The sequence below is a fragment of the Kocuria sp. WN036 genome (genome assembly GCF_002287015.1).
Taxonomy (GTDB): Bacteria; Actinomycetota; Actinomycetes; order Actinomycetales; family Micrococcaceae; genus Kocuria; species Kocuria rosea.
This window is the reverse complement of record NZ_NSKF01000002.1, coordinates 55,779-281,772: the sequence shown is the minus strand read 5'-3', so window position 1 is coordinate 281,772 and position 225,994 is coordinate 55,779. Positions and strand designations below refer to the sequence as shown.

Below are 225,994 nucleotides of genomic sequence, written 5' to 3'. Positions count from 1 at the left end.
CGATCAGGGCGCCGCACAAAGGTCTTGTGGTGCTTTCCCGAAAAACTGTCCCGGAATAGCAGGGGCGTTGCCACCGGACATCACGTTCCGGGGCGTGGGTGCGCTCGTCCATCGGCATGACCTGGACGGAGCCCCAGGTCATGACCCCTTTTGTCTCGAGTCGAGCCTCGGCGGGGGTCTGCAACAGCGACCCTCACCGACCAACTGCGTCAGGGGGAGGAGATCCCTTGCCGGGTCGACCCAAGAGCCGAGACACGCCCGTGATCAAAGCGAGACTTTTTCGTTATCTCTCGGTTAGTGTTCTCTCCGTGCCGGTCGCCTCACCGATCGGCATCCCCGTGCACATCGCCGAATTCTGCCGGTGCCCGGGGCCCCCAGAAAACATCGCTCGGCAGAAGCGGGGGAACCATGAACGGTCCCTCCCCCGGGACCTAGGGGTTAAGTCGTCAGGGCCCCCATCCTGACGACCGGGTGTCTCCCACCCGCATCCGACAGCTCACCTCGCAGGCAAGAGGGAGGACATCACTCATGCCCATTTTCCAGTCCCGCATGCCCCGCCACCGCGCCCAGAGCTCGTTCCGCCTCGGACGCACCGCGATCCTGACGGTCGCCGGCGGCGCCCTGGCGCTCAGCAGCGTAGCCCCGGCCCAGGCCGCCCCCGCCGCAGCCCCCCAACAGCTCATCAGCATCCAGTCCCAGTCCGGCAAGGCCGCGAGCATCGCCGCCGCGGCCAAGAGCCAGCTGGGCGTGGGCCAGGACTGCACCGCCCTGGTCACCAAGTCCCTGCGCGCCGCCGGGATCAACCACCACGGGTGGCCGGCCTCCTATCTGAAGCTCGGCACCCGGGTCTCCGCCGCCCAGGCCCAGCCCGGTGACCTGGTCTACTACGCCAACGGCGGCATGGGCTTCGCCCACATCGCGGTGTACATCGGCGGCGGAAAGGCCGTCCACGGCGGCTGGAACGGCAACCAGACGGTCATCCAGACCGTCAACGTCGGCTCCGGCCCCGTCTACCTCCGCGTGCGCTGACCCCCCGCACCTGAGCGGGGAGTACGGTTCCCGGCCACCCCGAGGCAACCGCACTCCCCGCATCCACCAGAGGCGACCTCCGGATGCGGGGAACATCGCGGCAAGGTCCACCGCGAGAATCCATCCGGGGACCACTCTTCCCAGTCTGATATATGAGTCGTATGCTCGACCCGGATCCGCCAGCGGACCGATCACCAACTCGACGAGGAGTGGAACGGCATGCGACAACTCGCGCACCGGCTCGACCGGCTGGGCACCGAGACCGCCTTCAGCGTCGCGCAAGCCGCGGCCGCCTGGACGGCGAAGGGGAACCGCGTGTACCCCTTCCACCTCGGCGACATCAACATCCCGACGGCCCCGCACATCATCGAGGCGATGGACCGGGCCATCGCCGACGGTCACACGGGCTACTGCCCCGGCCCCGGCATCCCGCAGCTGCGCGAGGCCCTCGCCGAGGACATCGGCTCGCGCCGCGGCATCGGCCTCAGCCCCGAGAACGTTGTGGTGATGACGGGCGGCAAGCCCGTCATCACGAAGTTCCTGCAGGCGGTCATGAACCCCGGCGACGAGGTGCTCTATCCGAATCCCGGCTTCCCGATCTACGAGTCGCAGATCGAGTACCTCGGCGGCACGGCCGTGCCGTACCGCTACCTCCCCACGGAGGACGGCTTCGCCATCGACCTCGACCAGGTGCGCGCCGCGATCACCCCGAGCACGGTCGCCATCGTCTACAACGATCTGCAGAACCCCATCTCGGCCGAGTCGACGGCGGCCGAGCGCGAGGCCGTCGCGCAGCTCGCCCAGGAGCACGACCTCTGGGTGCTCTCCGACGAGGCCTACTTCGAGACGCGCTACGAGGGGGTCTCGAGCTCGATCGCGTCGCTCCCCGGCATGGCCGAGCGCACCGTCATCCTCTACACGTTCAGCAAGAAATTCGCGATGACCGGCTCACGCCTCGGCTGCGCCGTCGCGCCCCCGGAGATCGCCACGGTGCTCAGCACGCTCAACACCAACGACGAGTCCTGCACCACGCACTACGTGCAGTGGGCCGGCATCGCAGCACTCCGCGGCCCCCAGGAACCCGTGCAGCAGACGCTCGACATCCTGCGCGAGCGCCGCGACGCCGCATGCGAGCTCGTGAACGCCATCCCCGGCATGCACGTGGCCGTACCGCAGTCCACGTTCTACCTGTTCCCCGACGTCACCGCCGCCATGGAGCGCATGGGCTGCACCGCGGTCGGCAACTTCGCCACGGCAGCGCTGCACCAGACCGGCGTCTCCTTCTGCACGCGGGAGCACTTCGGCCGGCGCCAGCCCGGCGAGGACCGGCAGTACATCCGGCTCGCCTACTCGGGCATCGACGTCCCCGACATCCGCGAGGGCCTCGGCCGCCTGCGCGAGTGGATCGAGACGGCATGAGCCGGGTGGTCGTCACGGGACCGATTCCCGACGCCGCGATCGAGAAGCTCCGCGCCGCCCACGAGGTCGAGATGTGGCCGGATCCGGAGCCGATCGGCCGCGAGGAGCTCATGCGCCGGGTGGCCGGGGCAGATGCCGTGGTGAGTCTGCTCACCGAGCGCATCGACGCCGAGCTGCTCGATGCAGCCGGACCGCAGCTGAAAGTGGTCGCGAACGTCGCCGTCGGCTACGACAACATCGACGTGCCCGCCTGCAGCGAACGCGACGTCGTGGCCACCAACACACCCGGCGTGCTCACGGACGCCACCGCCGACATCGCCTTCGGTCTGATCCTCATGGCGACCCGCCGGCTCGGCGAGGGGGAACGGCTCATCCGCTCCGGCCAGGACTGGAAGTGGGGCATGTTCTTCCTGCTCGGCAGCGGCCTGCAGGGCAAGACCCTCGGCGTGGTGGGCATGGGCGGCATCGGCCAGGCGACCGCGCGCCGCGCCAAGGCCTTCGGCATGGAGGTCGTCTACCAGTCGCGCAGCGAGATCGATCCCGGGATCGCCGCCGCGCTGGGCGCCCGGCGGGTCGAGCTCGACGAGCTGCTGGCCGTCTCCGACGTCGTGTCGGTGCACTGCCCCTATGGGCCCGCCACGCACCACCTGATCGGTGCCGAGCAGCTGGCGGCGATGAAGGACTCCGCGTACCTCGTCAACACCGCGCGCGGGCCGATCGTCGACGAGGCGGCGCTCGCGGCCGCGCTGCGCGAGAACCGGATCGCGGGCGCCGGACTGGACGTCTACGAGCACGAGCCCCAGGTGCATCCCGAGCTGCTGGAGCTCGACAACGTGGTGCTGGTACCGCATCTGGGCTCCGCCACCGTGGAGACGCGCACCGCGATGGCGGTGCTCGCCGCCGACAACGTGCTCGCCGTGCTCGGCGGGCAACGGCCACCGACACCGATCAAGTAGCAGCTGGACCGCCGGTTCCACCTCGAGCGGCGTGGGATTCCGGGGCCACGTCCCCGGCAGGACGGCCGCGGCGGTGACGCCGGCGACCACCCCTCACGAGGTGCCGCGGAGCCAGTCCTCGAACCGGGTCGGGGCGGTCGTGAAGTCCGCACGGGGCAGCAGGCCACCGTTGCCGAGAGCGGTGAACGGCACCGGCACCCGGAGGACCTTCCGGCGTCCTCCACGGTGCTGGTCGATCGCACGGGCCAGCTCCGCCATGTCGCGAACCTCGGGCCCCGCGATGACGGCGTCGTCGGAGGTCGCGGAGCCGCCGGGCTCCAGGGCCCGGTCGGCGACGAACGCGGCGGCTTCATCGGCGGCCAGCGGCCGGGAGCGCATCCCGGGCACCGCGGAGAGCGGGCCGACGCGCAGCTGCGACAGCAGGGTCTCGGCCAGCTCGTACCACTGCGCCGAGGCCACGAACGTGACCGGGACCGGGCCGGCACGGTAGGCCTGCTCCTGGGCGGCCTTGCCCGCGTAGTAGCCCATCCACCGGTGCACCTCGGGCTCCCGGGCGTTGAGGATGGTGACGCACACGATCCGGGACACCCCTGCCCGCTGTGCCGCCGCCTGCACGTTGCGGGCGGTGGTGGTGAAGAAGTCGACGGCGCGCTTGCGGGACAGCGTCGCCAGGTGAAGGCAGTCCACCACGGTGGAGACCCCCTCGAACGCGGCGTCGAGGCCTTCACCGGAACAGACGTCGACGCCCTGCCCGCGCGAGACCTCGACGACGTCGACGCCGCGCTCCCGCAGCTGTGTCACCACCCGCGCGCCCAGCTGCCCGGTAGCCCCCAGGACCGCCACCCTCCGGTGCTCGCCCTCACCCGTGCTCTCCATGGCCCACCGTCCCCTTCCCGCCGTCCGTGCCTCGGTGCTGCTGGCACCGATTCTCCTCGTGTGCTCGTTCTGGCGCGACTGACACTTTTTGTGCTGTCGTCGACTTCCTGCCGCAACGCTGGGAGCATGGACCCATGATCAGCAACGTGGCCGTCATCGTGTTCGACGAAGTCTCCCCCTTCGAGCTCGGGGTGGCCTGCGAGGCCTGGGCGATCGACCGCTCGGGCGACGGCCTGCCCGTCATGGACTTCGCCGTGTGCAGCCCCGACGGACGGCCGGTCCGCACGATCGCCGGCTTCGACGTGGCGGTCCAGCACGGCCTCGACCGGGTGGCTGCGGCGGATCTCGTGGTCCTCCCGGCCATGTCCCGGGACATCCCGGTCCCGGCAGAGGTGATCCACGCGCTGCGCGCGGCCCACGACCGTGGCGCCCGGCTCCTGTCCATCTGCTCGGGCGCCTTCGTCCTGGGTGTCGCCGGCCTGCTCGACGGCCGCCGCTGCACCACCCACTGGATGCACACCGCGGAGCTGGCCGAGCGCTTCCCCGACGCGCAGGTGGTGCCCGAGGTCCTCTACGTGGAGGACGGCAGCGTCCTCACCAGCGCCGGCACCGCCGCGGGCCTCGACGCCTGCCTCCACCTGTGGCGCCAGGAGTTCGGCTCGGCGGCCGCCAACACCGTGGCGCGGCGGATGGTGGTGCCGCCGCAGCGCCAGGGCGGGCAGGCCCAGTTCATCAAGGACCCGGTCCCCGAGCGCCGGGCCGAGACGCTGGACCCGCTGCTCACCTGGATCGTGGGGCACCTCGACGAGCCGCTCGACGTCGACGCCCTGGCCCGGCGCGCCGCCATGTCCCCACGCACCTTCGCCCGCCGCTTCCGCGACGAGACCGGCACCACCCCGCACGCCTGGATCACCGCGCGGCGCCTGCACCGGGCCGAGCAGCTCCTCGAGGAGACCGATCTGCCCGTCGAGCGCATCGCCGCGGACGTGGGCTTCGGCAACGCGGCCACGCTGCGCCATCACTTCACCCGGATCCGCCGGCTCAGCCCGCAGCAGTACCGCCGCCGCTTCGCGACCACCTCCTGAGCACCGCCATGTGAGCACCGGCTCGGCCGCGAGAGCGAAGCCGAGGTGCTCTGTCATGGCCGCGGTCTCGAGCGAGCGTTCCGCCCATCCGCGACTCCGCGACAAGGCGCCGACAGACTTGGCAGAAAACGACCGCAGATAGTCATTTCTGCCACTCGTGCCACAGGTTCCAGGCGACGAGGCTTGTCAGCGTGAGAGTGAGCCGGATCGACCGGCACACCGCAGACAAGGAGCTCATCATGATCTCGTTCGTGTTCCTGGTGCTGGCCGCAGCCGCTGTGCTGTCGGTGTACACAGTGATCGGCCGTCTGGCCGTTCCCCCGGAGGACCGGGTGCCGTGGCGCGACCTCGGGTGGGACGGCTGGATTCACACGCTGCGGCGCAGCCTGGCCTTCCTGGGCGACCCGGTCGCCACGCAGGATGATCCGCACTCGGCGACGCCGTCGGGCATCGGAGCCCGATGAGCGGTCAGCCCGGCCGCGCCGCTCATCAACCCGCCGTGCTTTTGGTCTGAACCAATCCATTGACGGACAAATTGGTCTAGTCCAAGATGAACGAGTGGCATAGATCACTTGTCCGGAGCCCGAAAAGGACCCTCGTGATGCTCACACCGGGAAGCCCCGGCATGCCGCCGCCCTGTCCATCGCCCCCTGAGATGGCGCCGCCCCACCACGAGGAGAACTCACCATGTTGAAGAAACTGCTGACCACGGGTTCCGTTGCAGCCCTGATCACCGGCAGCACCCTGCTCGGCGCCGGACCGGCCCTCGCCGCCCCCTCGAAGGCCGGCGAGAAGAGCACCGAGGTGACCGTGATGTCCTTCAACATCCACTACGGCGCGGACGGTGACAACCAGTTCGACCTCGAGCGCACAGCGTCGGTGATCGAGGATTCCGGCGCCGAGATCATCGGCCTGCAGGAGGTGGACAACCACTGGGGCTCACGCAGTGAGTTCCTGGACGAGGCGGAGTGGCTCGCCGAGCGGCTCGACATGCACGTCGTATACGGCGCCAATCTGGACGAACCACCGCTGCCCGGCGATGTGGACAACCGCCAGTACGGCAACGCCATCCTCAGCGAATACCCGATCATCTCCTCGGAGAACCACCTCCTGACGAACATCGACTACGAGGAGCGGCCCACCGAGCAGCGAGGTCTGCTCGAAGCCGTGGTGAACGTCCGCGGCAATCACGTCGCCTTCTACAGCACGCACCTGGACTTCCAGCGCGAGGAACAGCGCGCACTGCAGGTCGAGGAGATTCTCGACATCACCGGTGCCAGCGAGCGACCGGCGGTCATCGTGGGAGACCTCAATGCCGAACCGGACGCCCCGGAACTGCAGCCCCTGTTCTCGGTGTTCACCGACACCTTCGCCGCCCTCGGACAGGGCGACGACTACACCTTCGGCCCCGACCTCGAAGGCCTCCCCGGCAGCGGCTCCGTGGAGAACCCCAGCCTGCGCATCGACTACATCCTGACCGCGCGGGGAGCCACCGCCACCTCGGCGGAGGTCATCCGGACCACGGCGTCCGACCACCTGCCCATCGTGGCCGAACTGTCGATCACGAAGACTCCCAACGGCAAGGTCAAGTAGCGGCCATGGGTCATCTGCCTGGTTCGCGCCTCGGTGCTGGTCGGAGTCCTGACAGCCGATAGCGCCGAGGCAACAATCACGGGTGCCGGGGTCCTGAGGAGATCAGGACCCCGGCATCAGCTCGAAAGAGAAGAGTCCGGTGCCTCAGGGGGTCCAGCCGAGGACCGCTTCCCCGAACGTCATGACGCCGAACCACGTCGCGACGGCCACCAGGGGAACCAGGAGCACCAGGTAGGACCGGCGCTGCACCAGCCGCACCCCGATGTAGGTGAGCAGCACCCACCAGACGCCCAGGAGCACGATGGCCCACAGCGGAGCCATCAGACCGCTGGCCATGTAGAAGAACCCCACCACCAGCTGGGCCAGGGCCGCGATCACCACAGCCACCACGAACAACGGCGTCGTCGTTCTCATAGGAGAACTGTGCGCCTCGGGACAGCCACCGGCAAGAGGGCACCCGACTCTTCGCCAAGTCGCCGAGGCATGACGGCGGTGGGACCCGGTCGAGAGGATGGCCCACGGCCCTGCCGCCCGTACGAAGGTCGGAAGGACGCTCCTTCGACCGCGCTGTGCTGCTCCCCTGACCGCAGTCCTTCCGCCCCTCAGGAGAGTCCTACGTTGAGCAGTGCCGCCAAGAGGTCCGAGCCGTAGCTGACGGCGGCTGCACCACCCCCGACGATCAACCCGAGGCCCCACAGCCCGCGGCGGCGTCGCGCGCTCCGCACGGTGTGCCGCAGCTCCGCGAAGCGCTCCTGCAGCGCGACCGGGTCCTCGGGCGGCGCGGGATGGTGGTGCCAGGTCCCCGGAACCACGGCTGCGGCAGCGATCCGGGCAATCCGCTCGGGAGCCAGGACGGGACGACGACGCTTCAGCCAGCGCAGCAGCTCACGATCGGTGACAACTCTGACGTCGGCGGGACGCTGTTTGATCGTCAGCTTTCCCGGCTCGATCAGCACCAGCACCGGGGTGACCGACACAGACTCCCCCACCGCCGCGCTCAGCCGCCTCGCCGCTCGGGCCGCCTCGTGCCGGGCGTGGGGCAGGTAGTGCTGCTTGTGCCCGTCGACCAGGATCGCGCGCTCGCCGATCCAGACATTTCTGCCCGCGTGGTTCTTCGTGTTGAGCGTGAACACGCCTGCCGGGCCGATCAGCACGTGGTCGATGTCCGAGACCCCGGCGCCGACCGGAACGGCGTGGAACACCGTCCACTCCGGACCCAGGCGGCCGAGGATCTGCCCGACCGCGATCTCTCCGAGCGCCCCTTGGAACCAGGGCAGGCTGTCGGCGCTGAGCGGGCTGGATCCGACCAGACGTCGCCACCACGACCGGGGCGGATCTCCGTCATGGATCCGCAGCGTCTCGGCCATCACCGCCTGGCCTGCTCGTCGGTTCGCCAGACTCGACTCCGGCATCGGGGCTCGGGCCTCCGCCGGCGGCCCGAGCAGCCCGAAGGCGGCGAATCCCGCGGTGCGGATGGGCGCAGGAGGTGGCAGCGCAGGGTCGACGGAGGGCGTCATGATGGTCAACTTTCGAACGGGACGAAAAGGTCTCCCTGCATCTCATGTCTTTGCTTTAGTACACGGCAAGTGGCAGCGCCTTCGTTCCGTTGTGTGACGCCATCAGCGCCAGCAGCGCGACCCCCTGCTCCGCAGCACTTCGGCGCAGGCCAGCATGTTCCGACCGACGAGACACGTCCGCGTCGTACTGCCCCCTCCTTTCGGATGATGTCGATTGCAAACACAGTGGATAGCGTCAGCGTCATCCACGACGGTCACAGGGTCGTCCCGGCGCAAGGAGTGGTCCATGAGGCTCAGAAGCATCACCACAGGAACGATCGCCACCGTCCTGGTGGTGGGTCTGCTGGGCACTCCCGCAGCCGCCACCAGGATCGAGACCCCGATTCCTGCACCGGAGATCGGCGAGGAGTTCGCCGAGGTGTCGTTCGCCGTGGTCGGCGACATGGACGTGGTGGTCGGCGAGACCGTGGAGGCCACTGACCTGGAAAAGGTCGGCGTGGAGGATGGTGTCGCCGAGGCGGTGCTCGAGGAGCCGGAGACGGTGCCCGAACTGCTGCTGCCGGAGGAGGCCGCTCTGCCATCGGATCAGCCCGTTCTGCAGTCTCAGCAGCAGTTCGTGGCCTCGACAGTCGCGGCTCCCCGGGTGATGGTGGCCGCCGCCAACGCGCCCGTGCTCTACAGCTGGCTGGATCGTGACAGCAGGACCGTGACGTTGCGCAGCAACATCAACACCAAGATCGTGAACACCCACAACGTCAACTACCGGGTCGCGCGAGCTACGACGAAGTATCCCCAGTACAAGTGGTTCGTCTCCGGCTCCAAGTACAACTACAGCACCCCGGTGAACGAAGTCAGGTGCTCCGGCATCCTGTGGTGGCGCACGTGCAAGGTGGTGCGAACGGTCACGGTGATGGCGGGGGTGGATTTCCGCACCAACACCAGTGACGGCCGCCCCTTCGGAGTGACGACGACGTACTGTCAGGGATACGCAGGAGCGTGCCCTGACTTCGTGAAGAACGCTCTGAACATCTGAGGGGTTGATGGACGTGACCGTGACCGGCGGAACCTTCCTGCACGAGCTGTCCATGGTCGAACGCGCCCAACACCACAGCCTCATCACCGGCGTCACGCTGGCCCAGGAGACCGCCGACGTGCAGTGCGTGACGGGACCGTCGGTGACCGTGCCGCTGACGGCCGGGCGGATTCGCATCGCACAGCTGCTGAGCGCGGTTGCCGGACCCATCACCCCGCCGGCCGCGCAGGATCCCGACATCTACCCGGACACCCCCGCCCCCCAGCAACTGTGGAGCGAACTCCTGGACGACCTAGGTGCTTACCTCCCCGACCTTTCCCACGCCGACCCCGATCTGCGGCTGGTCTCCGTGCACCGGGACGGGGCGACCGCGCGGATCCAGGTCGCCAACAACACTCGGCAGTTCACCCATGGAGTGCCCCTGGACAGCGGGGAGACACCGGCCGCGGTGACGGTCGACATCGCCGCCGCGTTCGCCGCGGCACCGTAGCCGCTGCGCTGAGACCTGGCCTCATTGCCGGTGTCGGCCATGCTCCCGGCCGGCCACGGCACCGGCCAGGTCGTGCCGGGGACCATCCGAGATGCAGGAGGCCGCGCGGTGGGAATGACGACGTTCCTCAACATCCGCCGGGATCACTGACTCCCCGGGCACCGTCGAGGACCGCGCCGACGACGGCAGCCCCGTCCCCACGGCCCCTCCTGCTACCGCGCCTGAGCCTGCTGCCGCAGAACTGGGGACACCGGCCTCCCGGGTGATTGCAGATGCATCCATAGGCTGAAGGGGAACTGACGCTTTCCTGACAGGACTCCCGTGGCCCCCTCTCCCGCTTCTCTCCGCCTGAGCGCCTCCGCGCTCGTCCTTCTGCTCCTGACCGGCTGCGGCGGGTCGGCGGTCTCCAGCGACACGACGTCGTCGTCGAACGCCACCTCCACCGAGACCTCCGCCACCCCGGAACTGCGCGGCGAGCGTGCCGTGGTGGAGCGGGTGATCGACGGCGACACCGTCGACGTCCAGCTCGGGGGTGAGGTGGTGCGGGTGCGGCTGCTCAACATCGACACCCCGGAGACCAAGGACCCGAACGAGATCGTCGAGTGCCTCGGCCCGGAGGCCACCGCGCTGCTGGAGGAGCTCCTGCCGCCGGGCACCGTGGTGGGCCTGGAGTACGACCAGGAGCGCACCGACCGCTACGACCGCACCCTGGCCGGGGTCTTCCTGGAGGACGGCACGCTGGTCAACGCGGAGATCGCCCGCCAGGGCCTGGGCACACCGCTCTACATCGCTCCGAACGGCCGGTTCCTGCCGCCCGTCGAGGAGGCCTTCGCCGAGGCCGAGCAGCAGCAGACCGGCCTTCTTGACCCGGCCCAGGGCTGCACCATTCCCGCACAGCTCCAGCAGGCGACGAGCGCGCTCGCCGACGCCGCGCCGGCGGATCTCGCCGATGCGGCCGGTGAGGTCGCGGCCGCCGTCGCGTTCCTGGCGGCCCTCGACGCGGTCGACGGCGACGCGCACCCGCACATCCGCCACCTGGTCGGACTGCCGTCGCTCACGAGCGGGATCTCGGGCGTCCGCCAGGACGTCGCGGCTCTCCAGGAGCGTGCCGCGGAGCAACGCCGCGCGGCGGAGGCGAAAGCGGCGGAGCGCAGGGCCGCCGAGGACCAGCGCCGGGAGGCGGAGGCCGACGCGGCACGTCAGGCCGAGCTCGACCGGCAGGCGGAAGCGGCGCGACAGGCAGCGGCCGACGCCGCGCGTCGGGCGGTCGTGCCCGCACCTGCGCCGGCGCCCGCACCGAATCCGGCACCCGCGCCAAGGCCCGCGCCCGCCCCTGCACCGGCACCGGCACCGGCACCGAAGCCCGTTCCGAACCTGGGCGCCAACATCGTCAATCAGGCCCCGCCCGGCTACTACGCGGACATCCCCGGCTACACCGGGCCGCGCTGCTACGCCCCGGGCGGGAAGTTCTTCAAGCCCTGCTGAGCGCCGTCTCGGACCGTGAGGTCCCGCGGCGAGCGCTCCGGACGCGGACCGACCCGGCAGCCCACATCACGATGCGTGCTGCCGGGTCGGCGCGCCCGGATCACTGGAGCCGGAGGGCCGGCCCCGGCGGAGATCAGGAGAAGTTGATGCCTCCGTCGATCAGGACCGTCTGCCCGGTCATGTGGTCGGAGTCGGATCCGGAGAGGTAGGACACGAGCTTGGCCACGTCGGCCGGCTCAGACACCCGGCCCGCCAGGATGTTGTCCACCTGGGCCTGGAGGGCGCTGCCGCGCGGGGTGCCGTCGCGGGTGGTGAGCCGCTCGTCGATCAGGTCCCACATCGCGGTCCCCACCACCCCGGGGGCGTAGGCGTTGACGGTGATCCCGTGCCGGGCGAACTCCATCGCCGCCGCCTGGGTCAGACCGCGCACGGCCCACTTGGTGGCCGAGTAGGAGGCCAGCACGGGGAAGGGCCGGAAGGCCACGATCGAGGCGGCCCCGATGATCTTGCCGCCGGTGCCCTGTTCGATGAACTGCCGGGCCGCGGCCTGGTAGCTGTAGTAGACGCCCTTGATGTTGACGTCCAGCATGCGGTCGAGCGCCTCCGGTTCCACGTCCAGGATCTCGTCGACCTGGGCGATGCCGGCGTTGGCCACGAAGACGTCCAGCTGCCCGAGGGCGTCCACCCCTTCCTGCACCATGCGTGCGACGTCCTCGTGGTTGGACACGTCCCCGGCCACTCCGACGGCCTTGCGCCCTCGCTCCTCCACGGCGGAGACCACCGCGTCGATGTTGTCCTGGGCATCGGGGACGTCGGCCACGACGATGTCGAGCCCGTCGTCGGCGAGCCGCTCGGCGATGGCGCGGCCGATGCCCCGCCCGGCTCCGGTGATCAGTGCGACACGAGAAGTGGTGTCCGGCATGGTGTCTCCTGTGGTCGTGGCACCGGTCCTGCGCTCCGCCGGCTCCGTCGCCGGCGCTGGTGCCCGTGCCCATGAGTCTGCGGGGGTCACCCAGCTCACGGAACACGCGCTATCGCCCAGCGATAACCCTTGGGACACCAGTTGCATGCACGTCGAGTCCGTCGAAGGCGGACGTGCATCACCCTGCGATCGCCGCTCCGTACGCCACCAGAGGCGTCAGCAGCACCGGCACGTGCCACCCCAGCGGTCATAGGCGAGGCGCGCCAAGTCTCACTGGGCATTGCGGTCCCGGTCCCGGGCGACCAGGCCCGCGTAGGTGATGGCGGCGACGGCGGCCAGCGCCCATCCAGCGGTCGACCGCCGGGACGAGGGCGGGGCCTTGATGCCCAGCGCCATGCCGAGCAGGATGGCCAGCACATGGAGGGGCCGGCCCTCGGGAATGATTTCCATGGGGGTGCTCCTGACGTGGGTCAATGAATGTCGGAATTATCATCGTCCCATGTCAGAGGCATGTTTCTCGCAGAATGCGCTCGGCCGAGCGTCCCCTCATACGTGGACAGAGGCTCAGCCCGGAGCGACCGGGAGAGGGTGCCGACCGTCAGGAGCCGGACCGGTCCCGGCGTCAGCACCATCCACCGTACGGCCGTGGCCGCGCACTGCAGAACATGGTCTTCCCGCCTCTTGTACAACGTTATTCAGACAAAGTTGGCTAAGACGACGTGGTGACCAACATTCCGGCCAGACCTCAGTCCTCGGGCGGTCACCGCGGCCGTCGAGGACGCCCTCGCGGAGATCACCGAGTTCGACGCCGAGCTCGCCACCGCCCTGGACGACTTCGCCGCACGCCCCGGACGCCGCGCCTGAGCCGTCGATGACAGGCCGGCGTCGTCGTCGTCGCCCAGGATCCGAGCGGAGTCCGCACCGCGGCGGCCCAGGGCGTGGACCGATACGCACCCGCGCCCCGCGCTGCCGTGTCGGACCGGCCGAGGACCCTGGAGCCTGAGACGATCGACGTCCCAGCGACCCCGAGGAGCCCATCGTGGAAAAGACAGGTCAGCCGGTCGAGGAGTACCTCACCGGGGTCACGCCGGCGAAGCGGCGGGCGGACGCCGAGCGCCTCCTCCCCCTGTTCACCCGGGTCACCGGGCAGCCGGCGGAGATGTGGGGCACCATCGTGGGCTTCGGCCAGTACCACTACAAGTACGCGAGCGGGCACGAGGGCGACGCCCCCGCGGCGGGCTTCGCCGCCCGGAAGGCGGCGACGACGGTCTACGTGTACGACGGCGTCGACGCCCACCGGGAGAGCCTGGCGCGCCTGGGCCCGCACACCACCGGCGTGGGCTGCATCTACCTCAAGGATCTCGGCGCGGTGGACCTGGACGTCCTCGAGCAGATCGTCGCCGCCTCGTACGCGAAGCTCGGCGACGGCCCGTGGACGGACCGCGCCCGGGACGGCGCCCCGGCCTGAGCGGACGCCGCCTCCACCGACACGGAGGCGACATGAGTCACGGGCCGGCGACGATCCGGGTGATCCCCTGGAGTGCGCCCGTGTGGGGGCCTACGGTCAGCACACGCCTGATCGGAACCGGCCGGACGGACACCACCACACGAGGGGACGAGACGATGCCGCTCTACCTGTCCAAGTTCAGCTACACACCCGAGACCTGGGCGCGGTTGATCGCCCACCCGGAGGACCGTCGCCAGGCCGCCCAGGACTATATCGAATCCGTCGGCGGCAAGCTGCACGGCTTCTGGTACGCGTTCGGCGAGCACGACGGCTACAACCTGTGGGAGGCGCCCGACAACGTGTCCATGGCCGCGGTCGTCCTGGCCATCAGCGGTGGTGGCGCCCTGAGCTCCCGGGAGACCACGGTGCTCATGAGCGTCGAGGACACACTGGAGGCCCTGCGCCGGGCCGAGCAGATCAAGTACCGGTCTCCCGGGACCTGATCCCGTCTGCCAGGGGATCCCCAGAAGCAGACCGACCGCTGGATCGCTCAGCGAGACGGGGGCGGTCCGCCCGACCCTCCCGCCATGCCTCCGCCGGTGGGCGTGGTGGTCGTGTCCACCCCGGCGGTCAGGGTGACGGTGTACCCCTGCGCGACACTGCCGGTGACGGCACCCAGCTGGCTGGCCCCGCTGTCGTCGCCGAAGACGTTGTCGCTCGCCAGGGTGAGCTGGGCCAGGTTGCTGACGGAGGACTCGTAGCCGGTGGTGGCGTAGACGGCGTCGCACGCGTTCTTCGGCAGGGCGACCTGCGAGGTGGCGATCGCGGTGGTGGAGTCGGTGATGGACGCCTGGTCCGGGTAGACCTCGAAGTGGATGTGCGGCCACCGGCCCGTGTAGCAGGCCGGGAAGATGCTGGTGAAGCGGACCTTCCCGTCGTCGTCGGCGATCTGCACCCCGCGCAGGTAGTTCTCCTCCGTGACGCCCTCGCTGTACATGGAGTAGCGGCCCTCCCGGTCGCAGTGCCAGACGTAGACGGCCACTCCCGCGAACGGCACCCCGCCGTTGGCGAGATCGGCGATGGCCAGCTCCAGCGTCAAGGGCACGCCCTCGGCGGTCCCGCCGGCGTCCCCGAAACTGGAGCGCAGGTCGCTGCGCACGATTCCGCTCTGCTCGAGCACGTCGGGGCCGTTGGAGCCGTCCCCAGGGTAGGGCCCGGCGGTCTCGTCCGGGATCTCGTCCACCGCCAGGGCCGTGGCCGAGGGCGAGGGCGATGTGGAGGCCGACGACGACGCACTCGCGCCGCTGCCGCCCGCCCCGGCCCCGCAGGCCGCGAGTCCGAAGGCCGAGGCGCCGAGACCGAAGACCGTCAGCACCTTCCGCCGGTTCATCAGGGTGCCGATGTCGAAGCCCAGCCCCTGGTCCACCACCTCCTCCTCGGGGCGCGGCAGCCGGCGGCCCTCGTAGCTGAGCGCCGTCTCGTGCGGGGTGCTGCGGTCCATGGATCCTCCATCGGTTCGGGTCGTTGTCGGCCTCCACGCTAGGAACGGGTGCTGTGCCGCGGCTGAGCCGGGACACAGCACCGCTTGTGCGAATTCATGGACCGGTGCCGGCGCCCGGTCAGCGGGACGCGCGCCGGCCGCACTCCGCCGGCGACACGCAGCCGCGGCGAGCAACGATCCGGTCTCACCCGGACGGACCCGGCGCACCGGGGTCCTACCGTGGGAGCACCCGGCCCGCCGCTCCCCCCGGGGTGCCCAGGCCCCGTCACTCGGACACCGCACGGAGGACCACCATGCAGACACTGGGCCGCGCCGAGGACTCCATCCACGTCGAGGCGCCGCCGCGGACGGTCTACGACCTCGTCGCCGACGTCACCCGCACCCCCGAGTACAGTCCCGAGGTCGACGAGGTCGTCTGGCTCGACGACGGCGGACCCCGCGTCGGCGCACGCTTCCGGGCCCGCAACCGGGTGCCGCCCGACTCCCGGTTCCCGTGGCACAACACGCCGATCGTCATGGCCGCCGAGCCCGGCCGGGAGTTCGCCTTCGCCCGCACCGAGCGCTTCGCCGGCACCCTCGTGTGGCGCTACCGGTTCGAGCCGGAGGGCACCGGCACCCGAGTGACGGAGTCCTACGAGATCGCCCGCCCGGTCGGCCGCATCGGCTGGTTCATCATCGGCACCCTGGGCCGGGACCGGGACCGGATGACCACGATGCGCCAGGGTCTGCGGGAGAGCCTGCAGCGGCTCAAGCGCGTGGCCGAGGCCGACGCCGCGTCGTCGTCCTCCGCACCGTGACGGACGGGGTCGGGACCAGCGCCTGACCCGGTCAGCTCAGGCGGGCCGCCGCGGCGACCACGGCGTTGCGCACGGCCAGCCCGTGCCGCGCCGTGCCCACGCGGTTCGCCAGACGGGCCAGACGCACCGTGCGGACGGTAGGCCGGCGGCGTACGGCGCCGTACCGGTGCAGGGCGCCGGGCACGTCGGAGGCCGCGCTCAGCGCCTCGACGAGCGCCGTCGCGTCGAGGAGGGCCTCGCAGGCGCCCCGGCCGAGATTGGGGGCCATGCCGTGGGCGGCGTCGCCGAGGAGCACGGTGTGCCCCCGGACATAGGACGGCAGCGGGGGCACGTCGAGCAGCGTGCGCCGGTCGATCGGGGTGTTCCCGAGGGCGGCCAGGACGCGCCGCACGTCCGGGTGCCAGTCGCCGTAGAGGCGTTGGAGGGCCTGGGCGTCGTCGCGCCCGGACGCGGCGGCGGCGAGCACGTCGGCGCGGACGCTCGCGAACCAGTTGGTGCGCTCGGCGTCGTGCGGGGTGATCCCGAAGAGCCGCGCCGGCCCCCAGGTCTCCGTGGCGCCGTCCGCCGGCCCCGGGACGGTGCCCCGAAGGGCGACCGTCCCCAGCGGCCGCGGGGCGACGCCGAAGAGCGCGGCGCGGACGGGGCTGTGCACGCCGTCCGCGGCGACGACGACGTCGGCCGCGGGCAGGGCACCGCGATCCGTCACTGGGGCGTTCCACGCGATGACGTCCGGGGGCAGGCCCTGGGCCAGCGCCGCCAGGAGCGCCGGCCGGGGGACCAGCCGGGCCGTGCGCCCGGGGCCGAGATGGGCGATCTCGGTGCCGTCCGGCCGGAGGAGCCGCGCACCCCGCTGCTCCACGGACGCGGCCCGGACCTGCTCGCCCACCCCCAGCCGGTCCAGGGCCCGCATCGCCTCGGGCCACATGCCCAGCGCCGTGCCGGTGCCCGGCAGGCCCGAAGACCGCTCGAGCACCCGGACGGACCAGCCCGCGCCGAGCAGGCCGCGGGCCGTGGCCAGGCCGGCGATGCCCGCACCGATGACGACGGCCGATCCGCGCACGGCTCCTCCTGTGGTCGGCGGTCCCGGTCCCGGGACGCGCCCCGGTCGGTCGGGCTGCAGGCGGCCGGGCTACAGGCGGTCCAGGAAGTTCCCGATGTTCTCCCACGTCCAGGACTCGCAGCGCGCCGGGCCCATCTCGGCCGGCTTCTTCCGCGCCTCCGGCTCCACCCACAGGCCCAGCAGCGGCTTGTCCTCAGCCACCGCGCACCGGATCTGCCACCGCGCCGCGTCCGAGTCCGGTGTGCCGCCGCCGATCAGCGCGATCACGCCGTCGCTGCGGCGGATCCGGTCCCGCACGTCCTGCTTCCACGCGTCCGCGCTCGCCCCGTTCCCGGGCGGCTCCACGAACCGCGCCTGGTCCCCGGCCCGGTCCCACTGCGCGGTGAAAAGGTTCCGGAACAGCTCGTCCTGCTCCGCGAACGCCAGAAATACAGTCTTCGGCGCCATTGCCGTCAACTCCCTGCCACATCGAAAGTTTGTCCTAGTGCAAGGCACCATATGCGGTCGGCGCCGTCCGGCGGGCGGGGCCGAGCAACATCCCTTCATGAAGACCTCTGATGTCCCGATGTGCAGTGCGCGGCCCGAACGCCCTCCGTGCGCTCTGGTCTGCTCGCGGGCGGGGTGGGAAAATGGTGCTGCACAGGTCCAGCACTGGGGAGTTCCGATGAGACACCACGGCCACGACCACCACCACACCGGGCCCGGCGGCGGCCACGACGAGGGGACCGATGCCGCCGCGTCCTCGCCGACCGACCCCACGTTCTACCGCTCCCCGGCCGAGGCCATCGCCGCCCCGCGGGAGAAGCTGGCGTACGTGGTCGCCTTCGACCGCGCCGCAGAGCGCCCCGACGCCCTGACCGTCGTCGACCTCGACCCGGACTCGTCCTCCTACGGCACGGTGGTCGGGTGGGAGGACATGCCCACCACCGGGGACGAGCTGCACCACTTCGGCTGGAACGCCTGCAGCAGCGCTTTCATGCACGAAGGGCACGACATGACCGGTCTGTCCCGCCGGTACCTGCTGATGCCTGGGCTGCGGTCCTCCAACGTGCACGTCGCCGATACCCACCCCGACCCCCGCGCCCCGCAGGTGATCAAGACCATCACGGCGCAGGAGCTGGCCGAGAAGGCCGGATACTCCCGCCCGCACACTCTGCACTGCGGCCCGGACGGGGTCTACCTCTCCTGCCTGGGGGCTGCGTCCGGGGACGGCGGGCCGGGCGGGATCGCCGTGCTCGACCACGACACCTTCGACGTGGTCGGGCGGTGGGAGACCGACCGCGGCCCCCAGCACCTGGCCTACGACGCCTGGTGGCACCTGATGCACAACACGCTGGTCACCAGCGAGTGGGGCACCCCGGCGATGGTGGAGAACGGCGTGGTCGCCGAGCAGCTGCTGAACCAGGAGTACGGCCACGCCCTGCACTTCTGGGACCTGGCCGCCGGCAAGCACCTGCAGCGCGTGGAGCTGGGGCCCGAGCACCAGATGGCCCTCGAGCTGCGTCCGGCCCACGATCCGGAGGCGACCTGGGGGCTGGTGGACACGGCCATCTCCACACAGGATCTCTCGGCCTCGATCTTCCACTGGCACCGCACCGGCACCGGGGAGTGGACGGCGGAGAAGGTCGTCTCCATCCCGGCTGAACCCCTCGACGCGGACAGGTTGCCGGAGTTGCTGCGCCCGTTCGGGGCGGTGCCTCCGCTGGTCACCGACATCTCCCTGTCCGTGGACGACCGCTGGCTCTACGTCTCCTGCTGGGGCACCGGGGAGCTCAAGCAGTACGACGTCTCCGATCCGGCCCACCCGCGCGAGACCGGATCGGTCCGTCTGGGCGGGATCGGGGACCGCGCCGCCCACCCCTCCGCCCCGGGCACGTGGCTCGGCGGGGGCCCGCAGATGGTGGAGACCAGTCGCGACGGCAGGCGGGTCTACGTGACCAACTCCCTCTACGGGGCCTGGGACGACCAGTTCTACCCCCACGGGATCGGGGCCTGGATGGCCAAGATCGACGCCGACACCGACACCGGCGGCCTGTCGGTCGACGAGGACTTCTTCCTCTCCCAGAAGGACTTCCGCGGACTGCGCGTCCACCAGATCCGGCTGCAGGGCGGGGACGCGTCCTCCGACTCCTACTGCTACCGCACCTGACCCGCGCGCTCGGCACCAGCACCGCCGCACGCAAGGAGCCCGCGCCCGACGGATCCGGAGGAGGACGGAGGACGGAGGACTGGCATGGACGAGCTGGAGCGCATCGCCGCGGCGTTCCCCGGGCTGACGTGGTCGAGGGCGCGGCGGATCACCGAGGGCTGGGACCACGTCGTCGTCGTCCTGGACGAGGCCCTGGTGTTCCGCTTCCCGCAGGAGGCGCCCTACGCGCAGGCGCTCGGCCGGGAGATCGCGGTGCTGGACCACCTCGCCCCGCGGCTGCCGGTGCGGATCCCGCGCTACGACCGCGTGGCGCCGGACGGCTCGTTCGCCGGGTACCCGCTCCTGCCCGGCCGCACGCTCCAGCCGGAGGTGCTGGCCTCCCTGGACGGGACGGCGCGCGACGCGCTCGTGGACCAGCTGGCCGGCTTCCTCTCGGCCCTGCACACCGCACCCGTCCCCGGCACGCCGCTGGAGCAGGTGCCGGCGTCCTTACTGGCCGAGGACCAGGACGACGTCCGCAGCGCGGCCGCCGTGCACCTGCCCGCCGTGCTGACCCCGGCCGAGCTGGACGAGGTGGCGCGGATCCTGGCCGACGTCGACGCGCTCCTCGCCGCCGACCTCCCCGAGGTGGTCGTCCACAACGACGTCTACAGCCGGCACCTGCTCTGGGACGACGACGACGCCCGGCTCGGCGTGATCGACTTCAGCGACATGTGTGTCGGTGACCCGGCCGTGGACTTCGCGGAGCTGCACGAGTACGGCGAGGACTTCGTCCGCGCGGTGCACGAGCGCTACACCGGGCCGAGGGACCCCGGGCTCCTCGACCGCGCCTGGACGTACCAGCGCTGGATCGGGGTGTACATGCTCACCGACCACTTCGACGTCGGCAAGACCACGTGGGAGGTCGCCCGGGAGACCTTCGACCGCGTCCGGCGCGGTCGGTGAAGCGGACCCCGGAGCGGACCCTCGGCGGCGGCCGCGCGGCACCGCGCCCGTCGTCGTCCGGGACTCCCGTGACGTCGCTCCTCGGACCGGTCGAGAATGGGAGCATGCGACGACTGACCTACTTCATCGGCGTCTCGATCGACGGCCGGATCGCCGGCCCGCACGACGAGACCGACTTCTTCCCGCTCTCCGACGCCTACGGCGCCTGGCTGGGCGAGGAGTACCCCGAGACCCTCCCGACCCACGTCCGCACCCACCTCGGCATTGACGACGCGCCACACCGGCACTTCGACACCGTGGTCATGGGCCGGCGCACCTACGAACCGGCCCTGGCGATCGGTGTGGTCAGTCCGTACGCGCACCTGCGCCAGTACGTCGTGTCGACCACGCAGCAGGAGCTCACCCCGCAGGTGACGGTCGTGCGCGAGGACCCGGTCGGGCTCGTGCGCTCGCTCAAGGCCGAGGACTCGCCGTTCGACGTCTGTCTCGTCGGCGGTGCGTCGCTGGCCGCGGCGGTGCTCCCGGAGATCGACCGGGTGGTCGTCAAGCTCTACCCGGTGCTCGCCGGGGCCGGGCGGCCGGCCTTCGACGCCGGGGAGTTCTCGCCCGCCCGGTTCGACCTGACGGACGTCAGCACGTTCGAGGGCGGCCACGTGGTCCTGACCTGGGACCGCCGCCCGGTCGCCTCGTCCTGACCCGGCGGGCACCGCTCCGGGGTCGGCGGGCCGGCTCAGGCCGCGAGCGCGGGCCGGAGGACGGCGTGGGCCCAGGCGCCCAGTGCAGTGGGCGTCGTGGTGAGCGGCTCCCGCGGGTTCTCCGGGGTGAATCCCCGCTGCCCCCGGGACATCCCCAGCACCCCCTCGACCTGCGCGTCGGTGAGGCCGGCCGAGCGCAGGACCCCGGCGACCTCGGCCTCGGCCACCTGGACGGCGGTCAGCGGGCGCCCGAGCGCCTCCCCCACGATCCGGGCGGCCTCGGCGAAGGAGAGGTCTTCGGGCCCGTGCACGCCCTGCGTGTGCCGGCCGGTCCAGTCGGTGGCCAGCAGCCGGACGGCGGCGACGTCCCCGATGTCCCGCGGGTCCACCCAGGGCATCCGGTGGTCGACCGGCAGGGTGGTGCTCAGCACCCCGGACCGCACCGACTCGAGATCCAGCAGCAGGTTGGTGAAGAAGTATCCGCAGCGCAGATGGGTGACGTGCGCGCCCGTGGCGTCGAGCAGCTCCTCGGTGCGGGCCAGCCCGTCGATCTCCCCGAACCCGTGCCGGGCCTCGGCGCCGACGCTGCTCTGGAAGACCACCCGCGGCACGGCGTTCCCGGCCACCGCAGCGGCGGCGACCTCGCCCATCCGGGCGTAGCCGGCGACGGGGTCGTCGTCGTCCGTCGGCGGGTTCACCCAGTACAGGGCGTCGGCCCCGGCGGTGGCCCGGGTCACGGCGGCGAGATCGCCCTGGTCCCCCTCGACCACCTCGCACCGGGCCCGCAGGTCCGGGTCCAGGCGGGACGCGCGGCGCACGAGCACCGTGGGCCGCAGCCCGGCCTGCACGAGCAGCCGCACGACGCGGGAGCCCACGTGTCCTGTGGGCGTGGTGACGACGATCCTCATGACGGGTCCCCTCTGCCTCGAGCCGTCCGGTGCACCCACCACGCTACGACTCCGGCCGCCCCGGCGCACCGGGTCCCGCCGCCGTCCACACCCGCCGGAGGGCGGTCCGCCCGTAGGGTGGTCCGGACGGCGGGCTCCCCCGAGGGTGAGGAGCACGGCCGGCGCCACTCCGCCCAGCAGCGAGGAACGACCATGACTTCCACCGCGTTCACGATCCGACCGGCGACCAGCGAGAGGTTCGACGACGTCGCCACCGTCCTGGGCCCCCGCAACCCCGACTCCGCGGTCTGCTGGTGCCTCACCTACCGGCTCCCCTCCAAGGAGAACCGCGCGCTGACCGGGCGGGAACGGGCGCAGAGGGTCCAGGAGCTGTGCGCCCGGCCGATCCCGCCGGGCGTCCTCGCCTACGACGGCGGGACGGTGGTCGGCTGGTGCGGCGTGGCCCCGCGGGCCGAGCTGCACTCCTTCGCCCACAGCAGGCGCATCCCGCACGTCGACGACCTCCCGGTCTGGGCCGTGTGGTGCTTCCGGGTGCGCGGCGGCCAGCGGGGCCGGGGTGTGGCCCAGGCCCTGCTCGAGGGCGCCGTGGAGCACGCCCGCGGCCACGGCGCGCCGGCCGTCGAGGGCTACCCGGTGGACAACGGGGACCGGAAGGTCGACACCACGATGGCCTATGTCGGCACCCGAGCCATGTTCGAGCGCGCCGGCTTCACCAAGACCGCCGACACCACCTCGGTCCTCAACGGGTTCCCCCGCATCCTCATGCGGCTGCCGCTGCGGTGAGCGGGGCCTGAGCGGGGCCCGCACCGGGCACGCGGTCAGGGCGCGGGCGCGGCCCGGGGCGGGCGGCTGAAGCGGGCCCGGTAGTCGGTGGGCGAGATCGCGTACCGGCCCACGAAGCTCTGCCGCAGGGCCTCGGCGGAGCCGAACCCGCACCGCTGGGCGATCGCGGCCGCCGGCAACGAGCTGGACTCCAGCAGCCGGGCGGCGGCGTCGGTCCTGGCCTCCCGCACGAACCGGGCCGGCGGCAGGCCCAGGTGCGCGTCGAAGAGGCGGGTGAGGTGGCGGGGGCTGACCCCGACGTGGTCGGCGACGGCCGCGGTGGACAGGTCCGCGTCCAGGTGGGTGGTGATGAACCCGATCGCCTGCTGCACCACGTCGTTGCCTCCTCCGGAGACGCCGGTGAACAGGCTCATCTGGGCCTGGTTGCCCGGCCGCTGCAGGTAGGTCACGAGGTTGCGGGCCACCTGGCGGGCCAGCGGCACGCCGTGGTCGTCCTCGATGAAGGACAGGGTCAGGTCCAGGGCGCTGGTGACCCCGGCGGCGGTGGCGATCCGCCCGTCGCGGATGTAGATCGGGTCGGGGTCGACCTCGACCTGCGGATAGCGGCGGGCGAGGTCGGCGGCGAAGCGCCAGTGCGTGGTGGCGCGCCGCCCGTCGAGCAGCCCGGCGGCGGCCAGGACGCTGGCGCCGGTGCACACGGAGGCCACCCGCCGGCTCGTGGCCGCGAGGCGCCGCACGTGCCGCAGGAGGGGCTCGGCGTCGGCGGCGCGGTGGTGGCCGAGGCCGCCGGTCACGATCATCGTGTCGACCGGTCCGAGCACGTGCTCGAGGGCGCCGTCCGCCTGCAGGGTCAGACCGGTCTCGCAGCGGATCGGGACCCCGCGCAGGCTCAGCACCTGCACCCGGTAGGGGTCGCGCGGCCGGCCGATCATGTTGGCCAGGGCCAGGGGCGTGGTGATGCAGGCGATGTCGAGCAGCTCCGCCCCGTCGTAGGCGATCACCGCCGTGGCACGATCAGCCATCAGGTTCCCCTGTCACCCGGTGTGGGACGAGTATCCCAGGATTCCGGACGCAGCCGAGGATGCGCCCGAAGAGTGACGTCCGGCCGCTCCTACCCTCGTGGCATGAACCATCGGTCTCCGTCCGCAACCCTCTCCGCTCCGGCGCCGACACCGTCGGCGCCCCGACCCGTCCGGGCGATCGCACGGCGGTGGCCCGCGATCCTCGGCCTGGCGTTCGCCGCGTTCAACCTCGCCACCGACGACCCGCGCAGCGTCACAGCCGTGCTCCTGGTGCTGGTGCTGGCGACGACGGGGTACGTGGTGATCGCCGTGCTCATCCGTCCCCGCTGGTCCTGGCCGGTGCTCGCCGTCCTGGTCGTCCTCGTGGTCACCGCCCGGCTCGCCGGGGCGGGGACGGTCGCCGAGCTGGCCGCCATGACCGCGGTCGTGCTGGGCGCCGTCGTCGTCGGCGCGGTCCGGGGCACCTTCTCGCGGCCCGGGGCCTATCGCTGGCAGCCGTTCGCCGCCGTCGGGTTCATGGCGCTCGGACTCGGTGCGCTCTGGCTCTCCCCGGAGGCCGGGCGCGTGCTGGTCGCTGCCGGCCTGATCGGCCACGCCGTGTGGGACCTGGTGCACTGGCACCGCCACGAGGTGGTCTCGCGGTCGCTGGCCGAGTGGTGCGGTGCCCTCGATCTCGCCCTCGGGGTCGGCGTCCTCGCTCTCGCCCTCGCCGGATGAGCCCGGTGGCTGTCTTCGCCCTGGTCCACGCCGCGGCGGTGGACGCCTGGTACTGGCACCTGCTGAGCGCCGAGCTCAGGGCCCGTGGTCATGACGTGGTCGCGGCCGATCTGCCGGTCGAGGACGACGCCGCCGGGCTGTCCGAGTACACGGCGACCGTGGTCGAGGCGCTGGGCACCCGCCGGGACGCCGTGGTGGTCGGGCACTCGTTCGGCGGGTTCACGGCGCCGCTCGTGGCGGAACGGGTCTCGGCCGCTCTGCTGGTCATGCTCCAGGCGCAGATCCCGGCTCCCGGCGAGGCCCCCGGGGACTGGTGGGGGAACACCGGCCACGCCCAGGCCCGGCAGCGGCAGGACGCGCTCGACGGGCGGGACCCCGCCGCGCCGGTGGATCCGCTGGACCTCATGCTCCACGACACACCGGCCGGGCTCGCCCAGGAGCTCCTCCGCCACCAGCGCGAGCAGTCGGCCACCCCGTTCGAGGCGCCCTGGCCGCTGGCCTCCTGGCCGGCGGTTCCCACCCGGGTGCTGCTGAGCCGCGGCGACCGGTTCCTGCCGCTGGAGTTCATGCGTCGCGTCACCCGGGACCGTCTGCGCCTCGAACCGGACGTGATGCCCGGCGACCACTGCCCGATGCTCGGGCACCCCGCGGAACTGGCCGACCGGCTGGTCGCCTACCACCGGTCCCTCGGGGCCACGACACCCGGTGCGCGCACGTCACACCGCGAACCGCCGCCTCCCCGCAGGAGTCCCGATGACGACACTCATCACCCCTGACCTCGTCCTGATGGAGCACCGGGACCGTCTCGCCGCGGCCGAGCGCGCCCGGCGGACCCGTCCCGGTCCGGACCGGGACGGGGCGGCCGTCAGCGGCCCCGACGCTCGTGGAACTGCAGCCGGTGCCCGTCCGGCGCGTCGACGGTGGCGTAGGTCCCCCACGGCTCGCTGACCGGATCGGACACCGTGGCACCTCTGGAGCGCAGCTCCGCCACGGTCGCCGCGACGTCGTCGGCGGTGAAGGTCAGGTGGGCGCCCTCGCCGGGGTCCTTGCCGGAGGCCGAGGCCGCCGACAGGACGATCGACGTCTGCGCGCCGTGGGGCCGGACCTCGATCCAGCGAGCGCCCCCGCCCATGTCGGCGTCCGTCACGAGGTCGAACCCCAGGATGTCCCGGTAGAACGCCAGGGCCTCGTCCTGGTCGCCGACGTACAGCACCGCCGCCGCCACGTTCGTGATCATGAGTTCCTCCTGTGTCAGCTCTTCCCCATGGACAGGTGAGGTCGACCGGCCTCACGTCCCCATCATGACGGGACGCTCACGCCCGTGTGCCGTAGACGAGCGCGACGGTCCCGAGGTCCGTTCTGGCGACCGATCTCAGCGCGAGCCGGCGCGGGACCGGCAGCTCGCCGAACAGCCGCTTGCCGGATCCGAGCAGCAGTGGGTGGACGAACAGCCGGATCTCGTCGACCAGGTCCTCCGCGAGCAGCTCCCGGCAGAGCACGCCGCTGCCCAGCACTGCGATGTCCCCGTCCTCGCCCGCTCTCAGCCCCCGCACGGCGTCGACGACGTCCGTCGAGAGGATCCGTGTCCCCGGCCACGCGGCCTCGGTCAGGGTCCGGGAGGCCACGTACTTGGGGGTGGCGTTCAGATGCGCGGCCACGGGGTCGTCGGCCGGCTGGTGGGGCCAGAACGCGGCCATCTTCTCGTAGGTCCGGCGCCCGAAGAGGTAGCTCGAGGTCCTCGCGAACCCCGCGGATGCGGTGACCTGGTGGACGCTCCCGGCGTAGGGGGCGCCCCAGCCGCCGTGCACGAACCCGCCCTCCGGGTCCTCCCCGGGTGACCCCAGCCCTTGCATGACTCCGTCGACCGTCAGAAACTCGATCATGACCAGCGCGCCCATCGTGGGGTCCTCTCCTCGTCCTCCTCCGACGGTAGGACTCCGGGGCCGATGGTGTCTTGAAGAAAGCGGCACGGCACAGAGGGCAGACGTGAGCGGGTCCGCGCCGACGGTCCTCCGGCACGCCGTGCCGCCTCGGCTGCGGGGGCTGGTGGCGGGGATCGTGGGCCATGACGAACTCGCTCCGCCGGGAGGGCGGTCCCGGGTGCAGCCGGCCGGCAGCTTCCTGGTGCTGGAGATCTCCTTCACCTCACCGCTGCACGTCCGGGCGCTTCCCGCGGGAGCGGAGACGGCCCACGGTGCTTTCCTCGCCGGGCTGATGCCCGGTCCGGTGCGCACGGTCTTCTTCGACCGGCACGCGTCCGTGCAGATCTACCTGACCCCACCGGGCGCCTGCCGGCTGCTGGGCATGTCGGGCCGGGAGACCGCCGGGCACGTCCTGCCCTTGGCGGACCTGGTGCCGCGGTGGGGCCACGACCTGCCCGACCGGCTCGCCGAGGCGCCGGGCTGGCCCCAGCGCTTCGCGATCGTGGTCGACGAACTGGTGCGGCTCGCCGGGGCCGGGGCACCGGCCGATGCCCTGGTGGAGTGGACATGGTCGGAGCTGCAGCGGACGGGCGGACAGGCGCGGATCGCGGAGCTGGCACGGCGCTCGGGCTGGAGCGTGCGGCACGTGCGGGCGCGCTTCGACGAGGTGGCCGGCGTCCCGCCCAAGGTCGCAGCACAGATCATCCGGTTCGAGCGCCTGCACGCGGAGCTGGGGAGCCGGAGTCTCGGGGCGCTCGCCGCCCGGCACGGCCTCTCGGATCAGAGCCACCTCACCCGGGAGGTGCGGCGCTTCGCGGGCGAGGCGCCCCTCGCCCTCGCGCGGGCACGGCGGCCCACCGCGTTCACCCTGCTCGGGACACACCCTCTTCCCTCTTCGACCCCGCAGACGGTGTGACGAGTCCTGCCCCGACCGCGGGGCGTCACACTCGGCCCTCCCCTTCCCTGGGTTGACCGAGCGGCCTATATTTTGACCATGCGGTCAAACGAGGCGTCGGGTGACTCCCCGACCTTCACGGAGACGGCCCGCCGGGCCCAGATCCTGGCGTGCGCGATCGGGGCCATCGCCGAGTCCGGGTACGGGCAGGCCTCCCTGGCCGAGATCGCCCGGCGCGCCGGCGTGAGCAAGGGCGTGGTCTCCTACTACTTCACGTCCAAGGACGAGCTGCTGGCCCAGGTGGTGGTCGACGTCTACCGCCGCGCCGGGGCCGCCATCGCGGCCCGGACCGACGCCGAGACCGACCCCTCGGCGGTGCTGACCGCCTACGTGGAGGCGAACCTCGCCTTCCTGGGCCGGCATCCGGCGGACATCCGGGCGGTCACCGAGATCGTGATGAACCTGCGTGCCCCGGACGGCGCCCCCCGGTTCACCCCGTCCGGGGCCGACCCGGTGCTGGCCCACCTGGAGCGCCTGCTGCGCGACGGGCAGGAGACCGGGGCCTTCCGGGACTTCGACGCCCATGCCCTGGCGATCCTCGTCCGCGGGGCGATCGACACCGCCTCCGGGCGGCTGGTCACCGACCCGGACTTCGACCTGGGCACCTACACCCGCGAGCTCGTCTCCGTGATCGGGCTCGCGACCCGGAAGAGACCCTGAGGAGAGCGCTGTGAGCGTCCCGGACCCCACCCCGCGGCCGACCGTTCCCCCTGCCGGGACACCGCCGGACCGGATCCCCGCGCCGTCGCCGGCCCCGGACGGCGGTGCGGTCCCGAGCGGCGGTGCGGTCCCGGGCGGGACGCCGGCGAGCTGTCGGCGTCATCCGCTGGTGGGACTGCTGGGCGCGGGCCTGGTCCTGCCCTTCGCCCTGTACTACGGACTGCGACTGGCCGGGGCGGAGCCCTGGGTGGCGCTGGTGCTCGGCGGGCTCGCCCCGCTGCTGCGCGTGCTGGGCGCCGCGGCCCGCACCCGCCGGCTGGACCGGCTCGGGGCCTTCACCCTGTCCGTGCTGGCCCTCAACACCGCCGTGGGGCTGATCACGGCCGACGCCCGGCTGCTGATGGCCCTGGGCGGCTGGCTCACCGCGCTGCTGGGCGCGTGGCTGCTGACGAGTCTCGCCGGCGGCCGGTCCGCGCTCTTCGACGCCACCGTGGCCCTGATGCCCGCCGAGGCCGCCGCCCGGTGGAGGCACGACTGGGAGCAGGACCCGGTGTTCCGCCGGATCTTCCGGGCGATGACCGCGGGCTGGGGAGCCGCCTTCCTGATCGGGACCGGCGCCCGAGCGGTCATGGCCTACACCCTGCCCGTCGACGCGGTCCCGGTCGCCGCCGCGGCCCTGCTGCTGGTGCTGCTGGTCGCCGTCGTCCAGGCCGGCAAGGCGTACGGGCGGCGGCACCTGGGCCGGGCCGCCGCGCCGGCCACGGCGGCCGGGTCACCCCCGGTGCCCGGCGGTCCGGGCGCCCGGAGCGGACCGGACGGTGACCTGGGCCTTTGACGCCACGTTGCGCCCCCAGGGGACCGCGAGGTGTGAGAGTTCCCACTCGGCCTGTGCTTTCCCAGGTCAGTCCGGATAATGGGGAAGGCTGGCCCGAGCATCGTCGCGGGGATCAGCACCCCCTTCCCCGCAACCGAAGCAGGACAGCATGACTCTGGAAAGACCACGCACCGAGGCCCCCGCGGCCGAGGACCATCCGCAGGCACCGGCCGAGGAGCAGTCCGAGAAGAAGAGCCCGGCCCTGAACATCCCGGGCCTGCTCGCCGGCGCCGCCACCGCCGCGACCATGTCCGTGATCGGCGGCCACCTCAGCGTCGTCGGCACCGTCCTCGGCGCCGCACTGACCAGCATCGTCTCCGGCATCGCCATCGTCATCTACTCGACCTCGCTCGAGAAGAGCCGCCGCGGCCTGAAGAAGGTGAAGACCACCGTGGCCCAGCGCGTGCTTGCCCGCCCCGGCCTGGACGCCTCCGAGTCGGACGGCAGCACCGCCGTGGCCGCCGGCAGCCGCTGGAGCGCCCTGCGCCCGCGCCTGAAGCCCATCCTGGTCTCCACCGGCGCCGTCCTCGGCCTCGCGGTCGCGGCGATCTTCGGCATCCAGGCGCTCACCGGCACCGAGCTCTCCGGGGGCACGGGCACGATCCAGCGCACCGTGACCGGCAGCGAGTCGGTCTCCGTGCGCAGCGACGTTGCCCCCGCCCCGGTCGAGGACCCGGCCGCCGGCACCGGCGAGGTGGCCCCCGCCGACGGGACCGTCCCCGACGCGGAGGTCACCGTGGCCCCGGGTGGAGTCGTTCCGGGCGAGGTCGCCCCCGCGGACGGGGCAGTGACCGAGGACGACACCACGACCGGCGGCACCCTCCCGGACACGAGCGCCCAGGAGTCGGAGAGCGGGCAGACCGACACCGTCCAGCCGGGCGCCGGCGCGGCCGCCGAGCAGGCCGTGCCCGGTGCTGACGCCGGTGCGGCGCCCGCGGCGCCGTAGGCGGCAGCACACCGGAAGGACCGGGGCGGGGACGTGGATACCACGTCCCCGCCCCTTCCCGTGCCGGCGCCTGTTCCTGGACCCAGGCCGCGCCATCTTTCGTCATGTTCGCCTGTTGCCCCTGACCAGGCCCGATGTTGGCGCGGCTCCCACGAGGTCTGGACTTAAGTCGACTGACATATGTCCCGAAAGGCACCTAACTTGGCCTCATCCCGGCTGCGGTCGCAGGCGGGAGGCGATCGACGAAGGGGATGACAGTGGCAGGGGTTCGAGAGGTTCGCGGAAATCAGGTGGCGCAGTGGCTGACGGTCGCGGCCGTCATGCTGTTCGTCGCCAACGGCGCCGTCCTGGCCCTGGGGTCCCAGGCCTACGGCTGGGCCACGCTGCTGTTCGCGGCGGCCGCGTACTTCGCGGTGTCCACCGGGATCGTGGGACGCCCCCTGCGACAGCACTGACCCGCCGGCACTGACCCACCGGCACCGAGGTGCCGGTCCTGACCCACCGACGGAGCGGCGGCCCGGCACACCGGCCGTGCCGGGCCGCCGCTCCGTCGTCGTCCTCGGCGGCGGTTCCGGGGCGCGGGTGCCGTTGCCCGGGAGCGGCGCCGCCGGAGGCCCGGAGGGGCGGGGTCCGGCTGGTATCGTCCCTGAGGTCCACCCCATGTGCACCCAGCGAGGACCACCATGTCGCGCTCCCCTGCCCCGCGGACGATCTCCGCCGACGCAGAACCCGTTTCCTCCCCGGCGACCACGCCGACCACCACGCACCCCGCCCCGGACCGCTCGGCCACGGCACCCGGTGCCCGGAGCCGGCCCTCCGCGGTCGACACCGGCTGGATGCTCGGCCTGTTCGGCACCGCCATCGGCGCGGGCATCCTCTTCCTCCCGATCAACGCGGGGGCCGGCGGTCTGTGGCCGCTGCTCGTGGTGACCGTCCTCATCGGGCCGATGACCTACCTGTCCCACCGGGCCCTCTCGCGCTTCGTCTGCGCCTCGCCGCGCAAGGGCGAGGACATCACGGTCGTGGCCCGCGACTACTTCGGGGAGGGCGCCGGGCGGGTGATCACCGCCCTGTACTTCCTCGCGATCTACCCCATCGTCCTGATCTACGGGGTGGGCATCACCAACACGGTCGAGAGCCTGCTGGTCAACCAGCTGGGCCTGCCGCCGGTGCCCCGCGTGCTGCTCTCCGGGGTGCTGATCGCCCTGATGATGCTGGTCATGGTCGCCGGTCAGCGCCTCATGCTCGCGGTGACCCAGTGGCTGGTCTACCCGCTGATCCTCGCCCTGCTGGGGGTGACGATCTACCTCGTCCCCACCTGGCAGGTGGGCGACCTCGCCGTGGTGCCGTCCGCCGGCGAGTTCACGCTGTCGGTGTGGCTGATCATCCCGGTGCTGGTGTTCGCGTTCAACCACTCCCCCGCGATCTCGCAGTTCTCCCTGGCGATGCAGCGCGAGCACGGGCCGGACGCGCCCGCGGCGGCGTCCCGCGTGCTGCGCCGCACCACGGTCCTGCTGGTGCTGTTCACCATGGGCTTCGTCTGGTCCTGCGTCCTGTCCCTGGGCGCCACCGGGCTGCAGGAGGCCCGGGAGGCCAACCTCCCGGTGCTCTCCCACCTGGCCAACGTGCAGGACAACCCCTGGATCGGCTACCTCGGCCCCGCCGTGGCGATCGTGGCGATCGTCTCCTCGTTCTTCGGCCACTACCTGGGCGCCAGCGAGGGCGCGGCGGGCATCGTGCGCAGCATGCTCCCCGCCCGGATCCGGCAGCCGCAGGACCGGACGCTGCGCCGGGGGATCGCGGTCTTCATCTTCCTCACCACGTGGGCGGCCGCGGTGCTCAACCCGAGCATCCTGTCCCTCATCGAGTCCCTGGCCGGGCCCGTCATCGCCGTGATCCTGTACCTCATGCCGATGTACGCCGTGCGCCGGATCCCGGCGCTGGCGCCCTACCGGGGGCAGCTCTCCAACGTGTTCGTGACCGTCGCCGGGCTCGTGGCCATCAGCGGCATCCTCTTCACCCTCGTCCGCTGAGCCCCCGGCCCCGGGCGGGGCGTCCCCGATAGACTGGGGGCCGCACACCGACCCGGTTCGAGACCGGTGCTACCGCCGGAGGAACATGGCCCGCAACCCCACTGCCGCCGATGTCGCGCGCGAGGCCGGGGTCTCCCGGAGCGCGGTCTCGATGGTCCTCAACAACAACGCCGACGGCAACGTCTCGCCCACCGCCCAGCAGCGGATCCGGGAGGCCGTGCAGCGGCTGGGCTACGTGCCGAACGCAGTGGCGGTCGCCCTGCAGAGCCAGCGCACCAACACCATCGGCGTGATCACCGACGAGATCGTGACCAGTCCCTTCGCCGGCCGGATCATCAGCGGCGCCGGCTCCGTCGCCCGCCCGGCGGGCTACGTGCTGACCGTGGCCGACACGGAAGGGGTGCCGGGGCGCGACCTCGAGCTCGCCGAGGCCCTGATCCACCGGCACGTCGACGGGCTGGTCTACGCCACGGGCGGCCTCGTGGAGCTGGACCCGCCCGAGCCGCTGCTGCACCGCCCCGCCGTGCTCGCCAACTGCTACGACCCGCAGGAGCGGCTCGCCGCGGTGATCCCGGACGAGGTGACCGGGATGCGCCGTGCCACCGAGCACGTGCTCGGCCTGGGGCACCGCCGGATCGCCCTGCTGACCGGCACGTCCGACTCGCCGGCCACGCCGCTGCGCCGGCAGGGCTTCGAAGCGGCCTGCGCGGAGTTCGGCCGCGAGGGCCTGCGGCTCACGGTCGAGCCGACCGGCTGGGAGATCCAGGACGGCTACCGGGCGGCGCAGCGGCTGCTCGCCCTGCCCGAGCCGCCGACGGCGGTCCTCGCGTCCAACGACCGCACCGCCACGGGCGTGCTGCTCTGCGCGGCGGCGTCCGGCCTGCGGATCCCGGAGGACCTCTCCCTCGTGGGGGTCGACGACCAGCAGAGCGTGGCCGATCAGCTCGTCCCCGCGCTGACGACCGTCGCCCTGCCGCATTTGCGGATCGGGGCGCGCGCCGTGGAGCTGCTCCTGGAGCAGCTCCACGGCCTCGAGGTCCCGCCCGCGGTGGAGCGCATCGACTGCCCGCTGATCGTCAGGGCGTCGACGGGCCCAGCGCCCACCCGGTGACCGCGCCCGGCTCGACCGCCGCGCACCAGATCTCGCCGTCCTGCGGATAGGCCCGGAGGGTGTGGGAGGGCCCGTCCTGCGCGTAGACCTCCACCAGGGAGCCGTCGACCACGACCGTCCCCGCGCGCCCCGACCAGACCTCGCGCTCGCCGGCGGGACCGCGCAGCAGCAGGCGCACGGCGGCGTCCGGGCCCGTGGCGCGGAGCTCGGCGGCGTCCGGCAGCTCGACCGTCCCGTCCGCGGACGCCGGCTCGAGGGGCTCGCGCCGGTGCCCCGCGCACTCGGCTGCGGGGGCCGCGACGAGGACGTCGCCGTCCAGGCGGAGCTCGCGCGGCCAGGTGAGCAGACCGGCCCACCCCTCCTCGTCGCTGACCTCCTCCGGCCGCGTCTCCCACGACCAGCCCCACAGGAGGGTGCGGTCCTCCAGGGCCAGCACCTGGGGCGCGTAGAAGGCCGGCCCCGTGTCCACGGCGCCACAGGCCTCGGGGGTGAAGCGGGGGGCGGCTCCCCGGGCCCGGGCCCCGTCGTCGTCGTTGTCGTTGTCGTTATCGGGGTCCGCGTCCATGTGCCCGACGATGTAGCGCACGTCCTGCAGCCGGCCCGACCCGTCCTCCTGGCGCATCCACCGGGAGACGATCAGCACCCAGCGGGACACCTCGCCCTCGACCACCTCGAAGATCTGGGGGCACTCCCAGATCGAGGCGTCGAGGTCAGCGCTGAGCACGGGGTGGTCCGAGGTCAGCCACACGCCCAGGTAGGTCCAGTGCGCCAGGTCGGCGGCGTCGTAGAGCAGGATCGCCGCCCGGCCGTCGGCCAGCCCCGCGCCCTGGAGGGCGTACCGCCGCCCCGCCCAGCGGAAGAGGAACGGATCGCGCACCGCGACGACGTCGGGGTCCTCGGGCATCCCCGCCGCCGTGACGCCCTCCTGCCGCCAGGACCGCAGGTCCTCCGAGCCGGTGGCCAGCGTCACGCGGGACCGGTTGTCGCCGGCCTCGACACCGCTGTAGACCGCCACCGGGCGCCCGTCGTCGACGGTGAGCACCCCGGACCAGCAGCCGAACGCGTCGGGGCCGTGCTGCTGCGGGCGCAGGGCCACCGGCTCCTCCTGCCACGTCACCAGGTCCGGTGAGGACAGGTGCCCCCACTGGATGGCGTCGTGGCGTGCGGAGCCGGGGTTGTACTGGAAGAACACGTGCCAGGTGCCGTCGACCCGGCACAGCCCGTTGGGGTCGTTGAGCCAGCCCCGGGCCGGCCGGGGGTGGGTGCGGGGGAAGGCCCGGCTCATGGGCAGGACGGCGGAGGCGGTGCTGGGAGAGAGGGTCATTTGCTGCTTCCTGCGGTGAGGCCTTCGCGCAGGTAGCGCTGCCCGAAGACGAAGACGATGAGTGCGGGGATCATGGAGATCACGACGCCGGCCAGGACCACGGAGATGGAGCCCGTGCCCAGGTTCCCCTGCAGGGACACGAGGCCCAGGGGGAGGGTGAAGTTCTGCTCCGAGATGGTCAGGATGAGGGGCCGGAAGAACTCGTTCCAGTGGTAGTTGAAGGCCAGGATGCCCACGATGGCCATGCCCGGCAGGGACAGCGGGGCGTAGATGGAGAAGAAGGTCCGCCAGGGGCTCGCGCCGTCCAGGGCGGCGGCCTCCGCGAAGTCGTTCGGCAGCCCCATGAAGTACTGGCGCATCAGGAACGTGCCGAACGCGGTGGGGATGGCCGGGATGATCAGCGCCAGGAGGGTGTCGGCCAGGCCCATGCCGCGGACCAGCATGAACACGGGCACGATCGTCACCTGGACCGGGACCATCATGGTGGCCAGGACCACGCCGAACATCAGCCCGGAGCCCCGGAAGCGCATGCGGGCGAAGACGTACCCGGCCATGGCCGCCGTCAGCATCTGCCCGGCGGCGATGAGGGCGGTGACCAGCGCGCTGTTGAGGACGAGCCGCACCAGGTCGATCTGCCGGGCGACCTCGGCGTAGGCCGTGGTGTCCGGGTCGGTCGGGAAGAACTTGGGCGGGAGGTCGAACGCCTCGCTGGGGCTTCGCAGCGACGTCGACAGGGTCCACATGACGGGTCCCAGGACCGCGACGGCGGCGACGATCAGGAAGAGGAAGCCGGCGACGCGTCCCGGGGTGGGCAGCCCCCGGCGCCGACGACGGCGGGGCGCGGAGCCGGCCGCTCGGGACGGGGTGTGAGCAGGTGCAGACATGAGGTGGTCCTTCGTCGGTCGGGAGAGCTCACTGGTAGTGGACGTAGCGCCGGGAGAGGCGGAACTGCGCCAGGGTGACGAGCATGATGAGCACCATGAGCACCAGGCCGATGGCGGACGCCTTGCCGAACTCCAGCTGCTGGAACGCCGTCTGGTAGACGACCATCACGGCGGAGCGGGTCGAGTCCCCGGGGCCGCCCCGGGTGAGCACGTAGGGCTGGTCGAAGACCTGCAGCGCCGTGATGATCGCCGTCACGGACGCCACCAGGAGGGTCGGGCTGACGAGGGGCAGGGTCACGTTGCGGAACTTGGACCAGCCCTTGGCGCCGTCGAGGTCCGCCGCCTCGTAGAGCTCCTTGGGGATGGACGCGATCCCGCCCAGCAGGATCAGGAACGTGAAGCCGAAGTTCTGCCACACGTAGACGAGCACCACCACGAGCGAGGCCCCGGTCGTGGTGGTCAGCCAGGGCACCGCGGGCAGGCCGACATTGGTGAGGAGCCAGTTCACGACGCCGAACTGCTCGTTGAACATGTAGCGCATGAAGATCGAGACGCTCGCCGCGGAGAGGATGAGCGGGAAGAAGAACGTGGAGCGGAAGAACAGCCGCAACCAGCTCGGCATCTTCCCCTGCACCAGCACCGCGAGGGTCATCGCGAGGGACAGCTGCAGAGCCACCGCGACCACCACGAACACGATCGTGTTGAGGAAGGAGACCCGCACGGTCCGGTCCGTGACGAGCTCGGTGAAGTTGCGCAGCCCCACGAACTCGGGCGCGGAGATGATGTCCCACTGGAAGAAGGCCAGCACCACGGAGGCCAGGATGGGCAGCACCGTGAAGACGCCCATCCCGATGACGGTGGGGGCCAGGAAGACGACGGTCATCCACCTCTCGGCCCGGGAGCGGGTCCGCCGCGGCGGCGGCGCCGGTGCGGGGACCGTGGTCCGGGCGACGTCCGGTGCCGGTGCGATGGTGGTCATGAGTCCTCCCCGAGGATGAGAGCGAGTTCGGTGTCGAGCCGGTCGAGGGCCGAGGTCATCTGGCCGGCGCCGCCGCCCATGGCGACCGCCACGTTCTTCATGAGCGCGGACTCGACGGCGGCCTGCTGCGGCGGGGCGGGAATGGGACCGGTGCTGGGGAAGCGGTCCAGCGTGTCGTAGAAGACCTGCCAGTGCTCGGGACCGGCCCCGCGGTAGAAGTCCGCGGTGACCATGGAGCGCCGGCTCGGCGTGGTGTTCGGGTGGGGGGTGGCCAGCTGCATCGACTCCTTGCGGGCCGTGAACTTGATCCACTCCCACGCCTGGTCCTTGCGCTCCGAGGTCTTCATCAGCGCGTAGCCGGCGCCGCCGAACTGGTGCCGCTGCGTGCGCCAGCGCGGGAAGAACTGCACGTCGAAGGCCTCCGGCCCCATCCCGGCCTCGTTCAGCCCCTGCGCCCAGTAGCCGCCGGCCGGGGTGGCGCCCACGCGGTTGGAGGCGAACAGTCCGATCAGGGCGTTGCCGCCGCCCTCCTCGGGGCGCACGCCGAGGCCCTCCTGCACGAGCTCCCGCAGGTAGTCGAACGTCTCCGTGACCCGCTCGTCCCGGACGTTGGAGCCCGTCCACAGGTAGCCGCCGCTGCGGTCGGCACCCGCCGGGTGGTCCCCGTAGAAGCCGTTCCACAGCCATCCGCCGCCCGGCGCCTTCTCCTCGGTGAGGAAGCTGGTGCCGTTGGCGTAGAGCCAGGGGACCACGCCGCCGAACAGGCGGTTGGTCCAGTAGTAGGGGCGGAAGGAGCCCTCGTTGGAGCGCTGCATGGCGCGCATGAGCCCCGTGAAGTCGTCCTTGGTCCAGTCGTCGGCGGGCCGCTCCGCCCCGGCCCGGCGCAGCGCCGCCGTGTTGAGGTACATGTTGGCCGCGTTGAACTCCAGCGGCAGCTGGTACAGGTTCCCCTTGTACATGAAGGCCTCGACGAGGCTGGGGTGCACGTCGCGGAAGTACTCGCCCATCGTGGCGGCGTCCCGCTGGACGAAGCTGTCGAGGGGCACCGCGAGCCGGTCGGCGAACAGCTGGGTGCCCTCCGTGGCCACGTACACCAGGTCCGGCGCCTGGCCGGCCGCGACCATGGTGAGGATCTTGGAGAAGAAGTCCCCCCAGTCCGCGCTCTGGACGGCCTGGATCCGCACCGGGATGTCCGGGTGCTCGGCCCGGAACTCGTCCACCAGCTGCTGGCGCTTCGCGGCGTCCTGGGACGTGCCCTGGATCGCCACCGTCAGGACGTCATCCCCGCGACCGGGGATATCGGAGGCGGTCAGGCGCGGCCACGCCCCGACGGTGGCCCCGGCCAGTGCGACGCCCCCGACCCCCAGTAGCGCGCGACGGGTCATGCTGCTCGCTGCAGTCATCCGCGTGTCCTCACTCTGCTGAACTAACACGTGTCAGGTTCCTGACACGTGTTAGGAGAGTAGGGACATCCGGGGCGAGGTGTCAAGGATCACAGTGCGGGGCCGTCACAAGACTGCATCGGGGGCCGTCCGGAACGGCGAGCACTCAGGAGACGAGTGCCGCCGCTCCGGGGCCGGTGAGCTCCTCCGGGCCGACCGGGCGCCCGGACACCGCCAGCAGCAGCGCGAGGACGCCGCCGCGCACCTCCGGGCCGGTCCCGGCGTCGAGGTCGGCGTCGGTGGCCACGAGCCGCAGGCCCGCCGCCCGCTCCTTCCCGCCGCCGAGCTTCGTGCTGGTCCGCAGCTGGTGGCGCAGGGCCTCGGCGACCGGTCCGGCCGGGCGGTCCCGGGTGAGCGAGAGCGGGCGCCGGATGTCCTCCCCGTGCACGAACGCCTCCACCAGCCGGGTGGCCGGCGCCGCCGGCGCGCTCGTGGTGCGGCCGCTCACCGCGCGGAACGCGGCCAGGGTGTCCCGCGGGTCGGCACGCCGCTCCCGCGCGACGCCGCGGGCGTTGCAGCGGTCGAAGTCGAAGCGGGCGGCCGCGAGGCGGCGGAGGAAGCCCAGGCGCGTGGTCCGCGCGTCGTCGACGAGGTGGGCCAGGATGTCGTGGACATCCCAGCCCGGGCACAGCGAGGGGGTCTCCCACTGCTGCGCCGGGAGGTCCTCCAGGTCCCGGATCAGCGCCCGGCGCTCGGCGTGGACCACGGGCCAGATCTCGGTCATGGGGACTCCTCGGTGCTCGGGCGTCCGGCGTGCTCGGGGCGGTGGGGTCAGGGGCGGACCCGCACCCGGGCCAGCTCCCGGGTCAGGCGCAGGTCCCACCCGGTGCCGAGGACGACGACGAGCAGTGCCGCGGTGAGGGGCTCCGGCTGCTGCAGCACCACCGCCAGGGCGACCAGTGCCGCGGTGAGCACGGCGGTCGCGGTGCGCGTCATGGTCCGGGTGGTCGTCTGCGTCATCGGTTCTCCCTGGGTGGTCTCGGGCGTGCTCAGGGGCCGAGCCTGGCACGGCAGGCTGTGCCGGAGCTGTCACCGCGACCGGCGGTGCCTGGGCGTCGGCCCGGGTCCGAGCGGTGGTGCCCAGCGGGACCGCCGTCGTCGTCGGCTACCGGACGTGCTCCCGCAGGAAGGCGACCGCGCGCTCCCAGGCCGCGGCCGCGGCGTCGGGACGGTGGTTCTCCCGGTTCCGGTCGTTGTGGAAGGCGTGCGGGGCGTCGTAGTAGTGGAACTCGACCACGGGTGCGGAGGACTCGCGGCGGAGCTGCTCCTCGAGCGCCTGGGCCTTCTCGACCGGGTAGGACGAGTCCTCCCGGCCGTAGTGGCCCTGCACCGCCGCGCGCACCCCGTGGCAGGCGTCCGGCACGCCCTGGCCGACGCCGTAGAACGGCACCGCGGCGCCGATCCGCTCGCCCTGGTCGGCGGCGAGGGCCAGGACGAACCCGCCGCCCATGCAGAAGCCGATCGCCCCCGCCGTGGAGCTGGTGACCGCCTCGTGGCCGAGCAGGAAGTCGACGGAGCCGGCGAGCAGCCGCACACCCTCCTCCTCGGGCAGCCGGGACATCATCTCGGCGGCCTCCTCGCCCTCGTGGGTGATGGACCCGCCGTAGAGGTCGGGGGCCAGGGCCACGAAGCCCTCGGCGGCGAGCCGGTCCGCGACGTCCCGGATGTGGTCGGTGAGCCCCCACCACTCCTGGATCACGAGCACGCCGGGACCGCGGCCGGCGTCCGGCAGCGCCAGGTAGCCGTGGGCCCGGCCCCCGGCCGAGGGGAAGGTGACGTTCTGGTGCGGGGTGGTCTCCACTGCGGTGCTCCTTCGGGTCGGGGCTGCGTCGGGCCAGTGTAGGCAGGAGTGTGGACAGGCGATTGCCCGTCACGGGCCGGTGCGGGATCCCCCGCCGTGTTTGCTTTCGTACACTTCAGTGTGGGCCGCGTGACGGCCCGATCCAGCACAGAAGCCAGGAACCATGCACCAGCCCGGTGGCGCCACGCCGCAGCGGGGAGCGTCGCCCCGGACCCGCGACGAGCACGCCGCCGCCGCGCGCCTCCCGCGGTCCCCGAGCGGACGGACGCCGCAGTGGGTGCTCGAGGAGGCGCTGGAGCAGCAGCGCGAGGCCTTGCTGGGCCCGGGCGCGCGCCGGCGCCGGGACCGGCGCGCCGCCCGGGCGGCCAGGGCATCCGCCCGCCGCTGGGCGAGGGCGCCGCGCAGGCGCAGCCCGGCGTGGCGGGGGACCCCGGCCGTGGGCGTCGTGGTGCTGCTGATGCTCTGGTTCACGCCCGGGCTCTTCCAGGACTACGCGCTGCCGGTCATCCGCCCCTACCTGCCGAACGCGTCGGCGCCCCCGCCCGGGGTCGGGGCCGCACCGGCGCCGCTGGGGGCGCCCCCGGCGGTCGAGGACGTCGGCGGCCACCGCTTCATGGACTCCCCGGACCCCGCCCAGCCGATGGTCGCCTACGACCCGTGCCGTCCGGTGCACTACGTCGTGCGCCCGGACGGCGCCCCGCCGGGCGGCCGGCAGCTCGTCGAGGAGGCGGTCGCCGAGATCTCCGCGGCCACCGGTCTGCGGTTCGTCCCCGTGGGGACGACGACGGAGGCGCCCGCCGAGCAGCGCGCGCCCTATCAGCCGGACCGGTACGGCCGGCAGTGGGCGCCCGTGCTCATCGCGTGGTCCGACGAGGCCGAGGTGCCGGGGCTGGCCGGCAACGTGGTGGGCCTCGGCGGCAGCACGGCCCGGCAGGCGCCCGGAGGGCCGTTCGCCTACGTCACCGGTCAGGTCGCCCTCGACGCCCCCGGTCTGGCGCCGGTGCTGGAGCACCCGGACGGGGCGGCCCACGTCCGCGCGACCATCATCCACGAGCTGGCGCACGTGGTGGGGCTCGCCCACGTCGACGACCCCACCCAGATGATGCACCCGGCGGGCGGGGCCACGGTGCTCTCGGCCGGGGACCGGGCCGGCCTGGCGAAGCTGGGCGCCGGGCCGTGCGTGCCGCGGCTCTGACCCGGACAGCGCCCGGGCGGCCCCTGCCCGGCCGGGCCCGTCACCGGCGGCGCTCGGCCCCGTCGTCGTCGGCGGGAGCCCTGGTGCGGAGCCGGGAGAACCCGACGAGGACCGAGGCCGTCGCCGTGATCGCCACCGCGAGCACCGCGATCCAGACCGCCACGGACCCGTAGCCGCCGGCGGACCCGTGCGGGTCCAGGAACGGATAGGGGTACCACCACGGGTTGCCGGTGCCCTCGTCCAGCACGAACGGCGCCCGCACCAGCGTGTAGCCGGCCCACAGCACCGGATAGACCACGATCCCGGCGACCGCCCGCCACCGGACCGGGCTCCGGCCCGGAGCGAGCAGCCAGTCCAGCAGCGCGTAGACCGGGACGATCGTGTGCAGCACCTCGTTGGCCCACGGCTGCTCCAGGGCCGCCTCCTGCGGCAGAGCGCGCAGCAGCGCGTTGTAGACCACCCCGGTGGTGACGGTGTACGTCGTGGCCGCGGCGCGCAGGGCCCCGAACCACGGCGGGTCGGCGCCCCGCCGTGCGAGCAGCGACCACGCGCCGAACCCGAACACCACGGCGTGGAACAGCGACGTCTGGATGGTGAAGTAGCTGAAGAAGTTGGCGACGTCGACCGCGATGGCCCGGTCCCCGCGCTCGATCCAGAACCGCAGGTACGCCTGCAGCCGCCCTGCCACGGCCACGACCAGGGCCAGGCCCATCAGCACGCGGGCCGCGGCGAAGCACCGTCTCATGTCTGCTTTCCTCCGGTGCCGCAATCTACCCCGAACGGCTGACCTGCGAGAATAGGGGTCCCGACACCACCGGCCGGAGCGGAGGGAACACCGTGCGCAGGTTCGAGCCACCACAGACCCGTCCCCGGCGGACGGTGCTCGTCCCGCTCGCGGTCGCCCTGGGCGTCCTGACCGGCTGCACGCCGCAGGCCGTGGAGGCCACCTCCCCCGCCGCCCGGGCGCTCGCGGCCCTGCCGGTCGAGAACGCCGGCGGCGGGGAGGACTACGACCGGCTCGCCCAGTTCGGGGACTGGGCCGATCCCGACGGCAACGGCTGCGACGCCCGCAACGACGTCCTGGCCCGGGACCTCACCGGTGACGTCCTCCACGACGACGGGTGCAGGGTCCTCTCCGGGACCCTCGAGGACCCCTACACCGGGCGGACGATCGAGTTCGTCCGCGGACCACTGACCTCCGCCGACGTGCAGATCGACCACGTGGTGGCGCTGAAGAACGCGTGGATCTCCGGGGCCGACCGGCTCACCCAGGAGGAGCGCACGGCCCTCGCCAACGATCCGCTCAACCTGCGGGCCGTGGACGGGCCGACCAACGGGGAGAAGTCCGCCTCCGACGCCGCCGGGTGGCTGCCGCCGAACGAGTCCTTCCGGTGCGAGTACGTGGCCACCCAGATCGCGGTCAAGACCCGCTACGAGCTGTTCGTGACGAATCCCGAGCGGGACGCCATGGCGGACGTGCTGGCCGGATGCCCGGACCAGGACGTGCCCACCGACGTCCCACCGGCCGGGAACACCGCCGCGAGCCCGTCACCGGCGGAGGAGGTCTACTACGCCGACTGCGCCGCGGTCCGCGCCGCGGGTGCGGCGCCCCTGCGCTCGGACCAGCCCGGCTACCGCCCGGAGCTGGACCGTGGCGGGGCCGAGGGCCTGGCCTGCGAGTGACGGTGGACGCCGCGGCACCAGGGCATCCCGGAGCACATTCGCGGCCGGGACGAGGTGGCGACGAGGCCCACAGGGCCTGACACCTGCTGGCTCAGCCACGACTGACGGTCCGCTCTCGTGGCCTTCCCCACCGCCTTCGTGGTCGTCGGGGCTCACTGTACAAGTGCACAATGACACCGGCTGAACTGGTTGTTGGGAACTAGTGCCTGCACCCCGCTGTCCTGCGACGATTGTGGAAACCATCAATCCAGCGCAAGGACGGACAGTCATGCTCAACGGTGCCGTGCCCGAACCCGATCCCACCCAGTTCACCGGACCCGACGCCGCCTTCCTGGAGGACTTCGCCACCCTGTGCACCTTCGGTGCTACACCCGGCGGCGGAGTGGACCGGCAGGCCGGGTCCCCCGCAGACGGCGAGCAGCGTGCCTGGCTGACTCGGACACTGCAGGACAAGGGCTTCGACGTCCAGTTCGACCAGGTCGGGAACCAGTTCGGCATGCTGGAACTGCACTCTGGTGCGCCTTATGTGCTGGTGGGCTCCCACCTCGATTCCCAACCGACAGCTGGACGATATGACGGCGCGTACGGCGTCCTCGCCGCCGCCCACGCTGCATTCCGCCTCGCAGCGGAGTGGCGGGCCGATGGGACGGCTCCCCGCTACAACCTGGCGGTCGTGAACTGGTTCAACGAGGAAGGCGCTCGCTTCAAGCCGTCGATGATGGGCAGCTCCGTCTACACCGGAAAGATGCGGCCCGAGGACGTTCTGGCCACCACAGATCCGGCGGGCATCACCGTCCGAGAGTCGTTGGAGGCCACCAATGCTCTGGGGCAGGGCGACGGACCGACCACCGTCTACGCCGCGGAGATCCACATCGAGCAGGGCCGCAGCCTGGAACGCGACGGCATCGCCATCGGAGTCGTCGACTCCAACTGGGCGGCCAACAAGTACGAGTTCGAGGTCCGCGGTGAGCAGTCGCACACGGGGTCGACAGTCATCGCTGACCGGCGCGATGCGCTGCTCGGCGCGTCGATGCTCGTCGTCGCCGCCCGGGAGATCGCGGATCACTTCCCTGACGGAGCCGTTCACACTTCGGTCGGCCAGCTCGACGTCTATCCCAACTCGCCCGTGGTCGTGCCCTCGCTGGTCACTCTGCTCCTGGACCTGAGGTCCGCCGACGAGCAGCTCCTCGCCGAGGCAGATCAGCTGTTGCATGAGCGCATCGAACGGATCGAGCACGCGGCCCGGGTCGGGATCAGCAGGACGGGGTCCCACTGCTGGCCGGTCACTCCCTACCAGTCCGAAGGTGTGGAGCTGGCAGAGAAGACCGCCGCCAACCGAGGCCTCACGTACACGCGGGTCAAGACGTTGGCCGGACACGACTCCACCAATCTGAAGGACATCGTTCCCACAGTGATGCTGTTCGTTCCGTCGGTGGAGGGCATCTCGCACAACGAGCACGAGTACACCACCGACCGGGACGCCGTCACCGGGCTGCACGTGCTCACCGACGTTGTCCGAAACCTCTGCCTCGGGGAACTCGACCCCCGATAGTCGCGACAACGCGGAAGGCGCCCGGCCAACGGCAGGGCGCCTTCCGCGTTTCCGGCGTTGCTACGTCGGCTCGGTCACGCCGCACCAGTCGGCGATGAACAGAGCGATAGTCTTCGTCACCTTGCGCACGGACTCGAGGTGCACGCGCTCATCGAAACCGTGGATCGACTCGGACACTGGCCCGTAGACCAGCGCCGGTATCCCGGCGTACAAGGCGAAGACCCGGCCGTCCAGGTATCCCGGGGTGGTGAAGCTCTGCAGCGCCGACCCGAAGGTTTTCTCATGCGCAGCCGCCAGAACCGCCTCGGCGTCCGAGCCCTCTTCCAGGACATAGCCCTCGGAGAAGAACCCCGTCCGCTCCGCGGATACTGCAGCCCCGGAATCCGTGGTCCGGAGGCACTCCTGGATCTCTTCCCATGCGTCAGCGGCTGAGATGCCGGGATAAAGTGCCACGCGCACGTCGAACTCGCACCAGGAGGGCACGCTCGAGGGCCAGTCGCCGCCGGAGATCATGCCGATGTTGAGGTTGATCGGACGATCAACGTCTTCGAAGTACCGGTGGTTGCCTCGGTCGGAGTTCCACTTCGTCTCCAATTCCCGCAGTGCGCCCATGACCGTGTAGGCCGCGTCGATGGCGTTGAACCCCGAGGCCATCTCCCGCACGTGGGTGGGTTTGCCGGACACACGGACCCGGAACCAGATCACTCCGACGTTCGCCCGCACCAGCATGTTCTCCTCAGGTTCGGGGATGACGACGGCATCTGCGGTGTAGCCGCGCTGCAGCGCGGCCAGTGATCCGTTGCCAGTGCACTCCTCCTCCACGACCGACTGGAGGTGGATGGTCGCCGCCGGCGTGAATCCGGCAGCCAGGACAGCGTCGAAGGCGAAGAGATTCGCGGCCAGGCCGGCCTTCATGTCGCCAACCCCTCGCCCGTACATCCACCCGTCCTCGACCACGGCATCCCAGGGGTGGTGCTCCCAGGTCTCCTCAGGTCCGGTGGGGACGACATCGATGTGCCCATTGAGGATGAGTGAACGTCCCCGCTGCTCCGAGGCGGTGTAGGTGCCCACAACGTTGGTGAGGTCCTCGAAGGCAACAGTGGTGGGGCCGTATCCCACATGCGCACTCAGGGCTTCGCCGTCGAGCGTCCACCGATCCACGGCGAGGCCGCGTTCCCGGAACTGGGCGGCCATGAGGTCCTGGGCGCTGGCCTCAGCGGCCCTCAACGAGGGGTGGCGAACCAGCTCCGCTGTGAACTGGAGCTGCCGGTCGAAAGCAGCGTCTACCGCGTCGGTGATCCGGCGCGCTGTATCGGGATCCAGCATGGTTCCTCCTTATCGAACGATCGACTTGTCCTTGACGCGAAGACGTTCGCCGAAGAATCCACCGGCAGCAGTGATCAGGGACACGGCAATCAGCAGCAGGGCTGGGGCCCAGGAGGCACCTCCGGAGAATCCCAGCAGGGCCACGGCGATCAGAGGCAGGAATCCGCTCAGCGCACCGGCCAGGTTGTAGCCGAGCGCGACACCGCTGTACCGCAGATGCGGTGGGAACAGTTCGGTCAACAGACCGCCCGTGACCGCGTAGGCCAAGGAGAGCAGGGCGATACCGACAGTTACCGCCAGGATGATGGCCGCCGGACTGCGGGAGTCGATCAGCCAGAAAAGCGGGAACGCGGCCACCGCGGTGGCGATGCCGCCGAACACGGTCATGCGCCCGGGCCCCATCCGTTCGCTGACACGGCCCACGAGCACGATGACGCCGATCTGGACGACAGCGGCGATCAGGGTGGCGTTGACCATGAGTCCACGGTCCATGCCGAGCGTTTCAGTACCGTAGCTGATGACGAAGGTGGTCATGATGTAAAAGCCACCGACGCCCAGAAAGGCGGCCATGATGGCAACGATCAACCGGCCCCAGGCTTGGCGGAAAACGTCGACTGCCGGGATCTTGGCGCGCTCCTCCAGCTTGACCAGTTCACGGAAGATCGGTGATTCCTCGACCTGCAACCGGATGTACAGCGCGATGAGCAGCAGCGGGAAGGCCGCCAGGAACGGCAGGCGCCAACCCCACGAATCAAAAGCGTCAGAGGGCAGGAGCAGCACCAGGGCGAAGGCGCCGGAGGACATCAGGGTGCCGACCGGCGAACCGACCTGCACCAGCGCCGCATACCGACCGCGCTTCTCGAGCGGGGCGTGCTCCACCGCGATGGTCATGGCACCGCCCCATTCACCGCCCACCGCAAGACCCTGCACCAGACGCAGGACTGCCAGCATGATGGGTGCGGCGAGGCCGATGCTGCCGAAGTCGGGCAACAGGCCGATCAGTCCGGTAGCCACGCCGATCGACACGATGGTAATCAGCAGCGCTGGTCGACGGCCTACTCGGTCACCGATGTACCCGAACAGGACGGCGCCGAGCGGTCGGGCAGCGAAGCCGACACCGAACGTGGCGAACGCTGCCAGCGTCGCGGCCGTCGGATCGAGTGTTGTGAAGAACAGTCGGTTGAACACGATGGCGGCAGCAGTGCCGAAAAGGAAATAGTCGTACCACTCAAGAGCCGTGCCGACGAAGGCCGCGCGGGCGATCTTCCCGGCATCGGCTCCGCTGACAACGGGCACCGCCGTGTCCACTTCCGGCGTTGTCTCATGTGATTCCATGTTCAGTCTCTCGATCCTTCGATGTGGGACGGGGTTTGGGCGGTGTGGTCAGTCGTCTGCAGTTCATCGACATAGTCCTGCCCAAAAATGCAGACGCCGTCGAGCAAGGTGGCCAGCACAGTGATTCGGCTGATGTCTTCGGGTGGCACTTCTGCCGGATGCGCCGAGAGGAAGACCAGATCGGCGAGCTTTCCGCGTTCCAGGGTTCCCCGCTGGTCTTCTTCTCCTGCGGCCCACGCCGCGTCGACCGTATAGGCACGCAGGGCCGTTTCGGCGTCAACGCGTTCCTGGGGACTCATCGTTGCTCCACAGGAGGTGCGGCGCAGCACCATGGACTGCATGCCCAGCAACGGCGCCCCGGCTGCCACCGGCCGGTCCGAGCTGCCAGGTACTCGCACCCCGAGATCGAGGAAGGACCGGTGACGGTACACCCACGGTTCCCGCTCCGCGCCGACAGCGTCGGCCATCGTGTCACCCACCTCGTACAGGAAGTGCGGTTGCGGAACCGGGGTGACCCCCAAGGAGGCGAACCGGTGCAGCTGGTCCGGCCGCACCATGCCGGCGTGCTCGATGCGGTGTCGTGCCTCAGATCTTGGCAGCTCCTGTTGGGCAGCCGCGAAGGCGTCCAGGGCGACATCGACGGCGGAGTCCCCGATCGCGTGTGCTGCGATGTTCCAGCCCGAGCAGTGCGCGTCCACGATTCGTTGGGTCAGTTCCTCGATGGAGAGCTGAAAACTGCCGGTGCCGTGGTCGTGGTCGCAGAACGGCTCCGTCACGGCAGCCGTGCGACCGATCAGGGAACCGTCGATGAAGATCTTCATGGCGCCGAGCCGGACACGATCGTCACCGAATCCTGATGCGATACCGAGGTCCAAGCCGAAGGTCCTCCGGTCCGCGGCATGGCAATGCAGCGGGTGCAGGGCATCACTGGAGGCCATCAGCTGGACCCGAGTTCTCAGCAGACCCTGGCGCCGGGCTTCCACGTAGGCGGCAAGTTCCACGGCGCTGCGTCCGATCCACCCCGCACCGATGCCCGCCTCCACCACATGCGTCAAACCCTCCGAGGCATAGACCGAGCTGGCCGCTCCGATCGCCTCGACCAGGTCCGCCACCGGGTAGGGCACCATCAGCGCGGTGACCAGCTTCTGGGCCTGTTCCTCGAGCAGACCCGTTGGCCCTTCGGAATCTCGGACCACGGTGCCGCCTTCGGGGGTGGGCGCCGAACCGTCCAGCACGCCCGTGCGTTCGAGCGCCTCGGTGTTGACGGTGCACATGTGTCCCGACCGATGCTTGAGCCAGACCGGACGGCCATTCGAGCACCGGTCGAGATCGCTCCGGTGCGGATGTCCACCCATGACCGTGTCGTCATAGCCAGACCCCACCACCCACGCGTCTTCAGCGAGGCCGGACGCGAATCCGGTGACAGCGTCGTACAGCTCGTCCAACGTCCGGCAGCCGGACAGGTCCAGCTCGGCGAGAGATTGTCCGAACCAGGCCATGTGATTGTGTGAATCGCCAAAACCGGGGACCACGACGGCGCCCTCGCAATCGAATGTGCGCCGTGCGGGGAGCTGGAGGACGTCCTCATCAAGACCGATGATTCGTCCGTGCAGCACGCCCAGGGCGTGCGCCACGGGAGCCCCGTCGATCATCGTGAAGATACGGGCATTGACAAGTTTTAGATCCAGCATGATCCTCCAGGGATCTCTTCCACAGTTTGATGACCAGATAGGCGTATCCCTTCCCATCGTGGCCCGGATCACGACTCCAGACAATGGATGAAGACAGCGCACTATGGCCCTAGAATGGGCAAATGCCCAATGAGGAAGCGGTGTACGCGGGAGACCCTGCCGAGGGGCCGGACTCCCGGTCGGTCGTGGCGGATGTAGTGGCCGGCTGCCTGGCCGACATCGACCAGATCGCGCAGGACTTCCTGCTGGAAGTCGAGCAGATCGAGGGTTACTCGAGCTCCGCCGTAGTAGCCCAGGACCTGCAGGAGACCGCGGTGGCCTCGATGGAGTTGCTGCTGCGGCTAGTGGGGGATCTCCCGATACCCGACCGGCTGGCAGGGATGTCTGAGGCTCTGGGCCACCGCCGCGCACAACAGGGAATTCCGCTCGAGTCCCTGCTGCGCGCGGTGCGCATGGACTTCCGCATCCTGTGGACCGCGATGCTGAAGAAGGTCCCCGTTGCGTCCCTGCCGAAATTCACCGAGGACGCGGTCCGGGTGTGGGAAGCAGTGGAGTTCCACACCATCCGAGTGCACGCGGGCTATCTCGATGAGCTGGCCACCATGGCCCAGGAGAAGGAAGCGCAGCGCGCATTCCTCCTGTCACGGCTTCTGAACTCGGATGGCAAGGACTCGCAGTTGCTGGGCCAGGCCGCCCGTGCGCTGGGCGTGAATCCGGAGAGCAGCTTCGTCGTCGCCGTCGCGGCTGAACACGCGCAGAAATCCTTCAGGACCGGGGTTCATCGCGCCGGCGCCGACCAATTTCTGCACGAGCGCGACGGCGCGCTGATTCTCATTCTCGAGGACACTCCGGCCCGGCCCGGACAGGAGCCAGCAGAGGGGCGCCCCTGGCTCGCCCCACTCGACTGTTTCGTGGCACCCCGCGCGCAGTCCTTGGCCGAGGTGCCTCTCATGCTCCGGATCGCGTTGGAGTCGCTGCCGGCAATCACGCCCGAGACACCAGGCCAGCGGACCGTGGGGCACACATGGGGACATGTGGCGGCCACCCGGCTGGGAGAGTACGGAACGGTTCTGGCGAACTCGGTACTCGGGCCCCTCACCACCATCTCGGCGCATGAAAAGGAGCGGCTGATCGAAACGGTCCAGGCGTATCTCCGTTCGGGGTCGGTGTCCGACGTTGCTGGAGAGCTGTATTGCCACCGGAACACGGTGCTGAACCGGCTTGCCCGCTTCGCGAAGCTCACCGGATACGATCCGGCCAGTCCGCAGGACGCCGCGACGGTCATCGCCGCACTTCACACCAAGCGGCTACTGGACAACTGATCGGAGCAGTTGAGAAACCAGGCGCGAGAACTCCCGTGGGTCAGTGTCCCGAAACCGGCCATGTGTGAAGCGGAAGGGCGTTGGGGCAGGATCAGTTGGCACCGGGTGGCGCGGCGATCCCCCGGATCTTCCCATCGCACGGCAGGACGGAGAAGAATCTGGTGATGGACCTCCCCCGCATCTTCACCATCCGCGAGAGCACCCACCGGATCCACAACCCGCTGACCGCGGGCAAGCTCGCGGCCCTGGGCGAGGCGCTCCACCTCGCCCCCGGGACACGGATGCTCGACCTGGCCAGCGGTTCGGGCGAGATGCTGTGCACCTGGGCGCGTGACCTGGGCTTCACGGGCACCGGGGTGGACATCAGTACGGTCTTCACCGAGCAGGCCCGGGCCCGCGCCGTCGAACTCGGCGTCGCGGACCGGGTCGAGTTCGTCCACGGTGACGCGGCCGGCCATGTCGCGGACCAGCCGGTCGACCTCGCCGCCTGTATCGGCGCCACGTGGATCGGCAACGGCGTCGCCGGAACCGCCGAGCTGCTCGAGCGCAGCCTCCGCCCCGGAGGACTGATGCTGATCGGCGAGCCCTACTGGCGGCGGACCCCTCCGGACGAGGAGACCGCCCAGGCATGCCACGCCACCGGCCTCGCCGACTTCCTGCTCCTCCCGGAACTGATCGAGCAGTTCCAGCAGCTCGGATACGACGTCGTGGAGATGATGCTGGCCGACCAGGACAGCTGGGACCGCTACGCCGCCGCCCAGTGGCTCAACCTGCGCCGCTGGCTCGACCAGAACCCGGACGACGATCTGGCCACCGGGGTGCGCGAAGAACTCACCACGGAGCCCGCCCGCTACGCGCGCTCCACGCGTGAGCACCTCGGCTGGGGAGTCTTCGCCCTCATGGAACGCTGATCTCCCGGAGCAGGTTCCCGAGGCAACGGGCGTACGGCCCGGCGGGACCGAGGAGGTCGAGGCCGGGGCGCAGCACGAAAAGACCGGTCCGGGAGTACCAGGAGCGCCTTCAGGAATGCGTGAGAGGCGGCTACAGACCGATCTCGTCCAGGTCGGCCCCGACGATCAGCCGACCGCTGTACCCCTGCTGCGCCGCCTGCCACTTCTCGAGCGGCCAGCTGCCCGGCACGAAGTGGTTGAGCACGAGCGTCGGAACGCCGGTCTTCTCCGCGATGGCACCCACCTCTTCGACAGGGGTGTGGGACTTGATGAGGTGCTGGAAAGCCGCCTCGTCCTCGGGGCTGCGAGGTTCCGGATAGCGCTGGGCCGCCCATTCGGTGGCGATCACCTCGTGCACCAGCACATCCGCGCCCCGTGCCATCCGGACGAGGTTCTCGCTGGGTCCGGTGTCGCCGGAGAAGACGACGCTGCCGTCCTCGGTGTCGAAGCGGAAGGCGAAGGAGGGGAAGACCGGAGCATGCTGGACCAGGGTCGCGGAGACCTTCACCCGGTCGTCCTCGTAGAAGACCACCGGCTTCATCCGCGGGTGCGGATCGCCGTTCGGGTCGTCGAGGAGACGCTCCGGCAGCGGGATGTCGTGACCGGCGAACATGTCCTGCGGAGCGGGCATGCCGCCGTCGATGGCGCGATCGTTGAAGTCCGTGGCGAAGGCACGCACGAGCAGCCCGACCATCTCCGCGGTGCCCGGGGTGGGGTTGTCGGGGGCGGTGATGGGCGGCATCGGATGGGTGCCGGTCTTCGGCGGCAGGATCCCGCGGTTGCCGGGGCCCCACACCGGGACAGGTCGGTCCGCGGCCACCAGACCGTTGTAGGCGCCCAGGCTGAGGATGTTCGACAGGTCGTTGATGTGGTCCGAGTGCAGGTGGGTGAGGAAGATTGCGCGCAGATCGCTCAGCGCGGCCCTGGCCTGCCAGTTCCCGAGCTCGGCGTCCATGAGCCGGAATCCGACGCCCTCGCCGGTGTCCACGAGGTAGTAGCGGTCACCGACGACCAGCGCGCTGGCGATGCCCGTGCGCGGCGGCTCGGTGGCGCCCCAGCCCGGGCCGCCGCTGGTGCCCAGGAGGACGATCTTGGTCCGTGCATCGGAACGCAACGGCGTGCCGGCCGCCGCCGCAGCCACGGGGGCCGGCGCGAGCAGGGGAACAGCACCGGCAGCGGCGAGACCGCCGAGCACCGTACGACGCGACACGGGACGTTCTCGAGAGGACATCAGGACTCCTGGGCAGGCTGCAACGAGACGCACATCACACTAGTCCGCAGACCGTCTGTTCAACAGGCGGTCGAGCACCGGCCCCTCACCCGCACCACGAGCGCACTGACCGACTGTGGCCCCTACGCCGGCGGGCCGGCCCCAGGCCCGTCCTGGTCCGTAGCGCGCAGGTGCTCCCGGGCGACCCGGCGGACGCACTCGGTGATGCGGTGCAGCCGCTCGGAGTCCAGCGCCCAGCTCTGCCAGTAGAGGGCGACGTCGTGGTGCGCGTGGTCCTCGAGCAGGGCCAGGGACCCGTCGGCGAGGTCCGTGCCCAGCTGCAGCTCCGGGAGCATGCCCCAGCCCAGGCCGGCCCGGACGGCGGCGAGGAAGCCCTCGGCGGACGGGACGGTGTGGGTGGGCGGGGACCGGTCGACGCCGCGGGCGCGCAGCGCGCGCAGCTGCAGGTCGTCCTTGGCGTTGAACCGGAGCACCGGCATGTCCGCCCAGTCGACGCCGGCCTCGGTGGTGAACCGCCGGCGCAGGGCGGGGGTGGCGACCGGGACGTAGCGCATGAAGCCCAGCCGCTCGAGCCGGCACCCGCTCACGGGGGCGGGGTCGCCGGTGACGGCGCCGATGACGTCCCCCTGGCGCAGGAGCCGGCTGCTGTGGTCCTGGTCCTCCACGTGCAGGTCCAGGGTGGTGTCCGACCAATCGGCGGCCTCCTGCAGGACGGGCACGAACCAGGTGGCCAGGGAGTCGGCGTTGACGGCCACCGGGGTCACCGTCCGGGAGGAGATCCCGTGGCCGAGGGAGTGCAGGGCCTCCGCCTCGAGCACCTGCACCTGGCGTGCGGTGCGCAGCAGCACGGCCCCGGCCTCGGTGGGAGTGCAGGGCGCGCCGCGGCGCACCACGACCTGGCCCACGGAGGCCTCCAGGGCCTTGATCCGCTGGCTGACGGCCGACGGGGTGATCCCCAGGGCGTCCGCGGCGGCCTCGAAGGTGCCCTCGTCGACGATCGCGGTCAGGGCGCGCAGATGCTCGAAGTTCATGAAGCAAAACTAACGCACCCATCAATTCTTTCGTTTGTCTGTATCTCAGGAGCTGGCTACCGTCGAGGCCATGTGGAGCATCTGGGGTACCGGGCTGATGAGCGGACTGGCGCTGATCGTCGCCCTCGGCGCGCAGAACGCGTTCGTGCTGCGGCAGGGCATCCGCCGCGAGCACGTGGGCGTGGTGGTGGCGCTGTGCGCGGTCAGCGACGCGGTGCTGATCCTCGGCGGCACGGCCGGGATCGGGGCGCTGGTCTCCCGGTTCCCGGAGGCCCTGGACGTGCTGCGGTGGGGCGGGGCCGCCTACCTGACGTGGTGGGCCGTGCGGTCCTTCGCCTCGGCCCTGAAGCCGTCCTCCTTGACCGCCGAGGCCCCGCGCTCCCGCAGATCGGTCATCGCCACCACCCTGGCCCTGACCTACCTGAACCCCCACGTCTACCTCGACACCGTGGTGCTGCTGGGCAGCCTCGCCAACCAGCACGGAACCGACGCCCGGTGGATCTTCGCCGGCGGCGCCGTGGTGGGCAGCGTGGTGTGGTTCTCCGCCCTGGGCTACGGCGCCCGGGCGCTGTCCGGGGTGCTCAGCAGCCCGCGCACCTGGCGGGTGGTGGACCTGGTGATCGGCGTGGTGATGCTCACCCTGGCCGTCAACCTGGTGCGGGGCTGATCCCGCAGCCTCAGCCCGCGGCCGGCTCCTCGGTGACCGACTCCTCGGCGGCAGGCCCCCCGGTAAGCGGCGGCTCCTGGGTCAACGGCCCCTCGGTCGTGGGCTCCTCGGCGGCCGGCTCCTCGGTCATCGTCTCCGCCGACGCCGCCTCGGTCCAGGAGGCGCCGGGCTCCCGGGGCGTCCCGGCGGCGAAGGCCTGCCGGACGGCCTCGGCCTGCTCCTCGGGACCGGCGTGCTCGGCGGCGGCGATCACCGTGGCGAACGCCTTCGTGTCGTGGACGAGCTCGGTGATCGTCTCGGGCGAGTCGACGCACCAGGCGTAGGCCGTCGCGTAGTCCACGGGGCGCCCGTTGGCGGTCACGGTCCCGCGCTCGTCGATCTCCACGCTCATGCGTCCTCCTCGGTCGGGGCTCCGGCCCCCGGGGCGGGCCGGCCGTACGGCGAGAGTACCTCCGGGCGGCACGTCAGAGCCGGAGGAGACCCTCTGCCGGCCGGATCCGCGGCGCCCGGGCGGGCACACCTCGTCCCGGAGTGACACCCTGTCGTCAGCGGTTGTCAGGCCCGCTCCCTAGACTGGACGGGTGCAGGCCTGGCTGGAGTCCCTCCCCCTCGGGGCCGCGATTCTGTTCTTCTGGGCCGGGGCCGTCGTGCGGACCACCACCATCTTCGCCCTGGGCCGCGCCGCCGCCACCGGCGGGAGCCGGCGCTCCGACCGCGTCCGCGAGCTCATGGACACCGCCGTCTACCGGCGGGCCCAGCGGCTCGTGCACCGCTGGGGCGTCCTGGCCGTCCCGGCCTGCTTCCTCACCGTGGGTCTGCAGACCGCCGTCATCCTCACCACGGCCGTCACGGACATGCCCCTGCGCCGCTGGATCCCCGCGATGCTCGTGGGCACCCTCATCTGGGGCGTCATCTACGGCACCGTGGGCATGGCGGTCGTCTGGGCGTGGCTGGAGCAGCCGTGGGTGGTCGCGCCGGTCGTCGTCGCTGTGCTCCTCCTGCTGCTCGGCCACAGGATCCGCGCGCGATGCCGGGCCCGCCGCGAGCGCCGCGACGAGAGGGCGCCGCTCTCCCGCTGACGACCCCGCGATGACGATCCCGGTCCGGCGGACGCCGTCCGGTCGTTGTCGTGCGAGGCAGGTCACAGTACGGTGGCCCCAGCATCCGGCGTTCCGGACCGTGTCCAGCGGCCGTGCGCCGGGCGACCCCCTGATCGTGAGGATCTCCCGTGAGCCTGAGCTGGAACATCGAAGAAGCCACCATCGACACCGTCCAGTCGGCCTACCGGGAGGGCAAGTCAACGGTCCGGGAGGTGGTGCAGGCCTACCTCGACCGGATCGCCGCTCTCGACGTGGACGGACCGGCACTGAACTCCGTGATCACTGTCTCGACGACGGCCCTCGACGAGGCCGACGCCCTCGACCTGGCGTACGCGGCCCGCGGTGAGCTGTCGGGACCGCTGCACGGTGTGCCGATCCTGGTCAAGGACCAGGTCGCGACCGCCGGACTGCGGACCACCTACGGCAGCCGGGCCACGGCCGGGCACGTCCCGGAGCGGGATGCCACGGCGGTCGCCAGGCTGAGGGAGGCGGGGGCGGTCATCCTGGGCAAGACCACGATGCCCGACTTCGCGACCTCCTGGTTCTCGACCTCGTCCGTGTCCGGGGTGACGAAGAATCCCTACGACCTCTCCCGGGACCCGGGGGGATCCAGCAGCGGAACGGCCGCGGCGATCGCCGCGAACCTGGCGCTGGTCGGCATCGGCGAGGACACGGGAGGTTCCATCCGCCTCCCGGCGTCCTTCTGCAACCTGGTGGGCGTGCGCGTCACACCGGGTCTGATCAGCCGGGACGGCATGTCCCCGCTGGTGGTCCCCCAGGACACGGCCGGGCCGATGACCCGGACGGTGGAGGACGCCGCGAAGGTCCTCGACGTCCTGGTGGGCTTCGACCCGGCGGACGCCTACACGGTCGCGGTCCGGCAGCGCCGTCGGAGCGCATCCTTCACCGAGGCGGTCGCCGGTGGATCGGTGCAGGGCCGGCGCCTCGGCGTCCTGCGCGGGGCGTTCGGCGATCCGGCCGACCCGGAGACTGCGGCCGTCGTCCGCGTGGTCGAGGACGCGCTGGCACGGCTCGCCGGGGCCGGGGCGGAACTGGTCGACGTGGAGATCCCCGGTCTGATGGACTTCGTGGGCTTCACCTCGCTGTACTTCACTCGTTCCCGGCAGGACATGAACGCCTTCTTCGCCGCCCATCCGGAGACGGGCATCGGCGGTGTGGACGAGGTCCGCGCGAACGGCACCTACGACCCGCACCTGGACCTCTTCGAGGGCATCACCGACGGCCCCGAGGACCCGCGCACCGACCCCCAGTATCTGGACCGGGTGCTGACCCGCGAGGACTTCGTGCGCGCCGTGCAGGCGCAGTTCGTGGAGCTGGGCCTGGACGCCATGGTCTTTCCCGACGTCCAGCTCGCGGCCCCCACCCACGAGGACGTGCTCGGGGGCCGGTGGACGTGCCTCACCTACCCGACCAACACGGTGATCGCCTCGCAGCTGCACTTCCCGGCGGCCACTGTGCCGGCCGGATTCACCGAGGACCGTCTGCCCGTGGGCCTGGAGATCATGACGTCCAGCTTCGAGGAGACCGACCTGCTCGCGGTGGCTCGGGGTGTGGAGGCCGCGCTCGACGCCCGCAGGGCACCGCGGCTGGAAGCCGTGGTCGATCCGCTGAGCAGCTGATCCTGCGGGTGCGCGCAGAGGCCGGTGCCGAGCCACCTCGTCACGCCGCGCCGTGCGACCAGGGCCGGTGCGACCGGCCCGCCGTCCGGTCTCAGCGGATTCTTATGGACCGGGGGTAGTGTTCCGGCAGTGATGTCACCGATGCAGTCTCCCGTTCCCCACATGTTCGCCGCGCCCGTCTACGCCGCCGAGCGGCTGCTCGTCGAGGCCATCCACGACGAGCACGTCAGCGTCGACGCCGTCGTCGTCCTCGACGCCCTGGCCGAGCACGTCACGGCCGCTGAGGCCCCCGCCCTCGAGGTCGTCGCCGAGGACGCCCAGCTCACCTGCGCGGAGCTCACGGCCGCCCTGGGCGACCTGGACGACCTGGGCTACCTCCAGGAGCTGGCCGAGCACGCCCCGCCCCTGTCCGCTCTCCGCGCCTCGCTCTTCGGAACGGCCGCCTGAGCCCAGCTGGACGGGCTCAGTCCTGCTCCTCGGACTCCTCGTTCTTGGCGTCCCCGTGCTCGTGCGGGACCGGGGTCATCTCGGTGGTCATGTCGGCGTCGTCGTTGGAGGCGGCGTCCTCGATGGGGTCGGGGCTGGAGGTGGGGTGCTCGCTCACGGGGTGCTCCTTCGTCGGGAGGATCGTCTGGTGCCCTCAGCCTACGGCCCCGGCCGGAGCCGCGGACAGCAGCCGCACGGCCTCACGGGCGGCCGCCCGCCCAGCGCGGGTGGCGCCGAGGGTCGAGGCCGAGGCGCCGTAGCCCACCAGCAGCACCCGCGGATCCCGGAGCACGCGCACCCCGTCCATCCGGATGCCGCCGCCGGGTTCGCGCAGCCCCAGGGGTGCCAGGTGGTCCAGGGCGGGCCGGAAGCCGGTGGCCCACAGGATCGCGTCCGCCCGCACCTCCCGGCCGTCGGCGAGCCGGACGCCCTCGGGCGTCACCGCCCCCAGCGGCCCGGCCGAGACGAGGATCCCGGCTTCGATCCCGGCCCGGTACTGCGCGGTCAGGGGCAGCCCGGTGGCCGAGACCACGCTGGCCGTCGGCAGGCCCGCGCGGGTCCGCTCGTCGACCCGGCGCTCGACGTCCCGCCCCCAGTCCGGGTCGAACTCCCGGTCCGTGAAGCGCGGGGGCCGGCGGGTGACCCACGTGGTCGTGGCGCCCGCCGCGGCGAGCTGGAGCAGGAACTGCACGGCCGAGGTGCCGCCGCCCACGACCACCACGTGCCGGCCGCGGAACTCCTCCGCGGAGCGGAAGTCGTGGGTGTGCAGCTGCCGCCCGCGGAAGGACTCCCGCCCGGGGTAGTACGGCCAGTGGGGGCGGTCCCAGGTGCCGGTGCCGTTGATCACCAGCTCCGTCCGCCAGGTGCCGGTGTCCGTGACCACCTCGAGCGGCCCGTCGTCGGACGCCGCCTCGACGCGACGCACCGCGACGGGACGGTGGACCGGCAGCGCGAAGCGGCGCTCGTACTCGCCGTAGTAGCGGGCGACGACGGCGGAGGCCGGCTCGGCCGGGTCCGGCACCCCGAGGGGCAGCCCGGGCAGGTCGTGGATCCCGTGGGCGCCGCCGAAGGTGAGCGAGGGCCAGCGGTGCCGCCACGCTCCCCCGGGGCCGGGATTGGCGTCGAGGACCACGAAGTCCTCCTCGGGGACCAGTCCCCGGCGCCGCAGGTGGTGGGCCGCCGACAGCCCGGCCTGTCCCGCCCCGATGACCACGACCTTCATGCCCACTCCCCTTTTTGGTTGATGTATCACCAATTAGGGAACGGCCGGGGGTGCCGGGCTATTCCTGGGCCCCTCCCGCCGCCGGGGCGGGCTCCTCGAGCAGGGAGCGCACGTGCCGGACCGCCCGGCGGGCCTCCGGCGTCCACCAGGCGCCCACGTAGACGTGGAAGGCGCCGGGCTCGTAGATCAGCTTCCCCGGGTTGCCCGCCCGCGCCAGGTCCCGCGCGAAGGCCAGGACGTCGGCGGCCAGGATGTCCTTGCCGCCCTGGACCACGTGCACCGGCGGCAGCCCGGCCACGTCCCCGTAGAGCGGGCTGACCAGCGGGTCGGTGAGCTCGCGGTCCCGCGCCCAGGCCGCGGCCATGGGCACCACCCGGTCGGTGCTCAGCATGGGGTCGTGCGGGTCGATCTCCCGCACGGCCGGGTGCGTGGCGGAGACGTCCACCGCCGGGGAGAAGCCCACCACGTGGTCGGGCATCCGCTGCCCGGCGTCCCGCAGGCGCATGGCCAGCCCGATCGCCAGGCACCCGCCGGCCGAGTCCCCCGCCACCACGATCCGGTCCGCGGCGGGCCGGGTCACGAGGTCCGCCCAGGCCGCGGCGAGGAAGTCGTAGCCCTCGTCCACGTGGCCCTCCGGGGCCAGCCGGTACAGCGGGACCGTGACCGTGGTCCCGGTGTCCTTCACGAGCTCGCGGACGATCCACCAGTGCGCCGGCAGCAGCGGGTTCACGAACGCCCCGCCGTGCAGGTAGATCAGGTGGGACCCGTCCGCCCCGGCGCGCGGGGTCAGGCGCAGCAGCGGGCGCCCGGCCACCTCGGTGCGTTCCACGGCGTGCGAGCGCCGCAGGTCGGCGGGGATCCTGGCCGGCTCCGGGTACCGGCGCCCGTGCAGCTGCTCCACCGGGGTCCACGGCTGCAGGCGCGCCCGCAGCCGGACCGCCTGGGCGGTCAGGGCCATGCTGATGCTCATCCGGTCACCCTTCCTTCGCGCCGGGCTCAGGCCAGCTGGAGGGCGGTGAGGCAGGTCGGGCTGTCCGGGGAGGTCTCGAACTCCTGGACCGCCCGACCCCGCTCCGAGCTGATCTCGAGCGTGCCGGTGATGTCCTTGGGCAGCCAGAAGCCCACGAACCCGTTCTCGTAGCTGGTCACGCTCTCGTCCACGAGCACGGACCCGGAGCCGTCGGTGATCCGCACGTCGAAGTCCTCACCCACGAGCTCGCCCTGGCACCCGGAGAGGCTGTGGAAGAAGCACTCGTGGGTCGTGGTGGCATACGGGGCGACCGCCAGGTAGAAGCGGTCCTCCGGCATGGGCAGGATCGTCTCGGCGGTGCCGTCGTCGAGGACCACCTCGTCGTAGGTCACGGAGCCGGCGAGCCCGGCGTCGCGGTCCTCGTGCGTGCGGTCGAGCTGCTCGACAACCTCCTGCGTGCTCGCGCCCTCGAGCCCGTGCGCCCGGAGCAGGTCGTCCTGCTCGGAGCCCTCGCCGGCGCAGCCGGAGACGAGGAGCAGGACGGCGGCGGACACGGACAGCACGGCGGATCGCATGGGTCCAGGATATCGGGGCGGCCCCTGCCACCGGCTCCCCCGCAACCACCCCGGGATGCCGGGAGTTTCCTGTGGGACCGGTCACAGATCCTGCCCCGGCGGCTAGAGTGGATGTCCAGTGGTGTGAGGGGTTCGGGAGGATCCGCCGTGCAGAACACCGAGAACAACGAGGTCTCCGGGATCGTGCTCCTGATTGCCGGGGCGGTGGTCTCGTTCGTCCTCGTCAACCTGGGCACGATCCTTCTCCTCCTGCTGGCCGGAGCAGCCCTGTGGCTGCTCGGCGTGCTCCTGCGGACGCTCGTCCGCTCCCTGGTGGTGCGCGCGCGGGAGCGGCTGCACGGCACGCCGCGGAGCAGCTCCGGGACCGGCGCCAGGTCCGGTGCGCGGACGGACGGAAGGGCCGCCGCGAGGAACCCGGACAAGAGCCCCCGGAAGAACAGCGGGAAGTCGATCGCCAGGACCGCCGAGCAGGCCCGGCTGGCCGCCGCGGAGGACATGCGCACCGCGTGGATCCGGTGGCAGCTCGGCGTCCTGCCGCCGCAGCAGCGGCACGGGGACGCGAGCTTCGTCGCCGTCCGGCTGGCCGAGGTCCCGCACGCGGACTGGGACGCGACCCGGCTGCGGCGGCACGGCCAGGCCCTGTGGTCCGTCCGGGACGCCGCCGCCAGGACGCCCCTGCACGGGGAGGTCGAGGCCCGCCTGGACCGGGTGGCCGCCATGCTCTCGGAGCTGATTGACGAGGAGTTCGACACCCACCGCGGCCAGGTCGACGACCGCTACCTGTACCACCCGGACCGGGAGGTCCGGGCCGCCTACCTGGCGGGCGGTTCGCAGGGCGTCGAGGCCATCATGGGCACCATCACCGCCGTCCGCGCCCAGGTCCGCGAGGACGCGGCCGCCCGGGCCGCCGCGGACTCCCTGGCGCGCGAGCGCAACGCCGCGCTCCGGGCGCTGCGGGAGACCCGCCGGCCGGCCCGGCCCCGGGACGCCCACGCCGCGTGGGAGGCGCAGGCCGAGCAGATCGGCAGGTGAGCCACCGGGACCGGGGCGGGCCCTACGCCAGGTGCTCCTCCGGCTCGCCCTGGAACTCGCGCACCTCCACCGGGAGCGTGGTCGCCTGCGCCAGCTTGCGGCCCCACTCGATGGCGGCGTCGTAGTCCGGGGCGGCCACGATGCAGATGCCCCCGGCGTGCTCGTCCTCGCGCTCGTACGGACCGTCCGTGGTCACCACGTCCTCGCCGTGGAAGCGCACGACGACGGACGCCTCCGCCCGGTCCAGGCCCCCGGCGAAGACCCACGCCCCGGCCGCCCTGAGCTCCTCGTTGAACGCGGCGACGTCCCGCATCACGGGCTCGAGGACCTCCGGGGCCGCCGGTCCGCCGTCGGGCTGTTCGATGCTGAGCAGGTAGTGCTTCATGGCGAGCCTCCTGGGCGTCGGATGGTCCTCGGAGTCTACGGTCGCGGCGGCCCGCCGAAATAGACCTGGGCGTCCACCACCTGCCCGTCGCGCACGGTGATCGCCTCCATGTTCCGGAAGGTCCCCCCGGTCCGGAGCTCGTACTCGTACCGGACGAGCACCAGGCCTGGTTCCGCCTCGACCACCTGGAGCAGGTCCTGCCGGGAGACCCGCTGCGCCGTGGGGAAGCACCGCTCGAAGTACGCGGCCCGGTCGATGTGGTCGTCCTGCGGGGACGTGAACCGGAACCCGTCCCCGACGAGCCCGCGGGCCGCCGTCTCGTCCTGCGCGAGGTAGGCGGCGAAGAGCCGCCGGACGACGTCCGTGCTGCTGCTGGTCATGCCCGCAAGCTACTCCCGGGCGGGGTGCGGGACAAGCACCGGGCCCGGTCCGCCGGCCGGGGCTCAGCCGTTCTGCGGGACCTGGGCCACCAGCTCGTCGTCGCCGGGCTCCGCCACGGGCGGCAGGGCCCGGGCCTGCTCCGCGACGGGGCGCACCGCGCGGTCCGCGGGCTCCAGGCGCACGGTCCGGCCCGTCTCGAGGGAGGCGAGCACCGCCTCGTGCACCCGGATGTCCATCAGCCCCTCCTCCCCGCCGGCCTCGGGATCGGTGCCGGTGAGGATGCAGTCCGAGAAGTACTCGGTCTGGCCCGCGAACTGCTCCACCGGGTCGTGGGCACGGGTCTCGCTGCGCCCGTCACGGGTCACGGTCCAGCTGATGCCCACCTCGGGGCCGAAGCCGAAGCACGGCTGCGCTGCGACCACGCCCCCGGTGCCCACCACCGTGAACTGCTCGGTGGCCTCGCCCGCGTAGCTGATGGTGAACTGCGCCACCCGCTGCCCGGGGAAGCGCAGCGTCACCGCCACGGTGTCGTCGAAGTCGAAGCCGCGCCCCGGGGTCCGCACCCCCATCGCGTGGACCTCGAGGGGCTCGGCCGCGAACAGGTGGCGCACCGCGTTGAGGGGGTAGCTGCCCATGTCCGGGATGGGCCCGCCCCAGTACCCGGAGTGCCCGCGGTGGTTGGCCTCGTCGATGTCCTGGGTGAAGACGGCGGTGAACAGCCGGGGGTCGCCCACCAGCCCCTCGTCCCGGACCCGGGTGATCAGCTCGAGCGTGCCGGGCTCGTGGTGCAGCCGGTACGCGACCATCAGCCGGGCCCCGCCGCGCGCGGCGGCGTCGATCATCGCCCGGCAGTCCTCCACGGACGTCTCCATCGGCTTCTCCACCAGCACGTGGAGGCCCGCCTCGAGCGCCGGCTCGGCGAACTCGCGGTGCCGGAACACGGGCGTGGCCACGTAGACCGCGTCCACGTCCCCGGAGGCCAGCAGCGCGGGATAGTCCTCGTAGGAGTACGCGGGCACGCCGTACTCGGCCGCGAGCTCCCGGGCCTTGTCCGGGGTGCCGGTGACCAGCGCCGCCAGCACGGAGCTGCCGGCCCGGGCCATGGCGGGCAGGAACGCCTGCTGGGAGATCTGGCCGAGCCCGACCACCGCGTAGCGCACGGGGCCGTTCGTCGAGGGGGCGGTCCGGGGAGAGGTCATGGGGCATCCTTCGCGGTCGGGACGGACGGACGGTCCCGGCCAGACTAGCCCCGCGGGGCCCCGGGAGGGCGGAGCGGGCCCGGCGTCCCCGGATCCCGCCGGATGCGCGATCATGGGAGGTCCGAGGGACCGCGCACGCGCCCGTCCCCGCCCGTCAGGAGGATCCGTGCCCAAGAGCAAGCCCCGCAAGAAGGCCGCCGCCAAGAAGAAGCAGCAGCGGCGGGAGTTCCACGCCGCGGCCGGCGCCCGCACCGTCGACATCGAGGGCGCCGCCCAGGGCACCTGGGACGACGACGCCCACGAGCTGCTCGTCGCCCGCGGCTGGGTGGCCTACCGGGACCTGGAGATGGACCAGCTCGGCGACGGCTGGGAGTGGCTGCCGTCCCAGCTGCCCCTCGACGCCGGCGTGGGCGGGGAGCCCGGGCCCACCACCGTGTTCGCCGCGGCCGAGGGCGGCTACGACGTCGAGCTGGCCAACCCGAACGGCTCCGTGGACCCGGACCGCGCGGGCCACTACGACACCCTCGAGGACCTCGCGGCGGACCTGGACAGCCTCGAGGCCTGGCGCGTGCCGGCCGACGAGTACGTCCTGCCGGACGCCCCCGCCTTCTCCGCGGACACCCCGTGGGCGATCTGCCAGCTCTGGGCCGGCGGGATGATCGACCACTGGGAGCTCGCGGCGGACCTCATCCACTTCCCGTACGAGGAGACCGAGGAGGGCTTCGCCGCGGTCGAGCGCGCCCACCGGACCGGGCTGATCCCCGCCCAGCTCTACGCCGCGATCCGCGCCGGCCGGGCCGCGTAGCGGGATCCTCTTGTCGGGGCTCCGGGCCCGGCGTAGCGTGAGCCGGGACCATCACCCTGCTGAGCGCACGAGGAGCGGCATGAGCGAGACGACCCCGGACCCGGCCCGGAACAAGCCCTCTCAGGCCGAGGGGGACGTGCCGGAGGACCAGAGCGTGCAGTCGGCCGTCGACCCGGACGACAACAAGCCCTCCCAGGCCGAGGGGGACGCCCCCGAGGACGCGCCGGGCGACGACTGAGTCCCGGCACGGACGGTCCCGGGCGCCCCGCCGAGGGCGGCAGCGCCCGGGATCAGTGCCGGGTCAGCCCTCGGTCGTCCCGGGCGGAAGCGTTCTTCGGCGCCCACGCGGACAGGCCGAGGAGGTCGGCCACCTCGCGGTAGTGGCTGGTGGAGAGGATCCCGAAGCCGGCCTCGACCGCGCGGCGGTAGTAGTGCACGTCCAGGGCGTCGGCGGACAGGTTCTCGTCGTAGCGGTGCAGCTCGAGGCGCATGGGCACGTTCCAGCTCCGCATCCGCAGGCTCTCCTCCATGTCCGGGACGTAGTGGCCGGCGAAGCCGATCACCCGGCGGAGGTCGGGCACCTCCCGCCGGACGTCGTCGACCGTGGGCAGGCCGTCCGGGTGGGTCGGGACGAAGTAGACGAGGTCGGGGGCGATCCTGCGGTAGACGGCCAGCTCCGTCATCCCGTGCACGCTCACCACCACCTGGCCCTCGGCCCGGTGCGTGCGGACGAGCTCGACGACGGCCTCCGGGGTCACGTTCTTGACGTCGAGCCACAGCACCGCCCCGGCCAGCACCGCCCAGGTGAGGAACTCGCCGGCCTCCCGGATGGGGAACCGGGTGACCTCGCCGTAGTTGTCCACCAGGTGCTGGCTGAGCACGTAGTCGGCCGACTGCTCGCTCACCGGGCCGGCGCCGGTGCTCCCGTGCCCCATGACGGCCTCGTGCAGGACCACGCACCGGCCGTCGACCGTGGTGCGCAGCTCGATCTCGATCATGGTGCGCGCCCGGGTGGCCAGGACGTTCTGGGCGGACTCGAGCGCCGAGCAGGGCCAGGACCCGTCGGGGTGGAACCCGGCGCGGCGGGCGAGCAGGAGGGGCCCGTCGGCGGACAGGCGGTCGTGGCGGGTGTAGGCGGCCAGTTCGGCCGGCGAGTCGAAGACGATCGAGTGCCCTGCTGCGCGCGCCGGCACGTCGGCTGCGACGTGGTCCGGCGAGTCCGGGCGGCGGTAGTTCTTCGGCATGGGAACTCCTGGGGGGATGGGAGCGCGGACAGCGGCCGTGGGGGGACGGCCGGCGGACGGGAAGCGGGGGAACCGCCCGTCCACGTGCTCAGGGGCCCTCGGCCACCCGTGCACGCTCCAACTCTTCCACGTCCGAGGCCGAATACGTGGCTGCGATCTGCATGTCGTTGCCTCCGCGCAGGACATTGCGGGTGCTGAGACCCCGGAAGAGCGTCCTGGGGATGGGCCGGTAGGCGGTGCGGCCGTCCCGGACGGGCCGGACGCCGGTCCCGTGGCGCAGGGCGACGGCGTGCAGCCACACGTCGTCGGCCATCGGCGCGCACGCGGTGAACGCGGTGCCGAGCTCGCGCAGGGCGTCGAGCAGGTGCGGCGGGTAGAGCACGCCGGAGGTGCCCGTGGCGAAGGTGCGGACGGACGCTCCCGCCGGGGCGCCGGGGCTCCACGTCGCGTAGGGCAGGATCCGTCCTCCGCCGAGGCGGATCCGGTGGGTGCGGTGGGCGACCACGTCGTGCGGGTGCCGCGCGTGGACCGCGAGCAGCTCCTCGAGCCACGCCGGGCCGTAGAGCACGTCGTCGTCCGCGATGACCAGCGGCAGCTCGTGCCGCGCCCGGGACCGGACGTAGGGGTAGTACTTCTGGTGGGGGCCCCAGTCCTCGGTGCACCTCAGCTCGAGGCCCCGGCGCACCAGCCGGGCCAGCGGCGCGGGCGGGTCCGCCACGACGTCGGCCTCGCGCAGCCACAGGATCAGCCGCTGCGGGCGCACGGTGCCGTGCACCATCGACTCGACGGCCAGGTGCACCGCCCGGATCCGGCTCCCGTAGGACGTGAGGCTCACGACCACGGGCGCGTCCCCCCGCACGGGCGCGTCCGAGAAGCGGTTCCGGAGCCGGAAGTGCAGGGCGCTGCGGCTGGTGCGGAACGAGCGCAGCCAGTCGAGGACCAGCTCCCGGGACAGCACCCACCGCAGGGGGTGCCGGCGCCTCCCGCCCGGCCGGGGCCTCACGACGGGCGTGCCGGGGCCGCCCGGGCCGCGCCGCCGCCGGAAGGTTCTGCCTCGGTCATGAACTCATTCTGGCAGGAGCCGCGCTCAGATCTCCGCGGCGGCCAGCACCGGCAGGGTGGGCGTCTCGGAGCCGCCGGCGGGCTCCACGGTCATGGCCACCGCCCCGGCCCGGTCGATGTCGCCGTCCAGCCAGACCTGCACCTGTCCGCCGCCGAAGCGCACGTCCGGCACCGGGGTCTCGTCCTGCACGAGCCACAGCTGGTACTCCCGGCCCTCCCCCGGTCCGGCGAGGTCGGAGGCGACGAACAGCGCCGCGTCCGCCTGCGCGGAGACCACCAGGGTGGCCGGGCGGCCGTCCACGTCGAGCTGGCGGGTGGTGACGTCCGGGGCGCTCAGCAGCCGGTTCTGCCGGTCCTGCTCCTGGGCCACGAGCTGCTGCTCCCGCTGCTCGGCCTGCGTGCCCACGGCCCAGCCGCCCAGGGCCGCACCGGGCAGGAGCACGGCGGCCGCGGCGGCGGCCAGCCAGCGGCGCCGGGGCGGGCGCCGCTGGGCCAGGGACACGGGCGCGTCCCCGGCCCGGTCCTCGGCCCGTTCCTCCGGCCGCCGCTCCTGGGGCGTCCCGCGCACGGCCGCGAGGACGTCCCTGCGCAGCGCCGCCGGCGGCGGCTCGGCCACGGCGGCGGCGAGGTGCGCCCCGACCTCCCCGAACGCGGCCACCTCCTCCCGGCAGGCGGCGCAGCCGCGCAGATGGAGCTCGTACGCGGCGCGCTCGCCGGGCTCGAGGGCGTCCACGGCGTAGAGCGCCGCGTCGGCGTGGACATCGCCGGCCCGGTCGTCCCCCTGGATGTCCTTCACTGCCGCACCCCCAGTGCCGATCTCAGATTGGTGAGTCCGTCGCGGATCCTGGCCTTCGCCGTGCCCAGCGGGACGTCCAGGTGCTCCGCGACCTGTCGGTGACTGTACCCCCGGTAGTAGACCAGGCAGACGGCCTCCCGCTGGAGCGGGCTGAGCCCGCCGAGCTCGGCCCGCACCTCCTCGGAGTCCAGGGACTGCTCCACCTCGCTCCAGGTGGAGTCGGAGGGCGTCTCGGCCCGCCGGACCTCGTACTGCTGGTCCCGGTCCCGCTCCCGCTGGCTCTGCCGGATCCGGTCCACCGCGCGGCGGTGGGCCATGGTGCACAACCACGCCAGGACCGTGCCGCGGCCGGCGTCGAAGCGCTCCGCCTGCTGCCAGGCCATCAGGTAGACCTCCTGGACCACCTCCGCGGCGAGCTCGGGGGAGCGGAGCAGCCGCAGCACCAGGCCGTGGACCGTGGACGACGTCGCGTCGTACAGCTCGGCGAAGGCGTCCTCGTCACCGCCCGCCACGCGGCGCAGCAGCTCGACCTGTTGTTCGGTCCGCCCGGGAGCGGGGACCGGTGCCCCGGCTCTCCCGCTCCGGCCGGTCGGTCCTGTGCTCACGCGGTCTCGCTGTTCCCTCGGAGAGCGGCACCCCGCCCGGGGTCCGGGCGGGAGCAGTGTCGCATTGCACCTTGCCACACCGGGTCGATGTGATGCCATCGACACACTCGTCGTCTCCATGACCGTTGTTCGTCGCGGGGCCGGCACCGGACGGGTCCGCGCGCCGTTCCGGCGCGCCGGAAACTTTTCTGCCCCCGCACCCGTCCGGACCCGTTCCGGCGCCGAACTGTCCGTGCGCACACCGAAAGTGCGCACACGGCACGACCCCCCGGTACGACACAGGAGAGAATCTGATGCGCAAGTCCATGCTCCTCACAGTCCCCACCCTGGCCCTCGGCGCGCTCACCATGGCCGCCGCGCCCGCCGCCGCCCACGACTCCGACATGTGGTCCGCCCAGGCGGCGCTGAGCACCCTGAACAACTCCGGCACCACCGGTGACGTCATGGTCGACGTCCACGGCACCGAGGCCACCGTCACGATGAACGTGAGCGGCGCGGCCGAGACGTTCATGGACGGCCCGTTCCCGCACGCCCAGCACATCCACATCCACGGCCAGGGAACCTGCCCGGGCCCGGAGGCGGACGCGGACGGCGACGGCGTGGTCAACACCACCGAGGGCCACCCGTTCTACGGCATGATCGGCACCTCGCTGACCACCGAGGGCGACACCAGCCCCGACTCCGGCCTGGCCGTGGAGCGCTTCCCGGGCGGCTCCGCGTACACCTACGAGCGGACCCTGCAGCTGGACGAGGCCACCGCCGAGTCCCTGCAGAACGGCACCGCGGTCGTCGTGGTCCACGGCGTGGACCCGGCGAAGATGCCCGCCGCGGCCGCCGAGAAGATGAGCGACCTCGACCCGGCGCTGCCCGCGGCCGCGACCCTCCCGGCCGCGTGCGGCACGCTGACCGCCTCGCAGATGGGCGCGATGCCGGAGGGCGGCGCCGACACCGGCGTGGCCCAGGAGACGGGGTCCACCGCCCAGACCGCGGCTCTCGGCGGCGGCGTCCTGGCCGCCGCGGCCGGCGCCGCGTGGGCCCTGCGCCGTCGCGCCGCGCGCGGCTGATCCGACGGGACGGTTCCTGCTGTGACGGGATCGACCACCGGTCGTCGCGGAGGCCTGCTGGCCTCCGCGGCGACCGCCGTCCTGCTCGCCACCGGCTGCGCCGCGTCCGACGACGGCGCCGCGCCGGCTGCCGGCAGCACCCCGCCGGCGGCCTCGAGCGCCGCCTCGCCGTCGAGCACCTCGGCGCCCTCGGGCGCGGGATCGGCCCCGTCCGCGGCGGGGCGGCCGACCGCCCCGGCGGACGGACCCGCGGACGGCCCCGCGGTCCTGGGCGCGTCGGAGCCGGTCTCCCTGTCCGTCCCGGCCACCGGCACCGAGTCCGAGCTGCTGCGCCTGGGCCTGCGCGAGGACGGCTCGCTCGAGGTCCCGCCCGAGGGGCCCGGCTCCCCTGCGAGCTGGTACACCGGGTCCCCCACCCCCGGCGAGCGTGGCCCGGCCGTGCTGCTGGGCCACGTCAACGCCACGGGCGGCGGCCCCGGGGTCTTCGCCGGGCTGCGCGCCCTGGAACCCGGCGACACGATCGAGGTGGCCCGGGAGGACGGGTCCACGGCGGTCTTCGCCGTCGACCGCGGGGAGCAGTACGGCAAGGACGACTTCCCCACCCTCGAGGTCTACGGCAACACGGAGGGGTCCGAGCTGCGGCTGATCACCTGCGACGGCTTCGACCCGGCCACCGGGGAGTTCGACGACAACTACGTGGTCTACGCGTCCCTGGTGCCCTGAGCGGCGCAGCCCTGGGAACGAGCGCTGGTGCGCACCGCCCCGGCCTCGCGCGGAGAACGACCCTTCCCTAGGCTTCTGCGCAGGGAACGGCCGTTCTCTGCATCTGTCGCACCAGCGAGAGGTCGCACCAGCGAGAGGAAGAGCCTCCATGGGTCACATCACCGTCGGCACCGAGAACAGCACCGACATCGAGCTGTACTACGAGGACCACGGCAGCGGTCAGCCCGTCGTCCTCATCCACGGGTACCCCCTGGACGGCTCGTCCTGGGAGAAGCAGACCGCCGCCCTGCTCGGGGCCGGCTATCGCGTGATCACCTACGACCGCCGCGGCTTCGGCCGCTCGAGCCGGCCGACGACGGGTTACGACTACGACACCTTCGCCGCCGACCTCGACACCGTCCTGAGCACCCTCGACCTGAACGACGTGGTCCTGGTGGGCTTCTCCATGGGGACCGGGGAGGTGGGGCGCTACCTCGGGACCTACGGATCCTCGCGGGTGGCCAAGGCGGCCTTCCTGGGCTCGCTCGAGCCGTACCTGCTGCAGACCGAGGACAACCCCACGGGCGTGCCCCAGGACGTCTTCGACGGCCTGGCCGCGGCCGTGACCGCCGACCGCTACGCGTTCTTCGCCGAGTTCTTCGGCAACTTCTTCAACACGGACACGTTCCTGGGCACGGACCGGCTGAGCCAGGAGGTCGTGGACGCCTGCCGGAACATCGCCGCCCGCTCCGGGGCCGTGGCGTCGGTGGCCGCCCAGCCCGCCTGGCTGACCGACTTCCGGGCCGACATCCCCAAGATCGACGTGCCGGCCCTGATCGTGCACGGCACCGCGGACAACATCCTGCCCATCGACGCCACCGGCCGGCAGTTCCACCAGGCCCTCCCGCAGGCGGAGTACGTCGAGATCGAGGGCGCCCCGCACGGGCTGCTCTGGACCCACGGCGCGGAGGTCAACGAGGCGCTGCTGGACTTCCTCGCCCGGTAGCCGCACCCGCCCCCGGCGGGACGGCCCTCCGCCGGACGACGACGGACCCCGCCCGCCGTGCGCTCGAGGCGCGGCGGGCGGGGTCCGCTCCGTTCCCGGGACCCGGGAACCGTCAGTGGCGGGGGCCCTCGTGGCCGGGCACGTCACCGGGGCGATCGGTCCCGGCCGGTCCCCCCGGCTGCCCGTCCGGGCGCTCGCCGGCGGCGGGGCCGCCCGTGGTCGGGCCGCCGGTCGCCGGGCCGCCGGAGGTCCGGTCGCCGGGGGCGCGGCCCCCGCCGAGGAACTGGCGGGCCTTCTGCTGGACCGTGTCCACGTGGCGCTCGTACTTGCGCCCGGTGCGCTTGTCCACGAAGCTGCCGGCCTGGTCGAGGACCTTGTCGACCTTGTCCGGGTTGCGCTGGGCGAGCTGCTTGGCCTTGGCCGTGAGCCCCTTGAAGTTCACCATCACGTCTCCTTCCGAGAGTGGTCACCGCGCGCGGGAGCGCCGCGGTGCTGCCGCCAGTCCATCACGCGGAGCTGTCCGCCGGCTGGCCGAGGCCGGGAGGCCGGCGCTCCTGGCCGACCACGTGCTGGAAGCGCAGCAGGTTGTCCGGGTCGTAGAGCGCCTTGGCCCGGACCAGACGGGCGTATACCTCCTCGGACCACGCCCGGGCGTGCTCGGTCTCCCCGCCCGGAACCCCGTGCATGTTCACGAAGGCCCGGCCCGTGGACCACGGGGCCATGGCCTGCAGGATCTCGGCCAGCGCCGGGGGCGTCGCCGCGGCCACGTGGGGCGCGAGCCAGCCGATGAGCTCCAGGAAGAACGCCGCGTCCCGCCCCGAGACCGCGTCCTCGACGCCGTCGGTCCGGGCGAAGGCTCCGCCCATCAGCCGGATCCCCACCTCCGGCAGCGGGCACCGGCTGCCGGGCCCGGCGCTCTGCAGCAGCGTCATGACCGCGGCGGCGTCGAACTCCCGCAGGAACTCCCCGGTGAGCACGTAGAGGCCCGGCTCGGTGGCGTCCATGTGCACCTGGTCGATGTCCCGGTAGTCCATGGGCCCCACCAGGTCCAGGACCGGCCGGGAGACCGCCCGCATCGGCGCGAGGACCCGGGCGCCCTCCTCCTCCGGGCCGGCCCAGCAGAAGCGCAGGTGCACGAGCATCCGCTTGTGCAGCTGCTCGGGGACGGTCGGGTCGTGCGGCATCCAGCGCAGGGCCACGGACGTCGAGGCGCGCTCCGGCAGGGTGGGCGCCCACCGGCTGAACGCGCTCAGCACCTCCTGGGCGTCGGTGCCGGGGTAGAAGATCCCGCCGCCGTAGAGCTCCTCCAGGGGGACGAGGCCCATGGTCATCGCGGTGACGAGGCCCAGGTTGCCCTTGCCCCCGCGCAGCAGGGCGAACAGCTCCGGCTCGTGCCGGGCGTCCACGTGGCGCAGCCGCCCGTCGGGGGTCACCACCTCGAGGCCCAGCAGGTGGTCGGCGGCGAAGCCGAAGATCCGCCCGAGCACCGGCAGCCCGCCGCCCAGGGTGTAGCCGACCGCCCCGGCGTCGCTGGCCGAACCGGTGAGGACCGCGAGGCCGTGGGGCGCGACCGCGTCGATCACGCGGCGCCACCGCACGCCGGCGCCGATCCGCGCGGTCCGGCGGCGGGGGTCGACCTCGATCTCCTGCATCCGGTGGGTCGTGACGAGCACTCCGCCCTCCATGGGCTGGTCCGCGCCGTGGCCCGTGGACTGCACCCCCACGGGCTCGTGGTGGGCGGCGGCCCACCGCATCACGGCCACCACGTCGGCGGCGTCGGTCACGCCCGCCACCGCGTCCGGGTGGTGGACGGCGGCCAGGTTGAAGCCGGCGACCTCCTGCGCGAAGCCGGCCTCGTCCGGCAGCAGGACCGGGCCACGGACCTGCCGGTGGAGTTCTTCCACGTCCGTTCTCGAGATCATCGCGGGCCCCCTCGGCACCGGCGATCCGCGGTGCGGGGCCGCTCGGGCCCGCAGGCGCCGCAGAACAGGTCCATTCTCCCACGCGGGCCCGCCGGTGCGCCCTCCGGAGCGTGCACGGAATCGTCACGGGGCGCCGGCGGGCACGGCCCGGTCGACACGGCCGGGTCGGAGCCGCCGGGAGGGTCAGTCGCGCTCGAGCGGCAGGGCGGGCGCCAGCCGGCGCAGGGACGTGAAGGTGGGCACGAGGGCCTCGTAGAGCTGCTCGAACACCGGCTGCAGGGACGCGTGGACCGCGGCGTCGGCGGGGTCCGGGCGCACCACGGACTCGACCTCCACCAGGTCCGCGGCCACGTCGACGGACTCGATCAGCCCGAGCGCCTGCATCCCGAGCAGCGCGGCGCCGAACCCGGAGCCCTCGTGGCCCGAGGCGAAGGAGATGTCCGTGCCGAGGACGTCGGCGAGCAGCTGCCGCCACAGCGGGCTGCGGGCGAAGCCGCCGGTGGCGCGGATCTGCTCCACGGCCAGACCGGCCGAGCGCATCGACTGCAGGACCAGGCCGAGCTGCTGGCACACCCCCTCCAGGGCCGCGCGCACCAGGTGTGCGCGGCGGTGGGCGCGGGTCAGCCCCACGTAGGCGCCCTTGGGCAGGGAGCTCCAGTGCGGGGCGCGCTCGCTCAGCAGGTAGGGCAGCATGAGCAGCCCCCCGGACCCGGCCGGGACGCTCCCCGCGAGCGCGAGCAGCTCCTCCTCCGGCTCCTCCCCCAGGTCGGGGGCGAGGGCGTCCCCGGCCCAGCCCAGGACCACGCCGCCGTTGTTGATCGCCCCGCCGACCACCCAGCGCCCCGGGGTCAGGGCGTAGCAGAAGACCCGTCCCAGCGGGTCCACCACGGGACGGTCGACGACGACGCGCAGCGCGCCGCTCGTGCCGATCGAGCAGGCCGCCACCCCAGGCCGGACCGCGCCCAGGCCGAGGTTGGCCAGCGGGCCGTCGCTGGCCCCCACCACCACAGGCACGGTGGCGGGCAGCCCCGTGGCCCGGGCGCCCTCGTCCGTGAGCCCGGGCAGGACGTGGGTGGTGGGCACCAGCTCGGGCAGCTGCTCGGGCAGGATCCCGGCGTGGGCGAGGGCCTCGCCGTCCCAGGCCAGCTCGTGGATGTTCATCAGACCGGTGGCCGAGGCCACCGAGTGGTCCACCACGAGCGCGTCGCACAGCCGCAGCAGCACGAACTCCTTGATGCCGGCCCAGAAGGCGACGCGCTCGCACAGCTTGGGCTCCTGGTCGTGGAACCACACGAGCTTGGGCAGCGGCGACATGGGGTGCACCGGGGTGCCCGTGCGCCGGTGCAGGGCGAGGCCGCCCGCGCTCGCGCGCAACCGTTCCGCCTGGACGCTGGCCCGGGTGTCCGCCCAGGTGACGAGCGGGGTGAGGGGCTCGCCCTCGGGCGAGAGCCCGAGCAGGCTGTGCATCGCGGCGCTGAAGGACAGACCCGCCACGCGCTCCGCCCCGACCTCCCCGACCACCGCGCGGACGGTGTCCAGCACCGCCTGCAGGATCAGCTCGGGGTCCTGCACGGCGTGGCCAGGGTGCGGCTCTTCCAGGGGGTAGCCTGCCGAGGCGGCGGCGAGCTGCTCACCGCCCACGGCGAAGGTCACGGCCTTGGTGCTCGTGGTGCCGATGTCGACGCCCACCACCACGGGATCCGGGTGCCCGGTGCCGGCCGGCCCCGGCATCAGCGTGGCTCCCCGGGGGCCAGGGACACCAGGACCTTGCCGGAGACCGCGGAGTCGCGGGCCGTGGCGAAGGCCTCCACGGCGCGGTCGGCGGGGAACTCGTGCGTGACCACGTCCTCGATCCCGGGACGGTCGGCGAGCAGCCCGATCGCCTCGTCGATCTCGTCGTCGAACCGGAAGGACCCGCGCAGCTGGAGCTCCTTGGAGACCAGCGGGGCCAGGTTCACGGGCCGCGCCTCGTCCGGCACCATCCCCACCTGGACGACGACGCCGCCGCGGCGGGCGCCCACCAGCGCGGGGCTCACGGCCGCGGGCACGCCGGAGCACTCGAGCACCACGTCGAACGCCCCGGACGGGATCTGCTCGGCCCCCACCCGGACGGTGCCGTGCACGCCGAGCGCCCGGGCCCGCTCGAGCGGGCCCTCGAGGACGTCGGTGGCCACGACCTCGGCCGCGCCCCGGGCCAGGGCCGCCGCGGCCGTGAGCAGGCCGATCGGCCCGGACCCGGAGACGAGCACGCGCCGGCCGGTCACGTCCCCGGCCACGGTGAGCCCGTGAAGGGCCACGGCCAGCGGCTCGGCGAGCGCGGCCCGGCGCAGCGGCAGGCCGGCCGGGAGCACCCGGACCATGTCCCGGCGGACCAGCAGGTACTCGCTCATCCCGCCCTGGGTGTGCGGCCGGGTGGAGGCGCTGCCCAGGTAGGCCCCGCCGGGCCACAGGTGGCGCCGGTCCTCGATCCCGGGCTGGGGCGTGCCGAACGTGGCCGGGTGGACCGTCACCGGGGTGCCGGGGGCGAGCTCGCCGGCGGGGTCCAGGTCCACCGTCCCGGAGACCTCGTGCCCGGGCACGAGGGGCTCCCGGACCACGTACTCGCCGTTGGCGCCCTCGGCCCAGTAGTGCAGGTCCGACCCGCACACCCCGCCGTAGGCGATCCGGAGCCGGACCTGCCCCTCGGTGGGCTCCGGGGTGGGCACCTCCTCGACGCGCAGGTCGTCCTTGCCGTGGATCACGATGGCCTTCATGAGCTCTCTTCCTGGTGCGTCCCCGGGCGCCGCGGTGCGGCGCGTGCCGGGTGGGACTGCGGGTGGTGCGGCGGACCCGGGTCAGAGGACGGAGGTCATGCCGCCGTCGACCAGGACGTTGTGCCCCGAGACGAAGCTGGAGGCGTCCGAGCACAGGTAGACCAGCGTGCCCACGAGCTCCTCGACCTGCCCCCAGCGCCGGGCCGGGGTGCGCTCGACCACCCAGTGGTTGAACGCCTCGTCCTCGATCAGCGCCTGGTTCATCTCGGTGGCGAAGTACCCGGGCGAGATCGCGTTGACCTGGATGTTGTGCCGGGCGAGGTCCGCGGCCATGCCCTTGGTGAGCATGACCACCCCGCCCTTGGTGGCCGAGTACGGGGCGATGGTCTGCCGGGCGAGCACCGACTGCACGGAGCCGATGTTGACGATCTTGCCCGAGCCGCGCTCCTGCATGCCGGGGACCACGGCCCGGGACACGTGGAACACGCTCGAGAGGTTCGCCGCGACGATGTCCTCCCAGTCCTGGGCCGCGAACTCGGCGAACGGGGCGCGGCGCTGGATCCCGGCGTTGTTCACCAGGATGTCCGGGACGCCGTGCTCGGCGAGGACCGCGTCGATCCCCGTCCGGACGGCCTCGGCGTCGGTGAGGTCGAAGGCCGCCGTGACCGGGGCGGTGCCCGTGCCGGCGGCGATCTCGTCGCGCACCCGGGCGAGGGCGTCGGCGTCGCGCCCGTGCAGGACCACGCGGGCCCCCGCCTCGGCGAGGCCCGTGGCCAGGGCCCGCCCCAGCCCCCGGGAGGAGCCGGTGACGAGGGCGAGCCGGCCGGTGATGTCGAAGACGTTGCGCATCCGGGGCCTCAGGCGATATAGAAGATGACGAGGACGACGGCGAAGCCGAGGACGGACTCGAGGGCCTGCTGGACCGTCCAGGTCTTCAGCGTGGTCTTGACGTCCATGCCCATGAGCCGGCCCACGAGCCAGAAGCCGGAGTCGTTGACGTGCCCGGCGAAGACCGAGCCGGCGGCGGTGGCCAGGACCACGGCCGCGACCTCCACGGAGTTGAAGTTGCCCGCGGCCACGGCCGGTGCCATGAGCCCGGCGGCGGTGACAAGGGCCACGGTGGCCGAGCCCTGGGCCAGGCGCAGGACCACGGCGATGATGTAGGCCGCGAAGATGACGGGCAGCCCGATGCCGTCCAGCGAGGACGCCAGCGCGTCACCGATGCCGGAGGCGCGCAGGATGCCGCCGAACATGCCGCCGGCGCCGGTGATGAGGATGACAGAGGCGACCGGGCCCAGGGAGGAGTCGATGACCTTCTCCAGGGCGGTGCCGTGCTCGCCGCGGCGGGTGCCGAGGACGAACAGGGCCACGAGGACCGAGATCAGCAGGGCGACCGGGGACTCGCCGAGGGCGGAGAGCACCTGGAACCACTCGGCGTCCTCGGAGACGGCGCCGGCGGCGCGCAGGAAGTCCAGGCCGGTGTTCATGAAGATGAGCACCAGGGGCAGCAGCAGCAGGGCGATGATGGTGCCGACCCGCGGCGGGTTGGCGGGCTGGTCGTCGTCGACGTCGCCGAAGAAGCCCGGGACGGGGAGGACGTACTTGGTGCCCACGCGCTTGCCCCAGAGGTACGCGGAGACGTACCAGAGCGGGAACGCCAGCAGCAGGCCGATGAGCAGGACCATGCCGAGGTCGGCGCCGTAGAGCTCCGTGGCGGCCACGGGACCGGGGTGCGGCGGCACGAAGACGTGCATGACCGAGAACGCACCGGCGGCGGGGATGCCGTACAGGAGCACGTTGTTGCCGCTCACCCGGCGGGCGACGGCGAAGATGATCGGCAGCATGACCACGAGGCCGGCGTCGAAGAAGATCGGGAAGCCCATGATCAGGGAGGCGATGCCGAGACCGAAGGGCGCGCGCTTCTCGCCGAAGATGTCCACGAGCTTGTCCGCGAGCACCCGGGCGCCGCCGCTGTGCTCCACGAGCTTGCCGAGCATGGCGCCGAGGCCGATGAGCAGGGCCACCGAGCCGAGCGTGCCGCCGAAGGCGGTGACCGCGGTGTCCACGATCATCCCCGTGGGGATGCCCGTGGCGAATGCCGTCAGCAGCGCCACCAGGATCAAGGTGAGGAAGGCGTGCAGCTTGAACTTGATCACCAGGACCAGGATCAGTGCGATGGCGGCTGCCGCGATTGCCAGCAGCGGCGCGGTGCCGAGGGTCTGTGTCCAGTCTTCCACTGAGTTTCTCCGTTGATCTCGTGCCTGCGGGCAGGCCCTGGGGTCTCGTCGTGAGCCACGACACACGCTAGGCTGACAGAAAGATCATACTTTTGGCAACAGGGTGGGCGCGACCGCGCCGCACATGACGGACGGAGCGTCCATGCACGGGGTGGAGCAGCACAGCGGGGTGCTGGACCGGCTCGGCGAGAGCATCGCCTCCGGGGCGCGGGCGCCGGGAACGGTCCTGACGCTCGCGGCCCTCGAGGAGGAGTTCGGGGTCTCCCGCACGCTCGTGCGGGAGGTGGTGCGCGTGCTCGAGTCCATGGGGATGGTGGAGTCCCGGCGGCGGGTGGGCGTCACCGTCCGCCCGCCGCGGGACTGGAACCCGTTCGACCCCCGGCTGATCCGGTGGCGGCTCGGCGGCCCGGGGCGCGACGAGCAGCTGCGGAGCCTGACCGAGCTGCGGACCGCCATCGAGCCCGTGGCCGCCCGGCTGGCCGCGGTCCGGGCCGACGGGCCCACCCGGCGGCGCCTGGTGGAGCTCGCCGCCCGGCTGCGGGAGCTCGGCGAGGCACGCCGCGGCACCGACCCCGAGTACCTGGAGGTGGACACCGCCTACCACGCGCTGCTGCTGGAGGCGAGCGGCAACCCGATGCTGGCCGCCCTGCAGGACGTGGTGGCCGAGGTGCTCTCCGGCCGCACGGCGCTCGGGCTCATGCCCCGCTCCCCGGACCCCGGCGCGCTCGAGGACCACGAGGCCACGGCCGCCGCCGTCGCCTCCGGAAACGCGGCCGAGGCCGAGGCGCGGGCGCGCGCCGTGGTGGTGGAGGTGCTCGAGGGGGTCGTCGACGTGACGGAGAACACCGCCTGATCTGGCCGATGGTCTGCTGGACCCGGGCCGCGCCGTTCCTAGGCTGAGCGCATGGCCACACCCGTCACCGGCTACCTGTCCCGGGTCTCGGGGCCCCGCCGGAGCCCCCGTTACGACCTCCACCTGGCCTGCCTGCTGATCCTCGTGGCCGGCATGCTCAACTCTGCGGGCTTCGTGGCCGTGGCGCTCTACACCTCCCACATGACCGGCCTGACCGCGACCATGGCCGACCACCTCGTGGACGGGGACGTGGAGCTGCTGTCCCTCGGCGCGGTGGGACTGGGCGCGTTCGTGCTCGGCGGCATCTGGTGCTCGCTGCTCTTCACCTGGGGCCGGCGGCGCGGGCTCGGGTGCCGGTTCGCGAACGTGCTCGCCTTCGAGGGCGCGCTGATCCTGGTGTTCAGCCTGACCGCCGAGGCCGTCGAGGACGACCACCGCGGCCTCGTGCCCGTCGCCGTCCTGTGCTTCACCATGGGGATGCAGAACGCGCTCCTCAGCAAGGTCGCCGACATCCCCGTGCGCACCACCCACGTCACCGGGATGGTCACCGACATCGCGATCGAGCTCGGCAGGATGCTCTACCCCCACCGCACACCGGGTCCGGAACCGGTCCGGGCGGACCGCAGGAAGCTGCGGGTCCTGACCACCCTCGTGGGCCTGTTCTTCCTGGGCGGCGTGACCGGGACGGTCGGCTACCTGGCCGCGGGGTTCTCCTTCCTGGTGCCGGTCGCCCTGCTGCTGCTGGTCCTGGCCTACCGTCCGGTGGCCCGGGACCTCTCCCGCAGGCGCCCGCCCGCCCGCGCGTTCCTGTGAGCCTGCGCCCCCGCCCGTAGGCTGGGCCCATGGGCATCTCGGAGACCGACCGCGGACACCTGCGACGCTGCGTGGAGCTGGCCCGCGAGGCCCTCGACGCCGGGGACGAGCCGTTCGGCTCGGTGCTGGTCTCGGCGCGGGGGGAGGTCCTGTTCGAGGACCGCAACCGGGTGGCCGGCGGTGACGCGACCCGCCACCCCGAGTTCGAGATCGCCCGGTGGGCGGCCGCCCACCTGACCCCGGAGCAACGCTCCGCAGCCACGGTCTACACCTCGGGCGAGCACTGCCCCATGTGCTCGGCGGCCCACGCCTGGGTGGGGCTGGGCCGCATCGTCCACGCCTCCTCCTCGGCGCAGCTCGGCCGGTGGCTGGACGAGCTCGGCGCCCCGCCCGCCCCCGTCGCGGCGCTGCCGATCACCCAGGTGGCCCCGGGGGTGCCCGTGGACGGCCCCTGCCCCGAACTGGCGCCGGCGGTGCGTGACCTGCACCGCCGGCTGCACCTGATCCGGACCGGGACCGGGACCGACCCGCGAGGTCGCAGCTGACGGCCACCGCGCCCGGCTGCGTCGCCGCCAGCCGCAATCTCGGCGCGGGGTGGCCAGGGGCCCCGTCCGGGGACCAGGATGGAGGGGTACCTCCGGTGGGCGGCGCCCGCCGGAACCGTTCGACGAGAGGAACGATCATGGTGGACATGGGAGGATTCGCGGACAAGGCGAAGGACCTTGCGGACCAGCACCCGGACAAGGTGCAGCAGGGCATCGACCGGGGCGGCGACGCCGTCGACGAGCGCACCGGCAACAAGTACGAGGGCCAGGTGGACCAGGCCCAGGAGAAGGCCGGCGGCTTCCTCGGCGCCGACGAGAAGGACCAGCGGCAGAACTGATCCGTGGCCGCTGACCTCGGCCCCGCCCGCCTCCCGGCGCGCGGGGCCGCGGCCTGTCAGGCCAGCGCTGCGGCCAGGTAGGGCGCCGTGCGGCTGGCCGGGCACGCGGCGACCTCGGCCGGGGTGCCGGCGCACACGATCCGCCCGCCGGCCTCGCCGCCCGACGGGCCCATGTCGATCACCCAGTCCGAGGACGCCACCACGTCCATGGCGTGCTCCACCACCACCACGGTGTTGCCGGCGTCCACCAGGCGGTTGAGCTGGCGCAGCAGCAGCTGCACGTCCTGCGGGTGCAGGCCGGTGGTGGGCTCGTCCAGGAGGTACAGGGTGTGGCCGCGGCGGGCCCGCTGCAGCTCGGTGGCCAGCTTGATCCGCTGCGCCTCGCCCCCGGAGAGCTCGGTGGCCGGCTGGCCGAGCCGCAGGTAGCCGAGCCCCACGTCGAGCAGGGTGCGCAGGCTGCGCGCGGCGGCCGGGACGTCCGCGAGGAACTCCGCGGCGGTCTCCACGCGCATGCCCAGGACGTCGGCGATGCTCCGGCCCCGGTGGGTCACCTCGAGGGTCTCGGGGTTGTAGCGGGCGCCCTGGCAGTCGGGGCAGGGCCCGTAGGTGCCGGGCAGGAACAGCAGCTCGACGGCCAGGAAGCCCTCCCCCTGGCACGTCTCGCACCGGCCGCCGGTCACGTTGAAGGAGAACCGCCCGGCCCCGTAGCCGCGGGCCCGCGCCTCGTCGGTGGCGGCGTAGAGCTTGCGGACCGCGTCGAACAGCCCCGTGTAGGTCGCCAGGTTGGAGCGCGGGGTCCGGCCGATGGGCCGCTGGTCCACCCGGATCAGCCGGTCCAGGTGCTCCAGGCCCTCGACGGCACCCACCCGTGCCCCGGCGGCGGGCGCGGCGTCGTCCTCGGCGTCGGCGGGCGCCGCCCCGCCGTGCACGTGCCGGCCGACCGTCTCGGCCAGGACCTGGCTGACCAGCGTGGACTTGCCCGAGCCGGAGACCCCGGTGACGGCGGTGAGCACGCCCAGGGGGATCTCCGCGTCGAGGTCCACCAGGTTGTGGCGCGTGACGCCGCGCAGCCGCAGCCGCCGCTCGACCGGGCGCGGCGTGCGCTCCGCCGTCGTGCCGCCCGGAGGGTCGTCGGGCGAGCCGTCGGAAGAGCCGTGCGGGGGGCCGTCCGGGAACAGGAAGGGGCGCGTGGCGGACTCCGCCACGTCGGCCAGGCCGGGCACGGGGCCGCTGTACAGCACCGCGCCGCCGCGGTCCCCGGCCTGGGGCCCCACGTCCACGACCCAGTCGGAGCGCCGCACCACGGCCATGTCGTGCTCCACCACGAACACCGAGTTCCCGGAGGCCTTCAGCTCCTCGAGCACGGCCAGCAGCGGCTCGGCGTCGGCCGGGTGCAGGCCGGCCGAGGGCTCGTCGAGCACGTAGACCACGCCGAAGAGCCCGGAGCGCAGCTGGGTGGCGATCCGCAGCCGCTGCATCTCCCCCGGGGAGAGCGTGGGCGTGGAACGGTCCAGGCTCAGGTAGCCCAGCCCCAGATCCAGGAGCACCTGCAGCCGGGCGAGCAGGTCCTTGGCGATGGTCACCGCGGCCTCGCTGCGCTCCCCCGAGGACACCGCCCGGGAGGCGGTCCCGGCGTGCTCCAGGGCGGCGGTGGGCCGGACCACCTCGGCCAGCTCGCCGAGGGACGCCCGGTTGAGCTCGGCGATGCTCCGGCCCGCGAAGGTCACGGCGAGCGCCTCGGGGCGCAGGCCGCTGCCGGCGCACGCGGGGCAGGGTCCGGTCACCACGTACTGCAGGACGCGCTCGCGCATCTGCTGGCTCGCGGAGTCCGCCAGGGTGTGCAGGACGTAGCTCTTGGCGCTCCAGAACCGGCCCTTGTACGGCTTCGCCACCCGGTCCCGCTGCGGGGTGATCTCCACGACCGGCTGCTCCTCGGTGAACAGGATCCAGTCGCGCTCCTCCCGCGGCAGCTCGCGCCAGGGGACGTCGACGTCGTGGCCCAGGTGGCTCAGGATGTCGCGCAGGTTCTTGCCCTGCCACGCGCCGGGCCACGCCGCGACGGCCCCGTCCCGGATGCTGAGCCCCGGGTCCGGGACCAGGGAGGGCTCGGTGACGTCGTGCACGGTGCCCAGGCCCGAGCACCGGGGGCACGCGCCGGCGGCGGTGTTGGGCGAGAAGGCGTCCGAGTCCAGGCTGCCCGCGGCGGAGTCCGGGTAGGTGCCCGCCCGGGAGAAGAGCATGCGCATCGAGTTGGACAGCGTGGTGAGGGTGCCCACGGTGGAGCGCGAGCTGGGCGCGCCGCGCCGCTGCTGCAGGGCCACGGCGGGCGGCAGCCCGGTGATCTCCTCGACCGCGGGGTTGTGCCCCTGCTGGATCAGGCGCCGCGCGTACGGTGCCACGGACTCGAGGTAGCGCCGCTGCGCCTCGGCGTAGATGGTGCCGAAGGCCAGGGAGGACTTCCCGGACCCGGAGACGCCGGTGAAGGCGACGATCGCGTCGCGGGGGATGTCCACGTCCACGTGGCGCAGGTTGTTCTCGGAGGCTCCCCGGACCCGGACCATGCCGGTGCGGGTGGTGGCGGAGGCGGCGGTCGGGGCGGTGTCGGGGTGGGTGCTCACCGCCTCCACCCTAGCCACCGGCGGGGCCGCGGGCGGACTCAGCGGGCCAGGTGGTGCTCCCGGCCGACCGACCAGGCCGTGTCCGCGGGGACGGGATCGACGCCCCAGGCGGACCACTCGTCCAGGCCGGCGAACCAGCGGGCCCCGCCCCGGCCGGCGACCACGAGGGCCGTGGCCAGCACGCCGGCGAGCCGTGCGTCCGGGCCGGCGACCGTCGCGGACCGGGCGCCCGAGGCGGGCCGTCCCGTGCGCGGGTCCACGACGTGCGCCGGGCGCTCGGCGGTGCTCGAGGTCGACACCGCGCCGTTGCCGGGCAGCACGGTCCAGGTCACCGCGCCGGCGTCGTCGGGGTGGCGGATGCCCACGGTCCAGGGCCTCCCGGGTCCGGCGGACCCGCGGGTCACGACGTCCCCGCCGGCCTCCACGCAGACGTTCGCGCACCCGGCGCGGACGAGGTCGTCGGCGATCCGCTCCGCGGCCCACGCCGTGACGTAGCCGGAGGGGTCGAAGCCGCCGCGCACGGCCCACGGGTCGAAGCAGCCGTCGGTCAGCTCCCGGGCCTCCCGGCAACGCCGGAGCACGTCCAGGAGGGCGCCCTGGGCGGCGTCCCACCGGCTGAGCCGGCGCTCGTCGAGCAGGCCGGAGCGGAGCGCCGTCACGAGCGAGTCGGGGCGGTAGGTGGAGAAGACGGCGTCGACCCACCGCATGTTGGCCACGGCCGTGTCCAGGGCGTGCTGCACAGCGGGCTCGGGGGGCAGGCCCTCCTCGCCGGCGCGGACGTCGACGGTCACGGTAGTGCCCCAGACGGGCTCCCGGTGGCGGTGCCACCGGCCCTCGGGGCGCCGCAGCTCGACGGCGGGGGCGCTCACAGCCCGGCCCGCTCGAGGAGCTCCCGGCAGACCGTGCGGTAGCCCTTCACGGCAGGGGCGGCGCCGCTCACGACGTCGACGCGCGCCGGCCGCCTCGTGAGGATCTCCTCCTGGAGGACGGGTACGGCGGGGGCGTCGAGCCGCTGCGGGGGGCGTGGGGGGAGAGATGTGCGGTCGATGACTTCGACTATAGGACCGGGGGTGGTGCCGGTCACTGGACTTTCGGGCAGAGTTCCGCGGCCGGGGACGCGGGACGGGCCCGTTCCGGCGCCGGCGCCGGGACGGACCCGTCCACCGTTCCTGCTAGTCGGCGATCTCGATGACCTGCAGCGGCAGGTTCGTGCCGGTCCCGCAGAACTCCGCCTGGCACTCCTGGATGAACCCGGAGAGCACGGCCGGTCCCTCGTCGAAGGCCATGTTGAAGGCCACGGCCTGGTAGTCCAGCTCGACCTCGCCGCCCTCGCAGACCCACTGCTGGAAGTAGCTGCCGTTGGCGATCCGCCCCTCGGAGACCCGCTGGGTCACGCTGAGGGAGACGAAGATGTTGCTCCCCGCCGTGCACGAGACCTTGTAGGTGCCCTCGACGGCCGCCCCCTCGGCGATCCGCGTGGCGTCGCTGATCTCGTAGATCTCCATCGCCTGCGCCGGTGCGGCGGCGACGAGACCGATTCCTGCCGCGAAGGCGGCGGCCGTGACTGCCCTGGTGGTTCTTCTCATGGTTCTGTCCCATCCGGTGGAGAAGCGAGAAGCGCTTCGCGACTGGTGCCGGCCCGCGGCGCATTCCCCCGAACGCCCCCGGGCCCCGTGTCTGGTACGACGTCACCAACGTAGGCGCAGGTCAGGGTGCATCGGCCACCGTGCGTGAAGATGACGGACACGATTCGGACACGGTGCCGGTGCCACTGCGGCCACCGGACACCGGGCCGGACCGGGAGGCGCCGGACGGGGCGCCGCTCAGAACGCGTCGTCGATGGGGACGGGGCGGCCGTGCCGGTCGTAGTAGTAGACCCCCTGCGTCTCCGGTGTCCCGTCGGCGGGGTCCTCCGGCGGCTCCGCCGGGAGGGCGCCGCCACCGCCCCGGGCGCCGAGCGCGAGCGCACCGACGGACACGAGCAGCAGGAGCACCACCGTGAGCAGCGGCCCCAGAGGCACGGCGCGGACGAGGACGGCCAGGACCACGGTCAGCGCGAGGAGCAGGAGCAGGGCGCCCGTGGCCGCGGGCTCGAACGCGCGACCGGGGCGGGCGGCCCCCGGCTCGGTCGAGGACCGGCCGGAGAAGTCCGGCAGCTGGGGCAGCTCGGGAACGAGCGGAGTGGTCACGGCGGGCCTTTCGCGTGCGGCTCCCCCGGTGGAACGGTCCCGGCGGTGAGCGGCTCCGGGAGCGACCTCGACCGGAGTCCCCCCGGTCGCTCCTGCGGGAGTTGGTTCCATCCTGGACCTCCCGCGCGCTCCGGGCCTGCCCACTCTTGTGGGGCTGTCGGGCGCCGGGCGGCACGATCCGGGGGACGGAGTCCCCGGACGGCCGCGGACGGTGCGCGGGCAGGTGCGGTCCGGCGGACGGTGCCGGGCCGGCGGATCAGGAGCCGTGCACCGTCCGGGGCCGCCCGATCCGGGTCCGGACGCCCGGTGAGAACAGCACGGACTCGGGCGGCCCGTCGACGTCGAGACCGGCCGCGGCCAGCAGGCCGTCCTCGAGGTGCGCGACCGCCGCGGGGTGCAGCGGCCACGGCTCGTGCGAGACGGGGACGTGCACCGTGCGGCCGGCGAACCGGCTGTGCAGACCGAACCGCGCGGTGAGCTCCAGCGACAGCTCGTCGTCGGCGCGGGCAGCGCGGTCCGGGTGCACGGCGAAGGAGGACGTCGTCCGTCCGCGGCGCCGGACGACGTCGTACCCGTAAGAGGGATCCGCCCCGTCGGGGGCGGCGGCCCGGCACTGCGACCACACGTAGGGCAGGCCGGCGGCGCGGGCGCCGAGGACGACCGCGAGCCGTGGCGCGTCGAGGGACAGGAACACCACGGCGCGCGTGCCGTCCGGCTCGCGGGAGTAGAGGCGCACGTTGATCTCGGGAAAGCTTCCCCACCACGGCAGGGGCACCGCGGCGCCGAGCCTGATCCGCTCCATCCGGAAGCCGACGAGGCCCGCCCAGGCGGAGCCGTCGACCACGTCCGCCCGGACGCCCGGCGGCATCTGCGCCGCCGCGGCGGACACGGGGATCCGCCAGTGCAGGAAGACGGCGTCCTCCCAGCGCTGGTCCATCAGGTGGGGGCGCGGCAGCCCCGGTGCCGCGGGCCAGGGAGCCGCCGGATCAGCCGTCGTCCTGCTCGTCATCCTGTTCCATGGGCCCCTCGCCCTCCGTGGGGCTGATGGGCCCGGTCGTGTTCTCCTCCTCGGTGGCGTCCGTGGCCTCGTCCTCGGCGGTCTCCTCGCCTCCGGCGGGGGCCTCCTGCTCCGTGCCCTCCTCGCCGCCGGACCCGGGGTCGTCGCACCCCGCGAGTCCCAGGGCGGCGACGGACAGGAACCCGATCGCCAGCGTCCTGCGCCACCAGCTCTCGCCCGCAGCTGCTGTCATGACCCCTCCTCCGTGGTTCTGCATGAGCATCAAAGGTAAGCACGCTTTCCAAACCGGTGCAACAGAGGGGACAGGATTGACGGAAGATGCTCAGCGGAAATCCAGGACGGCGCCGGTACGGTCGGGAACGGGACCGGCGCCTGCCGCCGGGGCGAACCGCCCGCGTCCCCGTCCGTCCGGGAACGAAAGGCGCACCGTGCGCACGAGCTGTCGAGGGGCCCGATTCGGCCGCGCCGCGGCGCTGGGCCTCGCCCTCGCCCTCCTCCTCGGCGCCTGCGGCGGGGACGGGGACGGGGCCGTACCGGTCGCCGCCCCGACGGCCGAGGCCGCCGCGGGCCTGGCGGCGGACCTGGAGGAGCTCGCCGCAGGGGTGCCCGGGGAGCTCGGGGTCGTGCTCCTCGACCCGGAGGGCGGGGAGGTCGTGGCCCGCAACGCGGACCGTCCGTTCACGAGCGCGAGCCTCTACAAGCTCTTCCTGGCCCATGCGGTCCTCGACCGGGCCGACCGGGGCGCTCTCGCCCTCTCGGACGTCGTTCCGGGACTGGGCCTCACGGTCGAGCAGGCCCTCGACGTGATGATCAGCTGGTCGGACAACGCCTCCGGTGCGGCGCTGGGCCAGTGGCTCGGGTGGGAGCAGGTCGAGGCCTTCGCCCACGGGCAGGGCTTCACGGCCACGACCTTCGACCCCGACACCGGCTCGCAGGACGTCGTCGCGATGACCACCACTCCCGCGGACGTCGCCGCCCTCCTGGAGCGCCTGCGCCGCGGCGAGCTGCTCTCCGGCCCCTCCACCGTCCTGCTCATGGGGTTCCTCGAGGAGCAGCACCTCGACTACGCCCTCTCTTCGGGCTTCTCCCCGGACGTCGGCTTCGCGCACAAGACCGGCCTGCTGGTGGACGTCTCGCACGACGCCGGGATCGTCGAGCTCGGCGGGCACGACTACGTCGTCGCCGTCCTGACCGACGGGTGGTCCGACTACGAGGAGTCGGCGCCCTGGTTCGGGGACGCCGGGCGGGAGATCGAGGCGTACGTGCGGGAGGACACCGGCACCTCCCTCCGCCCGGCCGTGGCACCGTAGGCGGCGGGTCCGGGCGATCAGTCCGTCCCGGACCGCACCCGGAGCACCCGGCCCCGCCAGCGCCGCCGGACCCACCGGTCGTGCGTGGCCAGCACCACCGTGCCCGGGAAGTCCTCCAGGGCCCGTTCGAGCTCCTCGGCCAGGGCCAGCGACAGGTGGTTGGTGGGCTCGTCCAGGAGCAGCAGCGGAGCGGGCTCCGCGACCAGGGCCGCGAGCGCCACCCGCCGGCGCTGCCCGGGGGAGAGCTCCCCGAGGGGGCGGCAGGCGTCGCCGGCGCGCAGGAGACCGAGCTCCTCCAGCGTCGGGGCGCCGCTGCCGTCCCGCAGCCGGGAGCGGAAGGCCGCCTCGGCCGGGCACGCCAGGTCCGGCCAGGAGTCGTCCTGGGCCAGGCGGCCGACGACGACGGGGCCCTGCCGCTCCACGGTCCCGCCGTCGGCGCCCAGCTCCCCCGCCAGCACGGCGAGCAGCGTCGACTTCCCGGTGCCGTTCGGGCCCTCGACCAGCAGCCGGTCCCCGGCGCGCAGCTCGAGATCGGTCGGCGCCAGTCGCCCGTCCACATGTGCCCCGGTGAGCCGGACCAGCGGGACGTCGGCGTCGGCCCCGGTGTCCGCGCCCCGGTGGAAGCCCGCGAAGCGCAGGGGTGCCGGCGGGGCGCCGACCGCGGTGCGCTCGAGCTCGGCCAGCCGGTGGCGGGCCGAGCGCACCCGGCCGCCGATGGTCTTGGCGGCGCGGTCGCTGTAGAACTTCCGGGTGATCCGGCCCTCGGACTTCGGGGCCGTGGTGTGGAAGATCTCCCGGCCGGAGACCTCGGCGATCTCCCGCAGCCGCTCCCGCTCCTGCCCCTGGGCGGCGAAGCGCTCGGCCCAGCGGCGGCGGGCGAGCTCCCGCTGCCGGAGGTAGGAGCTGTAGCCGCCCGTGGACGCCGTGCCCTGCCGGGGCGGGCCGCCGGCGGACTCGTCGGGGCCCAGGGCTGGGTCGAGGTCGACCACCCCGGTGGCCACCTCGTCCAGGAACCACCGGTCGTGGCTGGCCAGGAGCACCGGGCCACGCCAGCCGGCCAGCTCGGCCGCGAGGAAGTCGACGGCGTCGTCGTCGAGGTGGTTCGTCGGCTCGTCGAGCAGCAGCGCCGTGGGCCGGGCGAGCAGCAGCGCCGCGAGCGCGAGGCGGCGCCGCTGCCCGCCGGACAGCTCCCCGACCGCCCGGCTCCTCGGCAGCCGGGCCAGTCCGAGTCCGCTCAGGACCGTCTCGATGCGGGCCTCGAGGGCCCACAGCCCGTGGCGCTCGGCGTCCCGGAGCACGGTGTCGTAGGCGTCCGCCGTCGCGGGGTCGTCGGGCGCCGCGGCGATGCCGGCGGCGAGCGCTGCCAGCCGGTGCTCCAGGGCGCGGACCTCCCGGACGGCTCGCTCGACGACCTGCTCCAGGGTGGTGGCGGCGGGGAGGTCGAGCTCCTGGTGCAGCAGTCCGGTGCGCTCCGGCCGGTGCACGGTGCCCGTGCCCGGCACCAGGAGCCCGGCCGCCACGTGCAGCAGGGTGGTCTTGCCGGCGCCGTTCTCCCCGATCAGGCCGGTGCGCTCACCGGCGGCGACGGTCAGGGACACGTCGGTGAGGACCCGGCGGCCGGGGTGGCTGACACCGATGCCGTCCAGGCGCAGGTGGGCGGGGCGGTGCGGGGCGGCGGTCGCCGCCGAGGGGGCGGTGGTGGTCACGGTGCGGTCCTGTCGATGCTGGGGGTCGGGCCCGCCGGGCGAGTGCGGCACCGGATGCGCGGAGCCCTCTGGGCTCGGATCGACGGTGCCGGCCGCGGACGCGGGCCGGGGCATCAGGACAGGAACATGCCCACCAAGGTACGCCCGGGCGGGCGCCGCGGGCAAGGGTCCCGGCGGACCGCCGGCGGTCCGCGGTCGACTCCCTCGGCGGTCGGGCGTAGCCTGCGGACCATGGACTCCCAGGTGCAGCGGGCCGTGTTCAGCACCCGCGACCCGGCCGAGGGCATCGCAGTGCTCGACGAGGTCTTCGCCATCCGGGGCGTGCGCCGCTCCCCGGACGGCAGTTTCGACATGACCCTGGCCTCGACCGGGATCGACTTCGTCGCCTACGAGCGCGTCCGGCTGAAGGGCTCCTCGTGCACCGGCCGCACGGACGGCGCCGGCGTGCTGCGGGTGTGCCACGTGACGGCGGGCGTGCTGAGCGCCACCAGCGCCGGCGACCGCTTCCCCCGCACCGGGCCCTTCCTGTTCCCGCAGCGCACCTTCACCAGCGGGTGGGACGACCTCGAGGCGACCACCGTGTCCCTGGACCCTGCCGCGGTGGAGGACCACGCCCGGCGGCTGCTGGGGAACGAGGGCTTCCGGCTGGAGTTCACGGGGACCCGCCCGGTGTCGCCGGCCATGACCCAGTACTGGCGCGGGACGGTCTCCCACTTCGCCCGCGACCTCCTGCCCGACTCCCGGGCGATGAGCAGCCCCCTGATCCGCTCCGAGGCCGCCCGCTCCCTCGCCACCGTCCTGCTGCACACCTTTCCCGGGAGCTTCCTGGACCGCAGCGGGACGGCCACCGGGCAGACCCGCCCGGCTCCGGCCGGAGTGCGGCGGGCGGTGGCCTTCATCGAGGAGCACGTGGCCGCGGACGTCGGACCGGCCGACATCGCCGCCGCCGCCCGGATGAGCGTGCGCGGTCTCCAGGCGGCCTTCCGCCGGGAGCTGGACACCACCCCGATGGCCTACCTGCGCGACGCCCGGCTCGACGCCGTCCACCGGGAGCTGCTGGCCGCCGACCCCACGACCGGCTCGACCGTGGAGGCGGTGGCCGCGCGCTGGGGCTTCGGCCACCGCGGCCGCTTCGCCGCCGCCTACCGGGACCGGCACGGCCAGGCCCCCGCCACCACCCTGCGGAGCTGACCGGGATGCCCCAGGAGACGGAGCGGGCGCCGGGGACGCCGATCCGCCTGCACATGGCGACCACCGACCCGGAGGTGGCGAACGAGGCGCTGCAGCAGATCTACACCAGTGCGCGCATGGGCACGATCACCGACGAGTCGTCCTTCCTGTACCGCCAGGACGTGCTGGGCGACGCCGACCTCCAACTGGGCCGGCTCACCTTCCGCGGCAGCATCGCCGGCCGGATGGTGCTCGACGACATGTTCTCGGTCGTCGTGCCCCGCGCCGGGGGCGTCGACTGGAGCATCGACGGCCGGCGGGGCAGCGGGCTCGGGGTGTTCCTGCTGCAGCCGGGCCAGGAGTACTGCGGCGAGGTGGACCAGCTGCTGGTCGACTCGGTCACCATCGACCGGTCCACGCTGCGGGAGACCGCCCGGACGGTCCACGGGGACGAGACCCTCGAGGTCGCCTTCCACGGACCGCGCCCGCACTCCCCCGCCCGGGAGAGGCACTGGAGGAGCACCTTCGCGTTCGCGCAGCAGGTCCTGGCCGACCCCGAGGTCGCCTCCCTCCCCCTGCTGCGCGCGGATCTGCGGCGGCGGATGTCGGTGGCGACCCTGGAGGCGTTCGCCTTCGCCGGGGAGCCCGTGGCCCGGCGCGCGTCGGCCGCCGGGCAGCAGGCGGCCTACCGGGACGCGGTCGAGTTCCTGCACGCCGCCGCGTCCTCGCCGATCACGGTCGAGGACGTCGCCCACCACGCGGGGGTGAGCACCGTGGAGCTCGTCCGGGCCTTCCGCTCCCACGCCGGGACCACGCCGGGGGCCTATCTGCGCGAGCTGCGGCTGGTGGCCGCCCACGACGACCTGGTGCAGGGCGACCCGGCCCGGGGTGACACCGTGCGCGGCATCGCCCGGCGCTGGGGCATGAACCACCCCGGCGACTTCGCGCGCCGCCACCGGCAGGCCTACGGCGAGAACCCGGCCGCCACCCTGCGCCGTTAGAGCAGCGGCCAGGGGATCCGGCGGCCGGTGACGTCGACCGGCAGGACCGCCTCGTCGAGGAGCCGGCGCACCCGCCGCCGCAGCGCGGCCACCTCCTCGGCGTCGAGGAGCTCGGCGAGCTCGGCGGGGACGTCGTCGGCCAGCGGGGCGATGTCCCGGAGCAGGTCCTGGGGCACGGGCTCGCCGGAGAAGTCCCAGACGACGGTCCGCAGCTTGAACGCCGCCGCGAAGCACAGACCGTGGTCGATCCCCCAGATCCGGCCGTCGGCGCCCCGCAGCACGTGGCCGCCCTTGCGGTCGGCGTTGTTGGCCACGAGGTCGAACAGCGCGATCCGGCGCAGGGCGTCGTGGGTGTCGGGGGCGGTGTCGTAGAGGGTGAAGTAGTGCTGCCGGGGGTCGTGCTCCACGAACCGCTGCAGGGACCCCGTGCCGAACGGGCCGTCCTGGCGCAGGACGGTGGGCGGGACGATGCCCCAGCCGAGGAACTCGCTCAGCACGTACGCGGCGCGCTCCCGCCGGTGCAGGCCGGGGCGGAAGTCGAGCAGCGGCCGCTCGCCCTCGAGCGGCTTGTAGATCCCCCAGGCCGTCTCCTCCTCGAGCGTGACCTCGACGAGCAGCGCCGAGTTGCTGCTCTCCCGGATCAGTCCGAGGAGCTCCAACCGGCCCTCCGTCAGGAGCACGAGCTCGCCCATCAGCGTCCGCTCACGACACCCTCAGGCCGGCCAGCGGCTGGTCCGTGGAGTTCACGGTGAGCACGGCCGGCGCCTGCCCCGGCGCGTACGAGATCGCCGAGACGGAGCACGGGCTGACCACGATCCGCTGGAACAGGTCCAGGTGCGTGCCCAGGGCGTGGGCGAGGGCCGCCTTGATGGGGTCGGCGTGCGAGAAGCAGACCACCACCCCGCCCTCGTGGGCGGCGCGCACCCGGTCCACGGCGCCCACGGTGCGCGCCTGCATCTCGGGGAAGCTCTCGCCGCCGGGGAAGCGGAAGGTCGAGGGCGCCCGCTGGACGGTCGACCACGCCTTGAGCCGGGAGAGGCGGGAGAGCTCCTCGCCCGTCCACTCCCCGAAGTCGCACTCGAGCAGTCCCGGCTCCACGACGGCCTCCCGGCCGGTCCGGGCCGCGGTCGGCGCCGCGGTCTCGCGCGTGCGCTCGAGCGGTGAGGTGTACACGGCGTCGACGCGCACGCCCGCGAGCCGCTCCGCCACCCGGTCCGCCTGGGCCCGGCCGCGCTCGGAGAGGTGCAGGCCGGGGGCCCGCCCCGGCAGGACCTTGCCCGTGGTGGGGGTCTCCCCGTGCCGCACGAGCAGGACGAGGGTGCTCCGTGGTGCCTTGCGAGTGACCATGATGCACCAGCGTACTGGCGGGGGCCCCGGGGCCACAGGGGCCCCGCGCCCGTCGTCGTCGGGCGCCGCCTGCGACGACGCCGGCCCCGGCCCGGGGGCGCCCTCTTGACGCCGGGGTTAGGTTGGCGCTGTGACTGATCGCACCGATCACCCTGACATTCGCACGCTCGGCGAGCTGCGCGCCGCCGGCGTGACCCACCGGACGCTGCGCGAGGAGATCCGCGAGAACCTCCTGCGCACGCTGGCCGAGGGCGGTGACCCCTGGCCGGGCCTGCACGGGCTCGGGCGCACGGTCCTGCCGCAGCTCGAGCGGGCCCTGCTCGCCGGCCACGACGTGGTGCTGCTGGGCGAGCGCGGCCAGGGCAAGACCCGCCTGCTGCGCACCCTCGCCGGCCTGCTCGACGAGTGGTCCCCCGCCATCGAGGGGTCGGAGCTCAACGAGCACCCCCTGGAGCCGCTGACCGAGGCGTCGCGGCGCCGGATCCTGCTCGAGGGCGACGAGCTGCCCGTGGTCTGGCGGCACCGGTCGGAGCGCTACGTCGAGAAGCTCGCCACCCCGGACACGTCCGTGGCGGACCTCATCGGGGACGTGGACCCGATGCGCGTGGCCGAGGGCCGGCGGCTCGGGGACCCGGAGACCATCCACTACGGGCTCGTGCCCCGCTCGCACCGCGGGATCGTGGCGATCAACGAACTGCCCGACCTCGCCGAGCGCATCCAGGTGGCCATGCTCAACGTGATGGAGGAGCGGGACATCCAGATCCGCGGCTACGTCCTGCGGCTGCCGCTGGACGTCCTCGTGGTGGCCACGGCCAACCCCGAGGACTACACGAACCGAGGCCGGATCATCACGCCGCTCAAGGACCGGTTCGGCGCCGAGATCCGCACCCACTACCCGCTCGAGCTGGAGGACGAGATCGCCGTGATCCGCCAGGAGGCCGAGCTGATCGCCGAGGTCCCGGACACGATCCTGGAGACCCTGGCCCGGTTCACCCGCCTGCTGCGGGAGTCCTCCGCGGTGGACCAGCGCTCGGGGGTGTCGGCGCGCTTCGCCATCGCCGGCGCGGAGACGGTCGCGGCCGCGGCGCTGCGCCGCGCCACGATCCGCGGCGAGGCGGAGGCGGTCGCGCGGATGGTGGACATGGAGACGGCCACCGACGTCCTGGCCGGCAAGATCGAGTTCGAGTCCGGCGAGGAGGGCCGCGAGCGCGCGATCCTCGACCACCTGCTCCGCCGGGCCACCGCCGAGACCGTCCGCGGCCGCTTCCGCGGTCTCGACCTCGGCCCGGTCGTGGAGGCCTTCGACGGCCGCACGACCGTGTCCACCGGCGACGACGTCTCCGCCCAGGACTTCCTCGCCGGGCTGCCCGAGCTGACGGCCTCCGACGACGACGGGGCCGCGACCGCCTACGACGAGATCGCCGCACGCCTCGGCGCGAGCACGCCGGGCCAGCGCGCCAGCGCGATCGAGCTGGCGCTGGAGGGGCTCTACCTCGCCCAGAAGATCTCCAAGGACGCCGACGAGGCCGGCACCGTCTACGGCTGACCGCACGGCCGGCACCAGGACCCGCACCGGGTTCCGCACCGGGACACAGAGAAGACACAGAGGGGGCGTCATGCCCGCACACCACCGGTCCTCGAGGTACGGCCGGTACACCGGAGGACCCGATCCGCTGGCCCCGCCGGTGGACCTCTCCGAGGCGCTCGAGGCCGTCTCCGAGGACGTCATGGCCGGGTACTCGCCGGAGCACGCGCTGCGCGAGTTCCTCCGGCGGGGCGGCCGCGGCCGCGACGGCCTGGACGACCTGTCCCGGCGCCTGCAGCAGCGCCGGCGCGAGCTGCTGAAGCGCCACGGCCTGGGCGGCACGCTCGAGGAGGCGAAGAAGCTGCTGGACAAGGCGCTGCGTCTGGAGCGCGAGCAGTTCCTGCGGGACGCCCGGATGGACCCGATGGACCGCTCCTTCCGGGAGATGCAGCTCGACGGCCTGCCGAGCTCCACGGCCGCCGCCGTCAGCGAGCTCGCGTCCTACGACTGGCAGTCCGAGTCCGCCCGGGAGGCCTACGAGCAGATCAAGGACCTCCTCGGCCGCGAGCTGCTGGACCAGCGCTTCGCCGGGATGAAGCAGGCCCTGGAGAACGCCACGGACGCCGACCGGGAGGCCGTGGCCGAGATGCTCCGGGACCTCAACGAGCTGCTCGAGAAGCACGGGCGGGGCGAGGACACCGAGGAGGACTTCCAGGACTTCATGGCGAAGCACGGGGAGCACTTCCCCGAGAACCCGCAGTCGGTCGACGAGCTGATCGACGCCCTGGCCCAGCGCGCGGCGGCGGCCCAGCGGATGCTGAACTCCATGTCCCCCGAGCAGCGCCAGGAGCTGATGCAGCTCTCCGCCCAGGCGTTCGGCTCCCCCGAGCTGATGGACCAGCTCGGCCGGCTCGACGCCAACCTGCAGGGGCTGCGCCCCGGCGAGGACTGGGGCGGGTCGGAGGGCTTCGAGGGCCAGGACGGCCTGGGCCTCGGCGACGGGACGGGCGTGCTCCAGGACATCGCCGAGCTCGACTCCCTCGCCGAGCAGCTGGCGCAGCACCACCGGGGCGCCAACCTGGACGACATGGACCTCGACGCGCTCGCACGGCAGCTGGGCGAGGACGCCGCGGTCTCGGCCCGGACCCTGGCCGAGCTGGAGCGGGCGATGCGGGACAGCGGCTACCTGCAGCGCGGCGCCGACGGGGACCTGCGGCTCTCGCCCCGCGCCGTGCGCCGGATCGGGAAGGCGCTGATGCGGGACGCCGCGCAGAACCTGTCCTCCCGGACCGGTCAGCGCGACACCCGCCTCGCCGGTGCGGCCGGCGAGCCCTCCGGCGCCACCCGGGAGTGGCAGTTCGGGGACGCCGAGCCGTGGGACACCACCCGCACCATCACCAACGCGATCCGGCGCACCGCCGCCGAGGGCGGCGACGTCCGGCGCGGGCTGCGCCTCGACGTCCGCGACATCGAGGTCGCCGAGACCGAGGCGCGCACGCAGGCCGCCGTCGTCCTCCTCGTGGACACCTCGTTCTCCATGGCCGCCGAGGGGCGCTGGGTGCCCATGAAGCGCACGGCGCTCGCGCTCCACCACCTCGTCTCCACCCGGTTCCGGGGGGACCAGCTGCAGATCGTCGCGTTCGGCCGCTACGCCCGCGCCCTGCCGGTCGACGAGCTCACGGGGCTGCCGCCGGTGCGGGAGCAGGGCACCAACCTGCACCACGCCCTGCTGCTCGCCACGCGGTTCTTCCGCAAGCACCCCTCGATGCAGCCCGTCCTGCTCGTGGTCACCGACGGGGAGCCCACGGCGCACCTGCTGCCCGACGGCGAGAGCTGGTTCTCCTGGCCCACGGAGCCGGAGACCCTGCGCGCCACGGTCGAGGAGCTCGACCGGCTGGGACGCATGGGGGCCCAGGCGACGTTCTTCCGGCTCGGCGACGACCCGGGGCTGGAGCGGTTCCTGCGGCGGATGGCCGAGCGGATCGACGGGCGCGTGGTGGCGCCGGACCCGGGGGATCTGGGCTCCGCCGTCCTGGACGAGTACCTCAACGCCCGCGCCGGGGACCCCGACGATCTCTGAGCGGACTCCCGGCGAGCCCGGTCAGCGGGCCGCGGTGGAGCCCCCGTCGGCCGGCGGGGTGGGGTCGGACGGGCCGGACGGTCCCGCGCCCTCCTCCCCCGAGGACGCCGCCGCGGAGGACGCCGCTGAGGAGTGCTTCCCGTGGTGCTCGTCCTGCGCCTCGTGGGCGCCGTGGGCGGCGTGCTCGGCCTCGTGCTCGCCCTTGCCGAAGGGCAGCAGCTCCCAGACCAGCACCAGGACGGCACCCCAGGCCAGGCCCAGGACGGCGGAGAAGAAGGTGTTCGTGAGCCAGGCGAGCGCCGCGCCGAGACCGCCGGGGACGGCGTCGTGCACGAGCACCTCCACGTGGTGGACGGCCTCGTACGGGGCGTGCCAGCCCAGGTCGTCGAGGCCGACGAGGACGATGTGCCCGCCCACCCAGATCATGGCGGCGGTGCCCACGACCGAGATGACCGTGAGCAGCCCGGGCATGCCCTTGACCAGGCCGTGGCCGATCTTCTGCGTGGTCGGGGAGGACCGTCCGGCCAGGTGCAGGCCGAAGTCGTCCATCCGGATGATCAGCGCCACCACCCCGTAGACCAGGACGGTGATGCCGATGGCCACGACCACCAGGATGGCCGCCCGCGAGAGCAGGGGCTCGCCGGCCACCTCGTTGAGGGAGATGACCATGATCTCGGCCGAGAGGATCAGGTCGGTGCGCACCGCGCCCCCGACCATCGTGTCCTCCGCGTCCTTGCCCTTCTCGACCACGGGGGTCTTGGTCTTGGCCCCGTGGCCCGAGATCTTCGACCAGATCTTCTCGGCCCCCTCGAAGCACAGGTAGCTGCCGCCGAGCATGAGGATCGGGGTGAGCAGCCACGGCGCGAACTGGCTCAGCAGCAGGATGACCGGGAGGATGAAGATGAGCTTGTTGCGCAGCGAGCCCTTGGTGATGCGCCAGATGATGGGCAGCTCGCGGGCCGGGGAGACGTCCTGGACGTACTGCGGGGTCACGGCGGTGTCGTCGACGACGACGCCGGCGGCCTTCATGCTCGCCCGGCCCGCCGCCGCGCCGATGTCGTCCACGGAGGCGGCGGTGACGCGGGCCAGGGCGGCGACGTCGTCCAGCAGGGCCATCAGACCGCCGCTCATCGGAGGGCCTCCGGCGCGGTCTCAACAGGGGCGGGCGGAGCCGCGGTGGTGATCAGCATGATGACAGAGTAGGGCCTCGGACGCCCGGATGCTCCCGCGCGGGACGAACGGGCACCGATGTCCTGCCGTTCCGCGGAGCCGGTGCTGTGCACCCGGCGCCGGACCGTCCACCCCCGACCAGGTAGCACCGACCAGGAGGCACCCCGCATGGACCCCGTTCACCCTGCCGCCGGACCGGCGGGGGCGCGACCGCCCGCGCCGTCGCCCGCTCCGCACGTCGTCGTACTCCCCGGCGGCGGGTACGCCCGGCACGCGGACCACGAGGGCGAGCCCGTGGCCGAGTGGCTCCGCGGCCTCGGCCTCTCCGCCGGCGTCCTCCGCTATCCCGTGCACGCCAGGCACCCCGCCCCCGTGGACGCGGTGCGCGCCGAGGTGCGCCGGGTCAGGGCGGCCGGGGCCGGGCGGGTCGTCCTGCTGGGCTTCTCCGCCGGCGGACACCTGGCCGGGCACGCCGCGCTCACCGCGCCGGTCTCGGGCCCCGAGCGGGTCGACGCCGTGGTCCTGGGCTACCCGGTGGTGTCCATGCAGCTCGACACGCACCGGGGGTCGCAGGAGGAGCTCCTGGGCCCGGGGCCCGCCGCCGAGGTGCGGGCGGCCACGTCCCTCGACCGGCTGGTGACCCGGGACGCGCCGCCCTTCTTCGTGTGGCACACCGCCGACGACGCGTCCGTGCCGGTGCAGCACTCCTACCTGCTGGCCCAGGCGCTGGCGCGCCGGGGCGTGCCCCACGCCCTCCACGTCTTTCCCCGCGGACCGCACGGTCTCGGGCTGGCCGGCGGCACCGGTGCGCCCGCGGCCTGGCCGGCGCTGTGCGCCGCGTGGCTGGCCGGCCTGGTGGAGGACGTCACGCCGCCCGCCGCCCGGTGAGGCCTGTCGGCCGCCGACGCACCCTCGAGCAGGCCCGCCCGCCCGGGGTCCGGCCGCCGCCCCTCCGGTCCGCGCCGCGGCGCGGCGCTCCGCGGCGCGGACCGGAAGACGGACCGGCTCACGCGGCCAGCACGCGCGACCTGGGGACGCGGCGCCGCCCGGACCCGGCCTGCTCCACGAACGCGGAGAACAGCCGCCTCCGGTCCGCAGCCGAGCCGTGGGAGTCCTCCGGGTGCCACTGCACCCCGACGGCCCAGGTGCGGTCCAGGTGCTCCGTCGCCTCGACCACGCCGTCCTCGGCCACGGCGGTGACGCGCAGCTCGGGGGCCACGACCCCCATGGCCTGGTGGTGGTCCGACCGGACGGTGAGCCGCCGGGCGCCGAAGACGGCGGCCAGCCTGCTCCCGGGCTCCAGGGCGACCTCCTCCTCGGGGCACACCGGGTCCCCCGGCGCACCGCGGTGTCCGTGGCCGGTGCCGAGATCGGGGACGAGAGTTCCCCCGCAGGCCAGGTTGAGCAGCTGGGCCCCCCGTCCGATCGCCAGCAGCGGGGCGTCGCGGTCGAGGCTCTGCACGAGGAGGTCCACGGTGTAGAGATCGGCGCGCCGGTCGACCCCGTACCCGTTCGGCACGGGCCCGCCCGCCCCGTAGAGGGCAGGGTCGACGTCCCCTCCTCCGAGCACCAGCACCGCGTCCGCGGAGGCGGTGACGGCGGGGTCGGGCAGCTCCCGGGCACTGGAGTCGACCAGGATCGGCCGGGCGCCGGTGTTGACCAGGCACTGCAGCGCGGTACGGGTGCGGCGGCGCATCAGGTCCCGGGTCTGCGGGGTGAGGCCCGGGAAGTTCAGCGACACCACGGTCGCCACGGTGGGCGCTTTGGCACGGAGGCTCCACAGTCCTACGGGAGTCACCTCGTGCGCATTCAGATGAACGGCCTGTCGGTTCATGCTGTCATCTCCTGTTCGATCATGAGGTCCTCGCTCCGAGCCGGGTGGCGGGCGCACGCGGCGCCGGCGGGCCGGCCGGAGGGAGGAGTTCAGGCCCGAAGCGTTTTCGGGGGCACCTGGTGAGTTGTTGCGGAGCTGGACGGTGGCGGTGGAGCCGACCGGGATGGGAGCGGCGGACACCGGGGTGAACGGCGGTCGCCCTTCACACGATGCACCGGGGAAGTTCGCGTCCCCCGAGTGGTGCAGATCACTCTGCCCGAGGCGGAAGGGGGTGCACCCCTCTTTTCCGGAAGAACATTGCCGATTCTTCACGATCCACGAAAATCGGCTGTCGGGATGCGGGGGCGGGGCCCGGGCAGCGGCGGGCGGTCCCCGGCGCCGGGGTCGGTCCGCTCGCGCCCGTGCGCCCCGGGATCCGCGCCGGGGCGTTCCCTCGGGCCGGGCGGGACGCCCGCACGCCGCCTCCGAGCGGGTCTACAGCGCGGGATCGATCATCGTCATGCCGGCGACCGTCGCGGTGTCGAACACCGGCAGCAGCGCCGCCGCCTCGTCGAGCCCGATGGTGCGCTCGATGAGCTTCTGGAGATGCAGTGCGCCCTGCTCGATGAGCGCCATCATGGCCGGATAGTCGGCCGCGGCCATGCCGTGGCTGCCGAGCAGGTCCAGCTCCCAGCCGATGACCCGCGCCATCGGCACGCGCGGATGGCCCTCGACCGGCGGCAGCAGGCCGATCTGGACGTGCCGGCCCCGCCGGCGCAGGCTGAGGACCGCGTCGGCGCAGGTCTGCTCGCTGCCCACGGCGTCGACGGCGACGTGGCCGCCCCCGCCGGTGAGGGCGGCGACCGCCGCGGGGACGTCGCGCCCGTCCGCGCGCAGCGTGTGCTCCGCGCCGAGCTCACGGGCGAGGGCGAGCGCCTCCGGGTTGCGGTCGACCGCGATCACGCGTCCGCCCAGTGCCCGGGCGATCATCACCGCGCTGAGCCCCACCCCGCCGACTCCGACCACGGTGACCCACTCCCCCTCGGCGAGGCGCGCCCGGTCGGCCAGGGCCCGGTACGCCGTGGCGAACCGGCACCCCAGCGCGGCCGCGGTGGCGAGGTCGACGTGCTCGGGGACGGCCACGAGGTTCGTGTCGGCCCCGTGCAGGGCGACATACTCGGCGAAGGACCCCCAGTGGGTGAACCCCGGCTGCTGCTGATCGGGGCAGACCTGCGCGTTGCCGGAACGGCACCACTCGCACCGGCCGCAGCCGCAGACGAAAGGGACGGTCACCCGGTCCCCGGTGCTCCAGCGGCGCACGCCCGCCCCCACCGCGACGACCACCCCGGCCAGCTCGTGCCCGGGGACGTGGGGCAGCGCGATCTCGTCGTGCCCGGCCCAGGCGTGCCAGTCGCTGCGGCACAGGCCCGTGGCCTCCACGCGGACGACCACCCCGTCGGGCGGTGCCGTGGGCTCGGCGACGTCACGGACCTCCGGCCGGCCCCGGACAGCATCGATCACCACTGCGCGCATGCCCCCACTCTCCCACGCCCGTGCGGCACCGGTCGGCGGTCAGCGGTCAGCGGTCCAGGGTGCGGCTCGGTGTCGTCCCGTAGACCTGCCGGTAGTACTGCGCGAAGCGTCCCGCATGGGGGAAGCCCCACCGGGCGGCGATCCCCTTCACGGTGTCCCCGCGAGCCGGGTCGCCGTCCTGCAGGTCCCGGTGGGCGGCGTCCATCCGCGTCCGGCGCAGGTACTGGGCCGGGGTCAGTCCCAGGGGATGGTTGGCCCGGAACGCCCGCACCAGGACCTTCGTGGTCGTCCGGGCGGCGCGGGCGGCGTCCTCCACGGTGATCGGGTCCGAGGCGTGGTCGTCGAAGAACTGTGCCGCGATCCGGTAGCGGCGGGACTGGGCCTCCATGGACAGGTACCGCGCCTCCCGGTCCCCGAGCAGCGGGAAGCACTCCAGCAGGCCCACGGCCAGGTGGCGGGTCAGATCGGCGCGCACCATGGGCTCCTCGAAGAACGTCGACCCCAGCATGTCGGCACCACGGCGCACGAGGCCCGCCCAGTACTCGCCGAGCCGGGCGCTGACCGGGGCGGACGAGCTGAAGTCCACCGGGGTCTCGTGGCCGTAGACGGTGTCGGCCGTGGCCTGCACCAGGTCCACCGGCAGGTGCGCCATGGTCACGTCGACGTCCTGCGCCACCACCAGGGACGGGTGTTCGGGGCGGAACAGCACCGATGAGCCCGCAGCCGCGGCGCCGATCTCCGCACGGATCTGCCAGTCGTACCGGACCCCTCGCACGTGGGCCACCGTGAAGACCTCGGTGTCCCCCCACAGGGACATCGTTCCGCCCACGTGCACCGTCGACAGGGCGACCTGGCCGTCCCCGGCCCTCGACAACCGGTAGGAGAACCCCGGATCGGTGGAGCTGTAGCCGAAGCGCATGCCGGTCCGCTCGCCGAGCGCGGGCAGCACCTCGGGATCCAGGATCGTGAGCTCGTGGCGGAACATCTCACCCATGAGTCAGCACCGCCTCCCGCCCAGGGCCCACCCCACGGGGGCTCTGCTCCGAAGGACCATTCTCCAGATCTGCCGGAGGGCCCGCACCATTGTGACCCGACACTTCGACGACCCGCTCGCCCATGCCGCCCAGTTCGCCCCGGACGGCGACGAGGAGCCGGCCTCCGGGATGCCTGCTTCTCGCGTCAGCGCGCTGCGGCCAGGAAGCGGTGGAGCACCTCGTTGTAGGGCGCCCCGGTGCGCTGAACGCTGTGGCCGGCACCGGGCACAACGGCCCGCTGGGCCTCGAGCTCGCGCTCGAGGACGTCGCAGACGGCGTCGAAGACCGGGCTGTGACCGCCGGAGACGACCAGCTTCGGAAAGGCGACTCCCGCAGGGCGCCCAGCGGGATCCGGGCCTCGTCGGTGAGGCGTTCGTGCCGGAGGATCTGCGCGTTCTGCAGCAGCGCGGGCGGCAGCGGGTTCGGCGGGGTGACGGCGCTGCCGACGTAGCCGATGAACGCGTGCAGGAACGCGGTGGGGTCGGCCGGGCCCTGGTCCCACAGCTCCCGCAGCCCCCGGGCGTAGTCGCGCACGATCGGGTCATCGGGCAGCAGGCCAAAGGCCGGCGGTTCGTTGACGGTCAGGGACCGGACCATCCCGGGGCGCTGAGCCGCCGCCAGCAGGGCCACGACGCCGCCGTAGGAGTGCCCGACCAGGTGCATGGGCTCGGTGAGCAGCTCGGCGACGTCCCCGGCGTCGACCTCGAAGTCCTCGACCTCGGCCGGCGGGTTGGGGAAGTAGCCGCGCCGGTCCACCACGATCAGATGCCAGTGCTGGGCCAGGGGGCGCTGGGCGTCCCAGGTCATCGCCCCGCCGGTGACACTGCCGTGGACCAGCAGCACGGGCGGACCGGCGCCCCAGTGCTCGACGTGGATGCTCGGCATGGCAGGCTCCTCGTCTCCGAGATCCGACACCACTATGGTCCCCCCAGCCGGCAGCCCCGACAACGTCCGTTGGGCGATCGTTGGGGACCGATCCCGCGGAGCAGCACGGCCGCGCCGCTCCGCGGGCACCCCGAGGCGAGCAGCCGGGAGCACTCCTCGGCCTGTGTGCGGGTCAGAGCCCCTCGTGCGCCATGTTCGCGAACCGGGAGTAGTGGCCCTGGAACGCCACCACGATCGTCTTGGTGGGACCGTTGCGGTGCTTCGCCACGATCACGTCGGCCTCACCGGCACGCGGCGACTCCTTGTCGTAGACGTCGTCGCGGTGCAGCAGGATCACCATGTCCGCGTCCTGCTCGATGGATCCACTTTCACGAAGATCAGACACCATCGGCTTCTTGTCCTGGCGCTGCTCGGAGCCACGGTTCAGCTGCGACAGCGCGATGACCGGGACCTCGAGCTCCTTGGCCAGCAGCTTCAGAGCACGGGAGAACTCTGAGACCTCCTGCTGGCGGGATTCGACCTTCTTGCCGGAGCTCATGAGCTGGAGGTAGTCGAGCACCACGAGCTTGAGATCGTGCTTCTGCTTGAGCCGGCGGCACTTCGCCCGGATCTCCATGAGGGACATGTTCGGGGAGTCGTCGATGAACAGCGGAGCGGAGTCCATCTTGCCCATCGTGGTGGCGATCTTGGCCCACTGCTCGTCCTGCAGCCGGCCCTTGCGCAGGTCCTGCATGTTCAGCGTGGCCTCGGCGGAGAGCAGGCGCATGGCGATCTCGTTGCGGCTCATCTCGAGGGAGAAGATCACCGTGGTCTGGTTGTGCTTGATCGCCGCGGACCGCGCGACGTCGAGGGCCAGCGTCGAGTTGTGCGTGGGGATGAACGTCCGGCCGGCCAGATACAGGTGCGAGGGATGGTCGATCTCGATGCACCGCACCGGCACGGAGTCGATCGGCTCGACCGAGGTGATGAAGCGCTGAGAGCGTTTCGGCGTAGCCCGCGCGTCTCGCTCCTTGTGCATGATTTGTTTACGACTCAGGCCGAACACCTGATCGGACGTCGAGAACGTCAGAAGATAGGCGGTGGATGAGGCCTCGCTTCGCCCATTGACTCTCTTCTCGGCCCAACCTGATCGGTACCCCAGTGAATGGACCAGTTCACGCACGTCCTGTGCCAGCCGTCGGTTTGTCACCGCGAACTGTACGCATCCTGCATTGGTCACGGTCCCGTCGGTGTCCAACAATCCAGCAAGCAGTTCTCGGCGCTGAGTTTCACTGGCTCGCAGGTACGACATGGGGATGTGCTTGTCGCCGAGCACGCCCAGAGCACGCAGGCGGCCTTGGAAAGATGCCTTTTCCTGGTGACAGACCATGCACCGCAGACCTCCGGTACAGGTACCACCGCAGTCAATGCACGTGGCTCGCACCTTGGTCGCCAGCTCGCCCCTGAGCTTGCCGCCGCAAGTCTTGGAGCACGTTCGGACGTTCCTGTCCGTGTGAGTGAAGGGCTGATCGCAGATTTCGCACCGACCATGCAGAACCCGCTCTTCCGGAGGAAGGCCGATGGCATGAGTTATCCCTGCAACAGGATGAAGCTCGTACCCCTCCGCAGAGACACGCATGAGGATCTCCTCATCGGCGCTGGTGATACGTGCCGCCCTCGAGTGACCGTCACCGAGCCACGCGCCGAGCGTGTACGGCCCAACAGCCAACTCCTGTGGAGCCAACTGCAATGCCGTGACGTTCCTTACGCTGTGGTTGAGCCTGGCTTCCTTGGTGGTGCATCGCAATGTCGAACGAATGTCAGCCGTCGTCCGGATCGCGGCAAAGGTCTGCTGGTTCTTCGCCCGGCCGTAATTGGCGATTGCGGCCTGGGCCGATCTCCGGGACGAGCGTGTATCGGTCAGCCACTGGTGCTGCTCGTCGGCGACGATCTCGGAGCCGTCGTCGAAGCTCACGCGGTAGCAGGGACGTTCGGTCATGACCTCGGTGGCCGCGACCACACGGGACGGCGTGCCGTCCGCGGCGATAACTTCGTCCCCCACCTGGACCTCGCCCATGGTGGTCCACCCCGTGGGAGTGGGAATCGCAGTGTCCAGCGCGAGCGCCTTGCCCATGGCCGGCCTCGCCGCGATGACGATCATCTGACCGCCCTGGAAGCCCTGGGTCAGCTCGTCGAGCTCGATGAAGCCGGTGGGCACGCCGCGCATGCCCTCGCCCCGGGAGCCGGCGGCCTCGATCTCGTCGACCGTGGACTCGATGACCTCCTTGAGCACCGTGTAGTCCTCGGAGGAGCGGCGCTCGGCCACCTGGTAGATCTCGGCCTGGGCGGCGTTGACGATGTCGTCGACCTCGCCGTCGGAGCTGTAGCCGAGCTGCACGATCTTGGTGCCGGCCTCCACGAGCCGGCGCAGCACGCCGCGCTCGCGCACGATCTCGGCGTAGAAGCCCGCGTTGGCCGCGGTGGGCACGGAGGAGATGAGGGTGTGCAGGTACGCGGGACCGCCGACGCGCTCGATCTCGCCGCGCTTGGTCAGCTCGTCCGCCACGGTGATGGCGTCCGCGGGCTCGCCGCGCCCGTACAGGGAGATCACGGCCTCGTAGATGGACTCGTGGGCGGGCTTGTAGAAGTCGACGCCGCGCAGGACCTCCACCACGTCCGCGATCGCGTCCTTGGACAGCATCATCCCGCCGAGCACGGACTGCTCCGCGACGTTGTCCTGCGGCGGGGTCCGGCCGTACTCCCGGTCGCTCCCGGACGAGCGCTCCGACACCATCGACACCTGGTCCACCTCTCCCCGCGCACCCCGCGGACAGCGGAGCGCGCACACGACGACGCCGCCCCGATCTTCCGGGCAGCCCCTCCATTCTCGCACCGACCGCGGACACCGCTTGCCGCCCGGGCCCGTCCGTGGACACCATGGATCATGACGCTCACCACAGACCTCAGCGGCCCCTGTTCGTGGGACATCAGAACGACCCGGGCGGAGCTGGCCGCGGGCCGGATCAGCCACGTGGAGCACCTCGACGCCCTGCTGGAGCGCCTGCCCACGGCGCAGCGGCTGGGCGCGGTGATCAGCGCGGACCCGGAGCTGGCCCGGGCCTTCGCCCACGCGCTGGACCGCCGGGAGACGCGGGGCCCGCTGACGGGGATCCCGCTGGCGGTCAAGGACATCGTGGACGTCGCGGGGTTCCCCACCACCGGCGGGACCCGGTCGCTCGAGCACGACGTGGTGGCGCGGGACGCCCCCGCGGTGGCCCGCCTGCGCGAGGCCGGGGCCCTTTTCGCCCTGAAGACCAACCTGCACGAGCTGTCCTTCGGCATCACCTCCAACAACGGCGCGTACGGGCCGGTGCGCCACCCCGCCGACCCGGCGCTCAGCCCCGGCGGCAGCAGCGGGGGCTCGGCGGTGGCCGTGGCGGTGGGCCTGGTCCCGGCCGCGGTCGCCGCGGACACCGGGGGCTCGGCCCGCATCCCCGCCGCCCTGTGCGGGATCGTGGGCTTCCGGCCCACACTGGGCCGCTACCCGTCGTCGGGCGTCCTCCCGATCGCCCACTCGCGGGACACGATCGGCCCCATGGCCCGGACCGTGGACGACATCGTGCTGCTGGACGCCCTGCTCGCAGGCGAGCACCCGCTGGGCGCACCCGGCGCGCGGCACCTGGAGTTCGACGACGAGGGCCCCGGCCCGCTCCACGGCGTCCGGCTCGGCGTGCCCGAGCTGTTCCTCGAGGACCTGGAGCCGGGCGTGGACACGGTCTTCGGCGCGGGCCTGCGAGCGCTGGAGGCGGCCGGCGCGGAGCTCGTGCCGGTCGACGTCCGCCCCGCCCGGGAGCTGGCCGCCACGGCCGGCATGACGATCGCCCTCCACGAGTTCCTGCCCGACCTCCAGGCCTATCTGGAGGCGCGCGGCACGGGGCGCTCCCTCGACGAGGTGCGGGACGGGATCGGCAGCCCGGACGTGCGGCGGATCTGGGAGCTGGCGCAGGTGTTCCGCGCCGCCGACGACGACTACCGCGCGGCCCAGGAGGACCGCCGGCTCGCCCTGCGGCTGTACACGGGGGCGATGCAGGCCCAGGGGGTGACGGCCCTGGTGCAGCCGACGTGCCCGCTGACGGCCCGGCCGATCGGCGACGACGAGACCGTCGAGCTCAACGGCCGGCGCGTGCCCACCTTCGACACCTTCACCCGCCACTCCGACCTCGCCGGCATCATCGGCACCCCGGGGATCAGCCTCCCCGCCGGGCGCACCGCGGAGGGCCTGCCGGTGGGCCTGGAGCTCGCGGCGGGACCGGGGGCGGACGCCGTGCTGCTGGACCTCGCCCGCACCGTGGAGGCGCTGCTGCGCGACCAGTGAGCCGCCGTGGTGCTTTTCGGGGACAACGCAACGATTCAGAGCGACAACCGTTGACGAATCCAACGGTCGCCCTCTACCGTGAGGTCACCGATGTGCGTGATGCATCTCACAGTGGCTTCGCCGGTGCCGGGCGCCGGCAGGACCGACCCGAGGAAGAGGACCCCCATGAAGCACCCGTTCGCCAGAGCAGCCGCCGTCGGAACCGTCCTGACGTTCGCCCTGACCGCCTGCGGCGGCGGGGGGACCACCGGCGGCGGAGGGGGCGGCGAGGAGCTGCAGCCGCTCACCATCGGCGTCATCCCCATCGCACCCTCCGCGCCCGTGCAGCTCGCCCTCGACGAGGGCATCTTCGAGAAGCACGGCCTGGACGTCACGATCGAGACCGCCCAGGGCGGCGCCGCCATGCTCCCGGCAGTCTCAGGCGGCTCCATGGACATCGGCGTGGGCAACCCGCTCTCGGTCATCCTCGCCAAGGACCAGGGCCTCGACATGAAGATCCTCAGCGGCTACAGCAGCTCCATGGCCGAGGGCGAGGACATCACCGGCGTGGCCGCCAACCAGGACGCCGGCATCGCGTCCTGGTCCGACCTGGCCGGCAAGCGGGTCGCGGTGAACACGATCAACGGCCAGGGCGACCTCACCATCAAGGAGGCCGTGAGCAAGGCCGGCGGCGATCCCGACGCCGTGAACTTCGTGGAGATGCCCTTCCAGGACATGCCGGCCCAGCTGGAGCGCGGGGAGATCGACGCCGCCTGGGTCCCGGAGCCCTTCCTGACCCAGCTGATCAACGGCGAGCAGACCGCCCTGGTCGGCTACAACTACCAGGACACCGTCCCGGGCCTGGACACCATGGTCACCTTCAGCAGCACGGCGTTCACCGAGGAGAACCCGGAGGTCCTCGAGGACTACAACGCCGCGATCGACGAGGCGCTCCAGTTCGCCCAGGAGAACCCCGACCGGGTGCGCGAGACCATCGTGAGCTTCCTCAACATGCCGGAGGAGGTCGCCACCGACCTGCGGCTGGAGGAGTTCGACGCGGAGGTGGACCGCGACGAGCTCGAGACGCTCGCCGAGCTGATGCTCAAGTACGACGTGATCGAGACCGAGGCGAACCTGGACGAGATCGTCCAGGCCGACTAGGACCGCGGCCGCGCCGGCGGGAACTCGTCGGCACGGTCGATGGCCTCCTCGGTCATCCGCCGGCCGAGCTCGATGAGCTCCCCGGCGCGGTGGAAGTCCAGCAGCCGCCCGGCGCTCTTCGGCACGGTGATGAGCAGGTCGGGCGGGTAGCCGGCCAGCCGGTAGCGCAGCACCATGGACTGCAGCACCTCGAGGGAGAGCTGCATGACGTCGAGCGTGCGCAGCCCCGCCGGCAGGGCGCCGAAGCCGTCCTGGGCGAGCTCCTCCGCGGTCTCCTCGGCGGCGTCCACGAGCGCGTCCCGGACGGCGTCCTGGACGAGGGCCTCGGCGGCGTCCACCGGGGCCGACCCGGCGGGACGCAGGAACCGGGACGGGGTGCTGCGGCCGCGCGTCTCCGCGAAGCGCTCCAGGACGCTGCGCGTCAGCTCGCGGTCCAGGACGTGGGAGGCGCTGCGCCGGAACCGCTCCGCCCACTCCTCGGACGGCCGCACAGCGGACGTCTCGTGGGCCGGGACTCTGCCCTCCCCGGACTGCTGCCCCCCGGACAGGGAGACCGCCACTGTCACGTCCGCGCGGGTGGCGACGGTCGCGGCGATGGGCACGGGGTTCATGATCCCCCCGTCGGCGAGCAGCCGGCCGTTGAGCATGACGGGGGTGATGATGCTCGGCAGGGCGATCGACGCGCGGACGGCCACGTCCACCGGGCCCTCCTGGAACCAGACCTCCTTGCGGGCGAGCAGGTCCGTGGCCACCGCCGTGAAGGGGATGGGCAGGTCCTCGATGAGCCGGCCGGCGAGCAGCTCGCGCACCTTCGCCATGATCTTCTCCGCGCGGATCACCCCGGGCGCCGAGGGGGACGGGTCCAGCAGCCGCAGCACGTCCCGCTGGCTCAGACCCAGCACCCACTGCGCGTACGCCTCCAGCTGCCCGGCGGCGTGGAGGCCGCCCACGAGCGCCCCCATCGAGCTCCCTGCCACGGTCACGATGTCGTAGCCGCGCTCCTCGAGCACCTCGATCACGCCGATGTGGGCGTAGCCGCGGGCACCGCCGCTGCCCAGCGCCAGGGCCACGCGCGTGCGTGGGGACATCCGCCGCTCCTCTCCCGCCGGGGACCGGCCACTGGACCGGCCGGGTGCCCCGAGCCTAGCCCGCCGGCCACGGAGGGCGACTCCCCGACCGGGTGCCGGACCAGCTCGGGAAGGACGGAAGACCCTATCAGCCGACGGGGTTTTCCACCCTGTGGACAACCGGTGGAAAACGCCGTGGACGGCTGTGCACAGGTTGGGGAGAACCCTGTGGAAAGTTATGCACAGGGTTCCACAAATCCCGGTCCGACCAGGAGTGATGGTGATGCACACCCTGTGCAGGGCGGACCCGGACAGCACCGGTGCCGTCCACAGCACCATGTTCTCCGACTCGTGTTCCGGCCCACGTCGGAGGCCGGTCCGTCAGGAGCACCGCACACCCCGGACCGCCCCGAGCACCACGTGGGCGCGGCGGACCGGCACGCCCTGTTCCTGGAGCCGGAGGAGGCCTCCGCCCGCCCTCAGGACACCGAGGCGAGCAGCGCCAGCCACAGCAGCGGGTGGCAGAGCACCGACAGCCCCAGCAGCACCAGGAACCGGACCCGGTCGGACGCGAACCCGATGGCCCCCGCGAGGGCCACCACCGCCGTCACGGTGGCCCCCACCGCCGCCGCGACGAAGCCGATCACGAAGAACGCCATGGAGGTCTCGGGCCCTGCGGAGTTCCCGCCCAGGAACGCCACGACAAAAGCCAGTACGGTGAAGAGCAGGCACCCCACGCCGAACCAGTACAGGGCGGACGGCGAGACACGGGAGATCAGGGACGGCATGCACCCATTGTCCCCCGGGGAACCCGACAGCACCGCCGCACCGGCCCGCGGGTGCCCGAACGCCCGGCCGACGCACCCGACCCCTCCAGGAGATCCCCGTGGACGACAACCAGCGCATGTGGGAGGACCGGTACGCCTCCGGGGGGTCCTCCCCCGACGGCGCCCAGCCGCACCCCGAGGTGGCCGCCCTCCTGGACCGGCCGGCCCGGGAGCGCGCGGGCGGCCCGCCGACCGCCCTCGACCTCGGCGCGGGCACCGGCCGCCACACCCTGGCCCTGGCGGCGGCCGGCTACGACCCCACCGCCGTGGACTTCTCCCCCAGTGCCGTGCGGACGATCACCGGGGCGCTGGCGGAGCGCGGCCTGCCGGGCCGCGCCCTGGTCGCCGACCTGCGGACCTGGACGCCCGAGCAGGAGCAGCGCTCCGGGCCCGATGCCGTGCCCCCGCAGTTCGACCTGATCGTCGCCGCGTACTTCCAGCACGACCTGGCACTGCTGCGCCGCGCCGCCGAGTGGCTCGTCCCCGGCGGCCGGCTGCTGTGGATCACCCACGCCCCCGGCAGCGTCGAGGGCCCGCCCCCGACCGTGCCCCGGCCGACCCTCCAGGAGACCGTCGCCGTGCTCGAGGGCAAGGGACTGGACCTGCTGCGCGCCGAGCAGGTGCGCACCACCGACACCGCGCTCGACGTCGTCGTCGAGGCCCTCCGGCCCCGCTGAACGATCCGGCCGGCCGATCCCGCTGAAGACGCCGGACATGCGGAAAGGGCCCCCGCGGCGCACCGCGGGGGCCCTTTCCGTGCTTGCACGGACCGGAGGAACCGGTCAGGCGGGGACGACCTCGAACTCGACGTTCGCGTTGACGTCCTCGTGCAGACGCACGGAGGCCTGGTACACACCGGTGGTCTTGATGTGCTGGTTGAGCTCGACCTTGCGCTTGTCCACGGAGCCGAGGCCGGCGGCCTCGACGGCCTTGGCCACGTCCTCGGCCTTGACGGTGCCGAAGAGGCGACCCTCGGAGCCGGCCTTGACCGGGATGGTCACGGTGGCCGAGGTCAGCTTCTGCGCCAGGACCTGGGCGTCCTCGAGCGAGGCGACCTCGCGCGCGGCGCGGGCGGCCTTGATGCTCTCGATCTGCTTCTGTCCGCCGCGCGACCACGGGGTCGCGAAGCCGCGCGGGAAGAGGTAGTTGCGGGCGTACCCGTTCTTGACCTCGACCACGTCACCGGCAGCGCCGAGACCCGTGACCTCGGTCGTCAGGATGATCTTTGCCATGAGTGTCTGTCCTCTCTGATCAGCGGCCGGCGCCGGAGTAGGGCAGCAGCGCGACCTCGCGGGCGTTCTTGATCGCCAGGGCGATCTTGCGCTGCTCCTGCACGGTCACACCGGTGACGCGGCGGGCGCGGATCTTGCCGCGATCGGAGATGAACTTGCGCAGCAGCGCAACGTCCTTGTAGTCGATCTCAGTGACTTTGGCAGCCTTGAGCGGGTTCTGCTTTGGTTTGGGCTTACGGAGTTCAGCCTTGGCCATCGTGGTGCTCCTTGTTCTTCGAGTGGAGCCCGCGGCTTGTCACCGCGGGATGGGGTGGATGGGAAAAGTGCGGAAGGTCTAGAACGGCGGTTCGTCGTCCTGGCCGCTGCCCCAGTCGTAGTTCCCGCCGGAGGACTGGCTCCAGGGGTCGCTCTGGGGTGCGGCCTGCGGAGCGGGCTGGCGTCCGCCGCCGGAGCGGCCGCCCTGGCCGAAGCCGGAGCCGCCGCCCTGCTGGCCGCCGCCACCGCCGCCGAACCCGGAGTCGCCCCCGAATCCGCCGCCGGCCGGGGCGCCGGCACCGAAGCCGCCGCCCTGCTGACCGCCGCCCTGCTGGCCGCCGAAGCCGCCGCCCTGCCCGCCGGAGCGGGCGTTGCGGTTGACCTTCGCGGAGGCGTAGCGCAGGGAAGGACCGACCTCGTCGACGTCGAGCTCGGTGACGGTGCGCCGCTCGCCTTCCTTGGTGTCGTAGGACCGCGACTTGAGCCGACCCTGGACGATGACGCGCATGCCCTTCTGCAGCGACTCCGCCACGTTCTCGGCCGCCTCGCGCCACACGGAGCAGCGGAGGAACAGGGTCTCCCCGTCCTTCCACTCGTTGGACTGGCGGTCGAAGGTGCGGGGCGTGGACGCAACGGTGAAGTTGGCCACCGCCGCACCCGACGGGGTGAAGCGCAGCTCGGGGTCAGCGGTCAGGTTGCCGATTACGGTGATGACGGTGTCACCAGCCATGTGGACCTCCCGGGTCGAGGATGTTCGCGGTCGTGCGGGACGTGCTGGGATCTCTCAAGCATCTCACCGGGGGCCCGGTCGGGGCGCCCTCGGTGATCAGTTGTGAAGTCCTTACTCGGCGGAGATCTTCTGCTCTTCCGGGCGGATGATCTTGGTGCGCATGATGGCCTCGTTGAGGTTCAGGACGCGGTCGAGCTCCTGGGTGGTCTGCGGGGTCGCGGTGAAGCGGACGACCGCGTAGATGCCCTCGGTCTTCTTCTGGATCTCGTAGGCGAGGCGACGACGGCCCCAGATGTCGACGTTGTCGACGGTCCCGTTGTCCTTGGTGACGACCTCGAGGAACTTCTTGAGAGTCGGCTCCACGGCACGATCCTCGACCTCGGGGTTGATGATCACCATCAGTTCGTACTCACGCATGTTCGAACCCACCTCCTTCGGGCTGAGCGGCTGCGGTCCTTCCGCAGCAGGAGGTTCTGTAGCGTCGTCCGCGCGCCGGCACCGCACGTCGGGCGGCGGGCACACAGACCTCACAACACTACTACACCCGCGGCTCCGCGCCCAACGGGGCGGGCGCGGTCACCGCGGTGGTCAGGGAACGGGGGCTCAGTACCGGTAGGCGCTGCGGGCGATCGAGGCGTTCACGAGGGCCGTGCGGAACGGCATGGTGAAGACGTCCACGAACATCAGCAGCATCCACGGGATCAGGAACAGGATCCCGACGCCGACCCCCGCGAGGGTCCAGCCCAGGCCGCCGAGGAACAGGTAGATCAGGCCCCAGATCGGCTGGCGCAGATAGAACTTGTGGATGCCCAGCCAGCCCAGGAAGAGCCACAGGACGTAGGCGAGGACCACGGACTTCCCGCCCACCACGTTGACCACGGGCGGCCCGGGGTACGGGGCGCCGCGCCCGCCCCCGCCGAAGGGCTGCCCGCCGAACGGCTGCCCGTGGGGCGCCCGGGAGTACCCGGCGCGGCCGGGGTCGTTGTTCAGCGGGACGGGGCGGTAGTACTCGGGCTCGGGAGCCACGCGGATCCTTTCGGGGCGGAGGGGTCTCGACGGGTGCCGTCCACGGTCAACGGCCCGACCAGTGCAACGGCCCGTCCGGGACGGCTATTCCGGTGCGGGCCGCCACGGGCGGCGAGCTGCACAGGGTGCCGCGGCGGCGGTGCCCCGCCCACCGGGAGCGACCCGAGGGGTCCGATTAGGATACGCTTTCGTTGCCAAATGATCGTCGCGCGGTCCCCGAGCGCCGCGCCCTCCGGAAGAGGCCCCGATGCGTCGTCGTTCCCTGTACGTCACCACCGGCATCCTGACCACGCTGACGACCCTGGTCACGGGGTGCGGCACGCTCGGTCTGGGTGAGCAGCCCGCCGACCTGCAGATCTACTCGGCACGCCACTACGACCTCGAGGGCGCCTTCGGCGATTTCACCGACGAGACCGGCATCAGCGTCGAGTTCATCACCGGTGACGACGCCGAGCTCCTCGAACGCCTCAAGGCCGAGGGGGACGACAGCCCCGCGGACGTGTTCATGACCGTGGACGCGGGCAATCTCTGGAACGCCGCCCGGCAGGACGAGCTGGCCGCACTGGACTCCGCGACCCTCGACGAGGCGGTCCCGGAGGACCTGCGCGATCCCCAGGGCAGGTGGTACGGCCTGGCGATGCGCGCGCGCACCGTGACCTACAACCCGGACAACGTCGACACCGCGGAGTTCGACCCCGAGGAGACCTACGCGGGACTGGCCGACCCGAAGTGGCAGGACCGGCTGTGCATGCGGGACGCCACCTCGGCCTACACCCAGTCCCTCGTGGCGAGTCTGATCGACCTGCACGGCCGGGAGCGGGCGCTCGAGATCGTCGAGGGCTGGGTCGACAACGGCGTGCAGATCATGAGCAACGACATCCTCCTGCTCGAGGCGATCGACGCCGGGACCTGCGACGTGGGCATCAACAACCACTACTACCTGGCGCGCACCCTCGAGGAGAACCCGGACCTGAAGGTCGACCTCTTCTGGGCCAGCCAGGAGGGTGCCGGGACGCACGTGAACATCTCCGGGGCCGGCGTGGTCGAGGGCTCCGACAACGCCGAGGACGCCCAGCGGCTGATCGAGTGGCTCGCGACCGACGGCCAGAATGCGTTCGTGGACGCGAACCACGAGTTCCCGGTCAACCCCTCCGTGGAGCCCGCGCCCAGCATCGCGGCCTTCGGCGAGTTCGAGCGGATGCCCCTGAACGCCGAGGCCTACGGGGACCTCAACGCCGAGGCCGTCGACCTGCTGGCCGAAGCCGGGTATCAGTGACCGAACCCGCCGTCCTCGCACCGACGAGGACATCGGCCCGCCGACCACGCCGGGCGCCCGGTTCAGGGCGCCCGGCGTGGTCGGCGCTCGTGGTCCTCGTCGCCGTGGTGGTGGCCACCCCGGTCCTGGCGTTGGTCGTGGACGGCCTGGGAAGCCTGGGCTCCGCCGCCCCGCCCCGCGACCTGGGCCGGATGGTGCTCACCACGCTCCTGCTGATGCTGGGCGTGGGCGCGGGCACCCTCGTGGTGGGCGGCGGGCTCGCCTGGCTCGTGACGGCCTTCCGCTTCCCCCTGCGGGACGTCCTGGTCTGGCTGCTGGTCCTGCCCCTGGCCATGCCGGCCTACATCCTCGGCTTCGTGTTCCTCTCCGTCTTCGACGTGGCCGGACCGGTGCAGGGGGCCCTGCGCTCCGTCCTGGGGCCGGACGTGTGGGTGCCTGAGGTCCGCTCGCTGCCCGCAGCCGTGCTCGTGATGTCTCTGACCCTCTACCCGTACGTCTACCTCCTGGCGCGCTCCGCACTGGTCGAGCAGACGACCGGGACCTACGACGCCGCACGGACCCTGGGTGCGGGCCGGGGGCGCGCGCTCCGGCGGGTCCTGGTCCCCCTGGCACGGCCCTCGCTCGCGGCCGGGCTGGCGCTCGTGATGATGGAGACGCTCACCGACTTCGCCACGGTGCAGTACTTCAACGTGCAGACGGTCTCCGTGGGGGTCTACCTGGTCTGGAAGGGCACCTTCGACTTCCACTCCGCCACCCAGCTCGCCGTGCTCGTGCTGCTGTTCGCCGTGGCCGTGCTGACCGGCGAGCGACTGCTCCGGGGAAAGGCCCGGTTCCACCAGCGGGGCGGCCGCGGCCAGGGCCTGCAGCCGCAGCGGCTCACCGGGTGGCGCGCGTGGGGCGCCACCCTGCTCGCCCTCGCCGCGCTCTCCGCCGGATTCCTCGTACCCGTGCTGCAGCTGCTGGTGTGGGCCGTCGGGGAGGCCGTCGGCAACCCCGCCTCCCTCTCGGACCCGCGCTTCGCGCAGTACCTCGGCAACAGCCTCGTGGTCGCCGGGATCGCCGCCGTGGCCTGCGTGGCGCTCTCGCTCGCCGTCGCCCACGGGGTGCGGATGGGCGGCGGCCGGGCGGTGGCCTTCGCGGCGCAGCTCACGACCTTCGGCTACGCCGTTCCCGGGGCCGTGGTGGGCATCGGCGTCCTCATCGCCTTCGCCGGGCTGGACACGGCGCTGGAACGGGCGGGCGTGCCCGGGGGCACGGGTCTGCTGGTGACGGGTTCGGTGCTCGGCATCCTCTACGCCTACGTGATCCGCTTCCTCGCCCCGGCCTACCAGGCCGTGGACGCGAGTCTCGCCAAGATCTCCCCCACCGTCACCTTCTCCGCGCAGAGCCTCGGCGCGTCCCCGCTCCGCGTCCTCACCCGCGTGCACCTGCCCATCGCCCGCCCGGGGGTCGCCACGGCCCTCGTCCTCGTGATGATCGACGCCGTGAAGGAGCTGCCCATCGTGCTGCTGCTGCGCCCGTTCGGCTTCACGACGGCCTCCGTGTGGGTCTACGAGCTGGCGCGCGAGAACTTCTGGGAGAAGGCCGCCCTGCCGGCGCTCGTGATCGTGGCGGCGGCGGTGGTGCCCGTGTTCTTCCTCGTCCGGCAGGCCCACCGGGCGGACCGCCACGGAAAGGTGTCCTCATGACCGTGCAGACCACGAGCCCTCGGACCGCGTCCGGCAGCGACGGCGCCGTGCCCGCCCTGGTCCTGGAGGCGCTGAGCAAGCACTACGGGTCCTCCGTGGGCGTCAGCGGACTGGAGCTGACGGTCCCGCCCGGCGAGCTGGTGACGCTCATCGGCCCCTCCGGCTGCGGCAAGTCCACCACGCTGCGCCTCGTGGCGGGCCTGGAACGGCCGGACGAGGGCACGATCCGGATCGCCGGGGACGTGGTGGCGGGCCGGCACCGCTTCCAGGAGCCCGAGCGGCGGAGGGTGGGTCTCGTCTTCCAGGACCACGCCCTGTTCCCGCACCTGACGGTCGCGAAGAACGTGGCCTTCGGCCTGGACCGGCTCCCGCGCGCCGGACGGCAGGCCCGTGTGGGCGAGGTCCTCGAGCTCGTGCGGCTGGGACACCTCGCCCACCGCTATCCCCACGAGCTCTCAGGCGGCGAGCAGCAGCGCGTGGCCCTGGCCCGGGCGCTGGCCCCCCGCCCCGCCGTCGTGCTCCTCGACGAGCCGTTCTCCAGCCTGGACGAGTCGCTGCGTGCGCAGGTGCGCCGGGACACCGTGGCCACGCTGCGCGAGACCGGGACCACCGCCGTGCTGGTCACCCACGACCAGACGGAGGCCCTCTCGGTCGGCCACCGCGTAGTGGTCATGCACGACGGGGTGATCGAGCAGTCCGACACCCCGGAGCAGGTCTTCGAGCAGCCCGCCACCCGGTTCGTGGCGTCCTTCATGGGGGACGCCGACTTCCTGCCCGCCCGCGTCCACCGTGCGCTGCTCACGTGCGAGATCGGCATCGTCTCCACCGTGCCGGGATGGGCCAACAGCGACGTCGACGTCGACGTCGTGCTGCGCCCCCACGAGGTGGCGCTGGAGCCGGACCCCGAGTCCCCGGCGCGGGTCAGTGCGGTCGAGTACCACGGCGCGTTCGTGCTGCACCACGTCCGGCTGGCCTCCGGCCGCACGCTGCGCTCCTGGCAGCCCCACAACGTGCGCCACCCCGTGGGGACCCCCGTCGCCGTGACGGTCACGCCCGGGACCACCCCCACGCTGCTCGTCGACGACCGGGCCGTCACCGCCCCGCCCCCGCGGTCCGCCGACGGGACGTCGAACCGGCGATCCCGCATGTCGGACGAATTAGGCAATACTTTCCTTCGCTAAAGATCTTCTCTACCGTAGTGCGGGTGAGCCTTCAACCTGACCTTGCCCGGGTCGCCTTCGCCGCCGATCTCGCCCGCCACGGGGACCGCCCCGCCGTCCTCACGGGCGAGCACGTCCTGAGCTACCGGGAACTGGCGGCCCGGGTCGAGGACCTGGCCGCACGTCTCGGCACGGAGCGCCGGCTGGCCGTGCTCGCCGCGTCCAACGACGTCGACTCCCTCGTGGCCTACCTCGCGGCCCTCACGGCCGGTCACCCGCTCCTGCTGGTCCCGGCGGACAAGCCGGCAGCCGTCGAGGCGCTGGTGACGGCCTACGACCCCGACGTCCTGCTGCGGAGCGCCGGGAACGGGACCCCGGTCGTCGAGGAACGGCGCCCGGGCACCCGGCACGAGCTGCACCCCGACCTCGCCCTGCTGCTGAGCACCTCCGGCTCGACGGGCTCCCCGAAGCTCGTGCGGCTCTCGCACGAGAACCTGGCGGCCAACGCCGAGGCGATCGCCGAGTACCTCGGCATCGGCCCCGACGACCGCGCCGCGACCACGCTGCCGATGTCCTACTGCTACGGGCTGTCGGTGCTCAACAGCCACCTCTGCCGTGGCGCCGCGGTGGTGCTGACGGACCACTCCGTGGTCGATCCCTGCTTCTGGGACCTCGTCCGCGCCCACCGGGCCACGTCCTTCGCGGCCGTGCCCTACACCTTCGAGCTGCTGGAGCGCGTCGGCTTCGCGGAGATGGACCTGCCGCACCTGCGCTGCGTCACGCAGGCGGGTGGACGGCTCGCCCCGGAGAAGGTCCGTCACTGGGCCGGAGCCGGCGAGCGGGCCGGCTGGGACCTGGTCGTGATGTACGGGGCCACGGAGGCCACCGCCCGGATGGCCTACCTGCCCCCCGGGCTGGCGGCCGAGCGGGCCGGGACGATCGGGGTGCCGATCCCGGGCGGGGAGTTCCGCATCGAGCCCGTGGACGGGCTGCCGGACGGCGAGCTCGTGTACAGCGGGCCCAACGTCATGCTCGGCTACGCGGAGCGCCCGGAGGACCTCGCCGCCGGGCGCACGGTCGAGGACCTGCGCACCGGGGACCTCGCCCGCCGCCACCCCGACGGGCTCTACGAGGTGGTGGGGCGGCGCAGCCGGTTCGTCAAGATCGTGGGCCTGCGCGTGGACCTCGGGCAGGTCGAACGGATCCTCGCCGAGCTCGGCGTGAGCGCGGCCGCCGCGGGCTCCGACGAGCGTGTGGTCGTGGCCGCCGAGGGCGAGCAGGACACGGCCCTGCTCGCCAAGGTCGTGGCCGGGAGCATCGGTCTGCCCCGCCCTGCCGTCGAGGTGCACCCCGTGGAGGAGCTGCCCCGGCTGGGCACGGGCAAGGTGGACTACCCGGCGGTCCTGGCGCTCGGCACACCGCCCCCCGTCGCCGAGGCGGTGCCGCGCCGGGCGGAGGGACCCGAGGACGTCCGGCGGATCTTCGCCGACGTGCTCGACCGCCCCGACGTCGGCGACGACGACACGTTCGTCTCCCTCGACGGGGACTCGCTGTCCTACGTGGCGGCCTCCGTCCGTCTCGAGCAGGCCCTGGGGCACCTCCCCACGGACTGGCACCTCACCTCCGTCCGCGACCTGGCGGCCCGGGCCGCCCCCCGGCGGCGACGGCTCGTGTCGTTCCTGGAGACCGGCATCGTGCTGCGGGCCGTGGCCATCGTGCTGATCGTGATGACGCATGTGGAGCTCTTCACGCTCCAGACCGCCCATGTGCTCTTCGCCGTGGCCGGCTACAACTTCGCCCGGTTCCAGCTCCACGGCGAACGGCTCCCGCGCCTGCGGCGCCAGCTGCGCAGCCTCGGACGGATCGTGCTGCCCTCCGCGGCGTTCATCGCCCTGGCGCACCTGCTCACCGACGACTACACCTGGGCCAACGTCTTCCTGCTCAACGGCATCGTGGGGCCGCAGCACCTGACGACGCAGTGGCACTTCTGGTTCGTGGAGATGCTCGTCTACGTGCTCGTGGCCGTCACGGCGTTCATGGCGCTGCCGTGGGCGGACCGCGCCGAACGGCGCTTCCCGCTGGCGTTCCCGCTCGCACTGCTCGCGATCGGGCTGCTCAGCCGGTACGACATCGTGGACCCGGGACTGCCGAAGCCCGCCCCGGTCTTCTGGCTCTTCGCGCTCGGCTGGGCCGCCGCCCGGACACGGACGGTCCTGGAACGGTCCCTCGTCACTCTCCTCACGCTCCTGACGGTGCCGGGGTACTTCGACAGCACCGTGCGGGAGGTCACGGTGATCACCGGTGTCCTCCTGCTGCTGTGGGTGACCGCGCTGCCCGTTCCGGCCGGCCTGCGGCGCGTCACGGGATGGCTGGCCGCGGCCTCCCTGTACGTCTACCTCACCCACTGGCTGGTCTATCCCGCCCTGCTGCCGGTCTCGCCCGTCCTGGCCGTGGTCGCCTCCCTCGTGGCAGGGGTGGCCTACTGGGTGCTGGCCGACCGGGTGCTGGGGGGTCTCCGGCGCGCGCCCGCGCGCACGGCGGCGCCCGTCGAGGCGACGCCCGCCGAGGCGGCGCCGCCCGCGACTACTCCAGGCCCACGCTGATCTCGGCGCTCTGGCCCGTGGAGCGCACGGCGGCGCGGACGGGGAACTCGATCCGCTCCGTGACGGTCTCCCCGTCCTCCTCGTAGCTCAGCCGCGCCTCCGCGGGCCGGTGCGCGTCCGCCGTCCAGCGCAGCGGGTCCGCCGGGTCCGGGACCAGGACCAGGGCGGGCCGGGAGACCAGCCGCCACCGGACGCCGGTGATCTCCGGGTCCGGCGTCCCGGTCGCCGCCGCGGACGGCTCGAGCGGCTCCTGCGGGGCCGCCCAGCGCCGGGACGAGGGGCAGTCCTCGGGGGACAGCTCGTCGGAGTCGGTGCAGCTCTCCAGCCATTCCTCGATCCGGTCGTCGACCTCCTGCCACATCCTCGGGGAGGGCTCGATCCGCAGCGCCACCGAGGCCGGTGCCGGATCCCGGAACGCCACGGTGTGCGGCTCCAGGGGCGGGTCCGCCGTGTAGTAGGAGTTCCCGGGCAGCCCGATCGCGTAGTTCCCGGGCAGGGCCTCGAAGCGCCAGGTGCCGCCGGGGCCCTCGGGGTCGGGCACCCGGTCGTCCGGGTCCGGGCGGACGGTCTCCCCGTTGACGGAGAGCTCGTCGAGGGGGGCGGGCAGGTGGATCGAGAAGGGGGCCGCGTCCGGGGAGTCGAGTTGCCACTGGTCGTTGAAGGGACCGCTGCGCCGCACCTGGTGCACCCCGTAGACGTGGACCTCCTCCCGGTCCCGGGCGCCGTCGGGTCCGTCCCACCACACGCGCGCCCGGATCTCGGCGCGGCTCCCGCGGCGGTCCACGCCCAGGATCTCGTAGCCGCCGATCCGCCCCGCGGCGTTGCGGTACACGCGGTTCGAGAAGATGTTCAGGGTGGGGTCCGCCACGACGGCCTCGGTGCGGGACAGCAGCTGCCGCGAGCGCCCGTTCTCGAGCCCGCCGAGCCACGTGGCCACCGGGTCCTGCGGCTCCCGGTCCACGAAGACCCAGTTGACCACGGAGCTGAACACGGTCACGAGGACTACCACGACCGTCAGCCAGTGCAGCAGGGTCCGCCGCAGGCCCCGGGCGTCGACCGCGGAGAGGGCCTCGCCGGCCTCCCGCTCCCGTGACACCGACACCGCAGCTCCCGTTCCCCAGGGGTCCGTCCGGCACTCGGCCCGGACGGTGCGGGCCGCGTCCCGGCCCACCAGCTCACATCGTAGGGCCGGCGTCGCCGCCGGGACGGAAGAACCGCTAGAGCGCGCGCCTCCGGGTGGCCAGGATCCCGGCCGCGACGAGCACCAGGCCCCAGGCGCCGTAGACGAGGCCGGACTCCACGTGGGTGAGCACCGGGTCGGCGGACTGGTACATCGTGGTCAGCTGGGTGCCGGCCGCCCCCGGGGAGTACGGCTTGACGTCCTCGAGCCACTCGAAGGACAGCGCGAACAGCACGATCTCCAGGACCATCACCAGCACCACGAGCACCACGATCCCCCACGTCGTGGACTTCAGCAGGGCCCCGAGCCCGAAGCCCAGCCACGCGGTGACCATGTAGAAGACGCCCACCGCCAGGACGTTGAGCAGGACGGGCTCCTGCCACACGTCGTAGCCGAGGTCCCCGCCCGCCAGGACCGGCTGGACGACGAGGTGGCACAGGAGCCCGCTGAGCACCCCGAAGAGGAACGCGACCACGGAGAGCACCACGGTCTTGGCGAGCATCACCGGGGTGCGCCGCGGCACCGCCGTCATGGTGGTGCGGATGGCGCCGGTGGCGTACTCGGAGCCGATGAACAGCACGGCCAGCGCTCCCAGGAGCAGCATGACGAGCTGCAGGCCGCTGTTGGCGCTGGTCATGGCCAGGTACTCGCTGAAGCCCATCCCGTCCGGCAGGGCAATGTCGGACTGCGCGGCGATCTGCTGGTCCGACTCGGCGGCGAACGCGTCCTGCTGCTGCTGGACCTCCTCCTCGGTGAGCCCGAGCTCCTCCGGGGACCGTCCGTCCAGCGACTCGTCGACCTGCTCCTGCGCGGCCTGCTCGTTGAAGCTCTGCAGCGACGTGGTGCTCCAGGCGCCCAGCGCTGCGAAGCCGAGGGAGAGGAGCAGGGCGACGCCGAGCAGGATCCAGTGCGAGCGCAGGGAGCGGAACTTGATCCACTCGGAGTGCAGGACCCGGCCGAAGCCCAGCCGCACCCGGGACGCGGGGTCGGACGGCCCGGTGCGCTCCGGGGTACCGGTCTGCGGGTGGAGGGCGGTCGAAGTGCTGGTGCTCATGCTCGGTCTCCGGTTCGTGCGTCGGCGCCCGCCCAGGGCGCCGGGTCGGTCGGTGCGGGAGCGCCGCCGGAGCGGTACTCGACCTCGTTCTGGGTCATGGCCATGTACACGTCCTCGAGGGTTTCCGTGAGGGGGGTGAGCTCGTGGACCAGCACCCCGTGGGAGAGGGCGGCCTCGGCGATGCGCCGCGGCTCCTGCCCCGTGACCAGGAGTCCGTCGTCGTCGAACTCCGTGATGCCGGCGTCCGTGCCCTGCAGGGCGCGGCGCATCGCCTCCCGGTCGGTGGCGCGCAGCCGGGTGCGCGTGCGGCCCCCGGCGAGGATCTGCTGGATCGGCGCGTCCGCGAGGATCCGGCCCCGGCCGATCACCACGAGGTGGTCGGCGGTCTGCGCCATCTCGGACATGAGGTGGGAGGACAGGAAGACCGTGCGGCCCTCCGAGGCGAGGAACTTGGCGAGGTGGCGCACCCACACTACGCCCTCGGGGTCCAGTCCGTTGACGGGCTCGTCGAGGATCACGGTGTGCGGGTCGCCGATCAGCGCCGCGGCGATCCCGAGGCGCTGGCCCATGCCGAGGGAGAAGCCTCCCACCCGCTTGTCGGCCGCGGCCCCGAGCCCGGTGAGGTCCACGACCTCCTGGACGCGGGACTTCGCGATGCCGTGGGTCGCGGCGAGCGCCGAGAGGTGTGCGCGCGCGGTGCGCCGGGGGTGGACCGCCTTCGCGTCCAGCAGCACCCCGACCTCCGCGAGCGGCGCCCGGTGCTGGGCGTACGGCCTGCCGTTGACGCGGGTGTGGCCCCGGGTCGCGGACTCCAGCCCGACGACGAGGCGCATCGTGGTCGACTTGCCGGCCCCGTTGGGCCCCAGGAACCCGGTCACCTTGCCGGGGCGGACGGTGAAGCTGACGTCGTCCACCGCCGTCTTGCCGCCGTAGGTCTTCGTCAGGTTCTCGATCTCGATCACCGGCGCTCCTCCCGAGCACTCGTCTGTTCTTCTCCGCCACCAACCTACGGGAGAGCCGGCGCGGGACGGCACCGCCGTCAGGATGAACCCGTGCGGGCGTGGCGGCCGCCGGCCTCCCCCTCACGGCGGAGCCGGGACGCTCAACCGGCCTCGGAGAGCCCGATCCGCCGCGCCTGACCGCCCCGCAGGACGTCGACCGCGACCGCGACCACCAGGAGGACGAGGAGCAGCACGCGCACCGCCGCGAGCAGGTCCTGCGCGTCCCAGCCGATCAGGCCGAGCCCGGGCAGCACCGGCCAGGTCGGCTCGGGCAGGACCAGGGTGGTCCACCACAGGACCTCGACGAGCTGCCAGGCGGCGAACTCGAGCCAGTTGCGCCGGCTGAGCACCACGAGGGGCGCCAGCCAGAGCACGTGGACGAGGGAATAGGCGGGGCCGGAGAGCACGAGCACGGCCAGCAGGAGGAACGCGATCTGGACAACGCTGGGCTCCTGCCGGGTGAGCAGGGTCAGCACGAGCACCGCCACGAGACCCAGCACGAGGGCCAGGAGCACCCACTGCCCCGCCCCCGCCGGGTCCGGGGCCGCACCCGTGCGCGCCTGCTCCACCCGGGCCCAGACGCCCCAGGAGGAGGAGCCCTCCACGGGCCCGTCCCAGGGCAGGCGGAGCTGCCGGAGCCACCGGTCCGGGGCGGAGAGCAGGAACGGCCCGTTGACCAGCGCCCAGGTGAGCAGCGTCCCGGCCAGGACCACCGCGAAGTCCCGGAACTGCCGGTACCGCACGGCCAGGAGCAGCACGGCCAGGAGGACCACCAGGGGGAACAGCGCCACGGACGCCGCGAGACCCAGCAGGATCCCCGCCGGCACGGGGCTTCCCCGGACGTGGAAGAGCAGCGCCAGCATCATCAGCAGCACGGCCCACAGGTCCCACGTGCCGAAGCCCACCAGGACCGCCACCGGTGCGAGCGCCAGCACGAACGCGTCCGCGCCGCGCCTGCCGGAGAGCGCGGAGACCGCGGCCACCGTGCCGATCCACACCAGGGCCAGCAGCAGCACGGAGAGGTCGGCGAACACGCCCCGGTCCACGTCCGTCCCGAACAGCGCGGAGAGGCGGGCCGCGAACCAGCCGACCACCGTGGTGATCATCCCGACCAGGGCGGGCTGGTCCCCCGCGGGCCCGCCCGTGAAGAACCCGCCCGCCCCGGACGCCTCGCCGGGCGCGATCTCGGTGGCGCACAGCGCGGGCAGGCTCTCCGCGGCGCCCCAGCCGGGCACCCGGCAGGGCAGCCGCAGCAGCCAGGCCGTCATGACCGCGTAGAGGCTCAGGCCGACGAGCAGCGCCCGGTGGCCGCCCCGGGACCCGCCCAGGGGGCTCACGGCCCCTCCCGCCGTCCGCGCAGCACGCCCGCCCCGATCCCGGCCCGAAGGACCGCGGTGAGGTCGGAAGATATGCCTTCACCGATATATGCACTCCGGGGGCAGCAGAGGGCGTTCCCGGCGGCGCCGGACCGGGGGCTCACAGGGTGTCCGCGGCCCAGGCCCGCAGCCGCCGCTCGGCCTCCTCCGGCCCCAGCTCCCCCTCGTCCAGGCGCAGGTCCAGCAGGAACTTGTAGGCCCGGCCCACCGCCGGCCCCGGCGGGATGCCGAGCACCGCCATGATCCGCTCGCCGTCCAGCTCCGGCCGCACGGCGTCGAGCTCCTCGCGCGCGGAGAGCTCCTCGATCCGCGCCTCGAGGTCGTCGTAGGCGGCGGCGAGCCGTGCCACCTTCCGCCGGTTCCGGGAGGTCACGTCCGCCCGCGTGAGCCGGTGCAGCCGCTCCAGGCACTCCCCGGCGTCCCGGACGTAGCGGCGCACGGCGGAGTCGGTCCACTCGGCGTCCCCGTAGCCGTAGAAGCGCATGTGCAGCTCGACCAGCCGGCCCACCGTCCTGATCGTGTCGTTGTCGAAGCGCAGGGCCCGCATCCGCTTGGCCGTGAGCTTCGCGCCCACCACCTCGTGGTGGCGGAAGCTCACGGCACCGGACTCCTCGAAGCGCCGGGTCGCGGGCTTGCCGACGTCGTGCATGAGCGCGGCGAAGCGCAGCGCGAAGTCGGGCCCGGGCACGGGGCCGTCCGGACCGGACTCCAGGGCCGCGGCCTGCTCCATGACGGTCAGGGAGTGCTGGTAGACGTCCTTGTGCCGGTGGTGCTCGTCCGTCTCGAGCTGGAGCGCGGGCACCTCGGGCAGCACGACCTCGGCGAGCCCCGTGCTCACCAGGAGGTCGATGCCGCGGCGGGGCCGGCGCCCGCAGACCAGCTTGACGAGCTCCTCGCGCACGCGCTCGGCCGAGACGATCGCGATGCGCTCCGCCATGCCGGCCATGGCCGCGCGCACCTCGGGCGCCACCTCGACGTCGAGCTGGGACGCGAAGCGGGCGGCGCGCATCATGCGCAGGGGATCGTCCGAGAAGGAGTCCTCCGGGGCGCCCGGGGTGCGCAGCGCCCGGGCGTGCAGGTCCTTGATCCCGCCGTGCGGGTCCACGAGCTCCAGGCCGGGCAGCCGCAGCGCCATGGCGTTGATGGTGAAGTCGCGGCGGAACAGGTCGTCCTCGAGGGAGTCGCCGAAGGCCACCTGCGGCTTGCGGGAGTCCGCGTCGTAGGCCTCGGCCCGGTAGGTGGTCACCTCCAGCTGGACGTCGCCGCGGCGCATCCCGATGGTCCCGAAGGCGCGGCCGATCTCCCACACCGCGTCCGCCCACCCCGTGACCACGGCGAGCGTCTCCTCGGGAGTCGCGTCGGTGGTGAAGTCCAGGTCCAGGGAGGGCCGGCCGAGGAAGAGGTCCCGCACGGGCCCGCCCACGAGGGAGAGCTCGTGGCCGGCGGCGGAGAACCGCCGCCCCAGGTCGAGGGCGGCGGGGTGGATCGCGTGGGCGTCGGGGAGCTGCGTCATGGTGCCGCCCATTGTTCCAGACCCCGGGGCGCGGACCCGGCCGCCGCGGCCCCGCCGGAACCGACCGCCGGAGCCCCTCCCCCGCTCCGGCGGGAGCCCGGGCGATTGTGGCAAGGTAGGAGACATGGCTTTCCCCGTACCCAGCGCACCGAAGAAGCGGCCGACCGCGCCGGCCGCTGCGCTGCCCACGGTCGAGGAAGTCTCCGCCGGCGGGATCGTCGTCGACCTCGGCGCGCCCTCCCACCCGGTGGCCATCATCGCCCGGATCAACCGCGGCGGGCGCCTCGAGTGGTGCCTGCCCAAGGGCCACCCCGAGGGCGAGGAGTCCAACGAGGAAGCCGCGATCCGCGAGATCGAGGAGGAGACCGGCATCGCCGGTGAGGTGCTGAGCCCGCTGGGCAGCATCGACTACTGGTTCACGGTCTCCGGGCACCGCGTGCACAAGACGGTGCACCACTTCCTGCTGCGCGCCACGGGCGGTCACCTCACCACGGACAACGACCCCGACCACGAGGCCGTGGACGTCGCCTGGGTGAACATCGACGACCTCGGCCGGAAGCTGTCCTTCCCCAACGAACGGCGCATCGCCGACATCGCCCGTGAATACATCATCCACCAGCTCTGAGACCGCGGAGCCCTCCGGGCCGGCCGGGAAGGGCACCCCGGCGGCCCCGGCCCGCCGCTCGGGCGCGGCCTCCAGCGCCATCATGGCCTCGGGCACGCTCGTCTCCCGCGCGCTGGGGTTCGTCAAGACGGTCCTCATCACGGTGGCGATCGGCTCCATCACGACCGTCTCCGACGTCTTCGAGCTCGCGAACACGCTGCCGAACCTGATCTACGTCCTCGTGGCGGGCGGCATCTTCAACGCCGTCCTGGTGCCGCAGATCATCAAGGCCTCCAGGACCGCCGACGACGGCGGGGCCGACTACATCGCCCGCCTGCTCACCCTCGCCGTGCTCGCCCTGCTGGGGGTGACGGCGGTCGTGGTGCTGCTGGCGGGACCCATCATCCGGACCATGGGCACCGACTGGACCGAGGAGCAGCTCTCGCTCGGGCTGACGTTCGCGCTGTTCACGTTCCCGCAGATCTTCTTCTACGGCCTCTACACCGTGGTGGGGCAGGTCCTGAACGCCCGCGGCGCCTTCGGCTGGTACATGTGGGCGCCGGTGGTCAACAACGTGGTGGCCATCGCCGCGCTGCTCGTGTTCGTCCAGCAGTTCGGGGCGTACGCCGAGACGGTGCACACCCTCGAGAACTGGTCCCCGGCCAAGACCTTCTGGCTGGCGGCCATGGCCACGGTGGGCGTCGCGGCCCAGGCCCTCGTGCTGTTCTGGCCGCTGCGCCGGCTCGGGCTGGGGCTGCGCCCGAAGTTCGGCTGGCGCGGCATCGGCCTCTCCACCGCGGCGCGGCTCGCGGGCTGGACCCTCGCCACCGGGGTCCTCGCCAACCTGGCGTTCCTGACCCTGACCAAGGTCGCGGCGATCCCCACCGGCTACCGCCCGGAGTACCTCGCGATGGACCCGCCGCAGCAGATCGCGGGCGTGGCGGCCCTCAACCAGGCCTCGATGCTGTACTCCCTCCCGCACGGGGTGATCGGGCTGTCCATCGCCACGGTGCTGTTCAACCGGATGGCCGCCGCCTCGACGGACGGGGACCGGGCCGGGATGGTCGCGTCCCTGTCCTCGAGCCTGCGCATCACCGGGGTGGCGACGGTCTTCGCCACCGTCGCCCTGGTGGTCTTCGCCGGCCCCCTCGGCATGCTCTTCAGCGGCGGCGTCCCCTCCGCGGGGGCCGTGGTCGGCCAGGTGATCACGGTGATCGCGATCGGCGCGCCCTTCATGTCGGTGTCCTTCATGCTCGGCCGGGCGTTCTACGCGCAGGAGGACGCCCGCACCCCGTTCCTCGTGCAGGTCGGCGTCGCCCTCTTCACCGTGGTCTCGGCGCTGCTGATCTGGTCGTTCGTCCCGCCGGACCTCATCGTCTTCGCGGTCGCCGCGTGCTACGCGGCCCAGAACGTCCTGAGCGCGCTGATCTACCACGTGGTCCTGGTCCGCCGGATCGGGGACTACGACGTGGCCCGGATCGTGGACTCCCACGCCCGGATCCTCGTGGCGTCCCTGCTCGCCGGCGCGGTGGGCGCCGTGGCCCTGTTCCTGCTCGGCGGATACGACCCCGCCGGCTTCCCCTGGACCAACCAGCTGACGGCGATCGCGACCGTCGCCGCGGGCGGGACCGTCATGGGGATCGCCTACCTGGGCGCCCTCAAGCTCTGCCGCGTCCGGGAGCTCGACAGCCTCGTGCGCCCGCTCCTCGCGCGCCTCGGCCGCTGACCGCCCCGACCGCCCCGACCGGGCGGACCGGGCGGACCGGGCGGACCGACCGGGCGCCCGGAGCGAGCGCCCGGACCGGCCGTGTGACGAGGCTCTCGGCCGCGGGAGGCCGGGACCGGTAAAGTGCTGAGTGGTCGGTGACGTGGGTCAGGAACACCCCTTCTGCCCCGCCGGCCACCCCCGCCCGCGAATTCCGGCCCCCGCCGCGGATTCCCGACCCCCAGGGAGCCAACGTGCCCGCACCGATGAAGCTCGGTTCCGTCCTCGGCGGCCGCTACAAGGTCGTCACCGACGTGCTGGCCACCGCCGAGGGCGACCGCGTGCTCGAGGGACAGGACCAGATCCTCGGCCGCCGCGTGTCGATCCTGCTGCCCGCGGAGCGGCACACGTCCCTGCTCGTGGAGAACGCCCGCTCCATGGCCAACGGCAGCATCGGCGCCCCCTTCCAGATCCTGGACCTGGGCCAGGCGGAGGCGCACACCTACCTCGTGACCTCGCACACCCCGGCCGCGGACATGCTGGACTCCCTGCTCGTGGAGCCGGACGACGTCGAGGACGAGTCCCTCAGCGACGACATCTTCGGCGCCCCGCGCGGCAGCGGCCCCGGGTCCTACGTGTACGACGAGCCGGACCCCACCAGCCCGACCCCCGTGGTCGCGACCGAGGCCTCCGACGACCTCGGCGGCGCGGCCCCCCAGCCCAAGGTCACCCGGTGGCGGGACGACGACTCGTACGACGACGCCGCGCCCGCCCCCTCGGTGCGCACCCGTCTCGGCCGGCCGGTGCGGGTCAGCGCCACCTCGACCCGCTCGACCCTCTTCGACCGCGCGGCGGCGAGCGGCACGGCGGCCTCGGCCGTCCGCACGGCCGGGACGGACATCGACCCGGGCTACGACGGCGACAACCGCTACGACAGCTACGACGACTACGACGACGGGCACCCGGACACGCCCCACGGGCCGGAGGAGGCGGCCGCGGCCGCGCCGCCGCGCCGGGAGGCGACCGCGGACCGGCCGCAGAAGGGCGGCCGGGGCCTGCTGCTGCTCCTGCTCCTGCTCCTGGCCCTGCTGATCGGTGCCGTGGTGTTCAGCTTCGACCGGCTGGGCGGACTCTTCGCCGGCTCGGACAGCCCTGAGCCCGCCGTGAGCGCGCCGGCCGAGGAGCAGGCCGGGGCGGAGCAGGTGCAGCCCAGCCCCGAGCCGGAGGCCCCGGCCGCCGAGCCGGAGCCCCGCGCCGTCACCCGGGTGGTGCCGACCGACCCGGGCTTCATGGCCGACCAGGACGCGCAGCTGGGCCAGATCGTCGACGGCAACCCGTCCACCTACTGGATCAGCTACGGGTTCTCCGACCCGAACTTCGGCAACCGGACGCCGAGCGTCGGCCTCGCCGTGCAGCTCGAGGAGCCCGCGCCCGTGGAGACGCTCAGGCTCAGCCAGTCGGCCGGCTCGGGCGGGATGTTCGACGTGTACGTCAACGACACCCCGAGCCTGGACGGCGCCGACCAGGTGGCCTCCGGCTCCTTCACGGGCCCGGAGATCACGGTTCCGCTCGCCGCGGCCGCCCAGGACGAGGACCAGCAGTACGTGATCGTGAACTGGACGCAGCTGCCGCAGCTGACGAACCCCATCGCCGGGTTCAACCACGGCCTGCGGATCGGCGAGATCCAGCTCGACTGAGGGCCCCGCTCCCCCCGCCGGGCCCGCCGGGGCGGGTCCGGCACCGGAATATCCGCCGCGCGCGCCCCGTTGTGCCAGTGGTCCCTGCGGTCGGCGTGCCCGGCCGCTCCCTGTACGGAAGGTCTGCAGAACAGTGAGCCCCGACTTCGGTCCCGTGATCAACGCCCTCAACCTCGTCCCCTCGACCGGCGAGCCGAAGGCCGGCGCGGACGACGAGACCGTCCACGAGGTGATCATCGTGGGATCCGGCCCCGCCGGGTACACCGCGGCCGTCTACGCGGCGCGCGCCAACCTCCACCCCATCGTCTTCGCCGGGTCCGTGACCGCGGGCGGTGAGCTGATGAACACGACCGAGGTGGAGAACTACCCCGGGTTCATCGACGGGATCCAGGGCCCGGAGCTGATGTCCAACATGCAGCAGCAGGCGGAGCGCTTCGGCGCCGACATCCGCTACGAGGACGTCGTCGCCCTCGAGCTCGAGGGCGAGGTGAAGACCGTGACCCTCGAGGACGGCTCCGTGCACCGCGCCCACGCCGTGATCCTCGCGACCGGCTCCGCGTACCGGGAGCTCGGCCTGCCGGACGAGAAGCGGCTCTCCGGCCACGGGGTGAGCTGGTGCGCCACCTGCGACGGCTTCTTCTTCAAGGAGCAGCACATCGCGGTGGTCGGCGGCGGCGACTCCGCCCTCGAGGAGGCCACGTTCCTCTCCCGCTTCGCCTCCAAGGTCACGATCATCCACCGGCGGGACCGCTTCCGCGCCTCCGAGATCATGCAGCAGCGCGCCTTCGACGACCCCAAGATCGAGGTCCTGTGGAACGCCGAGGTCGTGGGCATCAACGGCGAGGACAAGGTCCGCTCCGTCACCGTCCGTGACACGGAGTCCCACCAGACCTCGGAGCTGCCCGTGACGGGGCTGTTCGTCGCCATCGGCTCCGATCCCCGCACCGCCCTGGTCAAGGACCAGCTCGAGCTCACCGTGGACGGCACCATCGCCGTGGACGGCCGCAGCTCCACCACGAGCCTCGCCGGGGTCTTCGCGGCGGGCGACGTCGTGGACGCCACCTACCGCCAGGCCATCACGGCGGCGGGCTCCGGATGCGTCGCCGCCGTCGACACCGAGCACTACCTCGCCGCCCTGCACGACCGCTCGGTCCTGCACAGCTGAGCCGTCCCGGTCCGGGCGCCGCCGGCGCCCGGACCGGCATGGGCCATAATCGAACCAGATCCGCCTTCCGCACCACGTCACCCAGAGCGGTCCGGGCACGCCGACCGCGCGCCCGGCACCCGGACAAGGAGAAACATGAGCGCCGCCAAGAACGTCACCGACGCCGACTTCCGCACCGAGGTCCTCGAATCGGACAAGCCCGTCATCGTGGACTTCTGGGCCGAGTGGTGCGGCCCCTGCCGCATGGTCGGCCCGGTCCTCGACGCGATCGCCGCCGAGCACGCCGACGCCGTCGAGGTCGTGAAGCTGAACGTGGACGAGAACCCCGCCGTGGCGTCCCAGTACGGCATCACGTCCATCCCCGCCATCTACCTCTTCTCCGGCGGCGAGGTGGTCAAGAAGGCCATCGGTGCGAAGCCGAAGAGCGCCCTCGAGAAGGAGTTCGCCGACTACCTCGTTCCCGGGAACTGAGCGGACCCCCGACATCCGCGACACCCCGGGCTCGTCCGCCCCTCCCCCGTCGGGGAGGGGCGGACGAGCCGCTGTCCTGGCGCCACGCCGACCCCTCCGACCCGTGGGACACCCGTGAACAACGACGACACCGAACCGATGCTGCGCCGGACCATGACGAGCCGCCGGGTGGTCAGCCTGCGGGAGCGGCTGCTCCGGGCCGGCGTCACCGTGGCCTACCTCGCCCCGCAGGACGTCAACAACCCCTCCTACTTCGACGACCACGTCGACGCCGCCGTGCGCGCCTTCCAGCAGGAGCGCGGGCTCATCGTGGACGGTCTGGTGGGCCCGGAGACGGACCGGTGCCTCAACGAGGCGCAGTACGCCCTCGGTGACCGCCCGCTCTACGCCGACGACGACCACCCGCTCCGGGGCGACGACGTCAGCATGCTGCAGCACAACCTCTCGCGGTTGGGTTTCTACTACGGACACCTGAACGGGGTGTTCGGCAGCAGCACGCACCACGCGGTCATGGAGCTCCAGCAGAGTCTGGGTCTCGGGGCCACCGGAGTGGTGGACCGCGAGACCATCGCCGCGCTCGCCCGGATCAACAAGAACATCACGTCCTCCAAGGCCTTCTCGCTGCGCGAGTACCACCGCCTGGAACGGGCCACCTCGGCCCTGCGCGGCCGCTCCGTGGTGCTGGTCCCGTCCGGGGCAGCGGGTCAGCAGCCGCCGGCCTCGGCGGCGCCGGACTTCCGCGACCGCGCCGACGAGGTGACCCGGGACGTCGCCGTCCGCGCCTCCGAGCTGCTGCACGAGATCGGTGCCGACCCCTCGGTGGTCTCGCCCGGGCGGAAGCTCCACGACCGCCGCGGCGTGCCCGTGCGGACCGCAGACTCCACCCGGGAGGCCGTCGCCGGGAGCCGGACGGACTCCGTGGTGGTCACCCTGCACTGCGACTGGAACGCCTCCCCCGCCGCCGGCGGTGTCGCCTCCTACTACTGGGGCGAGCAGGACCGCTCCGAGATCTACTCCCCCATCGGCGAACGGGCCGCGGTGCTCGTGCTCAAGGAGATGGTCGCCCGGACCGGGGCGCTCGACCTCGGCACCCACGCCCGGCAGTGGGACCTGTTGCGCTCCCAGGACGCGCCGACCATCTGGCTCGACCTCGGCTACCTGTCCAGCCCTGCCGACCGGGCCGCCCTCGCCGATCCCGAGCACCGGAACCACCTGGCCGAGGCCGTCGTCTTCGGTCTGCAGCGCATGTTCCTGCTCGCGGAGGACGACGTGCCCACGGGCACCATGAGCGTCGACGACGTCACCGAGTACAACGGACGCTGAACCGCCCGCCGAGCTGACCCGGTGCACGGAAGAGCCCCGGTGTTTCACGTGAAACACCGGGGCTCTTCCGTGCGATCGGTCGTCTAGGTGCGATCCATCCCGGGGTCCAGCACCTCGATGATGCGGTTGAGGTCCTCCACCGAGGCGAACTCGATGGTCATCTTGCCCTTGCGGGCCCCCAGTGCGATCCGCACGCTGGTGTCCAGGCGGTCGGAGAACGCCTCCGCGATGTAGTCGAGCCGCTCCTTGTTGCGCCCGGCCGGGGCGGCCGCCCGTTGCGGCTTGCGCTCCCCCGTCTCCGTCAGCTGTACGGCCTCCTCAGTGGCCCGGACCGAGAGGCCCTCCGCCACGATCCGCTGCGCGAGTCGTTCCATCTGCGCGGGGTCGGCCAGGGACAGCAGGGCGCGGGCGTGCCCCGAGGACAGCACGCCGGCGGCCACGCGTCGCTGGACGAGCGGCGGCAGGCGGAGCAGACGGATCGTGTTGCTGATCTGGGGGCGGGAGCGTCCGATGCGCCGGGACAGTTCTTCCTGCGTGGCACCGAACTCCTCCAGCAGCTGCTGGTAGGCCGCGGCCTCCTCGAGCGGATTGAGCTGGCTGCGGTGCAGGTTCTCGAGCAGGGCGTCTCGGAGCAGGTCGTCGTCCGCCGTCTCGCGGACGATCGCCGGGATGGTCGGCAGCCCGGCGCGCTGGGTGGCGCGCCACCGCCGCTCGCCCATGACCAGTTCGTACGCCTGCTCCCCGTCCTCGCGGGTGGGTCGCACCACGATGGGCTGCAGCACACCGAGCTCGCCGATCGAGTACGCGAGCTCTGCGAGCTCCTCCTCGTCGAACACCTGACGGGGCTGCTTGCGGTTGGGGTGGATGGCCGCGACCGGGATCTCGGCGAACGTGGCACCGGGCACCGCCGCCAGCTCCTCGACCTCCGCGTCCGTTTCACGTGAAACATCGCCCGCGGACGCACCGGGAGCGGGACGGTCCGTCACGTCGGTCGCCTCGGTCACCTCTCCCGCGCCGGAATCGTTTGTTGCCTCCGGCGCGTCGCCCGCGGCGGCGGCACCGGTCACGGCCACATCGAGACGCTGCTGCTCCGGTGCGGTCGTCCCATCGTGAGGTCCCTTCAGCGGGGCCTCGGCGTCCTCCGCGGACGGGCGGGTCTTCTTCGGACTCGATGTTTCACGTGAAACGCCGGCCCGGTTCCCCGGACCGGGATCCGTCGTCGTCGACGAAGTCTCCCCCGCGTCAGCCGCCGGCTCGGCGTCAGGGGCACCGGCCGATGGTAGGAAGAACATGTCGGAGGGCCGGCTGACGAGTGTCGTGTTGCGCAGGGCCTCGCCCATGTCCATCCGCGCTTTCATGGCCTTCTGCCGTGCCGCAGGGCTGACAGTCCTGCTCCGCCCGCCGGCAGCCGATCGCTTCGCCGGCTCGGCGGACCTGGGCTGCTCGGGGACGTCATCTGCGTCTGCGGTCTCACCGACAGCACCGGAGGCAGCCTTCGACGTGGTCCGGGTCCTCGTGGCTGGCTCTCCGCCGGCTGAGGGCCGCTGCGTCGGGGTCCCGGTTGCCGCTTCCTGCTGGTCGATCGAGTTCTCACCACGTGCGGGTGTGGCTTCGGCGGACGTCGTTCCACGTGAAACATCCGTGCGGGCCGCGTCCTTCCGGGACGTGTTCTCCGCGTTCGTCGACGGCACCGGAGCCGGGCCGACGTCCGCGCCCTGTTCCTCCTTCACCGGGACCTCGGCAGCCGGTGCACTCGGAATGAGTGCCCCCAGCCCTCGGCCCAGTCCACGTCGTCGTTCGCTCACGGTGTTCCTCTCCCTCGCCCGGCAATCCGGACAATTCTAGCCGAGCCGCGCGTTCCGACGAGCCGTTTCACGTGGAACGGTGCGTCTCGTGCGCGGCGCTGGCGGGAACAGCAGGACGCCCGCCTCCAGAAGGAGACGGGCGTCGGGCGGGGGAGTGGCCGGGGAATGGCCCGGGGCCGCTCCGTCAGCGCTGGGCGCGCTGGGCGATCTCGGCCGCCGCCTCCAGGTAGGACAGCGCCCCCGTGGAGCTGGGGTCGTAGCTGATGACGCTCTGCTGGTAGCTCGGCGCCTCCGAGATGCGCACCGAGCGGGGGATCATGGTCTCCAGGACCTCGGCGGGGAAGTGGTTGCGCACCTCTTCGGCCACCTGCGACGCGAGGTTGGTGCGACCGTCGTACATGGTGAGCAGGATCGTCGACACCGACAGCTCGGGGTTCAGGTGCTTCTGGATCATCTCGATGTTCTTGAGCAGCTGACTGAGCCCCTCGAGCGCGTAGTACTCGCACTGGATGGGGATCAGGACCTCGGTGGCCGCGACGAACGCGTTGAGGGTCAGCAGCCCGAGACTCGGCGGGCAGTCGATGAAGACGTAGTCGAGCCGCTCCATCCCGTCGGCCTCGCGCTGCTTCGCGTACGCCTCGAGCGCCCGGCGGAGCCGGTGCTCGCGCGCCACCATGGACACGAGCTCGATCTCCGCGCCGGCCAGATCGATGGTGGCCGGGACGACCCACAGGTTGTCCGCCTCGGCGGACGGCTTCACCGCGTCGGCGATGGGCATCTCGTCGATGAGCACGTCGTAGGTGCTGTCGACCTCCGAGTGGTGCTCCACGCCGAGGGCCGTCGACGCGTTGCCCTGGGGATCGTTGTCGATGACGAGGACGTTCTGCCCCTGTCGGGCGAGGGCCACCGCGATGTTCACCGACGTGCTCGTCTTGCCCACGCCGCCCTTCTGGTTGCTGATCGTGAAGATCCGCGTTGCGGCGGGCTTCTCCAGCTGGACCTTTTTCAGCCTGGCGCGTCGCCTGGTCTCCTCCACGAGCTTCCTCCCCAGCGGCGTGTCCTCCGCCATCGTTGTGGTCATCTTGGGCAGCTGTCCGTCCGTTTCACGTGAAACACGAGTACCCCGATCAGGAACAACCTTGATCGATTGATCAAGCGGATCGGGGGGGAACTCGGCGTCGAAGCCTCGCGGACTTCCCGCGCCGTCGTCGATCGGCATCTGACTGCGCACCTTCCCGGTTCGTCTCGAACTCGTTCCGTCGGAGCACGCCTCCCGCGGGGGAGGGGTGCCTGGGACCGCGCCGCAGGTCAGGTTGCCGTCGACCCGTGGCCGAGCTCGGCGCACCGCCCGTGGCACACTCCTCCCAGCCTACCGCCGACACCGCGCGGAGCAGGCGGCGGTGCTCAGAGCCGGACCCGCACCACCGTGGTGGGCTCCTCGAGCAGGTCCGCCCCGGCCGGGACGATCTCGGTGGACCGGGCGCCGAGCCGGTTCAGCTTCTTCTGCGCCTTGCGCACCTCGTCCGCCGCGGAACGGCCCTTGAGGGCGAGCAGCTCTCCGGTGCCGCGCAGCAGCGGCAGGGTGATGTCCACGAGACCCACCAGGGCCGAGACCGCGCGGGCGGTGACCACGTCCACCTCTCCGACCTCGTCCCGGGCCTGCTCCGCCCGGGCCCGAAGCACACGCACGTTCGTGAGCCCGAGGTCGGCCACGACCTCGTCCAGCCACTGCACGCGCCGCTCCAGCGGCTCGATGAGCGTGATCCGCAGGTCGGGCCGGGCGAGGGCGAGGCACAGCCCGGGCAGACCTGCGCCCGATCCGACGTCGGCCACGCGGGCGCCGGTCGCGATGAGCTCCTCGACCACGGCGCAGTTGAGCACGTGCCGGCTCCACAGCCGGGGCACCTCCCGCGGGCCGATGAGCCCCCGGACGATGCCGGATGACGCCAGGTGCGCCACGTAGCGCTCCGCCAGCGGCAGCCGCTCGCCGAACAGCCGCTCGGCGGCGCGCCGCTCCTGCTCGTCCGGGACCGGCGGGTCCTGCGGAGCGGGGGAGGGGCGCGGCTCCTCGGCCATCAGCCCTGCGGAACGGACACGACGATGTGCCGTGCCGCCCCTTCGCCCTCGGACTCGCTGACGAGACCCTGCTCGGCGACCACGTCGTGCACGATCTTGCGCTCGTAGGCGGACAGGGGGTCGAGGTGCACGCGCTCCCCGGTCTCCTGTGCCTCTCGCACGGCCGCCAGGGCCAGGTCCTGGAGCTGACCGGCCCGGCGGAGCCGGTAGCCGCCGATGTCGAGCACCAGGCGGGAGCGCCGGTCGGTGGCGGCCAGCACGGAGAGGCGCAGGAGCTCCTGGAGGGCCTCCAGGACCTCGCCGTCCTCGCCGACCAGCGCCGACAGGCCCTCGACGTCGTCCCCGTCGGCAACGACCGACAGGTAGGTGCGACCGTCGCGGACCTCGATGTCGATGTCCCCGTCGAGGTCCGCCGTGTCCAGCAGCTCCTCGAGGTAGTCGGCCGCGATCTCGCCCTCCTCCTCGAGCGGATCGACGGCGGCGGTCTCTGCGGCAGCGGTCTCCGCGGCCGGGGGCTCCGCGGCCGGGGGCTCCGCGGCCGGGGTCTCCGCGGCCGGGGTCTCCGCGGCGGGGGCTCCCGCCCCGGCGCCGCGGTCGGCGTCGTCGCGCGGCGCGGGGGGCTGCACGTCGTCGGCGTCCTGGGTGGTCTGCCGGATGTCGGTCATGTCGTCTCCTGGGGCCGTGGAAGCACGGGGCCGGGCGCGCCGGCCCCGTGCGGGGAGGGGGTCGAGCCGGGTCGGCCGGCCGCGGTCATCGCGCCTGTTTCCGCTTCGCCTGCTGCCTCTGGCGCTTCTTGCCGACCGGCTGCTGACGCTGCCCGGCGGCGGCGCGGGCACGCTGCTCCTCGATGTCGGCCTCGTGCTCCTCCACGGTCTTGCCGAGCGGGGGGAGCCCCTTGGCGGCGCGGCGCTCGTTGAGCTCCTGCTCGGCCTGCGAGCCCGGGGTCGGGTTGTTGCGGATGACCCACCACTGCTGGCCCATGGACCAGACGTTGGAGACGGTCCAGTAGATGAGGACGCCGATGGGGAAGTTGATGCCGCCGATCGCGAAGACCAGGGGGAACAGGTACAGCATCATCTGCTGCTGGCGGTACATGGGGGAGGCCTTCGCGGCCTCGCTCATGTTCTTGGCCGTCAGCTGCTTCTGGGTGAAGAACTGCGAGGCGGACATCGCGACGATCATCACGATCGCCAGGAGGATCGTGGCCACGTGGTTGCCGTCGCCGGGGTTGAGCAGCGTGGAGAACAGCGGGGCGCCGAAGAACGTGGCCTCGTTGAAGGACTGCACGGTGGCTGCGTTCAGGACGTGCACGCCCTCGCCGGCGGCCGCGGAACCGGGCACGCCGTTGAGGACCTGGAACAGCCCGAAGAAGATGGGCATCTGCACCAGGATGGGCAGGCAGGCGGAGAACGGGTTGGAGCCGTGGCTCTTGTACAGCTCCATCTGCTCCTGGGCCATGGCCTGCCGGGACAGCTGGTCCTTCTTGCCCTTGTACTTGGCCTGGAGCTTGGCCATCTCCGGCTGCAGCTCCTGCATGCCGCGCATGGACTTGATCTGCTTGAGGAACAGCGGGATGGTCAGCGTGCGCATGACCAGGGTCAGGCCCACGATGCACAGCACCCAGGTGATGCCCGCGGCGGGGTCCATCCCGATGGCCGTCAGCATCTCGTGGAACACCCACAGCACGGCGGAGACGACCCACCTGAAGGGGAAGAGGATCATTTCGAACAGGTTCATGGGGAAGGCTCTCCTTGGGCCGCGGGACCGGTGGCCCCGGCGGGGTGGTGCTGGTGGCGCTCAGCAAGGGTGGGATGGTTCAGCAGGACGATCCGGGGAAGGGACGCGAAGTCGGGGAAGACCCGGCCCCCGTCCGGGACCCTGTCGATCCCACCCGCCGCCCAGGGGTGGCAGCGGAGGAGCCTGCGGACGCTGAGGCCCAGGCCGCGCACGGCGCCGTGCACCGTGACGGACTCGAGGGCGTAGGCCGAGCAGGAGGGGAAGTACCGGCAGACGTCCCCGTACAGGGGGGAGACGATGGTCCGGTAGAGCTTGAGACCCGCGATGAGTGCGTTCTGGGGCAGGAACCACAGGACCTGCCACGCGGACGCCGGGCGGACGAACTCGTGGGGAGCCGCCGCGAGGAGGTCCTCGGGCGCGTGAGCGTGCTCGCTCATGACTCCGGCTCCTCCCGTGCGGGTCGTCGGTCTGCTGCGGTGGTCGTCGTCCCGGCGGTCCCGGGAGCCCCGGCCCGCGCGGACGCCGTCCGCCACGCCTTCGCGTAGTCGGCGGCCAGCTCCGTCCAGTCCGCGCGGGAGGCGGGCGGCAGCGCGCGCACCACGACGTCGTAACCGTACGGGGCCTGCCTGACCGTGGTCTGGGCGAGCTCCCGGAGGCGTCGCTTCACCTTGTTGCGGCGCACGGCGTTGCCCACGGCCTTCGAGACGACGAAGCCGAACCGGGCCGGGTGCTCTTCGCCGGTGGGACGCACATAGACGACGACGTTCCGGCGCCCGTTGCGGGCGCCGGAACGCGTGGTGGCCGAGAACTGGGCCGAGGTCCGGATCCGGTGCTGTTCAGGCAGCACGGTCCCGCTCCTGCACGGTCGGCGGCTCGGGCGGCTCCGGCACGACGACGAGCGCCCGTCGCGGGGCGGTCGTCGGAAGCGCCGGCGCCGACACGGACCGGCTCAGGCGGAGAGCTCGGTGCGGCCCTTGCTGCGGCGGGCGGCGAGGATGGCGCGGCCGGCGCGGGTGCGCATCCGGGCACGGAAGCCGTGCTTCTTGGCGCGACGGCGGTTATTCGGCTGAAAAGTCCGCTTGCTCACTGGTTACTCCAAAGGCGTCAGGGTGTGCGCCCGTCCTCGGGCTCACCGCACCGGGTTCGGCGCGGCGGAGAGGGACGGTCACAGCGGTGCTGGTGGATGCGTCCGAGCATGCGGATGGGCATGACAGTGGACACAAAAGACTACTTCACCCTAGACAACGGGCAGGGGACGGTCAAATCAGCGACGGGTGGCCGCGGGCCCCGGTGCCGCCGGCGCGGGAGCGGGGCGGCCGGGGCGGAACCGGGTCGAACGGTGGTCGAGTGCTGGATCGGGCACCGGGAGACCCGGTGCCGCTGTGCAGTTCACATCCTACCCACAGCTGTGCACGGATCTTCATCACATCCTGTGGAAAACCGGCCCGGCCGGAGCCGCGGAACCACGCGGATCGGGGGTCGAACTACACGTCTGTAGTTCCCGGAGCCCCCGGAAAACGGCTATGAACACGTTCGGCGCATGTTCTAGGCTGGCACTCGCGGCTGGCCCCCGACAGCTTTTCCACCGTTGTGAACAACGCTGTGGACAAGATCCCCGGCGAGGGGCCGGGACGATCCGTCCACCGCCTCGTCATCCCGACGACAGCTCGATGACATCTCGACGACAGCAGGAGTACGCGTGGGCACGCAGGACAATCAGGCGCTCAGCGCGCAGTGGGCCGAATGCGTGCAGTACATGTACGAGGACCCCATGACCACGGGGCGCTACCGGGGGTTCATCTCCCTGGCCCAGCCCCAGGGCCTCATCGGCACCACGCTGCTCGTCGCGGTCCCGAACGAGCTCACCCGCGAGTTCTTCCAGAACCAGATGGCGTCCGTGCTCCGGTCCTCCGTGGGCCGGGCCTTCAGCCCCGAGACGCTCGTGGCGTTCGTGGTGGACGCCGACCTCGAGACCGCTCCCGCACCGGAGGCGGGCGCCTCGACGCCCACCGCGGCCCTGCCCCCGATCAGCGAGCTCGAGGCGGAGCGCAACCGCACCGACCTGCCCGCACGGGTCGACCACGCCGACACCGCCGACGCGGTGGAGGTCGACCGGCGGACGGCCGGCCTCGACCGGCAGCCCGCCGGGCTCATGGCGCCGCCCCCGGAGCCGGCACACCGCTCCGAGATGGGCGGGGCCGACCGGACCCTGCCGCCGCCGCGGGACCCGCAGGCCGCCCCGCCCCGCCGCCCCGTCCAGGACACCGGCACCGCTCCCGCCGTGGTGGGGGAGTGGGACAGCTCCGCGCGGCTGAACCCCAAGTACGTCTTCGACTCCTTCGTGATCGGCCAGTCCAACCGGTTCGCCCACGCCGCGGCCTTCGCGGTGGCCGAGACCCCGGCCAAGGCCTACAACCCCCTGTTCATCTACGGGGAGTCCGGGCTGGGCAAGACGCACCTGCTGCACGCGATCGGCCACTACGCCAAGCGTCTCTACCCCCAGGTGCGGGTGCGCTACGTGAACTCGGAGGAGTTCACCAACGACTTCATCAACTCCATCCGCGACGACGAGGGCTCCTCCTTCAAGGAGATCTACCGCAACGTGGACATGCTGCTGATCGACGACATCCAGTTCCTGGCGGGCAAGGAGCACACGCAGGAGGAGTTCTTCCACACCTTCAACGCGCTGCACAACCACGAGAAGCAGATCGTGATCACCTCCGACATGCCGCCCAAGCAGCTCACCGGCTTCGCCGAGCGGATGCGGTCCCGCTTCGAGTGGGGCCTGATCACCGACGTGCAGCCGCCGGAGCTGGAGACGCGCATCGCGATCCTGCGCAAGAAGGCCACGAGCGAGGGCATGGACGCCCCCGACGACGTGCTGGAGTACATCGCCTCCCACATCTCCACCAACATCCGCGAGCTCGAGGGCGCCCTGATCCGGGTCACCGCGTTCGCCTCCCTGAACAAGCAGTCGGTGGACCTGCCCCTGGCCGAGCTGGTGCTCAAGGACCTCATCACCGACGACGGCGCGCAGGAGATCACCGCGGCCTCGATCCTGGCCCAGACCGCGGTGTACTTCGACATCAGCCTCGAGGAGCTCAAGAGCAAGTCCCGCACGCGCACCCTGGTCACCGCCCGGCAGATCGCGATGTACCTGCTTCGCGAGCTCACCGACATGTCCCTGCCGAAGATCGGCCAGGAGCTCGGCGGCCGCGACCACACCACGGTGATGCACGCCGACCGCAAGATCCGCACGCTGATGGCCGAGCGCCGGCAGATCTTCAACCAGGTCACGGAGCTCACCAACCGGATCAAGCAGCAGCAGCGCGAGGGCTGAGCCCGGCCCCACCCCTCCTCGAAGGCCCCGGCGGAGCACCGCCGGGGCCTTTTCGTGTAGTTCGTCCACAGGCTCCGCCCGCGGGATCCCGGGCCCGGGGGCACCCTCCTGCACAGGATGTCGGCGCTTGTGGAGCGCCTGTGCACAGGACAGAACCCACACCTGTGGATAAAATTGTGGAATTCTCCGTCCGACCGGTGGAGAACCTCGGTACAACTCGGTGGAGGGCTGTGGAACCCGCGGAACCACGCGGATCTCGTCCACCGGCAGCACGCGTTCCGGTGGACCCCGAACCACAGGAACTCAACAGGCCGCCACCGCCCGGGTGCTGGCCGAGGGGCAGTTATCCACAGATTCCACAGCGGTTATTAACACTCCCATCCTTAAAGAGACATCTGGCCAAACAACAAGAATCCTGGAACGCCGACCCCGTCCGGGACCTCCCGGGCCCCGGATCACCCGGACGCCGCCACGGAGCGGCCGAATGGCCGTCCTGTGAAACGGACCGATACGATGCAGAGGGCGAAGACCCTGTTCGCACCGCTGCACCCCGCGGCGCGGCCCGCACCGGACCCTGTCCGGGACCGTGGCTCCGCCGTCCTTGCTCAGACTGAAAGGCAGCAACCTCTCGTGAAGTTCTCCGTCGAACGCGATGTTCTCGCCGAGGCCGTCACCTGGACCGCTCGGTCCCTCTCTCCTCGGCCCCCGGTCCCCGTGCTGTCCGGTCTGCTCATCCGTGCGGAGGGCGGTCAGCTGTCCATCGCGAGCTTCGACTACGAGATCTCCGCGCGGCTGTCGATCAGCGCCGACGTCCAGGAGGAGGGCACCACCCTCGTCTCCGGCCGTCTGCTCGCGGACATCTGCCGCTCCCTGCCCTCCGCCCCGGTCGAGGTGCACGCCGACGAGGGGAAGGTCACCCTGACCTGCCGCTCCTCGCGCTTCAACCTCGCGGCCATGCCGGTCGGCGACTACCCGGAGCTGCCCGCGCTGCCGGACGTCTCCGGCGTGGTGGCCGGCGACGAGTTCGCCCACGCCGTGGCGCAGGTGAACATCGCCGCGAGCAAGGACGACACCCTGCCCATCCTCACCGGCGTCCGCGTGGAGATCGAGGGCGAGAAGATGACGCTGCTCGCCACGGACCGCTACCGGCTCGCGATGCGCGAGCTCACCTGGCGGCCCAGCACCCAGGACATCTCCACGGCCGCGCTGATCAAGGCGCGCACCCTCAACGACATCGCCAAGACCCTCGGCCCGGCCGGTGACATCAACATCGCCCTGTCCGACTCCGCGGAGCTCGTCGGCTTCGAGTCCGGCGGCCGCCGCACCACGAGCCTGCTCATCGACGGCGAGTACCCCAAGATCCGGTCGCTGTTCCCGGAGCACACGCCGATCACCGCGGCGGTGCGGACCACCGAGCTCGTCGAGGCCGTCCGGCGCGTCTCGCTCGTGGCCGAGCGCAACACCCCCGTGCGCCTGGCCTTCACCCAGGGGCAGGTGGCCCTGGACGCCGGGACCGGCGAGGACGCCCAGGCCTCCGAGGTCCTCGACGCGCACCTCACCGGTGACGACATCACGGTGGCCTTCAACCCGACGTACCTCTCGGAGGGCCTGCACGCCTTCGCCTCCGACTACGTCCGGTTCTCCTTCACCGCCCCGCCCAAGCCGGCCGTGCTCTCCGCCCAGGCCGAGCCCGAGGGCGAGGACAAGGACGACTACAAGTACCTGCTGATGCCGGTGCGGCTCCCCAGCCAGTGACCGGCCGGCCCGGAACCGGAAGCTGCTGATCCCGGCGTGTTCGTCGACCACCTCTCCCTGCTCGACTACCGGACGTATGCCCATCTGGACATACGTCTCGCTCCCGGGACCACCGTGTTCCTCGGGCCGAACGGCGTGGGCAAGACGAACATCGTCGAGGCCCTCGACTACACGGCGGGCCTGTCCTCGCACCGGGTGTCCTCCGACGGCCCGCTGATCCGCTTCGGCGCCGACCGCGCGATCGTCCGCGTCCGGGTGCGGCGGGGCGGGCAGCAGACCGTCCTGGAGCTCGAGCTCAACGACGGCCGCGCCAACCGGGTGCGCATCAACCGGGCCTCCCCGGTGCGGGCCCGGGACGCGCTCGGCATCGTGCGGACCGTCCTGTTCTCGCCGGAGGACCTGGCGCTGGTGAAGGGGGACCCCTCCCACCGCCGGCGCTTCCTCGACGACCTCGCGAAGTCCATGCGCCCGGTCCTCGCGGGCACCCTGGCCGACTACGAGAAGGTGCTCCGGCAGCGCAACGCGCTGCTGAAGTCGGCCCGCCGGAGCGGCCGGTTCACGGACACCCACCGGTCGACCCTGGCGGCGTGGAACGACCAGTTCGCCCGCGCCGGGGCCGGCATCCTGCACGCGCGCCTGCAGCTCATCGACGCCCTGGCGCCCCAGGTGGCGACCGCCTACGGCCAGCTCACGGACGGGACCAAGGAGACGACCCTGCGCTACGTGTCCTCGGTGCTGCCCGAGAGCGCGGCCGGGGACGCCGAGCGGCTGCGCGGGTTCACGCCCGCGGACCTGCACCAGCTGATCCTCGACGCGTGCGAGGCCTCGGAGCAGCGGGAGCTCGAGCGGGGGCTGACCCTCGTGGGCCCGCACCGCGACGAGCTCGAGCTGCTGCTCGGGACGGCGCCGGCCCGGGGCTACGCCTCCCACGGCGAGACCTGGTCCTACGCCCTCGCGCTCCGCCTCGGCTCCTGGTACGTCCACCTGGCGGACGACCCCACGGAGGGCGCCGCGCCGATCCTCGTCCTGGACGACGTGTTCGCGGAGCTCGACGCCCGCCGCCGCAGCCGTCTCGCCGCGATCGTGGCCTCCGCGGAGCAGGTGCTCGTGACCGCCGCGGTCGAGGAGGACCTCCCGGCCGAGCTCGTGGCCGGTCCGCACGACGTGGTGCGGGTGGGTCCCGGCACCGCCGTCCGGGACGACGAGCAGGCGCCCGCCGGGACCGGTCCGGAGCCGGAGGAGGCGTCGTCGTCGTGACCGGGCCGCGGCGCGAGGACGACCCGCTCCCCGCCGGGGAGCCCCAGGAGTCCCCTGTCCCCGAGGCGAACGTCGTGCGGATCGAGGACGAGATCGACGCGCCGGCGGCGCTGCTCACCCGGATGCGCCACGCGGCGGAGGCGCGCGGGGACGGGCGGCTCTACGGGGCGGCCGCCCGGCGCAACCTCAAGGGCTTCGGCGCCGCCATGGAGGCGGCCACCGCGTCGGCCGCCGAGCGCCTGGGCCGCCGCGGCAACGACGTCGACCCGCGGGCGCTCGGCGGGTACTCCGGGGCGGGCCGTTCCGCCCGCGACCCCCGGGGGGTCGGCACGGTGCTGGACGGGCTCGTGTCCGGGCGCGGCTGGAAGGCGCCGGTCGCCGTGGGGTCGGTGCTGGCCCGCTGGGACGACCTCGTGGGCCCGGGCATCGCCGGGCACTGCCGGCCGGAGAGCTTCGACGAGACCGTGGTGCGGGTCCGGTGCGACTCCACCGCCTACGCCGCGAACCTGCGCCTCATGGTCCCGCAGCTGCTGCGCATGTTCGACGAGCACCTGGGGGAGGGCATCGTCACCCGGATCGAGATCCTCGGTCCCACGGCCCCGAGCTGGAAGCGCGGCCGCCGCTCCGTGCAGGGCCGGGGGCCCCGCGACACCTACGGCTGAGGCCGGTGGTCCGGACCGCTGAGCGGCCTCGTGGCGCGCTGCGGCCCCCCGGTGGCGTCCTGGGGGTGGCGGAGCGGAGGAAAAGTGGTCCTGAGGCCCTTTCCCGGCCGCTCAGAGGGACCTGTGAGCACCCCGAGCCCACGGTTTTCCGATAGAATCGGTTCCAGACAGCAATCGACGGACCGGGCCCCCACGGCCGATCGCGACAACCTCGCCCGCGGCGCGGGCACCCGGAGTCGTCGACCCGTTCCGACCCCGCACGAGCCGATGAGCCGCCCGAACGTCTCATCGGCGTTCTCTTGTGCCGTCCGGAGCGGGACCGGTGTGCCCAACAGGAGGAGCCAGGAACCCGTGGCAACAGAGGATCCGCAGAAGCGCGAGTACGGTGCCGGTGACATCACCGTCCTGGAAGGTCTCGAGGCCGTCCGGAAGCGACCCGGCATGTACATCGGCTCGACCGGCCCGCGGGGGCTGCACCACCTCGTGTACGAGGTGGTCGACAACTCGGTCGACGAGGCCCTGGCGGGCTACTGCGACCACATCGAGATCACCCTGCAGGCCGACGGCGGCGTCAAGGTCGTGGACAACGGCCGCGGCATCCCCGTGGACATCCACCCGACCGAGGGCCGGCCCACGGTCGAGGTCGTCATGACGATCCTGCACGCGGGCGGCAAGTTCGGCGGCGGCGGCTACGCCGTCTCGGGCGGGCTGCACGGCGTGGGCATCTCCGTGGTCAACGCGCTGTCCCGGCGCGTCGAGACCGAGGTGCGGCGCCAGGGTCACGTCTGGCGGATGGTCTTCGCCGACGGCGGCATGCCCCAGGGCGAGCTGGTCCGGGGGGAGGAGACCTCGGAGACCGGCACCACCCAGGTCTTCTACCCGGACCCCGACATCTTCGAGACCGTCGACTTCGACTTCGAGACGCTGCGGGCCCGCTTCCAGCAGATGGCGTTCCTCAACAAGGGCCTGCGGATCACCCTCACGGACGAGCGGGCGCCGGAGGAGTCCGGCGAGGAGATCGCCGGCTCCGCCTCGGACCGCACCGCCGTCCACGCGGACGCCGAGCCGGTCGAGGGCCGCGACGGCGGCACCGACGTCGCCCGGCTCAACCACGAGGACGAGGACGGCGCCGGCCACCGCCGGGTCGTCTACAAGTACGACCACGGCCTGCTGGACTACGTGACGTTCCTGAACACGTCCAAGAAGGCCGACCTCGTCCACGACGACGTCATCGCGCTCGAGTCCGAGGACACGGAGCGCAAGATGTCCCTCGAGCTCGCCATGCAGTGGACCACGGCCTACACCGAGTCCGTGCACACGTACGCGAACACGATCAACACCCACGAGGGCGGCACCCACGAGGAGGGCTTCCGCTCGGCGATGACGTCCCTCGTGAACCGCTACGCCCGGGAGAACAAGCTGCTCCGGGACAAGGACGAGAACCTCACCGGCGACGACGTCCGCGAGGGCCTCACGGCCGTCATCTCGATCAAGCTCGCCGAGCCCCAGTTCGAGGGCCAGACCAAGACGAAGCTCGGCAACTCCGAGGCGAAGACCTTCGTCCAGCGCGAGGTGAACAACCGGTTCGGCGACTGGCTCGAGCGCAACCCGGCCGCGGCACGGGAGATCATCCGCAAGGCGATCAACGCCTCGCAGGCGCGGCTCGCGGCCCGCAAGGCGCGCGAGACCACCCGGCGCAAGGGCCTGCTCGAGTCGGGCGGGATGCCCGGCAAGCTCAAGGACTGCTCCTCCAAGGACCCCTCCCTGTCCGAGATCTACATCGTGGAGGGTGACTCCGCGGGCGGCTCGGCGGTGCAGGGCCGGGACCCCGCGCACCAGGCGATCCTGCCGCTGCGCGGCAAGATCCTCAACGTGGAGCGCGCGCGGCTGGACCGGGCGCTGTCCAACACCGAGGTGCAGTCGATGATCACCGCGTTCGGCGCGGGCATCGGCGACGACTTCGACATCGAGAAGGCGCGGTACCACAAGATCGTGCTGATGGCCGACGCCGACGTGGACGGCCAGCACATCACCACGCTGCTGCTGACGCTGCTGTTCCGGTTCATGCGCCCGCTGATCGAGCACGGCTTCGTCTACCTGGCCCAGCCGCCGCTGTACCGGATCAAGTGGTCCAACGCCCCGCACGACTACGTCTACACGGACGCCGAGCGGGACGAGGCGCTGGCGCGCGGGCTCGCCAACAACCAGCGCATCCCCAAGGACAACGGCATCCAGCGCTACAAGGGCCTCGGCGAGATGGACTACACCGAGCTGTGGGACACCACGATGGACCCCGACCACCGCACCCTGCTGCAGGTGACCATGGAGGACGCGGCCGCCGCCGACCAGATCTTCTCCGTGCTCATGGGCGAGGACGTCGAGTCCCGCCGCGAGTTCATCCAGCAGAACGCCAAGGACATCCGGTTCCTCGACATCTGATCCGCGACATATGTCCCGCTCGGCATGCAATGACCGGGGGCGGGACCTGCGCAGGACCACGAGGACGAGCAGACAGAACGGAAAGACCGCATGAGTGACGAGACCCAGGACGGACCGACCCCGGAGGACGCCGGCCTCGCCGGCGACCTCGAGCACACCCCCGTGCTGACCGACCGCGTGGAGCAGGTGGACCTGCAGACCGAGATGCAGCGGTCCTACCTCGACTACGCGATGGCCGTCATCGTGGGCCGCGCCCTGCCGGACGTCCGGGACGGGCTCAAGCCGGTGCACCGGCGCGTGCTGTACGCGATGTACGACGGCGGCTACCGCCCCGACCGCTCCTTCAACAAGTGCGCCCGCGTGGTGGGCGAGGTCATGGGCCAGTACCACCCGCACGGCGACTCCGCGATCTACGACGCCCTCGTGCGGCTGATCCAGGGCTGGGTGATGCGCTATCCGCTCGCCCTGGGGCAGGGCAACTTCGGCTCCCCGGGCAACGACGGCGCGGCCGCCCCGCGGTACACCGAGACCAAGATGGCGCCCATCGCCATGGAGATGGTCCGGGACATCCACGAGGAGACCGTCGACTTCCAGGACAACTACGACGGCAAGAACCAGGAGCCGTCGGTGCTGCCGTCCCGGTTCCCCAACCTGCTGGTCAACGGCTCGTCCGGCATCGCCGTGGGCATGGCCACCAACATCCCGCCGCACAACCTGCGCGAGGTCGCGGACGGCGTGCAGTGGTACCTCCAGCACCCGGACGTCTCCAACGAGACGCTGCTCGAGGAGCTGCTGCAGCGGATCAAGGGCCCGGACTTCCCGACCGGCGCGCAGATCCTCGGGCACAAGGGCATCGAGGACGCCTACCGCACCGGCCGCGGCTCGATCTCCATGCGCGCCGTGGTCAGCGTCGAGGAGATCCACAACCGCACCTGCCTGGTGGTCACCGAGCTGCCCTACCAGGCGAACCCGGACAACCTCGCGATGAAGATCGCGGACCTCGTCAAGGACGGCCGCATCACCGGCATCGCCGACATCCGGGACGAGACCTCCGGGCGCACCGGGCAGCGGCTGGTGATCGTGCTCAAGCGCGACGCGGTGGCCAAGGTGGTGCTCAACAACCTCTACAAGCACACGCAGCTGCAGGACAACTTCTCCGCCAACATGCTCGCGCTCGTGGACGGGGTGCCCCGCACACTGAGCCTCGACGCGTTCATCCGGCACTGGGTCACCCACCAGATGGACGTCATCGTCCGCCGCACCGAGTACCGCCTGCGGCAGGCCGAGGCGGAGGCCCACATCCTGCGGGGTCTGCTCAAGGCGCTCGACGCCCTCGACGAGGTCATCGCGCTCATCCGCCGCTCCCCGACGGCCGACGACGCCCGCAGCGGGCTCATGGAGCTGCTGCAGATCGACGAGGACCAGGCGCAGGCCATCCTCAACATGCAGCTGCGCCGGCTCGCGGCCCTCGAGCGGCAGAAGATCCAGGACCGGCACGCGGAGCTCGAGCGGCTCATCGCCGAGTACACCGAGATCATCGCCTCGGAGGAGCGCCAGCGCGGCATCATCTCCTCGGAGCTCGACGAGATCGTGGGCCGCTACGGCGACGACCGCCGCTCCGAGATCATGTACGGCTACGACGGCGACATGTCGATGGAGGACCTGATCCCCGAGGAGGAGATGGTCGTGACCATCACCCGCGGCGGATACGTCAAGCGCACGCGCTCCGACCAGTACCGCTCCCAGCGGCGCGGCGGCAAGGGCGTGAAGGGCGCGCAGCTGCGCGGGGACGACGTCGTGGAGCACTTCTTCGTCACCACCACCCACAACTGGATCCTGTTCTTCACGAACCTGGGCCGGGTCTACCGCACCAAGGCGTACGAGCTGCTGGAGGCGGGCCGGGACTCCAAGGGCCAGCACGTGGCGAACCTGATGGCCTTCCAGCCGGGGGAGCGGATCGCCCAGGTCATGGAGCTACGCTCGTACAGCGACGCCCCGTACCTGGTGCTCGCCACCCGCAGGGGCCTGATCAAGAAGTCCCGGCTGATGGACTACGACACCAACCGCACGGCCGGGGTGATCGCGATCAACCTGCGCGACGACGACGAGCTCGTCTCGGCCCAGCTGGCGTCCGCGCAGGACGACCTGCTCCTGGTCTCCCGCAACGGGATGTCCCTGCGCTTCACCGCGAGCGACGAGGTGCTGCGGCCCATGGGGCGGGCGACCTCCGGGGTCACCGGCATGAAGTTCCGGGACGGCGACGAGCTGCTCTCCGCCAACGTGGTCACCGACGACGCCTACGTCTTCGTGGTCACCGAGGGCGGCTACGCCAAGCGCACCAAGGTGGAGGAGTACCGGGTGCAGGGCCGCGGCGGCATCGGCATCAAGGTGGCCAAGCTCGCGGAGCAGCGCGGCCGGCTGGTCGGCGGGATCATCGTGGGCGAGGAGGACGAGGTCCTCGTGGTCATGGAGTCCGGCAAGGTCGTGCGCACCGGCGCCTCCGAGGTCCCGGCCAAGGGCCGCGACACGATGGGCGTGATCTTCGCGAAGCCCGCCCAGGGCGACACGATCACCGGGGTGGCCCGCAACGCCGACCGGGAGATCGCCGAGGAGGTCGACGCCGAGGCCGTGGCCGAGGTCGACGTCCAGCTCGACGAGACGATGGAGACGGCCGACGTCCTGGACACGGGCGAGGCAGACGGAGAGGCCGACGAGCTCGGTCCGGTCCCCGGTTCCGGGGACACGACGGACGATGAAGTAGCGTTGGACCCGAACAACAACGGAGGTAACGCATGAGCTCGAGTTCCGGCTCCAACACCGCCGGCCGGTCCGGACGCTCCCCCCTGGCGTCCGCACCCCGCCCCGGGAACGGGTCGCCGTCCGGGACGGCGAGGCCCTCGACGAGCGCCCGGACCGCGCCGAAGCCGGCGAAGTCGGGCTCGGGTCCCGCGAAGTCGAGCGCTGCCCGGTCCGGCTCCGGCCCGGCGAAGAGCGCCCGGCCCGCGAGCTCGACGAAGGGCCTGGTCCGCCCGGCCCCGCGGCCGCGGGTGCGCCGGGCGCGGCTTGTGGTCTCGAAGGTGGACACCTGGTCGGTGCTCAAGCTCGCGTTCCTGCTGTCGGTCGCGCTGGGGATCATCACCGTGGTCGCCGCGGTCGTGCTGTGGATCGTCCTGGACCTCACGGGCCTGTTCGACGGGATCAACGAGCTGCTCGGGATGCTGGGCGGCGCGGGCGGGGCCCTGAACATCAAGGACTTCCTGTCCCTGGGGCAGATCGCGATCTTCGCGACCATCGTCTCCGTGGTCAACGTCATCCTGCTGACCGCCCTGTCGGTGCTCGCCGCCCTGCTGTACAACATCGCGGCGGCCCTCGTGGGCGGGATCGGGCTCACCCTCACGGACGACTGATCCGGCGCGGTTCCGGGGAGTCCGGCCCGGCCGGGGCGATTTGGCACGGGTCGGCAACTCCGGTATCGTTTCTTCTCGGTCCGCAAGGGCCGTGAGAGGGCGTATAGCTCAGACGGTTAGAGCGCTTCGCTGATAACGAAGAGGTCCCAGGTTCAATTCCTGGTACGCCCACGGTTTCCCTTTTCCGCAGGTCAGGAGGCAGGCGTGAACAGGAAGATGGCTGCGGCTCTCGCCCTGGTCGGCGCGTCGGTCGCCGTGCTCACCAAGTTGCGGGAGGCCGACGCCGACAGGAACGCCTGGGCGGACGCCACCGACGAGGTGGAGTAGCCCGGACACCACGGGGACGTGGCGCAATTGGTAGCGCATCTGCTTTGCAAGCAGAGGGTTAGGGGTTCGAGTCCCCTCGTCTCCACCACATCGGATCCCGATCGAGCAGACGCTCGGTCGGGATCTTCTCGTTCGCGGGCTCGTCACCGCGCGCCGCCGCAACGGCAGAGGCCCCCGCTCCCTGCCGGGTGCGGGGGCCTCTGCCCGAACGGGCGGGGGTCAGGCCTCGTTCTCGTCCTTCTTGCCCTGGATCTGCTCCTTGACCTCGTGGATCGTGGTCTTGGCGTCCTCGCCGACGGTCTTGGCGCTGTCCTTGACCTCGGCGGCGGCGTCCGAGACACCACCGGACTGACCGGCTGGGGTGGTCGCGTCCTTGACGTCGTCGACCTGCACACCGGTGCCGGCGGCCACGGTGGACTGCTGGGCCACCGGGGAGGCGGTCACGCGCGGGGACGTGGCCGCCGGGGTCTTCCAGGGGTCCTCGACCGGGCGGGACGCCTTCCAGGCGGCCACGCCGGCCGCACCGCCGGCCACGAGCAGGCCCAGCAGCAGGAGGCCCTTGTGGGACTTCTCGGCCTTCTTCTGCTGCTTGGCGTAGTCCTTGGCGACCTTCGAGGCGGCCTTCTTCGCGTTGGCCACGGCCTTCTTGTCACCGGTCAGCTTCGCGACGATCGCCTCGAGCTGCTCGGGGGTGTCCGCGTCGGCGAACTTGCCCGCGAGCAGGGCGGCGGCACCGGCGTACTTCGCCTGCATCGCGGCGCGGCTCTCGGAGGCCCGGTCCGCGGCCTTCGCGGCCACGGGGCCGGCGGTCTTCGCGGCCTTGGCCGCGACCGGGGCGGTCACCGCGGCGGCCTTCAGCTTGGCGGAGCCGGAGAGGTCGTGGGCGCGGCCCAGACCCTCCTGGACCTTGGGGCCGGCGGTCGCGACGCCACCGGCGAGGGCCGCGGCGCCCGCCTCGACGCTGTGCTGGAGCCGGGGCGCGAGGTCGCCGATCTCCTTGGACGCCCACTTGCCGGCGTCCAGGACCTTGCTCTCCGCGGCCTTCTGCGCCGCGACGGCCTTCTTCTCGCTCTTGGTCTTCTTGAAGCTCATGAATCCATCCCTCCTCGGGTCGTGACAATCCACTGTCAGCATACGGGCAGAGCCGTCGGGGCAGGAGGGTGCGCCGCGCAATCCCGGGCCTTTTCACTGTGCGCTGAACCCCGCGACCCCACCGGGAAGGGCCTCCGGGGGCCGTGCAAGAATGGGCGCATGACTTCTGCCATCCCCACCGCCAAGGCGACCATCCACACGAACCACGGCGACATCGTCGTGAACCTGTTCGGCAACCACGCCCCGAAGACCGTCAAGAACTTCATCGGCCTCTCGGACGGCACCCAGGAGTGGAGCGACCCGCGCACCGGTGAGAAGCAGACCGGTCCCCTCTACAAGGACGTGGTCTTCCACCGCATCATTAAGGACTTCATGATCCAGGGCGGGGACCCCCTGGGCCAGGGCATCGGCGGACCGGGCTACGAGTTCGACGACGAGATCCACCCCGAGCTCGACTTCAACGAGCCCTACATCCTGGCGATGGCCAACGCCGGCAAGCGCAACGGCAAGGGCACCAACGGGTCCCAGTTCTTCATCACCACCGCCCCCACCACCTGGCTGCAGGGCAAGCACACCATCTTCGGCGAGGTGGCCGACGACGCGTCGCGGAAGGTCGTGGACGAGCTGAACAGCGTCCGCACCGGCGGCATGGACCGTCCGGTCGAGGACTGCGTGGTCACCTCGATCGACATCGAGCAGCTCTAGATCCGAGCAGTCTCCCCGTCCCGGCACCGCCGGGACGGGGACCAGCGGCGCAGGCCCGTCCGGAGCGATCCGGACGGGCCTGCGCCGTTGCCGTCCCGTCCGCCCCCGTCCATCCCGTCCAGCGAACCGGGCCCGCAGCGAACCGGCCCAGGAGGAGTCCCAGTGAGCGGCGAACGACCGCAGTACGGCGCGTCCACCGGGGGAGACGTCCCGGTGTGCCCGCGCCACCCCGACCGTCCGGCGTACGTGCGGTGCCAGCGGTGCGGCCGGCCGACGTGCCCGGAGTGCCAGCGCACGGCCGCGGTGGGCGTCCACTGCGTCGACTGCGTGCAGGAGGCGACGCGCTCGCGCCCCGCCGTCCGCACGAGCCTCGGCGGCCGCGCGGCCCAGGGCTCCCCGATGCTCGTCACCTGGTGGCTCGTCGGCGTCAACGCGGTGGTCTACGCGCTGCAGTGGCTCGTGCAGGCGGCGGGCGTGAGCCTGCTGCAGATGTTCGCCTACGCCCCCGTGACCACGACCTCCGAGCCGTGGCGGATGCTCACGAGCGGTTTCCTGCACTCGATGTCCAGTCCGCTGCACCTGATCCTGAACATGTACATGCTCTACCTGTTCGGGCGGATGCTCGAGCCGGCGCTGGGTCGCGGCCGGTTCCTGCTGCTGTTCCTGCTCTCCGTCCTGGGCGGATCCGTGGGCGTCCTGCTCCTGTCGCATCCGCTCAGCCTCGTGGTCGGCGCGTCCGGGGGCGTCTTCGGCCTGTTCGGCGCCCTGTTCGTGCTGCAGCGCCACCTGGGGCAGTCCATCACCCCCATCGCGGTGCTGATCGGCGTGAACGTCGTCTTCGGCTCCCTCTTCCCCGGCATCGCCTGGCAGGCGCACCTCGGCGGACTCGTCACGGGAGCCATCGTCGCCTTCGGCTACACGGCCGCCAGCCGCCGGCGCCGGGGTGCCGGCGGCCGCCGGTGACGCCGGCCGCGGCCCGTCCCCGAGCACTCGCGCGCCGGCGGACGACCGTGTTCTCCACAGGGGTTGTCCCCACCTGTCGACAAGTTACACCGGTGGAATTCCACACCTGTGAGCAACGGTGTGGACAGGGCCGGGGCGGCTTCCACAGCTGTTAATAACGCTGTGGAGAGCGAGCTGTGCACACAGTTCTCCACACCTGTGGACAACGTTGTGCACCGGTTGGGGAGAAGGGGCACGACCGTGCCGGCCGGGACGCCGTCCTCATCGGATCCTCAGGCGGCGTGCGGAAGACTGGAGGGGTGCGGATCCCGCCGCGCCCACGGAGGAGAACGGGAGGACGCGTGCGCGTGCTGCTGGTGGAGGACGAGGTGGACCTCGCGGAGTCGCTGCGCCGCGGGCTCACGAACGAGGGCTTCGTCGTCGACGTCGCCCACGACGGCATCACCGGGGGGTGGCTGGCCGGCGAGAACCCCTACGACGTCGTGGTCCTGGACCTGATGCTGCCCGGCAGGAACGGCTACGCGGTGCTCGAGGACCTGCGCGCCGCGGAGAACTGGGTCCCCGTCCTGATGCTCACCGCCAAGGACGGCGAGTACGACCAGACCGACGCCTTCGACCTCGGCGCCGACGACTACCTCACCAAGCCCTTCAGCTTCCTCGTGCTGGTGGCGCGGCTGCGCGCCCTCATCCGCCGGGGGGCGCCCGAGCGGCCCGTGGTGCTCACGGTCGGGTCCCTGCAGCTCGATCCCGTCCGCCGGACCGTGACCCGCCGGGGGACGGCGCTCGAGCTCACCGCGAAGGAGTACGTGATCCTCCAGTACCTGATGCAGAACGCGGAGAAGGTCGTCTCGAAGCTGGAGATCATGGACAACGCGTGGGACGCCGGCTTCGAGGGCTCCGAGAACATCGTCGAGGTCTACGTGGGCTATCTCCGGAAGAAGATCGACGCGCCCTTCGGCCTCTCCACCCTGCAGACGGTCCGCGGCATGGGCTACCGGCTGGTCCCGGACGAGCCCGGGGCGCCGGCGTCGTGACCTCCGCCAGGAGGGGGCTCCTCGACCGGTGGGGGGTGCGGGAGCGCAGCACGGCCGCCGCGGCGCTGCTCATCCTCCTGGTGATGGCCGTGGCCGGAGCCGTGCTGCTCGAGGTCCTCAGCCGCGCGGCTGTGGGGGCCGCCCACGACCAGGCCGTGGCCCGGCAGACGGAGATCCTCCAGGACCTGGGGCTCCCGTGGGGCCCGCGCAGCGCCGGGGGCGCGGCGGGGGAGACGGCCGTGTTCACGCAGGCCGGGCTCGGCGAGCTGATGCTGCGGCTCGGCCGCCCGGGGGTCATCGTGCAGCTCCAGGACGCCGACGGACAGGTGGTGGCCGCGTCCCCCGCCAGCGCGCTGGGCACGGACCTGTCCGTGCCGGTCCTGGAGCCGGGGCGGTCCTTCGACTCCGCGGCGACCGGGGACGGGCTCACGCTCAGGACCGACGACCACGTGTATGTCGCTCACGGCATGTACATCAACGGCGTGCCCCTGACCCTCACCGTGGCCGTGCCCATGGCGCTGCAGCAGGGCACCCTCCAGACCGTGTCCCTGTTCCTGCTGGTCGGCGGGCCGGTGCTGGCGCTGCTCGGCGCCGCGCTCATGTGGTTCCTGGTCGGCCGCTCCCTGGCCCCGGTGCGCCGCATCACCGGACAGGTCCGGCGCATCGGCACGACCCGCCTGGGGGAGCGGGTCGACGTGCCCCCCACCCGGGACGAGATCGCGGCGCTCGCCGAGACCATGAACGGGATGCTGGACCGGCTGCAGACCTCCGACCGGGCGCAGCGGCGGTTCGTGGCGGACGCCTCCCACGAGCTCCGCAGCCCGCTCGCCACCCTCACCACCACGATCGAGGTGGCCGGCTCCGACCCGTCCGGGGCGACGTGGTCCGAGGTCGCCCCCGTCCTGAGGTCCCAGTCCCGCCGGATGGGCCAGCTCGTGGAGGACCTCCTGACCCTCGCCAAGGTCGACGACGCCGGGCTGCGGCTGCGCACCGCGGACACCGACCTGGACGAGGTGGTCCGGGAGGAGATCGCCCGGATGCGGCCGGCCTCGCGGCACGAGGTGCGCGTGCACGTGGACCCCGTGCGGGTCCGGGGGGACGCCAGCCGGCTCCAGCAGGTGGTCCGCAACCTGCTCTCCAACGCGGAGCGGCACGCGGACACCTGGATCGCCGTCTCCCTGGCGGCCGAGGGGGACGAGGCGGTCGTGACCGTGGTCAACGACGGCGACCGCATCGCGCCGGAGGACCGGGAACGGGTCTTCGAGCGGTTCGTGCGGCTCGACGACTCCCGGACCCGGGACACGGGCGGATCCGGGCTGGGCCTGGCCATCAGTCGGGAGATCGTCGCGGCCCACGGGGGGACGATCGGCGCGGGCGAGGATCCGGAGGGCCGGTGCCGCTTCCAGGTGCGTCTCCCGCGGGAGGGCGGGGACGGCGAGGGCTGAGCACCTCGCGTTCACCTCCCGTTGGCGGCACCGTCACGCGGGCCGCCTAGCGTCTCCCTGGTCGGCGGGAGCCCCCCGACCCCGCTCCGACGAGCACGGATGCACCCCGGGCAGCCGTGCGGAATGCCCCGGTCCGTCGGCGGACCGGGGCATTCGACTGCTCCGCGCCCGGGGTCCCCGGCCTCCGGCGGCGGCTCGCCCGCCGGGCTCTCAGTACCCGGCGGCGGCGGCGCCCCAGACCTGCGCGGTGAGCTCCTCGAGGCGCTCCTCGGGCGTGCGCTGGGCGCGCAGGGCCTGGGCGACGAGCCGCTGCGCGGTGGAGGCGAGGTGCTCGCGCATGGCGCGTGCCGCCTCCGCCTCGTCCCGGGCGAGCACGGCCCGGACCAGCGCGTCGTGCTCGCGCGCGAGCTCCCCGACGGGCCGCCGCGACGTGGCGGCGACGACGCCCAGGAAGGACGTGGTGGTGCGCAGCCGCTCCACGAGCTGGACGGCCTGGGCGTTGCCGGCGACGAGCAGCAGCGCACGGTGCAGTCCCTCGTCCGCCTCGGCGGTGGCCTCGAGGTCCCCGGTCCCGGCCGCTTCGTGCAGCGCCTCCCACCGGGCCCGGATCCGGTCCAGCTCCTCGGGCGCCGCGAGACGTGCGGCCCGGCGGGCGGCCGGAACCTCCAGGGCGGTGCGCACCGCGAAGATCTCGGCGACGTCGTCGGGACTGACCTCGACGATCTCGAAGCCGCGGTTGCGGTGGAACCGGATCAGCCCGGCCTCGCCCAGCCGCAGCAGGCCCTCCCGCACCGGGCTGCGGGAGACGTCCATGGCGGAGGCCAGCTGCTGCACCGAGTAGAGGCGCCCGGGCTCCATCTCGCCCGCCGTGATCGCCCGGCGCACCGCGGCCATCACCTGCACGGCGAGCGAGCTCCCGGTCGTGGCGGTGACGGACGGCAGCGCGGGGGCCGCCGGCCCGGGACGGTCGCCGGCCGGGGACCCGGCGACGGAGCGGGGTGGGGTGGTCACGGGGTGATCGTCAGCTTGATGTCCCCGGGCCGGTGCTCCTCGGCCCGCTGCATGGCCTCCGCGATCCGCTCGAGGGGGAACTCGGGCCCGAGACAGTGCTCCACGTCGATCTCGCCCTCGGAGATCCGCCGGAGGGCCTCGCGGAAGGACGTCAGCCCCGGCTCGGCCTGCGCCGCCACGGAGCACTGCAGCCGCAGGTTCTTGCGGAACGCCGTCCACAGCGGGACCTCGGTGTGCCCGTGCCGCTCCGGCAGGCCGAAGAAGCCGACGATGCCCCGGTCGGCCGCGAGCTCGACGGCCTGGTCGCGCAGCACGTCGTGCCCCACGGCCTCGATGACGAGGTCGGCGCCGCGGCCCCCGGTGACCTCGGCCACGACCGCGGCGAGGTCCTCCTCCGGCACCCGCACGGGGACGGCGCCCAGCCGGCGGGCGACCTCGAGCCTGCCCGTGTCCAGGTCGGAGGCGACGACGTGCGCGAAGCCCAGTCGGCGGGCCTCCTCCACGAAGAACAGCCCGGCGGACCCCGCGCCCATCACCACGCACGTGTGCGCCCGGCGGGCAGGCGTCTCCACGGGCCAGAACTGGCGCATGGCGTAGAGGCACGTGCCGTACTGCTGGGCCATCATGAGCCGCCGCAGCTGCAGGGAGTCGCCCGGGTCCGTGCCGGCGGGCAGCTCCACGACGTGCAGGTCGTCCAGCAGCTGGAGCTCCGCGAAGCACCCGCCCATCTCGCCCTGGGGGACCGTCAGCACCAGGGTGCCCTCCGGGACGCGCTCCGAGCGGGACTCGACCACCACGCCGACCCCTTCGTGGCCGGGGTAGCCGGGGCGGCGCGGGCCCTCCGCGTGGAGCAGGCCGTGGAAGGCCGCGTGCAGGTCGGATCCGCAGATCGAGGCGTGCAGCATGCGCACCACCAGCTGACCGGGTTCCCGGGCGTGCGGATCGGGCCAGTCGGTGACCGTGACGGTGCCCGTGGTGGGGACGTGGGATGCTCGCATGCGCGCCTCCTGGGGTCGGGCGCGCCGGGCGCCGGTGGGTGACATGCTACCCACGGTTTGGTGCCTGGGACGGGCGTGACGCCGGATTAAACCCGCGGGGCGCCCGGATCCGTGCCGACGGCCTCGGCGGGGACCGCGAAGACCGGGCGGGGGCACTGCAGCCGGGCGGGCGCCGGCAGGTCGCGGCGCAGCACCCGGTCCCCGCGCTCGAGCTCGAGGGAGAACCCGCCGACGGCGTGGTGCACGTTCTCGCCCAGCACCGTCCGCTCCACGACCTGCTCCGGGCCGGGCGGCCCGTGCAGCAGCAGCACCGGCTCACCCTCCCGCAGCTCCTCCTCGACGCGGGCCACCGCCTGCACCCAGTGGCTCTCCCGCACGCCGTCCGGGACGCGGAAGGGCACGACGACGGCGCCGCCCGCCGCCTCGTGCGCGCCCGGCGCCAGGACCCACGCCCGCCGGCCGTGCGGCGGCTCGGCGGGTGGCGTGCGGCCCTCCGCGGGCACGGGCCACACGTAGTCCAGGCCGGCGGGGTCGCCGGGGAAGACCGCGCGGTAGAGCTCCTCGTCCTTGCGCAGCAGGTTCGACCGGTGCGAGCGGTGGAACGCCTCGTCGCCCAGCCAGGGCGGCGGCGGCGCCACGTCGTCGTCGGGGGCGCGGTCCCAGGCCTCGGGGGCGAACTCGCGGATCTGCCACCCCGTGCTGTCGGCCCCGCCGCGGGCCGTCCACTCGTCGACCATCGCGCGGCCGTAGGCGACCAGGGCGGGCACGTGCCCGGCCCACATCGCCGTGGCCGGGTGGCGGTACCACCCGTAGCCCGGCACGGTGGCCGCGCGCAGCACCTGCAGGGTCTCCACCCGCTGCTTGCCGAGCCGCTTGCGGTCGAGGACGCGGGCCGAGCGGGCGAAGTCCGGGTACGGGAGGAAGGTCTGCACCGCCCCAGTGTCCTACGGATCCGCGGCCTCCACCACCGCACCGGCCCGTGCGCCGGGGCCCGCGCGGGGGGACACTGGGGGCATGCCCCTGCCCCGCGCGCTGGAGCCGTTCCGGCTCGGCCGGTACCGTGTGCTCGCCTTCGCGATGTTCAGCAGCGTCTTCGGCGCCGGGATGTGGGCGGTGGCCCTCGTGCACCAGGTCCTGCAGCTGGACGGCACGGCCGTGGACCTCTCGGCCGTGACTGCGGTGGGCGCGCTCGGCATGCTCGTCTTCGTGCTCGTGGGCGGGATCGCGGCCGACCGCTTCCTCCTGGCCCGGGTGCTGCGCCTCGTCGAGACCGCCAACCTCCTGACGGCGGGGACGCTCGCCGTCCTGGCCCTGGCGGACGGGCTGCGCATGGGGCACCTCGCCGCGGCGGCGTTCGTGTTCGGCGCGGGTCTCGGCTTCTTCTATCCGGCCTACTCGGCCTCGCTGCCCCGGATCCTGCCCGCCCGGCAGCTGCTCGCGGCCAACGGGGTGGAGGGCACGGCGCGCCCGCTGCTGCAGCAGGCGGCGGGACCGGCCGTGGCGGGTCTGCTCATCGGGCTGGTCGCCCCGGGCGGCGCGCTTACCCTGATCGCGCTCTGCCACGCCGCCGCGCTCGTGCTGCTGCTGCGCCTGCACGTGCCCGGCCACGACGCCGATTCGGACGCCGGCGCGGACGCCGGCGCGGACACGGATCCAGGCGCGGGGGAGCCGTCCCCGCCGCGGGAGGCGGTGGGCGCCCTCCGGTCCGTGCGGCAGGACCTCATGGAGGGCGTGAGCTACACGGTGCGGACCCCGTGGCTGCTGTGGACCCTGCTGTGGGCGGTGCTCGCGGTCTTCCTGCTGCTGGGTCCCCTGGAGGTCCTCGTCCCGTTCCTGGTCCGGGACCGGCTGGGCGGGGACGCCTCCACGTTCGGCTACCTGCTGGCGTGCTACGGCGGGGCCAGCGCGGTGGCCTCCCTGGTGGTCGCGTCGCTGCCCCTGCCGCGGCGCTACCTCAGCTGGATGATCGTGCTGTGGGGGTTCGGGACGCTGCCCTTCGGTCTCGTCGCGACCACCGACTCGTTCTGGGTCATGGCGCTGTGCCTGGCCTTCGTGGGCGCCGGGGACGGCGCGGGCATGGTGCTGTGGGGCACTCTCCTGCAGCGCCGGGTCCCGCGCCACATGCTGGGGCGGGTCTCGAGCCTCGACTTCTTCGTCTCGATCGCCCTCATGCCGGTGTCGATGGCGGTCGCGGGACCCGTGGCCCAGGTGGTGCCCCTGCCGGTGATCTTCTGGATCGTGGCCCTGCTGACCCCGGCGCTGGGGCTGGTGGCCCTGTGGGCCGGGCGGATGCGCGAGGACGAGCTGGCGCACCCGCTGGCCGGCTGAGCGCCGCCGTTGCACCCCACAGGGCGCAGGGACGGGGACGTGCGGACCGGGGGCGGTGCCGCGTCCCGACCGGACGCGGCACCGCTCCGCTCACCGCACGAGCGGTGGACGGCCCGCGGGTCAGTAGGCCTTGACGCGCTGCTCCACGATCAGGTGGATCAGGGCGAACTGCCCTTCCTCGTCGATCGCCCTCAGGGCGGCCTCGAGCGCGCCGGGGATCTCGGCGTCGGTCTCCACGCGCACCCCGAACCCGCCGAAGGCCTGGGCCATGAGGGCGAAGTCGGGGTTCTTGAGCTGGGTGCCCGAGACGCGGTCCGGGTAGTCCCGCTCCTGGTGGGTGCGGATCGTGCCGTACTCCTGGTTGTCCATCACGATGACCAGCGGCGTGGCCCCGTACTGGGCGGCGGTGGCCAGCTCCTGGCCGTTCATCAGGAACTCGCCGTCACCGGCGATGGTCACCACCCGCCGGCCGGGGTAGCGCAAAGAGGCCGCGACGGCGGAGGGCACCGAGTAGCCCATGGAGCCGTTGCGGGCGGAGATCATCGCCGCGTACCCCTTGGCGGGGAAGTAGCGGTGCGCCCAGTTGGTGTGCTCCCCGGCGCCGAAGGTGCACATGGCGTCGTCGGGCAGACCCGCCACGAGGTGGGCCATCATGGTGTCCATCCGGGCCCGGCCCCCGGACGGCTCCGTGGACACGGGGGTGGAGAACTCGACCTGCTGCGCCCGCAGCCGGGCGGTCCACTCCTTCCACGCCGGCTTGGCCGGCAGGTCGATGCGCACGAGGTCGCGCACGAACACGTCGGGCTTGGCCACGATCTGGTAGGACACCGGCCCGGAGCGCCCGCGCAGGGACGGGTCGATGGTGACCAGGAAGTTCTTCTTCTCCCAGTCCTGGCGGACCAGGAACCCGTTGGTGATGACGTCGCCGGGGACGGTGCCCACGAAGACCAGCAGGTCGGTCTCCTCGAGCATCTCGAAGGTCGCCTTCGGGCGGCCGTAGCCGATCGGGCCCACGTAGGAGTCCGAGTCGAACGGGACGGTGCCCTCGGTGCGCCACTCGGCCGCGGCCGGGAGGTGGTGCTCCTCGAGCCAGTCCGTGAGGCCGGCCGCACCCTCGACGGTCCAGTCGTTGCCGCCGGTCACGAACAGGGGCTTCTCCGCGGTCGAGAGCGCGTCGCGCAGCGCCTTCCAGTCGTTGACCGTCATCCCGCCGTGGGCCACGGGGATCGGCGGGTGCAGGGTCGCGTCGATCTCGGCCCGGATGATGTCCTCGGGCAGACCCACGACCACGGGGCCGGGGCGGCCGGAGTTGGCGGCGAACATCGCCTCGGCCACGATCTCGGAGGCCCGCTCGGCGTGGTCGAGGACCATCACGCGCTTGGCCCCGGAGTCGAACCACGCGTGCGGGTCGAACTCCTGGAACGCCTCCTTGTCGCGGTGCTCGAACGGGATCAGGCCCACGAACAGCACCATCGGGGTGGAGTCCTGCCACGAGGTGTGCAGGCCCACGTGGGCGTTGGCCGCGCCGGGGCCGCGGGTCACCATGGCCACGCCCGGGACGGGGCCCATCTTGCCGTCGGCCTCGGCCATGTAGGCCGCACCGCCCTCGTGGCGGCAGACGACCGTCTCGATCGACGAGTGGTGCAGACCGTCGAGCACGTCCAGGTAGGACTCGCCGGGCACCACGTAGGTGCGCTGCACGCCGTGCGCCACGAGCGTGTCCACGATGACGTGGCCCGCCGACTTGCGGGCAGTGGTCTGTGCGGGGGATGCGGGGTCCGCAGTGGTCTGGGTCAACGTGGGTCCTTTTCGCCGTTGAAAATGGAGCGGTGGGGCTGGGCAGGCCGGAACCGGCTCGGGGGTCCGGGCCTGGCGCAGTTCATCCGAAAATACCCGATACGGGCGGCGATCCGTGTCCTGGCGGTCACGGAGGAGTAAAGAAGGACGCACAGCGCCCGCGGTGCCCTGTGCGCTCCCGGGCCCGGGCACGACGACGACGGCGGCGGTGGTCTCCCCCGGAGGGGACGATCACCGCCGCCGTCGTGGATCCTGCGCGGTGCTCAGTCCTGCATGTCCTCGAGCTCGATGCCGGTGGTCTCGCGGACCATCTTGATCGTGAAGATCAGGGAGACGAGCCCGAAGAACGCGTAGAGCCCGTACGCGACGCCCAGGGAGAAGGCCGCCAGGGCCGGGAAGGTCACGGTGACCAGCCAGTTGGCGATCCACTGCACGAATCCGGCCACGGCCAGGGCGGCGCCGCGGATCCGGTTCGGGAACATCTCGCCCAGCAGGACCCACATCATGGGACCCCACGAGACGCCGAAGAAGACCACGAACAGGTTGGCGGCCACGAGGGCGAGGGGACCGGCGGTGGGGCCGAGCACCGGTGCGCCGTCGACCACGTCGGCCGTGGCGAACAGGACGGCGAGGGTGGCGAGGGACAGGGTCATGCCCGCCGAGCCGATGAGCAGGAGCCGGCGCCGGCCGACCTTCTCGACGAGCGCGATCGCCACGATGGTCACGGCGACGTTGACCACGGACGTGATCACCGTGATGGTGAACGAGTCGGCCTCGGTGAACCCCACGGACTGCCAGAGCACGTTCGAGTAGTAGAAGATCACGTTGATGCCCACGAACTGCTGCAGCGCGGCCAAGCCGATGCCCACCCACACGATCGGCTTGAGACCGGCCGTCCGTCCCTTCAGATCGGACAGCCGGGGCTTGTGCTCGATCCGGAGGGTCTCCTTGATGAGGCGCACCCGCTCGGCCGCCGACGCGGAGCCCTGCAGATTGGCCAGCACGGCCTCGGCCTCGTCGGAGCGACCGTCCTCCACCAGGTAGCGGGGGGACTCGGGGATCGTGAACGCGCCGATCAGATAGGCGATGGCCGGGATGGCCTCGGCCATGAACATCCACCGCCAGGCCTCCAGGCCGAGCCACAGCTCCTGGGTGGAGCCGCCGGCCATGGCGGCGAGCCAGGCGTCCACCGCCAGCGAGATGAAGATGCCGAGCACGATGCCCATCTGCTGCAGCGAGCCGAGCCGGCCGCGGATGGAAGCCGGGGCGACCTCGGCGATGTAGGCGGGAGCGATGACGGAGGCGACACCCACGCCGATGCCTCCGACGACGCGCCAGAAGATCAGCCAGCCGAAGCTGTCCACCACACCGCAGCCGATCGCGCTGACGAGGAAGAGGACCGCGGCGATCTTCATCACCGGGACGCGGCCCAGGGCGTCGGCGACCCGGCCGCCGAAGAACGCACCTGCGGCGGCGCCGAGCAGGGCCGAGGCCACGGCGAAGCCGAGCGGTCCGGGAGCGACCCCGAACTCCTCCTGGATGGCCGAGACCGCGCCGTTGATGACCGCGGAGTCGTAGCCGAAGAGGAAGCCGCCGAAGGCGGCGACGATGGTGATCCGGAGGACCGCCGAGGTGTTCGGGTGCTCCGCGACCCTGGGGGTCGTGGCGTCTTGGCTCATCGGACAGCTCCCTTGCTGGTGGAGATCGGCTGCTGGTGGAGGAAGCGGCGTGGGCTCGGGACGTGCCGTCCGCCGCACCCCGGGGCGGACGCACCCGCCGACGCCGCAGGGTTCGTGTGACGCGGTCCACACTAAAACTCAGTGCGCTGAATGTCCATTAGTCGAAGACAGGTGTCGTCCGGCGCGTCATCCTGCCGGAAGGGCCCCGACGGGCAGCTCCGCGTGCTGCAGGGCGAGGATCACCGCGCCCGCCACGTGCGCCTCGATCCCCAGCAGGGCGGTCTCGATCCGCAGGCCCCGGACGCTGCCGCGGACGCCCTGGCGGGAGACGACCTCGCGCAGCGGGCCGAGCAGCAGCTCGCCGGCCCGGGCGATCTCGCCGCCGACGACCACGAGCTCCGGGTTGATGGTGTTGCACAGGTTGGCCACCGCCGTGCCGAGCAGGCGGCCGGTGTCGCCGATGACCCGCCCGCAGCCGACGTCGCCGGCGAGCGCCGCCGCCACGAGTTCGGGGACGGTCAAGTCGGTCCCGTGCGTGGCGCTCAGCAGGCCGGTGACGTCCCCGGAGGACACGTAGGTCTCGAGGCACCCGCGGTTTCCGCACCGGCACACCCGGCCGTGCTCGTCCACGGTCGTGTGGCCGAGCTCCCCGGCGGACCCGGTGGCGCCGCGGAAGAGGGACCCGTTGAGGATCAGACCGGCGCCCACGCCGTGGCCGATCTTGAGGTAGGCCATGTGCTGCGCTCCGCGCCCGGCGCCCCAGGCGTGCTCGCCCAGGGCACCCGCGTTGGCGTCGTTCTCGACGACGACGGGCAGTCCGAGCCGGCGGCCGGCCTCCTCGCGCACGTCGATCCCGCTCCACGCCGGGAGGATCGCGCTCGCACTGACCAGCCGGCCCTCGAGGTCCACAGGGGCCGGGAGGGTGAGGCCCGCGGCGAGCAGCCCGGACCGTGCCGTGCCGTGCTCCCGGAGGAGGGCGTCGAGGGTCCGGCCGACCAGCTCGAGGTCCTCGGCGAAGCGGTGCTCGGCGGGCAGCTCGTGACGCCGCTGGGCGAGGATCCTCTGGTTCAGGTCCGCGACGGCCACCGTGACGTGGCGGTGTCCCACGTCGATGCCGACCACGTGGCCGGCGGAGCCCCGGAAGCCGATGCGCTGACCCCGGCGGCCGGCGCCGTCCGTCTCCATGACGAGCAGGCCGGCACCGATCAGCTGGTGGACGATGCTGGACACCGTCGAGGGCGCCAGTGCGGTGCGACGGGAGATCTGCGCCTGGGTCAGGTGCCCGTCACGGCGCACCGCGTCGAGCACCCGGCGCTGGTTGGCGTTGCGCAGGGACGTCTGCGAACCGGGTGGAACGGGGGACCCCGCGGGCTCGGACATCATCGTCCTCTTTCACCGGTGAACGTGAACAGGACTGTCATCCTAATCAGCGTTCACAGGTCGAAGACAGGGGTGGGCGGGCCGGCGGCTCCGCCCGCCTGTTCTCAGAGGACCTTGCCGGCCTCGGCGATCAGCCCTCTGGCGGCGGCGACCTGGGCGGGGGAGGCCGCGACGAAGTGCTCGTCGCGGGTCACCACCGTGGGCACCGTGGCGTTGCCGTCGTTGAGGGACTCCACGAAGGCCAGGGCGTCCCGGTCCTCCCAGATGTTGGTCCACATGGCGCGCTCGGCGTCCGGTCCGAGTCCGCGCTCGAGCATGCCGCAGAACGGGCACCCGGGCCGCCAGTAGATGGCGACCCCGCCCTCCGCCACGTGCTGGACGGCCTCGGCGTGGGAGGCGGCCGGGCGGCGGCTGCGGGACTTGTCCTTCTTGAACACGGGGGCTCCTCGCGGGTCGGGCGGCGGGGTGGGAGTGGGGGCCCAGTCTAGCCGGACCGTTCCACGTCAAGTGCTGTCCCCCGATGAGGGGACAGGGGCTGAAAGTGGCAAGAGCCTGCCGAGAGGGTGGCGGAGGACCGCCGTGGCGGTGTCCGTCATGGAGAACATCCGATAACAATTGATTTTTCCGCAAATGTCCGCTGTTCCACGTGAAACTCCGTGTCTTTGCTCGAACATCAACCTTTTCCGACCGATGGCGCTGCTGACGTCACACCGAGGACGCGGAGCGTCACACAGCAGCCCTGCCGGCGCCGTTCCTGCGGTCAAGCTTCATGATTTGTCATTCTCTGTACCGATTCGGGGAATTGTTCCCGAACTCTCTTGCGGGCCGGGCGTTCGGGGACTCCCGGAACGTGGCGTGTGTCATGGTGGTGGGCATGGCAATTCCGGCGCAGCACTCTTCCCCCCGGCCGGCCCGCTCCACCTGGTCCCTCCCCCAGCTGCACCAGTGGGTGGTCGTCCCCTTCATCGTCGTGCTCGTCACGGCGACCGTGGGGCGGCTGCTGGTGTACTCCCCGGGAGTCGCGGCACAGGAGATCGAGGTCCTGCACCGGCTCGACGCGGCGCGCCTCGGCGTCCTGGACGCGCTGGCGCTCGTCCTGCACCACGCGTTCTCCACCCCGGGGGCGTTCGCGATCATCGCCGCCCTCACCGCCTGGCTCGCCCTGGCGCGCCGGCGGCCCTGGGACGCCGCCGGCTTCGCCGTCACGGCGCTCTCCGGCTGGGCCGCGGTCGGGATGGTGAAGGTCGCCGTCGGCCGCCCCCGGCCGGACAGCACGGCGTTCCCGGAACCCCTCGTCCTCGTGGACGGCATCACGTCCTTCCCCTCCGGGCACGCGGGTGCCGCGCTGGCCATCGCGGCGGCGTTCTGCCTCGCGATGCGCCGGTCGAGGTCCGCCTCCGCCGTCCTCGTCGCGGGCCTGGGCACGGCCGTGCTCGTCGGGCTGTCCCGGCTCTACCTGGGCGTGCACTACCCCCTCGACGTCCTCGCCTCGTTCCCCGTCGCCTGGGCGGGCCTGGCCGTGGGGTGCGGTCTCGCCAACCACCTGGTGCCCGCGCTCGCCTACGGCTTCGGCTGGCAGCAGGAGGACGCGGCGTGGCACGACGTCGAGCAGGGGCCCGCCGCCGAGGAGAGCCCCGCCGAGGACGCTCGTCCGGACACGGCACGGGTGCCGGTCGTGGCCCGGCGGACGGACCACCACGCCGCCTGACACGCCGCCCGCGGCCGTGGCACCGGGCGCCCCGCCGGGTCTCAGGGCTCGATCCGCCGGTGGAAGGGCCACCAGATGGCCCGGCCGATGTCGTAGGTCAGGGCCGGCACCAGCAGCGACCGGACGATCAGCGCGTCCAGGAGCACGCCGAACGCCACGATGAACGCCAGCTGCACCAGGAACATGATCGGGATGACGGCCAGCGCCGCGAACGTGGCCGCGAGCACGATGCCGGCCGAGGTGATCACCCCGCCGGTGAGGGTGAGACCCCGGAGGATGCCAGCCCGGGTGCCGTGCACCAGCGACTCCTCCCGCACCCGGGACATCAGGAAGATGTTGTAGTCGATGCCCAGCGCCACGAGGAAGACGAAGCCGAAGAGCGGGACCGAGGGGTCCGCACCGGGCAGGTCCAGGACGTTGTTGAACACGAGGGCGGAGACGCCCAGGGCCGTGAAGAACGAGACCACGGTGGTGAGGATCAGCAGCACCGGGGCCAGGACGGAGCGCAGCAGCAGCATGAGGATCAGGGTGATGACCACGAGGATCACCGGGATGATCAGCGTGCGGTCGGCGATCGAGGTCTCGTTGGTGTCGATGTTCGTCGCTGTGGTGCCGCCCACGAGGATCTCCGCGTCCGCCGCGCGCAGGTTCTCGCGCAGCTCCCGGACGGTCTGCTCCGCCTCGGGGGAGTCGGCGGCGTCGGACAGCGTGGCCTGGAGCTGATAGAGGCCCTCGGCCTCCGTCGGCTCGGCCCCGGCGAAGGGCCCGGCCGGGGGCGGGGCGTCCTCCCCGAGGGGCAGGGTGCCGGACGGGGAGTCGTTGGCGACGGCGACGACGCCGGCCACGCCCTCCGTGCCCTCGACCGCCTCGACCGCGGCGTCCAGGGAACGGGTCGGGACCAGCAGGACCGCTGGGCTGCCGGAGCCGCCGGGGAAGTGCTGGGCCAGGGCCTCCTGGCCGTCCCGCGCCTGGGACTCGCCGAGCACGAGCTCGCTCTGCTCCACGCCCGAGGCCTCGAACTGGGTGCTGAACCCGGCGAGGGCGAGGAGCACCACAGTGGTCACCACCCAGATCGCCCGCGGGGCGCGGGCCACGAACCGGGCCACCGAGGCCCACACGCCTCGCCCCTCGACGGTCGGGCGGGTGCCGGCCCCGTGCTCGACCACGCGCACGCGCTCCGCGCCCGAGGCGTCGTAGCGGGGCCGGAACGGCCAGAAGGCCCCCCGTCCCGTGGCGTAGAGGACCGCGGGCAGGAAGGTCAGGGCCGCCAGGACGGACATCACGATGCCGACGGAGGCCACCGGGCCCAGCGCCTTGTTCGAGGCGAGGTCCGAGAGCAACAGGCACAGCAGGCCCGCGATCACGGTGGCGCCGGAGGCGACGATCGGCTCGACCGAGCCCTTGAGGGCCGCCCGGGTCGCGTCCGCCCGTCCCCGGTGGTGCAGGAGGGCGTCCCGGTACCGGGCCGTGTAGAGCAGCGAGTAGTCGGTGGCGGCGCCGACCACGAGGATGAACAGGATGCCCTGCACCTGGCCGCTGATGGTCACGAGCTCGTTGGCCGCCAGCCAGTACACGACCAGGATGGCGGCGCTGAGGGCGAAGACCGAGGTCAGCAGCACCAGGACGGGCAGCACGGGGGAGCGGTAGACCACGAGGAGGATCACGAACACCACGGCCAGCGCCACGCCCAGCAGGATCCCGTCGATGCCCTCGAAACCGGCCACGAGATCGGCCGTGAACCCGGCGGGGCCCGTCACGTAGCTCTGCAGGCCCTCCGGCCGGTCCGTCTCGAACCGTTCCGCGAGCGCCTCGACGTCGTCGACGACCTCGCCGTCGGGCAGGGGGACGACGAGCTGGAAGGCCTCCCCGTCCTCGGACGGGATCAGCGGCGAGGTCTGCCCCTCGGCAAGGCCGCTCTCCTGCACCGCCGCGGCGGCGTCCTCCGCCCACGCCCGGTCGGCGGCGGTCAGCCCGCCCTCCCGGGCGAGGAGGACGATCGCGGGGATCGCCTCCGAGTCCCGGAACTCGCCCAGCAGCCGGGTGACCTGCGTGGACTCGGTGGACTCGGGCAGGAAGCTGGACTGGTCGTTGGTCGAGACCTCGGAGATCTTCCCGAAGTACGGCCCGCCCACGCCGGCCACCGCGAGCCACCCGACGATCAGCAGCGCCGGCAGCAGGATCCGCAGCAGCGTGGTCCAGCGGGAGCGCCGCGGGGGTGCGGGGGACCCGGGGGCCTCGGCCCACGGGGCGGGACGGGACGCGGTGGGGGCCGGGGTGGTCATGGCGTGCCTTTCACGAGCGGCAGGAGCAGGTCGGAGCCGCGGCGACCGACGGACCCCACCGCGGAACCGGAGGCGCCGGGGTCTGGGATCAGACTAATATTTCGAAAACAGAAATAAAATCCCGGGCTCAGTCGTAGACGGCCTTGACGCACAGCACCGGGCAGGGGCTCTCGAGCAGGACGCGCTGGGCGGTGCTCGCCATGATGATCTTGCCCACGGGGGAGCGGCGCCGGATGCCCAGCACGATGAGCTCGGCCCCGTGCTCGCGGGCGGTGTCGAGGATGACGTCGGCGGGGTCGCTGTCGTGGTCGGGCTCCCGCAGCTCGTAGCGCACTCCGGCACGGGCGAGCCTCTCCCGCTCCACGTCGATGTCTGCCTCGATCTCCGGCGGCTGGTGGCGCCTCGGCCGCGGCTGCACCACCACCAGGTCGGTGCCGCGGCGCTCTGCCTCGAGGATGGCGGCGTCCAGCGCCGCGTGTCCGGGGGCGGTGGGCATGTATCCGACGACGACGGTCACGGGTTCTCCTGGGGTAGCGGCACGGTGGGGCGGAACGGGTCAGGGACCGCGGTGGGGGTCCTGGTCCGCGGGCTCGTCCTCCATGCGGGCGAGGGCCTCCGGGTGCTCGAACCGCACCTTGCGGCCGAGGAACAGGCGGTCGTAGACGAAGTTGACGATCCACAGGCCCAGCCCGATCAGCAGCAGGACCACGGCGATCTGGTACTCGACGAGGTCCTGTGCCCAGGGCCCCACGAGGTAGGCGCAGGTGATCGCGCCCAGGTAGGGCAGGACCCGGGGGGCGTGGAAGTAGTCGTGGGTGGGGCTGTGGTCCTTGCGCAGGATGATCGCCGCGACGTTGACGATGGTGAACACGCCCAGGAGGAGAAGGGCCGTGGTGCCGCCGAGGGCGCTCGCCGTGCCGCTGCCGAGGATGTTGTTGATGACGACGATCAGCGCCATGGCGAGAAGGCTCGTGAACACGATGGCCGACCAGGGGGTGCGCCGGCCCTGCAGGACGTGGCCCAGGAAGTCCGGCAGCACGCCCTGGCGGGCCATGCCGTAGAGCAGCCGGGAGGCCATGAGCATGTTGATCAGGGCGGTGTTGGCCACGGCGAAGATCGTCAGGAACGGGTAGATCGTGTCGATGGGGATGTTGGGGGCGCCGATCCGGACCATGTCCAGCAGCGGCGTGGTCGACTCCCCGAGCACGCCGATGGGGACGACCGCCACGGTGAAGATCGAGACCAGGATGTAGACCACGCCCGTCAGGCCGAGGCCGAAGAGCATCACGCGCGGGAAGTCGCGGCTGGGGTTCTTGGTCTCCTCGACCATGTTGACGGAGTCCTCGAAGCCCACGAAGGAGAAGAACGCGAGCGAGGTCACCGCGGTGAGGGCCAGGAAGATGCCCTTGTCCTCCGAGGTCTCGAACACCATCGTCTGGCTGAAGTCGGCCTGGCCCTGGAACGCCGCCCAGAACCCCACGAGGATGACGATGAGCAGGCCGGTGAGCTCGATCGACGTCAGCACCACGTTGAACGCGAGGCCCTCGGTGACGCCGCGGATGTTGATGGCGGCGAGGATCGCGATGAAGATCACGGCGATCACGGTGATGGTCGTGGTGTCCACCTCCAGCCCGAAGCCGCGGGCGAAGTTCGAGGCCACGGCCGAGGCCGCCGTCGAGGCGGAGGTCAGGCCCGAGCTGAGCACCGCGAACGTCACGAGGAAGGTGATGAAGTGGATGCCGAAGGCCTTGTGCGTGTACAGCGCTGCGCCCGAGGCGCCGGGGTACTTGGTCACGAGCTCGAGGTAGGAGAAGGCCGTGATGGTCGCCACGAGGAACGCCACGAGGATCGGGGCCCACGCGGCGCCGCCGATCTCTCCGGCGATGTTCCCGGTGAGGGCGTACACCCCGGTGCCGAGGATGTCGCCCACGATGAACAGCAGGAGCAGGCCGGGGCCCATGACGCGCTTGAGCTCCGGCTGGGGGCGGGACCGGGTCCCGGATTCGGCTGACTGGGCCATCGGATGCCTCGAATCGGTGGTGACGGGCTGGCGGGCCCCGGCGTGCGGTGACCGTGGCCACAGCCTATGCCACGCCCCGCGCCCGGCCCAGGTGGTGACGACGAGCCGCCGTGTTCCTAGCCTGGGACCATGACGAGCACAGCGCCCCGCTTCCGGCTGACCGAACTCCGCCTCCCCTTCCTGGGCGCCCCGATGGCCGGCGGGCCCTCGACCCCGGCGCTGGCCGCGGCGGTCACGGCCGCCGGCGGCCTGGGCTTCCTGGCCGCCGGCAACCGTCCCGCGGCGGGCGTCCGCGCGGACGTCGAGGAGGTCCGGGCGCGCACGGACGGCCCGTTCGGGGTGAACCTGTTCGTCCCGCAGGCGGCGAACACCGCGGCCCCCGGGACGGCGGTCGACCCCGCCGTGCACCGGTCGGTCGCGGCCTACCGGGAGGCGCTGGAAGACACGGCCCGCCGGTACGGGGTGGAGCTGCCGGACACGGACCCCGCCGACGACGACGGGTGGGCCGCCAAGCTCGAGCTCGTCGAGGTGCTGCGGGTCCCGGTCGTCTCGTTCACCTTCGGGCTCCCCGCGGTCTCCGTGCTGGCGCGGCTCGCGGCGGTGGGCACCACGACGTCCGTCACGGTGACCTCCGTCCCGGAGGCCCAGGCCGCCGTGCGGGCCGGTGCCCACCTGCTGACGGTCCAGGGCCCGGCGGCCGGCGGGCACCGGGGCACCCACCGCGCGGAGGACGTCCCGGGCGAGGAGCCCCTGGTGGAGCTCGTCGCCGCGGTCCGCGCCGCCGTGGACGTCCCGCTCGTGGCCGCGGGCGGCATCGCCTCCGCGGCGGACGCGGACGCGGCCCTGACCGCCGGGGCGGACGCCGTGCAGGTCGGCACGCTGCTGCTGCGCACACACGAGGCGGGGACGTCCGCCGCGTACCGGGAGGCCCTCGGCTCGGGCCGCTACACGGAGACCGCCGTGACCCGCGCGTTCTCGGGACGGCTGGCGCGCGGGGTGCGCAACGGTTTCCTCGACCGCTTCACGAATATGGCCCCAGCGGCATATCCACAGGTCAACCAGATGACCAAGCCCATCCGGGCGGCCGCGGCGCAGGCCGGGGACCCCGAGGCCATCGCCCTGTGGGCCGGTCCGCAGTTCGCGGCCGCACAGGAGGTCCCCGCCGCCGAGGTGGTGCGCGGCATCCTCCGCGCACCGACCGGTCCCTGACGGCGGGTGCCCGGCACGGCCGTCAGCGCACCCCGCGCATCATCCGCCGGATCCAGGGGGACAGCACGAGCAGGGCGGCGCCGACGACGATGGTCACGGCGCCCAGGGTCCCGAAGTAGGCGGCCTCGGTCTGCTCGCTGTAGTAGCCGGCCAGCGCGCCGGACAGGGCCGTGCCCAGGGCCACCGACAGGTAGAAGAGGGCGACCATCAGCACGGGATAGGCCCGCGGGGCCAGCCGGGTGGACAGGGACAGGCCCACCGGGGAGACCATCAGCTCGCCCAGGGTGGCGACCAGCAGGATCAGCGCGGCCCACAGGACCGGCACCGAGGACACCCCGACCATGGGCAGGAAGATCAGGAACGCCGATCCCATCAGCACGATGCCGAGGCCGAACTTGGTGGGCGTGCCGGGCTGGCGGTCGCCCAGCTTCGTCCACAGCACCGCGAACACCGGCGCGAGCAGGATGATGAAGAAGGGGTTGAAGGACTGGACCCAGGAGATCGGCATGGTCCAGTCGCCGAGCGCGCGGTCCAGCCGGGTGTCCGAGTAGATCGTGATGACCGTGAACTGCTGCTGGAACAGCGCCCAGAACGCGGCCGAGCCGATGAACAGCGGGATGAACGCCCGCACGCGGGAGCGCTCGTCGTCGTCGACCTTCTTGCTGGTGAGCAGGAGGACGAACAGCGCCACGGCCGCCACCACGATCACCCCCACCACGACGTCGGCGAGGTTGGCCGCGTTGAGCACCCCCGTGAGGGCGGCGGCCACGACGACGGCGATCGCCGCCGCGGCGATCCCCGCCCACTTCCCGTACTGCTCGCGCGGCAGGGGGTTGGGCACGTGGTGGACCTCTGCGGGAAGCCTCCTGCGCCCGAGGGCGTACTGGGCCAGGCCGAAGGCCATGCCCACCGCGGCCAGGCCGAAGCCGAGGTGGAAGCCCCAGGTCTTCTGCGCGAAGCCGGTCAGGAGCGGCCCGAGGAGTCCGCCGATGTTCACGCCCATGTAGAAGATCGAGAAGCCGGCGTCGCGGCGCGGGTCCTGGCGGTCGTAGAGGGCACCCACGAGATTGGTGATCGTGGCCTTGAGCCCCCCGGACCCGATCGCGATGAGGACGAGGCCGATAGTGAGGCCCGCGACGGCGGGGATCAGCGCCAGCGAGACGTGGCCGGCCATGATGAGGACGCCGCTGAGGAACATCGTCCGCTCGGAGCCGAGGAGCCGGTCGGCGACCCACCCGCCCAGGATGGCGAACAGGTAGACGGCGCCGCCGTAGGCGCCCACGATGCCCGCGGCCGTGGCGCGGTCGATGCCGAGCCCGCCCTCGGTGGTGGCGAAGTACATGTACAGCAGGACGATGCCCTGCATGCCGTAGAAGGAGAAGCGCTCCCACAGCTCGACGCTGAACAGGTTCGCCAGCATGCGCGGCTGGCCGAAGAAGGACCGGGCACCGGGGCGGGGGAGCTCCGCGCCGGGGCGGTTGTCGTGGTGGTCGCGCGGGTCGGGGGCGCCGGTGGCGCCGTCCGCCGCGCGGGGGGTGTGGGAAGTCATGCGCACCATGATCGGCCTGCCGGGCGGTCGAGCACCAATCGGTGCGCGCCCGCGGCCGGCGGCCCCGTCGCGCTCACCCCCCGGTGGGCGGTGCCGGCGGCGGGACGGGCGACGCCCGGGACCGCGGTGCACCCACCGCGGTCCCGGGCCGCGGTCCCGGGCGTCGCCGGGAAGGAGCCAGGACTCAGTTGAAGTCCTTCGGGTCGGAGCCGATCCGCCCGCCGTTGTCGAGGCCGCTGATCGCCCGGACGTCCTCGTCGTCGAGCCGGACGTCGAGGGCCGCGTAGTTCTCGCGGATCCGCTCCGGCGTGACGGTCTTGGGGAAGACCACGTTGCCGATCGCCAGGTGCCACGCGATGATGACCTGTCCCGGGGTGGCGCCGTGCTTGCGGGCGATCGAGTCGATCACCGGGTCCGTCAGCAGGTCGCCGCCCTGGCCCAGGGGGGACCAGGCCTCGGTCAGGATGCCGTGCGAGGCGTTGAAGTCCCGCAGCGCGGACTGGTTGAAGTAGGGGTGCAGCTCCACCTGGTTCACCACGGGGACCACGCCCGTCGCGTCGATGATCTCCTGGAGCTCCTCCTGCGGGAAGTTCGAGACGCCGATGGACCGGGCCTTGCCGCTCTCCCGGATCTCCTGGAACGCCTTCCAGGTCTCCATGTACTTCCCGCGCTTCGGGGTGGGCCAGTGGATGAGGTACAGGTCGACGTACTCCAGGCCGAGACGCTCCAGGGAGGCGTCGATGGCCTTCAGCGCGGAGTCGTGGCCGTGGTCGTCGTTCCACAGCTTGGTGGTCACGAAGATCTCGTCGCGCGGGATGCCGCTGTTCGCGATCGCCCGGCCGACGCCCTCCTCGTTGCCGTAGATCATGGCGGTGTCGATGTGGCGGTAGCCGGCCTCGAGGGCCTGGCCCACCACGTCCTCGGCGATGTCGGCGTCGACCTGCCACACGCCGTAGCCGAGCTGGGGGATGGTCCTGCCGTCGTGCAGGGTGAGGGTCGTGGACTGCGTCGTGGACTGCGTCATGGACCGTGCCTTTCGTGGGGAGACAGCCAGGGGCTGACAGGGAGGGCCGGGAGGAGCTCGTCCGGGCCCGGTGTCCGTCGAACAGTCTCCTGCTGTCGCCGCGCGCTGACAAGAAGGACAGCGTGCTTTCTGCTCTCAGCAATCGGCCTCCGCTGCCCAGCCGCAGCGGGAGGCCCCGGGAAGGCGGGGAACGGTGGCCGCAGCCGCAGCCGCAGCCGGCGGCGGGCGCTCAGCCGTCGGCGCGTGGCCGCCGGGCGGCCGGGCGCCGGTCGCCCCACGGGGGCAGGAGGCGGGGCAGGGCCTCGGCGGCGCCGGCCCGGACGGTCCGGTCGGCGTGCGGGGTGAGCGCGGTGTCCTCGGGGTTGATCTCGACCACGGGCGTCCCGCGGCCGGACGCGATCAGCGGCAGGGAGGCGGCGGGCTGCACGAGCCCGGACGTGCCCACCACGAGCACGAGCTCCGCCTCGGCCACGGCCGCGGCGGCGCGCTCCACGGCGCCCTCGGGCAGCTGCTCCCCGAACCACACGACCGCGGGCCGCACCGCTCCGCCGCAGGAGGGGCACACCGGGGGGCGCTCGCGGCCCGGCTCCTCGTGGTCGGGCTCCTGGGGAGCGGGTGGTGCCTCCGGACGGGCCTCCGCCGCCAGGCCCGGGAGGAGACGCGCCGGGAACGGGGCGCCGCAGTCCGAGCAGCGGAACGCGAACAGGCTGCCGTGCAGGTGGGCGAGGACCGCGGAGCCCGCCCGCTCGTGGAGGTCGTCGACGTTCTGGGTGACCACGTGGACGCGGGCGGGGTCCGCCCACCGGGCGATCGCCCGGTGTCCGGCGTTGGGGCGGAGCCGGCGCACCTGGCGGGCCCGCCAGAGGTACCAGGACCAGACGAGCCCGGGGTCGGCGTCCCACGCCTCGGGGGTGGCCAGCTCCTCGGGGGACCAGCGGGCCCACAGTCCGGTGCCGGCGTCCCGGAAGGTGGGCACCCCGCTCTCGGCCGACATCCCGGCGCCGGAGAGCACGGTCACGGTGCGCGCGGAGCGCGCCAGCTCGAGCAGCTCGGGGTCGAGGTCGTCCATGCCGCCGACGGTATACGCACGGAGGCTCCCGGACCAGGGTGCCCGGGCCGGTGCGGGGAAACGCCCGGGCCCGTTGGTCGATCAGCACGCGCGCGTGGTGGAATGGAAACCATGAAGTTCAACGTCCAGCGCGTGCTGACCCCCGCCTACCTGACCTCCGTCGCCCTCGTCGTGGTCGGAGTGGTCCTCGGTCTGGCGTGGTACCCCGTCGCGGCGTGGCTGTTCGTGCTCGCCGGTCTCGCGCTCAACGCGATGGCCGTGTCCGTCACCGAGATCAACGACGCCCCGCGCCGTCGTCCGGCCCTCGCCCCCCGCGACGGCGACCGCGGTGGCGACGGCGAGCTCGTCGAGGACCGGGACGAGGACCTCGGGGACGCGCTCCCGCCGGAGGAAGCGGCACGCCGCGCGCCCGTCGAGCCGGACGCCGAGACCGCCGCCACCCCGACCGTCCCGCACTCCGGTTCGAGTCCCCTGCGGGAGCGGCGCTGACCCCGTCACCGGCCGGAAGGGCGGCCGGACCGCGCGCAGAGGAGTCACGGGCACCGCAGCACCTCGCCGGGGGCTGTGGTGGCCGTCATGGTAAATTCGGGGCGATGACCAGCCCCAGGAACCATGCCCACGGCCGCGGCCCCGCTGTGCCGCCGGGCCGCGTGCTGTCCTCGGCGGTCCGGTGCGTGTCCAACGGGACGAACGGCTACCTGAACTCCTGGGGGCCGCTGCTCTCCGGATGCCCCCGGGACGCCTGAGCACTCCGGCCGGGACACCGGCCGGCGCGGCCGGTCAGTCGACGGCCGAGTCCACCTCGTTCCCATCCCACCGACCGGACGGTTGCCAGGCGTGTCCCTCCTGATCATTCTCGCTCTCACCACCCTGCTGTGCCCTGCGGCGGCCGTCCTGGGCCGCCGGGCGGGCCGCGACGCCGGCTGGCCGCTCGCCGCGGGCCTCCTCGTGCTCGCCGGTGCGCTGGTCGCGGTGTGGAACGGCCGGGGGGACGCCGACGCGGTCTCCCAGCAGATCCCGTGGATGCCGACCCTGGGCGTGACCTTCCACCTGCGGCTCGACGGGCTCGGGCTGTTCTTCGGCCTCATCGTGCTGGTCATCGGCGCGGTGGTCATCGGCTACTCGGCCCGCTACCTCGCCAAGGGCTCGCACAGCGCCTTCTACACCCTCATGACGTTCTTCGCCGCGGCGATGCTCGGGCTGGTCCTGGCCGACGACGTGGTCCTGCTGTTCGTGATGTGGGAGTTCACCACGCTGTGCTCCTTCCTGCTCATCGCCCGCTCCGGCCCGCACGCCAAGGACCCGGCGATCCGGACCTTCCTGGTGACCATGGCCGGCGGGCTGTGCCTGCTCGCCGCGGTGGTCGCGATGTGGGTGGCCACCGGCACCACGCGCCTCAGCGACATCCTCGTCGACGACGTGTGGTCCACGTCCCCCGGGTTCGCCGCGTTCGTCGCGGTGCTGATCGCCCTCGCGGCCTTCACCAAGTCCGCGCAGTTCCCCTTCCACGCCTGGCTGCCCGACGCCATGGTCGCGATCACCCCCGTGAGCGCCTACCTGCACGCGGCGGCCATGGTGAAGGCCGGCATCTACCTCATGCTGCGCTTCTCCACGGCCCTCAGCGAGGTGCCGGTGTGGAACGTCCTGCTGATCTCCGTGGGCCTGTTCACCGCCCTGATGGGGGCGGTGTTCGCGCTGCAGCGCAACGACCTCAAGGAGCTGCTCGCCTACTCCACCGTGAGCCAGCTGGGCTTCCTGACGGCGACCATCGGCATCGGCACCTCCTACGCAGTGGTGGGGGCCGTGGTGCACGTGGCGGCCCACGCGCTGTTCAAGTCGGCCCTGTTCATGTCCCTGGGAGTGGTCGACCACCAGGCCGGCAGCCGCGACATCCGCAAGCTCTCCGGGCTGGCGCGGACGATGCCCGTCACGGCCGTCGTGATGACGCTCGCGGCGGTCTCCATGGCCGGGGTCGTCCCGCTGTTCGGGTTCGTCTCCAAGGAGGCCATGTTCAAGGCCATGGCGGAGAGCCCGGCGCCCACCGCGGCGGTGTGGCTCGTGGGCGCCGTGGCGGTCCTGGCCGCGTCCTTCACCTTCGCCTACTCGGCCCGGATGATCATCACGATCTTCCCCGGCCGCCCCGCCCAGGACCCGCCGAAGGAGGCCTCCGCGGCCTTCCTGGCGCCCGTGGCCCTGGTCTCCGTGGCCGGTCTGGTGCTGGGGCTGGCCGGTGTGCTGGCCGAGCCGCTGCTCGGTGCCGCCGCCGCCGCCGTGGCCGGGCCCGACGCCGAGCCCCACCTGGGGCTGTGGCACGGGTTCGCCCCCGAGCTGTACATGTCCTTGGCGGTCTTCACCCTGGGCACGATCCTGGTGCTCGCCCGGAGGAGCGTGGACCGGCTGCTGGACCGGGAGCTGTCGCCCATCACCGGGGTGGGCACGGTCGAGGCGCTGCGCGGCGGCTCCGTCGCCCTGGGCGCGTGGATCGGCGGCCTCACCCGCGCCGACGCCCCCTACCGGCACCTGGTCCCGCCCGTGGTCGTGCTGGTGGCGCTGACGGTCGTCGGCGTGTTCACGGTCGACGTCCCGCCGCTGCACGGGGACGTGACGCGCCCCCTGGACTGGGTCCTGCTCGGCGTGGTCCTGGTCGGGGTGCTCCTGGCCCTGGGCGTGCGCAGCCGGATCGCCCTCGTGACGATCATCGGCGTGGTGGGCTTCGCGGTCGCGCTGTGGTTCTACGAGCTGGGCGCCGCGGACGTGGCGCTGACCCAGCTGCTGGTCGAGATCCTCACCGTGGTGGTGATCGTCCTGCTGCTCAACCGACTGCCCTCCACCTTCCACCGGACCGGGAAGCGGCGGTCGACCACGGCGGCCGTCGTCGCGGTCCTCGCGGGCACCTCCGCCGCCGTGGCCACGTGGGCGCTCACCGGCCGGCGCGGGCTCTCCGACGCGGGCCAGTACTTCCTCGCGGAGGCCAAGACGGAGACCGGCGGGTCGAACGTGGTGAACACGATCCTCGTGGACTTCCGCGCCCTGGACACCCTCGGTGAGCTGACCGTCCTGGGCGTGGCCGGCATCGCGATCGTCGTGGCCCTGGAGTCGCGGGGGCTGCTGCCCAAGCTGCACAGCCCCATCACGGAGCCGCCCGGGTCGCCGATCAGCGACGCCGGGGACAACACCATGGTCCTGCGGGTCACCGAGCGCCTGCTCGGGCCGGTCATCGTGGTCCTGTCCCTCTTCTTCCTGCTCCGCGGGCACTACCAGCCCGGCGGCGGGTTCATCGCGGCCCTCATCGGTGCCGCGGGCATCTCCCTGGTCTATCTCTCGGCGCAGGACGACCGGGTCAGCCGGCTCGGCGTGCCCTACGTGAAGCTCATCGGCGCCGGGGTCGCCGTGGCGGTGGTCGTGGGCCTCCTGGGCCTGGCCGAGGGCTCGTTCCTGCGCGCCCTGCACTTCGACGTGTTCGGGGTCGCGATCACCACGGCGTTGTTCTTCGACGTCGGCGTGTACCTGGCGGTGGTCGGCGTGATCCTGGCCGCGGTCAGCCGTCTCGGCGTGGAGGAGAAGGAACCACCGCCCCTGCGGCGGGTGGGCTCCACCGCGGTGGACGGTCCCGCCCCCCGCCCGACCCCCACCACGGACGAGCCGCACCACCCCAGCACGGCGCCCATGGACCTCAGCAGCATCCGGGTCCTCGACCGGAGTTCCGGACGGCCTTCCGGGGCGTCCGCCGAGCACCCCGACCGACCCCGAGGAGACGATTCCTGATGGCACTCGCACTGACCGTGGGCGTGCTCATCGGAGGCGGCGTGTTCATGATGCTGCGACGCGGCATGGTCCGCCTGATCATCGGCTTCGCCCTCCTCAGCCACGGGGTGAACCTGCTGATCATGTCCACCGGCGGCATCGACCGCCGCGGTGAGCCCCTCGGTTACTCCCCGGATCCGGCGACCACGGCGGACGCCCTGCCGCAGGCCTTCGTGCTGACGGCGATCGTCATCGCGTTCGCCATCACCATGTACATGCTCGTGCTCGCCGTGACCGGCGACGAGGACGACGACACCGATCTCGAGCTCACCGGCCGGGAGATGGAGACCCCTGACCTGATGGACGACCCCGCAGACAGCGCCGCGACGCACGGTGACGCCCCCACGGACCCGGATCCGGTGGGCACCCGCCCCGAGCGGCGCCCGGGGCGGGGTGGTCGCGCATGAGCGCGGACCTGATCCCGTTCTTCGTCATCGTCCCGCTGCTGGCCGCCGGTCTGCTGGTGCTCGCCGGCGGCTCCGGGCGGATCGGCAAGGCGGGGCTGCTCGCCGTCCTCGGGGCGGACGTGGTGTGGGCCGTGTGGCTCGTGGCCACCCTCCTGGACGGCGGCACCGTGCTGGCCCACCGGATCAGCGGCTGGCCCGCCGGCATCGCCATCCCCTTCGCGGCCGATCTGTTCACCGCCCTCATGCTCACCGCGACCGGCTTCGTGACCCTGGTCAGCTCCTGGTTCGGGGTGGTCTCGGGGCAGGCGGAGAAGCGCTACTTCGGCCCCCTGGTGCTCGTGCTCACGGCCGGCTTCAACGGAGCCCTGCTCACGGCGGACCTGTTCAACCTGTTCGTGTTCATCGAGGTCATGCTCGTGCCGTCCTACGCGCTGATCATCCTGGCCCACCGCGGCCGGGGACGGCTGATGCAGGTCACGTCCTCGCGGATCTACGTGAGCGTCAACCTGCTGGCCTCCACGATCTTCCTCGCGGGGGTGGGGCTCGTCTACGGCACGGCCGGCACCGTGAACCTCGCCGAGCTGGCGGGCCGGGCCGCGGAGTCCACCGCCGTGGCCGTGTCGGTCGCCGTTGCTCTCACCGCCCTGGCCGTGAAGGCGGCGGTGGTCCCCGTGCACGGGTGGCTGGCGCGCACCTACCCCTTCATGTCGCCCACCGTCACCGCCCTGTTCTCGGGGCTGCACACGAAGATCGCGGTCTACGCGATCTACCGGATCTACGCCGTGATCTTCGACGGCGCGGAGCAGTACCTGTGGATCGGGCTGGTGGTCTTCACCGTCTCGATGGTGGTCGGTGTGCTCGGCGCCGTGGGGGAGCGGGACGCGCGGGCGATCCTCGCCTACTCCACCGTGAGCCAGATCGGCTACATCCTGCTGGGCGTCGCCCTGTTCGGGGCCGCCGGACTCACCGCGGGCATCTTCTTCCTGCTGCACCACACGGTGGTGAAGGTGTCCCTGTTCCTGTCCACCGGTGCGGTGGAGATCGCCTACGGGCGGCAGCCGCTGGGCGAGGTCACGGGACTGCTGCGGCGGGAGCCGCTCACCGCCGTGGTGTTCTTCGCCGCCGCCATGTCCCTGACCGGCATCCCGCCGTTCTCGGGGTTCGTGGCCAAGCTGGCGCTGATCCTGGCCGCGTTCGAGGAGCAGCAGGTCGTGGTGGCCCTCGTGGCGGTCGGCGTCAGCCTGTTCACGCTCCTGTACCTGCTCAAGATCTGGGGGAAGATGTTCCTGGGGAATCCGGAGGACTCGTCGAGCGAGGTCGTCGCCGCGGTCGGCACGAAGGAGCGCCGCATCCCGGTGGGCCTCATCGCACCGGCCCTCGTCCTGGCGGTCGTCACCCTCGTCCTCGGTGTGGGCGGTGAGCTGCTGCTGGGCGTCGCCGCCACGGCGGCGGACGGGCTCGTGGACACCAGCGCGTTCGTGGAGGCGGTGGTGAACTCGTGAAGTGGTTGACCTGGCCGCTGCGCCTGATCGGCTTCCTGCTCTGGTACGCCTGGGAGCTGGTCCTCTCCAACGCCGCGGTGACCCGCGACGTGCTCACCCCGGGTCAGGGGTCCTCGCCCATCGTGGTCCGCTACCGGACCCGGTGCCGCAGCGAGTTCGAGACGGTCCTGCTCAGCGTGCTCATCACCCTGACCCCGGGGACGCTGACCCTGGCCACCGTGGCCCGGCCCCGGGAGGATGCGGACCAGCTCGCGTCCGACGGGGGCACGGGGGACGACGGGGCCGCCGGCACGGAGGAGTACGACATCTTCGTGCACGCCATGTACTCGGACGGACCGCAGGACGCCCGGTCGGGCCTGCAGGAGATGGAGACCCACATGCTGAACGGCATCCGACCGGGAGGGGCACCCCGATGATCGGCATCCTCTTCGGCGTGCTGGTGCTCGCCGCCTCCGTCCTCGTCGCCGGGGTGCGGATGTTCCGCGGACCCAACGACGCCAACCGGGCCATCGCCGCGGACCTGCTGTTCTTCTCCGTGGTGGGGCTCATCGCCCTGTTCGGCGTGCTGGCGATGAGCCCTCCGGTCTTCGACCTGGTCCTCATCGCCACCCTCGTGGGCTTCCTGGCGACCCTGTCCCTGGCCCGCGCACTGACCAAGGGGAGGCGATGACCGTGGACTTCGACCCGATCATGCACGACACCCTGTGGATGAGCGTGGTGGGGCAGGCGTTCATCGTCCTGGGCTCGCTGATCTTCCTCACCGCCACGGTGGGGATCATCCGGTTCCCCGACCTCTACACCCGGTCCTCGGCGATCGCCACGGCCGCGGGCCTCGGCGTCTCGTTCGTCCTCACCGGGGCGTTCTTCTTCCTGCCCGGCGTGGAGAACGCGGTGAAGCTGCTCGCCGCGGTGGTCCTGCAGCTCGTGACCTCGGCCGTGGGCAGCATGGCGCTGGCCCGGTCCGGGTACCTCATCGGCTCGGCCGTGTACTCCCCGACCCACCACAACGAGCTGGAGGAGCGCACCGGGGACGAGGCCGGACGCCCCGGCGAGGACGTCCGGCCGTGACCGGACGCGTGCACAGCGTCAACGTGGGACGCTCCGGGGTCAATCCCGCCCGGCCGAACCGTTCCACCGGCATCCACAAGCGCCCTGTGGACGGACCGGTGGAGGTCCGCGATCCGGGCCCCCGCAGGGGCGGTCTCGGCTCGGGCCTGGCCGGGGACTTCATCGGGGACGGCAAGTACCACGGCGGCACGGACCAGGCCGTGTACGCGTTCGCGCGCGAGGAGCTGGACTTCTGGGCGCAGGAGCTGGGGCGGGAGATCCCCGACGGCTCCTTCGGGGAGAACCTCACGCTCTCGGGCGTCGACGTCGACGACGCCCGGCTGGGCGACGTCTGGCGCATCGGCGGGGTGCTGCTGCAGGTCACGGACGCCCGCATCCCCTGCGGCACGTTCCGCGCGAGCATGGAGGTCCGCGGCTGGCTGCGCCGCTTCACGGAGCGGGGCCGCTCCGGGGCCTATCTCAAGGTCCTGGAGCCGGGCACGCTGCGGGCCGGTCTGCCGGTCGAGCTCGTCCGCCGCGCCGGGCACGGGGTGGGCGTGGCGGACGCCTTCCGGGCCCAGACCACGGAGCGGCACCGGATGCCGGAGCTGCTCCGGGCGGGGGAGGACCTGTGCGAGCAGCTCCGGCTGCGGGTCGAGAAGGAGCAGCGGGCGGCCGACCGGCGCGACGGCCGAGCCGCCACCGCCCTCAGTTGAGGGCTGCGCCCCGGTAGACCTGCGCGACCTGCTCCTCGGAGAGCCGGGTGTCGATCACGGTGGTGCCCTCCGGGTCGTCGCGCAGGAAACGGACGGGCCCGTGCGAGCCGGTCTCCAGGAGGAGCGCGGCGTCGGCGTCGTAGAGGGCCTCCACGGAGGTGCTGAAGCGCTCCCCCCGCACCGGGGTCACGGACAGCTCGAGCCGGGCGCGGACGCGGCCGCCGCCGGTCGCCGCGTCCGCCGCCGTGCTCCCGTCCGTGCGCCCGGCGGCGGACGCGTCCTGGGCGACCGGCTCGAGGGCGATCTCCCGGACGACGCCCACGCCGTGCTCCACGACGTTCGCCAGGCGGGCGCCCAGCCGGCCCTGCGCGGTGCTGAAGGCGCGCTTGAGCCGGGCCGTCCACCACAGGGCCGTGGCCACCAGCACCACGGCGACGAGGGCGAGGTAGAGCACCGAGCCGGACCGGGACCACTGCTGCCACAGCAGGACCACGGCGAGCGCGGTCAGCACCGGGACCACCAGCAGCAGCGACGTGCCCAGGCGCTCGCCCAGGGAGGGGCGGTCGGGCGCCCCGTCCTCGCCGGGAGCGGTGCGCAGCCGCCGCATGACCTGGACGTCGAAGTCGCGGTCGTCCGCGGGTACGGGCCGGGGCCAGGTGCCGAGGGAGTCCATGGGTTCCATTATGGGGCGCGCTCGGCGGACGCGTTCCCATGAGGCGTCAAGGATCGGCTCGTAGAATCGGGCCATGACCGAGACCCGATGGCTGTCCCCCGAGGAGCGCGAGGCCTGGCTGGCGCTCGTCTCCATCATGTTCACGCTGCCCGGCAGCATCGAGTCCCAGCTGCAGGCGGAGGCGGACCTCAGCCTGGCCGAGTACCTGGTGCTCGCGATGCTCTCGGAGGCCCCCGACCGGCGCCGGCGCATGTCGGACCTCGCGGCGGCCACCAACACCTCCCAGTCCCGGTTGTCCCGGATCGTCGCGCGTCTCGAGCGGGACGGCCTGGTGGTGCGCGCCGGCGGGGAGCAGGACAAGCGGGTGGTGCTCGCGGAGATCACCGACCGCGGCCTGGAGCGGGTCCAGCAGGTGGCCCCGGGGCACGTGGAGCACGTCCGGCGGACGGTGATCGACCGGCTGACGCCGGTGCAGGTCCAGCAGCTCGCGCTGATCGGCCGCATGGTCGACGACGCCGCGGCCGGCCCCACGGCCCGGGGACTGGCCTCGGACCAGCCGTGACACCGGGCCCCCTCCGCCCAAAAGCTTGACACGGAAAGTATCTGCCCCCTACTGTGGTGACATGTCCACAACACAGGTGCCGCAGCGCACGTCCTCCGTCCGTTCCTCCGCCCCCACCGTCCCCACCGCCGACTCCTCGGCCGCGACCCTCGGACTCACCGTCCTGCGCGTCGTCCTCGGCACCACGTTCCTCCTGCACGGCTGGCAGAAGGTCACCGAGTGGACCGTCGCCGGCACCCAGGCCTCCTTCGCCCAGATGGGCGTCCCGGCGGCCGAGCTCGCCGCGCCCCTCGCGGCCGTCCTCGAGCTCGTGGGCGGGCTGATGCTCCTCCTGGGGCTCGGCACCCGCGTGGTCGCCGCCCTGCTCGCCCTGACCATGCTGGGCGCCCTCGTGCTGGTGCACCTTCCCGCGGGGTTCTTCGCCGCCGACGGCGGGATCGAGCTCGTCCTGCTCCTCGCCGCCGCGTCCGTCCTCTTCGTCCTGGCCGGTGCCGGCCGCTGGTCGCTGGACCACCTGGTCGCGGCGCGGCGCCGCGGGTCCGCCCGGGCCTGACCCCTCCCGCGCCGGAGCGACCCGCCCCCGCCCGCAGCATCCTGCGGCGCGGGGGCCCGTCGTCGTCCGGCGCTCCGTCGGCGGGCCGCGGCGGGCGGGCGCGGACGTGTCGGCGCGGCCGCGTAAAATCGGTGGCGGCGCGGCGCGCACGACCACCACGGTGCCGCGTCTGGTGCAGCGCGGGCGATCCCCGCAGATCGGGGTTGGCCGCATGAGCATGCAGAACTCGCCGTACATGGTGCTGTGGCGCACCGTCCAGGGCCAGGACGTCAAGGACCGGAAGATCGACCGGGGCACGCTCCGGCGCATCGTCGTCTTCGCGCGCCCGCACAAGACCAGGCTCACGGTGTTCCTGGTGATCTCGGTGCTCACGGCGCTGCTGGGCGTGGTCACCCCGATCCTGGCCGGCGACGTGGTCCGTGCGATCAACGCCGGGGACGCGGTCTCCGTGGTGGTATGGCTCGCGGTGGCCATCGCCGCCGTGGCGGTCGTGGACGCGGGGCTGAGCATCCTCAACCGGTGGCTCTCCTCTCTGATCGGCGAGGGGCTCATCCTGGACCTGCGCACCGCCGTCTACGACCACGTGCAGCGGATGCCGATCGCCTTCTTCACCCGCACGCGCACCGGGGCCCTGGTCTCCCGGCTCAACAACGACGTCATCGGCGCCCAGCGGGCGTTCTCCAACACGCTCTCCGGCGTGGTGAGCAACATCGTCTCCCTGATCCTGACCGTCGTCGTCATGGTCTCGATCTCGTGGCAGGTCACCGCGCTGTCCGTGCTGCTGCTGCCGATCTTCCTGGTCCCGGCCCGGGCCATGGGCGGGCGCCTGGCGAACCTCCAGCGGGAGGCGGCCCAGCACAACGCGTCCATGTCCACGCAGATGACCGAACGGTTCTCCGCCGGCGGCGCCACCCTGGTCAAGCTCTTCGGCCGGCCCGACGCCGAGGCCGCCGAGTTCGCCCGCCGTGCCGGCCGCGTCCGGGACATCGGCGTGCGGGTGGCGATGCTGCAGACCGTGTTCGTCACGGCCCTGACGCTGGTCTCGGCGCTCGCCCTGGCGCTCGTCTACGGGCTCGGCGGCGCGCAGGCGATCCTCGGCAACCTGGACGCCGGCGCGGTCGTGACCCTCGCCCTGCTCCTCACCCGGCTGTACACCCCGCTGACCATGCTCGCGAACGCCCGGATGGACGTCATGAGCGCCGTGGTGAGCTTCGAGCGGGTCTTCGAGATCCTCGACCTCGTCCCCCTGATCCAGGAGCGGCCCGGGGCCCGGTCGCTGCCCGCCGGGCCCGCGTCGGTGGAGTTCGACGACGTCCGGTTCGCCTACCCCTCCGCCGAGGAGGTCTCGCTCGCCTCGCTCGAGGACGTCGCGGTGCTCGACACCAGGGGCGGCGAGGAGGTGCTGCACGGCGTGGGCTTCACCGTCCTGCCGGGGCAGACGGTGGCCCTCGTGGGGTCCTCCGGCGCGGGCAAGTCGACGATCGCCCAGCTCGTGGCCCGGCTCTACGACGTCACCTCGGGAGCCGTCCGGATCGGGGGCACGGACGTGCGGGACGCCATCTTCGCCTCGCTGCGGGAGACCATCGGGATGGTGACCCAGGACGGGCACCTGTTCCACGAGTCGATCCGGGACAACCTCGCCCTGGTGAAGCCGGAGGCCACGGACGAGCAGCTGTGGGACGCCCTGGCCCGGGCCCGCATGGAGCACGTGATCCGTGCCCTCCCGGACGGGCTGGACACCGTGGTGGGCGAGCGCGGCTACCGGCTCTCCGGCGGCGAGCGGCAGCGGCTGACCATCGCCCGCCTGCTGCTCGCGGCCCCGCGCGTGGTGATCCTCGACGAGGCCACCTCGGCGCTGGACTCCACCAACGAGGCCTACGTCCAGGCGGCACTGGGCGAGGCGATGGAAGGGCGCACCGCCCTGGTCATCGCCCACCGGCTCTCGACCATCCGCTCCGCCGACCAGATCCTGGTGGTCGAGGACGGCCGGATCGTGGAGCGGGGCCGGCACGCCGAGCTCCTCGCCGTGAGCGGGCGCTACGCGGAGCTCTACGAGACGCAGTTCGCGGACCAGGAGGTCTGACCGGTGCTCGACGACGCCGTGGCGCGCCTCGGCGTGGACGCCCCGGGGGCGCTGGCGGTGGTGGCCTCGGCCGTGGGGATCTACCTGGCGTTCCTGCTCATGGTGCGGGTCCTCGGGCAGCGCGTGCTGTCCCGGCTGTCGACCTTCGACGCGGTCGTGGTGGTCATGCTCGGTGCCGTGGCCGGGCGCGCGGTCCTGGGGGACACGCCCACGCTCGCCGCGGGCGTGCTGGGGCTCGGCACGCTGTTCGCGCTCGAGGCGGGCTTCGGCCGGCTCCGCGCGGGGATCCGCGTGTCGGCGCTGATGAACAACCGGGCGGTGCTGCTGATGGCCGGCGAGCGGGTCCTGGAGGCCAACCTCCGCCGGGTCCACGTGGTGGAGTCCGAGCTCTTCGGCGCGCTGCGGGGCGCCGGTGTGCGCAGCCCCGACGAGGTCGCGTGCGTGGTCTTCGAGGCCGCCGGCACGATCAGCGTCCTCCGGCGCGGCACGCCGGTCGACCCCCGGCTGCTCGAGGGCGTCCGGGACGCCCACCTGGTCCCGGCGGACCTCCTGCGGGAGCCGGGCCGGGGCTGAGGACCGCGCACGGCGTCACGGGGTGGCCCGACCGAGCTCGGTCACCACCTCGCCGGTCGCGGTCGAGTCGTCGCGCAGCATCCAGCCCATGCGCTTGTGGGTCCGCACCCCCACGTCGGACTCGACCACCTGGACCCCCGGCGCGGCGGCCTGCAGTTCCGCCTCCACGTCGAAGATGTCCCCGGGGGTGCGCAGCCAGAGCAGGAAGGTGAGGTTGGTGTCGCCCGTGGTCGAGGCGCACAGGCGCAGCGTCCGGTGGGAGCGCAGGCAGCGTACGGCCGCCTCGAGCTGCGCCGGCGGCACCCGGACGTACCACTGGCAGGACACCGGGTAGCCGGAGTGCTGCTGGGCCAGTTCGCAGCGGAGAGCCACGAGGCCGGTCTCGAGCGCCTGGCGCAGGTGCCGGGCGGCCGTCGTCGGGTGGGTCCCGGTCGCGGCGGCGATCTGCGCGGCGGTGGCCCGCCCGTCGGCCTGGAGCACGGCCGTCATCTCCTCGAGGTGGGCGGGGACGGCGCCGTGCGGGCGGTGCGCCTCCGAGCGCAGGGTGCTCACGCGGCGCTGCTGCTCCGGGGACAGCACGTCCAGGCGCCAGCTGCTGCCGATGGCGTGGAGCCGGGTGGCCACCGTGAGCTGGGCCCGCAGGATCGCCGGATCGGCGCGCACCAGCGGCAGCACGTCCCGGGTCATCTGCTCCCAGCTGCGGGTGAGGACGGTGAGCCGGACGTCCCAGGCGCGCGCGGACTCCTCCACGGTGCCGATCTCCGGGACGGCGCACAGCCGCTCCAGCACCTCCGCCCGGCGGCCCGGGCGGCACTCGAGGCCGATGAAGGTCGCGCAGCCCTGTGTGCCGGAGGTGCCCAGGTGGGCGGTGACCCAGCTGCGGCCGTCGGCCCGGAGCCGGTCCCAGCGGGCGGCCAGCGTGGTGGGGTGGCGGCCGAGCGCGGCCCCCAGCTGGGTCCAGGACGCCCGCGGCGCGATCTGCAGGGCGTGCACGAGCTCGAGGTCCTCCGGGGGCAGCTCCATGCTCATTCCTTCGGTCGAGAGTGCATTTGCTGCAGTTTATCGAAGATGTCCGGTGACAGTGATCGGCGTCACGTCACGCTCGGAGCAGAGATCCGCCGGCGACGGACTCCTCGTGGCCCCGCCTCTCGTTCCCCGCCGATCCGACCACCTCCGGGAGTTCCCATGAACCTGCGCACCGCTGTCGACGGCGCCTCCACCGACATCCTGTCCGTGGCCAACCTGCCCGTGCTGTGGATCTGCGCCCTCGGCGTCTTCGCCGTCATCGTCGTGCAGACCGTCATCTACGTCCGGGCCGCCCGTGTGGCGGCTCCCGCCGCCGGGGTGAGCCCGGCGGAGCTGAGGACCTCCTTCCGTGCCGGGGCGGTCTCGGCGATCGGGCCGTCCCTGGCGGTGGCCCTGGTGGCCGTCGCGCTGCTGACCGTCTTCGGCGCTCCCGCCGTGCTGGTGCGGATCGGGCTGATCGGGTCGGTGTCCTTCGAGACCGGTGCGGCCAGCATCGCCGCGGGCACCATGGGGGCCGACCTGGGCGGCCCGACCTACACGCAGGGCGTCTTCGCCGTGGCGTTCATGGCGATGAGCCTGGGCGGGGCGATGTGGATGCTCGCCACGCTGGTCCTCACCCCGCTGCTCAAGCGCGGCGACGTCAGCCTGCGCAAGGTCAACCCCGCCGTGATGACCGTGGTCCCCGGGGCGGCCCTGCTCGGGGCGTTCTTCGCCCTCGGGCTCGGGGAGCTGCCGAAGTCGGGCAACCACGTGGTGGCCTTCCTCGCCTCCGCGGCCGTGATGGCGGTGTGCCTGGGCATCGCCAAGGCCCTCCGGGCGCAGTGGATCCGCGAGTGGGCGCTGGGCATCGCCATCCTGACCGCGCTGGTCGTCACCTACGCCACCGTCGGCGCCGGTGTCTTCCCGACCGCCTGAGACCGTCCCCGAGCCCGTGCCCGAGACCGTGCGTCAGACCCACCGAAGGACTTCTGCCATGACCACCGTGAACCCCGCCGCCGTCCCCGCCCTGGAGCAGTTCGACGCGACCACCGCCCGCTGGGGCCGGCTGACGATGATCGCCGGGCTGCTCTTCGCCCTGGCCGGCCCCGCCTACCTCGTGCTCTTCTCCGGCCTGGACGTGGACCAGGCCCGGATCTGGACCGCCCTGCTGGCCATCGCCGGCACCTTCGGGGTGCTCTGGATCGTGGAGCCGCTGACCTACTACCCGATCCTGGGCCAGGCCTCGATGTACCAGGCCTTCATGATCGGCAACATCTCCAACAAGCTGCTGCCCTCGGCGCTGATCGCCCAGTCCGCCATCGGCGCGAAGCCCGGCACCCGCCGCGGGGAGCTGGCGGCGGTGATGGCCATCAGCGGAGCGGCCATGGTGCACCTGGTCTCGCTGCTCGTCCTGGTCGGTCTCCTGGGCTCCTGGCTGGTGAGCGTCGTGCCCGCCGACGTCGTCGCCGTGGTCCAGACCTACATCCTGCCGTCGGTGCTGGGCGCGGTGCTCGTGCAGGCCGTCGTCTCGACCCGCAACCTGCGGATGACGGTGACCGCCGGCGTCGTCGCCGCGGCCGTCGTGTTCCTGCTGGTGCCGACCGTGCCCACCCTGGCATTCTTCGGCACCGCCATCGCGGTGATCGCCACCGCTGTGCTGGCATGGTTCCTGCGCGACAGGTCGGCCGAGGCCGATCCCGTCGCGCCCCAGCCGGAGGCCTCCTCCGACGACCTCCGCATCGGCTAGCACCGTTCTCCCGAAAGGACCCCGCACCATGAGCACCACCACGGACCTCCAGCTGACCGACGACCTGCGCCGGCGGATGCACCTGCTGTACCGCGAGCTGCACGCCCACCCGGAGCTGTCCATGCAGGAGCACGCCACCGCGGCCCTGCTCGAGCAGCGGCTCACCGCCCTGGGCATCGAGAACTTCCGCTGCGGCGGCACCGGGGTGGTCGGGGTGCTGCGCAACGGGGGCGGGCCCACGGTGGCCTTCCGCGCCGACACCGACGGCCTGCCCCTGGCCGAGGACACCGGTCTGGACTACGCCAGCACCGCCACCGGGCGGCTGGAGGACGGCACCGAGGTCCCCGTGATGCACGGGTGCGGCCACGACACGCACATGGCCGCCCTGCTGACGGCCGCCGAGCTGCTGGCCGGCGCGCGGGAGGCCTGGGCCGGGACCGTGGTGCTCGTGTTCCAGCCCGGGGAGGAGACCGCCGCCGGCGCCCGGGCGATGCTCGAGGACGGGCTGTGGGAGCGGGCGCCGCTGCCGGAGGTCGTCCTCGGCCAGCACGTGATGCCCTCCCGGGCCGGCACGGTCAGCTGGGCTGCGGGGGACGTCATGGCGATGGCCGACTCCTGGCGGGTCACCGTCCACGGCAAGGGGGCCCACGCGTCCCAGCCGCAGGACGCCACCGACCCGATCGTGCTCGGGGCGCACATGATCACCCGGATCCAGACCATCGTCTCCCGCGAGATCGACGCGCGCCGGGCCGCGGTGGTCACCGTGGCGACCTTCCACGGCGGGCTCAAGGAGAACATCATCCCGGCCTCGGCCGAGTTCACGCTCAACGTGCGCACCTTCGACCCCGCCGTCCGGGACCACGTCCTGGGGGCCCTGCGGCGGATCATCGCCGCGGAGGCGGCGGCCTCGGGGGCCCCGGAGCCCACCATCGAGGAGCTCTCGGCCTTCCCCCGCAACTACAACGACCCGGCGGCCACCGCTGCTCTCGTCGAGCGCTTCCGCGAGGTGCTGGGGGAGGACAACGTGGTGGAGGTCGAACCGATGATGGGCTCGGAGGACTTCGGGGCCCTCGGCGCGGCGATCGGGGTGCCCTCGGTGTTCTGGATGTTCGGCGGCCACGACGGAGCCGTCCTCGAGGGGGAGGGACCCGTGCCGGTGAACCACTCGCCGTTCTTCGCCCCGGCGATCGAGCCGACGCTCTCCACCGGGGTGCGGACCGCCCTCACCGCGATCCTCTCCCGCGTGGGCGGCTGACCCCTCCCGGGTCCCTGTCTGGGGGTCAGGGGATGATGTGCTCGGCCCGGTAGCGGTCGAAGAGGCCGGTGAAGCAGTCCCGGGTGCGGCGGTAGCCGGTGAACCCGGCCAGCCGGCTCTTGCTCATGTCGGCGACCACCTCGATGGGCCGGCCGAGGTCGGCGTCGGTGTGCCACCAGGAGGCCACGCGGGCGAGGTCGGGCTCCGCGAGCCCGTGCTCGGCGACGATCCGGGCCCAGACGTCCTCGGCGCCGCGCATCTGCTGCTCCAGCGGCCGCGGTGCGTCCTGGTAGCCCTCCCACTCGAGTCCGAACCAGTCGGCCAGCGCCGGCCACATCCGGCGCCAGCGGAAGACGTCGCCGTTGACCACGTTGTAGGCCTCGTTGCCGGCGGCCTCCTCGGTGGCGGCCCAGACCATGTGCTCGGCCAGCAGGGACCCGTCGGTCATGTCGGTCAGGCTGTTCCACTGGACCTCGGAGCCGGGGAACACGAACGGGCGGCCCGTCTCCCGGCAGATCGCCGCCTGCGCGGCCAGGGTCAGCCCCATGTTCATGGCGTTGCCCACCGCGTGGCCGATGACCGTGTGCGCCCGGTGCACGGACCAGCGGAAGCCCTGGCGGCCGGCGGCCGCCCAGAGCTCGTCCTCCTGGGCGTAGTAGAAGTTCTCCACCGGCAGGCGCGGCTCCTCCTCGAGAAAGGGGGTGTCGGGCATGTCCCCCTTGCCGTAGGCCTCGAAGGGGCCCAGGTAGTGCTTGAGCCCGGTCATCAGCGCCACGTGCTCCACCGGGGCGTGGGCCAGGGCGGCCAGGAGGTTGCGGACCATCCCGGCGTTGACCTCGATGTTCTCCTTCTCGGTGTTCTGGCGGGACCAGGCGGTGAAGAACACGTGCGTGGGCCGCTCCCCGGCCAGGGCCGCGGCCAGGCTCTCCGGGGAGCGGAGGTCGGCGCCGAGGTGCCGGGCCGAGCTGCCGGGGACGGGGTTGCGGGAGAGGGCGAGCACGTCCCAGTCCTCGGTGCGGGTCAGCTGCTCGACGATCGCCGAACCGGCGATGCCGCTGGCCCCCACCACCAGGGCGGTGGGACGCTGCGGGGAACGGGTGTCCTGGGCGGGGGCTGTCACGGTGCGGTCTCGTCTCCTCGGTGGGTGCCAACGCTGCTCGCCGGTCCGCACGGACACGACCGTCCGGGCCGACGGGTTCAGCGTCTCACGGTCAGCACTCCACGACGTTCACGGCGAGTCCGCCCAGGGCGGTCTCCTTGTACTTGTGGCTCATGTCTCTGCCGGTCTCGCGCATGGTCACGATGACCTCGTCGAGGCTGACCCGGTGGGTGCCGTCGCCCCACATCGCCATCTTGGCGGCGTTGATCGCCTTGGCCGCGGCGATCGCGTTGCGCTCGATGCAGGGGATCTGCACCAGTCCGCCGATGGGGTCGCAGGTCAGCCCGAGGTTGTGCTCCATGGCGATCTCCGCGGCGTTCTCCACCTGGGCCGGGGTCCCGTCCAGGACCTCGGCGAGGCCGGCGGCGGCCATCGAGGAGGCGGAGCCGACCTCGCCCTGGCACCCCACCTCGGCCCCGGAGATCGAGGCCTGCTCCTTGTAGAGCACCCCGACCGCCCCGGCCGTGAGCAGGAAGCGGACCACGATGTCCCGCCGGGCGGCCGCGAGCGCCTCGGGGCCCTCCGCGGCGGCGGCGCGGGCGGCGGGGGAGTAGTGGGTGGCGTAGAACAGCACCGCCGGGATGATGCCGGCCGCCCCGTTGGTGGGGGCGGTGACCACGCGTCCGCCGGAGGCGTTCTCCTCGTTGACCGCCAGGGCCACGAGGTTCACCCACTCCGGCCAGAAGCCCGGGTCCCGGTCCGGGTCCTCGGTGCGCAGGCGCCGGTGCCACTCGGGGGCGCGGCGGGCCACGTTCAGCCCGCCCGGCAGCGGGCCGGTGCGCCGGAGGCTGGAGTCCTTGCACTCCTCCATCACAGTCCAGATGTGCAGCAGCTGCTGCCGGATCTCGTCCTCGTCGCGCCAGGTCCGCTCGTTGGCCAGCATCACCCCGCTGATCGGCAGGCCGGTGCGCTCGCAGTGGGCCAGCAGCTGTGCGGCGGTGCGGAAGGGGTGGGGCACCTGGGCGCTGGCGGCGTCCAGCTCGGCCGCGGCGGCGCCCTCCTGGCCCTCGCGGACGATGAAGCCGCCGCCCACGGAGAACCAGGTCTCGTCGGCCAGCACGGCGCCGGAGGCGTCCAGGGCCTGGAAGCGCATGCCGTTGGTGTGCCGCTCCAGGACGGTCAGCGGGTGCTGCACCATGTCCTCGACCCGGTAGGGGAGGTCCTTGCGCTGCCCGAGGGCCGCGCACAGCCGCAGCGTCCCGGTCTCGGCGAGGTCGGCGAGCCGCTCGTCCACCTCGGCGGGCAGCACGGTCTCGGGGTCGTAGCCCTCCAGGCCGAGCAGGATCGCGGTGAAGGTGCCGTGGCCCCGGCCGGTCGCGGCCAGCGACCCGTAGACGTCCACGCGCAGGTCCGCGGTGAGCTCCAGCAGCCCGTCCCCGGTCAGGGTCTCGGCGAAGCGCCGTGCGGCGCGCATGGGGCCGACGGTGTGGGAGCTCGAGGGGCCGATGCCCACGGTGAACAGTTCGAAGACGCTGATGGCCATGACGGTGATGCTCCAAAGGAGGTGGTGCCCCGGTGCGGGGCGGTGGTGGGTGGAACGGTCGTGGTGCGGGCCGGGACCCGGCCCGCACCACGGTCCTCGACGGTACCCGGGCGCGGCCGGTGCTCAGGCCTGGTCCTCCTGGGCCTGCTCGTACTGCTCCGCGGTGAGCAGCTCGCCCTCGTCGGTGACCTCGACGGTGAACAGCCAGCCGTCCCCGTACGGGTCGGAGTTCACCAGCCCGGGCTCGTCGACGACGGCCGCGTTGACGTCCACCACCGTGCCGGAGACCGGGGCGAAGAGCTCGGAGACGGACTTGGTGGACTCCACCTCGCCGCAGACCTCGCCGGCGGTCACGGTGGAACCGGCCTCGGGCAGGTCGAGGTAGACGACGTCGCCGAGGGCGTCGACGGCGACCGCGGACAGGCCGACCTTCACGGGGGAGGACTCGTCCACCCACTCGTGCTCGGCGGAGTAGCGCAGGTGGGACGGGATGTTGCTCATGATCGAGAACCTTTCAGCAGGAGGGGAGGACGACGGGTGGTGGAACGGGCTGCCGGAGCCGGCCGGGTCACTGCCCGCGCCGGTAGAACGGCAGGGACACGACCTCGAACGGGACCGGCTTGCCGCGCAGGTCGACCTGCACCTCGGTGCCGGGCTCGGCGTGCGCGTTGTCGACGTAGGCCATGGCGATGGGGTAGCCGAGGGTCGGGCTGAGCGCCCCCGAGGTGACCTCGCCGACGACCTCGCCGTCCACGCTGATCGGGTAGTGGCCGCGGGCCGCGCGCCGGCCCTCGCCCCGCAGGCCGACCAGCTTGCGGTCCGTCCCGGCGCCCCTGCGGGCCTCCAGGGCCGTGCGGCCCACGAAGTCCTCCTCCTTCTTGAAGGAGACGACCGGGCCGAGACCGGCCTCGTAGGGGGTGAGGTCCAGGGTGAGCTCCTGGCCGTAGAGCGGCATCCCGGCCTCCAGGCGCAGGGAGTCGCGGCAGGCGAGGCCGCAGGGGACGAGCCCGTGGCCCTGCCCGGCCTCCAGGAGCTTCCGCCACAGGGACACCGCCTGGGCGTCGGGCACGTAGAGCTCGAACCCGTCCTCCCCGGTGTAGCCGGTGCGGGCGAGCAGCACGTCGGTCCCGGCGACGGTGACCGGCGCGGCCGAGTAGTACTTCAGCTCGGCGACCAGCTCCTGCTGCTCGGCGGGGACGAGCTCCTGCAGGATCGCCTGCGCGGCGGGGCCCTGGACGGCGACCAGCGAGGTGTCGGCGGACTCGTCGGCCACGGTGACGTCGAAGCCGGCGGCCCGCTCCTGGAGGGCGGCGAGCACGGTCGGCGCGTTGCCGGCGTTGGGCACCACCAGGTACTCCTGCTCGGCCAGCCGGTAGCTGATCAGGTCGTCGATGATCCCGCCCTCGGGGGTGCAGATGAGGGAGTACTTGGCCCGGCCCACGGCGATGGCGGCGAGGTTGCCCACCAGGGCCGTGTTCAGGAAGGCCGCCGCGTCCGGGCCGGTCACCCGGATCTCCCCCATGTGGGAGAGGTCGAACAGACCGGCGGCGGTGCGCACGGCGCGGTGCTCGGCCAGCTCTGAGCCGTACTTCAGGGGCATGTCCCAGCCGCCGAAGTCGGTGAAGGACGCCCCCAGCGCGGCGTGCTCGTCGTGCAGGGCGGTGTGGCGGGAGGTGGTGCTGACGCTCATGTCGTGCCTTTCGTGGCGGTGCGGTGCCGGATCAGTTCTCGAAGGCCTCGGGGGCCGGGCAGGAGCAGATCAGGTTGCGGTCCCCGGCGGCGCCGTCGATGCGGCCCACCGGCGGGAAGTACTTGTCCTGGCGCAGCTCCGGGACGGGGAAGGCGCCCTGCTCGCGGGGATAGCGGCGGTCCCAGTCGCTCGCGGCCACGACCTCGGCGGTGTGCGGGGCGTGGCGCAGGGGGCTGTCCTCGGCGCTGAGCTCACCGCGGGCGACCTGCTCGATCTCCTCGCGGATGGTGGTCATCGCGGTGATGAACCGGTCGATCTCGGCGAGGTCCTCGGACTCGGTCGGCTCGACCATCAGTGTCCCGGCCACCGGGAAGGAGAGGGTCGGGGCGTGGAACCCGAAGTCGATCAGCCGCTTGGCCACGTCCTCGGCGGTCACCTTGGTGCGGGCCGTGAGCGATCGCAGGTCCAGGATGCACTCGTGGGCGACCAACCCGTTGTTGCCGGTGTAGAGCACCGGGTAGTGCTCGTCGAGCGCGGCGGCGACGTAGTTCGCCGTCAGGAGCGCGGTCTGCGTGGCCCGGGTGAGGCCGTCGCCGCCCATCATCGCGATGTAGGCCCAGGAGATCGGCAGCACGCCGGCCGAGCCGAACATCGTGGCGGAGATCGGCGCGCCGGACTCCCCGTCCGCCTCGGCGCGGGTGGCGTCGCCGGGCAGGAAGGGGGCCAGGTGCGCGGCCACCGCCACGGGGCCCACGCCGGGCCCGCCGCCGCCGTGCGGGATGCAGAAGGTCTTGTGCAGGTTCAGGTGGGAGACGTCCCCGCCGAACTTCCCCGGCTGGGCCAGCCCGACCAGGGCGTTGAGGTTGGCCCCGTCGAGGTACACCTGCCCGCCGGCGGCGTGGACGGCGTCGCAGACCTGGCGCACGTCGGCGTCGTAGACCCCGTGGGTGGAGGGGTACGTGATCATGATGGCGGCCAGCTGGTCGCGGTGGGCCTCGATCTTCGCCTCGAGGTCGGCGTGGTCGATCGTGCCGTCGGTGGCCGTCTTCACCACGACGACCTTCATGCCGGCCAGGACCGCGGAGGCGGCGTTGGTGCCGTGGGCCGAGGCGGGGATGAGGCACACGGTGCGCTGCTCCTCGCCGCGGGACCGGTGGTAGCCGCGGATGGCCAGCAGGCCCGCCAGCTCGCCCTGGGAACCGGCGTTGGGCTGGAGGGACACGGCCGCGTAGCCGGTGATCTCCTCCAGGCGGCCCTCCAGGTCGGCGATCAGCTCGCGCCAGCCGGTGGTCTGGTGGGCCGGGGCCAGCGGGTGGATCGAGGCGAACTCGGGCCAGCTCATGGCCGCCATCTCGGCGGTGGCGTTGAGCTTCATGGTGCAGGAGCCCAGCGGGATCATCGTCCGGTCCAGGGCCAGGTCCCGGTTCTCCAGGCGCCGCAGGTAGCGCAGCATCTGCGTCTCGGAGCGGTGGGTGGAGAACACCGGGTGGGTGAGGAACTCCGTGGTGCGCCGCAGCCCGGCGTCCAGCTCCGGGCCGCGCGGCCCGGCGGCGACCGCCGCGGCGGCGTCCGCCACGCCGAAGGCCTCGGCGACGAGCACGAGGTGCTGCTCCGTGGTCGCCTCGTCGCAGGAGATCCCCACGTGGTCGGCGTCGACGAGCCGCAGGTTCACGCCGCGGCCCTCGGCCGCGCGGACCACCTGCTCCGCCCGGCCGGGGACCCGCACGGTGAGGGTGTCGAAGAACTGCTCCGCGACGAGCTCGTGGCCGGCGCCCTGCAGCACGGTGGCCAGGGTGCGGGCGAGGCCGTGCACGCGCCGGGCGATGGCCTTCAGCCCCTCCGGGCCGTGGTAGACGGCGTACATGCCGGCCACGACGGCCAGCAGCGCCTGAGCGGTGCAGATGTTGGAGGTGGCCTTCTCCCGGCGGATGTGCTGCTCGCGCGTCTGCAGCGCCAGGCGGTAGGCGGCCCGTCCCGTGGCGTCCTTGGAGACGCCCACCAGGCGGCCGGGCAGGTTCCGCTCCAGGCCGGAGCGCACCGCCATGTAGGCGGCGTGCGGGCCGCCGAAGAACAGGGGGACCCCGAAGCGCTGGGAGGAGCCCACCGCGATGTCCGCGCCCTGCTCGCCGGGCGGGGTGATCAGGGTCAGGGCCAGCAGGTCGGCCGCGACCGTGACCATCGCCCCGCGCTCCTTGGCCTCGGCGATCACCGCGGCGTGGTCGACGACCCGCCCGGAGACCCCGGGCTGCTGCAGGACCACGCCGGTGATCTCGCCCTCGGGCAGGCCCGCCGTCAGATCGGCGACCTGCACGGCGAAGCCCAGCGCCTCGGCGCGGGCCAGCACCACGGCCAGGGTCTGCGGCAGGATGTCGGCGTCGACCACGATCGCGCCGTTGCCGCGGGCCTTGTTGGCCCGGCGCATGAGGAGCACGGCCTCGACCACCGCCGTGGCCTCGTCCAGCAGCGAGGCGTTGGCCACCGGCAGCCCCGTGAGGTCGGAGACCATGGTCTGGAAGTTCAGCAGCGCCTCGAGGCGGCCCTGGGAGATCTCGGGCTGGTAGGGGGTGTAGGCGGTGTACCAGCCCGGGGACTCCAGCACGTTGCGCAGGATCACCGGGGGCGTGTGGGTGTCGTAGTAGCCCTGCCCGATCATCTGCACGGCCGTGGTGTTGCGGTCCGCGAAGGCGCGCAGCTGCTCGAGCACCTCCTGCTCGCTGAGCGCCGCGGGCAGGTCCAGAGGGGTGTTCTGCCGGATGTCGGCGGGCACGGCGGCGTCCGCCAGGTCGTCGAGGCTGGTGCGGCCCACGCGGGCGAGCATGGTCCGGACGGCGTCGGAGCCGGCACCGATGTGCCGGTCGGCGAAGACGGTGGTCGGGGACGTGGTGGCGAGCTGGATCGTCATGAGGAACTCCCGGGTGCTGCACGCCAGGGCGGCGTGGATCGGTTCGAGTTCCTCCCCGCTCTGTCTGGGACCTGAGAGATTCCGCGGCCGTGGAGCCGCTTGCACCGTCGGTGAGTCCGGCGACGCGCGCCGGGCTGCTTTCCAGAGTTGCCGATCCGTGGTGGTACGGGGGCCTGAGAGTTTCCTGGGGAGGAATTGCTCCTACGGCGCCCGCCGGTCCGAGTGCACCGGCGGGACTCTCCCACCACAGCTCATGGGCGTCTTCTGCTCCTAGGATAGCCGGAGCCGGAAAGAGGTGTCCACCGTCACGCGGGGAACCCCGGCCGTGCCGGGGGAGCCGCCCGGCGGATCGGCCCGGCGGCTCAGCTCTTGAGGGACCAGAAGCGGCGGTCGCGGTCCCACTGCACCGTGCCGCCGTGGGCCTTGCGGAACTCCGCGAGGACCTCCTTGCTGATCCCGGTGTGCCCGTTCTCCAGGGTCCGGACCCACTCGGGGCCGAAGGTCCCGGGGATGTCCTGGACGGCCTGGTCCTGGGACAGTCGTCCCTCGGTCCGGATGCGGTCGATCATCCAGGTGGCGATGTCCTGTGCGCTCGTCATGATCCGAGCCTACGCGGCTCCGCACCCGTCGCCGGCACGGGGCCGGACCTCAGGCCAGCTGCACCACGGTGCGGGCGTCCGCGTCCCAGCGGCGCAGCGCCACGGCGCGCAGCGGCTCGGGGTGCGGGGCCAGGACGTCGAGCGCGGCGGCCACCTGCTCCGGGCGCATCCGGCGCGCCAGGGTGATGTGCGGCGTCCAGGCCCCGGGGAAGGAGGTGCGCGCCTGCCCGGGGACCGAGCCCACGGCGTCGCAGACCCGCCGGTGCAGCTCGAGCAGCTCGGGGGTGGTCACGACCTGGCGGACCACCACGTAGCCGCCGCGGCCCGGGCCGAACAGCAGCACGCCCGCGCTGGTCAGCGGCAGGTCCACGAACCCGGCGGCCGCGGCGACCCGCTCGTCGACCCCCGGCACGGTCTCCGGGGCCAGGGACGGGGCGGCCACCAGGGTGATGTGGGGACGGTTGGACTCGGAGCGGTGCCGGCCGGAGCTGGGCAGTCCCGCCTCGGCCAGCCGGTCCCAGTCCGCGCGCACGGCCGCCTCGGCGTCCTCGCCGAGCAGCAGCTCCAGGCTGTGCACCGTCCACCTCCTCGCGCGTCGGCCGGCGGTCCCGCGGGATCCGGCTCCGGTGGACGCGAGTCTAGCGGGGCGTCCGCCGTGCTTGCCTATACTGGCCGGACGGCAACGGGAGGATCTCCATGACCGACATCGCGATCCGTTTCGAGGGCGCCGGCAAGACGTACCCGGACGGGACCACGGCCGTCGCGGCCCTCGACCTCGAGATCCCCCGCGGGTCCCTCACCGTGTTCGTGGGACCCTCCGGCTGCGGCAAGACCACCTCCCTGCGGATGATCAACCGCATGGTGGAGCCCACCTCCGGCTCCGTCACGGTCGAGGGTCGTGACGTCACGTCCGTGCCCGCCCACGAGCTGCGCCGCTCCATGGGCTACGTCATGCAGCAGTCGGGCCTCCTGCCGCACCGGACCGTGGTGGACAACATCGCGACCGTCCCGCGGCTCAACGGCGTGCCGAGGAAGCAGGCGCGGGAGCGGGCCCGCGAGCTGCTGAGCACCGTGGGGCTCGCCGAGGCCCTGGGCTCCCGCTACCCCTCCCAGCTCTCGGGCGGTCAGCAGCAGCGCGTGGGCGTGGCCCGGGCGCTCGCCGCCGACCCGCCGGTCCTGCTCATGGACGAGCCGTTCTCCGCCGTGGACCCCGTGGTGCGCCAGGACCTGCAGCGCGAGCTGCTGGACCTCCAGCGCCGGCTGCACCGCACCATCGTGTTCGTCACCCACGACATCGACGAGGCGATCCTGCTCGGCAACCGGGTGGCCGTCTTCGCCACCGGCGGGCGGCTGGCGCAGTACGCCACCCCGGAGGAGCTGCTGCGCGCGCCCGCCGACGACTTCGTGGCGGACTTCGTGGGCCGGGACCGCGGCTTCCGCTCCCTGACCTTCGACTCGGCCCACGACATCCCCGTGCACCCGGTGGCCACCGTGCGCCCGGACGGCACCCAGGGCGTGGCCGGCACCGGGGACGGGCCCGTCCCCGACGGGTGGACGCTGCGGGTCGACGACGACGGCGCCCCCCGCGGCTGGGTGCGGCCCGGCGCGGAGGACGACCCCGTGGTCGGCGGCACCCTGCACCGGCCCGGCAGCTCCCTGCGCAGCGCCCTGGACGCGGCCCTGTCCTCGCCGTCGGGCCTCGCCGTGGTCGTCGACGACGACGGCCGGGCGGTCGGGATCATGCAGCCGGGGGAGATCATCGCGGCCATCGAGGACGCGCGGCTCGGCGGGCGGACGCCCCGATGAACTGGACGAGCCGGAACTGGCCCTACGTCCTGGAGCTCACGGGCACGCACCTCGTCCAGTCGGTGCTGCCCCTGCTGCTCGGCGCCCTCGTCGCCGTCCCGGTGGCGCGGCTCGCCGCCCGCAACCGCACGCTGCGCCCGGTGCTCGTCACGGGCTCCTCCCTGCTCTACACCATCCCCTCCCTGACCCTGTTCGTGGTGCTGCCCCTGCTCCTCGGCACGCAGATCACCTCGGTGGTGAACGTGGTCGTGGCGCTGACCGTCTACGTCGTGGCCATCCTGGTGCGCTCCTCCGTGGACGCCTTCGAGTCCGTGGACCGCGACATCCTGCAGGCCTCCACCGCGATGGGCTACCGCCCGCTGCGGCGCTTCTTCGCGGTCGAGCTGCCGCTCGCGGTGCCCGTGCTGGTCGCCGGGCTGCGGGTCGCCTCCGTCAGCAACATCTCCATGGTCAGCGTGGGAGCGGTGATCGGCGTGCAGTCCCTCGGCACCCTGTTCACCGACGGGCTGCGCCGGTCCATCCTCGAGGAGATCGCGGTGGGCATCGTCCTGACCGTGGTCCTGGCGGTGCTCATGGACCTCGTGCTGCGGGGGGCCGGCCGCGCCCTGACGCGCTGGCAGCGGGCGGGCACGGCCCCGGTCCCGCGCGTGCGCAGAGGAGCGGTCGCGTGAGCCTCGCCGGCGGCGCCCTGGAGTGGCTGACCGATCCCGAGAACTGGTCCGGGCCCGGCGGCATCCCCGCCCGGCTGCTGGAGCACCTGACGTACAGCGGCGTGACGATGGCCGTGGCCCTGGCCGTGGCGGTCCCCCTGGGCCTGTGGGTGGGGCACACGGGGCGCGGCTCCGGCGTCGTCGTCGGCCTGGCCGGGGCGCTGCGCGCCCTGCCCACGCTGGGCCTGCTCACCCTCTTCACCCTGCTGCTCGGGCTCGGACTGGTGCCGCCGATCATCGCGCTCGTCCTGCTCGCGATCCCCCCGATCCTGTCGGGGGCCTACGCGGGGGTCGCGAACGTGTCCCCGGCCCTCAAGGACGCCGGGGCGGCGATGGGGATGACCGGGAGCCAGGTGCTGACCCGCGTGGAGGTGCCCAACGCCCTGCCCGTGATCCTGGGCGGGGTCCGCAACGCCGCCCTGCAGGTCGTGGCGACCGTGACCGTGGTCGCCTACATCAACCTCGGCGGCCTCGGCCGCTACCTCATCGACGGCCTCGCCGTGCGCGACTACGACCGGATGCTCGGCTCCGTGGTGCTCGTGGCGGTCCTCGCGCTCGTCGTGGACGCCGTCCTGGCCCTGGCCCAGCGGCTGTCCACCTCGCCGGGGCTGCGCCTCGCCGCTCCCTGACCCACCGCTGCCCCTGACCCCCGTCCTCCCGAGCCCCACCGTCCTCCGTGCCACCGACCGACAGGAGAACCACCATGACCACCGCTCCCGCGCTCCGCCGCCGCGCCGCCGCGCCCGCCCTGGGCGCCGCCCTGCTGCTGGGCCTGACCGCCTGCGGCGGCGGCGACCCCCTCGCCGAGGAGGACGGGTCCGCGACCACGTCCTCGGAGACCGTGACCGTGGGCTCCGCCGACTTCCCGGAGAGCCAGATCGTGGCCGAGCTCTACGCCGGGGCGCTCGAGTCCGCCGGGGTCGAGACGGAGACGTCCCTGGGCATCGGTGCCCGCGAGGCCTACGTGGGGGCCGTGCAGGACGGGTCCGTGGACGTGGTCCCGGACTACTCCGGCAACCTGCTGCTCTTCGCGGACCCCGAGGCCACGGCGAGCTCGGCCGACGAGATCATGGCGGCCCTGCCGGAGGCGCTGCCCGAGGGCCTGACCGTGCTCGAGGCCTCCGAGGCGGAGAACAAGGACGCCATGGTGGTCACCTCCGGGACCGCGGAGCAGTACGGGCTCACGAGCATCGCGGACCTGGCGGAGGTGTGCGGGGAGCTCGTGATCGCGGGTCCGCCCGAGTTCGCCGAGCGCGCCTACGGCCTCGACGGCCTGGAGCAGAAGTACGGCTGCGTGCCGGAGTCCTTCGAGCCGATCAACGACGGCGGCGGCCCGCTCACCGTCCAGGCCCTCCTCGACGGGGACGTGGACGTCGCCGACATCTTCACGACCACCCCGGCGATCGCCGACAACGACCTCGTGGTGCTGGAGGACCCGGAGAACAACTTCATCGCCCAGCAGGTCCTGCCGCTGGCCGCGGCGGACCGGCTGCCCCAGGAGGCGGTGGACGCGCTGAACGAGCTCTCCGGCAAGCTCACCACGGAGGCCCTCATCGACCTGAACCGCCAGGTCAGCGGCGAGGACCAGGTCAGCCCGGCCGACGCCGCGCAGGAGTGGCTGTCCGCCAACGGGTACTGAGCCCGCGCACGGCACCGGCACGGGCGCCGCGTCCCGGGGTCCGCGATCCCGGGGCGCGGCGTCCGCCCTGCACAGGGTTCTCCACACGCACGGCGTCGTCTCCGGGGGTCCTCCGCGCCCGCCGGGGCGCTCCTGGAGGGAGCCGGCGGGCCTTGCCCCACGGTGTCCCCAGGACTCGTCCACACCTGTGGACAACTCTGTGCACAGGCATGTGGAGGAAGCCCCGGGTCATCCGCTGAAAAGCTGGGAGCGCATCAGTATGCTGAGGGGCGGACCGCTCCCGCCCGCCGGTGGCAGCTGGTCCTCGACCATCCGAGGGCTCGTCGTCAAGGAGGATCTCGAGTTCGGAGACTGCCCGCCCCGGGGCGGACGACCGAAGGAGCAGTGTGCCGAACACCAGTACGCCCGGTATCCCGGGCCTGTCGCCGGAGAACCAGGCGCGCGTGATCACCGCGTGCGTCCGCCAGCGGGTGCAGGAGGGCCGCCCGGCGGACCTGCCGGGCACGGGGTGGACGGACTTCGACCGCAGGTTCGACGAGCACTTCCCCCGGCTGACGCTGCTCTTCGCCGAGATCTACGGCCACCGCGAGGACTTCCTCGAACAGCTCAGCGAGCTCGGGCTGCAGCTGGCGCGCTCCTGGGCCGAGCGCCCCGACGACCTCAAGGACCTGGACGCCCGGCGCGAGCAGGACCCCGCGTGGTTCGGCGCGCGGCAGATGCTCGGCGGGGTCTGCTACGTGGACCGGTACGCGGGGAACCTGCGGGGCATCCGGGAGCAGATCCCCTACTTCCGGGAACTGGGCCTGACCTACCTCCACCTCATGCCCCTGTTCGAGGCGCCGGAGGGCAACTCGGACGGCGGCTACGCGGTGTCCTCGTACCGCCGCGTGGAGCCGAGGCTGGGGACCATGGAGGAGCTCGCCGAGCTGAGCCGCGAGCTGCGCCGGAACGGGATCAGCCTGGTCCTCGACTTCGTCTTCAACCACACCTCCAACGAGCACGAGTGGGCGCGCCGGGCCGCCGCGGGGGAGCGGGAGTACGAGGACTACTACTGGATCTTCCCGGACCGCACGGTCCCGGAGCAGTTCGAGCGCACCACGCGGGAGATCTTCCCGGACGACCACCCCGGCTCCTTCACGCGGATCGGCGCCGGCGAGGAGGATCCCCGGTGGGTGTGGAGCACCTTCTACTCCTTCCAGTGGGACCTCAACTACACCAATCCCGCCGTCTTCCGGGCGATGGCCGCGGAGCTGCTGTTCCTGGCCGCCCAGGGCGTCGAGGTGCTGCGCATGGACGCCGTCGCGTTCATCTGGAAGCAGCTGGGCACCGCCTGCGAGTCGCTGCCCCAGGCCCACGTGCTGCTGCGCGCGTACAACGCGCTGTGCCGGATCGCCGCGCCGGCCGTGCTGTTCAAGTCCGAGGCGATCGTCCACCCGGACGAGGTCGCCCGGTACATCGAGCCCGGACAGTGCCAGCTGTCCTACAACCCGCTCCAGATGGCCCTGACCTGGGAGGCGATGGCCACCCGGGAGCCGAAGCTGCTCGCGCAGGCCCTCGAGGAGCGCCACGCCCTCCCGCCCGGCACGGCGTGGGTGGACTACGTGCGCGGCCACGACGACATCGGCTGGACGTTCTCGGACGAGGACGCCGCCCGGCTGGGCGTGCAGGGCCACGACCACCGCCGCTTCCTCAACGCCTTCTACACCGGGCGCCACCCCGGCAGCTTCGCGGACGGCGTCCCGTTCCAGGAGAACCCCCGCACGGGGGACTGCCGCGTGTGCGGGACCACGGCGTCCCTGCTGGGCCTCGCCGAGGACCCGGCGTCCGCGGTGGACCGGGTCCTGCTCGCGCACTCCGTGGCGATGAGCACCGGCGGCATCCCCCTGCTGTACCTGGGCGACGAGGTCGGCCAGGTCAACGACCCCGCCTGGAACGAGGACCCGGCCCACGCCGGCGACGCCCGGTGGGTGCACCGGCCGCCGCGGCCCGTCCAGGACTACGAGCGCCGCCACGAGCTGTTCTCCGTGCAGGGCCGGATCTTCGGGGGCATCCGGAGGATGGTCGAGCTGCGCCGGAACTCCCCGGAGTTCGACGGCAACACGCTCCTCCCGTTCGACGCGCGCAACCCCCACGTGCTGGGCTACCAGCGCCCGGGCGGCAACACGGTGGTGCTGTGCCTGGCGAACTTCTCCGACTGGTCCCAGTTCGTCACGGGGGAGACCCTCTCGGGGTTCCTGCCCCAGGCCGTCGAGCTGCACGGCAACACCGAGCTCGACCTGCGCCACGGTCTGCTGCTCGACGCCCACGGGTTCCTCTGGATCCGCGTGCTCCCGAAGCGCTGACCCGTGGGTGCGTGGACGGTGCTGGTGCTCTCGGGCGTCCTCGAGGCGGTGTGGGCGTCCGCGCTCGCGGCCTCGGACGGGCTCCGCCGTCCCGTGCCGGCCGTGGTGTTCGCGGTGACGGCCGCCGTGAGCCTGGCCGGACTGTCCTACGCCATGGCCACCCTCCCCACGGGCACGGCGTACGCCGTCTGGGTGGGCATCGGCGCGGCCCTGACCGTGGCCTGGTCCATGCTGACGGGCCGCGAGTCCGCCACGCCCCTCAGGATCCTGCTGGTGCTCGGACTCGTCGGCTGCGTGATCGGGCTCAAGGTTGTCGGCTGAGGCCGGCGCGGCGCGGGCCGTGCGGGACCGGCGCGCCCGTGCCTGGGCGCTGCTGGTGCTCAGCGGGATCCTGGAGGCGGTCTGGGCCACCGCCCTGGGCGCGTCCGAGGGCTTCTCGCGGCCGGGCCCCGGTCTGCTCTTCGCCGTGACCCTGGTGCTGAGCATGCTCACCCTGGCACGCGCCGCCCGGGTGGTGCCGATGGGCACCGCCTACGCCGTGTGGACGGGTATCGGCGCCGTGCTCACGGTCGCGTGGGCGGCCGGCACGGGGCAGGAGCAGATCTCGTGGGCGAAGGCCCTCTTCCTGGCGGGGATCGTGGCGTGCGTCGTGGGCCTGCACGCCGCCGACCGGCCGACCCCGGGGAAGGGCCGGTGACCCGGGACCGCAGGCCGGGCGCGCACCTCATGCTGGTGCTCACCGCCACGATGGCCGTGGGCCCGCTGCTGACCCACAGCCTCTCGGCGATGAGCCCCCTGGTGATCGCGGACCTGGAGCTCACGGAGGCGCAGTTCGGGCTGCTCGCCACCACCACCTTCTTCGTCGCGGCCGTCACCGCGGTGCGCACGGGCCGCTGGGCGGACCGGCTGGCCGCCCGCACCCTGCTGGTCGTGATGTTCGGCGGGGCCGCGCTCGCGATGCTCCTGAGCGCCGCCGCGCCGGGCTACGCGGTCCTGCTCGCGGCCATGGTGCTCTCGGGGCTCGGGCAGGTCATGGCCAACCCCGCGACCAACCGGCTCATCCGCCTGCACGTGCCCGCTGGGCGGCGCGCGAGCTGGCTCGGGATCAAGCAGGCCGGCGTGCAGGCCTCGCAGCTCGTGGCGGGCCTGACCTTCCCCGCGCTGGGCCTGCTGCTCGGCTGGCGCACCGCGGTCCTGGTGGCCGTGGGCGCGGTGCTGCTCCTGCTCGTGCACGGCTGGTGGACGGTCCCGGACAACCACCCCGGCACCCCGGTGGCCCGCCCGTCCCGGACGACGTCCCCGTCCGGGACGGCATCACGGTCGCGGACAGCGTCCCGGTCCTGGGCGGCCCTCCGGTCGTGGACCGGTCGCCGGACCCGGCGGCCGGAGCCGACCCGGCGGCCCCGGGCGGCGGGCGCCGCCGCGCGGCCGCCGATGCCCGGTGCCGTCCGGGCGTACGCCGCGGCCGCGGCACTGACCGGGCTGGGGGCGCAGGCCGCCAACGTCTACCTGCCGCTCTACGCCCACCGGGAGCTGGGTTTCGACGTCGTCGCCGCCGGGGCCACCGTGTCCGTCTCCGCGCTCGTGGGCATCGCCTCCCGGGTGCTGTGGGCGCGCGTGATGGACCGGCCGGGCGCGGACGGCTTCGTGCTGCTGGCCGGGATGGCCCTGGGGGCGGCCGCGAGCGCCGTGCTGCTGGTCCTGGCGCCGCTGCACCCCGGCCTCGCGTGGGCGGTGTGGCCGGCGGCCGTCCTGCACGGGGGCGCGGCACTCGCGGTGAGCGTGGTGGTGATGTCCGCGGCGATGCGCGCCGTGCCCGCCGACCGGGTGGGGGCGTCCACCGGGGTGGTGACCATGGGCCTGTACGCGGGGTTCTGCGCCGGTCCGCTCGTCCTCGGTGGACTGCTCCAGCTCACGGGGTCCTTCGCGGTGGGCTGGGGCGTGGTGCTCGCCTGCTACCTGGCCTGCGCGGCGCTCGCCGTCCTCGTGCGCTCCCGTGCACACCGCTAGGACGCCGCCGTCCGGAGTGCTTGCGGCCGCTGCCGCCTCCCGTTCGGCGGGGTCCCCGCCCGCCCGCCGACCGGTGCTGTCCCCCGTTCAGGGGGACCGGCCGGCCTCTGTGCGACGCTCCGTGACGTCCTGGCACGGTCTTCTCAACAGCTTCTCCACAGGTGTTGTCCACAGCGTGGATAACTTCCACCGGTGGAATTACGGGACGCCGCATTCCGTCGACCCTGCGCTGACCTGCAACGGCGCCGCCGGCCGGGGCTCGGGTGCGCCGGTGCTCGCTCTGTGCACGCGTTCCTCCACACCTGTGGACAACTTTCTCCACCCCCTGTGCACCCGGACGGGCGGGCGCCGCGGCGGCCGATCACTAGAGTAGTTGTGTGCACATGCGAATTGCTCCCGTCCGTGCACTGCGCGTGCCTGCCCGGGGCGCGGATCCGACCGGGGAGCGGAGGACACGATGCTGAAGGGCGCCACGACGTTCCGGCTGGTGGACACGGCCGTGGTCGCGGCCGACCCGGCCCTGGTGGAGCGCTTCCTGCTCGACCCCGGCTGCCTGCGCCGCTGGAACCCCATCCCGGAGCGGAACTACCAGGTCAGCACGGCGGTGCTGCAGCTCGGCACGTCGATCGAGTCCACGGTCCGCGTGGGCCCCCTCCGCTTCTCGTTCGTGAACATCGTCTCCGACCACGTCCCGGGCCGGCGCCTGGGGATGCGCACCACCAAGGGCGTGGTGGATCTGCTGGTGACCATCACCTGGGAACCGGTGGAGGGGGGCACCCGGATCGAGAAGGTCGTGGAAGGGCGGTTCACGGAGTCCAAGGCCTGGCTGTGGCGCCTGCTCGAACCGGCCGCCCGCCGGAGCGCCCGGAACGCCCTCGAGACGCTCGGGCGGATGATCGAGACGGGGGACTACGAGTTCACGGTCCCGTCCCAGCTGACCCCCCACCCGCCCCGCTGCCCGCTCGAGAGCCCGCCCGACTTCTTCTGAGTCCTCGGCGGAGCCCGCCCGGGGGCGCGCCGTACGCTGGTGGCGGAACCTCCTTGACCCCTGCTCGCGCGCGGGACGAGGGTGGAACCACACGACAGCACTCGAAAGGACTCTCCTATGGCCGAGAAGTACACCCTTCCCGATCTTCCCTACGACTACGCGGCGCTCGAGCCCCACATCTCCGCGAAGATCATGGAGCTGCACCACGACAAGCACCACGCCACCTACGTGGCCGGTGCCAACACCGCCCTGGAGAAGATGGCGGAGGCCCGCGCGAACGGTGACGGCGCCGCCGCGGCCAAGCTGTCCAAGGACCTGCAGTTCAACCTCGGTGGCCACGTGAACCACTCGGTGTTCTGGCAGAACCTCTCCCCCGAGGGCGGCGACAAGCCGACCGGTGAGCTCGCCGCGGCGATCGAGGACCACTTCGGGTCCTTCGACGCCTTCCGCGACCACTTCACCGCCGCGGCCACCACGATCCAGGGCTCCGGCTGGGCGATCCTCGCCCTCGAGCCCGTCGGCGGCAACCTGGTCATCGAGCAGATGTACGACCAGCAGAACGGCGTGCCCGTCGCCACGATCCCGCTGCTCCAGCTGGACATGTGGGAGCACGCGTTCTACCTCGACTACCAGAACGTCAAGGCGGACTACGTCAAGGCCTTCTGGAACATCGTGAACTGGGCGGACGTCCAGGAGCGCTTCGAGAAGGCGCGCACCGGGGGCCGGTCCATCATCTGATCCCCGATCCGCACCGTCGGGCGCCGCGCGCGCCCGACCCCGCGAGCAGAGCCCCCGGACCACGCGGTCCGGGGGCTCTGTGCCGCCCGGGCAAGGGGCACCGCGGAGGTCCCGGAGCGTCACACGGGCGGGGGAGGGGGCCTGGCGGTGGGGCACAATGGCGGGGACCCTGTTCGCACTCAACGACGAGAGCACGAGGACCCCGCATGAGCGACGAGAACCAGCAGCCCGGCCCCATCACGCACGAGGAGATCTTCCGCTCCCACAAGGGCGGCAAGCTCTCCGTGGTCTCGAAGTCCCCCCTGGCCACCCGCCGGGACCTGTCCATCGCCTACACCCCCGGGGTCGCCGAGGTGAGCCGGGCGGTGGCCGCGGATCCCGACATGGCGGCCACGCACACCTGGGCGGGCCGGCTCGTGGCGGTGATCTCCGACGGCTCCGCCGTGCTGGGCCTGGGTGACATCGGCCCGGCCGCGTCCCTGCCGGTGATGGAGGGCAAGGCCGCCCTGTTCAAGACCTTCGCGGACCTGGACTCGATCCCGATCGTGCTCGACACCCAGGACGTCGACGAGATCGTGGCCACCGTCAAGCTGCTGCGCCCGTCCTTCGGCGCGGTGAACCTCGAGGACATCTCCGCCCCGCGCTGCTTCGAGATCGAGAAGCGTCTGATCGAGGAGCTGGACATCCCGGTGATGCACGACGACCAGCACGGCACCGCCGTCGTCGTCCTGGCCGCCCTGCTCAACGCCGCGACCCTGGTGGGCAAGGACCTGGCGGGCTTGAAGGTCGTGATCGCCGGCGCCGGGGCGGCCGGCATCGCGATCACCGAGATCCTGCTGGCCCAGGGCATCGATGACGTGGTGCTGATGGACTCCCGGGGCATCGTCTCGAGGGAGCGCGACGACCTCAACGCGATCAAGGCCGGCTACGCGGCGCGCACCAATCCGCGCGGGCTGATCGGCGGGCCCAAGGACGCCCTCGAGGGCGCCGACGTGTTCGTGGGTGTGTCGGGCGGGACGGTCCCCGAGGAGTACCTCACCGAACTCGCCGAGGACGCGATCGTGTTCGCCCTGGCCAACCCGGACCCGGAGATCATGCCCGAGGTCGCCGCGAAGTACGCCTCCGTGGTCGCCACCGGCCGGTCGGACTTCCCGAACCAGATCAACAACGTGCTGGCCTTCCCGGGCATCTTCCGCGGCGCCCTGGACGCCGGGGCGGCCCGGATCACCCCGGTCATGAAGCTCGAGGCCGCCCGGGCGATCGCGGCGATCGCCGCCGCCGACGGTCTGACCGCGGACCACATCGTGCCCTCCGCCCTGGATCCCCGGGTCGCCCCGGCCGTGGCGGAGGCCGTGGCGGCCTGCGCGCGGGCCGAGGCGACCGTCTGACCCGCTCCGCACCCGCTGACCCGCGGCGGCCCGGGCGACCACGGAAGAACGTGGTCACCCGGGCCGTCGCGGGTCAGGAGGCAGCGCGTTCAGGCGTAGAAGCGGTTGAGGAAGGTCGCGACCACGGCGGGCCGCTCCTCGCCCTCGATCTCGATCGTGCCGTCGGCCACCAGGTGCAGGCCGTTGCCCTTGACCTCCTGGACGTCGGTGATGGTCACGGTCATGCGGATCCGCGAGCCGACCTTGACGGGAGAGGTGAAGCGGACCTTGTCGAGGCCGTAGTTGACCTTGGTCTTCACGCCGGTGACGTCGAAGAGCTCGGACCACATCGGGATGAGCAGGGACAGGGTCAGGAAGCCGTGGGCGATCGGGGCGCCGAAGGGCCCTTCGGCGGCGCGCTCGGGATCGGTGTGGATCCACTGGTGGTCGTCGGTGGCGTCGGCGAACGTGTTCACCTGGTCCTGGGTGATCTCCCGCCAGGCGGAGTGCCCGAGGCTCTTGCCGACGAGGTTCTTCACCTCGTCGAAGGCGACGACGGTCTGGGGCTGGGTCTGTGCTTCGGTCATGGCGTGTCCTTACGTGGTGGCGTCTGTGGTGTCGGTGGTGGATCGGTTGGTGTCGGTCGGGCGGCTCAGACGAACGCGCTCCGGCCGGTGATCGACCGGCCGACCACGAGCGCGTTGATCTCGTGGGTGCCCTCGTAGGAGTAGACGGCCTCGGCGTCGGCGTGGAAGCGGGCGACGTCGTGGGCCAGGGTGATGCCGTTGCCGCCGACCAGTTCGCGGGCCAGTGCCACGGTCTCGCGCATGTGCAGGCTGATCCACATCTTCGCCAGGGCGGAGTCCTCGTTCCGGTAGACGCCGCCCTCCTGCCGCTCGGCGAGGCCGGCGACCATGGTCAAGGACGCGGTGACGTTGCCGAGCATCCGCGCCAGCTTCTCCTGGACGAGCTGGAAGCCGCCGATCGGGCGGCCGAACTGCTCGCGCTCCCGCACGTAGCGCAGCGCGGCCTCGTAGGCGCCGGCTTGGATGCCGGTGGCGATCCAGGCGACGTCGGAGCGCATGGCGCGCAGCATCGCGGCGACGTCCTTGAACGAGTTCACGTTCCCCAGCCGTTGTGCCTCCGGCACCCGTGCCCCGTCGAGGTGGATGTCGGCGTTCTGCATCATCCGCAGGGACGCCTTGCCGTGGATCTTCTCCAGCCGCACGCCCGGGGCCTGCCGGTCCACGAGGAAGCCCTTGACCTGCCCGTCGGCCTCGTCGCGGGCGAAGACGGCGAGGAGGTCGGCGGTGAAGGCGCCGCCGATCCAGCGCTTGGTGCCGGTCAGCACCCACTCGTCGCCCTCGCGCCGGGCCGTGGTGGCCAGCCCGCCGGCGATGTCGGAGCCGTGCTCGGGCTCGGTCAGGCAGAACACCCCCGTCATCTCGAAGGACGTGATCTTCGGGTCCCACGCGGCGAACTGCTCCGGCGTGCCGCCCACGCGGCAGGCCGTGCGGAACAGCCCGGCCTGGGCGGTGTAGAACGTGGCGACCGAGGCGTCGGTGCGGGCCAGCTCGAAGATCCGGAACCCGTGGTACAGGGACCGGGGCTGCCCGCCGTCGGCCGTGAGCTCGGACGGGGTCATGAGGTCGAGGGCGTGCAGGGAGGGGGCGATCTGGTAGGGGAACTCCCCGGCCTCCCAGTACTCGGCCAGCAGCGGCCGCACCTCGTCCTCGAGCACCCGGCGCAGCCGGCGCAGGGGGGCCTTCTCGGCCTCGGTCAGTCTCTCCGCGATCCCGTACGGGTCGCAGTCGGGGTAGAGGCGCCCGGCGTCCGTGCTCATGCCCGTGCCCCGTCGAGGCCGAGCAGGCGCACGGCGTTGTCCTTGAGGATCTTGGGGCGGACCTCGTCCGTGAAGGACTGCTGCTCGAAGGCCCCGAGCCACTTCTGCGGGGTGATCAGCGGGTAGTCGGTGCCGAACAGGACCCTGTCCTGGAGCATCCGGTTGGAGGCCTTCACCAGCGACTCGGGGAAGTACTTGGGCGACCAGCCGGAGAGGTCGATCCACACGTTGGCCTTGTGGGTGGCGATGGAGTTGGCCTCCTCCTGCCAGGGCACCGAGGGGTGGGCCATGATGACCTGGAGCTCGGGGAAGTCCGCGGCCACCGCGTCCAGCAGCAGCGGGTTGGAGTACCCCAGCTTGATCCCGCCCCCGCCGGGCAGCCCGGCGCCCATGCCGTTCTGTCCGGTGTGGAACAGGGCGGGCACGCGCAGGTCCTGGATCGCCGCGTAGAGCGGGTAGAACCGCTCGTCCGAGGGGTCGAAGCCCTGCAGGGAGGGGTGGAACTTGAAGCCCTTGACGCCGTGCTCCTCGACGAGCATCTTCGCCCGCTCCACCGCGGCGGAGCCCTGGAGCGGGTCCACGGAGCCGAAGGGGATCAGCACGTCGTTGTTGCGGGCCGCGCCGGCGGCGATCTCCTCGATGGAGTTCGGCTCGTGGCCCAGGGCGGTGGTCGCGTCGACGGTGAAGACGACGGCGGCCATCCGCCACTCGCGGTAGCGCTCGGCGATGGTGTCCAGGGACGGGGACCGGTCCTCGGCCTTGAAGTACTTGGCCGAGGCCTCGGTCAGGGCCGTGGGCAGGGACGGGTGTCCGTGGTCGGAGCACTCGATGTGCACGTGCATGTCGATCGCGTTCAGCGACGCGAGGTCGAGACCGTACTCGTAGCGCATGGTGGTCCCCCTAGGACTGCTGGGTCGCGGACTCGGGCTTCAGTTCCTCCGGCAGCGGGGGCAGGGTCTCGCCGACCGGCTGCAGGCTGCCCTCGAGGATGGCGGGGAGCTGCTCGCGCAGCGCCTCGAAGGTCCAGCCGCCGTTGCGGTACTCGGTGGCCACGGGGCGGGGGTGGCTGAAGACCTGCAGGCGGTCCCCGCCGGCGCCGATGGCCTGGCCGGTGACGCCCGCGGCGTCGTCGGAGGCGAGCCAGGCGATCAGGCCGGCGACGTCGGCGGCGTTGCCGAAGCCGAGGTCCTTGCGGAAGAAGTCCGGCATCGGCTCGCCGCGGCGGTCGGCCTCGACGGCGGAGCGGAAGAAGGGGATGGTCTCGGTCATGGCGGTGGCGGCCACGGGGATGACGGCGTTGGCGGTGACGCCGGCCTTCTTCATCTCCAGGGCCCAGGTGCGGACCATGCCCACGATCCCGGCCTTCGCCGCCGCGTAGTTGGTCTGGCCGAAGTTGCCGTACTGGCCGGTGGGGGAGCCGATGGTGATGATCCGCCCGGGCACCCCGTTCTCCTTGAAGTACCGGTAGGCCTCGCGGGCGCAGGTGAAGGTGCCGCGCAGGTGCACCTGGATGACGAGGTCGAAGTCCTCGTCGGTCATCTTCAGCAGGGACTTGTCGCGCAGCACCCCGGCGTTGGTGACGAGGACGTCGAGGCGGCCGAAGGCCTCCACCGCACCCTGCACCAGGGCGGTGGCGGTTTCGGTGGAGCCCACGGGGGCGACGACGGCGACGGCCCGCCCGCCGGTCTCGGTGATGGAGGCGACGGCGTTCTCGGCGATGGCCTGGTCGACGTCGTTGATGACCACGGCCGCGCCCTGGCGGGCGAGCTCCTGGGCGTAGGCCAGGCCCAGACCCTGGCCGGAGCCGGTGACGACGGCGACCTTGCCGGCGAGAGGGGTGGTGCTCGGGGATGCGGTGCTGTCCTGTGCCATGGGGTGGCTCCTTCGCTGACGGATCGGCGCTGACGGATCGGCGCTGACGGATCGGCGCTGACGGATCGGCGCTCGTGGATGGGCGGACGGGGTGACGCCCGTCACTGCTGCGGGTTCGTCCCTATTCCACCGCTATTCGTTGAGAATGTCAATGGTTAAGAACCTCCATCTATGCTGGGGGCACGGATTCCGTAGACTGGGGTCCCCGGCCCCAGGAGAGACGCTATGACCACGCCCACCGACCCGTCCGCCGGTCTCGAGCGCCTCCTCGAGGCGGAGCTGACGGCGGAGCCGGTCTTCCTGATGGCCCGCGCCGCCTCGACGGGCTCCTCGGCGGCCAACCGGAGGCTGGCGGAGCTGGAGCTGAAGGTGCGCCACTACTCGGTCCTGGCGCTGGCCTGCGGCGAGGAGCAGCTGACGCAGCGCGAGCTCAGCCAGTTCCTGGTGCTGGACCCCAGTCAGATCGTGGCCATCCTCGACGACCTCGAGCGGCGCGGCGCGGTGGAGCGCCGGACCGACCCCCGGGACCGCCGCTCGAAGATCATCGCCCCCACCGCCGCCGGCCGGGAGCTGTACGCCCGGGCCAGGGTCCTGGTGGAGAACTCCACCGCGGAGTCGCTCTCCCCGCTCTCCCCGGCGGAGCGGGAGGAGCTGTCCCGGCTGCTGAAGAAGGTGGCCTTCTGACGGACAGGTCCCCCGGTCCTCGACGACGCCGAGCCCCCGCCCCGCCCCCTCTCCCCGGTCGATCGGGGAGGGGGGTGACGAGGCGGGGGCTCGGTGCCGCAGATGCTCCGCAGCGGGTGGCGTCAGTGCTCGTGGGTCTCCAGGTCGAAGTCCTTGGACTCACGGGTGAGCAGGATGAACACCGCGCTGACCACCGCCATCCCGGCCAGGTACCAGACCACGGGGGCGATGGCCTGCCCGGAGGACGCGTAGATCGAGGCGAGGATCGTGGGGGTGAAGCCCGCCCCGATCAGGGTGGCGAACTGGTAGCCCAGTGACGCCCCGGTGTAGCGCGACGACGTGCCGAACTGCTCCGAGATGAAGGCCGCCAGCGGTCCGTAGATCGCGGCGTGGCAGGCCAGCCCGATGGTGAAGGTCGCGAAGATCAGCAGCACGTTGCCGGTGGCCAGCCAGGAGAACATGGGGAGGATGAGGGCGATGAACAGCACCAGCCCCACGACCATGACGGGGCGCCGGCCCAGCTGGTCGGACAGACGGCCCATGCCGACCACGAAGAACACGCTGAGCACGGACGCGAGGGCGAAGGCGTAGAGGACCGGCTGCCGGTCGGCGCCGCGCTCGACCGCGTAGGCGACCGCGAAGGTGGCCAGGAAGACCTGGAGGGCGAACCCGGAGGCCCCCGCCAGCATCGTGTAGACCAGGGCGCGGGGACGGCGCAGCACCTCGACGATGGGCACCTTGCGCTTGGCGGTGGGGCCCTCCGCGGCCTCCTTGGCCAGCGCGGCCTGGAAGATCGGGCTCTCGGACACCTGGGAGCGCACGAAGACGCCCACGGCCAGCAGCAGGACGGACAGCAGGAACGGGACGCGCCAGCCCCACGAGAGGAACTGCTCCTCCGGCATGGCGGCGAACAGGCCCAGGACGAAGGTGCCCAGTGCGGCGCCGGTCGGCGCGCCGGCGTTGGTGAAGGACGCGGCGAACCCCCGCCTGCCCTTCGCGGAGTGCTCCAGGGCCATCAGCGCGGCCCCGCCCCACTCGCCGCCCACGGCGATGCCCTGGCACACCCGCAGGAGGATCAGGATGACCGCCCCCCAGGAGCCGATGACGGCGGCGCTGGGGATGAGGCCGATGAGCGTCGAGGCGATGCCCATGATCAGCATCGAGATGATGAGCATCTTCTTGCGGCCCAGGCGGTCGCCGAAGTGGCCGAAGACCGCCCCGCCCAGCGGGCGGGCCAGGTAGCCGGCGGCGAAGGTGCCGTACGCGGCGATCGTGCCGGCCAGCGGGTCGAGGTCGGTGAAGAACACGTAGGGGAAGACCAGGGCGGAGGCCGAGGCGTAGAGCAGGAAGTCGTAGAACTCGATGGTGGAGCCGAGGTAGCTGGAGAAGATGACCTTGCGCGCCTCTTTGTTCCTGGCGCGGGCGTCCAGGGACGCCAGGGTGCCGGGTGCTGCTGACATGGCGGTTCCTTGCTCTGGGGCGGAGAGAGTGGGTGTGCCGCCGGGACAGGGCTCCGGTGCGGCGGACGGGCCGGCCCCGGTCCTCGGGTGCGTCCGGGCGGTGGTGTGGGCCGACTCACAGTGCGACCATTGGAACAGCAATCAATTGAAGATGTCAACCATTGAGAAGATGACCTAAGTGGGAAAGTCGGGCCGGGTCGGGTTCGCCGGGGGGTCTGGACAATGTGATCCAGCTCTCTCTACGCTGGGGGGCTAATAGTGGAATTTTTCAACTATTGGCTTTGACGACTGTTTGAGGAGACGATCGCATGCGCAATCAGGGACTGGGATCCTGGCTCGTCCGGAGGCTCGAGAAGTCCGGGCCCAGGACGGCCGTGATCCACGGCGAGCGCACGCTGACGTACCGGGAGCTGCACGACCGGTCCCGGCGCCTTGCGACGGCCCTGTCCGGTCGGGGCGTGGGCCCCGGGGACCGGGTGGCGTTCCTCGGGGAGAACAGCCCGGCCTTCCTGGAGGCGATGTTCGCCGCGGGAGCGCTCGGCGCGGTGCTCGTCCCCCTCAACACGCGCCTGGCCGTCCCCGAGATCCGCTACCAGCTCGAGGACGCGGACGTCTCGGTGCTGATCCACGACGCCGCCCTGACGGGCCTGGCCGCACCGGCCGCCCGGGACCTGCCGGACGTGGTCCGCTGGGTCGTGGCGGGGGAGGACGCGGCCGAGGAGGACGCGGCCGGGGAGGACGCGGCCGGGGTCCCCGCCCTCGGGACGGTGATCGCGGCGGCCGAGCCCTGGACGGAGGACGTCCCGGTGGGCCTGGACGACCTCGCCGTGATCCTCTACACCTCCGGGACCACCGGCCGGCCCAAGGGCGCCTGTCTGACCCACGGCAACTTCACCTGGAACTGCTTCAACGTCCTGGTCGACTACGACGTGGCGGCCGACGACGTCGCGCTCATGATCTCCCCGATGTTCCACGTGGCCTCGCTCGGGATGGGGGTGCTGCCGACGCTGCTGAAGGGCGCCACGCTGGTGCTCGAGTCCAAGTTCGTGCCCGGCCGGGTGCTGGAGCGCATCGAGCGCCACCGCGTCACCTGGCTCTCCGGCGTGCCGACCACCTACCAGATGCTGTGCGAGCACCCGGACTGGGACACCACGGACCTCTCCTCCCTGCGCAAGCTCACCTGCGGCGGCTCCGCGGTGCCCATGCGGGTCCTGGACGCCTACGAGAACCGGGGACTGGCCTTCACCGCCAGCTACGGCATGACGGAGACCTCCCCGGGCGCCACCAACCTCCCCGCCGCGAAGTCCCGCGAGAAGGCGGGCTCCTCCGGGCTGCCGCACTTCTTCTCCGACGTGCGGATCGTGGACGCCGCGGGGGAGCCCGCGGCTCCCGGCGAGGCGGGGGAGATCCTGCTCTCGGGGCCCAACGTCATCCGGGAGTACTGGAACCGCCCCGACGCGGCGGGGTCCTTCGAGGGGGAGTGGTTCCACTCCGGGGACCTGGGCTACCTGGACGAGGACGGCTACCTGTTCGTCGCGGACCGGATCAAGGACATGATCATCTCCGGCGGGGAGAACATCTACCCGGCGGAGGTCGAGGCGGCCATCCTCGAGCTGCCGGAGGTGGCCGCCGTGGCGGTCATCGGCGTGCCCGACGAGAAGTGGGGCGAGGTGCCGCACGCCGTCGTCGTCCCCCGGGAGGGGCGGGAGCTCACCGCGGGGACGATCCAGGAGCACCTGGCCGGTCGGCTGGCCCGCTACAAGGTGCCCAAGACGCTGAGCCTCGTGGACGAGATGCCCCGCACCGCGTCCGGCAAGATCCGCAAGAACGTCCTGCGCGAGCAGGCCGCCGGCTGAGGCGCGGGACCGGTCGCGCGTCGTCCGGGCTGGACGCGTCCACGACTTTTCATTAGCCTCCCCAGCACGGCCCGATGGCCGGACTCCTGTCGGGGGACAGGGGGGACTGGGGGGAGATCGAGTGGGAAAGAGACTGCTGACCTGCGTGGTGGCGGCCGTGACGGCGGCGTCCGTCGCGCTGACCGTGCCGGCCGCGGCGGCCGTGACGCTGCGCCCGGACGGCACGGGCTCCGTCGGCCGGGAGGACGTCCTGCGGGCCGTGGGCTGGACCAACGACCGGCTGCAGACCTCCGCCGCGGAGCTGGACCTCGTCGCGGAGACGGTCACCGTGGCCACCGCGTCGTGGGAGTGCGTCCAGGAGCTCACCGGCGCCGTGGCCGTGCAGGAGCGGCGGACGACGACGACCGCCCGGGCGGACCTGGTCGCCACCGTGCAGCGGAGCTCGGTGACGGGTGCCGTCACGGGCTTCAAACTGCAGGGCTTCGCCGAGGACGCCGTGTCCGTCTCCGTGGTCGAGGGCCCGGACCTCGACGCCTGCCCGGGGAACGGGGGCGGGGACCAGGACGGGGCCTGGTCCCGGGTGCCCCGGTCCACCGAACGGGCGCAGGCGCACGAGGGGCCTGCCCTCGAGGTCGTCCACGACGGGGTGGTGCACCCGGTGCCCACCGAGCGGGAGGAAGCGGCCTGAGGGCCGCGCTGCGCGGCACCGCATGTGTCGTCGCAGGTCGGACGGGGGGTCACAGATGGGTCACGCCGCTGGATCGGCCCCCCGTGCCTGCATTAGCGTTCGGAAAAACGATCCGGGAGCACGTCCCCGGTGTCGGGGGACAGGGGATTGGGGAAGCACATGCACAAGGTCATCGTGGTACTGGCGGCTCTCGCGGCGGCGGGGGTGTCGATCGGGCTGGCGGCGCCGACCTGGGCGGCCACGCAGCTCCACGAGGACGGCACCGGCTTCGTGACCGCCGCCGACGCCCGGGCCGCGCTCGGCTGGGACGACGAGACGCTGCAGGCCAACGCGGCCTCGCTCGAGTTCGTGGCGGAGACCGAGTCGGTGACCGAGATCTCGTGGGAGTGCGTGAAGCCGGGGACCGCCGAGGTCCTGACGCGGCGGACGGACCTGGTGATCACCGAGACCCGGGGGATCGCGAGCACGCCGAGCACCCTGTGGTGGCGGACGGTCGTCGGCTTCCGGCTGGAGGGCTTCGACGGCCGGGGCGCCTCGAGCGCGGTCCCCGAGGGCCCCGCGCCCCACTCCTGCCCGGACCCCTCGTGGGTCCTGGTGCCGGAGAGCTCGCGGAGCGCGGAGCAGAAGGGCGAGCCGGTCCTGGCGGCCGTGCACGCCGGGGTGCAGCACCCGGTGCCGGTCGCGCTCCCGGTCCCGGTCGGCTGAGCGCGTTCAGCCGCGCGCCGCGACCAGCCGCTCGACGACGCCCCGGGCCGCCGCCACGATCCCGTCCACCTGTTCCGGGGTGACCTCGGCGGACAGCGTGAACCGGACCGCGGTGGTGGCGACCTCGGCGGGGAAGCCCATGGCGGTCAGCACGTGGGAGGGCTCGGTGTCCCCGGCCGCGCAGGCCGAGCCCGAGGAGACGAGCAGCCCGCGGGCCTCCAGGTCCACCAGGACCGTCTCGCCGTTGACCCCGGGGAAGCAGAACGAGGCGTTGCCGGGCAGCCGCGCCGCCGGCCGCTCCCGGGGGTCCGGGCCGGTCAGCACGGCCGACGGGACCGCGGACAGGATCCCGGTGATCAGCCGGTCCCGCAGCTCGGCCAGGCGCACCGACTTCGCCGCCCGCTCCTCGGCGGACAGCCGCAGGGCCGTGGCGAGGCCGACGGCGCCGGCCACGTTCGAGGTCCCGGAGCGCCGGCCGCGCTCGTGCCCGCCGCCGCTCAGCAGCGGGCGCAGGGGGGTCCCGCGGCGCAGGAACAGCACCCCCACGCCCTTGGGCCCCCCGATCTTGTGCCCGGCGAGGCTCAGCGCCGCCACGTCGAGCGCCTGTACGTCCAGTTCCAGCGACCCGGCCGTCTGGACCGCATCCGTATGGAACGGGACGTCCCGCGCCCGAGCCACCGCAGCCAGGTCGGCGATCGCCTGGACCGTACCCGTCTCGTTGTTCGCATGCATCACGGATACCACTGCGGTGCCCGGACGAACAGCCCTCTCCAGGGCGGCGGGGTCCACGAACCCCTCGGCGGACACGCCCAGCTCTGTGACGTCGAAGCCGTCCCAGCGGGCCAGGTCCCGGGCGGAGTCGAGCACGGCGTGGTGCTCGACGGCGCTCGTCACCACGTGCGTGCGCGCGGGGTCCCGGTCCCGGCGGCCCAGGGCGATGCCCTTGACGGCCAGGTTGTCGGCCTCGGTCCCGCCGGACGTGAACACGACCTCGGCGGGCCGGCAGTTCAGCACCTGCGCGACCGTCCCGCGGGCCCGGTCCAGCCCGGCCAGCGCCCGCCGGCCCGCCTCGTGGTGGCTCGAGGCGTTGCCGAACTCCTGCGTGAGATAGGGCCACATGGCCTCCAGGACCTCCCGCCGGACGGGGGTGGTGGCGGCCGAGTCGAGGTACAGCACCGTCATCCCGTCCCGGTGCCGTGGCCGCTGCCGAGCCCGATGTCGAGGCCCAGGTCCAGGTTGCGGGCGGAGTGGGTGAGCGCGCCCACCGAGATGACGTCCACCCCGGTGGCCGCGATGTCCCCGACGGTCTCCAGGCTCACGCCGCCGGAGGCCTCGACGGTCGCCCGGCCGTCGATGATCGCCACGCCGCTCACGAGGTCGTCCAGCGAGAAGTTGTCGAGCAGGATCGTGTCCGCGCCGCCGGCCAGGACCGCCTCGATCTGGTCGAGCCGGTCCACCTCCACCTCGAGGTGCACCGTGTGGGGGAGACGACGGCGCAGCTGCCGCAGGGCGCCGGTCAGGTCGGTGCCGTCGGCCGTGAGCAGGGCCAGGTGGTTGTCCTTGGCCATCACGGCGTCCGAGAGGGAGTGCCGGTGGTTGTGCCCGCCCCCGCTGAGCACGGCGTGCTTCTCGAGCGCCCGCAGCCCGGGGGTGGTCTTGCGGGTGTCGGCCACTCGGGTGCGGGTGATCGTGCCGGACGGGAGGTTCGCGGCCTGCTCCACGCGGGCGACCGTCTCCTCGACGGCGGCGACGTAGCGGGCGGTCAGGGTGGCGATCCCGCACATCCGCTGGGTCAGGTTCAGGGCCACGCGCTCGCCGGTCAGCACGGCCCGGGCGGGACCGGTCACCACGGCCAGGGTGTCCCCGGCCTCGAAGCGGTCGCCCTCGGCGGAGACCAGCTCGACGGCCACCGCGGGGTCCGCGGCGGCGAACGTCGCGGCGAAGACCTGCCCGCCGGAGAAGACGCCGGCCTCGCGCGCAACGAGCTCGGCCCGGGCGGTGGTGCCGGCGGGGATGAGGTGCTCGGAGGTGATGTCGCCCCAGGGCGCGTCCTCGGCGAGCCCCCGCTCCACGACCTCGGTGATGGCGGCTCGGGTCAGCATGCGGGGATCCTCTCCGGTAGGTCGAACATGTCGATGGAAGTATGTGTCCCGATCAGGGCCGGGACAGTGGCCTCATCCGGGGCGGAGTCCAGGCGCCAGAACGTGCGTCGCGCGCGGGCGGGATCGGGTGCCGGGAAGTCCTCCCGGAAGTGGGCGCCCCGGGACTCGGTGCGGTGCAGGGCAGCGGCGGTCACGGCGCGTCCCACGGTCAGCAGGTTCCGGTCCTCCACTGCACGGCGGGAGAGACCGGCGGACGGGCGGAAGCCGGCCAGCCGCCGGGCCAGCGTCTCGAGCCGGGAACGGTCGCGCAGGACACCGGCGGCCGCCCACATGGCGTCCTGGAACTGCCCGCGGTCGAACGGCACGGCGTCCCTGTCGACCGGCACAGCCTCTTCGTCGACCGGGGCAGTGCTCCGGGACCGGGCGGCCGCGATCCTGGAACGACCGGCCGCCGGCAGGATCTCGGCGCGGTCGGGCAGGACGAGGCGCGCCGGGGCGTCGTCGGCCGCTCGGCCGGTTCCCGGCGCGTCCGTGCGCAGCGAGTCCGCCTGCAGTGCGTCGGCCACGCGGGCCCCGAAGACGGCGCCCTCCAGCAGCGAGTTGGAGGCCAGCCGGTTGGCGCCGTGCACGCCCGTGGCCGCGCACTCGCCCACGGCGTAGAGCCCCGGGACGGTGGTGCGGCCGAGGCCGTCGGTGGCCACGCCGCCCATCAGGTAGTGGGCCGCCGGGGTGACCGGGACCGGCTCGCGGGACCAGTCGAGGCCGTGGGCCCGCAGGGCGGCGTCGATCGTGGGGAAGCGCCGGGCGAGGAACTCGGCGGTCGTGCCGCCCCCGTGCGGGCCGGACGGCCTCAGCGCGGTGCAGTCGAGCAGGACCGGCCGGCCGCCCTGGGCCAGGGACCGGCGGACGTTCTCGCGGGCCACCACGTCGCGGGGGGCGAGCTCCGCGCGCGGGTGCACGTCCTCGAGGTAGCGCCGGCCCGTGCTGTCCCGCAGCACCGCGCCCTCCCCGCGGACGGCCTCGGAGACCAGGAAGCAGCCCGGAGCGGCGAGGGCGGTCGGGTGGAACTGCACGAACTCCAGGTCCGCCACGGCGGCGCCCGCCCGCAGGGCCGCGGCGATGCCGTCACCGGTGGCCACGGCCGGATTGGTGGTGTGGGGGTAGAGCTGTCCGGCGCCGCCGGTCGCGAGCACCACGGCGTCCGCAGGCAGCTCGTGCAGCCGGTCCCCGGGACCCGCCAGGACGAGGGCCCCGGCCGCGCGGCCGCCGGGGGCGAGCACGAGGTCGACCAGCATGGTGTGCCGCAGGACCGTCAGGCGCCCGGCGGTCTCGGCCGCCAGCGCGGCGGCGAGGAGGGCGCGCTGGATCTCGCGGCCGGTCGCGTCGCCGCCGGCGTGCAGGATCCGGGGCACGGAGTGGGCGCCCTCGAGACCCTCGAGCCAGGGGGAGTCCGGTCCGGCCGCGCGGTCGAGGGCCACACCGCGCGCCACGAGCTCGTCGATGGCGGCCGCCGAGTCGCGCACGAGGACGCGCACGGCGTCGTCGTCGCACGTCCCCGCCCCCGCGACGAGGGTGTCCTGGACGTGCAGCTCCTCGGAGTCGCGGGGCTGGCCGGCCGGGAGCGCGGCCGTCATGGCCGCGATCCCGCCCTGCGCGCGGGCCGTGCCGGTCTCGTCCAGGGCGTCCTTGCTCAGCAGCGTCACATCGAGACCGTGGCCCGCGGCGCGCAGGGCCGCGGTGAGGCCGGCGATGCCGCTGCCCACCACGAGCACGCGCGGTGCCGGGTGCGTGCTCACCGCGGCAGCGCCGCCAGCATCCGCTCGAGCGCCACCTCGGCGTCCCGGGCGGTCGCGGCGTCCACGGAGATCCGGTTGATCACGCGCCCGGCCACGAGCTCCTCGAGCACCCACGCGAGGTAGCCGGGGTGGATCCGGTACATCGTGGAGCACGGGCAGATCACCGGGTCCAGGCAGAAGATCGTGTGCTCGGGGTGCTGGTCGGCGAGCCGGTTGACCATGTTGATCTCGGTGCCGATCGCGAAGGTGCTGCCGGGCCCGGCGGCGTCGATTGCCTTGCGGATGTAGTCGGTGGAGCCGTTCTCGTCGGCGGCGTCGACCACGGGCATGGGGCACTCGGGGTGCACGATCACCCGCACGCCGGGGTGCTCGGCGCGGGCCTTGTCGATCTGGGCCACGGTGAAGCGGCGGTGCACGGAGCAGAAGCCGTGCCAGAGGATCACCTCGGCATCCTGCAGGTCCTGCGCGGTGTTCCCGCCGAGGTCCTTGTGGGGGTTCCACATCGGCATTCGCTCGAGCGGGATCCCCATGGCCTTGGCGGTGTTGCGGCCCAGGTGCTGGTCCGGGAAGAACAGCACCCGCCGACCGCGCTCGAAGGCCCACTCCAGGACGGTCGCGGCGTTGGAGGAGGTGCACACGATGCCGCCGTGCCGGCCGCAGAACGCCTTGAGCGCCGCGGAGGAGTTCATGTACGTCACGGGGACCACGGTCTGCCGGCCGTCGTCGTCGGTCTCCCCGAGGATGTCCATGAGCTGCTCCCAGGCCTCCTCGACGGAGTCCTCGTCGGCCATGTCCGCCATGGAGCAGCCGGCGGCGAGGTTGGGCAGGATCACGGACTGGTGCTCGCCGGAGAGGATGTCGGCGGTCTCGGCCATGAAGTGCACGCCGCAGAACACGATCGCCTCGGCCTCCGGCTTGCTCCGGGCGGCGCGGGCCAGCTGGAACGAGTCGCCGAGAAAGTCGGCGTGCTTGACGATCTCGTCCCGCTGGTAGAAGTGCCCGAGCACCACCACGCGCTCGCCGAGGGTCTGCTTGGCGGCGGTGATCCGTCGGTCGAGCTCCTCGGCGGAGGCGTGCTGGTACTCCTCGGGGATCACGGGCTGGGCGGGGGCGCCGGTGGGCACCACGTCGTCCTCGGAGGCCCCGGGGCCGTAGCCGGCGGAGACGGCGGGTGCGAAGTCCCAGGGGTTCGCGGAGAGGTCGGTGCTGCACGTGCTCGGGGCCGGGGCGGTTCCCGGCAGGCCGGCCGGCTTCTCGGTCAGCAGGTCGATGCGGGTGGCGACGGAGGTCATGTCTGCTCCTGGGTGCTGCGGCCGGCCGGGGTGCGGTCGGCGAGGTCGAGGTCGTGGTTGTAGCGGTAGAGCCGGGGTGGGCGATGACGTGTGCCCTCCAGGCGGGTGCCGGTGTCGAGGATGGCGCCGGACGCGAGCACCTGGCGCCGGAAGTTGGCCGGGTCCAGGGGTGTGCCGAGGATCGCCTCGTGCACCTCCCGCAGGGCGGCGAGGGTGAAGGTCTCGCCGAGGAAGGAGTGGGCCACGCGGCTGTAGGTGATCTTGTTGCGCAGCCGGTAGAGGGCGTAGTCCACGATGTCGCTGTGGTCGAACGC

221 protein-coding genes, 2 tRNA genes and 2 riboswitches (1 of these 225 running past the window's edge) are annotated in these 225,994 nt (G+C 72.6%); of the genes, 111 read left to right on the top strand and 112 right to left on the bottom strand.

Features of this window, described 5'->3' with window-relative positions:
- Nucleotides 1–336: 336 nt before the first annotated feature.
- Nucleotides 337–523: riboswitch (cyclic di-AMP (ydaO/yuaA leader) on the top strand.
- 5 nt (nt 524–528) lie between these two features.
- From CK505_RS02765 to CK505_RS02755, 3 genes are all read left to right on the top strand, one after another.
- A complete protein-coding gene (locus CK505_RS02765; protein WP_095650139.1) occupies nt 529–1,029 on the top strand; it encodes an NlpC/P60 family protein in 501 nt (166 codons plus the stop codon).
- Between the two features lie 219 nt (nt 1,030–1,248).
- Nucleotides 1,249–2,448: a pyridoxal phosphate-dependent aminotransferase gene (locus CK505_RS02760; RefSeq protein WP_095650138.1), complete on the top strand. Its 1,200-nt coding sequence runs from the start codon at nt 1,249–1,251 to the stop codon at nt 2,446–2,448.
- Entirely contained in the window at nt 2,445–3,404 is a 960-nt protein-coding gene (locus CK505_RS02755; protein WP_095650137.1) for a D-glycerate dehydrogenase, read from the top strand. Before CK505_RS02760 ends, CK505_RS02755 begins: the two co-directional genes overlap by 4 nt.
- A gap of 93 nt (nt 3,405–3,497) precedes the next feature.
- Here CK505_RS02755 and CK505_RS02750 read toward each other — a convergent pair whose 3' ends face one another.
- On the bottom strand, nt 3,498–4,280 hold the full coding sequence (locus tag CK505_RS02750) for an SDR family oxidoreductase (RefSeq protein WP_095650136.1): 783 nt from the start codon (nt 4,278–4,280) through the stop codon (nt 3,498–3,500).
- 134 nt (nt 4,281–4,414) lie between these two features.
- On the opposite strand from CK505_RS02750, the gene CK505_RS02745 reads away from it, so the two are divergent.
- From CK505_RS02745 to CK505_RS02735, 3 genes are all read left to right on the top strand, one after another.
- Nucleotides 4,415–5,365, top strand: coding sequence for a helix-turn-helix domain-containing protein (locus CK505_RS02745; RefSeq protein WP_095650135.1), 951 nt, complete (start codon nt 4,415–4,417; stop codon nt 5,363–5,365).
- Nucleotides 5,366–5,604: 239 nt separating this feature from the next.
- Nucleotides 5,605–5,829, top strand: a complete 225-nt coding sequence (locus tag CK505_RS02740) for a hypothetical protein (protein WP_095650156.1) — start codon at nt 5,605–5,607, stop codon at nt 5,827–5,829.
- Nucleotides 5,830–6,052: 223 nt separating this feature from the next.
- Entirely contained in the window at nt 6,053–6,958 is a 906-nt protein-coding gene (locus tag CK505_RS02735; protein ID WP_017834925.1) for an endonuclease/exonuclease/phosphatase family protein, read from the top strand.
- A 144-nt stretch (nt 6,959–7,102) separates the two neighbouring features.
- On the opposite strand, the gene CK505_RS02730 is transcribed toward CK505_RS02735, so the two are convergent.
- Entirely contained in the window at nt 7,103–7,372 is a 270-nt protein-coding gene (locus CK505_RS02730; protein ID WP_255250869.1) for a hypothetical protein, read from the bottom strand.
- Between the two features lie 188 nt (nt 7,373–7,560).
- A complete protein-coding gene (locus tag CK505_RS02725; protein ID WP_255250868.1) occupies nt 7,561–8,475 on the bottom strand; it encodes a nuclease-related domain-containing protein in 915 nt (304 codons plus the stop codon).
- Between the two features lie 286 nt (nt 8,476–8,761).
- Here CK505_RS02725 and CK505_RS02720 point away from each other — a divergent pair, with 286 nt between their 5' ends.
- From CK505_RS02720 to CK505_RS18785, 3 genes are all read left to right on the top strand, one after another.
- Nucleotides 8,762–9,508: a hypothetical protein gene (locus CK505_RS02720; RefSeq protein WP_095650132.1), complete on the top strand. Its 747-nt coding sequence runs from the start codon at nt 8,762–8,764 to the stop codon at nt 9,506–9,508.
- 7 nt (nt 9,509–9,515) lie between these two features.
- The gene (locus CK505_RS02715) at nt 9,516–9,998 is read left to right on the top strand and encodes a hypothetical protein (protein ID WP_095650131.1); all 483 of its coding nucleotides are present in this window, start codon (nt 9,516–9,518) and stop codon (nt 9,996–9,998) included.
- A gap of 321 nt (nt 9,999–10,319) precedes the next feature.
- The gene (locus CK505_RS18785) at nt 10,320–11,483 is read left to right on the top strand and encodes a thermonuclease family protein (protein WP_255250867.1); all 1,164 of its coding nucleotides are present in this window, start codon (nt 10,320–10,322) and stop codon (nt 11,481–11,483) included.
- A gap of 133 nt (nt 11,484–11,616) precedes the next feature.
- Here CK505_RS18785 and CK505_RS02700 read toward each other — a convergent pair whose 3' ends face one another.
- Together CK505_RS02700 and CK505_RS02695 are read right to left on the bottom strand one after the other, a co-directional pair.
- Nucleotides 11,617–12,405 (bottom strand): acetoin reductase, encoded by a 789-nt coding sequence (locus tag CK505_RS02700; protein ID WP_095650130.1) that lies wholly within the window; start codon nt 12,403–12,405, stop codon nt 11,617–11,619.
- A gap of 270 nt (nt 12,406–12,675) precedes the next feature.
- Complete coding sequence (locus CK505_RS02695; protein WP_095650129.1) at nt 12,676–12,855, bottom strand: hypothetical protein; 180 nt, start codon at nt 12,853–12,855, stop codon at nt 12,676–12,678.
- Nucleotides 12,856–13,444: 589 nt separating this feature from the next.
- Here CK505_RS02695 and CK505_RS02690 point away from each other — a divergent pair.
- Complete coding sequence (locus tag CK505_RS02690) at nt 13,445–13,873, top strand: DUF1801 domain-containing protein (RefSeq protein WP_095650128.1); 429 nt, start codon at nt 13,445–13,447, stop codon at nt 13,871–13,873.
- Nucleotides 13,874–14,028: 155 nt separating this feature from the next.
- Entirely contained in the window at nt 14,029–14,355 is a 327-nt protein-coding gene (locus tag CK505_RS02685; RefSeq protein ID WP_095650127.1) for a GYD domain-containing protein, read from the top strand.
- 47 nt (nt 14,356–14,402) lie between these two features.
- On the opposite strand, the gene CK505_RS02680 is transcribed toward CK505_RS02685, so the two are convergent.
- A complete protein-coding gene (locus tag CK505_RS02680) occupies nt 14,403–15,353 on the bottom strand; it encodes an intradiol ring-cleavage dioxygenase (protein ID WP_095650126.1) in 951 nt (316 codons plus the stop codon).
- A gap of 293 nt (nt 15,354–15,646) precedes the next feature.
- Here CK505_RS02680 and CK505_RS02675 point away from each other — a divergent pair, with 293 nt between their 5' ends.
- Entirely contained in the window at nt 15,647–16,150 is a 504-nt protein-coding gene (locus CK505_RS02675; protein ID WP_095650125.1) for an SRPBCC family protein, read from the top strand.
- A gap of 31 nt (nt 16,151–16,181) precedes the next feature.
- On the opposite strand, the gene CK505_RS02670 is transcribed toward CK505_RS02675, so the two are convergent.
- Both CK505_RS02670 and CK505_RS02665 read right to left on the bottom strand, forming a co-directional pair.
- Nucleotides 16,182–17,210, bottom strand: coding sequence for an FAD-dependent oxidoreductase (locus CK505_RS02670; protein WP_095650124.1), 1,029 nt, complete (start codon nt 17,208–17,210; stop codon nt 16,182–16,184).
- A gap of 69 nt (nt 17,211–17,279) precedes the next feature.
- Nucleotides 17,280–17,657, bottom strand: a complete 378-nt coding sequence (locus tag CK505_RS02665) for a TIR domain-containing protein (protein ID WP_095650123.1) — start codon at nt 17,655–17,657, stop codon at nt 17,280–17,282.
- A gap of 217 nt (nt 17,658–17,874) precedes the next feature.
- On the opposite strand from CK505_RS02665, the gene CK505_RS02660 reads away from it, so the two are divergent.
- The 3 genes from CK505_RS02660 (at nt 17,875) to CK505_RS02650 (ending at nt 20,999) form a co-directional block, all read left to right on the top strand.
- Nucleotides 17,875–19,359 (top strand): selenium-binding protein SBP56-related protein, encoded by a 1,485-nt coding sequence (locus tag CK505_RS02660; protein ID WP_095650122.1) that lies wholly within the window; start codon nt 17,875–17,877, stop codon nt 19,357–19,359.
- An 84-nt stretch (nt 19,360–19,443) separates the two neighbouring features.
- Nucleotides 19,444–20,304, top strand: coding sequence for a phosphotransferase family protein (locus CK505_RS02655; RefSeq protein ID WP_095650121.1), 861 nt, complete (start codon nt 19,444–19,446; stop codon nt 20,302–20,304).
- 104 nt (nt 20,305–20,408) lie between these two features.
- A complete protein-coding gene (locus tag CK505_RS02650) occupies nt 20,409–20,999 on the top strand; it encodes a dihydrofolate reductase family protein (protein WP_095650120.1) in 591 nt (196 codons plus the stop codon).
- A gap of 35 nt (nt 21,000–21,034) precedes the next feature.
- On the opposite strand, the gene CK505_RS02645 is transcribed toward CK505_RS02650, so the two are convergent.
- Nucleotides 21,035–21,907, bottom strand: coding sequence for an NAD(P)H-binding protein (locus CK505_RS02645; protein WP_095650119.1), 873 nt, complete (start codon nt 21,905–21,907; stop codon nt 21,035–21,037).
- 192 nt (nt 21,908–22,099) lie between these two features.
- On the opposite strand from CK505_RS02645, the gene CK505_RS02640 reads away from it, so the two are divergent.
- Nucleotides 22,100–22,690 (top strand): GNAT family N-acetyltransferase, encoded by a 591-nt coding sequence (locus tag CK505_RS02640; protein ID WP_035923705.1) that lies wholly within the window; start codon nt 22,100–22,102, stop codon nt 22,688–22,690.
- 35 nt (nt 22,691–22,725) lie between these two features.
- Here the strand turns inward: CK505_RS02640 and CK505_RS02635 are convergent, their stop codons facing one another.
- On the bottom strand, nt 22,726–23,712 hold the full coding sequence (locus CK505_RS02635) for a GlxA family transcriptional regulator (RefSeq protein WP_095650118.1): 987 nt from the start codon (nt 23,710–23,712) through the stop codon (nt 22,726–22,728).
- Nucleotides 23,713–23,814: 102 nt separating this feature from the next.
- Between CK505_RS02635 and CK505_RS02630 the strand changes: the two genes are divergently transcribed.
- Nucleotides 23,815–24,429 (top strand): hypothetical protein, encoded by a 615-nt coding sequence (locus tag CK505_RS02630; RefSeq protein WP_095650117.1) that lies wholly within the window; start codon nt 23,815–23,817, stop codon nt 24,427–24,429.
- A 5-nt stretch (nt 24,430–24,434) separates the two neighbouring features.
- Nucleotides 24,435–25,205, top strand: a complete 771-nt coding sequence (locus CK505_RS02625; RefSeq protein WP_095650116.1) for an alpha/beta fold hydrolase — start codon at nt 24,435–24,437, stop codon at nt 25,203–25,205.
- Between the two features lie 89 nt (nt 25,206–25,294).
- On the opposite strand, the gene CK505_RS02620 is transcribed toward CK505_RS02625, so the two are convergent.
- The gene (locus CK505_RS02620) at nt 25,295–25,666 is read right to left on the bottom strand and encodes a VOC family protein (protein ID WP_095650115.1); all 372 of its coding nucleotides are present in this window, start codon (nt 25,664–25,666) and stop codon (nt 25,295–25,297) included.
- Between the two features lie 76 nt (nt 25,667–25,742).
- Nucleotides 25,743–26,327: a dihydrofolate reductase family protein gene (locus CK505_RS02615; protein WP_035924562.1), complete on the bottom strand. Its 585-nt coding sequence runs from the start codon at nt 26,325–26,327 to the stop codon at nt 25,743–25,745.
- A gap of 88 nt (nt 26,328–26,415) precedes the next feature.
- Here CK505_RS02615 and CK505_RS02610 point away from each other — a divergent pair, with 88 nt between their 5' ends.
- From CK505_RS02610 to CK505_RS02585, 7 genes are all read left to right on the top strand, one after another.
- A complete protein-coding gene (locus CK505_RS02610) occupies nt 26,416–27,267 on the top strand; it encodes an AraC family transcriptional regulator (protein ID WP_176475268.1) in 852 nt (283 codons plus the stop codon).
- Nucleotides 27,268–27,345: 78 nt separating this feature from the next.
- Nucleotides 27,346–27,966, top strand: a complete 621-nt coding sequence (locus CK505_RS02605; RefSeq protein WP_095650114.1) for a TetR/AcrR family transcriptional regulator — start codon at nt 27,346–27,348, stop codon at nt 27,964–27,966.
- Between the two features lie 169 nt (nt 27,967–28,135).
- Nucleotides 28,136–28,801, top strand: a complete 666-nt coding sequence (locus CK505_RS02600; protein WP_095650113.1) for a VC0807 family protein — start codon at nt 28,136–28,138, stop codon at nt 28,799–28,801.
- Nucleotides 28,802–28,949: 148 nt separating this feature from the next.
- Complete coding sequence (locus CK505_RS02595; protein ID WP_095650112.1) at nt 28,950–29,786, top strand: hypothetical protein; 837 nt, start codon at nt 28,950–28,952, stop codon at nt 29,784–29,786.
- Nucleotides 29,787–30,076: 290 nt separating this feature from the next.
- Entirely contained in the window at nt 30,077–30,241 is a 165-nt protein-coding gene (locus tag CK505_RS18375; RefSeq protein WP_017834952.1) for a hypothetical protein, read from the top strand.
- Nucleotides 30,242–30,469: 228 nt separating this feature from the next.
- On the top strand, nt 30,470–31,819 hold the full coding sequence (locus CK505_RS02590) for an HAAAP family serine/threonine permease (RefSeq protein ID WP_095650111.1): 1,350 nt from the start codon (nt 30,470–30,472) through the stop codon (nt 31,817–31,819).
- 85 nt (nt 31,820–31,904) lie between these two features.
- A complete protein-coding gene (locus tag CK505_RS02585; RefSeq protein ID WP_017834954.1) occupies nt 31,905–32,930 on the top strand; it encodes a LacI family DNA-binding transcriptional regulator in 1,026 nt (341 codons plus the stop codon).
- Here CK505_RS02585 and CK505_RS02580 read toward each other — a convergent pair.
- From CK505_RS02580 to CK505_RS02550, 7 genes are all read right to left on the bottom strand, one after another.
- Nucleotides 32,896–34,254: a glycoside hydrolase family 32 protein gene (locus CK505_RS02580; protein WP_095650110.1), complete on the bottom strand. Its 1,359-nt coding sequence runs from the start codon at nt 34,252–34,254 to the stop codon at nt 32,896–32,898. The genes CK505_RS02585 and CK505_RS02580 overlap by 35 nt on opposite strands.
- Nucleotides 34,251–35,138 carry a carbohydrate ABC transporter permease gene (locus CK505_RS02575; protein WP_095650109.1) on the bottom strand — a complete coding sequence of 296 codons (888 nt, stop codon included), beginning with the start codon at nt 35,136–35,138 and terminating at the stop codon, nt 34,251–34,253. The genes CK505_RS02580 and CK505_RS02575 overlap by 4 nt, the downstream gene beginning before the upstream one ends.
- Nucleotides 35,139–35,166: 28 nt before the next feature.
- On the bottom strand, nt 35,167–36,021 hold the full coding sequence (locus CK505_RS02570) for a carbohydrate ABC transporter permease (RefSeq protein WP_241482826.1): 855 nt from the start codon (nt 36,019–36,021) through the stop codon (nt 35,167–35,169).
- 92 nt (nt 36,022–36,113) lie between these two features.
- On the bottom strand, nt 36,114–37,520 hold the full coding sequence (locus tag CK505_RS02565) for an extracellular solute-binding protein (protein ID WP_176475267.1): 1,407 nt from the start codon (nt 37,518–37,520) through the stop codon (nt 36,114–36,116).
- Nucleotides 37,521–37,665: 145 nt separating this feature from the next.
- The gene (locus CK505_RS02560) at nt 37,666–38,283 is read right to left on the bottom strand and encodes a maleylpyruvate isomerase family mycothiol-dependent enzyme (protein WP_095650107.1); all 618 of its coding nucleotides are present in this window, start codon (nt 38,281–38,283) and stop codon (nt 37,666–37,668) included.
- A 47-nt stretch (nt 38,284–38,330) separates the two neighbouring features.
- Nucleotides 38,331–38,519 carry a hypothetical protein gene (locus CK505_RS02555; RefSeq protein ID WP_017834960.1) on the bottom strand — a complete coding sequence of 63 codons (189 nt, stop codon included), beginning with the start codon at nt 38,517–38,519 and terminating at the stop codon, nt 38,331–38,333.
- Between the two features lie 145 nt (nt 38,520–38,664).
- Nucleotides 38,665–39,360: a dienelactone hydrolase family protein gene (locus CK505_RS02550; protein WP_095650106.1), complete on the bottom strand. Its 696-nt coding sequence runs from the start codon at nt 39,358–39,360 to the stop codon at nt 38,665–38,667.
- Between the two features lie 163 nt (nt 39,361–39,523).
- Between CK505_RS02550 and CK505_RS02545 the strand changes: the two genes are divergently transcribed.
- Nucleotides 39,524–40,555, top strand: coding sequence for a peptidase (locus tag CK505_RS02545; protein WP_255250866.1), 1,032 nt, complete (start codon nt 39,524–39,526; stop codon nt 40,553–40,555).
- Nucleotides 40,556–40,595: 40 nt separating this feature from the next.
- Here CK505_RS02545 and CK505_RS02540 read toward each other — a convergent pair whose 3' ends face one another.
- Nucleotides 40,596–41,300 (bottom strand): Pr6Pr family membrane protein, encoded by a 705-nt coding sequence (locus CK505_RS02540; RefSeq protein ID WP_095650105.1) that lies wholly within the window; start codon nt 41,298–41,300, stop codon nt 40,596–40,598.
- A gap of 92 nt (nt 41,301–41,392) precedes the next feature.
- Between CK505_RS02540 and CK505_RS02535 the strand changes: the two genes are divergently transcribed.
- Both CK505_RS02535 and CK505_RS02530 read left to right on the top strand, forming a co-directional pair.
- The gene (locus CK505_RS02535; RefSeq protein WP_255250865.1) at nt 41,393–42,238 is read left to right on the top strand and encodes a DUF1524 domain-containing protein; all 846 of its coding nucleotides are present in this window, start codon (nt 41,393–41,395) and stop codon (nt 42,236–42,238) included.
- A 268-nt stretch (nt 42,239–42,506) separates the two neighbouring features.
- Nucleotides 42,507–43,790, top strand: a complete 1,284-nt coding sequence (locus CK505_RS02530) for a M20 family metallo-hydrolase (RefSeq protein WP_095650103.1) — start codon at nt 42,507–42,509, stop codon at nt 43,788–43,790.
- A 60-nt stretch (nt 43,791–43,850) separates the two neighbouring features.
- Here the strand turns inward: CK505_RS02530 and CK505_RS02525 are convergent, their stop codons facing one another.
- The 3 genes from CK505_RS02525 to CK505_RS02515 are packed head-to-tail and all read right to left on the bottom strand — an operon-like array spanning nt 43,851 to nt 48,142.
- Nucleotides 43,851–45,116 carry an ArgE/DapE family deacylase gene (locus CK505_RS02525; protein ID WP_095650102.1) on the bottom strand — a complete coding sequence of 422 codons (1,266 nt, stop codon included), beginning with the start codon at nt 45,114–45,116 and terminating at the stop codon, nt 43,851–43,853.
- 9 nt (nt 45,117–45,125) lie between these two features.
- The gene (locus CK505_RS02520; RefSeq protein WP_035924508.1) at nt 45,126–46,451 is read right to left on the bottom strand and encodes an MFS transporter; all 1,326 of its coding nucleotides are present in this window, start codon (nt 46,449–46,451) and stop codon (nt 45,126–45,128) included.
- A gap of 2 nt (nt 46,452–46,453) precedes the next feature.
- Nucleotides 46,454–48,142: an amidohydrolase gene (locus CK505_RS02515; RefSeq protein ID WP_035924506.1), complete on the bottom strand. Its 1,689-nt coding sequence runs from the start codon at nt 48,140–48,142 to the stop codon at nt 46,454–46,456.
- A 122-nt stretch (nt 48,143–48,264) separates the two neighbouring features.
- Between CK505_RS02515 and CK505_RS02510 the strand changes: the two genes are divergently transcribed.
- Nucleotides 48,265–49,464 carry a CdaR family transcriptional regulator gene (locus tag CK505_RS02510; RefSeq protein ID WP_081994233.1) on the top strand — a complete coding sequence of 400 codons (1,200 nt, stop codon included), beginning with the start codon at nt 48,265–48,267 and terminating at the stop codon, nt 49,462–49,464.
- 164 nt (nt 49,465–49,628) lie between these two features.
- Nucleotides 49,629–50,375 carry a cyclopropane-fatty-acyl-phospholipid synthase family protein gene (locus CK505_RS02505; protein ID WP_095650101.1) on the top strand — a complete coding sequence of 249 codons (747 nt, stop codon included), beginning with the start codon at nt 49,629–49,631 and terminating at the stop codon, nt 50,373–50,375.
- A 130-nt stretch (nt 50,376–50,505) separates the two neighbouring features.
- Here the strand turns inward: CK505_RS02505 and CK505_RS02500 are convergent, their stop codons facing one another.
- Together CK505_RS02500 and CK505_RS02495 are read right to left on the bottom strand one after the other, a co-directional pair.
- Nucleotides 50,506–51,624 carry an MBL fold metallo-hydrolase gene (locus tag CK505_RS02500; RefSeq protein ID WP_255250864.1) on the bottom strand — a complete coding sequence of 373 codons (1,119 nt, stop codon included), beginning with the start codon at nt 51,622–51,624 and terminating at the stop codon, nt 50,506–50,508.
- A gap of 143 nt (nt 51,625–51,767) precedes the next feature.
- On the bottom strand, nt 51,768–52,676 hold the full coding sequence (locus tag CK505_RS02495) for a LysR family transcriptional regulator ArgP (protein WP_095650099.1): 909 nt from the start codon (nt 52,674–52,676) through the stop codon (nt 51,768–51,770).
- Nucleotides 52,677–52,746: 70 nt separating this feature from the next.
- Here CK505_RS02495 and CK505_RS02490 point away from each other — a divergent pair, with 70 nt between their 5' ends.
- Nucleotides 52,747–53,343, top strand: coding sequence for a LysE/ArgO family amino acid transporter (locus tag CK505_RS02490; RefSeq protein WP_176475266.1), 597 nt, complete (start codon nt 52,747–52,749; stop codon nt 53,341–53,343).
- Between the two features lie 10 nt (nt 53,344–53,353).
- On the opposite strand, the gene CK505_RS02485 is transcribed toward CK505_RS02490, so the two are convergent.
- The gene (locus CK505_RS02485) at nt 53,354–53,734 is read right to left on the bottom strand and encodes a hypothetical protein (RefSeq protein WP_095650098.1); all 381 of its coding nucleotides are present in this window, start codon (nt 53,732–53,734) and stop codon (nt 53,354–53,356) included.
- Nucleotides 53,735–53,924: 190 nt separating this feature from the next.
- Here CK505_RS02485 and CK505_RS02480 point away from each other — a divergent pair, with 190 nt between their 5' ends.
- The 3 genes from CK505_RS02480 (at nt 53,925) to CK505_RS02470 (ending at nt 56,530) form a co-directional block, all read left to right on the top strand.
- Nucleotides 53,925–54,422: a DedA family protein gene (locus CK505_RS02480; RefSeq protein ID WP_095650097.1), complete on the top strand. Its 498-nt coding sequence runs from the start codon at nt 53,925–53,927 to the stop codon at nt 54,420–54,422.
- 149 nt (nt 54,423–54,571) lie between these two features.
- Nucleotides 54,572–56,083 (top strand): amidase, encoded by a 1,512-nt coding sequence (locus CK505_RS02475; RefSeq protein ID WP_095650096.1) that lies wholly within the window; start codon nt 54,572–54,574, stop codon nt 56,081–56,083.
- Nucleotides 56,084–56,224: 141 nt separating this feature from the next.
- Entirely contained in the window at nt 56,225–56,530 is a 306-nt protein-coding gene (locus CK505_RS02470) for a hypothetical protein (protein ID WP_017834986.1), read from the top strand.
- A 16-nt stretch (nt 56,531–56,546) separates the two neighbouring features.
- Here CK505_RS02470 and CK505_RS18370 read toward each other — a convergent pair whose 3' ends face one another.
- Genes CK505_RS18370 through CK505_RS02455 form a run of 4 tightly spaced genes read right to left on the bottom strand, consistent with a single transcriptional unit; the run spans nt 56,547 to nt 59,336 of the window.
- On the bottom strand, nt 56,547–56,687 hold the full coding sequence (locus CK505_RS18370) for a hypothetical protein (RefSeq protein ID WP_176475265.1): 141 nt from the start codon (nt 56,685–56,687) through the stop codon (nt 56,547–56,549).
- 36 nt (nt 56,688–56,723) lie between these two features.
- Complete coding sequence (locus CK505_RS02465) at nt 56,724–57,791, bottom strand: FAD-dependent oxidoreductase (RefSeq protein WP_095650094.1); 1,068 nt, start codon at nt 57,789–57,791, stop codon at nt 56,724–56,726.
- A 58-nt stretch (nt 57,792–57,849) separates the two neighbouring features.
- On the bottom strand, nt 57,850–58,761 hold the full coding sequence (locus tag CK505_RS02460) for an alpha/beta hydrolase (protein ID WP_095650093.1): 912 nt from the start codon (nt 58,759–58,761) through the stop codon (nt 57,850–57,852).
- 26 nt (nt 58,762–58,787) lie between these two features.
- Nucleotides 58,788–59,336 carry a CueP family metal-binding protein gene (locus tag CK505_RS02455; RefSeq protein WP_095650092.1) on the bottom strand — a complete coding sequence of 183 codons (549 nt, stop codon included), beginning with the start codon at nt 59,334–59,336 and terminating at the stop codon, nt 58,788–58,790.
- A 147-nt stretch (nt 59,337–59,483) separates the two neighbouring features.
- Between CK505_RS02455 and CK505_RS02450 the strand changes: the two genes are divergently transcribed.
- Nucleotides 59,484–60,368, top strand: a complete 885-nt coding sequence (locus CK505_RS02450; protein WP_095650091.1) for a hypothetical protein — start codon at nt 59,484–59,486, stop codon at nt 60,366–60,368.
- A gap of 22 nt (nt 60,369–60,390) precedes the next feature.
- Here CK505_RS02450 and CK505_RS02445 read toward each other — a convergent pair whose 3' ends face one another.
- The 3 genes from CK505_RS02445 to CK505_RS02435 all read right to left on the bottom strand — a co-directional run bounded on the left by CK505_RS02445 (nt 60,391) and on the right by CK505_RS02435 (nt 62,333).
- Entirely contained in the window at nt 60,391–60,753 is a 363-nt protein-coding gene (locus CK505_RS02445) for a YciI family protein (RefSeq protein ID WP_035924466.1), read from the bottom strand.
- A gap of 35 nt (nt 60,754–60,788) precedes the next feature.
- Complete coding sequence (locus CK505_RS02440; protein WP_035924464.1) at nt 60,789–61,133, bottom strand: nuclear transport factor 2 family protein; 345 nt, start codon at nt 61,131–61,133, stop codon at nt 60,789–60,791.
- Between the two features lie 63 nt (nt 61,134–61,196).
- Nucleotides 61,197–62,333: a Gfo/Idh/MocA family protein gene (locus tag CK505_RS02435; RefSeq protein ID WP_095650090.1), complete on the bottom strand. Its 1,137-nt coding sequence runs from the start codon at nt 62,331–62,333 to the stop codon at nt 61,197–61,199.
- 166 nt (nt 62,334–62,499) lie between these two features.
- On the opposite strand from CK505_RS02435, the gene CK505_RS02430 reads away from it, so the two are divergent.
- Together CK505_RS02430 and CK505_RS18365 are read left to right on the top strand one after the other, a co-directional pair.
- Complete coding sequence (locus tag CK505_RS02430) at nt 62,500–63,138, top strand: hypothetical protein (protein WP_035924460.1); 639 nt, start codon at nt 62,500–62,502, stop codon at nt 63,136–63,138.
- 79 nt (nt 63,139–63,217) lie between these two features.
- A complete protein-coding gene (locus CK505_RS18365; protein WP_154676755.1) occupies nt 63,218–63,376 on the top strand; it encodes a hypothetical protein in 159 nt (52 codons plus the stop codon).
- A gap of 52 nt (nt 63,377–63,428) precedes the next feature.
- Here CK505_RS18365 and CK505_RS02425 read toward each other — a convergent pair whose 3' ends face one another.
- From CK505_RS02425 to sigK, 4 genes are all read right to left on the bottom strand, one after another.
- The gene (locus tag CK505_RS02425; protein WP_095650089.1) at nt 63,429–64,382 is read right to left on the bottom strand and encodes a hypothetical protein; all 954 of its coding nucleotides are present in this window, start codon (nt 64,380–64,382) and stop codon (nt 63,429–63,431) included.
- A gap of 88 nt (nt 64,383–64,470) precedes the next feature.
- Nucleotides 64,471–65,340, bottom strand: coding sequence for a glycosyltransferase (locus tag CK505_RS02420; RefSeq protein WP_095650088.1), 870 nt, complete (start codon nt 65,338–65,340; stop codon nt 64,471–64,473).
- 129 nt (nt 65,341–65,469) lie between these two features.
- The gene (locus CK505_RS02415) at nt 65,470–66,240 is read right to left on the bottom strand and encodes an anti-sigma factor (protein ID WP_176475264.1); all 771 of its coding nucleotides are present in this window, start codon (nt 66,238–66,240) and stop codon (nt 65,470–65,472) included.
- Nucleotides 66,237–66,845 (bottom strand): ECF RNA polymerase sigma factor SigK, encoded by a 609-nt coding sequence (gene sigK, locus CK505_RS02410; protein ID WP_095650086.1) that lies wholly within the window; start codon nt 66,843–66,845, stop codon nt 66,237–66,239. The genes CK505_RS02415 and sigK overlap by 4 nt, the downstream gene beginning before the upstream one ends.
- A 293-nt stretch (nt 66,846–67,138) precedes the next feature.
- On the opposite strand from sigK, the gene CK505_RS02405 reads away from it, so the two are divergent.
- The 3 genes from CK505_RS02405 to CK505_RS02395 all read left to right on the top strand — a co-directional run bounded on the left by CK505_RS02405 (nt 67,139) and on the right by CK505_RS02395 (nt 69,617).
- The gene (locus tag CK505_RS02405; RefSeq protein ID WP_095650085.1) at nt 67,139–67,909 is read left to right on the top strand and encodes a hypothetical protein; all 771 of its coding nucleotides are present in this window, start codon (nt 67,139–67,141) and stop codon (nt 67,907–67,909) included.
- 21 nt (nt 67,910–67,930) lie between these two features.
- Nucleotides 67,931–68,632 (top strand): class F sortase, encoded by a 702-nt coding sequence (locus CK505_RS02400; RefSeq protein ID WP_095650084.1) that lies wholly within the window; start codon nt 67,931–67,933, stop codon nt 68,630–68,632.
- A gap of 148 nt (nt 68,633–68,780) precedes the next feature.
- On the top strand, nt 68,781–69,617 hold the full coding sequence (locus tag CK505_RS02395) for an alpha/beta fold hydrolase (RefSeq protein ID WP_017835004.1): 837 nt from the start codon (nt 68,781–68,783) through the stop codon (nt 69,615–69,617).
- Between the two features lie 112 nt (nt 69,618–69,729).
- On the opposite strand, the gene CK505_RS02390 is transcribed toward CK505_RS02395, so the two are convergent.
- The 6 genes from CK505_RS02390 to CK505_RS02365 all read right to left on the bottom strand — a co-directional run bounded on the left by CK505_RS02390 (nt 69,730) and on the right by CK505_RS02365 (nt 76,529).
- Nucleotides 69,730–70,062, bottom strand: coding sequence for an antitoxin (locus CK505_RS02390; protein WP_095650083.1), 333 nt, complete (start codon nt 70,060–70,062; stop codon nt 69,730–69,732).
- Between the two features lie 61 nt (nt 70,063–70,123).
- Nucleotides 70,124–71,539 (bottom strand): FAD-binding oxidoreductase, encoded by a 1,416-nt coding sequence (locus CK505_RS02385; protein ID WP_255250863.1) that lies wholly within the window; start codon nt 71,537–71,539, stop codon nt 70,124–70,126.
- 183 nt (nt 71,540–71,722) lie between these two features.
- Nucleotides 71,723–73,270: a gluconokinase gene (locus CK505_RS02380; protein ID WP_095650081.1), complete on the bottom strand. Its 1,548-nt coding sequence runs from the start codon at nt 73,268–73,270 to the stop codon at nt 71,723–71,725.
- A complete protein-coding gene (locus CK505_RS02375) occupies nt 73,270–74,292 on the bottom strand; it encodes a zinc-binding dehydrogenase (RefSeq protein ID WP_095650080.1) in 1,023 nt (340 codons plus the stop codon). The genes CK505_RS02380 and CK505_RS02375 overlap by 1 nt, the downstream gene beginning before the upstream one ends.
- A gap of 81 nt (nt 74,293–74,373) precedes the next feature.
- Nucleotides 74,374–75,141, bottom strand: coding sequence for a glucose 1-dehydrogenase (locus tag CK505_RS02370; RefSeq protein WP_017835009.1), 768 nt, complete (start codon nt 75,139–75,141; stop codon nt 74,374–74,376).
- An 8-nt stretch (nt 75,142–75,149) separates the two neighbouring features.
- Nucleotides 75,150–76,529 carry a GntP family permease gene (locus tag CK505_RS02365; RefSeq protein WP_095650079.1) on the bottom strand — a complete coding sequence of 460 codons (1,380 nt, stop codon included), beginning with the start codon at nt 76,527–76,529 and terminating at the stop codon, nt 75,150–75,152.
- Between the two features lie 124 nt (nt 76,530–76,653).
- Here CK505_RS02365 and CK505_RS02360 point away from each other — a divergent pair, with 124 nt between their 5' ends.
- The 4 genes from CK505_RS02360 to CK505_RS02345 all read left to right on the top strand — a co-directional run bounded on the left by CK505_RS02360 (nt 76,654) and on the right by CK505_RS02345 (nt 79,078).
- Nucleotides 76,654–77,382, top strand: coding sequence for a FadR/GntR family transcriptional regulator (locus CK505_RS02360; RefSeq protein WP_051063850.1), 729 nt, complete (start codon nt 76,654–76,656; stop codon nt 77,380–77,382).
- Nucleotides 77,383–77,433: 51 nt separating this feature from the next.
- The gene (locus CK505_RS02355; protein WP_017835012.1) at nt 77,434–78,195 is read left to right on the top strand and encodes a YoaK family protein; all 762 of its coding nucleotides are present in this window, start codon (nt 77,434–77,436) and stop codon (nt 78,193–78,195) included.
- Between the two features lie 29 nt (nt 78,196–78,224).
- The gene (locus CK505_RS02350; RefSeq protein ID WP_095650078.1) at nt 78,225–78,740 is read left to right on the top strand and encodes a nucleoside deaminase; all 516 of its coding nucleotides are present in this window, start codon (nt 78,225–78,227) and stop codon (nt 78,738–78,740) included.
- A 137-nt stretch (nt 78,741–78,877) separates the two neighbouring features.
- The gene (locus tag CK505_RS02345) at nt 78,878–79,078 is read left to right on the top strand and encodes an antitoxin (RefSeq protein ID WP_095650077.1); all 201 of its coding nucleotides are present in this window, start codon (nt 78,878–78,880) and stop codon (nt 79,076–79,078) included.
- 56 nt (nt 79,079–79,134) lie between these two features.
- Here the strand turns inward: CK505_RS02345 and CK505_RS02340 are convergent, their stop codons facing one another.
- The 7 genes from CK505_RS02340 to CK505_RS18360 all read right to left on the bottom strand — a co-directional run bounded on the left by CK505_RS02340 (nt 79,135) and on the right by CK505_RS18360 (nt 85,135).
- Nucleotides 79,135–81,639 carry an excinuclease ABC subunit UvrA gene (locus CK505_RS02340; protein ID WP_095650152.1) on the bottom strand — a complete coding sequence of 835 codons (2,505 nt, stop codon included), beginning with the start codon at nt 81,637–81,639 and terminating at the stop codon, nt 79,135–79,137.
- 95 nt (nt 81,640–81,734) lie between these two features.
- Nucleotides 81,735–82,565 carry an FAD:protein FMN transferase gene (locus CK505_RS02335; protein WP_095650076.1) on the bottom strand — a complete coding sequence of 277 codons (831 nt, stop codon included), beginning with the start codon at nt 82,563–82,565 and terminating at the stop codon, nt 81,735–81,737.
- Nucleotides 82,562–82,780: a hypothetical protein gene (locus CK505_RS02330; RefSeq protein WP_095650075.1), complete on the bottom strand. Its 219-nt coding sequence runs from the start codon at nt 82,778–82,780 to the stop codon at nt 82,562–82,564. Before CK505_RS02330 ends, CK505_RS02335 begins: the two co-directional genes overlap by 4 nt.
- Nucleotides 82,781–82,868: 88 nt before the next feature.
- Nucleotides 82,869–83,282: a hypothetical protein gene (locus CK505_RS02325; RefSeq protein WP_126349613.1), complete on the bottom strand. Its 414-nt coding sequence runs from the start codon at nt 83,280–83,282 to the stop codon at nt 82,869–82,871.
- Between the two features lie 237 nt (nt 83,283–83,519).
- On the bottom strand, nt 83,520–83,885 hold the full coding sequence (locus CK505_RS02320) for a hypothetical protein (protein ID WP_095650074.1): 366 nt from the start codon (nt 83,883–83,885) through the stop codon (nt 83,520–83,522).
- 256 nt (nt 83,886–84,141) lie between these two features.
- On the bottom strand, nt 84,142–84,822 hold the full coding sequence (locus tag CK505_RS02315; RefSeq protein WP_095650073.1) for a YqjF family protein: 681 nt from the start codon (nt 84,820–84,822) through the stop codon (nt 84,142–84,144).
- A 49-nt stretch (nt 84,823–84,871) separates the two neighbouring features.
- Nucleotides 84,872–85,135, bottom strand: a complete 264-nt coding sequence (locus tag CK505_RS18360; protein WP_109244484.1) for a hypothetical protein — start codon at nt 85,133–85,135, stop codon at nt 84,872–84,874.
- Between the two features lie 196 nt (nt 85,136–85,331).
- Between CK505_RS18360 and CK505_RS02310 the strand changes: the two genes are divergently transcribed.
- On the top strand, nt 85,332–86,213 hold the full coding sequence (locus CK505_RS02310; protein WP_176475263.1) for a serine hydrolase: 882 nt from the start codon (nt 85,332–85,334) through the stop codon (nt 86,211–86,213).
- A gap of 17 nt (nt 86,214–86,230) precedes the next feature.
- Here CK505_RS02310 and CK505_RS02305 read toward each other — a convergent pair whose 3' ends face one another.
- Entirely contained in the window at nt 86,231–87,919 is a 1,689-nt protein-coding gene (locus CK505_RS02305) for an ABC-F family ATP-binding cassette domain-containing protein (protein ID WP_095650071.1), read from the bottom strand.
- Between the two features lie 231 nt (nt 87,920–88,150).
- On the opposite strand from CK505_RS02305, the gene CK505_RS02300 reads away from it, so the two are divergent.
- Together CK505_RS02300 and CK505_RS02295 are read left to right on the top strand one after the other, a co-directional pair.
- Nucleotides 88,151–89,110, top strand: a complete 960-nt coding sequence (locus CK505_RS02300) for a helix-turn-helix domain-containing protein (protein WP_095650070.1) — start codon at nt 88,151–88,153, stop codon at nt 89,108–89,110.
- Between the two features lie 5 nt (nt 89,111–89,115).
- Nucleotides 89,116–90,090: an AraC family transcriptional regulator gene (locus tag CK505_RS02295; protein ID WP_095650069.1), complete on the top strand. Its 975-nt coding sequence runs from the start codon at nt 89,116–89,118 to the stop codon at nt 90,088–90,090.
- On the opposite strand, the gene CK505_RS02290 is transcribed toward CK505_RS02295, so the two are convergent.
- Both CK505_RS02290 and CK505_RS02285 read right to left on the bottom strand, forming a co-directional pair.
- Nucleotides 90,087–90,782, bottom strand: a complete 696-nt coding sequence (locus CK505_RS02290) for an SCO1664 family protein (protein ID WP_095650068.1) — start codon at nt 90,780–90,782, stop codon at nt 90,087–90,089. The genes CK505_RS02295 and CK505_RS02290 overlap by 4 nt on opposite strands.
- Before the next feature lie 10 nt (nt 90,783–90,792).
- Entirely contained in the window at nt 90,793–91,437 is a 645-nt protein-coding gene (locus CK505_RS02285; RefSeq protein ID WP_017835026.1) for an MSMEG_4193 family putative phosphomutase, read from the bottom strand.
- A 130-nt stretch (nt 91,438–91,567) separates the two neighbouring features.
- Here CK505_RS02285 and CK505_RS02280 point away from each other — a divergent pair, with 130 nt between their 5' ends.
- Nucleotides 91,568–92,983, top strand: coding sequence for a sigma 54-interacting transcriptional regulator (locus tag CK505_RS02280; protein ID WP_035924417.1), 1,416 nt, complete (start codon nt 91,568–91,570; stop codon nt 92,981–92,983).
- Nucleotides 92,984–93,053: 70 nt separating this feature from the next.
- Nucleotides 93,054–95,042 (top strand): VWA domain-containing protein, encoded by a 1,989-nt coding sequence (locus tag CK505_RS02275; RefSeq protein ID WP_095650067.1) that lies wholly within the window; start codon nt 93,054–93,056, stop codon nt 95,040–95,042.
- 21 nt (nt 95,043–95,063) lie between these two features.
- Here CK505_RS02275 and CK505_RS02270 read toward each other — a convergent pair whose 3' ends face one another.
- Nucleotides 95,064–96,173 carry a DUF808 domain-containing protein gene (locus tag CK505_RS02270; protein ID WP_095650066.1) on the bottom strand — a complete coding sequence of 370 codons (1,110 nt, stop codon included), beginning with the start codon at nt 96,171–96,173 and terminating at the stop codon, nt 95,064–95,066.
- A 207-nt stretch (nt 96,174–96,380) separates the two neighbouring features.
- Between CK505_RS02270 and CK505_RS02265 the strand changes: the two genes are divergently transcribed.
- Nucleotides 96,381–97,100, top strand: coding sequence for an alpha/beta hydrolase (locus tag CK505_RS02265; RefSeq protein ID WP_095650065.1), 720 nt, complete (start codon nt 96,381–96,383; stop codon nt 97,098–97,100).
- Between the two features lie 118 nt (nt 97,101–97,218).
- On the opposite strand, the gene CK505_RS02260 is transcribed toward CK505_RS02265, so the two are convergent.
- From CK505_RS02260 to dnaB, 5 genes are all read right to left on the bottom strand, one after another.
- Entirely contained in the window at nt 97,219–97,965 is a 747-nt protein-coding gene (locus CK505_RS02260) for a gamma-glutamyl-gamma-aminobutyrate hydrolase family protein (RefSeq protein WP_095650064.1), read from the bottom strand.
- Between the two features lie 555 nt (nt 97,966–98,520).
- On the bottom strand, nt 98,521–99,558 hold the full coding sequence (locus CK505_RS02255) for an alcohol dehydrogenase catalytic domain-containing protein (RefSeq protein ID WP_095650063.1): 1,038 nt from the start codon (nt 99,556–99,558) through the stop codon (nt 98,521–98,523).
- Between the two features lie 46 nt (nt 99,559–99,604).
- The gene (locus CK505_RS02250) at nt 99,605–100,552 is read right to left on the bottom strand and encodes a helix-turn-helix transcriptional regulator (RefSeq protein ID WP_095650062.1); all 948 of its coding nucleotides are present in this window, start codon (nt 100,550–100,552) and stop codon (nt 99,605–99,607) included.
- Nucleotides 100,545–101,477 carry an alpha/beta fold hydrolase gene (locus tag CK505_RS02245; protein ID WP_095650061.1) on the bottom strand — a complete coding sequence of 311 codons (933 nt, stop codon included), beginning with the start codon at nt 101,475–101,477 and terminating at the stop codon, nt 100,545–100,547. Before CK505_RS02245 ends, CK505_RS02250 begins: the two co-directional genes overlap by 8 nt.
- Nucleotides 101,478–101,649: 172 nt before the next feature.
- The gene (dnaB, locus tag CK505_RS02240; protein ID WP_095650151.1) at nt 101,650–104,250 is read right to left on the bottom strand and encodes a replicative DNA helicase; all 2,601 of its coding nucleotides are present in this window, start codon (nt 104,248–104,250) and stop codon (nt 101,650–101,652) included.
- A 150-nt stretch (nt 104,251–104,400) separates the two neighbouring features.
- Here dnaB and CK505_RS02235 point away from each other — a divergent pair, with 150 nt between their 5' ends.
- A complete protein-coding gene (locus CK505_RS02235; protein WP_095650060.1) occupies nt 104,401–105,831 on the top strand; it encodes an amidase family protein in 1,431 nt (476 codons plus the stop codon).
- Between the two features lie 165 nt (nt 105,832–105,996).
- Nucleotides 105,997–106,971 carry an ABC transporter substrate-binding protein gene (locus CK505_RS02230; protein ID WP_095650059.1) on the top strand — a complete coding sequence of 325 codons (975 nt, stop codon included), beginning with the start codon at nt 105,997–105,999 and terminating at the stop codon, nt 106,969–106,971.
- Here the strand turns inward: CK505_RS02230 and CK505_RS19000 are convergent.
- Complete coding sequence (locus CK505_RS19000; RefSeq protein WP_095650058.1) at nt 106,968–108,059, bottom strand: patatin-like phospholipase family protein; 1,092 nt, start codon at nt 108,057–108,059, stop codon at nt 106,968–106,970. The two genes, CK505_RS02230 and CK505_RS19000, sit on opposite strands and share 4 nt — an antisense overlap.
- Nucleotides 108,060–108,517: 458 nt before the next feature.
- Nucleotides 108,518–108,826, bottom strand: a complete 309-nt coding sequence (locus CK505_RS02220) for a hypothetical protein (protein WP_017835045.1) — start codon at nt 108,824–108,826, stop codon at nt 108,518–108,520.
- A 98-nt stretch (nt 108,827–108,924) separates the two neighbouring features.
- Between CK505_RS02220 and CK505_RS02215 the strand changes: the two genes are divergently transcribed.
- Nucleotides 108,925–109,542 (top strand): bifunctional 2-polyprenyl-6-hydroxyphenol methylase/3-demethylubiquinol 3-O-methyltransferase UbiG, encoded by a 618-nt coding sequence (locus tag CK505_RS02215; RefSeq protein ID WP_095650057.1) that lies wholly within the window; start codon nt 108,925–108,927, stop codon nt 109,540–109,542.
- 105 nt (nt 109,543–109,647) lie between these two features.
- Here the strand turns inward: CK505_RS02215 and rplI are convergent, their stop codons facing one another.
- The 5 genes from rplI to CK505_RS02190 form a co-directional block, all read right to left on the bottom strand.
- Nucleotides 109,648–110,097 (bottom strand): 50S ribosomal protein L9, encoded by a 450-nt coding sequence (rplI, locus tag CK505_RS02210; protein ID WP_095650056.1) that lies wholly within the window; start codon nt 110,095–110,097, stop codon nt 109,648–109,650.
- A 19-nt stretch (nt 110,098–110,116) separates the two neighbouring features.
- The gene (gene rpsR / locus CK505_RS02205) at nt 110,117–110,353 is read right to left on the bottom strand and encodes a 30S ribosomal protein S18 (protein ID WP_017835048.1); all 237 of its coding nucleotides are present in this window, start codon (nt 110,351–110,353) and stop codon (nt 110,117–110,119) included.
- Between the two features lie 78 nt (nt 110,354–110,431).
- A complete protein-coding gene (locus CK505_RS02200; RefSeq protein ID WP_017835049.1) occupies nt 110,432–111,082 on the bottom strand; it encodes a single-stranded DNA-binding protein in 651 nt (216 codons plus the stop codon).
- Nucleotides 111,083–111,193: 111 nt separating this feature from the next.
- On the bottom strand, nt 111,194–111,499 hold the full coding sequence (gene rpsF, locus CK505_RS02195; RefSeq protein ID WP_035924389.1) for a 30S ribosomal protein S6: 306 nt from the start codon (nt 111,497–111,499) through the stop codon (nt 111,194–111,196).
- A 186-nt stretch (nt 111,500–111,685) separates the two neighbouring features.
- Complete coding sequence (locus tag CK505_RS02190) at nt 111,686–112,108, bottom strand: TM2 domain-containing protein (protein ID WP_035924387.1); 423 nt, start codon at nt 112,106–112,108, stop codon at nt 111,686–111,688.
- 247 nt (nt 112,109–112,355) lie between these two features.
- Between CK505_RS02190 and CK505_RS02185 the strand changes: the two genes are divergently transcribed.
- The 4 genes from CK505_RS02185 (at nt 112,356) to CK505_RS02170 (ending at nt 118,835) form a co-directional block, all read left to right on the top strand.
- Nucleotides 112,356–113,384: an extracellular solute-binding protein gene (locus tag CK505_RS02185; RefSeq protein WP_095650054.1), complete on the top strand. Its 1,029-nt coding sequence runs from the start codon at nt 112,356–112,358 to the stop codon at nt 113,382–113,384.
- 89 nt (nt 113,385–113,473) lie between these two features.
- A complete protein-coding gene (locus CK505_RS02180; RefSeq protein WP_095650053.1) occupies nt 113,474–115,072 on the top strand; it encodes an iron ABC transporter permease in 1,599 nt (532 codons plus the stop codon).
- Complete coding sequence (locus CK505_RS02175) at nt 115,069–116,253, top strand: ABC transporter ATP-binding protein (RefSeq protein ID WP_095650052.1); 1,185 nt, start codon at nt 115,069–115,071, stop codon at nt 116,251–116,253. The genes CK505_RS02180 and CK505_RS02175 overlap by 4 nt, the downstream gene beginning before the upstream one ends.
- A 23-nt stretch (nt 116,254–116,276) precedes the next feature.
- On the top strand, nt 116,277–118,835 hold the full coding sequence (locus tag CK505_RS02170) for an AMP-binding protein (RefSeq protein ID WP_095650150.1): 2,559 nt from the start codon (nt 116,277–116,279) through the stop codon (nt 118,833–118,835).
- Here the strand turns inward: CK505_RS02170 and CK505_RS02165 are convergent.
- The 5 genes from CK505_RS02165 to CK505_RS02145 form a co-directional block, all read right to left on the bottom strand.
- The gene (locus CK505_RS02165; protein WP_035924381.1) at nt 118,816–119,937 is read right to left on the bottom strand and encodes a hypothetical protein; all 1,122 of its coding nucleotides are present in this window, start codon (nt 119,935–119,937) and stop codon (nt 118,816–118,818) included. The two genes, CK505_RS02170 and CK505_RS02165, sit on opposite strands and share 20 nt — an antisense overlap.
- 115 nt (nt 119,938–120,052) lie before the next feature.
- Nucleotides 120,053–121,069, bottom strand: a complete 1,017-nt coding sequence (locus CK505_RS02160) for an ABC transporter permease subunit (RefSeq protein ID WP_095650051.1) — start codon at nt 121,067–121,069, stop codon at nt 120,053–120,055.
- Nucleotides 121,066–122,031, bottom strand: coding sequence for an ABC transporter ATP-binding protein (locus CK505_RS02155; protein ID WP_095650050.1), 966 nt, complete (start codon nt 122,029–122,031; stop codon nt 121,066–121,068). The genes CK505_RS02160 and CK505_RS02155 overlap by 4 nt, the downstream gene beginning before the upstream one ends.
- A gap of 140 nt (nt 122,032–122,171) precedes the next feature.
- Nucleotides 122,172–123,407 (bottom strand): glycosyltransferase 87 family protein, encoded by a 1,236-nt coding sequence (locus tag CK505_RS02150; RefSeq protein ID WP_017835058.1) that lies wholly within the window; start codon nt 123,405–123,407, stop codon nt 122,172–122,174.
- 139 nt (nt 123,408–123,546) lie between these two features.
- Nucleotides 123,547–124,959 (bottom strand): CCA tRNA nucleotidyltransferase, encoded by a 1,413-nt coding sequence (locus CK505_RS02145; protein ID WP_095650149.1) that lies wholly within the window; start codon nt 124,957–124,959, stop codon nt 123,547–123,549.
- A 124-nt stretch (nt 124,960–125,083) separates the two neighbouring features.
- Between CK505_RS02145 and CK505_RS02140 the strand changes: the two genes are divergently transcribed.
- From CK505_RS02140 to CK505_RS02115, 6 genes are all read left to right on the top strand, one after another.
- Nucleotides 125,084–125,584, top strand: a complete 501-nt coding sequence (locus CK505_RS02140; protein WP_017835060.1) for an NUDIX domain-containing protein — start codon at nt 125,084–125,086, stop codon at nt 125,582–125,584.
- Complete coding sequence (gene murJ / locus CK505_RS02135) at nt 125,559–127,289, top strand: murein biosynthesis integral membrane protein MurJ (protein ID WP_306413709.1); 1,731 nt, start codon at nt 125,559–125,561, stop codon at nt 127,287–127,289. Before CK505_RS02140 ends, murJ begins: the two co-directional genes overlap by 26 nt.
- Before the next feature lie 233 nt (nt 127,290–127,522).
- Nucleotides 127,523–128,965: a hypothetical protein gene (locus CK505_RS02130; protein WP_095650049.1), complete on the top strand. Its 1,443-nt coding sequence runs from the start codon at nt 127,523–127,525 to the stop codon at nt 128,963–128,965.
- Between the two features lie 154 nt (nt 128,966–129,119).
- Entirely contained in the window at nt 129,120–130,130 is a 1,011-nt protein-coding gene (gene trxB, locus CK505_RS02125) for a thioredoxin-disulfide reductase (RefSeq protein ID WP_255250873.1), read from the top strand.
- A gap of 135 nt (nt 130,131–130,265) precedes the next feature.
- Nucleotides 130,266–130,601, top strand: a complete 336-nt coding sequence (gene trxA / locus CK505_RS02120; protein ID WP_017835063.1) for a thioredoxin — start codon at nt 130,266–130,268, stop codon at nt 130,599–130,601.
- Nucleotides 130,602–130,715: 114 nt separating this feature from the next.
- On the top strand, nt 130,716–131,924 hold the full coding sequence (locus tag CK505_RS02115; protein WP_095650047.1) for a peptidoglycan-binding protein: 1,209 nt from the start codon (nt 130,716–130,718) through the stop codon (nt 131,922–131,924).
- Nucleotides 131,925–132,007: 83 nt separating this feature from the next.
- On the opposite strand, the gene CK505_RS02110 is transcribed toward CK505_RS02115, so the two are convergent.
- The 8 genes from CK505_RS02110 to rpmH all read right to left on the bottom strand — a co-directional run bounded on the left by CK505_RS02110 (nt 132,008) and on the right by rpmH (nt 138,629).
- Nucleotides 132,008–133,264, bottom strand: a complete 1,257-nt coding sequence (locus CK505_RS02110) for a ParB/RepB/Spo0J family partition protein (RefSeq protein WP_255250872.1) — start codon at nt 133,262–133,264, stop codon at nt 132,008–132,010.
- Nucleotides 133,265–133,913: 649 nt separating this feature from the next.
- Nucleotides 133,914–134,810, bottom strand: a complete 897-nt coding sequence (locus CK505_RS02105) for a ParA family protein (protein ID WP_244915827.1) — start codon at nt 134,808–134,810, stop codon at nt 133,914–133,916.
- Between the two features lie 323 nt (nt 134,811–135,133).
- Nucleotides 135,134–135,805, bottom strand: coding sequence for a 16S rRNA (guanine(527)-N(7))-methyltransferase RsmG (gene rsmG, locus CK505_RS02100; RefSeq protein WP_095650044.1), 672 nt, complete (start codon nt 135,803–135,805; stop codon nt 135,134–135,136).
- A complete protein-coding gene (locus tag CK505_RS02095; protein WP_095650043.1) occupies nt 135,805–136,470 on the bottom strand; it encodes a R3H domain-containing nucleic acid-binding protein in 666 nt (221 codons plus the stop codon). Before CK505_RS02095 ends, rsmG begins: the two co-directional genes overlap by 1 nt.
- A gap of 85 nt (nt 136,471–136,555) precedes the next feature.
- Nucleotides 136,556–137,542 carry a membrane protein insertase YidC gene (yidC, locus tag CK505_RS02090; RefSeq protein ID WP_095650042.1) on the bottom strand — a complete coding sequence of 329 codons (987 nt, stop codon included), beginning with the start codon at nt 137,540–137,542 and terminating at the stop codon, nt 136,556–136,558.
- Nucleotides 137,539–137,979, bottom strand: coding sequence for a membrane protein insertion efficiency factor YidD (gene yidD / locus CK505_RS02085; protein ID WP_035924359.1), 441 nt, complete (start codon nt 137,977–137,979; stop codon nt 137,539–137,541). Before yidD ends, yidC begins: the two co-directional genes overlap by 4 nt.
- Nucleotides 137,976–138,389 (bottom strand): ribonuclease P protein component, encoded by a 414-nt coding sequence (rnpA, locus tag CK505_RS02080; protein WP_095650041.1) that lies wholly within the window; start codon nt 138,387–138,389, stop codon nt 137,976–137,978. Before rnpA ends, yidD begins: the two co-directional genes overlap by 4 nt.
- A 102-nt stretch (nt 138,390–138,491) precedes the next feature.
- Nucleotides 138,492–138,629, bottom strand: coding sequence for a 50S ribosomal protein L34 (gene rpmH, locus CK505_RS02075; RefSeq protein WP_019181680.1), 138 nt, complete (start codon nt 138,627–138,629; stop codon nt 138,492–138,494).
- Between the two features lie 660 nt (nt 138,630–139,289).
- On the opposite strand from rpmH, the gene dnaA reads away from it, so the two are divergent.
- The 10 genes from dnaA to CK505_RS02030 all read left to right on the top strand — a co-directional run bounded on the left by dnaA (nt 139,290) and on the right by CK505_RS02030 (nt 150,817).
- Nucleotides 139,290–140,882 (top strand): chromosomal replication initiator protein DnaA, encoded by a 1,593-nt coding sequence (dnaA, locus tag CK505_RS02070; protein WP_017835072.1) that lies wholly within the window; start codon nt 139,290–139,292, stop codon nt 140,880–140,882.
- 630 nt (nt 140,883–141,512) lie between these two features.
- Entirely contained in the window at nt 141,513–142,637 is a 1,125-nt protein-coding gene (dnaN, locus tag CK505_RS02065) for a DNA polymerase III subunit beta (RefSeq protein ID WP_035924354.1), read from the top strand.
- A gap of 36 nt (nt 142,638–142,673) precedes the next feature.
- Nucleotides 142,674–143,894, top strand: a complete 1,221-nt coding sequence (gene recF / locus CK505_RS02060; protein ID WP_017835074.1) for a DNA replication/repair protein RecF — start codon at nt 142,674–142,676, stop codon at nt 143,892–143,894.
- Entirely contained in the window at nt 143,891–144,556 is a 666-nt protein-coding gene (locus tag CK505_RS02055; protein ID WP_172604895.1) for a DUF721 domain-containing protein, read from the top strand. The genes recF and CK505_RS02055 overlap by 4 nt, the downstream gene beginning before the upstream one ends.
- 351 nt (nt 144,557–144,907) lie before the next feature.
- Nucleotides 144,908–146,995: a DNA topoisomerase (ATP-hydrolyzing) subunit B gene (gene gyrB / locus CK505_RS02050; protein WP_017835076.1), complete on the top strand. Its 2,088-nt coding sequence runs from the start codon at nt 144,908–144,910 to the stop codon at nt 146,993–146,995.
- A gap of 90 nt (nt 146,996–147,085) precedes the next feature.
- Nucleotides 147,086–149,791 (top strand): DNA gyrase subunit A, encoded by a 2,706-nt coding sequence (gyrA, locus tag CK505_RS02045; RefSeq protein WP_017835077.1) that lies wholly within the window; start codon nt 147,086–147,088, stop codon nt 149,789–149,791.
- Entirely contained in the window at nt 149,788–150,402 is a 615-nt protein-coding gene (locus CK505_RS02040) for a DUF3566 domain-containing protein (protein ID WP_081615871.1), read from the top strand. Before gyrA ends, CK505_RS02040 begins: the two co-directional genes overlap by 4 nt.
- A gap of 97 nt (nt 150,403–150,499) precedes the next feature.
- Nucleotides 150,500–150,573: transfer RNA gene (locus CK505_RS02035), tRNA-Ile, on the top strand.
- Nucleotides 150,574–150,606: 33 nt separating this feature from the next.
- A complete protein-coding gene (locus CK505_RS18775; protein ID WP_255219369.1) occupies nt 150,607–150,729 on the top strand; it encodes a hypothetical protein in 123 nt (40 codons plus the stop codon).
- A 12-nt stretch (nt 150,730–150,741) separates the two neighbouring features.
- A tRNA-Ala gene (locus CK505_RS02030) sits at nt 150,742–150,817 on the top strand.
- A gap of 131 nt (nt 150,818–150,948) precedes the next feature.
- Here the strand turns inward: CK505_RS02030 and CK505_RS02025 are convergent.
- Entirely contained in the window at nt 150,949–151,821 is an 873-nt protein-coding gene (locus CK505_RS02025) for a hypothetical protein (protein ID WP_095650040.1), read from the bottom strand.
- 159 nt (nt 151,822–151,980) lie between these two features.
- Between CK505_RS02025 and CK505_RS02020 the strand changes: the two genes are divergently transcribed.
- The 4 genes from CK505_RS02020 to CK505_RS02005 all read left to right on the top strand — a co-directional run bounded on the left by CK505_RS02020 (nt 151,981) and on the right by CK505_RS02005 (nt 155,968).
- Nucleotides 151,981–152,526: a peptidylprolyl isomerase gene (locus tag CK505_RS02020; RefSeq protein ID WP_017835081.1), complete on the top strand. Its 546-nt coding sequence runs from the start codon at nt 151,981–151,983 to the stop codon at nt 152,524–152,526.
- 162 nt (nt 152,527–152,688) lie between these two features.
- Entirely contained in the window at nt 152,689–153,489 is an 801-nt protein-coding gene (locus CK505_RS02015; protein ID WP_095650039.1) for a rhomboid family intramembrane serine protease, read from the top strand.
- Between the two features lie 341 nt (nt 153,490–153,830).
- Nucleotides 153,831–154,523 carry a response regulator transcription factor gene (locus CK505_RS02010; RefSeq protein WP_095650038.1) on the top strand — a complete coding sequence of 231 codons (693 nt, stop codon included), beginning with the start codon at nt 153,831–153,833 and terminating at the stop codon, nt 154,521–154,523.
- Nucleotides 154,520–155,968, top strand: coding sequence for an ATP-binding protein (locus CK505_RS02005; protein ID WP_141246764.1), 1,449 nt, complete (start codon nt 154,520–154,522; stop codon nt 155,966–155,968). Before CK505_RS02010 ends, CK505_RS02005 begins: the two co-directional genes overlap by 4 nt.
- A gap of 210 nt (nt 155,969–156,178) precedes the next feature.
- Here CK505_RS02005 and CK505_RS02000 read toward each other — a convergent pair whose 3' ends face one another.
- The 3 genes from CK505_RS02000 to CK505_RS18770 form a co-directional block, all read right to left on the bottom strand.
- Nucleotides 156,179–156,979, bottom strand: a complete 801-nt coding sequence (locus CK505_RS02000; protein WP_197723059.1) for a GntR family transcriptional regulator — start codon at nt 156,977–156,979, stop codon at nt 156,179–156,181.
- Nucleotides 156,976–157,977 (bottom strand): zinc-binding dehydrogenase, encoded by a 1,002-nt coding sequence (locus tag CK505_RS01995; RefSeq protein WP_017835086.1) that lies wholly within the window; start codon nt 157,975–157,977, stop codon nt 156,976–156,978. The genes CK505_RS02000 and CK505_RS01995 overlap by 4 nt, the downstream gene beginning before the upstream one ends.
- An 86-nt stretch (nt 157,978–158,063) precedes the next feature.
- Nucleotides 158,064–158,909 (bottom strand): MSMEG_6728 family protein, encoded by an 846-nt coding sequence (locus tag CK505_RS18770; RefSeq protein WP_095650036.1) that lies wholly within the window; start codon nt 158,907–158,909, stop codon nt 158,064–158,066.
- 82 nt (nt 158,910–158,991) lie between these two features.
- Between CK505_RS18770 and CK505_RS01985 the strand changes: the two genes are divergently transcribed.
- The gene (locus CK505_RS01985; RefSeq protein WP_095650035.1) at nt 158,992–160,305 is read left to right on the top strand and encodes an MFS transporter; all 1,314 of its coding nucleotides are present in this window, start codon (nt 158,992–158,994) and stop codon (nt 160,303–160,305) included.
- Nucleotides 160,306–160,425: 120 nt separating this feature from the next.
- On the opposite strand, the gene CK505_RS01980 is transcribed toward CK505_RS01985, so the two are convergent.
- The 4 genes from CK505_RS01980 to CK505_RS01965 form a co-directional block, all read right to left on the bottom strand.
- The gene (locus tag CK505_RS01980; RefSeq protein WP_095650034.1) at nt 160,426–162,102 is read right to left on the bottom strand and encodes a thiamine pyrophosphate-dependent enzyme; all 1,677 of its coding nucleotides are present in this window, start codon (nt 162,100–162,102) and stop codon (nt 160,426–160,428) included.
- 263 nt (nt 162,103–162,365) lie between these two features.
- A complete protein-coding gene (locus CK505_RS01975; RefSeq protein ID WP_017835090.1) occupies nt 162,366–163,781 on the bottom strand; it encodes a sugar porter family MFS transporter in 1,416 nt (471 codons plus the stop codon).
- Nucleotides 163,782–163,967: 186 nt separating this feature from the next.
- Entirely contained in the window at nt 163,968–165,161 is a 1,194-nt protein-coding gene (locus CK505_RS01970; RefSeq protein WP_095650033.1) for an ROK family transcriptional regulator, read from the bottom strand.
- 104 nt (nt 165,162–165,265) lie between these two features.
- The gene (locus CK505_RS01965; protein WP_017835092.1) at nt 165,266–165,598 is read right to left on the bottom strand and encodes a glutaredoxin domain-containing protein; all 333 of its coding nucleotides are present in this window, start codon (nt 165,596–165,598) and stop codon (nt 165,266–165,268) included.
- 437 nt (nt 165,599–166,035) lie between these two features.
- On the opposite strand from CK505_RS01965, the gene CK505_RS01960 reads away from it, so the two are divergent.
- Complete coding sequence (locus CK505_RS01960) at nt 166,036–166,869, top strand: phosphatase PAP2 family protein (RefSeq protein ID WP_255250862.1); 834 nt, start codon at nt 166,036–166,038, stop codon at nt 166,867–166,869.
- A 41-nt stretch (nt 166,870–166,910) separates the two neighbouring features.
- Here the strand turns inward: CK505_RS01960 and CK505_RS01955 are convergent, their stop codons facing one another.
- The 3 genes from CK505_RS01955 to CK505_RS01945 form a co-directional block, all read right to left on the bottom strand.
- Nucleotides 166,911–169,151, bottom strand: a complete 2,241-nt coding sequence (locus CK505_RS01955; RefSeq protein ID WP_095650031.1) for an MMPL family transporter — start codon at nt 169,149–169,151, stop codon at nt 166,911–166,913.
- 127 nt (nt 169,152–169,278) lie between these two features.
- Nucleotides 169,279–169,668, bottom strand: a complete 390-nt coding sequence (locus CK505_RS01950) for a universal stress protein (RefSeq protein ID WP_017835095.1) — start codon at nt 169,666–169,668, stop codon at nt 169,279–169,281.
- A gap of 39 nt (nt 169,669–169,707) precedes the next feature.
- Nucleotides 169,708–171,171 (bottom strand): APC family permease, encoded by a 1,464-nt coding sequence (locus CK505_RS01945; protein ID WP_051063846.1) that lies wholly within the window; start codon nt 171,169–171,171, stop codon nt 169,708–169,710.
- Between the two features lie 129 nt (nt 171,172–171,300).
- On the opposite strand from CK505_RS01945, the gene CK505_RS01940 reads away from it, so the two are divergent.
- Entirely contained in the window at nt 171,301–172,380 is a 1,080-nt protein-coding gene (locus CK505_RS01940; RefSeq protein ID WP_095650030.1) for a nitronate monooxygenase, read from the top strand.
- A 22-nt stretch (nt 172,381–172,402) separates the two neighbouring features.
- On the opposite strand, the gene CK505_RS01935 is transcribed toward CK505_RS01940, so the two are convergent.
- From CK505_RS01935 to CK505_RS01925, 3 genes are all read right to left on the bottom strand, one after another.
- Nucleotides 172,403–173,929 (bottom strand): peptide MFS transporter, encoded by a 1,527-nt coding sequence (locus CK505_RS01935; protein WP_095650029.1) that lies wholly within the window; start codon nt 173,927–173,929, stop codon nt 172,403–172,405.
- Between the two features lie 184 nt (nt 173,930–174,113).
- Nucleotides 174,114–174,953 carry an aldo/keto reductase gene (locus CK505_RS01930; RefSeq protein WP_095650028.1) on the bottom strand — a complete coding sequence of 280 codons (840 nt, stop codon included), beginning with the start codon at nt 174,951–174,953 and terminating at the stop codon, nt 174,114–174,116.
- Nucleotides 174,954–175,182: 229 nt separating this feature from the next.
- Nucleotides 175,183–176,022, bottom strand: a complete 840-nt coding sequence (locus CK505_RS01925) for an NAD-dependent deacylase (RefSeq protein ID WP_095650027.1) — start codon at nt 176,020–176,022, stop codon at nt 175,183–175,185.
- 111 nt (nt 176,023–176,133) lie between these two features.
- On the opposite strand from CK505_RS01925, the gene CK505_RS01920 reads away from it, so the two are divergent.
- The 9 genes from CK505_RS01920 to CK505_RS01885 all read left to right on the top strand — a co-directional run bounded on the left by CK505_RS01920 (nt 176,134) and on the right by CK505_RS01885 (nt 183,498).
- Complete coding sequence (locus CK505_RS01920; RefSeq protein ID WP_095650026.1) at nt 176,134–176,511, top strand: hypothetical protein; 378 nt, start codon at nt 176,134–176,136, stop codon at nt 176,509–176,511.
- Between the two features lie 104 nt (nt 176,512–176,615).
- Nucleotides 176,616–176,768, top strand: a complete 153-nt coding sequence (locus tag CK505_RS18355) for a hypothetical protein (RefSeq protein ID WP_154676753.1) — start codon at nt 176,616–176,618, stop codon at nt 176,766–176,768.
- 91 nt (nt 176,769–176,859) lie between these two features.
- Nucleotides 176,860–179,787, top strand: coding sequence for a DUF4040 family protein (locus CK505_RS01915; protein WP_095650025.1), 2,928 nt, complete (start codon nt 176,860–176,862; stop codon nt 179,785–179,787).
- Nucleotides 179,787–180,233 (top strand): sodium:proton antiporter, encoded by a 447-nt coding sequence (locus tag CK505_RS01910; RefSeq protein ID WP_052132767.1) that lies wholly within the window; start codon nt 179,787–179,789, stop codon nt 180,231–180,233. The genes CK505_RS01915 and CK505_RS01910 overlap by 1 nt, the downstream gene beginning before the upstream one ends.
- Nucleotides 180,230–181,735, top strand: a complete 1,506-nt coding sequence (locus CK505_RS01905) for a monovalent cation/H+ antiporter subunit D family protein (RefSeq protein ID WP_035924319.1) — start codon at nt 180,230–180,232, stop codon at nt 181,733–181,735. Before CK505_RS01910 ends, CK505_RS01905 begins: the two co-directional genes overlap by 4 nt.
- Entirely contained in the window at nt 181,732–182,151 is a 420-nt protein-coding gene (locus tag CK505_RS01900) for a Na+/H+ antiporter subunit E (protein ID WP_095650024.1), read from the top strand. Before CK505_RS01905 ends, CK505_RS01900 begins: the two co-directional genes overlap by 4 nt.
- Nucleotides 182,148–182,405: a monovalent cation/H+ antiporter complex subunit F gene (locus tag CK505_RS01895; protein WP_095650023.1), complete on the top strand. Its 258-nt coding sequence runs from the start codon at nt 182,148–182,150 to the stop codon at nt 182,403–182,405. Before CK505_RS01900 ends, CK505_RS01895 begins: the two co-directional genes overlap by 4 nt.
- Nucleotides 182,402–182,803, top strand: a complete 402-nt coding sequence (locus CK505_RS01890) for a monovalent cation/H(+) antiporter subunit G (RefSeq protein ID WP_095650022.1) — start codon at nt 182,402–182,404, stop codon at nt 182,801–182,803. The genes CK505_RS01895 and CK505_RS01890 overlap by 4 nt, the downstream gene beginning before the upstream one ends.
- Entirely contained in the window at nt 182,800–183,498 is a 699-nt protein-coding gene (locus tag CK505_RS01885) for an MOSC domain-containing protein (RefSeq protein WP_172604896.1), read from the top strand. Before CK505_RS01890 ends, CK505_RS01885 begins: the two co-directional genes overlap by 4 nt.
- Here the strand turns inward: CK505_RS01885 and CK505_RS18350 are convergent.
- Complete coding sequence (locus tag CK505_RS18350; RefSeq protein ID WP_148669345.1) at nt 183,491–184,171, bottom strand: hypothetical protein; 681 nt, start codon at nt 184,169–184,171, stop codon at nt 183,491–183,493. The genes CK505_RS01885 and CK505_RS18350 overlap by 8 nt on opposite strands.
- A gap of 73 nt (nt 184,172–184,244) precedes the next feature.
- On the opposite strand from CK505_RS18350, the gene CK505_RS01875 reads away from it, so the two are divergent.
- The 4 genes from CK505_RS01875 to CK505_RS01860 all read left to right on the top strand — a co-directional run bounded on the left by CK505_RS01875 (nt 184,245) and on the right by CK505_RS01860 (nt 187,942).
- Nucleotides 184,245–184,733, top strand: a complete 489-nt coding sequence (locus CK505_RS01875) for a MarR family winged helix-turn-helix transcriptional regulator (protein ID WP_017831721.1) — start codon at nt 184,245–184,247, stop codon at nt 184,731–184,733.
- 61 nt (nt 184,734–184,794) lie between these two features.
- Entirely contained in the window at nt 184,795–185,286 is a 492-nt protein-coding gene (locus CK505_RS01870; RefSeq protein WP_241482816.1) for a DoxX family protein, read from the top strand.
- Nucleotides 185,287–185,521: 235 nt separating this feature from the next.
- Complete coding sequence (locus CK505_RS01865; protein ID WP_255250871.1) at nt 185,522–187,369, top strand: ABC transporter ATP-binding protein; 1,848 nt, start codon at nt 185,522–185,524, stop codon at nt 187,367–187,369.
- Between the two features lie 3 nt (nt 187,370–187,372).
- A complete protein-coding gene (locus CK505_RS01860) occupies nt 187,373–187,942 on the top strand; it encodes a DUF421 domain-containing protein (protein WP_017831724.1) in 570 nt (189 codons plus the stop codon).
- Between the two features lie 15 nt (nt 187,943–187,957).
- Here CK505_RS01860 and CK505_RS01855 read toward each other — a convergent pair whose 3' ends face one another.
- Nucleotides 187,958–188,965 (bottom strand): AsnC family protein, encoded by a 1,008-nt coding sequence (locus tag CK505_RS01855; protein ID WP_095650019.1) that lies wholly within the window; start codon nt 188,963–188,965, stop codon nt 187,958–187,960.
- 162 nt (nt 188,966–189,127) lie between these two features.
- Here CK505_RS01855 and CK505_RS01850 point away from each other — a divergent pair, with 162 nt between their 5' ends.
- From CK505_RS01850 to CK505_RS01840, 3 genes are read left to right on the top strand one after another with little or no spacing between them, the layout of a single operon-like run.
- Nucleotides 189,128–189,883 carry a DUF5058 family protein gene (locus CK505_RS01850; protein WP_017831726.1) on the top strand — a complete coding sequence of 252 codons (756 nt, stop codon included), beginning with the start codon at nt 189,128–189,130 and terminating at the stop codon, nt 189,881–189,883.
- Nucleotides 189,884–189,941: 58 nt separating this feature from the next.
- Complete coding sequence (locus CK505_RS01845) at nt 189,942–190,694, top strand: hypothetical protein (RefSeq protein ID WP_035924306.1); 753 nt, start codon at nt 189,942–189,944, stop codon at nt 190,692–190,694.
- A 28-nt stretch (nt 190,695–190,722) separates the two neighbouring features.
- Entirely contained in the window at nt 190,723–191,949 is a 1,227-nt protein-coding gene (locus tag CK505_RS01840) for an amidohydrolase (protein WP_095650018.1), read from the top strand.
- Between the two features lie 25 nt (nt 191,950–191,974).
- Here CK505_RS01840 and CK505_RS01835 read toward each other — a convergent pair whose 3' ends face one another.
- The 7 genes from CK505_RS01835 to CK505_RS01805 all read right to left on the bottom strand — a co-directional run bounded on the left by CK505_RS01835 (nt 191,975) and on the right by CK505_RS01805 (nt 200,359).
- Entirely contained in the window at nt 191,975–193,069 is a 1,095-nt protein-coding gene (locus CK505_RS01835; RefSeq protein WP_095650017.1) for an SDR family oxidoreductase, read from the bottom strand.
- Between the two features lie 91 nt (nt 193,070–193,160).
- On the bottom strand, nt 193,161–194,591 hold the full coding sequence (locus CK505_RS01830) for an L-serine ammonia-lyase (protein WP_095650016.1): 1,431 nt from the start codon (nt 194,589–194,591) through the stop codon (nt 193,161–193,163).
- Nucleotides 194,592–194,714: 123 nt separating this feature from the next.
- Complete coding sequence (gcvH, locus tag CK505_RS01825; RefSeq protein WP_035924297.1) at nt 194,715–195,092, bottom strand: glycine cleavage system protein GcvH; 378 nt, start codon at nt 195,090–195,092, stop codon at nt 194,715–194,717.
- A 67-nt stretch (nt 195,093–195,159) separates the two neighbouring features.
- Nucleotides 195,160–196,281: a glycine cleavage system aminomethyltransferase GcvT gene (gene gcvT, locus CK505_RS01820; RefSeq protein ID WP_095650015.1), complete on the bottom strand. Its 1,122-nt coding sequence runs from the start codon at nt 196,279–196,281 to the stop codon at nt 195,160–195,162.
- A 31-nt stretch (nt 196,282–196,312) separates the two neighbouring features.
- Nucleotides 196,313–199,183 carry an aminomethyl-transferring glycine dehydrogenase gene (gcvP, locus tag CK505_RS01815; RefSeq protein WP_095650014.1) on the bottom strand — a complete coding sequence of 957 codons (2,871 nt, stop codon included), beginning with the start codon at nt 199,181–199,183 and terminating at the stop codon, nt 196,313–196,315.
- A gap of 151 nt (nt 199,184–199,334) precedes the next feature.
- Nucleotides 199,335–199,437, bottom strand: a riboswitch (glycine riboswitch).
- 108 nt (nt 199,438–199,545) lie between these two features.
- On the bottom strand, nt 199,546–199,782 hold the full coding sequence (locus tag CK505_RS01810; protein WP_017831734.1) for a hypothetical protein: 237 nt from the start codon (nt 199,780–199,782) through the stop codon (nt 199,546–199,548).
- 49 nt (nt 199,783–199,831) lie between these two features.
- A complete protein-coding gene (locus CK505_RS01805; RefSeq protein WP_017831735.1) occupies nt 199,832–200,359 on the bottom strand; it encodes a 2'-5' RNA ligase family protein in 528 nt (175 codons plus the stop codon).
- A gap of 119 nt (nt 200,360–200,478) precedes the next feature.
- Here CK505_RS01805 and CK505_RS01800 point away from each other — a divergent pair, with 119 nt between their 5' ends.
- From CK505_RS01800 to CK505_RS01750, 11 genes are all read left to right on the top strand, one after another.
- Nucleotides 200,479–201,588, top strand: coding sequence for an ABC transporter ATP-binding protein (locus tag CK505_RS01800; RefSeq protein ID WP_095650012.1), 1,110 nt, complete (start codon nt 200,479–200,481; stop codon nt 201,586–201,588).
- Nucleotides 201,585–202,259 carry an ABC transporter permease gene (locus tag CK505_RS01795; RefSeq protein ID WP_017831737.1) on the top strand — a complete coding sequence of 225 codons (675 nt, stop codon included), beginning with the start codon at nt 201,585–201,587 and terminating at the stop codon, nt 202,257–202,259. Before CK505_RS01800 ends, CK505_RS01795 begins: the two co-directional genes overlap by 4 nt.
- The gene (locus tag CK505_RS01790; RefSeq protein ID WP_095650011.1) at nt 202,256–202,927 is read left to right on the top strand and encodes an ABC transporter permease; all 672 of its coding nucleotides are present in this window, start codon (nt 202,256–202,258) and stop codon (nt 202,925–202,927) included. The genes CK505_RS01795 and CK505_RS01790 overlap by 4 nt, the downstream gene beginning before the upstream one ends.
- A gap of 74 nt (nt 202,928–203,001) precedes the next feature.
- On the top strand, nt 203,002–203,937 hold the full coding sequence (locus CK505_RS01785; RefSeq protein ID WP_095650010.1) for an ABC transporter substrate-binding protein: 936 nt from the start codon (nt 203,002–203,004) through the stop codon (nt 203,935–203,937).
- A gap of 470 nt (nt 203,938–204,407) precedes the next feature.
- Complete coding sequence (locus tag CK505_RS01780; RefSeq protein ID WP_255250870.1) at nt 204,408–206,279, top strand: amylosucrase; 1,872 nt, start codon at nt 204,408–204,410, stop codon at nt 206,277–206,279.
- 3 nt (nt 206,280–206,282) lie between these two features.
- A complete protein-coding gene (locus tag CK505_RS01775; RefSeq protein ID WP_095650008.1) occupies nt 206,283–206,600 on the top strand; it encodes a multidrug efflux SMR transporter in 318 nt (105 codons plus the stop codon).
- Nucleotides 206,590–206,976, top strand: a complete 387-nt coding sequence (locus tag CK505_RS01770) for a multidrug efflux SMR transporter (protein ID WP_095650007.1) — start codon at nt 206,590–206,592, stop codon at nt 206,974–206,976. Before CK505_RS01775 ends, CK505_RS01770 begins: the two co-directional genes overlap by 11 nt.
- Nucleotides 206,973–208,289 carry an MFS transporter gene (locus CK505_RS01765; RefSeq protein ID WP_095650006.1) on the top strand — a complete coding sequence of 439 codons (1,317 nt, stop codon included), beginning with the start codon at nt 206,973–206,975 and terminating at the stop codon, nt 208,287–208,289. Before CK505_RS01770 ends, CK505_RS01765 begins: the two co-directional genes overlap by 4 nt.
- Before the next feature lie 457 nt (nt 208,290–208,746).
- Nucleotides 208,747–209,277, top strand: a complete 531-nt coding sequence (locus CK505_RS01760) for an SRPBCC family protein (RefSeq protein ID WP_095650005.1) — start codon at nt 208,747–208,749, stop codon at nt 209,275–209,277.
- Between the two features lie 117 nt (nt 209,278–209,394).
- A complete protein-coding gene (locus CK505_RS01755) occupies nt 209,395–210,015 on the top strand; it encodes a superoxide dismutase (protein WP_017831745.1) in 621 nt (206 codons plus the stop codon).
- Between the two features lie 206 nt (nt 210,016–210,221).
- The gene (locus CK505_RS01750; RefSeq protein ID WP_095650004.1) at nt 210,222–211,403 is read left to right on the top strand and encodes an NADP-dependent malic enzyme; all 1,182 of its coding nucleotides are present in this window, start codon (nt 210,222–210,224) and stop codon (nt 211,401–211,403) included.
- A gap of 89 nt (nt 211,404–211,492) precedes the next feature.
- Here the strand turns inward: CK505_RS01750 and CK505_RS01745 are convergent, their stop codons facing one another.
- The 4 genes from CK505_RS01745 to CK505_RS01730 form a co-directional block, all read right to left on the bottom strand.
- The gene (locus CK505_RS01745) at nt 211,493–211,969 is read right to left on the bottom strand and encodes a MaoC family dehydratase (protein ID WP_095650003.1); all 477 of its coding nucleotides are present in this window, start codon (nt 211,967–211,969) and stop codon (nt 211,493–211,495) included.
- A 65-nt stretch (nt 211,970–212,034) separates the two neighbouring features.
- The gene (locus tag CK505_RS01740; RefSeq protein ID WP_095650002.1) at nt 212,035–213,225 is read right to left on the bottom strand and encodes an acyl-CoA dehydrogenase family protein; all 1,191 of its coding nucleotides are present in this window, start codon (nt 213,223–213,225) and stop codon (nt 212,035–212,037) included.
- On the bottom strand, nt 213,222–214,115 hold the full coding sequence (locus tag CK505_RS01735; protein ID WP_095650001.1) for an amidohydrolase family protein: 894 nt from the start codon (nt 214,113–214,115) through the stop codon (nt 213,222–213,224). The genes CK505_RS01740 and CK505_RS01735 overlap by 4 nt, the downstream gene beginning before the upstream one ends.
- Nucleotides 214,116–214,125: 10 nt before the next feature.
- Nucleotides 214,126–215,097, bottom strand: coding sequence for an SDR family NAD(P)-dependent oxidoreductase (locus CK505_RS01730; RefSeq protein ID WP_017831750.1), 972 nt, complete (start codon nt 215,095–215,097; stop codon nt 214,126–214,128).
- A gap of 225 nt (nt 215,098–215,322) precedes the next feature.
- Between CK505_RS01730 and CK505_RS01725 the strand changes: the two genes are divergently transcribed.
- Nucleotides 215,323–215,781, top strand: a complete 459-nt coding sequence (locus CK505_RS01725; protein WP_017831751.1) for a MarR family winged helix-turn-helix transcriptional regulator — start codon at nt 215,323–215,325, stop codon at nt 215,779–215,781.
- 122 nt (nt 215,782–215,903) lie between these two features.
- On the opposite strand, the gene CK505_RS01720 is transcribed toward CK505_RS01725, so the two are convergent.
- Complete coding sequence (locus tag CK505_RS01720; protein WP_095650000.1) at nt 215,904–217,241, bottom strand: MFS transporter; 1,338 nt, start codon at nt 217,239–217,241, stop codon at nt 215,904–215,906.
- Nucleotides 217,242–217,549: 308 nt separating this feature from the next.
- On the opposite strand from CK505_RS01720, the gene CK505_RS01715 reads away from it, so the two are divergent.
- From CK505_RS01715 to CK505_RS01705, 3 genes are all read left to right on the top strand, one after another.
- A complete protein-coding gene (locus CK505_RS01715) occupies nt 217,550–219,097 on the top strand; it encodes a long-chain fatty acid--CoA ligase (protein WP_095649999.1) in 1,548 nt (515 codons plus the stop codon).
- 121 nt (nt 219,098–219,218) lie between these two features.
- On the top strand, nt 219,219–219,785 hold the full coding sequence (locus CK505_RS01710) for a hypothetical protein (RefSeq protein ID WP_141246763.1): 567 nt from the start codon (nt 219,219–219,221) through the stop codon (nt 219,783–219,785).
- Nucleotides 219,786–219,944: 159 nt separating this feature from the next.
- Complete coding sequence (locus tag CK505_RS01705; RefSeq protein WP_095649997.1) at nt 219,945–220,490, top strand: hypothetical protein; 546 nt, start codon at nt 219,945–219,947, stop codon at nt 220,488–220,490.
- A 6-nt stretch (nt 220,491–220,496) separates the two neighbouring features.
- On the opposite strand, the gene CK505_RS01700 is transcribed toward CK505_RS01705, so the two are convergent.
- The 5 genes in view from CK505_RS01700 to CK505_RS01680 are tightly spaced (at most 2 nt apart) and all read right to left on the bottom strand, a layout consistent with a single transcriptional unit that may run on beyond the window.
- Nucleotides 220,497–221,666, bottom strand: a complete 1,170-nt coding sequence (locus tag CK505_RS01700) for a cysteine desulfurase family protein (protein WP_095650145.1) — start codon at nt 221,664–221,666, stop codon at nt 220,497–220,499.
- Nucleotides 221,667–221,668: 2 nt separating this feature from the next.
- The gene (nadC, locus tag CK505_RS01695; protein ID WP_035924268.1) at nt 221,669–222,592 is read right to left on the bottom strand and encodes a carboxylating nicotinate-nucleotide diphosphorylase; all 924 of its coding nucleotides are present in this window, start codon (nt 222,590–222,592) and stop codon (nt 221,669–221,671) included.
- Entirely contained in the window at nt 222,586–224,388 is a 1,803-nt protein-coding gene (locus CK505_RS01690; RefSeq protein WP_095649996.1) for an L-aspartate oxidase, read from the bottom strand. The genes nadC and CK505_RS01690 overlap by 7 nt, the downstream gene beginning before the upstream one ends.
- Entirely contained in the window at nt 224,385–225,680 is a 1,296-nt protein-coding gene (gene nadA / locus CK505_RS01685) for a quinolinate synthase NadA (RefSeq protein ID WP_017831759.1), read from the bottom strand. Before nadA ends, CK505_RS01690 begins: the two co-directional genes overlap by 4 nt.
- On the bottom strand, nt 225,677–225,994 hold the 3' end of the coding sequence (locus CK505_RS01680; RefSeq protein ID WP_095649995.1) for an NUDIX domain-containing protein. Its footprint extends 387 nt past the window's final position; only the last 318 of its 705 coding nucleotides appear in the window; the start codon falls outside the window, past its right edge — the gene reads right to left on this strand; the stop codon is at nt 225,677–225,679. The genes nadA and CK505_RS01680 overlap by 4 nt, the downstream gene beginning before the upstream one ends.

Coding starts and splice junctions, on each gene's coding strand:
- CK505_RS02570 (WP_241482826.1), bottom strand. CDS start 36,021: ATGACCGTCGTCTTCCTGGCCCCCACCGTCATCGGGATGGGCGTCTTC.
- CK505_RS01945 (WP_051063846.1), bottom strand. CDS start 171,171: ATGGCCCAGTCAGCCGAATCCGGGACCCGGTCCCGCCCCCAGCCGGAG.
- CK505_RS02325 (WP_126349613.1), bottom strand. CDS start 83,282: ATGAGAAGAACCACCAGGGCAGTCACGGCCGCCGCCTTCGCGGCAGGA.
- CK505_RS02585 (WP_017834954.1), top strand. CDS start 31,905: ATGGCCCGCAACCCCACTGCCGCCGATGTCGCGCGCGAGGCCGGGGTC.
- CK505_RS02735 (WP_017834925.1), top strand. CDS start 6,053: ATGTTGAAGAAACTGCTGACCACGGGTTCCGTTGCAGCCCTGATCACC.
- CK505_RS02630 (WP_095650117.1), top strand. CDS start 23,815: ATGAACCATCGGTCTCCGTCCGCAACCCTCTCCGCTCCGGCGCCGACA.
- CK505_RS01935 (WP_095650029.1), bottom strand. CDS start 173,929: ATGACTTCCCACACCCCCCGCGCGGCGGACGGCGCCACCGGCGCCCCC.
- CK505_RS02615 (WP_035924562.1), bottom strand. CDS start 26,327: ATGGGCGCGCTGGTCATGATCGAGTTTCTGACGGTCGACGGAGTCATG.
- CK505_RS02655 (WP_095650121.1), top strand. CDS start 19,444: ATGGACGAGCTGGAGCGCATCGCCGCGGCGTTCCCCGGGCTGACGTGG.
- CK505_RS02565 (WP_176475267.1), bottom strand. CDS start 37,520: ATGACTGCAGCGAGCAGCATGACCCGTCGCGCGCTACTGGGGGTCGGG.
- CK505_RS02345 (WP_095650077.1), top strand. CDS start 78,878: ATGGTGGACATGGGAGGATTCGCGGACAAGGCGAAGGACCTTGCGGAC.
- CK505_RS02505 (WP_095650101.1), top strand. CDS start 49,629: ATGGACCTCCCCCGCATCTTCACCATCCGCGAGAGCACCCACCGGATC.
- CK505_RS01955 (WP_095650031.1), bottom strand. CDS start 169,151: ATGACCACCCCGGCCCCCACCGCGTCCCGTCCCGCCCCGTGGGCCGAG.
- CK505_RS02605 (WP_095650114.1), top strand. CDS start 27,346: ATGCGGTCAAACGAGGCGTCGGGTGACTCCCCGACCTTCACGGAGACG.
- CK505_RS02230 (WP_095650059.1), top strand. CDS start 105,997: ATGAAGCACCCGTTCGCCAGAGCAGCCGCCGTCGGAACCGTCCTGACG.
- CK505_RS02680 (WP_095650126.1), bottom strand. CDS start 15,353: ATGGACCGCAGCACCCCGCACGAGACGGCGCTCAGCTACGAGGGCCGC.
- CK505_RS02375 (WP_095650080.1), bottom strand. CDS start 74,292: ATGAAGGCCATCGTGATCCACGGCAAGGACGACCTGCGCGTCGAGGAG.
- rsmG (WP_095650044.1), bottom strand. CDS start 135,805: ATGGCCGAGGAGCCGCGCCCCTCCCCCGCTCCGCAGGACCCGCCGGTC.
- CK505_RS02510 (WP_081994233.1), top strand. CDS start 48,265: ATGCCCAATGAGGAAGCGGTGTACGCGGGAGACCCTGCCGAGGGGCCG.
- yidD (WP_035924359.1), bottom strand. CDS start 137,979: ATGAGCGAGCACGCTCACGCGCCCGAGGACCTCCTCGCGGCGGCTCCC.
- CK505_RS02220 (WP_017835045.1), bottom strand. CDS start 108,826: ATGCCGTCCCTGATCTCCCGTGTCTCGCCGTCCGCCCTGTACTGGTTC.
- CK505_RS02380 (WP_095650081.1), bottom strand. CDS start 73,270: ATGCCGGGGCCGGCCGGCACCGGGCACCCGGATCCCGTGGTGGTGGGC.
- CK505_RS02720 (WP_095650132.1), top strand. CDS start 8,762: ATGAGGCTCAGAAGCATCACCACAGGAACGATCGCCACCGTCCTGGTG.
- CK505_RS18355 (WP_154676753.1), top strand. CDS start 176,616: ATGACCAGCCCCAGGAACCATGCCCACGGCCGCGGCCCCGCTGTGCCG.
- CK505_RS02755 (WP_095650137.1), top strand. CDS start 2,445: ATGAGCCGGGTGGTCGTCACGGGACCGATTCCCGACGCCGCGATCGAG.
- CK505_RS01755 (WP_017831745.1), top strand. CDS start 209,395: ATGGCCGAGAAGTACACCCTTCCCGATCTTCCCTACGACTACGCGGCG.
- rplI (WP_095650056.1), bottom strand. CDS start 110,097: ATGGCAAAGATCATCCTGACGACCGAGGTCACGGGTCTCGGCGCTGCC.
- CK505_RS02360 (WP_051063850.1), top strand. CDS start 76,654: ATGACGGACGGAGCGTCCATGCACGGGGTGGAGCAGCACAGCGGGGTG.
- CK505_RS02370 (WP_017835009.1), bottom strand. CDS start 75,141: ATGCGCAACGTCTTCGACATCACCGGCCGGCTCGCCCTCGTCACCGGC.
- rpsF (WP_035924389.1), bottom strand. CDS start 111,499: ATGCGTGAGTACGAACTGATGGTGATCATCAACCCCGAGGTCGAGGAT.
- CK505_RS02465 (WP_095650094.1), bottom strand. CDS start 57,791: ATGAAGGTCGTGGTCATCGGGGCGGGACAGGCCGGGCTGTCGGCGGCC.
- CK505_RS02470 (WP_017834986.1), top strand. CDS start 56,225: ATGCAGTCTCCCGTTCCCCACATGTTCGCCGCGCCCGTCTACGCCGCC.
- CK505_RS02590 (WP_095650111.1), top strand. CDS start 30,470: ATGTCGCGCTCCCCTGCCCCGCGGACGATCTCCGCCGACGCAGAACCC.
- nadC (WP_035924268.1), bottom strand. CDS start 222,592: ATGCTGACCCGAGCCGCCATCACCGAGGTCGTGGAGCGGGGGCTCGCC.
- CK505_RS02715 (WP_095650131.1), top strand. CDS start 9,516: ATGGACGTGACCGTGACCGGCGGAACCTTCCTGCACGAGCTGTCCATG.
- gcvP (WP_095650014.1), bottom strand. CDS start 199,183: ATGACGATCCAGCTCGCCACCACGTCCCCGACCACCGTCTTCGCCGAC.
- CK505_RS01960 (WP_255250862.1), top strand. CDS start 166,036: ATGGCAATTCCGGCGCAGCACTCTTCCCCCCGGCCGGCCCGCTCCACC.
- CK505_RS02275 (WP_095650067.1), top strand. CDS start 93,054: ATGCCCGCACACCACCGGTCCTCGAGGTACGGCCGGTACACCGGAGGA.
- CK505_RS01905 (WP_035924319.1), top strand. CDS start 180,230: ATGAGCGCGGACCTGATCCCGTTCTTCGTCATCGTCCCGCTGCTGGCC.
- CK505_RS02290 (WP_095650068.1), bottom strand. CDS start 90,782: ATGGGCGAGCTCGTGCTCCTGACGGAGGGCCGGTTGGAGCTCCTCGGA.
- CK505_RS02650 (WP_095650120.1), top strand. CDS start 20,409: ATGCGACGACTGACCTACTTCATCGGCGTCTCGATCGACGGCCGGATC.
- CK505_RS01855 (WP_095650019.1), bottom strand. CDS start 188,965: ATGGAGCTGCCCCCGGAGGACCTCGAGCTCGTGCACGCCCTGCAGATC.
- CK505_RS02255 (WP_095650063.1), bottom strand. CDS start 99,558: ATGCGCGCAGTGGTGATCGATGCTGTCCGGGGCCGGCCGGAGGTCCGT.
- CK505_RS02750 (WP_095650136.1), bottom strand. CDS start 4,280: ATGGAGAGCACGGGTGAGGGCGAGCACCGGAGGGTGGCGGTCCTGGGG.
- CK505_RS02245 (WP_095650061.1), bottom strand. CDS start 101,477: ATGCCGAGCATCCACGTCGAGCACTGGGGCGCCGGTCCGCCCGTGCTG.
- CK505_RS02545 (WP_255250866.1), top strand. CDS start 39,524: ATGCACCAGCCCGGTGGCGCCACGCCGCAGCGGGGAGCGTCGCCCCGG.
- CK505_RS01995 (WP_017835086.1), bottom strand. CDS start 157,977: ATGCGAGCATCCCACGTCCCCACCACGGGCACCGTCACGGTCACCGAC.
- CK505_RS01930 (WP_095650028.1), bottom strand. CDS start 174,953: ATGACGCAGTCCACGACGCAGTCCACGACCCTCACCCTGCACGACGGC.
- CK505_RS02740 (WP_095650156.1), top strand. CDS start 5,605: ATGATCTCGTTCGTGTTCCTGGTGCTGGCCGCAGCCGCTGTGCTGTCG.
- CK505_RS02315 (WP_095650073.1), bottom strand. CDS start 84,822: ATGGACCAGCGCTGGGAGGACGCCGTCTTCCTGCACTGGCGGATCCCC.
- CK505_RS02595 (WP_095650112.1), top strand. CDS start 28,950: ATGACTCTGGAAAGACCACGCACCGAGGCCCCCGCGGCCGAGGACCAT.
- CK505_RS02235 (WP_095650060.1), top strand. CDS start 104,401: ATGACGCTCACCACAGACCTCAGCGGCCCCTGTTCGTGGGACATCAGA.
- CK505_RS01785 (WP_095650010.1), top strand. CDS start 203,002: ATGACCACCGCTCCCGCGCTCCGCCGCCGCGCCGCCGCGCCCGCCCTG.
- CK505_RS01705 (WP_095649997.1), top strand. CDS start 219,945: ATGCACAAGGTCATCGTGGTACTGGCGGCTCTCGCGGCGGCGGGGGTG.
- CK505_RS02695 (WP_095650129.1), bottom strand. CDS start 12,855: ATGGAAATCATTCCCGAGGGCCGGCCCCTCCATGTGCTGGCCATCCTG.
- CK505_RS02020 (WP_017835081.1), top strand. CDS start 151,981: ATGACTTCTGCCATCCCCACCGCCAAGGCGACCATCCACACGAACCAC.
- CK505_RS02140 (WP_017835060.1), top strand. CDS start 125,084: ATGGCTTTCCCCGTACCCAGCGCACCGAAGAAGCGGCCGACCGCGCCG.
- CK505_RS02580 (WP_095650110.1), bottom strand. CDS start 34,254: ATGACCCTCTCTCCCAGCACCGCCTCCGCCGTCCTGCCCATGAGCCGG.
- CK505_RS19000 (WP_095650058.1), bottom strand. CDS start 108,059: ATGTCCCCACGCACGCGCGTGGCCCTGGCGCTGGGCAGCGGCGGTGCC.
- CK505_RS01975 (WP_017835090.1), bottom strand. CDS start 163,781: ATGAGCCAAGACGCCACGACCCCCAGGGTCGCGGAGCACCCGAACACC.
- CK505_RS02270 (WP_095650066.1), bottom strand. CDS start 96,173: ATGAGCGGCGGTCTGATGGCCCTGCTGGACGACGTCGCCGCCCTGGCC.
- CK505_RS01725 (WP_017831751.1), top strand. CDS start 215,323: ATGACCACGCCCACCGACCCGTCCGCCGGTCTCGAGCGCCTCCTCGAG.
- CK505_RS02145 (WP_095650149.1), bottom strand. CDS start 124,959: ATGACGCAGCTCCCCGACGCCCACGCGATCCACCCCGCCGCCCTCGAC.
- CK505_RS02250 (WP_095650062.1), bottom strand. CDS start 100,552: ATGGGTGAGATGTTCCGCCACGAGCTCACGATCCTGGATCCCGAGGTG.
- CK505_RS01745 (WP_095650003.1), bottom strand. CDS start 211,969: ATGACCGAAGCACAGACCCAGCCCCAGACCGTCGTCGCCTTCGACGAG.
- CK505_RS02665 (WP_095650123.1), bottom strand. CDS start 17,657: ATGGCGCCGAAGACTGTATTTCTGGCGTTCGCGGAGCAGGACGAGCTG.
- CK505_RS02385 (WP_255250863.1), bottom strand. CDS start 71,539: ATGATCTCGAGAACGGACGTGGAAGAACTCCACCGGCAGGTCCGTGGC.
- CK505_RS02110 (WP_255250872.1), bottom strand. CDS start 133,264: ATGGGCGAGGCCCTGCGCAACACGACACTCGTCAGCCGGCCCTCCGAC.
- yidC (WP_095650042.1), bottom strand. CDS start 137,542: ATGAACCTGTTCGAAATGATCCTCTTCCCCTTCAGGTGGGTCGTCTCC.
- CK505_RS02185 (WP_095650054.1), top strand. CDS start 112,356: ATGCGTCGTCGTTCCCTGTACGTCACCACCGGCATCCTGACCACGCTG.
- CK505_RS02555 (WP_017834960.1), bottom strand. CDS start 38,519: ATGACGCAGACGACCACCCGGACCATGACGCGCACCGCGACCGCCGTG.
- CK505_RS02460 (WP_095650093.1), bottom strand. CDS start 58,761: ATGAGCATCAGCATGGCCCTGACCGCCCAGGCGGTCCGGCTGCGGGCG.
- CK505_RS02395 (WP_017835004.1), top strand. CDS start 68,781: ATGGGTCACATCACCGTCGGCACCGAGAACAGCACCGACATCGAGCTG.
- CK505_RS02340 (WP_095650152.1), bottom strand. CDS start 81,639: ATGGTCCGGGTCCGGGGAGCCTCCGAGAACAACCTGCGCCACGTGGAC.
- CK505_RS01730 (WP_017831750.1), bottom strand. CDS start 215,097: ATGGCACAGGACAGCACCGCATCCCCGAGCACCACCCCTCTCGCCGGC.
- CK505_RS01720 (WP_095650000.1), bottom strand. CDS start 217,241: ATGTCAGCAGCACCCGGCACCCTGGCGTCCCTGGACGCCCGCGCCAGG.
- CK505_RS02745 (WP_095650135.1), top strand. CDS start 4,415: ATGATCAGCAACGTGGCCGTCATCGTGTTCGACGAAGTCTCCCCCTTC.
- CK505_RS02675 (WP_095650125.1), top strand. CDS start 15,647: ATGCAGACACTGGGCCGCGCCGAGGACTCCATCCACGTCGAGGCGCCG.
- CK505_RS02355 (WP_017835012.1), top strand. CDS start 77,434: ATGGCCACACCCGTCACCGGCTACCTGTCCCGGGTCTCGGGGCCCCGC.
- CK505_RS02725 (WP_255250868.1), bottom strand. CDS start 8,475: ATGACGCCCTCCGTCGACCCTGCGCTGCCACCTCCTGCGCCCATCCGC.
- CK505_RS01750 (WP_095650004.1), top strand. CDS start 210,222: ATGAGCGACGAGAACCAGCAGCCCGGCCCCATCACGCACGAGGAGATC.
- CK505_RS01920 (WP_095650026.1), top strand. CDS start 176,134: ATGAAGTTCAACGTCCAGCGCGTGCTGACCCCCGCCTACCTGACCTCC.
- CK505_RS02295 (WP_095650069.1), top strand. CDS start 89,116: ATGCCCCAGGAGACGGAGCGGGCGCCGGGGACGCCGATCCGCCTGCAC.
- CK505_RS02730 (WP_255250869.1), bottom strand. CDS start 7,372: ATGAGAACGACGACGCCGTTGTTCGTGGTGGCTGTGGTGATCGCGGCC.
- CK505_RS02485 (WP_095650098.1), bottom strand. CDS start 53,734: ATGAGCGTGGAGATCGACGAGCGCGGGACCGTGACCGCCAACGGGCGC.
- CK505_RS02560 (WP_095650107.1), bottom strand. CDS start 38,283: ATGACCGAGATCTGGCCCGTGGTCCACGCCGAGCGCCGGGCGCTGATC.
- CK505_RS02160 (WP_095650051.1), bottom strand. CDS start 121,069: ATGAGCACCAGCACTTCGACCGCCCTCCACCCGCAGACCGGTACCCCG.
- CK505_RS01940 (WP_095650030.1), top strand. CDS start 171,301: ATGACGAGCACAGCGCCCCGCTTCCGGCTGACCGAACTCCGCCTCCCC.
- CK505_RS02700 (WP_095650130.1), bottom strand. CDS start 12,405: ATGCCGGACACCACTTCTCGTGTCGCACTGATCACCGGAGCCGGGCGG.
- CK505_RS01810 (WP_017831734.1), bottom strand. CDS start 199,782: ATGACGAGCGCACAGGACATCGCCACCTGGATGATCGACCGCATCCGG.
- CK505_RS02435 (WP_095650090.1), bottom strand. CDS start 62,333: ATGACCTCTCCCCGGACCGCCCCCTCGACGAACGGCCCCGTGCGCTAC.
- CK505_RS01715 (WP_095649999.1), top strand. CDS start 217,550: ATGCGCAATCAGGGACTGGGATCCTGGCTCGTCCGGAGGCTCGAGAAG.
- CK505_RS02350 (WP_095650078.1), top strand. CDS start 78,225: ATGGGCATCTCGGAGACCGACCGCGGACACCTGCGACGCTGCGTGGAG.
- CK505_RS02575 (WP_095650109.1), bottom strand. CDS start 35,138: ATGTCTGCACCTGCTCACACCCCGTCCCGAGCGGCCGGCTCCGCGCCC.
- CK505_RS02660 (WP_095650122.1), top strand. CDS start 17,875: ATGAGACACCACGGCCACGACCACCACCACACCGGGCCCGGCGGCGGC.
- CK505_RS02095 (WP_095650043.1), bottom strand. CDS start 136,470: ATGACCGACATCCGGCAGACCACCCAGGACGCCGACGACGTGCAGCCC.
- gcvT (WP_095650015.1), bottom strand. CDS start 196,281: ATGAGCGTCAGCACCACCTCCCGCCACACCGCCCTGCACGACGAGCAC.
- CK505_RS01735 (WP_095650001.1), bottom strand. CDS start 214,115: ATGCGCTACGAGTACGGTCTCGACCTCGCGTCGCTGAACGCGATCGAC.
- CK505_RS02620 (WP_095650115.1), bottom strand. CDS start 25,666: ATGATCACGAACGTGGCGGCGGCGGTGCTGTACGTCGGCGACCAGGAC.
- CK505_RS02425 (WP_095650089.1), bottom strand. CDS start 64,382: ATGCCGAAGAACTACCGCCGCCCGGACTCGCCGGACCACGTCGCAGCC.
- CK505_RS02640 (WP_035923705.1), top strand. CDS start 22,100: ATGACTTCCACCGCGTTCACGATCCGACCGGCGACCAGCGAGAGGTTC.
- CK505_RS01970 (WP_095650033.1), bottom strand. CDS start 165,161: ATGTCCGAGCCCGCGGGGTCCCCCGTTCCACCCGGTTCGCAGACGTCC.
- CK505_RS02440 (WP_035924464.1), bottom strand. CDS start 61,133: ATGACCAGCAGCAGCACGGACGTCGTCCGGCGGCTCTTCGCCGCCTAC.
- nadA (WP_017831759.1), bottom strand. CDS start 225,680: ATGACCTCCGTCGCCACCCGCATCGACCTGCTGACCGAGAAGCCGGCC.
- CK505_RS01890 (WP_095650022.1), top strand. CDS start 182,402: ATGACCGTGGACTTCGACCCGATCATGCACGACACCCTGTGGATGAGC.
- dnaB (WP_095650151.1), bottom strand. CDS start 104,250: ATGGTGTCGGAGCGCTCGTCCGGGAGCGACCGGGAGTACGGCCGGACC.
- CK505_RS01740 (WP_095650002.1), bottom strand. CDS start 213,225: ATGAGCACGGACGCCGGGCGCCTCTACCCCGACTGCGACCCGTACGGG.
- CK505_RS02645 (WP_095650119.1), bottom strand. CDS start 21,907: ATGAGGATCGTCGTCACCACGCCCACAGGACACGTGGGCTCCCGCGTC.
- CK505_RS01875 (WP_017831721.1), top strand. CDS start 184,245: ATGACCGAGACCCGATGGCTGTCCCCCGAGGAGCGCGAGGCCTGGCTG.
- CK505_RS02685 (WP_095650127.1), top strand. CDS start 14,029: ATGCCGCTCTACCTGTCCAAGTTCAGCTACACACCCGAGACCTGGGCG.
- gyrA (WP_017835077.1), top strand. CDS start 147,086: ATGAGTGACGAGACCCAGGACGGACCGACCCCGGAGGACGCCGGCCTC.
- CK505_RS18365 (WP_154676755.1), top strand. CDS start 63,218: ATGAGCGAGACGACCCCGGACCCGGCCCGGAACAAGCCCTCTCAGGCC.
- CK505_RS02540 (WP_095650105.1), bottom strand. CDS start 41,300: ATGAGACGGTGCTTCGCCGCGGCCCGCGTGCTGATGGGCCTGGCCCTG.
- CK505_RS01795 (WP_017831737.1), top strand. CDS start 201,585: ATGAACTGGACGAGCCGGAACTGGCCCTACGTCCTGGAGCTCACGGGC.
- CK505_RS02175 (WP_095650052.1), top strand. CDS start 115,069: ATGACCGTGCAGACCACGAGCCCTCGGACCGCGTCCGGCAGCGACGGC.
- CK505_RS01925 (WP_095650027.1), bottom strand. CDS start 176,022: ATGGACGACCTCGACCCCGAGCTGCTCGAGCTGGCGCGCTCCGCGCGC.
- CK505_RS01800 (WP_095650012.1), top strand. CDS start 200,479: ATGACCGACATCGCGATCCGTTTCGAGGGCGCCGGCAAGACGTACCCG.
- CK505_RS02760 (WP_095650138.1), top strand. CDS start 1,249: ATGCGACAACTCGCGCACCGGCTCGACCGGCTGGGCACCGAGACCGCC.
- CK505_RS01845 (WP_035924306.1), top strand. CDS start 189,942: ATGACCACCGTGAACCCCGCCGCCGTCCCCGCCCTGGAGCAGTTCGAC.
- CK505_RS02405 (WP_095650085.1), top strand. CDS start 67,139: ATGCGCAAGTCCATGCTCCTCACAGTCCCCACCCTGGCCCTCGGCGCG.
- CK505_RS01895 (WP_095650023.1), top strand. CDS start 182,148: ATGATCGGCATCCTCTTCGGCGTGCTGGTGCTCGCCGCCTCCGTCCTC.
- CK505_RS18360 (WP_109244484.1), bottom strand. CDS start 85,135: ATGACAGCAGCTGCGGGCGAGAGCTGGTGGCGCAGGACGCTGGCGATC.
- CK505_RS01830 (WP_095650016.1), bottom strand. CDS start 194,591: ATGGCCATCAGCGTCTTCGAACTGTTCACCGTGGGCATCGGCCCCTCG.
- CK505_RS02390 (WP_095650083.1), bottom strand. CDS start 70,062: ATGGTGAACTTCAAGGGGCTCACGGCCAAGGCCAAGCAGCTCGCCCAG.
- CK505_RS01850 (WP_017831726.1), top strand. CDS start 189,128: ATGAACCTGCGCACCGCTGTCGACGGCGCCTCCACCGACATCCTGTCC.
- gcvH (WP_035924297.1), bottom strand. CDS start 195,092: ATGAGCAACATCCCGTCCCACCTGCGCTACTCCGCCGAGCACGAGTGG.
- CK505_RS02105 (WP_244915827.1), bottom strand. CDS start 134,810: ATGACCACAACGATGGCGGAGGACACGCCGCTGGGGAGGAAGCTCGTG.
- CK505_RS02025 (WP_095650040.1), bottom strand. CDS start 151,821: ATGAGCTTCAAGAAGACCAAGAGCGAGAAGAAGGCCGTCGCGGCGCAG.
- CK505_RS02515 (WP_035924506.1), bottom strand. CDS start 48,142: ATGCTGGATCTAAAACTTGTCAATGCCCGTATCTTCACGATGATCGAC.
- trxA (WP_017835063.1), top strand. CDS start 130,266: ATGAGCGCCGCCAAGAACGTCACCGACGCCGACTTCCGCACCGAGGTC.
- CK505_RS02300 (WP_095650070.1), top strand. CDS start 88,151: ATGGACTCCCAGGTGCAGCGGGCCGTGTTCAGCACCCGCGACCCGGCC.
- CK505_RS01760 (WP_095650005.1), top strand. CDS start 208,747: ATGCTGAAGGGCGCCACGACGTTCCGGCTGGTGGACACGGCCGTGGTC.
- CK505_RS02765 (WP_095650139.1), top strand. CDS start 529: ATGCCCATTTTCCAGTCCCGCATGCCCCGCCACCGCGCCCAGAGCTCG.
- CK505_RS02525 (WP_095650102.1), bottom strand. CDS start 45,116: ATGCTGGATCCCGATACAGCGCGCCGGATCACCGACGCGGTAGACGCT.
- CK505_RS01840 (WP_095650018.1), top strand. CDS start 190,723: ATGAGCACCACCACGGACCTCCAGCTGACCGACGACCTGCGCCGGCGG.
- CK505_RS02495 (WP_095650099.1), bottom strand. CDS start 52,676: ATGAACTTCGAGCATCTGCGCGCCCTGACCGCGATCGTCGACGAGGGC.
- CK505_RS02040 (WP_081615871.1), top strand. CDS start 149,788: ATGAGCTCGAGTTCCGGCTCCAACACCGCCGGCCGGTCCGGACGCTCC.
- CK505_RS02455 (WP_095650092.1), bottom strand. CDS start 59,336: ATGCGATCCGCCGTGCTGTCCGTGTCCGCCGCCGTCCTGCTCCTCGTC.
- CK505_RS18350 (WP_148669345.1), bottom strand. CDS start 184,171: ATGGACTCCCTCGGCACCTGGCCCCGGCCCGTACCCGCGGACGACCGC.
- CK505_RS01870 (WP_241482816.1), top strand. CDS start 184,795: ATGTCCACAACACAGGTGCCGCAGCGCACGTCCTCCGTCCGTTCCTCC.
- CK505_RS02200 (WP_017835049.1), bottom strand. CDS start 111,082: ATGGCTGGTGACACCGTCATCACCGTAATCGGCAACCTGACCGCTGAC.
- CK505_RS01985 (WP_095650035.1), top strand. CDS start 158,992: ATGCCCCTGCCCCGCGCGCTGGAGCCGTTCCGGCTCGGCCGGTACCGT.
- CK505_RS02445 (WP_035924466.1), bottom strand. CDS start 60,753: ATGAAGCACTACCTGCTCAGCATCGAACAGCCCGACGGCGGACCGGCG.
- CK505_RS02635 (WP_095650118.1), bottom strand. CDS start 23,712: ATGGCTGATCGTGCCACGGCGGTGATCGCCTACGACGGGGCGGAGCTG.
- CK505_RS01910 (WP_052132767.1), top strand. CDS start 179,787: ATGGCACTCGCACTGACCGTGGGCGTGCTCATCGGAGGCGGCGTGTTC.
- CK505_RS02490 (WP_176475266.1), top strand. CDS start 52,747: ATGTGGAGCATCTGGGGTACCGGGCTGATGAGCGGACTGGCGCTGATC.
- CK505_RS02285 (WP_017835026.1), bottom strand. CDS start 91,437: ATGGTCACTCGCAAGGCACCACGGAGCACCCTCGTCCTGCTCGTGCGG.
- CK505_RS02265 (WP_095650065.1), top strand. CDS start 96,381: ATGGACCCCGTTCACCCTGCCGCCGGACCGGCGGGGGCGCGACCGCCC.
- CK505_RS02530 (WP_095650103.1), top strand. CDS start 42,507: ATGCTCAACGGTGCCGTGCCCGAACCCGATCCCACCCAGTTCACCGGA.
- CK505_RS02520 (WP_035924508.1), bottom strand. CDS start 46,451: ATGGAATCACATGAGACAACGCCGGAAGTGGACACGGCGGTGCCCGTT.
- rpsR (WP_017835048.1), bottom strand. CDS start 110,353: ATGGCCAAGGCTGAACTCCGTAAGCCCAAACCAAAGCAGAACCCGCTC.
- CK505_RS01865 (WP_255250871.1), top strand. CDS start 185,522: ATGGTGCTGTGGCGCACCGTCCAGGGCCAGGACGTCAAGGACCGGAAG.